The sequence below is a fragment of the Aeromicrobium sp. UC242_57 genome, from assembly GCF_044452305.1.
In the GTDB taxonomy this organism is placed as follows: domain Bacteria; phylum Actinomycetota; class Actinomycetes; order Propionibacteriales; family Nocardioidaceae; genus Aeromicrobium.
The window spans coordinates 549,267-770,389 of sequence record NZ_JBIOAM010000005.1 but is presented as its reverse complement, the minus strand read 5'-3'; the positions used below and the strand labels follow the sequence as shown (position 1 = coordinate 770,389).

The 221,123-nt window shown below is 66.5% G+C and carries 243 protein-coding genes, 3 tRNA genes and 35 pseudogenes (1 of these 281 only partly in view); 174 read left to right on the top strand and 107 right to left on the bottom strand.

Annotated elements, in window-relative coordinates; all coding sequences use genetic code 11:
* Positions 1-177: 177 nt before the first annotated feature.
* From ACHMWU_RS26305 to ACHMWU_RS26290, 4 genes and pseudogenes are all read right to left on the bottom strand, one after another.
* Positions 178-432, bottom strand: a complete 255-nt coding sequence (locus ACHMWU_RS26305) for a hypothetical protein (protein ID WP_396049315.1) — start codon at positions 430-432, stop codon at positions 178-180.
* A gap of 99 nt (positions 433-531) precedes the next feature.
* Positions 532-972 (bottom strand): annotated as a pseudogene (locus ACHMWU_RS26300) (ABC transporter ATP-binding protein); the annotation flags it as partial.
* Positions 973-1,075: 103 nt separating this feature from the next.
* Positions 1,076-1,960: pseudogene (locus ACHMWU_RS26295) on the bottom strand (FecCD family ABC transporter permease); the annotation flags it as partial.
* Between the two features lie 154 nt (positions 1,961-2,114).
* The gene (locus ACHMWU_RS26290) at positions 2,115-2,783 is read right to left on the bottom strand and encodes an alpha/beta fold hydrolase (protein WP_396048509.1); all 669 of its coding nucleotides are present in this window, start codon (positions 2,781-2,783) and stop codon (positions 2,115-2,117) included.
* 461 nt (positions 2,784-3,244) lie between these two features.
* On the opposite strand from ACHMWU_RS26290, the gene ACHMWU_RS26285 reads away from it, so the two are divergent.
* The 3 genes from ACHMWU_RS26285 to ACHMWU_RS26275 all read left to right on the top strand — a co-directional run bounded on the left by ACHMWU_RS26285 (position 3,245) and on the right by ACHMWU_RS26275 (position 7,077).
* A complete protein-coding gene (locus tag ACHMWU_RS26285; RefSeq protein WP_396048508.1) occupies positions 3,245-5,608 on the top strand; it encodes a glycosyl hydrolase in 2,364 nt (787 codons plus the stop codon).
* Positions 5,605-6,084 (top strand): hypothetical protein, encoded by a 480-nt coding sequence (locus ACHMWU_RS26280; protein ID WP_396048507.1) that lies wholly within the window; start codon positions 5,605-5,607, stop codon positions 6,082-6,084. Before ACHMWU_RS26285 ends, ACHMWU_RS26280 begins: the two co-directional genes overlap by 4 nt.
* A gap of 99 nt (positions 6,085-6,183) precedes the next feature.
* On the top strand, positions 6,184-7,077 hold the full coding sequence (locus ACHMWU_RS26275; protein WP_396048505.1) for a hypothetical protein: 894 nt from the start codon (positions 6,184-6,186) through the stop codon (positions 7,075-7,077).
* On the opposite strand, the gene ACHMWU_RS26270 is transcribed toward ACHMWU_RS26275, so the two are convergent.
* Both ACHMWU_RS26270 and ACHMWU_RS26265 read right to left on the bottom strand, forming a co-directional pair.
* The gene (locus ACHMWU_RS26270) at positions 6,977-7,549 is read right to left on the bottom strand and encodes a TetR/AcrR family transcriptional regulator (RefSeq protein WP_396048503.1); all 573 of its coding nucleotides are present in this window, start codon (positions 7,547-7,549) and stop codon (positions 6,977-6,979) included. The genes ACHMWU_RS26275 and ACHMWU_RS26270 overlap by 101 nt on opposite strands.
* Positions 7,550-7,579: 30 nt before the next feature.
* Positions 7,580-8,020 carry an SRPBCC family protein gene (locus ACHMWU_RS26265; protein WP_396048501.1) on the bottom strand — a complete coding sequence of 147 codons (441 nt, stop codon included), beginning with the start codon at positions 8,018-8,020 and terminating at the stop codon, positions 7,580-7,582.
* A gap of 171 nt (positions 8,021-8,191) precedes the next feature.
* Between ACHMWU_RS26265 and ACHMWU_RS26260 the strand changes: the two genes are divergently transcribed.
* From ACHMWU_RS26260 to ACHMWU_RS26245, 4 genes and pseudogenes are all read left to right on the top strand, one after another.
* Positions 8,192-9,166, top strand: a complete 975-nt coding sequence (locus tag ACHMWU_RS26260) for a MerR family DNA-binding transcriptional regulator (protein ID WP_396048499.1) — start codon at positions 8,192-8,194, stop codon at positions 9,164-9,166.
* A 336-nt stretch (positions 9,167-9,502) separates the two neighbouring features.
* Positions 9,503-11,320: pseudogene (locus ACHMWU_RS26255) on the top strand (glycosyl hydrolase); the annotation flags it as partial.
* Complete coding sequence (locus ACHMWU_RS26250; RefSeq protein WP_396049231.1) at positions 11,310-12,035, top strand: glycosyl hydrolase; 726 nt, start codon at positions 11,310-11,312, stop codon at positions 12,033-12,035. The pseudogene ACHMWU_RS26255 and the gene ACHMWU_RS26250, both read left to right, overlap by 11 nt.
* A gap of 2 nt (positions 12,036-12,037) precedes the next feature.
* Positions 12,038-12,820 (top strand): glycosylhydrolase-like jelly roll fold domain-containing protein, encoded by a 783-nt coding sequence (locus tag ACHMWU_RS26245; protein WP_396048497.1) that lies wholly within the window; start codon positions 12,038-12,040, stop codon positions 12,818-12,820.
* 222 nt (positions 12,821-13,042) lie between these two features.
* Here ACHMWU_RS26245 and ACHMWU_RS26240 read toward each other — a convergent pair whose 3' ends face one another.
* Positions 13,043-13,981 (bottom strand): LysR family transcriptional regulator, encoded by a 939-nt coding sequence (locus ACHMWU_RS26240; protein ID WP_396048495.1) that lies wholly within the window; start codon positions 13,979-13,981, stop codon positions 13,043-13,045.
* A gap of 91 nt (positions 13,982-14,072) precedes the next feature.
* On the opposite strand from ACHMWU_RS26240, the gene ACHMWU_RS26235 reads away from it, so the two are divergent.
* The 5 genes from ACHMWU_RS26235 to ACHMWU_RS26215 all read left to right on the top strand — a co-directional run bounded on the left by ACHMWU_RS26235 (position 14,073) and on the right by ACHMWU_RS26215 (position 16,988).
* Positions 14,073-14,312 carry a hypothetical protein gene (locus ACHMWU_RS26235; RefSeq protein WP_396048493.1) on the top strand — a complete coding sequence of 80 codons (240 nt, stop codon included), beginning with the start codon at positions 14,073-14,075 and terminating at the stop codon, positions 14,310-14,312.
* A 92-nt stretch (positions 14,313-14,404) separates the two neighbouring features.
* Positions 14,405-14,995 (top strand): TetR/AcrR family transcriptional regulator, encoded by a 591-nt coding sequence (locus ACHMWU_RS26230; protein ID WP_396048491.1) that lies wholly within the window; start codon positions 14,405-14,407, stop codon positions 14,993-14,995.
* 187 nt (positions 14,996-15,182) lie between these two features.
* Positions 15,183-15,794, top strand: a complete 612-nt coding sequence (locus tag ACHMWU_RS26225; RefSeq protein ID WP_396048489.1) for an SDR family oxidoreductase — start codon at positions 15,183-15,185, stop codon at positions 15,792-15,794.
* A 106-nt stretch (positions 15,795-15,900) separates the two neighbouring features.
* Positions 15,901-16,197: a hypothetical protein gene (locus tag ACHMWU_RS26220; protein ID WP_396048487.1), complete on the top strand. Its 297-nt coding sequence runs from the start codon at positions 15,901-15,903 to the stop codon at positions 16,195-16,197.
* On the top strand, positions 16,197-16,988 hold the full coding sequence (locus tag ACHMWU_RS26215) for an alkene reductase (protein ID WP_396048484.1): 792 nt from the start codon (positions 16,197-16,199) through the stop codon (positions 16,986-16,988). Before ACHMWU_RS26220 ends, ACHMWU_RS26215 begins: the two co-directional genes overlap by 1 nt.
* Before the next feature lie 37 nt (positions 16,989-17,025).
* Here ACHMWU_RS26215 and ACHMWU_RS26210 read toward each other — a convergent pair whose 3' ends face one another.
* Together ACHMWU_RS26210 and ACHMWU_RS26205 are read right to left on the bottom strand one after the other, a co-directional pair.
* Positions 17,026-17,520, bottom strand: coding sequence for a zinc-binding dehydrogenase (locus tag ACHMWU_RS26210; protein ID WP_396048482.1), 495 nt, complete (start codon positions 17,518-17,520; stop codon positions 17,026-17,028).
* Between the two features lie 115 nt (positions 17,521-17,635).
* Positions 17,636-18,025, bottom strand: coding sequence for an alcohol dehydrogenase catalytic domain-containing protein (locus tag ACHMWU_RS26205; RefSeq protein ID WP_396048479.1), 390 nt, complete (start codon positions 18,023-18,025; stop codon positions 17,636-17,638).
* Between the two features lie 115 nt (positions 18,026-18,140).
* Here ACHMWU_RS26205 and ACHMWU_RS26200 point away from each other — a divergent pair, with 115 nt between their 5' ends.
* Positions 18,141-18,977: an alpha/beta fold hydrolase gene (locus ACHMWU_RS26200; protein ID WP_396048477.1), complete on the top strand. Its 837-nt coding sequence runs from the start codon at positions 18,141-18,143 to the stop codon at positions 18,975-18,977.
* On the opposite strand, the gene ACHMWU_RS26195 is transcribed toward ACHMWU_RS26200, so the two are convergent.
* Positions 18,974-20,455 (bottom strand): PucR family transcriptional regulator ligand-binding domain-containing protein, encoded by a 1,482-nt coding sequence (locus ACHMWU_RS26195; RefSeq protein ID WP_396048475.1) that lies wholly within the window; start codon positions 20,453-20,455, stop codon positions 18,974-18,976. The two genes, ACHMWU_RS26200 and ACHMWU_RS26195, sit on opposite strands and share 4 nt — an antisense overlap.
* A gap of 115 nt (positions 20,456-20,570) precedes the next feature.
* Here ACHMWU_RS26195 and ACHMWU_RS26190 point away from each other — a divergent pair, with 115 nt between their 5' ends.
* The 9 genes and pseudogenes from ACHMWU_RS26190 to ACHMWU_RS26150 all read left to right on the top strand — a co-directional run.
* Positions 20,571-21,200: an aminotransferase class III-fold pyridoxal phosphate-dependent enzyme gene (locus ACHMWU_RS26190; RefSeq protein ID WP_396048473.1), complete on the top strand. Its 630-nt coding sequence runs from the start codon at positions 20,571-20,573 to the stop codon at positions 21,198-21,200.
* Positions 21,188-21,919: an aminotransferase class III-fold pyridoxal phosphate-dependent enzyme gene (locus ACHMWU_RS26185; protein WP_396049230.1), complete on the top strand. Its 732-nt coding sequence runs from the start codon at positions 21,188-21,190 to the stop codon at positions 21,917-21,919. Before ACHMWU_RS26190 ends, ACHMWU_RS26185 begins: the two co-directional genes overlap by 13 nt.
* Positions 21,916-22,523, top strand: a pseudogene (locus tag ACHMWU_RS26180) (aldehyde dehydrogenase family protein); the annotation flags it as partial. The gene ACHMWU_RS26185 and the pseudogene ACHMWU_RS26180, both read left to right, overlap by 4 nt.
* 103 nt (positions 22,524-22,626) lie before the next feature.
* Entirely contained in the window at positions 22,627-23,406 is a 780-nt protein-coding gene (locus tag ACHMWU_RS26175; protein ID WP_396048471.1) for an aldehyde dehydrogenase family protein, read from the top strand.
* A complete protein-coding gene (locus ACHMWU_RS26170; protein WP_396048469.1) occupies positions 23,403-23,849 on the top strand; it encodes a CoA transferase in 447 nt (148 codons plus the stop codon). Before ACHMWU_RS26175 ends, ACHMWU_RS26170 begins: the two co-directional genes overlap by 4 nt.
* Positions 23,846-24,198 (top strand): annotated as a pseudogene (locus tag ACHMWU_RS26165) (CoA transferase). The gene ACHMWU_RS26170 and the pseudogene ACHMWU_RS26165 overlap by 4 nt, the downstream one beginning before the upstream one ends.
* A pseudogene (locus tag ACHMWU_RS26160) lies at positions 24,138-24,293 on the top strand (hypothetical protein); the annotation flags it as partial. The pseudogenes ACHMWU_RS26165 and ACHMWU_RS26160, both read left to right, overlap by 61 nt.
* Positions 24,294-24,319: 26 nt before the next feature.
* Entirely contained in the window at positions 24,320-24,547 is a 228-nt protein-coding gene (locus tag ACHMWU_RS26155; protein WP_396049314.1) for a hypothetical protein, read from the top strand.
* Positions 24,544-25,717: pseudogene (locus tag ACHMWU_RS26150) on the top strand (acyl-CoA dehydrogenase family protein); the annotation flags it as partial. The gene ACHMWU_RS26155 and the pseudogene ACHMWU_RS26150, both read left to right, overlap by 4 nt.
* A gap of 126 nt (positions 25,718-25,843) precedes the next feature.
* Here ACHMWU_RS26150 and ACHMWU_RS26145 read toward each other — a convergent pair.
* The gene (locus tag ACHMWU_RS26145) at positions 25,844-26,221 is read right to left on the bottom strand and encodes a hypothetical protein (protein ID WP_396048467.1); all 378 of its coding nucleotides are present in this window, start codon (positions 26,219-26,221) and stop codon (positions 25,844-25,846) included.
* 5 nt (positions 26,222-26,226) lie between these two features.
* Positions 26,227-26,364, bottom strand: coding sequence for a hypothetical protein (locus ACHMWU_RS26140; protein ID WP_396048465.1), 138 nt, complete (start codon positions 26,362-26,364; stop codon positions 26,227-26,229).
* Here ACHMWU_RS26140 and ACHMWU_RS26135 point away from each other — a divergent pair.
* Together ACHMWU_RS26135 and ACHMWU_RS26130 are read left to right on the top strand one after the other, a co-directional pair.
* Complete coding sequence (locus tag ACHMWU_RS26135; RefSeq protein ID WP_396048463.1) at positions 26,359-26,538, top strand: hypothetical protein; 180 nt, start codon at positions 26,359-26,361, stop codon at positions 26,536-26,538. The two genes, ACHMWU_RS26140 and ACHMWU_RS26135, sit on opposite strands and share 6 nt — an antisense overlap.
* A 398-nt stretch (positions 26,539-26,936) precedes the next feature.
* Entirely contained in the window at positions 26,937-27,731 is a 795-nt protein-coding gene (locus ACHMWU_RS26130) for an enoyl-CoA hydratase-related protein (protein ID WP_396048460.1), read from the top strand.
* Between the two features lie 317 nt (positions 27,732-28,048).
* Here the strand turns inward: ACHMWU_RS26130 and ACHMWU_RS26125 are convergent, their stop codons facing one another.
* From ACHMWU_RS26125 to ACHMWU_RS26095, 7 genes and pseudogenes are all read right to left on the bottom strand, one after another.
* Positions 28,049-29,551: a Wadjet anti-phage system protein JetD domain-containing protein gene (locus tag ACHMWU_RS26125; RefSeq protein ID WP_396048458.1), complete on the bottom strand. Its 1,503-nt coding sequence runs from the start codon at positions 29,549-29,551 to the stop codon at positions 28,049-28,051.
* Positions 29,548-32,376 carry an ATP-binding protein gene (locus ACHMWU_RS26120; RefSeq protein WP_396049229.1) on the bottom strand — a complete coding sequence of 943 codons (2,829 nt, stop codon included), beginning with the start codon at positions 32,374-32,376 and terminating at the stop codon, positions 29,548-29,550. The genes ACHMWU_RS26125 and ACHMWU_RS26120 overlap by 4 nt, the downstream gene beginning before the upstream one ends.
* A gap of 67 nt (positions 32,377-32,443) precedes the next feature.
* Entirely contained in the window at positions 32,444-33,508 is a 1,065-nt protein-coding gene (locus tag ACHMWU_RS26115; protein ID WP_396049228.1) for an ATP-binding protein, read from the bottom strand.
* Entirely contained in the window at positions 33,396-33,761 is a 366-nt protein-coding gene (locus ACHMWU_RS26110; RefSeq protein WP_396048456.1) for a DUF4194 domain-containing protein, read from the bottom strand. Before ACHMWU_RS26110 ends, ACHMWU_RS26115 begins: the two co-directional genes overlap by 113 nt.
* Positions 33,754-35,432, bottom strand: a pseudogene (locus ACHMWU_RS26105) (DUF3375 domain-containing protein). Before ACHMWU_RS26105 ends, ACHMWU_RS26110 begins: the two are co-directional and overlap by 8 nt.
* A 451-nt stretch (positions 35,433-35,883) precedes the next feature.
* A complete protein-coding gene (locus ACHMWU_RS26100) occupies positions 35,884-36,042 on the bottom strand; it encodes a hypothetical protein (protein ID WP_396048454.1) in 159 nt (52 codons plus the stop codon).
* Between the two features lie 699 nt (positions 36,043-36,741).
* Entirely contained in the window at positions 36,742-36,888 is a 147-nt protein-coding gene (locus ACHMWU_RS26095) for a hypothetical protein (RefSeq protein ID WP_396048452.1), read from the bottom strand.
* Between the two features lie 420 nt (positions 36,889-37,308).
* Between ACHMWU_RS26095 and ACHMWU_RS26090 the strand changes: the two genes are divergently transcribed.
* Positions 37,309-38,136: a GIY-YIG nuclease family protein gene (locus ACHMWU_RS26090; protein ID WP_396048450.1), complete on the top strand. Its 828-nt coding sequence runs from the start codon at positions 37,309-37,311 to the stop codon at positions 38,134-38,136.
* A gap of 138 nt (positions 38,137-38,274) precedes the next feature.
* Here ACHMWU_RS26090 and ACHMWU_RS26085 read toward each other — a convergent pair whose 3' ends face one another.
* Both ACHMWU_RS26085 and ACHMWU_RS26080 read right to left on the bottom strand, forming a co-directional pair.
* On the bottom strand, positions 38,275-38,637 hold the full coding sequence (locus ACHMWU_RS26085) for a DUF429 domain-containing protein (RefSeq protein WP_396048448.1): 363 nt from the start codon (positions 38,635-38,637) through the stop codon (positions 38,275-38,277).
* Complete coding sequence (locus ACHMWU_RS26080; RefSeq protein WP_396048446.1) at positions 38,625-39,029, bottom strand: DUF429 domain-containing protein; 405 nt, start codon at positions 39,027-39,029, stop codon at positions 38,625-38,627. Before ACHMWU_RS26080 ends, ACHMWU_RS26085 begins: the two co-directional genes overlap by 13 nt.
* Before the next feature lie 49 nt (positions 39,030-39,078).
* Here ACHMWU_RS26080 and ACHMWU_RS26075 point away from each other — a divergent pair, with 49 nt between their 5' ends.
* The 3 genes from ACHMWU_RS26075 (at position 39,079) to ACHMWU_RS26065 (ending at position 43,992) form a co-directional block, all read left to right on the top strand.
* Positions 39,079-40,113, top strand: a complete 1,035-nt coding sequence (locus ACHMWU_RS26075) for an endonuclease NucS domain-containing protein (RefSeq protein ID WP_396048444.1) — start codon at positions 39,079-39,081, stop codon at positions 40,111-40,113.
* 1,046 nt (positions 40,114-41,159) lie between these two features.
* Entirely contained in the window at positions 41,160-41,615 is a 456-nt protein-coding gene (locus ACHMWU_RS26070) for a hypothetical protein (RefSeq protein WP_396048442.1), read from the top strand.
* 679 nt (positions 41,616-42,294) lie between these two features.
* Positions 42,295-43,992 carry an ATP-dependent nuclease gene (locus ACHMWU_RS26065; RefSeq protein WP_396048440.1) on the top strand — a complete coding sequence of 566 codons (1,698 nt, stop codon included), beginning with the start codon at positions 42,295-42,297 and terminating at the stop codon, positions 43,990-43,992.
* Between the two features lie 281 nt (positions 43,993-44,273).
* Here the strand turns inward: ACHMWU_RS26065 and ACHMWU_RS26060 are convergent, their stop codons facing one another.
* Positions 44,274-44,420, bottom strand: coding sequence for a hypothetical protein (locus tag ACHMWU_RS26060; RefSeq protein WP_396048438.1), 147 nt, complete (start codon positions 44,418-44,420; stop codon positions 44,274-44,276).
* 64 nt (positions 44,421-44,484) lie between these two features.
* Positions 44,485-44,805, bottom strand: a pseudogene (locus ACHMWU_RS26055) (TetR family transcriptional regulator); the annotation flags it as partial.
* 279 nt (positions 44,806-45,084) lie between these two features.
* Between ACHMWU_RS26055 and ACHMWU_RS26050 the strand changes: the two are divergent.
* The 23 genes and pseudogenes from ACHMWU_RS26050 to ACHMWU_RS25940 all read left to right on the top strand — a co-directional run bounded on the left by ACHMWU_RS26050 (position 45,085) and on the right by ACHMWU_RS25940 (position 59,784).
* Positions 45,085-45,516, top strand: a complete 432-nt coding sequence (locus ACHMWU_RS26050) for an acyl-CoA thioesterase (RefSeq protein WP_396048436.1) — start codon at positions 45,085-45,087, stop codon at positions 45,514-45,516.
* On the top strand, positions 45,509-46,729 hold the full coding sequence (locus tag ACHMWU_RS26045; protein WP_396048434.1) for an acetyl-CoA C-acetyltransferase: 1,221 nt from the start codon (positions 45,509-45,511) through the stop codon (positions 46,727-46,729). The genes ACHMWU_RS26050 and ACHMWU_RS26045 overlap by 8 nt, the downstream gene beginning before the upstream one ends.
* A 151-nt stretch (positions 46,730-46,880) precedes the next feature.
* The gene (locus tag ACHMWU_RS26040) at positions 46,881-48,077 is read left to right on the top strand and encodes an ABC transporter substrate-binding protein (RefSeq protein WP_396048432.1); all 1,197 of its coding nucleotides are present in this window, start codon (positions 46,881-46,883) and stop codon (positions 48,075-48,077) included.
* Positions 48,067-49,116 (top strand): branched-chain amino acid ABC transporter permease, encoded by a 1,050-nt coding sequence (locus ACHMWU_RS26035; protein WP_396048430.1) that lies wholly within the window; start codon positions 48,067-48,069, stop codon positions 49,114-49,116. The genes ACHMWU_RS26040 and ACHMWU_RS26035 overlap by 11 nt, the downstream gene beginning before the upstream one ends.
* 10 nt (positions 49,117-49,126) lie before the next feature.
* Entirely contained in the window at positions 49,127-49,882 is a 756-nt protein-coding gene (locus tag ACHMWU_RS26030) for an ABC transporter ATP-binding protein (RefSeq protein ID WP_396048428.1), read from the top strand.
* Between the two features lies 1 nt (position 49,883).
* A complete protein-coding gene (locus tag ACHMWU_RS26025) occupies positions 49,884-50,606 on the top strand; it encodes an ABC transporter ATP-binding protein (protein WP_396048426.1) in 723 nt (240 codons plus the stop codon).
* Positions 50,603-51,483, top strand: a pseudogene (locus ACHMWU_RS26020) (branched-chain amino acid ABC transporter permease). Before ACHMWU_RS26025 ends, ACHMWU_RS26020 begins: the two are co-directional and overlap by 4 nt.
* Positions 51,480-51,929, top strand: a complete 450-nt coding sequence (locus ACHMWU_RS26015) for a MaoC/PaaZ C-terminal domain-containing protein (protein WP_396048424.1) — start codon at positions 51,480-51,482, stop codon at positions 51,927-51,929. Before ACHMWU_RS26020 ends, ACHMWU_RS26015 begins: the two are co-directional and overlap by 4 nt.
* A complete protein-coding gene (locus tag ACHMWU_RS26010; protein ID WP_396048422.1) occupies positions 51,922-52,662 on the top strand; it encodes an SDR family oxidoreductase in 741 nt (246 codons plus the stop codon). Before ACHMWU_RS26015 ends, ACHMWU_RS26010 begins: the two co-directional genes overlap by 8 nt.
* Positions 52,663-52,857: 195 nt before the next feature.
* A pseudogene (locus ACHMWU_RS26005) lies at positions 52,858-52,974 on the top strand (hypothetical protein); the annotation flags it as partial.
* Between the two features lie 101 nt (positions 52,975-53,075).
* Positions 53,076-53,453 (top strand): annotated as a pseudogene (locus ACHMWU_RS26000) (AMP-binding protein); the annotation flags it as partial.
* A gap of 116 nt (positions 53,454-53,569) precedes the next feature.
* Positions 53,570-54,367: an AMP-binding protein gene (locus ACHMWU_RS25995; RefSeq protein WP_396048420.1), complete on the top strand. Its 798-nt coding sequence runs from the start codon at positions 53,570-53,572 to the stop codon at positions 54,365-54,367.
* A gap of 167 nt (positions 54,368-54,534) precedes the next feature.
* Positions 54,535-54,804 (top strand): hypothetical protein, encoded by a 270-nt coding sequence (locus ACHMWU_RS25990; protein ID WP_396048418.1) that lies wholly within the window; start codon positions 54,535-54,537, stop codon positions 54,802-54,804.
* Positions 54,756-55,058: a carboxyl transferase domain-containing protein gene (locus tag ACHMWU_RS25985; RefSeq protein ID WP_396049227.1), complete on the top strand. Its 303-nt coding sequence runs from the start codon at positions 54,756-54,758 to the stop codon at positions 55,056-55,058. The genes ACHMWU_RS25990 and ACHMWU_RS25985 overlap by 49 nt, the downstream gene beginning before the upstream one ends.
* A complete protein-coding gene (locus ACHMWU_RS25980; RefSeq protein WP_396049226.1) occupies positions 55,016-55,816 on the top strand; it encodes a carboxyl transferase domain-containing protein in 801 nt (266 codons plus the stop codon). The genes ACHMWU_RS25985 and ACHMWU_RS25980 overlap by 43 nt, the downstream gene beginning before the upstream one ends.
* A 67-nt stretch (positions 55,817-55,883) precedes the next feature.
* Entirely contained in the window at positions 55,884-56,096 is a 213-nt protein-coding gene (locus tag ACHMWU_RS25975; protein ID WP_396048416.1) for a biotin/lipoyl-binding carrier protein, read from the top strand.
* 6 nt (positions 56,097-56,102) lie between these two features.
* A pseudogene (locus ACHMWU_RS25970) lies at positions 56,103-57,169 on the top strand (hypothetical protein); the annotation flags it as partial.
* Between the two features lie 134 nt (positions 57,170-57,303).
* Positions 57,304-57,495 carry a hypothetical protein gene (locus tag ACHMWU_RS25965; RefSeq protein ID WP_396048414.1) on the top strand — a complete coding sequence of 64 codons (192 nt, stop codon included), beginning with the start codon at positions 57,304-57,306 and terminating at the stop codon, positions 57,493-57,495.
* Positions 57,496-57,561: 66 nt separating this feature from the next.
* Positions 57,562-58,029, top strand: coding sequence for a hypothetical protein (locus ACHMWU_RS25960; protein ID WP_396048412.1), 468 nt, complete (start codon positions 57,562-57,564; stop codon positions 58,027-58,029).
* An 8-nt stretch (positions 58,030-58,037) separates the two neighbouring features.
* On the top strand, positions 58,038-58,220 hold the full coding sequence (locus tag ACHMWU_RS25955; protein WP_396048410.1) for a hypothetical protein: 183 nt from the start codon (positions 58,038-58,040) through the stop codon (positions 58,218-58,220).
* A complete protein-coding gene (locus ACHMWU_RS25950; protein ID WP_396048408.1) occupies positions 58,217-58,384 on the top strand; it encodes a hypothetical protein in 168 nt (55 codons plus the stop codon). The genes ACHMWU_RS25955 and ACHMWU_RS25950 overlap by 4 nt, the downstream gene beginning before the upstream one ends.
* Positions 58,339-59,151, top strand: a pseudogene (locus tag ACHMWU_RS25945) (crotonase/enoyl-CoA hydratase family protein). Before ACHMWU_RS25950 ends, ACHMWU_RS25945 begins: the two are co-directional and overlap by 46 nt.
* Before the next feature lie 342 nt (positions 59,152-59,493).
* Entirely contained in the window at positions 59,494-59,784 is a 291-nt protein-coding gene (locus ACHMWU_RS25940; RefSeq protein ID WP_396048406.1) for a hypothetical protein, read from the top strand.
* Between the two features lie 56 nt (positions 59,785-59,840).
* Here the strand turns inward: ACHMWU_RS25940 and ACHMWU_RS25935 are convergent, their stop codons facing one another.
* The 4 genes from ACHMWU_RS25935 to ACHMWU_RS25920 all read right to left on the bottom strand — a co-directional run bounded on the left by ACHMWU_RS25935 (position 59,841) and on the right by ACHMWU_RS25920 (position 62,715).
* Positions 59,841-60,026 carry a hypothetical protein gene (locus ACHMWU_RS25935; RefSeq protein WP_396048403.1) on the bottom strand — a complete coding sequence of 62 codons (186 nt, stop codon included), beginning with the start codon at positions 60,024-60,026 and terminating at the stop codon, positions 59,841-59,843.
* A 1,154-nt stretch (positions 60,027-61,180) separates the two neighbouring features.
* Positions 61,181-61,915, bottom strand: a complete 735-nt coding sequence (locus ACHMWU_RS25930) for a hypothetical protein (protein WP_396048401.1) — start codon at positions 61,913-61,915, stop codon at positions 61,181-61,183.
* Between the two features lie 14 nt (positions 61,916-61,929).
* Positions 61,930-62,205 (bottom strand): putative quinol monooxygenase, encoded by a 276-nt coding sequence (locus ACHMWU_RS25925; protein ID WP_396048399.1) that lies wholly within the window; start codon positions 62,203-62,205, stop codon positions 61,930-61,932.
* A gap of 102 nt (positions 62,206-62,307) precedes the next feature.
* On the bottom strand, positions 62,308-62,715 hold the full coding sequence (locus ACHMWU_RS25920; RefSeq protein ID WP_396048397.1) for a hypothetical protein: 408 nt from the start codon (positions 62,713-62,715) through the stop codon (positions 62,308-62,310).
* A 59-nt stretch (positions 62,716-62,774) separates the two neighbouring features.
* Here ACHMWU_RS25920 and ACHMWU_RS25915 point away from each other — a divergent pair, with 59 nt between their 5' ends.
* Positions 62,775-63,476 carry a universal stress protein gene (locus ACHMWU_RS25915; protein ID WP_396048395.1) on the top strand — a complete coding sequence of 234 codons (702 nt, stop codon included), beginning with the start codon at positions 62,775-62,777 and terminating at the stop codon, positions 63,474-63,476.
* On the opposite strand, the gene ACHMWU_RS25910 is transcribed toward ACHMWU_RS25915, so the two are convergent.
* Complete coding sequence (locus ACHMWU_RS25910) at positions 63,473-64,798, bottom strand: glycosyltransferase family 61 protein (RefSeq protein WP_396048393.1); 1,326 nt, start codon at positions 64,796-64,798, stop codon at positions 63,473-63,475. The genes ACHMWU_RS25915 and ACHMWU_RS25910 overlap by 4 nt on opposite strands.
* Positions 64,799-64,857: 59 nt before the next feature.
* On the opposite strand from ACHMWU_RS25910, the gene ACHMWU_RS25905 reads away from it, so the two are divergent.
* Positions 64,858-65,121: a hypothetical protein gene (locus ACHMWU_RS25905; RefSeq protein ID WP_396048391.1), complete on the top strand. Its 264-nt coding sequence runs from the start codon at positions 64,858-64,860 to the stop codon at positions 65,119-65,121.
* Here ACHMWU_RS25905 and ACHMWU_RS25900 read toward each other — a convergent pair.
* From ACHMWU_RS25900 to ACHMWU_RS25890, 3 genes are all read right to left on the bottom strand, one after another.
* The gene (locus ACHMWU_RS25900) at positions 65,118-65,486 is read right to left on the bottom strand and encodes a pyridoxamine 5'-phosphate oxidase family protein (RefSeq protein ID WP_396048389.1); all 369 of its coding nucleotides are present in this window, start codon (positions 65,484-65,486) and stop codon (positions 65,118-65,120) included. The genes ACHMWU_RS25905 and ACHMWU_RS25900 overlap by 4 nt on opposite strands.
* The gene (locus ACHMWU_RS25895) at positions 65,471-65,797 is read right to left on the bottom strand and encodes a DUF4235 domain-containing protein (protein WP_396048387.1); all 327 of its coding nucleotides are present in this window, start codon (positions 65,795-65,797) and stop codon (positions 65,471-65,473) included. The genes ACHMWU_RS25900 and ACHMWU_RS25895 overlap by 16 nt, the downstream gene beginning before the upstream one ends.
* 162 nt (positions 65,798-65,959) lie before the next feature.
* A complete protein-coding gene (locus ACHMWU_RS25890) occupies positions 65,960-66,247 on the bottom strand; it encodes a WhiB family transcriptional regulator (RefSeq protein ID WP_396049225.1) in 288 nt (95 codons plus the stop codon).
* Positions 66,248-66,428: 181 nt separating this feature from the next.
* On the opposite strand from ACHMWU_RS25890, the gene ACHMWU_RS25885 reads away from it, so the two are divergent.
* The 5 genes from ACHMWU_RS25885 to ACHMWU_RS25865 all read left to right on the top strand — a co-directional run bounded on the left by ACHMWU_RS25885 (position 66,429) and on the right by ACHMWU_RS25865 (position 68,595).
* Positions 66,429-66,881 (top strand): enoyl-CoA hydratase-related protein, encoded by a 453-nt coding sequence (locus ACHMWU_RS25885; RefSeq protein WP_396048385.1) that lies wholly within the window; start codon positions 66,429-66,431, stop codon positions 66,879-66,881.
* Entirely contained in the window at positions 66,878-67,162 is a 285-nt protein-coding gene (locus tag ACHMWU_RS25880) for a hypothetical protein (RefSeq protein WP_396048383.1), read from the top strand. Before ACHMWU_RS25885 ends, ACHMWU_RS25880 begins: the two co-directional genes overlap by 4 nt.
* Positions 67,159-67,434 (top strand): hypothetical protein, encoded by a 276-nt coding sequence (locus tag ACHMWU_RS25875; RefSeq protein ID WP_396048381.1) that lies wholly within the window; start codon positions 67,159-67,161, stop codon positions 67,432-67,434. Before ACHMWU_RS25880 ends, ACHMWU_RS25875 begins: the two co-directional genes overlap by 4 nt.
* A complete protein-coding gene (locus tag ACHMWU_RS25870; RefSeq protein WP_396048379.1) occupies positions 67,418-67,924 on the top strand; it encodes a class I SAM-dependent methyltransferase in 507 nt (168 codons plus the stop codon). Before ACHMWU_RS25875 ends, ACHMWU_RS25870 begins: the two co-directional genes overlap by 17 nt.
* A 71-nt stretch (positions 67,925-67,995) precedes the next feature.
* The gene (locus tag ACHMWU_RS25865; protein ID WP_396048377.1) at positions 67,996-68,595 is read left to right on the top strand and encodes an IMPACT family protein; all 600 of its coding nucleotides are present in this window, start codon (positions 67,996-67,998) and stop codon (positions 68,593-68,595) included.
* Here the strand turns inward: ACHMWU_RS25865 and ACHMWU_RS25860 are convergent.
* Both ACHMWU_RS25860 and ACHMWU_RS25855 read right to left on the bottom strand, forming a co-directional pair.
* A complete protein-coding gene (locus tag ACHMWU_RS25860; protein WP_396048375.1) occupies positions 68,555-68,824 on the bottom strand; it encodes a DUF2277 domain-containing protein in 270 nt (89 codons plus the stop codon). The two genes, ACHMWU_RS25865 and ACHMWU_RS25860, sit on opposite strands and share 41 nt — an antisense overlap.
* A 133-nt stretch (positions 68,825-68,957) precedes the next feature.
* Positions 68,958-69,485 (bottom strand): TetR/AcrR family transcriptional regulator, encoded by a 528-nt coding sequence (locus ACHMWU_RS25855; RefSeq protein WP_396048373.1) that lies wholly within the window; start codon positions 69,483-69,485, stop codon positions 68,958-68,960.
* 102 nt (positions 69,486-69,587) lie between these two features.
* Between ACHMWU_RS25855 and ACHMWU_RS25850 the strand changes: the two genes are divergently transcribed.
* Positions 69,588-71,120, top strand: a complete 1,533-nt coding sequence (locus ACHMWU_RS25850) for an MFS transporter (RefSeq protein WP_396048371.1) — start codon at positions 69,588-69,590, stop codon at positions 71,118-71,120.
* Positions 71,121-71,150: 30 nt separating this feature from the next.
* Here ACHMWU_RS25850 and ACHMWU_RS25845 read toward each other — a convergent pair whose 3' ends face one another.
* From ACHMWU_RS25845 to ACHMWU_RS25810, 8 genes and pseudogenes are all read right to left on the bottom strand, one after another.
* Positions 71,151-71,633 carry a sulfurtransferase gene (locus ACHMWU_RS25845; protein ID WP_396048369.1) on the bottom strand — a complete coding sequence of 161 codons (483 nt, stop codon included), beginning with the start codon at positions 71,631-71,633 and terminating at the stop codon, positions 71,151-71,153.
* A gap of 24 nt (positions 71,634-71,657) precedes the next feature.
* Positions 71,658-72,443 (bottom strand): ABC transporter substrate-binding protein, encoded by a 786-nt coding sequence (locus ACHMWU_RS25840; protein ID WP_396048366.1) that lies wholly within the window; start codon positions 72,441-72,443, stop codon positions 71,658-71,660.
* A gap of 43 nt (positions 72,444-72,486) precedes the next feature.
* Positions 72,487-72,924: pseudogene (locus tag ACHMWU_RS25835) on the bottom strand (ABC transporter substrate-binding protein); the annotation flags it as partial.
* The gene (locus tag ACHMWU_RS25830) at positions 72,921-73,478 is read right to left on the bottom strand and encodes a 4-amino-4-deoxy-L-arabinose transferase (protein ID WP_396048363.1); all 558 of its coding nucleotides are present in this window, start codon (positions 73,476-73,478) and stop codon (positions 72,921-72,923) included. The gene ACHMWU_RS25830 and the pseudogene ACHMWU_RS25835, both read right to left, overlap by 4 nt.
* Positions 73,479-73,491: 13 nt before the next feature.
* Complete coding sequence (locus ACHMWU_RS25825) at positions 73,492-73,986, bottom strand: YkoF family thiamine/hydroxymethylpyrimidine-binding protein (protein ID WP_396048361.1); 495 nt, start codon at positions 73,984-73,986, stop codon at positions 73,492-73,494.
* Positions 73,983-74,141, bottom strand: a complete 159-nt coding sequence (locus ACHMWU_RS25820) for a hypothetical protein (protein WP_396048359.1) — start codon at positions 74,139-74,141, stop codon at positions 73,983-73,985. The genes ACHMWU_RS25825 and ACHMWU_RS25820 overlap by 4 nt, the downstream gene beginning before the upstream one ends.
* 113 nt (positions 74,142-74,254) lie before the next feature.
* A complete protein-coding gene (locus ACHMWU_RS25815; protein WP_396049224.1) occupies positions 74,255-74,794 on the bottom strand; it encodes a GntR family transcriptional regulator in 540 nt (179 codons plus the stop codon).
* 43 nt (positions 74,795-74,837) lie between these two features.
* Positions 74,838-75,362, bottom strand: a complete 525-nt coding sequence (locus ACHMWU_RS25810) for a YkoF family thiamine/hydroxymethylpyrimidine-binding protein (RefSeq protein ID WP_396048357.1) — start codon at positions 75,360-75,362, stop codon at positions 74,838-74,840.
* Positions 75,363-75,519: 157 nt separating this feature from the next.
* Between ACHMWU_RS25810 and ACHMWU_RS25805 the strand changes: the two genes are divergently transcribed.
* The 4 genes and pseudogenes from ACHMWU_RS25805 (at position 75,520) to ACHMWU_RS25790 (ending at position 78,120) form a co-directional block, all read left to right on the top strand.
* Entirely contained in the window at positions 75,520-76,566 is a 1,047-nt protein-coding gene (locus tag ACHMWU_RS25805) for an ABC transporter substrate-binding protein (protein WP_396048355.1), read from the top strand.
* Positions 76,563-77,354, top strand: coding sequence for an ABC transporter permease (locus tag ACHMWU_RS25800; RefSeq protein WP_396048353.1), 792 nt, complete (start codon positions 76,563-76,565; stop codon positions 77,352-77,354). Before ACHMWU_RS25805 ends, ACHMWU_RS25800 begins: the two co-directional genes overlap by 4 nt.
* Positions 77,351-77,662: pseudogene (locus ACHMWU_RS25795) on the top strand (ATP-binding cassette domain-containing protein); the annotation flags it as partial. The gene ACHMWU_RS25800 and the pseudogene ACHMWU_RS25795, both read left to right, overlap by 4 nt.
* Positions 77,617-78,120 carry an ATP-binding cassette domain-containing protein gene (locus ACHMWU_RS25790; protein ID WP_396049223.1) on the top strand — a complete coding sequence of 168 codons (504 nt, stop codon included), beginning with the start codon at positions 77,617-77,619 and terminating at the stop codon, positions 78,118-78,120. The pseudogene ACHMWU_RS25795 and the gene ACHMWU_RS25790, both read left to right, overlap by 46 nt.
* A gap of 17 nt (positions 78,121-78,137) precedes the next feature.
* On the opposite strand, the gene ACHMWU_RS25785 is transcribed toward ACHMWU_RS25790, so the two are convergent.
* Entirely contained in the window at positions 78,138-78,686 is a 549-nt protein-coding gene (locus ACHMWU_RS25785) for a PucR family transcriptional regulator (protein WP_396048351.1), read from the bottom strand.
* A gap of 154 nt (positions 78,687-78,840) precedes the next feature.
* On the opposite strand from ACHMWU_RS25785, the gene ACHMWU_RS25780 reads away from it, so the two are divergent.
* The 11 genes from ACHMWU_RS25780 (at position 78,841) to ACHMWU_RS25730 (ending at position 88,824) form a co-directional block, all read left to right on the top strand.
* A complete protein-coding gene (locus ACHMWU_RS25780; protein WP_396048349.1) occupies positions 78,841-79,275 on the top strand; it encodes a hypothetical protein in 435 nt (144 codons plus the stop codon).
* Positions 79,276-79,727: 452 nt separating this feature from the next.
* Positions 79,728-81,353 carry an ABC transporter substrate-binding protein gene (locus tag ACHMWU_RS25775; protein ID WP_396048347.1) on the top strand — a complete coding sequence of 542 codons (1,626 nt, stop codon included), beginning with the start codon at positions 79,728-79,730 and terminating at the stop codon, positions 81,351-81,353.
* 52 nt (positions 81,354-81,405) lie between these two features.
* Positions 81,406-81,909, top strand: coding sequence for a hypothetical protein (locus ACHMWU_RS25770; protein WP_396048345.1), 504 nt, complete (start codon positions 81,406-81,408; stop codon positions 81,907-81,909).
* Positions 81,897-82,364 carry an ABC transporter permease gene (locus ACHMWU_RS25765; RefSeq protein WP_396048343.1) on the top strand — a complete coding sequence of 156 codons (468 nt, stop codon included), beginning with the start codon at positions 81,897-81,899 and terminating at the stop codon, positions 82,362-82,364. Before ACHMWU_RS25770 ends, ACHMWU_RS25765 begins: the two co-directional genes overlap by 13 nt.
* Positions 82,361-84,268 carry a dipeptide/oligopeptide/nickel ABC transporter permease/ATP-binding protein gene (locus tag ACHMWU_RS25760; protein ID WP_396048341.1) on the top strand — a complete coding sequence of 636 codons (1,908 nt, stop codon included), beginning with the start codon at positions 82,361-82,363 and terminating at the stop codon, positions 84,266-84,268. The genes ACHMWU_RS25765 and ACHMWU_RS25760 overlap by 4 nt, the downstream gene beginning before the upstream one ends.
* Positions 84,265-85,242 (top strand): ABC transporter ATP-binding protein, encoded by a 978-nt coding sequence (locus tag ACHMWU_RS25755; RefSeq protein WP_396048338.1) that lies wholly within the window; start codon positions 84,265-84,267, stop codon positions 85,240-85,242. The genes ACHMWU_RS25760 and ACHMWU_RS25755 overlap by 4 nt, the downstream gene beginning before the upstream one ends.
* A 5-nt stretch (positions 85,243-85,247) precedes the next feature.
* The gene (locus ACHMWU_RS25750; RefSeq protein ID WP_396048336.1) at positions 85,248-85,610 is read left to right on the top strand and encodes a hypothetical protein; all 363 of its coding nucleotides are present in this window, start codon (positions 85,248-85,250) and stop codon (positions 85,608-85,610) included.
* Positions 85,553-86,488, top strand: coding sequence for an amidohydrolase family protein (locus ACHMWU_RS25745; RefSeq protein WP_396048334.1), 936 nt, complete (start codon positions 85,553-85,555; stop codon positions 86,486-86,488). Before ACHMWU_RS25750 ends, ACHMWU_RS25745 begins: the two co-directional genes overlap by 58 nt.
* A gap of 43 nt (positions 86,489-86,531) precedes the next feature.
* Positions 86,532-87,128, top strand: a complete 597-nt coding sequence (locus ACHMWU_RS25740; RefSeq protein WP_396048332.1) for a hypothetical protein — start codon at positions 86,532-86,534, stop codon at positions 87,126-87,128.
* Complete coding sequence (locus tag ACHMWU_RS25735; protein ID WP_396048330.1) at positions 87,080-87,448, top strand: hypothetical protein; 369 nt, start codon at positions 87,080-87,082, stop codon at positions 87,446-87,448. The genes ACHMWU_RS25740 and ACHMWU_RS25735 overlap by 49 nt, the downstream gene beginning before the upstream one ends.
* A complete protein-coding gene (locus ACHMWU_RS25730) occupies positions 87,448-88,824 on the top strand; it encodes an FAD-binding oxidoreductase (protein WP_396049222.1) in 1,377 nt (458 codons plus the stop codon). Before ACHMWU_RS25735 ends, ACHMWU_RS25730 begins: the two co-directional genes overlap by 1 nt.
* A gap of 91 nt (positions 88,825-88,915) precedes the next feature.
* On the opposite strand, the gene ACHMWU_RS25725 is transcribed toward ACHMWU_RS25730, so the two are convergent.
* A complete protein-coding gene (locus ACHMWU_RS25725; RefSeq protein ID WP_396048328.1) occupies positions 88,916-89,365 on the bottom strand; it encodes an FAD-dependent oxidoreductase in 450 nt (149 codons plus the stop codon).
* Positions 89,334-90,224: an NAD(P)/FAD-dependent oxidoreductase gene (locus ACHMWU_RS25720; RefSeq protein ID WP_396048325.1), complete on the bottom strand. Its 891-nt coding sequence runs from the start codon at positions 90,222-90,224 to the stop codon at positions 89,334-89,336. Before ACHMWU_RS25720 ends, ACHMWU_RS25725 begins: the two co-directional genes overlap by 32 nt.
* Positions 90,225-90,468: 244 nt before the next feature.
* On the opposite strand from ACHMWU_RS25720, the gene ACHMWU_RS25715 reads away from it, so the two are divergent.
* From ACHMWU_RS25715 to lpdA, 7 genes and pseudogenes are all read left to right on the top strand, one after another.
* Positions 90,469-91,431 (top strand): Glu/Leu/Phe/Val dehydrogenase dimerization domain-containing protein, encoded by a 963-nt coding sequence (locus tag ACHMWU_RS25715; protein ID WP_396048323.1) that lies wholly within the window; start codon positions 90,469-90,471, stop codon positions 91,429-91,431.
* Positions 91,398-91,520 (top strand): hypothetical protein, encoded by a 123-nt coding sequence (locus tag ACHMWU_RS25710; protein WP_396048321.1) that lies wholly within the window; start codon positions 91,398-91,400, stop codon positions 91,518-91,520. Before ACHMWU_RS25715 ends, ACHMWU_RS25710 begins: the two co-directional genes overlap by 34 nt.
* A gap of 225 nt (positions 91,521-91,745) precedes the next feature.
* Positions 91,746-92,696 (top strand): thiamine pyrophosphate-dependent enzyme, encoded by a 951-nt coding sequence (locus ACHMWU_RS25705; protein WP_396048319.1) that lies wholly within the window; start codon positions 91,746-91,748, stop codon positions 92,694-92,696.
* A 1-nt stretch (position 92,697) separates the two neighbouring features.
* Positions 92,698-93,663: pseudogene (locus ACHMWU_RS25700) on the top strand (alpha-ketoacid dehydrogenase subunit beta); the annotation flags it as partial.
* Between the two features lie 20 nt (positions 93,664-93,683).
* A complete protein-coding gene (locus ACHMWU_RS25695; protein WP_396048317.1) occupies positions 93,684-95,003 on the top strand; it encodes a dihydrolipoamide acetyltransferase family protein in 1,320 nt (439 codons plus the stop codon).
* Positions 95,000-95,323, top strand: a complete 324-nt coding sequence (locus ACHMWU_RS25690) for a hypothetical protein (RefSeq protein ID WP_396048315.1) — start codon at positions 95,000-95,002, stop codon at positions 95,321-95,323. Before ACHMWU_RS25695 ends, ACHMWU_RS25690 begins: the two co-directional genes overlap by 4 nt.
* A 303-nt stretch (positions 95,324-95,626) precedes the next feature.
* Entirely contained in the window at positions 95,627-97,018 is a 1,392-nt protein-coding gene (lpdA, locus tag ACHMWU_RS25685; RefSeq protein WP_396048312.1) for a dihydrolipoyl dehydrogenase, read from the top strand.
* A gap of 46 nt (positions 97,019-97,064) precedes the next feature.
* Here lpdA and ACHMWU_RS25680 read toward each other — a convergent pair whose 3' ends face one another.
* On the bottom strand, positions 97,065-97,328 hold the full coding sequence (locus tag ACHMWU_RS25680; RefSeq protein WP_396048310.1) for a helix-turn-helix domain-containing protein: 264 nt from the start codon (positions 97,326-97,328) through the stop codon (positions 97,065-97,067).
* 65 nt (positions 97,329-97,393) lie between these two features.
* Between ACHMWU_RS25680 and ACHMWU_RS25675 the strand changes: the two genes are divergently transcribed.
* From ACHMWU_RS25675 to ACHMWU_RS25660, 4 genes are read left to right on the top strand one after another with little or no spacing between them, the layout of a single operon-like run.
* Positions 97,394-97,984, top strand: coding sequence for a type I methionyl aminopeptidase (locus ACHMWU_RS25675; RefSeq protein ID WP_396048308.1), 591 nt, complete (start codon positions 97,394-97,396; stop codon positions 97,982-97,984).
* 42 nt (positions 97,985-98,026) lie between these two features.
* Positions 98,027-98,164, top strand: a complete 138-nt coding sequence (locus ACHMWU_RS25670) for a hypothetical protein (RefSeq protein WP_396048306.1) — start codon at positions 98,027-98,029, stop codon at positions 98,162-98,164.
* Between the two features lie 30 nt (positions 98,165-98,194).
* A complete protein-coding gene (locus ACHMWU_RS25665) occupies positions 98,195-98,629 on the top strand; it encodes an EamA family transporter (protein ID WP_396048304.1) in 435 nt (144 codons plus the stop codon).
* Positions 98,614-99,090 (top strand): EamA family transporter, encoded by a 477-nt coding sequence (locus tag ACHMWU_RS25660; RefSeq protein WP_396048302.1) that lies wholly within the window; start codon positions 98,614-98,616, stop codon positions 99,088-99,090. The genes ACHMWU_RS25665 and ACHMWU_RS25660 overlap by 16 nt, the downstream gene beginning before the upstream one ends.
* Before the next feature lie 12 nt (positions 99,091-99,102).
* Here ACHMWU_RS25660 and ACHMWU_RS25655 read toward each other — a convergent pair whose 3' ends face one another.
* Positions 99,103-99,648: a TetR/AcrR family transcriptional regulator gene (locus ACHMWU_RS25655; protein WP_396049221.1), complete on the bottom strand. Its 546-nt coding sequence runs from the start codon at positions 99,646-99,648 to the stop codon at positions 99,103-99,105.
* 53 nt (positions 99,649-99,701) lie between these two features.
* On the opposite strand from ACHMWU_RS25655, the pseudogene ACHMWU_RS25650 reads away from it, so the two are divergent.
* The 5 genes and pseudogenes from ACHMWU_RS25650 to ACHMWU_RS25630 all read left to right on the top strand — a co-directional run bounded on the left by ACHMWU_RS25650 (position 99,702) and on the right by ACHMWU_RS25630 (position 104,144).
* Positions 99,702-101,255, top strand: a pseudogene (locus ACHMWU_RS25650) (carboxyl transferase domain-containing protein).
* Positions 101,256-101,257: 2 nt separating this feature from the next.
* Entirely contained in the window at positions 101,258-101,752 is a 495-nt protein-coding gene (locus tag ACHMWU_RS25645) for a biotin carboxylase N-terminal domain-containing protein (protein WP_396048300.1), read from the top strand.
* A pseudogene (locus ACHMWU_RS25640) lies at positions 101,676-102,491 on the top strand (ATP-grasp domain-containing protein); the annotation flags it as partial. The gene ACHMWU_RS25645 and the pseudogene ACHMWU_RS25640, both read left to right, overlap by 77 nt.
* Positions 102,492-102,996: 505 nt before the next feature.
* On the top strand, positions 102,997-103,113 hold the full coding sequence (locus ACHMWU_RS25635) for a biotin/lipoyl-containing protein (RefSeq protein ID WP_396049220.1): 117 nt from the start codon (positions 102,997-102,999) through the stop codon (positions 103,111-103,113).
* Positions 103,114-103,244: 131 nt separating this feature from the next.
* Positions 103,245-104,144 carry a hydroxymethylglutaryl-CoA lyase gene (locus ACHMWU_RS25630; RefSeq protein ID WP_396049219.1) on the top strand — a complete coding sequence of 300 codons (900 nt, stop codon included), beginning with the start codon at positions 103,245-103,247 and terminating at the stop codon, positions 104,142-104,144.
* Positions 104,145-104,253: 109 nt separating this feature from the next.
* Here the strand turns inward: ACHMWU_RS25630 and ACHMWU_RS25625 are convergent, their stop codons facing one another.
* Both ACHMWU_RS25625 and ACHMWU_RS25620 read right to left on the bottom strand, forming a co-directional pair.
* Positions 104,254-104,376: a hypothetical protein gene (locus ACHMWU_RS25625; RefSeq protein ID WP_396048297.1), complete on the bottom strand. Its 123-nt coding sequence runs from the start codon at positions 104,374-104,376 to the stop codon at positions 104,254-104,256.
* A complete protein-coding gene (locus ACHMWU_RS25620; RefSeq protein WP_396048295.1) occupies positions 104,373-104,948 on the bottom strand; it encodes a hypothetical protein in 576 nt (191 codons plus the stop codon). The genes ACHMWU_RS25625 and ACHMWU_RS25620 overlap by 4 nt, the downstream gene beginning before the upstream one ends.
* A 216-nt stretch (positions 104,949-105,164) precedes the next feature.
* Between ACHMWU_RS25620 and ACHMWU_RS25615 the strand changes: the two genes are divergently transcribed.
* From ACHMWU_RS25615 to ACHMWU_RS25605, 3 genes are read left to right on the top strand one after another with little or no spacing between them, the layout of a single operon-like run.
* Positions 105,165-105,947 carry a phosphotransferase gene (locus tag ACHMWU_RS25615; protein ID WP_396048292.1) on the top strand — a complete coding sequence of 261 codons (783 nt, stop codon included), beginning with the start codon at positions 105,165-105,167 and terminating at the stop codon, positions 105,945-105,947.
* A 25-nt stretch (positions 105,948-105,972) separates the two neighbouring features.
* Positions 105,973-106,668, top strand: a complete 696-nt coding sequence (locus tag ACHMWU_RS25610; RefSeq protein WP_396048290.1) for a leucyl/phenylalanyl-tRNA--protein transferase — start codon at positions 105,973-105,975, stop codon at positions 106,666-106,668.
* Positions 106,669-106,726: 58 nt separating this feature from the next.
* Complete coding sequence (locus ACHMWU_RS25605) at positions 106,727-107,074, top strand: HU family DNA-binding protein (RefSeq protein ID WP_396049218.1); 348 nt, start codon at positions 106,727-106,729, stop codon at positions 107,072-107,074.
* Here ACHMWU_RS25605 and ACHMWU_RS25600 read toward each other — a convergent pair.
* Positions 107,016-107,363: a rhodanese-like domain-containing protein gene (locus ACHMWU_RS25600; RefSeq protein ID WP_396048288.1), complete on the bottom strand. Its 348-nt coding sequence runs from the start codon at positions 107,361-107,363 to the stop codon at positions 107,016-107,018. The genes ACHMWU_RS25605 and ACHMWU_RS25600 overlap by 59 nt on opposite strands.
* A gap of 362 nt (positions 107,364-107,725) precedes the next feature.
* On the opposite strand from ACHMWU_RS25600, the gene ACHMWU_RS25595 reads away from it, so the two are divergent.
* The 3 genes and pseudogenes from ACHMWU_RS25595 to ACHMWU_RS25585 all read left to right on the top strand — a co-directional run bounded on the left by ACHMWU_RS25595 (position 107,726) and on the right by ACHMWU_RS25585 (position 109,519).
* Positions 107,726-107,971: a hypothetical protein gene (locus tag ACHMWU_RS25595; protein ID WP_396048286.1), complete on the top strand. Its 246-nt coding sequence runs from the start codon at positions 107,726-107,728 to the stop codon at positions 107,969-107,971.
* Between the two features lie 34 nt (positions 107,972-108,005).
* Positions 108,006-108,843: pseudogene (locus tag ACHMWU_RS25590) on the top strand (DUF5926 family protein).
* 88 nt (positions 108,844-108,931) lie between these two features.
* Complete coding sequence (locus ACHMWU_RS25585; RefSeq protein WP_396048283.1) at positions 108,932-109,519, top strand: carboxymuconolactone decarboxylase family protein; 588 nt, start codon at positions 108,932-108,934, stop codon at positions 109,517-109,519.
* Here the strand turns inward: ACHMWU_RS25585 and ACHMWU_RS25580 are convergent.
* The 6 genes and pseudogenes from ACHMWU_RS25580 to ACHMWU_RS25555 form a co-directional block, all read right to left on the bottom strand.
* Positions 109,461-110,420 (bottom strand): sigma-70 family RNA polymerase sigma factor, encoded by a 960-nt coding sequence (locus ACHMWU_RS25580; RefSeq protein ID WP_396048281.1) that lies wholly within the window; start codon positions 110,418-110,420, stop codon positions 109,461-109,463. The genes ACHMWU_RS25585 and ACHMWU_RS25580 overlap by 59 nt on opposite strands.
* 3 nt (positions 110,421-110,423) lie before the next feature.
* Positions 110,424-110,495 (bottom strand): arginine deiminase family protein, encoded by a 72-nt coding sequence (locus ACHMWU_RS25575; protein WP_396049217.1) that lies wholly within the window; start codon positions 110,493-110,495, stop codon positions 110,424-110,426.
* 118 nt (positions 110,496-110,613) lie between these two features.
* A pseudogene (locus ACHMWU_RS25570) lies at positions 110,614-111,258 on the bottom strand (arginine deiminase family protein); the annotation flags it as partial.
* Complete coding sequence (locus ACHMWU_RS25565) at positions 111,233-111,502, bottom strand: arginine deiminase family protein (protein WP_396048279.1); 270 nt, start codon at positions 111,500-111,502, stop codon at positions 111,233-111,235. The gene ACHMWU_RS25565 and the pseudogene ACHMWU_RS25570, both read right to left, overlap by 26 nt.
* Before the next feature lie 185 nt (positions 111,503-111,687).
* A complete protein-coding gene (locus tag ACHMWU_RS25560; RefSeq protein WP_396048277.1) occupies positions 111,688-112,101 on the bottom strand; it encodes a hypothetical protein in 414 nt (137 codons plus the stop codon).
* Complete coding sequence (locus ACHMWU_RS25555) at positions 112,098-112,583, bottom strand: hypothetical protein (RefSeq protein ID WP_396048275.1); 486 nt, start codon at positions 112,581-112,583, stop codon at positions 112,098-112,100. The genes ACHMWU_RS25560 and ACHMWU_RS25555 overlap by 4 nt, the downstream gene beginning before the upstream one ends.
* 208 nt (positions 112,584-112,791) lie before the next feature.
* Between ACHMWU_RS25555 and ACHMWU_RS25550 the strand changes: the two genes are divergently transcribed.
* From ACHMWU_RS25550 to ACHMWU_RS25540, 3 genes and pseudogenes are all read left to right on the top strand, one after another.
* Positions 112,792-113,232 (top strand): hypothetical protein, encoded by a 441-nt coding sequence (locus ACHMWU_RS25550; RefSeq protein ID WP_396048273.1) that lies wholly within the window; start codon positions 112,792-112,794, stop codon positions 113,230-113,232.
* Between the two features lie 105 nt (positions 113,233-113,337).
* Positions 113,338-114,051, top strand: a complete 714-nt coding sequence (locus tag ACHMWU_RS25545) for an HAD family hydrolase (protein ID WP_396048271.1) — start codon at positions 113,338-113,340, stop codon at positions 114,049-114,051.
* Positions 114,052-114,145: 94 nt separating this feature from the next.
* A pseudogene (locus ACHMWU_RS25540) lies at positions 114,146-116,615 on the top strand (glycoside hydrolase family 65 protein).
* A 144-nt stretch (positions 116,616-116,759) separates the two neighbouring features.
* On the opposite strand, the gene ACHMWU_RS25535 reads toward ACHMWU_RS25540, so the two are convergent.
* From ACHMWU_RS25535 to ACHMWU_RS25510, 6 genes are all read right to left on the bottom strand, one after another.
* A complete protein-coding gene (locus ACHMWU_RS25535) occupies positions 116,760-117,488 on the bottom strand; it encodes a hypothetical protein (protein WP_396048269.1) in 729 nt (242 codons plus the stop codon).
* A gap of 120 nt (positions 117,489-117,608) precedes the next feature.
* Positions 117,609-118,265, bottom strand: a complete 657-nt coding sequence (locus ACHMWU_RS25530) for a hypothetical protein (RefSeq protein ID WP_396048267.1) — start codon at positions 118,263-118,265, stop codon at positions 117,609-117,611.
* 116 nt (positions 118,266-118,381) lie between these two features.
* Positions 118,382-119,833 (bottom strand): polysaccharide deacetylase family protein, encoded by a 1,452-nt coding sequence (locus tag ACHMWU_RS25525; RefSeq protein ID WP_396048265.1) that lies wholly within the window; start codon positions 119,831-119,833, stop codon positions 118,382-118,384.
* Between the two features lie 364 nt (positions 119,834-120,197).
* Positions 120,198-122,681, bottom strand: a complete 2,484-nt coding sequence (locus ACHMWU_RS25520; protein ID WP_396048263.1) for an isomerizing glutamine--fructose-6-phosphate transaminase — start codon at positions 122,679-122,681, stop codon at positions 120,198-120,200.
* The gene (locus tag ACHMWU_RS25515) at positions 122,678-123,313 is read right to left on the bottom strand and encodes a hypothetical protein (RefSeq protein ID WP_396048261.1); all 636 of its coding nucleotides are present in this window, start codon (positions 123,311-123,313) and stop codon (positions 122,678-122,680) included. The genes ACHMWU_RS25520 and ACHMWU_RS25515 overlap by 4 nt, the downstream gene beginning before the upstream one ends.
* The gene (locus tag ACHMWU_RS25510; RefSeq protein ID WP_396048259.1) at positions 123,270-124,037 is read right to left on the bottom strand and encodes a hypothetical protein; all 768 of its coding nucleotides are present in this window, start codon (positions 124,035-124,037) and stop codon (positions 123,270-123,272) included. Before ACHMWU_RS25510 ends, ACHMWU_RS25515 begins: the two co-directional genes overlap by 44 nt.
* A gap of 354 nt (positions 124,038-124,391) precedes the next feature.
* Here ACHMWU_RS25510 and ACHMWU_RS25505 point away from each other — a divergent pair, with 354 nt between their 5' ends.
* On the top strand, positions 124,392-125,678 hold the full coding sequence (locus tag ACHMWU_RS25505; RefSeq protein ID WP_396048257.1) for a glycosyltransferase family 2 protein: 1,287 nt from the start codon (positions 124,392-124,394) through the stop codon (positions 125,676-125,678).
* Here the strand turns inward: ACHMWU_RS25505 and ACHMWU_RS25500 are convergent.
* The 5 genes from ACHMWU_RS25500 to ACHMWU_RS25480 all read right to left on the bottom strand — a co-directional run bounded on the left by ACHMWU_RS25500 (position 125,659) and on the right by ACHMWU_RS25480 (position 128,239).
* Positions 125,659-125,850: a response regulator transcription factor gene (locus ACHMWU_RS25500; protein WP_396048254.1), complete on the bottom strand. Its 192-nt coding sequence runs from the start codon at positions 125,848-125,850 to the stop codon at positions 125,659-125,661. The two genes, ACHMWU_RS25505 and ACHMWU_RS25500, sit on opposite strands and share 20 nt — an antisense overlap.
* Complete coding sequence (locus tag ACHMWU_RS25495) at positions 125,804-126,550, bottom strand: hypothetical protein (RefSeq protein ID WP_396048252.1); 747 nt, start codon at positions 126,548-126,550, stop codon at positions 125,804-125,806. The genes ACHMWU_RS25500 and ACHMWU_RS25495 overlap by 47 nt, the downstream gene beginning before the upstream one ends.
* Before the next feature lie 37 nt (positions 126,551-126,587).
* Positions 126,588-127,007, bottom strand: coding sequence for a hypothetical protein (locus ACHMWU_RS25490; protein WP_396048250.1), 420 nt, complete (start codon positions 127,005-127,007; stop codon positions 126,588-126,590).
* Between the two features lie 102 nt (positions 127,008-127,109).
* A complete protein-coding gene (locus ACHMWU_RS25485) occupies positions 127,110-127,793 on the bottom strand; it encodes a hypothetical protein (RefSeq protein WP_396048248.1) in 684 nt (227 codons plus the stop codon).
* Entirely contained in the window at positions 127,766-128,239 is a 474-nt protein-coding gene (locus tag ACHMWU_RS25480; protein ID WP_396048246.1) for an ATP-binding protein, read from the bottom strand. The genes ACHMWU_RS25485 and ACHMWU_RS25480 overlap by 28 nt, the downstream gene beginning before the upstream one ends.
* A 257-nt stretch (positions 128,240-128,496) precedes the next feature.
* Here ACHMWU_RS25480 and ACHMWU_RS25475 point away from each other — a divergent pair, with 257 nt between their 5' ends.
* The 4 genes and pseudogenes from ACHMWU_RS25475 (at position 128,497) to ACHMWU_RS25460 (ending at position 130,819) form a co-directional block, all read left to right on the top strand.
* Entirely contained in the window at positions 128,497-128,886 is a 390-nt protein-coding gene (locus tag ACHMWU_RS25475) for a hypothetical protein (RefSeq protein WP_396048244.1), read from the top strand.
* A 156-nt stretch (positions 128,887-129,042) separates the two neighbouring features.
* Entirely contained in the window at positions 129,043-129,918 is an 876-nt protein-coding gene (gene add / locus ACHMWU_RS25470) for an adenosine deaminase (RefSeq protein WP_396049216.1), read from the top strand.
* Positions 129,919-129,984: 66 nt separating this feature from the next.
* Positions 129,985-130,167 (top strand): annotated as a pseudogene (locus ACHMWU_RS25465) (ArsR/SmtB family transcription factor); the annotation flags it as partial.
* 181 nt (positions 130,168-130,348) lie between these two features.
* Complete coding sequence (locus tag ACHMWU_RS25460) at positions 130,349-130,819, top strand: SRPBCC domain-containing protein (protein ID WP_396048242.1); 471 nt, start codon at positions 130,349-130,351, stop codon at positions 130,817-130,819.
* Here the strand turns inward: ACHMWU_RS25460 and ACHMWU_RS25455 are convergent.
* Positions 130,786-131,628 carry a diacylglycerol/lipid kinase family protein gene (locus ACHMWU_RS25455; protein WP_396048240.1) on the bottom strand — a complete coding sequence of 281 codons (843 nt, stop codon included), beginning with the start codon at positions 131,626-131,628 and terminating at the stop codon, positions 130,786-130,788. The genes ACHMWU_RS25460 and ACHMWU_RS25455 overlap by 34 nt on opposite strands.
* Positions 131,552-132,445, bottom strand: coding sequence for a phosphatase PAP2 family protein (locus tag ACHMWU_RS25450; protein ID WP_396048238.1), 894 nt, complete (start codon positions 132,443-132,445; stop codon positions 131,552-131,554). The genes ACHMWU_RS25455 and ACHMWU_RS25450 overlap by 77 nt, the downstream gene beginning before the upstream one ends.
* A gap of 72 nt (positions 132,446-132,517) precedes the next feature.
* Here ACHMWU_RS25450 and serS point away from each other — a divergent pair.
* The 3 genes and pseudogenes from serS to ACHMWU_RS25435 all read left to right on the top strand — a co-directional run bounded on the left by serS (position 132,518) and on the right by ACHMWU_RS25435 (position 134,574).
* Positions 132,518-133,797 (top strand): annotated as a pseudogene (gene serS / locus ACHMWU_RS25445) (serine--tRNA ligase).
* Positions 133,794-134,099, top strand: a complete 306-nt coding sequence (locus ACHMWU_RS25440) for an HAD family hydrolase (protein ID WP_396048235.1) — start codon at positions 133,794-133,796, stop codon at positions 134,097-134,099. Before serS ends, ACHMWU_RS25440 begins: the two are co-directional and overlap by 4 nt.
* The gene (locus ACHMWU_RS25435) at positions 133,990-134,574 is read left to right on the top strand and encodes an HAD family hydrolase (RefSeq protein ID WP_396048232.1); all 585 of its coding nucleotides are present in this window, start codon (positions 133,990-133,992) and stop codon (positions 134,572-134,574) included. The genes ACHMWU_RS25440 and ACHMWU_RS25435 overlap by 110 nt, the downstream gene beginning before the upstream one ends.
* Before the next feature lie 77 nt (positions 134,575-134,651).
* Here the strand turns inward: ACHMWU_RS25435 and ACHMWU_RS25430 are convergent, their stop codons facing one another.
* From ACHMWU_RS25430 to ACHMWU_RS25405, 6 genes are all read right to left on the bottom strand, one after another.
* A complete protein-coding gene (locus ACHMWU_RS25430; RefSeq protein WP_396048230.1) occupies positions 134,652-135,593 on the bottom strand; it encodes a hypothetical protein in 942 nt (313 codons plus the stop codon).
* A 189-nt stretch (positions 135,594-135,782) separates the two neighbouring features.
* On the bottom strand, positions 135,783-136,280 hold the full coding sequence (locus ACHMWU_RS25425) for a transcription factor WhiB (protein ID WP_396048228.1): 498 nt from the start codon (positions 136,278-136,280) through the stop codon (positions 135,783-135,785).
* Between the two features lie 137 nt (positions 136,281-136,417).
* Positions 136,418-136,564 (bottom strand): hypothetical protein, encoded by a 147-nt coding sequence (locus tag ACHMWU_RS25420; RefSeq protein WP_396049215.1) that lies wholly within the window; start codon positions 136,562-136,564, stop codon positions 136,418-136,420.
* Positions 136,507-136,938, bottom strand: a complete 432-nt coding sequence (locus ACHMWU_RS25415) for a proteasome activator (protein WP_396048226.1) — start codon at positions 136,936-136,938, stop codon at positions 136,507-136,509. The genes ACHMWU_RS25420 and ACHMWU_RS25415 overlap by 58 nt, the downstream gene beginning before the upstream one ends.
* Before the next feature lie 14 nt (positions 136,939-136,952).
* A complete protein-coding gene (locus tag ACHMWU_RS25410) occupies positions 136,953-137,288 on the bottom strand; it encodes a nuclear transport factor 2 family protein (protein ID WP_396048224.1) in 336 nt (111 codons plus the stop codon).
* Positions 137,289-137,324: 36 nt separating this feature from the next.
* The gene (locus ACHMWU_RS25405) at positions 137,325-138,296 is read right to left on the bottom strand and encodes an NAD(P)H-quinone oxidoreductase (protein ID WP_396048222.1); all 972 of its coding nucleotides are present in this window, start codon (positions 138,294-138,296) and stop codon (positions 137,325-137,327) included.
* 167 nt (positions 138,297-138,463) lie between these two features.
* Between ACHMWU_RS25405 and ACHMWU_RS25400 the strand changes: the two genes are divergently transcribed.
* From ACHMWU_RS25400 to ACHMWU_RS25345, 12 genes are all read left to right on the top strand, one after another.
* Entirely contained in the window at positions 138,464-143,266 is a 4,803-nt protein-coding gene (locus tag ACHMWU_RS25400) for an isopeptide-forming domain-containing fimbrial protein (protein ID WP_396048219.1), read from the top strand.
* Positions 143,263-144,414: a hypothetical protein gene (locus ACHMWU_RS25395; RefSeq protein WP_396048217.1), complete on the top strand. Its 1,152-nt coding sequence runs from the start codon at positions 143,263-143,265 to the stop codon at positions 144,412-144,414. Before ACHMWU_RS25400 ends, ACHMWU_RS25395 begins: the two co-directional genes overlap by 4 nt.
* Positions 144,411-146,216 carry a hypothetical protein gene (locus ACHMWU_RS25390; protein WP_396048215.1) on the top strand — a complete coding sequence of 602 codons (1,806 nt, stop codon included), beginning with the start codon at positions 144,411-144,413 and terminating at the stop codon, positions 146,214-146,216. The genes ACHMWU_RS25395 and ACHMWU_RS25390 overlap by 4 nt, the downstream gene beginning before the upstream one ends.
* Positions 146,185-147,006, top strand: a complete 822-nt coding sequence (locus ACHMWU_RS25385; protein WP_396049214.1) for an LPXTG cell wall anchor domain-containing protein — start codon at positions 146,185-146,187, stop codon at positions 147,004-147,006. Before ACHMWU_RS25390 ends, ACHMWU_RS25385 begins: the two co-directional genes overlap by 32 nt.
* A 46-nt stretch (positions 147,007-147,052) precedes the next feature.
* The gene (locus ACHMWU_RS25380) at positions 147,053-147,838 is read left to right on the top strand and encodes a carbon-nitrogen hydrolase family protein (RefSeq protein ID WP_396048213.1); all 786 of its coding nucleotides are present in this window, start codon (positions 147,053-147,055) and stop codon (positions 147,836-147,838) included.
* A 9-nt stretch (positions 147,839-147,847) separates the two neighbouring features.
* The gene (locus ACHMWU_RS25375) at positions 147,848-148,891 is read left to right on the top strand and encodes a hypothetical protein (RefSeq protein ID WP_396048211.1); all 1,044 of its coding nucleotides are present in this window, start codon (positions 147,848-147,850) and stop codon (positions 148,889-148,891) included.
* 43 nt (positions 148,892-148,934) lie between these two features.
* Positions 148,935-149,026: transfer RNA gene (locus tag ACHMWU_RS25370), tRNA-Ser, on the top strand.
* Positions 149,027-149,086: 60 nt separating this feature from the next.
* Positions 149,087-149,566, top strand: coding sequence for a hypothetical protein (locus tag ACHMWU_RS25365; protein ID WP_396048209.1), 480 nt, complete (start codon positions 149,087-149,089; stop codon positions 149,564-149,566).
* Positions 149,567-149,636: 70 nt separating this feature from the next.
* Positions 149,637-149,726 (top strand) — tRNA-Ser (locus ACHMWU_RS25360).
* A 141-nt stretch (positions 149,727-149,867) separates the two neighbouring features.
* On the top strand, positions 149,868-150,419 hold the full coding sequence (locus ACHMWU_RS25355; RefSeq protein ID WP_396048207.1) for a GAF domain-containing protein: 552 nt from the start codon (positions 149,868-149,870) through the stop codon (positions 150,417-150,419).
* Positions 150,320-150,964, top strand: a complete 645-nt coding sequence (locus tag ACHMWU_RS25350) for a GGDEF domain-containing protein (RefSeq protein ID WP_396048205.1) — start codon at positions 150,320-150,322, stop codon at positions 150,962-150,964. Before ACHMWU_RS25355 ends, ACHMWU_RS25350 begins: the two co-directional genes overlap by 100 nt.
* A gap of 433 nt (positions 150,965-151,397) precedes the next feature.
* The gene (locus ACHMWU_RS25345; protein WP_396048203.1) at positions 151,398-152,279 is read left to right on the top strand and encodes a WD40/YVTN/BNR-like repeat-containing protein; all 882 of its coding nucleotides are present in this window, start codon (positions 151,398-151,400) and stop codon (positions 152,277-152,279) included.
* A gap of 16 nt (positions 152,280-152,295) precedes the next feature.
* Here the strand turns inward: ACHMWU_RS25345 and ACHMWU_RS25340 are convergent, their stop codons facing one another.
* Positions 152,296-152,877, bottom strand: a complete 582-nt coding sequence (locus tag ACHMWU_RS25340; RefSeq protein WP_396048201.1) for a hypothetical protein — start codon at positions 152,875-152,877, stop codon at positions 152,296-152,298.
* A gap of 25 nt (positions 152,878-152,902) precedes the next feature.
* Here ACHMWU_RS25340 and ACHMWU_RS25335 point away from each other — a divergent pair, with 25 nt between their 5' ends.
* Positions 152,903-153,106 carry a hypothetical protein gene (locus ACHMWU_RS25335; RefSeq protein WP_396048199.1) on the top strand — a complete coding sequence of 68 codons (204 nt, stop codon included), beginning with the start codon at positions 152,903-152,905 and terminating at the stop codon, positions 153,104-153,106.
* A gap of 447 nt (positions 153,107-153,553) precedes the next feature.
* Here ACHMWU_RS25335 and ACHMWU_RS25330 read toward each other — a convergent pair whose 3' ends face one another.
* From ACHMWU_RS25330 to rfbA, 9 genes and pseudogenes are all read right to left on the bottom strand, one after another.
* Complete coding sequence (locus tag ACHMWU_RS25330; RefSeq protein ID WP_396048197.1) at positions 153,554-153,745, bottom strand: hypothetical protein; 192 nt, start codon at positions 153,743-153,745, stop codon at positions 153,554-153,556.
* 260 nt (positions 153,746-154,005) lie between these two features.
* Complete coding sequence (locus tag ACHMWU_RS25325) at positions 154,006-154,437, bottom strand: hypothetical protein (protein WP_396048195.1); 432 nt, start codon at positions 154,435-154,437, stop codon at positions 154,006-154,008.
* A gap of 63 nt (positions 154,438-154,500) precedes the next feature.
* Complete coding sequence (locus tag ACHMWU_RS25320; RefSeq protein WP_396048193.1) at positions 154,501-155,703, bottom strand: DUF4012 domain-containing protein; 1,203 nt, start codon at positions 155,701-155,703, stop codon at positions 154,501-154,503.
* A gap of 182 nt (positions 155,704-155,885) precedes the next feature.
* Entirely contained in the window at positions 155,886-156,482 is a 597-nt protein-coding gene (locus tag ACHMWU_RS25315; RefSeq protein WP_396048191.1) for a hypothetical protein, read from the bottom strand.
* 256 nt (positions 156,483-156,738) lie between these two features.
* Positions 156,739-157,074 (bottom strand): hypothetical protein, encoded by a 336-nt coding sequence (locus ACHMWU_RS25310; RefSeq protein WP_396049313.1) that lies wholly within the window; start codon positions 157,072-157,074, stop codon positions 156,739-156,741.
* A gap of 88 nt (positions 157,075-157,162) precedes the next feature.
* Positions 157,163-157,261, bottom strand: a pseudogene (locus ACHMWU_RS25305) (CpsD/CapB family tyrosine-protein kinase); the annotation flags it as partial.
* Positions 157,262-157,439: 178 nt separating this feature from the next.
* Positions 157,440-157,742, bottom strand: coding sequence for a GNVR domain-containing protein (locus ACHMWU_RS25300; RefSeq protein WP_396048189.1), 303 nt, complete (start codon positions 157,740-157,742; stop codon positions 157,440-157,442).
* Positions 157,705-158,133, bottom strand: coding sequence for a YveK family protein (locus ACHMWU_RS25295; protein ID WP_396048187.1), 429 nt, complete (start codon positions 158,131-158,133; stop codon positions 157,705-157,707). The genes ACHMWU_RS25300 and ACHMWU_RS25295 overlap by 38 nt, the downstream gene beginning before the upstream one ends.
* An 85-nt stretch (positions 158,134-158,218) precedes the next feature.
* Positions 158,219-159,081: pseudogene (rfbA, locus tag ACHMWU_RS25290) on the bottom strand (glucose-1-phosphate thymidylyltransferase RfbA).
* A gap of 521 nt (positions 159,082-159,602) precedes the next feature.
* Here rfbA and ACHMWU_RS25285 point away from each other — a divergent pair.
* From ACHMWU_RS25285 to ACHMWU_RS25260, 6 genes and pseudogenes are all read left to right on the top strand, one after another.
* Positions 159,603-160,409, top strand: a complete 807-nt coding sequence (locus tag ACHMWU_RS25285; RefSeq protein ID WP_396048185.1) for a polysaccharide pyruvyl transferase family protein — start codon at positions 159,603-159,605, stop codon at positions 160,407-160,409.
* Positions 160,324-160,701 carry a polysaccharide pyruvyl transferase family protein gene (locus ACHMWU_RS25280; RefSeq protein WP_396048183.1) on the top strand — a complete coding sequence of 126 codons (378 nt, stop codon included), beginning with the start codon at positions 160,324-160,326 and terminating at the stop codon, positions 160,699-160,701. Before ACHMWU_RS25285 ends, ACHMWU_RS25280 begins: the two co-directional genes overlap by 86 nt.
* 314 nt (positions 160,702-161,015) lie before the next feature.
* A pseudogene (locus ACHMWU_RS25275) lies at positions 161,016-161,462 on the top strand (coenzyme F420 hydrogenase/dehydrogenase beta subunit N-terminal domain-containing protein); the annotation flags it as partial.
* 4 nt (positions 161,463-161,466) lie between these two features.
* The gene (locus ACHMWU_RS25270) at positions 161,467-161,889 is read left to right on the top strand and encodes a Coenzyme F420 hydrogenase/dehydrogenase, beta subunit C-terminal domain (protein WP_396048181.1); all 423 of its coding nucleotides are present in this window, start codon (positions 161,467-161,469) and stop codon (positions 161,887-161,889) included.
* 286 nt (positions 161,890-162,175) lie between these two features.
* Positions 162,176-163,114, top strand: coding sequence for a glycosyltransferase family 2 protein (locus tag ACHMWU_RS25265; protein ID WP_396048179.1), 939 nt, complete (start codon positions 162,176-162,178; stop codon positions 163,112-163,114).
* 18 nt (positions 163,115-163,132) lie between these two features.
* Positions 163,133-164,563, top strand: a complete 1,431-nt coding sequence (locus tag ACHMWU_RS25260; protein WP_396048177.1) for a lipopolysaccharide biosynthesis protein — start codon at positions 163,133-163,135, stop codon at positions 164,561-164,563.
* 4 nt (positions 164,564-164,567) lie between these two features.
* Here the strand turns inward: ACHMWU_RS25260 and ACHMWU_RS25255 are convergent, their stop codons facing one another.
* Complete coding sequence (locus ACHMWU_RS25255) at positions 164,568-165,179, bottom strand: glycosyltransferase family 4 protein (RefSeq protein ID WP_396048175.1); 612 nt, start codon at positions 165,177-165,179, stop codon at positions 164,568-164,570.
* Between the two features lie 1,254 nt (positions 165,180-166,433).
* On the opposite strand from ACHMWU_RS25255, the gene ACHMWU_RS25250 reads away from it, so the two are divergent.
* On the top strand, positions 166,434-166,997 hold the full coding sequence (locus ACHMWU_RS25250; protein WP_396048173.1) for a hypothetical protein: 564 nt from the start codon (positions 166,434-166,436) through the stop codon (positions 166,995-166,997).
* Between the two features lie 358 nt (positions 166,998-167,355).
* Here the strand turns inward: ACHMWU_RS25250 and ACHMWU_RS25245 are convergent, their stop codons facing one another.
* The 6 genes from ACHMWU_RS25245 to ACHMWU_RS25220 all read right to left on the bottom strand — a co-directional run bounded on the left by ACHMWU_RS25245 (position 167,356) and on the right by ACHMWU_RS25220 (position 171,721).
* Entirely contained in the window at positions 167,356-168,549 is a 1,194-nt protein-coding gene (locus ACHMWU_RS25245; protein ID WP_396048171.1) for a glycoside hydrolase family 99-like domain-containing protein, read from the bottom strand.
* Between the two features lie 47 nt (positions 168,550-168,596).
* Positions 168,597-169,124, bottom strand: a complete 528-nt coding sequence (locus ACHMWU_RS25240; RefSeq protein WP_396048169.1) for a glycosyltransferase family 2 protein — start codon at positions 169,122-169,124, stop codon at positions 168,597-168,599.
* A 38-nt stretch (positions 169,125-169,162) separates the two neighbouring features.
* Entirely contained in the window at positions 169,163-169,441 is a 279-nt protein-coding gene (locus ACHMWU_RS25235; RefSeq protein WP_396048167.1) for a glycosyltransferase, read from the bottom strand.
* A gap of 651 nt (positions 169,442-170,092) precedes the next feature.
* A complete protein-coding gene (locus ACHMWU_RS25230; protein ID WP_396048165.1) occupies positions 170,093-170,401 on the bottom strand; it encodes a glycosyltransferase in 309 nt (102 codons plus the stop codon).
* Positions 170,402-170,466: 65 nt separating this feature from the next.
* Entirely contained in the window at positions 170,467-170,997 is a 531-nt protein-coding gene (locus ACHMWU_RS25225) for a sugar transferase (protein ID WP_396048163.1), read from the bottom strand.
* Positions 170,963-171,721 carry a nucleoside-diphosphate sugar epimerase/dehydratase gene (locus ACHMWU_RS25220; RefSeq protein WP_396048161.1) on the bottom strand — a complete coding sequence of 253 codons (759 nt, stop codon included), beginning with the start codon at positions 171,719-171,721 and terminating at the stop codon, positions 170,963-170,965. Before ACHMWU_RS25220 ends, ACHMWU_RS25225 begins: the two co-directional genes overlap by 35 nt.
* 746 nt (positions 171,722-172,467) lie before the next feature.
* On the opposite strand from ACHMWU_RS25220, the pseudogene ACHMWU_RS25215 reads away from it, so the two are divergent.
* From ACHMWU_RS25215 to ACHMWU_RS25175, 9 genes and pseudogenes are all read left to right on the top strand, one after another.
* Positions 172,468-173,637: pseudogene (locus ACHMWU_RS25215) on the top strand (nucleotide sugar dehydrogenase); the annotation flags it as partial.
* A 905-nt stretch (positions 173,638-174,542) separates the two neighbouring features.
* On the top strand, positions 174,543-174,851 hold the full coding sequence (locus tag ACHMWU_RS25210; protein ID WP_396049312.1) for a hypothetical protein: 309 nt from the start codon (positions 174,543-174,545) through the stop codon (positions 174,849-174,851).
* A pseudogene (locus ACHMWU_RS25205) lies at positions 174,748-175,086 on the top strand (MBL fold metallo-hydrolase); the annotation flags it as partial. The gene ACHMWU_RS25210 and the pseudogene ACHMWU_RS25205, both read left to right, overlap by 104 nt.
* An 11-nt stretch (positions 175,087-175,097) precedes the next feature.
* A complete protein-coding gene (locus ACHMWU_RS25200; RefSeq protein ID WP_396049311.1) occupies positions 175,098-175,352 on the top strand; it encodes a hypothetical protein in 255 nt (84 codons plus the stop codon).
* Positions 175,353-175,446: 94 nt separating this feature from the next.
* Entirely contained in the window at positions 175,447-176,340 is an 894-nt protein-coding gene (locus ACHMWU_RS25195) for an MFS transporter (protein ID WP_396048159.1), read from the top strand.
* Between the two features lie 31 nt (positions 176,341-176,371).
* Entirely contained in the window at positions 176,372-176,644 is a 273-nt protein-coding gene (locus ACHMWU_RS25190; protein WP_396048157.1) for a hypothetical protein, read from the top strand.
* The gene (locus ACHMWU_RS25185; RefSeq protein WP_396048155.1) at positions 176,641-176,922 is read left to right on the top strand and encodes a hypothetical protein; all 282 of its coding nucleotides are present in this window, start codon (positions 176,641-176,643) and stop codon (positions 176,920-176,922) included. The genes ACHMWU_RS25190 and ACHMWU_RS25185 overlap by 4 nt, the downstream gene beginning before the upstream one ends.
* On the top strand, positions 176,909-177,223 hold the full coding sequence (locus ACHMWU_RS25180) for an MFS transporter (protein WP_396048153.1): 315 nt from the start codon (positions 176,909-176,911) through the stop codon (positions 177,221-177,223). The genes ACHMWU_RS25185 and ACHMWU_RS25180 overlap by 14 nt, the downstream gene beginning before the upstream one ends.
* Positions 177,220-177,900: an MFS transporter gene (locus tag ACHMWU_RS25175; protein ID WP_396048151.1), complete on the top strand. Its 681-nt coding sequence runs from the start codon at positions 177,220-177,222 to the stop codon at positions 177,898-177,900. The genes ACHMWU_RS25180 and ACHMWU_RS25175 overlap by 4 nt, the downstream gene beginning before the upstream one ends.
* A gap of 314 nt (positions 177,901-178,214) precedes the next feature.
* Here the strand turns inward: ACHMWU_RS25175 and ACHMWU_RS25170 are convergent, their stop codons facing one another.
* Together ACHMWU_RS25170 and ACHMWU_RS25165 are read right to left on the bottom strand one after the other, a co-directional pair.
* Positions 178,215-178,652 carry a hypothetical protein gene (locus ACHMWU_RS25170; RefSeq protein ID WP_396048149.1) on the bottom strand — a complete coding sequence of 146 codons (438 nt, stop codon included), beginning with the start codon at positions 178,650-178,652 and terminating at the stop codon, positions 178,215-178,217.
* A complete protein-coding gene (locus ACHMWU_RS25165) occupies positions 178,637-179,662 on the bottom strand; it encodes a hypothetical protein (RefSeq protein WP_396048148.1) in 1,026 nt (341 codons plus the stop codon). The genes ACHMWU_RS25170 and ACHMWU_RS25165 overlap by 16 nt, the downstream gene beginning before the upstream one ends.
* A gap of 90 nt (positions 179,663-179,752) precedes the next feature.
* On the opposite strand from ACHMWU_RS25165, the gene ACHMWU_RS25160 reads away from it, so the two are divergent.
* From ACHMWU_RS25160 to ACHMWU_RS25140, 5 genes are all read left to right on the top strand, one after another.
* On the top strand, positions 179,753-180,496 hold the full coding sequence (locus ACHMWU_RS25160; RefSeq protein ID WP_396048146.1) for an LLM class flavin-dependent oxidoreductase: 744 nt from the start codon (positions 179,753-179,755) through the stop codon (positions 180,494-180,496).
* A 48-nt stretch (positions 180,497-180,544) separates the two neighbouring features.
* Positions 180,545-180,772: a hypothetical protein gene (locus ACHMWU_RS25155; RefSeq protein WP_396048144.1), complete on the top strand. Its 228-nt coding sequence runs from the start codon at positions 180,545-180,547 to the stop codon at positions 180,770-180,772.
* A 1,837-nt stretch (positions 180,773-182,609) separates the two neighbouring features.
* Positions 182,610-183,074, top strand: a complete 465-nt coding sequence (locus ACHMWU_RS25150; protein WP_396048142.1) for a phosphoenolpyruvate carboxylase — start codon at positions 182,610-182,612, stop codon at positions 183,072-183,074.
* Positions 182,965-185,034 carry a phosphoenolpyruvate carboxylase gene (locus ACHMWU_RS25145; protein WP_396048140.1) on the top strand — a complete coding sequence of 690 codons (2,070 nt, stop codon included), beginning with the start codon at positions 182,965-182,967 and terminating at the stop codon, positions 185,032-185,034. The genes ACHMWU_RS25150 and ACHMWU_RS25145 overlap by 110 nt, the downstream gene beginning before the upstream one ends.
* A 138-nt stretch (positions 185,035-185,172) precedes the next feature.
* Positions 185,173-186,645, top strand: coding sequence for an MFS transporter (locus tag ACHMWU_RS25140; protein WP_396048138.1), 1,473 nt, complete (start codon positions 185,173-185,175; stop codon positions 186,643-186,645).
* A gap of 72 nt (positions 186,646-186,717) precedes the next feature.
* On the opposite strand, the pseudogene ACHMWU_RS25135 reads toward ACHMWU_RS25140, so the two are convergent.
* Positions 186,718-188,536: pseudogene (locus ACHMWU_RS25135) on the bottom strand (phosphoenolpyruvate carboxykinase (GTP)).
* A 240-nt stretch (positions 188,537-188,776) separates the two neighbouring features.
* A complete protein-coding gene (locus ACHMWU_RS25130) occupies positions 188,777-190,135 on the bottom strand; it encodes a hypothetical protein (RefSeq protein ID WP_396048136.1) in 1,359 nt (452 codons plus the stop codon).
* A 138-nt stretch (positions 190,136-190,273) separates the two neighbouring features.
* On the opposite strand from ACHMWU_RS25130, the gene ACHMWU_RS25125 reads away from it, so the two are divergent.
* The gene (locus ACHMWU_RS25125) at positions 190,274-190,426 is read left to right on the top strand and encodes a hypothetical protein (protein ID WP_396048134.1); all 153 of its coding nucleotides are present in this window, start codon (positions 190,274-190,276) and stop codon (positions 190,424-190,426) included.
* A gap of 354 nt (positions 190,427-190,780) precedes the next feature.
* A tRNA-Arg gene (locus ACHMWU_RS25120) sits at positions 190,781-190,853 on the top strand.
* A 218-nt stretch (positions 190,854-191,071) separates the two neighbouring features.
* Here the strand turns inward: ACHMWU_RS25120 and ACHMWU_RS25115 are convergent.
* The 3 genes from ACHMWU_RS25115 to ACHMWU_RS25105 all read right to left on the bottom strand — a co-directional run bounded on the left by ACHMWU_RS25115 (position 191,072) and on the right by ACHMWU_RS25105 (position 192,879).
* Positions 191,072-191,773 carry a DUF3800 domain-containing protein gene (locus tag ACHMWU_RS25115; RefSeq protein ID WP_396048132.1) on the bottom strand — a complete coding sequence of 234 codons (702 nt, stop codon included), beginning with the start codon at positions 191,771-191,773 and terminating at the stop codon, positions 191,072-191,074.
* A gap of 303 nt (positions 191,774-192,076) precedes the next feature.
* The gene (locus ACHMWU_RS25110) at positions 192,077-192,259 is read right to left on the bottom strand and encodes a hypothetical protein (protein ID WP_396048130.1); all 183 of its coding nucleotides are present in this window, start codon (positions 192,257-192,259) and stop codon (positions 192,077-192,079) included.
* Between the two features lie 140 nt (positions 192,260-192,399).
* Positions 192,400-192,879, bottom strand: coding sequence for a hypothetical protein (locus ACHMWU_RS25105; protein WP_396048128.1), 480 nt, complete (start codon positions 192,877-192,879; stop codon positions 192,400-192,402).
* A gap of 356 nt (positions 192,880-193,235) precedes the next feature.
* On the opposite strand from ACHMWU_RS25105, the gene ACHMWU_RS25100 reads away from it, so the two are divergent.
* The 10 genes and pseudogenes from ACHMWU_RS25100 to ACHMWU_RS25055 all read left to right on the top strand — a co-directional run bounded on the left by ACHMWU_RS25100 (position 193,236) and on the right by ACHMWU_RS25055 (position 201,090).
* Positions 193,236-194,093, top strand: a complete 858-nt coding sequence (locus tag ACHMWU_RS25100; RefSeq protein WP_396048126.1) for an ABC transporter substrate-binding protein — start codon at positions 193,236-193,238, stop codon at positions 194,091-194,093.
* Positions 194,094-194,462, top strand: a pseudogene (locus tag ACHMWU_RS25095) (ABC transporter permease subunit); the annotation flags it as partial. It lies immediately after the preceding gene.
* Between the two features lie 128 nt (positions 194,463-194,590).
* Positions 194,591-194,710: pseudogene (locus tag ACHMWU_RS25090) on the top strand (ABC transporter permease subunit); the annotation flags it as partial.
* A 285-nt stretch (positions 194,711-194,995) separates the two neighbouring features.
* A complete protein-coding gene (locus tag ACHMWU_RS25085; RefSeq protein ID WP_396049213.1) occupies positions 194,996-195,757 on the top strand; it encodes an amino acid ABC transporter ATP-binding protein in 762 nt (253 codons plus the stop codon).
* 24 nt (positions 195,758-195,781) lie between these two features.
* Positions 195,782-196,792 (top strand): NAD(P)/FAD-dependent oxidoreductase, encoded by a 1,011-nt coding sequence (locus ACHMWU_RS25080; protein WP_396048124.1) that lies wholly within the window; start codon positions 195,782-195,784, stop codon positions 196,790-196,792.
* Entirely contained in the window at positions 196,789-196,926 is a 138-nt protein-coding gene (locus ACHMWU_RS25075) for a hypothetical protein (protein WP_396048122.1), read from the top strand. Before ACHMWU_RS25080 ends, ACHMWU_RS25075 begins: the two co-directional genes overlap by 4 nt.
* A gap of 88 nt (positions 196,927-197,014) precedes the next feature.
* On the top strand, positions 197,015-197,365 hold the full coding sequence (locus tag ACHMWU_RS25070) for an indolepyruvate ferredoxin oxidoreductase subunit alpha (protein WP_396048120.1): 351 nt from the start codon (positions 197,015-197,017) through the stop codon (positions 197,363-197,365).
* A complete protein-coding gene (locus ACHMWU_RS25065; protein WP_396048118.1) occupies positions 197,362-198,579 on the top strand; it encodes a Gfo/Idh/MocA family protein in 1,218 nt (405 codons plus the stop codon). Before ACHMWU_RS25070 ends, ACHMWU_RS25065 begins: the two co-directional genes overlap by 4 nt.
* A gap of 480 nt (positions 198,580-199,059) precedes the next feature.
* On the top strand, positions 199,060-199,620 hold the full coding sequence (locus ACHMWU_RS25060) for a hypothetical protein (protein ID WP_396048116.1): 561 nt from the start codon (positions 199,060-199,062) through the stop codon (positions 199,618-199,620).
* Between the two features lie 108 nt (positions 199,621-199,728).
* Positions 199,729-201,090 (top strand): amidohydrolase, encoded by a 1,362-nt coding sequence (locus ACHMWU_RS25055; protein ID WP_396048114.1) that lies wholly within the window; start codon positions 199,729-199,731, stop codon positions 201,088-201,090.
* 124 nt (positions 201,091-201,214) lie between these two features.
* Here ACHMWU_RS25055 and ACHMWU_RS25050 read toward each other — a convergent pair.
* Positions 201,215-201,748, bottom strand: a pseudogene (locus ACHMWU_RS25050) (GntR family transcriptional regulator); the annotation flags it as partial.
* Positions 201,749-201,786: 38 nt separating this feature from the next.
* Between ACHMWU_RS25050 and ACHMWU_RS25045 the strand changes: the two are divergent.
* The 6 genes from ACHMWU_RS25045 (at position 201,787) to ACHMWU_RS25020 (ending at position 206,554) form a co-directional block, all read left to right on the top strand.
* Positions 201,787-203,124, top strand: a complete 1,338-nt coding sequence (locus ACHMWU_RS25045) for an MmgE/PrpD family protein (RefSeq protein ID WP_396048112.1) — start codon at positions 201,787-201,789, stop codon at positions 203,122-203,124.
* Between the two features lie 60 nt (positions 203,125-203,184).
* The gene (locus ACHMWU_RS25040) at positions 203,185-204,219 is read left to right on the top strand and encodes a Rieske 2Fe-2S domain-containing protein (protein WP_396048110.1); all 1,035 of its coding nucleotides are present in this window, start codon (positions 203,185-203,187) and stop codon (positions 204,217-204,219) included.
* 13 nt (positions 204,220-204,232) lie between these two features.
* Positions 204,233-204,739 carry an FAD-dependent oxidoreductase gene (locus ACHMWU_RS25035; RefSeq protein ID WP_396048108.1) on the top strand — a complete coding sequence of 169 codons (507 nt, stop codon included), beginning with the start codon at positions 204,233-204,235 and terminating at the stop codon, positions 204,737-204,739.
* A gap of 14 nt (positions 204,740-204,753) precedes the next feature.
* The gene (locus tag ACHMWU_RS25030) at positions 204,754-205,506 is read left to right on the top strand and encodes a hypothetical protein (RefSeq protein ID WP_396048106.1); all 753 of its coding nucleotides are present in this window, start codon (positions 204,754-204,756) and stop codon (positions 205,504-205,506) included.
* Between the two features lie 390 nt (positions 205,507-205,896).
* Positions 205,897-206,259, top strand: a complete 363-nt coding sequence (locus ACHMWU_RS25025) for a hypothetical protein (protein ID WP_396048104.1) — start codon at positions 205,897-205,899, stop codon at positions 206,257-206,259.
* Complete coding sequence (locus ACHMWU_RS25020; RefSeq protein WP_396048102.1) at positions 206,237-206,554, top strand: hypothetical protein; 318 nt, start codon at positions 206,237-206,239, stop codon at positions 206,552-206,554. Before ACHMWU_RS25025 ends, ACHMWU_RS25020 begins: the two co-directional genes overlap by 23 nt.
* A gap of 117 nt (positions 206,555-206,671) precedes the next feature.
* Here ACHMWU_RS25020 and ACHMWU_RS25015 read toward each other — a convergent pair whose 3' ends face one another.
* Entirely contained in the window at positions 206,672-206,887 is a 216-nt protein-coding gene (locus tag ACHMWU_RS25015) for a hypothetical protein (RefSeq protein WP_396048100.1), read from the bottom strand.
* 26 nt (positions 206,888-206,913) lie between these two features.
* On the opposite strand from ACHMWU_RS25015, the gene ACHMWU_RS25010 reads away from it, so the two are divergent.
* The 3 genes from ACHMWU_RS25010 to ACHMWU_RS25000 all read left to right on the top strand — a co-directional run bounded on the left by ACHMWU_RS25010 (position 206,914) and on the right by ACHMWU_RS25000 (position 208,066).
* A complete protein-coding gene (locus ACHMWU_RS25010; protein ID WP_396048098.1) occupies positions 206,914-207,123 on the top strand; it encodes a hypothetical protein in 210 nt (69 codons plus the stop codon).
* Between the two features lie 297 nt (positions 207,124-207,420).
* Positions 207,421-207,972 carry a sigma factor gene (locus ACHMWU_RS25005; RefSeq protein ID WP_396048096.1) on the top strand — a complete coding sequence of 184 codons (552 nt, stop codon included), beginning with the start codon at positions 207,421-207,423 and terminating at the stop codon, positions 207,970-207,972.
* Positions 207,890-208,066, top strand: coding sequence for a sigma-70 family RNA polymerase sigma factor (locus ACHMWU_RS25000; RefSeq protein WP_396049212.1), 177 nt, complete (start codon positions 207,890-207,892; stop codon positions 208,064-208,066). Before ACHMWU_RS25005 ends, ACHMWU_RS25000 begins: the two co-directional genes overlap by 83 nt.
* Before the next feature lie 59 nt (positions 208,067-208,125).
* Here ACHMWU_RS25000 and ACHMWU_RS24995 read toward each other — a convergent pair whose 3' ends face one another.
* The gene (locus tag ACHMWU_RS24995) at positions 208,126-208,503 is read right to left on the bottom strand and encodes a hypothetical protein (RefSeq protein WP_396048094.1); all 378 of its coding nucleotides are present in this window, start codon (positions 208,501-208,503) and stop codon (positions 208,126-208,128) included.
* 139 nt (positions 208,504-208,642) lie between these two features.
* On the opposite strand from ACHMWU_RS24995, the gene ACHMWU_RS24990 reads away from it, so the two are divergent.
* The 8 genes and pseudogenes from ACHMWU_RS24990 to ACHMWU_RS24955 all read left to right on the top strand — a co-directional run bounded on the left by ACHMWU_RS24990 (position 208,643) and on the right by ACHMWU_RS24955 (position 215,520).
* Positions 208,643-209,341, top strand: coding sequence for a GAF and ANTAR domain-containing protein (locus tag ACHMWU_RS24990; protein WP_396048092.1), 699 nt, complete (start codon positions 208,643-208,645; stop codon positions 209,339-209,341).
* 208 nt (positions 209,342-209,549) lie between these two features.
* Entirely contained in the window at positions 209,550-210,473 is a 924-nt protein-coding gene (locus ACHMWU_RS24985; RefSeq protein WP_396048090.1) for a class I adenylate-forming enzyme family protein, read from the top strand.
* A 49-nt stretch (positions 210,474-210,522) separates the two neighbouring features.
* A complete protein-coding gene (locus ACHMWU_RS24980; protein WP_396049211.1) occupies positions 210,523-210,960 on the top strand; it encodes a class I adenylate-forming enzyme family protein in 438 nt (145 codons plus the stop codon).
* A 101-nt stretch (positions 210,961-211,061) separates the two neighbouring features.
* Positions 211,062-211,955 (top strand): annotated as a pseudogene (locus ACHMWU_RS24975) (DUF3556 domain-containing protein); the annotation flags it as partial.
* Between the two features lie 73 nt (positions 211,956-212,028).
* Positions 212,029-212,280: pseudogene (locus ACHMWU_RS24970) on the top strand (DUF3556 domain-containing protein); the annotation flags it as partial.
* A gap of 130 nt (positions 212,281-212,410) precedes the next feature.
* Positions 212,411-212,845, top strand: coding sequence for a DUF3556 domain-containing protein (locus ACHMWU_RS24965; RefSeq protein WP_396048088.1), 435 nt, complete (start codon positions 212,411-212,413; stop codon positions 212,843-212,845).
* Between the two features lie 48 nt (positions 212,846-212,893).
* A complete protein-coding gene (locus tag ACHMWU_RS24960; protein ID WP_396048086.1) occupies positions 212,894-214,255 on the top strand; it encodes a phytoene desaturase family protein in 1,362 nt (453 codons plus the stop codon).
* Entirely contained in the window at positions 214,252-215,520 is a 1,269-nt protein-coding gene (locus ACHMWU_RS24955; protein WP_396048084.1) for a PucR family transcriptional regulator, read from the top strand. The genes ACHMWU_RS24960 and ACHMWU_RS24955 overlap by 4 nt, the downstream gene beginning before the upstream one ends.
* A gap of 45 nt (positions 215,521-215,565) precedes the next feature.
* Here ACHMWU_RS24955 and ACHMWU_RS24950 read toward each other — a convergent pair whose 3' ends face one another.
* Positions 215,566-216,954, bottom strand: coding sequence for an MFS transporter (locus tag ACHMWU_RS24950; protein ID WP_396048082.1), 1,389 nt, complete (start codon positions 216,952-216,954; stop codon positions 215,566-215,568).
* Between the two features lie 111 nt (positions 216,955-217,065).
* On the opposite strand from ACHMWU_RS24950, the gene ACHMWU_RS24945 reads away from it, so the two are divergent.
* Positions 217,066-217,350: a TetR/AcrR family transcriptional regulator gene (locus tag ACHMWU_RS24945; RefSeq protein ID WP_396048080.1), complete on the top strand. Its 285-nt coding sequence runs from the start codon at positions 217,066-217,068 to the stop codon at positions 217,348-217,350.
* Positions 217,302-217,604, top strand: a complete 303-nt coding sequence (locus ACHMWU_RS24940; protein WP_396048078.1) for a hypothetical protein — start codon at positions 217,302-217,304, stop codon at positions 217,602-217,604. The genes ACHMWU_RS24945 and ACHMWU_RS24940 overlap by 49 nt, the downstream gene beginning before the upstream one ends.
* A gap of 18 nt (positions 217,605-217,622) precedes the next feature.
* Here ACHMWU_RS24940 and ACHMWU_RS24935 read toward each other — a convergent pair whose 3' ends face one another.
* Positions 217,623-218,357: a CatB-related O-acetyltransferase gene (locus ACHMWU_RS24935; protein WP_396048076.1), complete on the bottom strand. Its 735-nt coding sequence runs from the start codon at positions 218,355-218,357 to the stop codon at positions 217,623-217,625.
* Positions 218,358-218,757: 400 nt separating this feature from the next.
* Between ACHMWU_RS24935 and ACHMWU_RS24930 the strand changes: the two genes are divergently transcribed.
* Positions 218,758-219,051: a hypothetical protein gene (locus tag ACHMWU_RS24930; RefSeq protein ID WP_396048074.1), complete on the top strand. Its 294-nt coding sequence runs from the start codon at positions 218,758-218,760 to the stop codon at positions 219,049-219,051.
* Here the strand turns inward: ACHMWU_RS24930 and ACHMWU_RS24925 are convergent.
* From ACHMWU_RS24925 to ACHMWU_RS24910, 4 genes are all read right to left on the bottom strand, one after another.
* On the bottom strand, positions 219,026-219,433 hold the full coding sequence (locus ACHMWU_RS24925; protein WP_396049210.1) for a cache domain-containing protein: 408 nt from the start codon (positions 219,431-219,433) through the stop codon (positions 219,026-219,028). The two genes, ACHMWU_RS24930 and ACHMWU_RS24925, sit on opposite strands and share 26 nt — an antisense overlap.
* Positions 219,434-219,743: 310 nt before the next feature.
* A complete protein-coding gene (locus ACHMWU_RS24920) occupies positions 219,744-219,959 on the bottom strand; it encodes an FCD domain-containing protein (protein WP_396048072.1) in 216 nt (71 codons plus the stop codon).
* A gap of 14 nt (positions 219,960-219,973) precedes the next feature.
* Positions 219,974-220,168, bottom strand: coding sequence for a hypothetical protein (locus tag ACHMWU_RS24915; RefSeq protein WP_396048070.1), 195 nt, complete (start codon positions 220,166-220,168; stop codon positions 219,974-219,976).
* A gap of 17 nt (positions 220,169-220,185) precedes the next feature.
* A complete protein-coding gene (locus tag ACHMWU_RS24910; protein WP_396048068.1) occupies positions 220,186-220,485 on the bottom strand; it encodes a winged helix-turn-helix domain-containing protein in 300 nt (99 codons plus the stop codon).
* Positions 220,486-220,618: 133 nt separating this feature from the next.
* On the opposite strand from ACHMWU_RS24910, the gene ACHMWU_RS24905 reads away from it, so the two are divergent.
* Positions 220,619-221,123, top strand: partial view of an ABC transporter ATP-binding protein gene (locus ACHMWU_RS24905; RefSeq protein ID WP_396048066.1) — the start only. It continues 578 nt past the right edge of the window; only the first 505 of its 1,083 coding nucleotides appear in the window; the start codon lies at positions 220,619-220,621; the stop codon falls past the right edge of the window.

Here is a 221,123-nt window from a genome sequence, read left to right as displayed (position 1 = left end):
CGATCTTCCGGCCGCAGTTCTCGGTGGTGACGGGGTAAGCTGCTGTCAGCTGCGAACGCCGACTCGTCGGTGTCGTTGGTGACGGTGCCGCACGCGGCCAGGCCTGCGAGCAGGGCGGCTGTGGTGACGGCCCACCGGGCGGTGGTGAGGGTGGGGGGCTTCATGGATCTCCTGGGTTCAGGTGGTCGAGGAGCGGACACGATGCCCGCCCCGATGGGTGAGGGCGACCACGTGCCGCCCGGTTCGGGGGTGGCTCAGCAGATCGCAGTCGACGCCGTAGACGTCCTCGATCCGAGCCGCGGTGAGCACCTCCTGCGGGGTTCCGGCCACCTCGAGCCGGCCGTCCCGCAGCAGTGCGATGCGATCGCAGTACGTGCTCGCCAGGGTCAGGTCATGCAGCGCGACCACGCAGGTCAGGCCCAAGGACGTCACGAGCTCCAGCAGGCCGAGCTGGTGCGACGCGTCGAGGTGGTTGGTCGGCTCGTCGAGCAGCAGGACCTCCGGCTCCTGGCACAAGGCACGTGCCAGCAGCACTCGTTGTCTCTCGCCGCCGGACAGCGTCGGGAAGGCGCGTCCAGACAGGTGCTCGGCGTCGGCGCGCCGCAGGCTCTCGGCGGCCAGGGCCAGGTCGGCGGCGGCACCCGATGACCGCCGGTGCGGGATGCGGCCGAGCATCACGACGTCCAGCACCGACAGCTCGATGTCGGTCGCATGGTCCTGGGTCAGGACGGCGCAGCGTCGCGCGATCGTCGCCCGCCCGGCTGTGGCGACGTCCAGTCCCGCGAGCGTGATGCGGCCGTTCGTCAGGGGCAGGATGCCGCTGACGGCCCGCAGGAGGGTCGACTTGCCGCTGCCGTTCGGGCCGAGCAGCCCGAGCACCTCGCCCCGCTGGGCGGACAGGCTGATGTCGTGGAGGATGCTCGTGCCGCCGATGACGACGGAGACGCCGTCGACCTCGAGATCGCGGGTCATCGTTCCTGGCCCATCGGGCGCCTGCGCATGAGCCACAGGAAGAAGGGCGCCCGACCAAGGCGGTCACGACGCCCAAGGGGATCTCGCGCGGTGTCGCCGCGGTGCGGGCAATGGTGTCGACGAGCACCAGCAGGACGGCGCCGGTGACGGCTGAGAGCGGGATCAACGCGCGGTGCCCGGCTCCGATCAGGAGGCGGCACACGTGCGGCACCACCATGCCGACGAAGCCGATGCCGCCGGCGACGGCCACGACTGCACCGGTCAGCAAGGACGTCACCACCAGGGTCTCGACACGCAACCGGGTCATGTCGACGCCCAAGGAGGCGGCCGTCTCTTCGCCGGTCATCGCAGCATCGAGGTGGTCGGAGCGCCAGACGGCGTAGGCGACACCGAGAGCCAGGGCGGCCGCCGGGATGGCGAGCAGGCTCCATGACGCCGAGCTGATGCTGCCGAGCAGGAAGAACATCAGCCGGGGGAGCTTGCCGTGCTCTGCGGTCACGGTGATCCATCCGGTGACGGCGCTGAACAGGTACGACAGTGCGACGCCGGCCAGGACGAGCCGCAGCGGTTCGAGTCGACGGCCTCGGACGGTCAGCAGGTAGACCGCGATCCCAGCTGCGGCGGCACCGCCGAAGGCTGAGCCGGTCACGAGGAGGCCGGGCACCGAGGCCCCCAGCACCAGCGCACCGACGGCACCGAGGGCGGCACCCGACGACGCGCCGAGCACGTACGGGTCGGCCAGCGGGTTGCGGATGATGGCCTGCAGGATCGCGCCGACGACCGCAAGCGCAGCGCCGACGAGGGCGGCCAGCAGGACACGTGGCACCCGGAACGTCCAGACGATCTGGTCGTCGACCTGCGACCACGTGGCGGTGGTCGAGCCGGGGCCGATGTGCGCCCAGAGGATGCGCAGGGTGGTCAGGGGGTCGACTGCGACTGGTCCGATCCCCACGCTGAGGGTCGCGACGAGCAGGAGGACGACCAGCATCGTGGTGACGGCGGTTCTCCGTCGCCGCACGGTGGTCTGTCGGACCTGCGCCGCTGTCGGCGCGGTCAAGGAGGAGGCGATCACATCGGAATGATAACCATTCTCATTTAGATGGACGCCAAGGGGCCGGACCGGTGACGACGCCGGGCGCCGCTCAGGCCGACAAGAACGCCACGACGTGCGGCGTCACGGTGCTGCTGAACTCGTCGAAGAAGCCGTGACGGCCACCGGGAGTGATCTCGACCGAGCAGTCGGAAATGCGTGCGGCGATCGCCGTCGCGTTCTCGACCGGCGCCATCTCGTCGTCGCTGCCGTGGAGGACCAGCGTCGGAGCGACGATGTTGCCGAGGCGGTGAGAGGCGTCGTGCTGGGCGCTGACCCGAAGGTGCAGCTGCTGCGCCTTCGCCGACATCGAGCTGTCGCCGAACAACGTGCTGCGCTCATGGGTCGACGCCCAGGCAGGCGTGTAGAACAGGTCGACCAAGGCGCGATGGCGGGCCTGGCGATCGGGGTCGGCGAGCCGTCGGCGCACATCCTGCGACCGTTCGACAGCCAGCTCTCCACCGGGGGAGGTGCAGGCCAGCACGAGCCGGTCCACGAGGTGCGGATGCTCGATCGCGAGCATCTGCGCGACCCGTCCGCCCATCGACGTCCCGTAGACGTGCGCCGTCGGGATCTCGAGCTCGTCGAGGACGTGCGCCGCGTCGCGGGCGAACGATGCGGTCGACCACGGGCCGAGCTCGGAGCGGGTCTCGCCGGTGCCTCGGTAGTCGAAGCCGCGGTCCGGAAGGTCTGCGAGATCAGAGGCTCGATGGGGACCCACCAGTGGTGGGAGTTCGCCTGGCCCTGCAGGAGCAGCACCGCCGGAGCCGTGCTCGGGCCTGCGATCTGGCAGGCGATCTGAGCGCCGTCGGGCATGGTCGCAATCGTCGTGACGGACACCTTCGCATCCTAGGCGGCCTGCCCCGGACGTACTGCAGACGCAGTACCTCGGACGCCTGCTCCGGGCTGACGCCAACAGCCGACGATTCGGGTCTACTGGGACGGACGGGGGTGGTGACGATGGCGACGGTGCTGACGCGCGGGTCGTGGGTGTGCCGGCTCCGGCCGCAGCGGCGAGACGTCGTGCAGCCGTCGTCGGCGCCTTCGCGCTGAGGGCGGCGAACGTGCCGTGATCGGTGCACCCCAAAGTTTAACTACGCAACGTAGCGTATTGACGTTACGCGGGAACGGATCTACTGTGATGGGCGCCACTAGTTAAATCGATCCAATCTGAGAGTCCCCATGGCTCCACCACTGCTCGTCCCATCCCGCTCGAGGCGCCGCAACGCACTAGCCGCGGCGGTTGCCACGCTGAGCCTTGCCGCGGCGAGTCTGACCCTGCTGCCCATGGCGGGCGGAGCGGCGGGCGCCGCCACCCCCGGCCCGGGTGCGAATCTGAGCCCAGCAGCCAGCGCAGCCTCGTTCGCCGAACCGCCTACCGCCACTCGGCCCATGTATCGCTACTGGATGCCGCTCGCGTTCACCGATGACGACGTGATCCGCAGCCAGATCCAGCAGCTGTCAGAGGCCGGTGCAGGCGGCATCGAGGTTGTCCCCTTTTACGTTCCCGGTGCCGGGCACCAGGACAACGCCTTCCTGGCCGACTACGGCTGGGGGACCCCAGAGTGGGCCCACAAGATGGAGGTCATCACCGATCAGGCCGCCAAGTACGGGCTGATCGTCGACCAGAACCTGGGACCGCAGTATCCGCCGACAGTTCCGACCCTCAACAGCTTCAACCAGCCAGAGGCTGAGCAGCAGCTGATCTACGGACGTGAGTTCAACGCCGCCGGCACGAGTCGCACCGGGATGCTGCCCGCGACCCTCACCGCACCACCCAGCGTCACGACCAAGCTGTGCCGGGACGCCGCCGTCGGCGACACCACAGTCGGAGTTGCGGCGCTCAGTGGCCTGGCGGCGGGCGACGTCATCACGATCGGCACGGCCGGCGAGGCCGAAAAGGTCGAGGTCGTCAAGCTGGGCAACCGCCTGGCGGCCTGCGGAGATCTCACCGTCAAGCCGTTGGTCAAGCCCCACGCCAATGCGGCTGCCGTGGTGAACGTCGCCACGGTCAAGCGGATCGGCACCGTCATCGCACAATGTGAGGACGAGTGCGGTGCCGGGACGACCGGGCCGATCAAGCTCGACCCGGAGTCGGTCAAGGACGTCACCGATCAAGTCACCCAGGACGGGCAGCTCGACCACACGTTCTCGCAGGGCAACGGGCATCCGTGGGTCGTCATCGACTTCAAGCAGACGGCCTCAGGTCTGATCGCCCAGCGCGGGGGTTACACGGCGACCCAGCCCAACTACGTCGTCGACCACTGGAGCACGGGAGGTGCCACGATCCAGGCTGACTTCTGGGACGAGAACATCCTGACGCCGCAGGTGCGCGCGAACCTCGAGAAGATCGGCGGAGGCGCCATCTTCGAGGACTCCCTCGAGCTCGGCGAGACCCAGAAGTGGACGACGGACCTGATGTCGCAGTTCGAAGATCTGCGAGGGTACGACCTCACGACCCGGCTGCCCGCCCTGGCAGGTGCTGGCATCCAGGGCACCCACGCGCCAGCCTTCGAGATCGAGGGCGTCGGACCCCAGGTGCGCGAGGACTACCGCCAGACGATGAGCGACCTCTACAACACCCGGTACGTGCGAACCATGCAGAGCTGGGCCCAGGGGCACGGGCTCAACTTCCGTGCACAGTCGTACGGCACGCCGATCTCGACCCCCGAAGCATCCGCTGAGGCAGGTATTCCGGAGGGCGAGTCGCTGAACTTCGGCAGCCCCAACCCCCTCGGTGCGGAACAGGACTATCGGGCGGTCTCGACGGGAGCGCACGTGACAGGCAAGAACATCGTGTCCGTCGAGTGTTGTGCCAACTTCCAGGGCGGCTACCGGTCCACGGTCTCTGGCCCCAATGTCGCCGGCCAGTACGGTGACGGCGGTGACGGATCGAACCTTGCAGGCAAGTATGGGCAGGGTCTCGTCGACAGCATCCACAAGGCTTACGCCGGTGGGGTCAACCAGCTCGTCTGGCACGGATTCCCCTACCGCGACGCGCCGGCCGGGGTCGGAACGGCCGGACGTGACGGCCAGTGGCCGGGCTACAACCCGTGGGACATCTTCGGTGCGCTCAACGCTTCGGAGAACTTCGGGCCACGACTGCCCAGCTGGCCCGACTACGCTGCGCTCAACGACAGCCTGGGGCGAACCCAGCTCGCGTTGCGTCAAGGACGCGCGACGCTCGACCTCGCGGTCTACTACGAGGATCTCGGCCTGATCGGCTCGAGCGTGAGCCCGCAGCAGGCCACCCAGCACATGCTCGGCACCGACTCGGCGACCTCGAAGGCCGGCTACACGTACGGCTACCTGGCGCCAGGTCTGATCAAGGACCCCGCGGTCAAGGCCGACCCCGACGGCGGCATCTTCGGGTCGAAGGCCGACTACGACGCCCTGATCTTGAACGACCAGAAGACGATGTCGACGGCCAGTGCGAAGCGGCTGCTGCAGCTGGCCAAGCAGGGGCTGCGGATCTACGTCGTCGGTGAGGCACCGTCGCGACGACGGGCGCCGAAGCAGACCAGACCGAGCTTCGGGGCGTCGTGACCGACCTCCTGAATCAGTCCTCGGTCAGGAAGGTCGTCAACGAGGCGGCGCTGCCGGCCGCGCTCGCCGATGCGGGCATCAAGCCCGACGTGACGCCCGCGGAGCCGAGTGCCGACCTCGGCCTGGTGCGCCGTGAGGCGAACGGTGCGACGTACGACTTCGTCTACAACCGGTCGAAGAAGACAGCTTCCGTGACACTTGACATCACGGGTACCGGCACGCCGTACCTGCTCGACACGTGGTCGGGAAGGATCACCCCGGTCACGAGCTTACGTGCGCACGAGCAGGGGCATCTCAACCCAGGTGCGCGTCGGGCCGCACGACAGCACCATCGTGATGATGGCCAAGTCGACCACGGGCCTGCCCGCAGCGACGAAGAATCCAGCCAAGCCTGGTGCCGTCTCGACGGTCGCGCAAGGCAGCGGAGCTGCGCTCCGCGCCACGAGCAACGGGACGATCGTGACCTCGCTGGCTGATGGCCAGAAGATCACGACCAGCGTCACCGGCCTGGCCGATTCGCAGGGGCTGGACACCTGGAAGCTCAAGGCCCAGACCTGGACGCCTGGCGCCACGCAGTGGACGTCCAAGAAGACGAACCAGGACGAGATCAGCCTGACGGCCGACCAGGACGGCCGACTGCCGTCGTGGCTCGACATCGCGAGTCCGGTCGACCTGACCAAGCAGTCAGGCACCGGTGTCTACACGACGTCATTCAGCCTGCCGCTGGCTGGGCCACCACCGACGGCGCCTACCTCGACCTCGGAGACGTCGTCGACACCGTCCGGGTCAAGGTCAACGGTGAGAGCGTCTTGGTCAACCAGGCCGACAAGAGCCGGATCGACCTGGGCGGGCACCTGCGTGCGGGAACCAACGAGCTCGAGGTCAGGGTCGCGACGACGTTGTTCAACGCGGTCAAGACGTCCGGTGACAGCAACTACCAGATGCCGGCGCTGCAACGGACCGGTCTGATGGGACCGATCACGGTCACGCCGTACCGTGACGTCGCGCTGGTCGGCAAGGTCACGCCGCCCGCTGCTGCGAAGAAGGCGACTCGCACCTCCTTCAAGCTCAGCAGGGCGACCTATCGCAAGGGCGGCCGTCCGACGGTGAGCATCGTGGTCACCGCAGACCGGAAGGTGAGCGGCGTTGTCGAGGTCCGCGTCGACGGTCGTCGCCGCCATGTGGCCAAGGTCGTCAACGGAAGGGCGAAGGTCAAGCTGACGTCGAAGATCGGTCGCGGACGACACAAGGTGCAGGTCGTCTTCCGGGCGAACGGCACGTTCAAGGGCTCGAAGTCCCCACCAGGAACATCCGAGTCAAGTGACGTCATCTGGGTGGTGCGCGTTGGCGCACCACCCAGATGCGAGCTCAGGCGCTCTGCCGAAGAGCGGGGAGCCAGAGCGAGTCGACGAGCGTCACGAGATCCTCGTGCGACGGTGGCTCGTGGACTTGCAAGAACTCCCACATGACGATGGCGTGGCCCAGGTTGACCGCGGCTACGGAGGGAGCCGTGACAAGCTCACCGCGCGCTCGCGCGTGCTCGATGATCTCGTGGACGCCGTGGACGACAGGTGTCTCGGCGAACATGCTCGTCCGGGTGGCGGGGTCACCCTCGCTTACCACCCCGCGGGCCGCGTCGCCGAAAGCACCTCGGAGGAACTCCGACATGTTGGTCACGAAGGTCAGCAAGTCGGTCCGGAGGTCTCCGGTCGAGTCCACGGGCCGCTGGTGCTCCGCAGCGGCACGCCGCAGCATCTCTTGCGCGAGCTCGGCACGGTTCTTCCATCGCCGATAGATCACGGTCTTGGCCACGCCGGAGCGTGCGGCAACGCCTTCCATCGTGAATCCAGACCAGCCCCGCTCGCCGATCTCGCGCCAACCGGCATCGAGGATGGCGCGCTCGAGGACGGCGCCGCTACGACGGGTGGGTTTGTCGGGCACGAGCCGAAGTCTACAAACTGACTGCCTGCCTCAGCTGGTGGTCAGACCGTTCAGCACCCTGACCATGTCGTCCTCGGTGTCGTTGCCGATCTTCTCGAACACCAGCTTGATGACCGGGGTGGCGACCTTCGCCGCGCCCTTCAGCTCGATGTCGGCGTCATAGGTGATCTCGCTGCCGGTGCCAGAAGGCATGACGGCGATCGTGTCGGTGCTCGTCGCGGTGTCGTTGCTGCCGACGAAGACGACCTCGGTGTCGGTCAGCTTCTTCAGCTCGTACTGGAGCTCGGTGGAGATACCAGCGATCTTGGACGTGTTGTGCCAACGGCTCCCGACGGCGATGGGCCCGTCGTCGAGGCGGATGCACTTCTCGGTGCCCGGGTCCCACTCCTCGGCGTGGGAGAAGTCCTTGAGGTAGTCGAGCACCACGGACGGTGCGGGATCGACGGTGAACGTCCTGCTGATCTTGGTCATGGTGGGCAGGTACCCGAGGTCTGCCGGGTTCAACCGGGTCAGGGGGCGGATGAGCCTCCGGAAGAAACCCACAGAATTGGAGGTTCCGTTCTCCTAAATCTACAATCATTATAGATTTAGGAGAAGCTGACGAGAAAATCTACAATAGGTTTGTAAGTTTGGGGGACGGTGATGGCAGGATCCGACGCGCTCGTCTCCATCGGTGCCGTTGCGCGTGCCTTGGGAGTCTCCCTGAGCCAAGTCCGACTGTTGACCGATGCCGGGGTGCTGCCCGAAGCCACTCGTACCGGGGGCGGGCATCGCCGATACGAGCTCGGAGCCGTTCAGGAGGCATGGCGCAAGCGCGACGCCGTGACGCACGTCGATCCGACCGGGTTGCCGCAACGTCTTGTTCCGATCGACCCGGTGATCGATCGGACGGTCGACCTTCAGGGACTTGACGAGTCCCTGGTCTGGCGAGACGCGGTGGACTTCCTCGATCTCGACGGGGCCCCGCGCGCGAAAGCGATTGCCCAGTATGCGTTCACCGAGATGCTCAACAACGCCATCGACCATTCCAAGGGCGTGACCGCACGCATCCGGGCATGGAGGCACGGAGATCGGATTCAGCTGGAGGTTGTTGACGACGGTGTGGGCGTGTATCGAAACCTCCGTGAGGGCAAGGACCTTCCAGACCTCTACTCGGCCATTGCCGAGCTGACGAAGGGCAAGCAGACGACGGCGCCTGCGGCACATTCGGGCGAGGGCATCTTCTTCACTTCCAAGGCAGTCGACGTCTTCACGCTGGAGGCCAACGGCATCTCCTGGATCGTGGACAACCAGCGCTCCGATCATGCCGTCGGCATCTCGCACGTCGTGAGGGGCACGTCCGTGCGACTGACCATCGACCTGGCCACCGGTCGAAGCCTGGGAGACCTGTTTCGTGAGTTCAGCGACGACCACGAGTTCACGCGTACCCGTCCGGTGATCAAGCTCTTTGCCATCGGCGTCGATTTCGTGAGCCGCAGTGAGGCCAAGCGGCTCTTGGTGGACATGGACAAGTTCTCCGACATCGAGCTCGACTTCTCGGGAGTCGACAGTGTCGGTCAGGGTTTCGTCGACGACTCTTTCGGGTCTGGCCGCAGAACCATCCGGGAACGACCTTGACCCCGACGAACATGAACTCGGCCGTCGACTTCATGGTCACGCGAGGCCTTTCTCGCAGGTGATGGCGGCGGCATACCTGACGGGATGCTGCCGTGCAGTGTCGATGACAAAACTGCTGGAACGCCAGTATTGATTGGCCAGTACTGGCCGTTCTTCGCCGACACATTGACTCGATTCAATCGCGCGTCCTACGGTGTGACGACCATCACCGGACCCGCGTAGATCGGCGGTCGGCGGAGCCATCTCGGCACGCCCCCAGCACGCGTGGGTCCGCTCGCACAACCAAGGAGTACCCATGTCACGACGAGTCGTCCCTGCGCACCCCGGCGCGACGCCATGAGGCGCACCAGCAAGCGGTCGTTGTCCTTCGTCTCGATCGCCGCACTGGCGGTGTCGTCGTTCGCGGTGGCGACGGTGCAGGGCTCCGGCCCAGCCGGTGCGGCCGCGACGAGCAGCATCTCGGCGTCCGAGTTCGCCTCGCCGAGCACGCAGTTCCGTCCCGGCGTTCGGTGGTGGTGGTCTGGCGGTGCCGTCGAGACCGATGTGCTCGGCGAGCAGCTCGACTACATCGCGAAGTCCGGCTTCGGATACGTCGAGATCAACCCCTTCGGCGTCGACCCGCTTCCGGGTGACGAGGAGAAGGTCAAGGACATCTACACCGCCTCGTTCTACGACAAGCTCGAGTGGACGGTCGCGAAGGCCGAGGACCTCGGCATCACGGTCGACCTCAACATGGGTTCGGGCTGGAACGCCAACAGCCAGTACGTCACGATCGACGACGGCGAGCGCAATCTCGCCCTCGGCCGGACGACGCTCTCTGGCGCCGACCTGACGGCAGGGGCCGTGAGCGTTCCTGCCCTCGCCAAGAGCAAGCTCTACAAAGACCCGATGCCGAAGTTCGACGCATCCAAGGCCCGGCTGCAAGGCGTGCTGGTCGCCCAGAAGACCGGTTCTGCCGGCGCACTGACCGGCGACGCCACGAAGTTCGACGACGGCGCGACGACATGGGACCAGCGCATCTCGCTGGACGCCGAGGACAGCCACTACATCGACGCTGCCGACGTCATGGGCGGGACGTTCCACCTCGACGCCGACACGGCCGCCGCGATCGACGCCGGCAAGGACTACGAGGTCGTCGGCGTCTACTCGCTGCCCACCGGCACGGGCGGCGTCGACTCGGCGCGGCCCGACTGGTTCGTCGTCGACCACATGGACGCCGCCAAGACCATCGACTACGTCAACCAGTGGGTCGGCGACGAGAACCTGCGCCGCATCATCGACCGGCACGACAACGTGCGGGCGCTGTTCAACGACAGCGAGCTCAGCACCGACCTGTACTACACCGACGGTCTCGCCGACCTGGCGAAGGACGCCAAAAACAACGGCATCGGTTACGACTTCAGCAAGTACCTGCCGACGATCTACAAGCAGAACCTCGGTGCGCCGGCCTACATGCCGACCAACACGATGTCGGGATCGAACACGTCGTACCTGACCTATGGCACGAGCGCCGACGAGACCAACCGCATCCTCGCCGACTACCGGACGCTCGCCGGGCAGAAGTTCGCCGAAGGGCTCAAGGGCTTCAAGCGCGGCACGAATGCGGCCGGCCTGCAGTTCCGTCAGCAGGCGTACAACCCGCCGATGGACATCATCGGTGGCGCGAAGTACGTCGACATCCCCGAGGACGAGCAGCACGACGAGTTCCGGCTCATCACGACGTCGTCGGGTGCGCACCTGTACGGACGCAACCTGGTCTCGGCCGAGCAGTTCACGCTGGGCCTGACGCCGATGCAGAACTCGCTCGACAGCCTCAAGGTCGGCATCGACATGATGGCCACGAGCGGCGTCAACAACTTCTTCTACCACGGGCTGAACTACCCGTACGGCAAGGGAACCACGCAGTACGGCGAGAACGGCTGGGCCGGATTCCCGACCATCGGCGTCAACATGTCGGCGACCAACACGCTGTCGAAGTACTTCCCGCAGCTCAACGCGTACTCCGCGCGCCTCAACTACCTGACGCAGCAGGGTGCACCGAGCAAGGACGTCGCCGTCTACGCGCCGTTCAACACGCGCGCCGTGGCAACGGGTGCGACGCCCACGCTGAATCGCAACGGCTACGCCTGGGACGTCATCAACGATGACAGCATCCAGGCCGCCAGCACGGAGTGGAAGAACGGAAAAGCTGAGCGTCAACGGTGGCAAGGTCGAGTACGAGGCCTTGGTCGTCCACACGCAGACGGTTCCGGTCGCGACGATGAAGCGGCTGCTCGCCCTCGCCGAGCAGGGCGCACCGATTGTGTTCTTCGGCAAGCTGCCGAATGCGCAGGCCGGCTATGCGGATGGAGAGTACGCGTCGGAGGACAAGAAGGTCGCGAATCTGGCGACGAAGGTGCTGACCGACACCGATGCGGGCTACAACCCGACGTCGGCTGCGGCGCTGGCCAGCACGCTCAAGAAGGTCGTCACGCCCGAGGTCACGTACGACGCGAACGACGACGTCCGTTTCGTCCGCCGCAGCCTGACCGACGGCGGCGAGGTGACCTACCTCCGCAACACGGCCGCGACCGCCAACACCATCACGGTGCGCGCCGACGACCAGTTCAAGAACTTCTACTGGCTCGACCAGAAGACCGGCAAGATCTACCCGGCATCGGTCAAGGACGGTGCCGTCACGTTCAGGCTCGACGCCGGCGGCGACGCTCTCGGTCGTGGCGCGACTCCGGCCAAGCCCAGCAACGGCATCGCGCTGCTCGCGGAGCCTGCCGGTGTCACGATTCCGCAGTCCGATCTGAGCAAGGGTCTTCCTGCAGGCGTTGACCGGGTCGCACCTGAGACGACCGTGCCGGTCAGTCCACGTCGTTGACGGTGACCGCTGACAACCTCGACGGGGTCATCGGCGGCGAGGTCACGACCCAGACGTTCACCGACGACGTCCTCGGCAACTGGAAGGATGCCGACTTCCAGGCTGGCGCGTTGCGGTCCGTCGTGGAGGACGGGGTCTACCGGGCCACCGTCGACGTCACTCCGGTCAAGGGCAAGAGGTACCTGCTCAACCTGGGCCAGGTGTTCACGGCCGCCAGCGTGAAGGTCAACGGCGCACAGGCGGGCAAGGTGCTGTTCGCTCCCTACGAGGTCGACGTCACCGATCAGCTGAAGGCGGGGGTCAACCAGATCGAGATCGCGGTCACGCCTCGGAAGAAGAACCGCTACTTCCCGGCCGCGACCAACACCAACGGCCAGTACTCGATGGCCAGCCCGCAGGACGCCGGTCTGGTGGGTCCGATCACCTTGCAGAGCGCCAAGGATGCCTTCTACGTGGCACCGGCCAAGCCGCCGGTGGCCCCTCCGGCCAAGATCAAGCCGTCGGTGTCGTTCAAGCTCTCTGCAAGCTCGGTGAAGGCCAGCAAGAAGGTCAGGGCGACGGTGCTCGTCAAGGCCAAGGGGGTCGCCGCGCCGACCGGGACGATCCGGGTCATGAAGGGCAGCAAGACGATCAAGGTCGTCACGTTGCGCGCCAAGGACAAGGGCAAGCGGGTCTTCACCCTGCCGAAGCTGGCCAAGGGCAAGCACACGCTCAAGATCGTCTACTCCGGTGGAGGGAAGGTCAACGGCAAGAGCTCGGTGACGCGGACACTCCGAGTCAAGTAGGAGGCAGCTGACGACGCGGTGGCGGGGACGAACGGTTCCCCGCCACCGCGTCGTGTCATCTACCGGCGCGTTTCGTGCGGGGGATAAGCCGTGGCTATAGGGGACCAGAAGCCAGAGTTGGTCGCCGAGTCATTGTCTGCTGATGGCGCTCTGGGCAAGACTGGATACGACCTGTTAAATCGATTTAGAGGAGTGATGGTGAACGCCTGCGCCACTCCGAGATCATGGCTCGTCACTACGTGGGACGCGCGACTCCAGGGACCGAGCGACCGTCTCGACAGCGTCGAGGAACCACCTGACCGCAGGGTCCTGCGCACGTGTCTTGTCGTAGAACATGACCATCGGCACGGCGGGCGGTGCCCACGGGGTTGGCACGATCGTCACGCCTGCTGGTCCGGCGAGCTGATCGGCCAGCCGGCGGTGAAGAAGTCCCACGCGCGGGGTCCCCGCCACGAGGTAGGGGACGGCCGAGAACGTCGGGGCGGTGACTGCGACGACGATCTCGACGCCGGCCCGTCGCAGGTACTCCTGTGCCGGAACGGCGGTGTTGACGTGGGTCGCGACCCAGCCGCGCGAGGTGAAGTCGGACTCGGTCCAAGCAGCGGCCTCCGCCGCAAGATGGTCAGACACGACGCAGCACCACGAGTCGGTGAACAGCTCGATGGTCTCTCCGGGCGGAGTGACGGCGGTGGGGACGACGATGCCATCCAGGTGGCGGAGTGCCTCGCGGAACGAGTCGAATCCCGAGATCGGCGCGGTGTCGAGGCGCAGCCGCGCGCCTGGCGCTGCCGCGGCGAGGTGAGCCACCAGTGGGCCTCCGAACACGGCGGCGACGTAGTCGCTCATCGACACCACGAACTCACGCTCGGTCGTGCTCGGATCGAATGCGCCTCCCCCGGCGAGCACCTGCCCGAGCTCGTGGACGAGGTCGTGGACGCGCGGCTGGAGCCCCGCGGCCAGGGCGGTCAGGTCGTACTGATGACCGACGCGGATCAACAGCCGTCGTCGAAGTGACGCCGGAAGCTTGGCCAGCGACTGGCTAGCGGCCGGCTGGGACACGCCGAGCCGGCGGGCCGCGGCGCTGACGTTGCGTTCTTCGAGCAGGGCGTTCAACGCGATCACGAGGTTGAGGTCGAGCCGGCGGAGATCGAACGCAGTCATCGGTCGAGCGTACGACGACGAGCGCCCCTCGAGCGGGCACTCGCTGAGCAACGAGGCAACCTGGCCGAAACTGGCCGAGAACGGACCACGCATGAATAGCGCAGGCAGCACCGCACCGGAGCTGACGACGGAGGACGACTTCGTCCCGGACGTCCAGACGCTCGAGATCCTGGCCGCCCTGGCCGAGGGCAAGAACAAGGAGGAGGCAGCGATCTGCTCGCACGTGTCGGGCCGGACCATGCGGCGCAAGCTGGCCGAGCTGCGAGTGACCTGGAACGTGGACTCCAACGTCGAGGCCGTCGTGCTGGCGGTGCGGCGCGGACTCATCTGAGCGGAGCCGTCGGGCTCAAGAACGTACGATCATCAGCGCATACACTGGCAGGGTGAGTGAGGCGCCGTCTCGCACGTGAAAGGACTGCTCTGATGGTCAGGTACGACAAGCAGCACAAGGAGGCCACTCGGTCCCGCATCGTGGAGTCGGCTGGGCGCCGTCTCAAGCAGGACGGCATTGACGGATCGGGCGTCGCCGTGCTGATGAAGGACGCCGGGCTGACCAACGGGGCGTTCTACGCCCATTTCGACTCCAAGGACAGCTTGGTGGCCGAAGTCGTGGCGAGCGAGCTCGCGGCGCAGCTCGATCGGTATGACTCGCTGCCACAGGGGCGAGAGGGAGTCGAGGAGATGATCCGGCAATACCTGTCGGTCGAGCATCGGGACAACCCTTCGGAGGGTTGCCCTTCGGCCTCGTTGCTCGACGAGATCGCGCGCAGCACGCCTGCGACCCGTCAGGCCTATACCGACGGCGCGACAGCATTGGTCGATGCTCTGACCCGTCGGCTTTCGGGCGATGACGGCTCGGGCGAACCGTGCCTGCAAGCGCGGGCGAGGGCCTTCAGTGCCTATGCCCTCATGGTGGGCACGATGCAGTTCGCCCGGGCCCTGACCGACGACGAGCTCTCGCGTGCAGTGATCGCTCAGGGTCTGGCCGATGTGCTGGCGATGCTCGACCGGTAGTCCTGGCTTCTTCGTCTTTGGCGTATGGTCATAATATCAAGGTGACTGCATGACGCACGTGCCGTCGCCATCGGCCAGGAGGCACATATGACCAGTTTGAAAAATCAGACAGTTCTCGTCACCGGGGCCAACCGGGGTGTCGGGCGCGAGTTCGTCGAGCAAGCTTCTCGATCGGGGAGTTGCCAAGGTGTATGCCGCAGCACGCGACCCGCGTTCGGTCTCGGCGACCGACTCACGAGTCCACCCGCTTCAGCTCGACGTCACGGATGCGCGATCCGTCGCCGAGGCAGCCGCTGCGGCCAGCGATGTCAGCATCCTGGTCAACAATGCCGGTATCTCGCTGGTCGCCTCGCCGCTCGAGGGTGACGACTCGGCCTTGCGCCGCGAGTTCGAGACCAACTTCTTCGGGCCACTGGCACTCGCGTCCGCGTTCCGTGACGGGCTGGTCGAGCGTTCGGGCGCCGTCGTCAACGTCGCGTCGGCGCTGGCCTGGCTGGCGCTCGGCGGCAGCTACAGCGCTTCCAAGGCGGCCCTGTGGTCGGCGACCGACTCGATGCGTGTCGAGCTTGCACCCCACGGCGTGCAGGTCGTCGGCGTCTATATGGGCTACGTCGACACCGACATGGCAACAGGCGTCGACGCGCCCAAGGCTGATCCGGCCGACATCGTCCGCCAGGTGCTCGACGGAGTCGAGTCGGGGCACACCGAGGTGCTCGCCGACGAGACCGCACGTCAGGTCAGGAGCAGCCTCCATCTTCCTGCCTCCGAGCGCTATGCCTCGTTCCTGCCCGTCGTCTGACATCCCTCCTGAGCGCCACGCTGTGCATGAGTGCTGAAGCGCCCCATCCCTTGGCTACCCGAGCATGTGCTCCGGTAGCACCTCGACCGAAAGAAGCTCCCCTGACATGTCCCTCGCCTTCACACCCGCCACGATCGGCCCGTGGCGCCTTCCCCAGTCGTTCGTCATGGCACCCATGACCCGCAGTCGCGCAGGAGAGGGGAATGCCCCCACGGCGCTCAACGCGGAGTACTACGCCCAACGGGCCGGTGCCGGACTGATCATCACCGAAGGTATTGCGCCCAGCGCAGTGGGTCAGGGTTATCCGTTCGTGCCGGGGCTGTACACCGAGGCCCAGGTGGCGGGCTGGCGTGACGTCGCCGATGCGGTGCACGCGGCCGGTGGCACGATTGTCGCGCGCTGATGCACGTCGGTCGGATCGCGGCGGCCGACAACAAGCATGGCTTCGAGACGATCGCCCCGAGTGTCGTCCAGGCACCGGGACAGATGTTCACCCCGACCGGGCCTCAGGCTCACGACGTGCCGCGAGCCATCGGCCGCGACGAGCTGGCGGGCATCATGGACGACTACGTCGAGGCTGCCCGAAACGCCATCCGTGCCGGGCTCGACGGCGTCGAGGTGCACGCCGCCAACGGCTATCTGCTGCACCAGTTCCTCGATCCCACGGTCAACGTGCGTGACGACGAGTACGGCGGCACACCGCAGCAGCGTGCACGCTTCGTCGTCGAGGTCATCTCAGCTGTGGCTGAGGCCATCGGCGCCGAGCGGGTCGGCGTGCGCCTCTCGCCGGGCAATCCGTTGAACGGCATGGGCGAGCAGCCCGGCCCCGACCTGCAGGACACGTACCGCAGCGTCGTCGACGGCATCAGCGGGCTGGGACTGGCCTACCTGAGCGTCTTGTCGGTGTCGCAAGAACATCTTGGCGCGCTGGTCGCTGACCTGCGGGATCGTTTCGCGGGTCCGCTGGTGCTCGACACCCCCGGCGCCTCGCCGACGTCGCTGGAGGTCGTCGAGCGCATCCTGGCCGACGGTGTTGCGGACGTCGTCGCTGTCGGCCAGGCCTTCGTGGCCAACCCCGATCTGGCCGAGCGCTGGAGGCTGGGCGCCGACCTCAATGCCGGTGACCCGAGCACCTACTACGGCGGCGACGCTCGCGGCTACACCGACTACCCCACGTTGTCCGCGGCCAGCTGACCGAACCGGTCGGCTGCAAGGGTCGTCGTCGCGGTGATCACCTCATCGTGACGACGACCTTGCCCTTTGCTCGGCCGGAGTCGACATGGGCCAGCGCCTCGAGGGTCTGGTCGAACGCGAAGACGCTGTCGACCACAGGACGGATGACGCCGTCGTCGACGAGACGTGCAAGGATCTCGAGCTGCTCGCCGCTCGCCCTCATGAACAGGAACGAATAGCGCACGTCGAGACGGCGCGCGGTCTTGCGCACCTTGCGGCTGATCAGTCCGGTGGCGAGCTGCATGATCGGGTTGGCGCCGATGGATCGGGAAAATGTCGGATCGGGTGGGCCGCCGAGGCCGATCACGATGCCGCCCGGCTTCAGCACGGTCAGCGACTTTGCGACGCTGTCAGGACCGAGTGAGTCGAGGACGAGGTCGTAGCCGCTGAGGACGTCTTCGAAGGCATCGGTCTTGTAGTCGACGACGACGTCGGCGCCCAGGCTCTTGACCAGCGATGTTCGCGGTGCTCGTCGTGACCGCCACTGTTGCACCGAGGTGCTTGGCTAGCTGGATGGCGACCGTGCCGACCCCGCCTGATCCCGCGTGGATGAGAACCTTCTGCCCCGGCTTCACGCCACCTCGTTCGACGAGAAGCTTGCCATGCGGTCAGGGCGACGAGCGGGAGCGACGCGGCTTCTGTCGCCGTCGTCGACGCGGGGGCGAGGGCGAGGTCGTGCTCGTCGACCGAGACGGCTCGGCGAACGTGCCGATGCGGAAGTCGGTGGGTCGGCCGAACACCACGTCGCCGACGGCGAACCTGGTCACGGCGGACCCGATGCGGATCACCACGCCGGCCAGGTCGTGCCCTAGGACGAAGGGCGGCTTGTACGGAAGGATCAGCTTGAACTCGCCCTGGGCGATCTTGGAGTCGAGGGGATTTGCTCCGGCGGCCTCGACTCGCACGAGGACGTCGTGGGGCGCCACTGTGGGCTCGGGACGCTCGACTGCGCGCACGGCCCCGGTCTTGGCGTACTTCTCGACGATGAAGGCCAACATGACGCATCTTCTCCCGGAGCTCGGTGTGGCACGAGGTGTGCTTGACCTGCACGAGACTATAAGAGTACGGTCGTAATATCAAAGGGCGGTCCCGCTCGTTCGTCCAAGGAGAGACATGACCACGACCTACCGCTCTGCGCCCGGCAAGACTGTCGATGTCGGCGGCTCGACCTACTCCTACCGAGAGCTGGGTCCCGAGGGCGGTGTGCCGGTGATCTTCCTCAATCACCTCGCGGCCAATCTCGACAACTGGGATCCGCGCGTCGTCGACGGCTTTGCCGCCCAGCGGCATGTCATCGCGATCGACTACCGCGGTGTCGGTCGCTCCACGTCGAGGGCGCGGACCGCAGTCGACGACATGGCCAGAGACATGATCGACGTGATCCGCGCGCTCGGTCACCAGAGCGTCGACCTGCACGGCTTCTCGCTCGGTGGAATGGTGTCGCAGGCCATCGTCGTCCTCGATCCGCAGCTGGTCCGTCGGCTGATCCTCACTGGCACGGGGCCTGCTGGCGGCACCGGCATCGACCGGGTCACCCGCATCTCGATCATCGACATCCTGCACGGCCTGGTGACGTTCAAGGACCCCAAGACGTACCTGTTCTTCACCCGGACGCCGCGCGGCAAGCAGGCGGCGGCGGCCTTTCTCGACCGGCTCGGCGAGCGCACGGATGATCGCGACGCCGCCGTGTCGTTGACGACGTTCCGCGCCCAGCTCAAGGCGATCCACGGCTGGGGAGTCCGGCCCCCGGCCGATCTGTCGACCATCACGATCCCGGTGTTCATCGCCAATGGCGACGCCGACCGCATGGTTCCGACCGTCAACTCCGAGAACCTGGCCGCCCGTCTTCCGGACAGTCGCCTCAGGATCTATCCCGACGCCGGACATGGTGGTGTCTTCCAGTTCCACGACGAGTTCGTCCGAGAAGCGCTGGAGTTTCTGGCGCGCTAGGAGCCCTGATCGACGCCGTCAGGCCAGACCGTTGCTTCGCAGGTACAGCCACAGCTCGGCGGCCACATCGGGATCGTCAAGGTCGGCGCCCAGCAGCCACGGCATCGGGTGATGCGGTGACGCAGGGTGTTGCGGTGGACGCCGAGGTCGCGGGCGGCCGGATCCCACTGGCCGCGATGGCGTAGATAGGCCACGAGTGCAGGGACCAGGTCGGCACGGGTGTAGTCGAGCACCCGACCGATGCCCTCGCGGACGACGTCTGGCGCGAGTGCGGCCTGGCGCGGTCCGGCGACCGACCCGTCTGGTGCGGTGGCGACCGTCGCCAGCAACCCGACCCGGACCTCGTGCAGCGTCGCCACGGGCACGACGTCCGACAGTGCTGCCGCCGCACGCGGGTCGACATCCTTCAGCAGGGGGACCAGCGCAGCGATATCTGTCTGCGCCGCGGGGAGCACGAACCAGCACTGATCTGCGTCGGCGGGAGCGGGGATGGCACCACGGTTCCACTGCAGCACCGCGGTGACGACGTCGACCGGACGCGACGAGCGCACCGCCAGCACGCGGGCGCTGTCCCCGATGTCTGCGAGCCTCAGGCGCGAGGACAGCCGGTGTGCGGCGTCGGTGAAACCCATGTCGAGCAGCGTCGCGACGGCCTGCAGCTGCGACTGTGCACCGGCGTCGGCCCGCTGTCGTTGCACCGCGTTCAGGCTCAACAGGGCACTGGCGGTCAGCACGAGCCGCCGGTCGGTCGACGTCAGGCTCGCGGGGGAGCCGACCGCGATGTAGCCGACGACGCGTTCCTCCAACGGCAGGGGGAAGACGGCGACGACCTCGTCGCCGGACGGGAACGTCGCCGTGGAGTGGATGCCGGCGACGCGCAGATCCTTGATCTGGTCGGCGACTGCGATGGCGTCGGCGACCCGGCCGCTGGGGTACACGTGCTCGACCTGCCCGGACGGGTCGAGGGTCGCCACCCACGCACCGATGGCCCCGGACAGGCTCTTGAGCGTCTCGGCGACCGGATTGCTGGAGACGACGGCATTGACGAGCGAACGGTGTGCCGTGATCGCATCGCTGAGCTGCTGCTGGGTCGAGCGCGACCGGCTCGTCCAATACGTCTTGGTGACGGTCAGGAAGGCGGACTCCGGCGGGACGACCAGCAGGCACAGGCCGTGCTTGCGGCAGCTGGCGGCGAGGTTCGACGGGATCTCGGTGACGGTCGGGCCCAGCCCCAGGCCCAGGGCGCTGACTCCGACGCCGAGGAGTCGGGAGACGTACCGGTCGCAGCCCATCGCCGAGTCGGGCAGCGAGAGTCCGGTCGTGAGCAGCAGCTCGCCGCCGCTGAGATAGGACGTCGGGTCTGACAGCTCGCTCACGTGCACCGCCGTCACTGGCGCGTCCGGGGCATCGAAACCGTCGGCCACGAGCAGATCTCTGGGCAGCGCGGCGCACAGCTCGGCGACGGTTGGCAGATCCATCTGTACAGATTATCCAACATCTACAAGAGATGGATGAAGTGACCGAGGAATCGGCATCCTCGCGACGAGATGATCGTCCTGATCGTCCCCGACCCCTGCACCGAGGAGCACCCTGATGGCCCAACCGACCCAGCAACGGATCATCAAGACGGCTCTTCCCGGTCCGCGGTCGGTCGAGCTGCAGGCCACCCGCGACAGCAACCTGGCCGGCGGCCTCGGCAAGACGCTGCCGATCTTCGTCGAGGAGGCCGGCGGCGCCATCATCGTCGACGTCGACGGCAACCACCTGATCGACCTGGCCTCCGGTATCGCGGTGACCAGCGTGGGCGCATCGCACCCCCGCGTCGTGGCTCGCATCCAGGAGCAGGCCGAGAAGTTCACCCACACGTGCTTCCTCGTCACCCAGTACGACGTCTTCACCGAGGTCGCGGCAGCGCTCAACCGGATCACGCCGGGCGATCACGCCAAGAAGACCGCGCTGTTCTCGACCGGCGCCGAAGCCGTCGAGAACGCGATCAAGATCGCCCGCGTCGCGACCGGTCGCCAGGCCGTCGTGGTGCTGGGTCACGCCTATCACGGCCGCAGCCTGCTGACGATGTCGATGACGGCCAAGAACGTCCCGTACAAGGAGGGCTTCGGGCCGTTCGCGCCCGAGGTCTACCGGGCGCCGTCTCCTACCCGTACCGCTGGACCGGCGGCGCCGACCAGGCCGCCACCGAAGGCTTCGACGCCCTGCGCGAGCTGATCCAGACGCAGGTCGGCGCCACGAACGTCGCCGCGATCGTGATCGAGCCCATCCAGGGCGAAGGTGGGTTCATCGTCCCGCCGCCGGGCTACCTCGCGATGGTCCAGGAGTTCGCCCGCGAGAACGGCATCGTGTTCGTCGCCGACGAGATCCAGACCGGCATCGGACGCACCGGCGAGTGGTTCGCCTGCGATCACGAGGGCATCGTGCCCGACCTGATCACCACCGCGAAGGCACTCGGCGGTGGCATGCCGATCTCTGCGGTCACCGGCCGCGCCGAGATCATGGATGCCGTCCCCGCCGGTGGGCTCGGCGGAACGTACGCCGGCAACCCGGTGGCCTGCGCGGCTGCGCTGGGTGCCATCGAGGCCATCGAGGCCGAAGGTCTGATCGAGCGGGCCCGCGCGATCGAGGCGACGGTCATGCCGCGACTTGGTGCGCTCGCAGGCACGGACTCGCCGGTCGGCGAGGTACGCGGCCGCGGCGCGATGATCGCCGTCGAGTTCGTCCGACCGGGCACGAAGGAACCTGCCCCGGAGGTCGCCAAGGCCGTCGCCGCCCAGTGTCATGCCGAGGGCGTCCTGGTGCTGGTCTGCGGAACGTTCGGCAACGTCATCCGGCTGCTGCCCCCGCTCGTCATCGACGACGAGCTGCTCGAGGACGCGCTCACGGTCATCGAGGCAGCGATCACTGCGCAGCGACTGGACGGACAGGCATGAGCGTCGACACGAGCTTCGATCCCCGCACGGGTGCCGTCGCCGCGACCGTTGCCCACACGACGGACGCCGAGCTCGATGCTGCTGTGGCGCGCGCGGCGGCGGCCGCCGACGTGGTTGCACGCACGTCGCCAGCCGAACGGCGCACGTGGCTGCACGCCGCTGCGCAGGCGCTCGAAGATCACCTCGACGACTGGCTGGCGCCGCGGACTGGGAGACTGCGCTCGGTCGCACCCGTCTCGACGGCGAGGTGCTCCGCACCGCGAACCAGATCCGCTTCTACGCCGACGTCGCCGTCGAGGGCAGCTACCTCGGCGCGGTCCGCGACGAGGCTGCTCCGCACCTTGCCCGTGTCCAGGTGCCGATCGGCCCGGTCGCGGTGTTCGGCGCGAGCAACTTCCCGTTCGCGTTCAGCGTCTTCGGCAACGACACCGCCTCGGCGATCGCGGCTGGCTGCAGCGTCGTGGTCAAGGCCCACCCGGCCCACCTCCAGGTCGGTCAGCGGGTCTTCGAGATCACGCGGGACGCCATGGTCGGTGCGGGTGCGCCGCGCGGACTGCTCGAGATGGTCTACGGGTTCGAAGCGGGTCGCACGCTCGTGCAGCACCCCAGCATCGCCGCGGTCGCCTTCACCGGATCGCAGGCCGGCGGCATACGGCTTGTGGCGGGCCGCGAACGAACGTGCTTGCGTCATCCCGGTGTTCGCCGAGATGGGTACTGTCAATCCTGTGGTCGTCACTCCAGCCGCAGCCGCCGACATCGCGACGATCGCCAAGGGCTTCGTCGCCTCGTTCACGCTCGGCAACGGACAGTTCTGCACCAAGCCGGGACTCGTGCTGGTTCCCCGCGGGGTCGACGCGACGCGCATCATCGCCGGTGCGCTCGAGGACGCCTATCCACAGCCGGTCATGCTGACCCAGGGGATCGCCGAGGCCGTCGAGCGCGGTGTCGCCGAGCTGCAGGAAGCCGGTGCGACGGTCGTCGCCCAGACCTCGATGCCCGGACCCGGGTGGTCGGCATCGGCCACGGTGCTCGCGGCGCCGTTGAATCTGCTCCGCGAGGGCAACCGGGTGCTCGAAGAGTGCTTCGGCGCCGTCGCGGTCGTCGTCGAGTACGACGATGTCGACGAGATGCTTCGCGCCGTCGGCGCGCTCCAGGGTGCGTTGGCCGCGAGCGTCATGATCGCTGATGACGATGAGGATGCGTCCGCGGTGCTCGACCACGTGCAGCGCAAGGTCGGCCGGGTCATCGTCAACGAATGGCCGACCGGTGTCGCGTTCACCTGGGCGCAGCAGCACGGCGGTCCGTGGCCGTCGACCTCGAACGCGGCCTCGACGTCGGTGGGTGCAGCCGCGCTCGACCGGTTCGTGCGCCCCGTCGCGTTCCAGGGCTTGCCTGACTCGCTGCTCCCGGCGCCCCTGCAGAAGGCCAACCCGTGGGGCATCCCGGTGCGCATCGACGGAGTTCTCGTCCAGCCGGAGCCGGTGTGACCGGCCCCCTCGACGGAGTCGTCGTCGCCGACTTCAGCCGGGTGCTGGCCGGCCCGCTGGCCACGTCGACGCTGGCTGATCTCGGCGCGACCGTCATTAAGGTCGAACGTCCGGGAGTCGGCGACGATACCCGGCACTGGGGTCCGCCGTGGACCGCGACGACCAGCGCCTACTTCGAGAGCGCCAATCGCTCCAAGCAGAGCGTCGAGCTCGACCTCGGCCTCGACGAAGATCGGCAGATCGCCCTCGAGCTCGCCGGCAGCGCCGACGTCCTGGTCGAGAACTTTCGGCCGGGCGCTCTGGCGGCGAAGGGGCTGGGCTACGAGGCACTGTCGGCCGTGAACCCGCGTCTCGTGTACTGCTCGATCAGCGGCTTCGGCAGCGGCGCCGGGCGCACCTGCCGGGCTACGACTTCTTGGTGCAGGCGGTCGGCGGGCTCATGAGCATCACCGGTGATGCGGACGGCGAGCCGACCAAGGTCGGCGTCGCGCTGGTCGACGTCCTGACGTCCAAGGATGCCGTCTCCGGCATCTTGGCCGCCCTGCTCGAACGTGAGAAGTCGGGCCTTGGACAGCATGTCGAGGTCAACCTGCTGTCGAGCCTGCTGGCGTCGATGGCCAACCAGGCCTCGTCCTTCCTGGCGACTGGTGTGTCGCCAGGAAGGATGGCAATCAGCATCCGTCGATCGCGCCCTACGAGACCCTGCGCTGCGCCGACGGTGCGATGGCGGTGTGCTGCGGCAACGACGGCCAGTTCGCCAAGCCGCCGGTGCTGTCGGATCCCCCCACCTGATCGATGACGCCCGGTTCCGTACTAACGCCGACCGCGTCGCGCATCGGCTTCAGCTGGTCCCGCTGCTGGAAGCCGCCCTGGCCGCCGCACCCGTGGCCCACTGGGTCGCCGCCCTGACCGCGTGCGGCGTGCCGGCCGGGCCGTCGGCGACATCGGCTCGGCGTTCGCTCTGGCGGGCGACCTCGGACTCGACCCGCGCATCGCAGTGGGTGACGAGTTCGTCGACCAGGTCGCCCATCCGGTGACGTACTCCCGCACACCTGTCGACCACTACGGCCCACCACCGCTGCTGGGCCAGCACAACGACTCTGTACGAGCCACCTACTCCAACAAGACGAGGACATCATGAGCACCCACAGCAAGCGCATCAAGCTGGACCCGCTGGACCTGGCCGGGATCGACGACCTCCTCAGCGTCGAGGAGAAGGCCGTCCGCGACTCGGTCCGCCAGATGTCGCAGGAGCGGATCCAGCCCTACGTCGCCGACTGGTTCGAGAACGGCGCGATCGACGATCCGCACGGTCTCGCCAAGGAGCTCGGCACCCTCGGCGTGCTCGGGATGCACCTCGACGGCTACGGATGTGCTGGCATGAGCGCCACCGACTACGGCCTGGCGTGCGTCGAGCTGGAGGCCGTCGACTCCGGCATCCGCTCGCTCGTGTCGGTGCAGGGCTCGTTGGCGATGTTCGCGATCTGGAAGTGGGCCAGCGAGGACGTCAAGCAGCAGTGGCTGCCGTCGATGGCTGCCGGCGAGGCCATCGGTTGCTTCGGACTCACCGCAGCCCGACCGCGGATCCGACCCGGGCGACATGCGCACCGTGGCTCGCCGCGACGGTGGCGACTGGGTCATCAACGGCCGCAAGATGTGGATCACGAACGGCTCGATCGCCGACGTGGCGGTTGTCTGGGGCGCAGACCGACGAGGGAATCCGCGGATTCGCGGTGCCGACCAACACCCCCGGGTTCAGCGCTCCCGAGATCAAGCACAAGATGTCGTTGCGGGCGTCGGTGACCAGCGAGCTGGTCCTCGACGACGTGCGGGTGCCCGACGCGTACGCCTTCCCCGAGGTGCGGGGACTCCGCGGCCCGCTGAGCTGCCTCAACGAGGCTCGCTACGGCATCGTCTGGGTGCGATGGGCGCTGCCCGGTCTTCGCTCGCCGCGGCACTGTCGTACTCGATCGACCGCGAGCAGTTCGGCAAGCCGATCGCCGGCTTCCAGCTGACGCAGCAGAAGCTCGCCGACATGAACCTCGAGTACACCAAGGGCATGCTGCTCGCGCTGCACCTCGGTCGCCGTAAGGACGCCGGCACCCTGCAGCCCGAGCAGGTCAGCCTCGGCAAGCTCAACAACGTCCGCGAGGCCATCGAGATCTGCCGGACGTCACGCACGATCCTCGGCGCGAACGGGATCTCGCTGGAGTACCCCGTCATCCGACACATGAACAACCTCGAGTCGGTGCTGACATATGAGGGAACTGTCGAGATGCACACCCTCGTGATCGGCCAGGCGATGACGGGCATCCCCCGCCTTCCGCTGATCGCGTTCACACTCAGCACGCCACGTCTCCCTCAGTGGGAGATGTGGCGTGCTGACGTTCCTGTGTCGACCCCGCGAGGGCTAGTTCAGGTTGTCCGTGCTCGTGCTTCATCGACCAGTGCTCGGGCAGCGCGTAGCGCGGCGGTGCGCTGGCGTGATGTGAGAAGCGCGTTTCCGTAGTGGGCGCCTGGCTTGAGGGCTATGAGCGAACGGGAGCTTGTTGCCCAGGCTCTTGTCGACGCGCTCGAGCAAGGCTGCCGCTGCGGCATGGTCGTTGCCGGAGTAGTACTCGCCGAGGGCTGTGGCGCAGATGACGTCGCCTGCCGCGATTCCGGCCAGCACGGCCGTGCCGACGCACACATTGATCGCCTCACCGTCTTCAGCCTCGACGAGCTCGGCGACTTCGAGGTACTTGCGCCCGACGTCTCGACGTCCGAGGGCCCAGGCGCGGTCGGCAGCTCGGGTGGTCAGCCTTTTGGGAGTCATGAGCTTCAGACCTTGATGGGTCCGGCGTCTGTCAGGACCTTGATGTCTGAGCCGGACAGGGTGACGGCATCGGCACGTAGTTCGTCGATGATGCGCTCGCCGGCGGCGACCGCCCGATCAAAACGCTCAACGTCGAGGTGCAAGACTTCCAGGTGATTGCCCGTCCAGGCCCGGACCTGGTTTTCCAGGCCTCGGATCTGCGCCTGCCAGCTCGAATCTGGATCGACGTCAATGCCGCCGGGGGTGATGATGAACAGGTCGATATCGCTCTCGGGGCCGCCGTCGCCTCGGCGAAGGACCCGAACACCGAGGCATGAATCGGGGCGGGATCAAGCGCTTCGACTGCGAGGGTGAGGCGCGCGAAGAGCTCATGCCTGACAGCGATGGCTGACAGCAGCGCTGGCATCAGTAGATGGTCTCGGTTGAGCCGGTACATGTAGCCCCGGTTGATGGGATCGGCGATGACGAGGCCGTGCTCGGCCAGTCGATCCAGCACTTTCCTGGTCCCCGAGCGAGAGCCCCGCTGTGTCAGGCGGGCGACCTGCGTAGCCCCGAATGCTGACTCGCTGCGCGAGAGCACGAGCAGGACATCGGCGTCCAGGCTAGGAATCAGCGACCGGAGTGGAAGAGAAACGTCCATGTCTTCACTATGTCACTTTTGTGCCTTTAAGTCACTAAAGTGCCTTGAAGGCACAAAAGTGACATCGGGGGACGCGTGCGCCTGCGGCAGGCGTCGGCCGATATCGTCGCGGCATGTCTCTTGTTCTGCTCGCCTCGGACGGCCCGATCCGCATCATCACGCTCGAACGCCCCCGAGCGGCTCAACGCGCTCGACTGGCCGCTGCTCGACGAGCTGAAGGCAGCGGTGCAGACGGTCGCGGACGATGCGGAGGCGCGAGCACTCGTCATCACGGGCGCCGGCCGGGGATTCTGTGCGGGAGCGAACCTGTCGAACCTGTTCGGCGACCTCGACCGGCCGACCGACGAGATGCGCGATCACCTCATGAAGGTCTACGACTCGTTCTTGGGCATCCGCGACCTGACGATCCCGACGATCGCGGCGGTCAACGGTGCCGCGATCGGCGCCGGGCTCAACGTCGCCCTGGCCTGTGACGTCGTCGTGGCCGGTCCGCACGCGGGCTTCGGGCCGACCTTCGCCGAGATTGGACTGCACCCCGGCGGCGGGTGTAGCTGGATGATGACCGAGCGCATGGGCCGAGCCAGGGCGACAGCGGCACTGCTGTCGGGCGCGATCATCCGGTCGGGGGAGGCGTACGCAATCGGTCTGGCTGATGAGGTCGCCGACGACGCCTTGGTGGCCGCGACCGAGCGGGCCCGGCTCTATGCCGCTCGTGAGCCCAAGCTGATGGCTGACATCAAGCAGTCAGTACGCATCGCCGCGACGTCAGATCTCGCGACGTCCTTGGACTTCGAGGCATGGGCGCAGGCATCGTCGATGCGCAACGAGCGGTTCCGCACGTTCATGCAGCGCTTCGCCGACTCCGACTGACCTCAACCGACCGGCATCCCGGCAATGAACTGATCGCCTCGCAGATCGCGATGCCGCGAGAGCTTTTCCGCGTCGGTGGCGGTGTTCGACACCGCTCGCGTTCGGCGTGTCTCGCAACTGGCTCGATCGGTTCAACGAGCACGGTGAAGTGATGGGGCGTGGAGCTGCAAGGGGCCCCTTGCCGGCGGCAGCGCAACGCGAAGGGCTACCGGCTGACGCTCGGCGCGCGGGGTGCTCTACGCCGCCAAATAGGTCATAGGCGGGGATAAGACGCAGGTTTGGATTCGCGAGGGGACGCGATCAGGTGAACACAGGCATCACCCTCGAACTGGCCGTTCCTGCTGAGGAGTCTCGTCGAAGGCGCGGGCGACGTGATCGTATGCAATGTGCTCCTGCTCGAGGCGAAGCGCTGGCGCTCGACCCGCGTGAAGCACCTCGTAGAGCCTCTGCTCGGCTTCGGTCAGGTGCGCCAGAGTCCCAGTCCATGGCTTTGGTTCGGTTCGCCAGAAAGGCTTGTGTGCATCGAAGGTTGCCAAGTCCATCAGCACGCTCCGCACGTGGGGTGTGGTTGCGCGAACGGCGTCGAGGATGCGAAGGCCGTGCGTGTCAAGGTCGCCCCAATAAGTCACCGCGACCAGGCTTCGCCACTTGATGGCCGCCAGGAGTTCGTGGGCGCCATAACCTGCGCCCCAAAGCACGAGCCTGCCTTCTTGGTGGGGCGTGGTGAGGAAGGAGATCTTGTTTTCGACCACCACCACTTCGCGCACTCCTGCCGCTGGTGCGTCCAATTTCGCAAGCTCGGCGATGGGCCACGTGACGTCCCCAACCGAGAGGTCGGCGAGTGGAACGTTGAGCGTCGGGTGAAAGCGAGCGGTTACGGTCTTCGGTTGCGGCATCGCTGCCGCTCCTGAACGCTCGTCGTGCTCGGAACCAGCGTCGGCCTCCGCCCACTGTGTGGGAAGCCCGAGCATGGCGCGGTTACCGCGGACGCGTACCGAGCGCTGTTCGGAGATGAAGCCGAACCGCTCCGCGAAGTCGGCTCGGAACCCCCGAGTAGGCCCGTCGGTCAAAGGTTCTGGGCCTTCGATTCTGTGCGTGGTGGGGAGCACGGCGTCCAAGATGTGGGTCAGGAGCGTCCTGTGCTGCTCCACGACCTTTGTGTGCAGCCCGGGCAGCGGGACTTGGCGGACGTAGATGCCGGGGCGCGGGTTCTCCATGAGCCACTGCGCGAAGGCGACTAACAGTGGCCATTGGTCTCCGGCCTCCAGGACCTCGAAGGGGCGGCGCAATGCCACGCCGACACATGCCTCTCCCAGACTGGATGCATCTGCAAGAAGAGTCTTGAAAGTCGCAGCTTGAGCGGCTTGCTGACGGCCGAGCAGCCCGAGAGCCGCGACCGGGGTGGTGATGACGGCGCTGGCGGGGATGGTCTGCATCCCAAGGACCCCGGCGCGCCTTCGTTTTGTGACGAGTACCCAACCCGGAAGAGGTTTCGATGGCGTTGCTGAGTAGTAGTCGCTGCTTCCTACGCAGTCGGACGAAGCTGCAGCGGCGGAGCCTTGGACGGCGGCAGCGGCGTCACGAAGATCTCTGCTCCATGCCTGTACCTCGGTTCGATTCTCGATGAGGTCGTTCCCGCTAGGCCCAGGCAGGCGAACCCGCAGAGGAAACGCTGTCCACTGCTCGGCTGGGACATTGAGTTCACGTAGGACGTTGCCGTTGTCCCAGTGCTTGCGTGCCGCGTTCGTGACGGTGGCAGGCGTTGCCCAGGTCCCCGAGCCTGTCGCCAACTTCTTGTGCCCTGCCTGCGCGGATGTCATGCCAAGTCTCCAGCGATGCTCTGATCGTCGTCGCCAAACTCGATGACTTGAACTCTGCCTGCACCAGCTCGGGACCCCTGACGACGCCTCGCGCGGTACTCCTCGATCGGCATGCTGATGAGCTGGCCGCGAGTCCCAACGGGGCGGACGTAGGCGAGCGCATTGACGTATTGCTCGATGATGTGAATCTTCTGCAGCGGGGTCACAGTCAGGAGTTGCAGACCAAGTCGGTCGAACAGTTCCAGGCCGAACCGAGTCGAATCTTCGGATCCTCGGCCAAACGCTTCGTCGATCATCACGAATCGGAACGCGTCGGTGCGACCACCCGCGAGCCCGTACTGGTATGACAGGGAAGCAGCAAGCACGGTGTAGGCGAGCTTCTCCTTCTGCCCGCCCGATTTGCCGCCCGAGTCTTGGTAGTGCTCGACTTCGGTATTGTCCAGGCGGGCGCGCTCGGAGGCAGAGAACTCGAACCAGTTCCGTACGTCGGTAACTTTGGCGGTCCAGTTTGCGTCTGCCGTCGTGAACCCTTCGCGGCCGGCGAAGCGGTCGAGCAGTTCCTTCACACGCAGGAACCGGATCTCGGCGTACGCCTCGTCATCACCGAGCATGGTGTCGCCGGTGATGGCCTCGAGTTGGGCGCGAAACTCGCGAACCATCGAATCTGGGCTGAGGTCCCGCTCGAGACAAATAAAGGTCCCGGGTCGGTAGTCGATACCGCGCAGCGCGCTGTTAATGACGTCAATACGTTCGGCGATAGCACGTGAGTCTTGCTCGAGTCCAACGCTGAAACGTGCAAGATGGTGGATGGCGTTCGTCTCGAGCTCGGTGCGAAATTCGTCCTCGAAGCGAGGCAGGTCGTCGCGCGCAATTCGATCCCGCATAGCGAGGAATTCGATCCGTGATTCGGGATCAGTAGTGACGATCTCGCCGACCCTGAGTGGCCATTCTTTGGTGAAGTCCTTCATGTGACCTACCAGTTCGCGTCCAGCACGCTCGCGGGTCGCCTGGGCACTGGTGGCACGGTCGGCCAGTTGCCTGCTGACGTCTCGTTGCCACGCCCCGATTGCCCCCAAAGTGCGCGGCGCGGGTACTTGCTCAAGCGCCTCGGCGAGCGCCTCTGCAGCGTGCTTGTCGAGATCGGGACCGACCAGCCGATCGAGCCGTTGACGAACTTCGGTGAGCGCGTCGTGGTGGTCGGACTCGGTCTTCTCCGCGGCCCCGACCTCAGATTCAGCTCTTGATCGTCGGTGGTCGAGGTCGTGCAACTCGTTCGCAAGGCGCTGCTTGACGGTGAGGTAGTGCGCGAGATCAGCATCCGAGGCGAATGAGGCGACCATTTCCTCGGCTGCGGTGACGCGATCGTGAGCGGATCCGAGGTCGATGTGGTTAAGGTCGGCGGTCTTCTGTCGTAAGAGGTTCACCGCGTTGACGCGTTCGCCGTGTTGGTTCTGTGCGATGCGACTTGCGTCAGCTATTCGTTTCGCTGCGATCGCGACCGCCTCAAGGCCGGGTAGGAGAGTTTCAAGAGCTTCGCGGCGAGCTGCGGTGTTCCATCCGAGGACGTAGTTAGCGGGTCCGGTGAGGTGCCGCCGGTCGTCTTTGATGTGCCGCGTGCCGTCCTTAATTTGGCCCGATGGGGTCACCGCCTTGCGGTGCTGGCGTAGCTCGGCTGCGGCTTCAACTCGGATGTGGTCGTAGCGGCGGTTGATGTCGGCGGTCAGCCATGCCGTCGCGAAGGTGTTAGGTCGGACCTCAACGACGGCGGCGATGGAGCGCGGATCTGTCGGCGTTGGGACTGGGGTGCCGGCCGGTACCGGGTGGTACTCCAACCGCCCACGCAGGTCGTTGTCATCCACCCAGGCTGAGACGCGGTCGTAGTCTTGTTGCGCCACGAGCAGGGACAGGGCGAACGGTCGCATTAATCGCTCGGCGGCCGGCTCCCAGTCGGTCGGCTTGCGGGGTTCGCCTGATCTAGTCCGGAACCCGTGAACGTCATGTTCCTGGTTGATGGTGAGCAGTTCGGCAACGTAGGGCAGGTCGGTGACCTTCAAGCCGAGTTCGGCGCACAGACGGTCTCGCAGCATGCGCTGGTCACGCGGAACGTTGCTTGCGGCAGTCCTTGCGGACCTGTGCTCTTCTCGGTTTCGCGCCACCGCCGAGGTCGCCTCGCGGAAGGACCTTTCGGTCTCCCACGCTTGGTTGCGCATTGCGACCTCACCCCCGGCAAGATCGGCATCGGCGCGGACCAAGGCATCCGCAAACCTCGGATAGTCGCTAACGCTGTCGAGGGGAGCGATGTCGAGGAGCGCGGCCAGCCGTTGTACTTCGGCTGCGGCTTCAGTGACGGTCAGTCGATTCGAGCGAGCCAGTTCCAACTCGTGCTCGGCTTCTTTGAGGACGGCGCCTCCGTGTGTGGCGATCGCGATCTCGTTTTGGGTGACGCGTGTCTGAGCCTGGCGCACATGATCGGTGAGACGGCCTCGATCTGCCCGCAGGCCAGGAAGCGTTCCGCGGACCTCGGCGAGCGCTGCTTCAAGGAGGCGTGCTCGCAGTTGCTCGGCCTCGTGAGCCATCGCGTCTTCGGCGGCGCGAGAGGACTCGATGCGTGCCAGGGCGCGGTCGTATGATTCAGCGTCGCGACGTAGCGCTTCAAGCTTGTCGAGTTGGCGACGTGCTTCTTGCACTAACTCGTGGGCACGAAGTAGATCGGCGTAGTGATCGAGAATCTTCGCGATGTCCAGAGGAGCGCTTGTTTCATCAAGCATGTGCTCGCGAACGAACTCAGTCAGATTCCCGACCTGCTTCATCGAGATCGTCTGCACCAAGAGTTTCAGCGCGTTCGACGTTAGGTTGAGATCGCGGCACAAGTTCCGCTGGTACTTACGGAAGTTATTCTCGAATAGTTCCGCACCCACGTCGTGGAGCGCGGCGCGTACGGCGCGGTGGTCGCGATGCCCAGTGAGATGGTCGCTGATGTCGAGATGGGTCCTGCAGGTGAAGTACAGGCTTGTTGGGGTTGGTCCCGTTTTCGGGGAACCAGAACACCACGCCGGCAGTCATTACGCCGGTGTCGCTGGCGAGGCCCGTGAAGCGTGCGAGTAAGACGCTGTAGGCGTTCCTGGTGTTGCGCAGGGTCTCAGGCTTGTCTGCCCCAGTTTCAGGGTCGCGGGTGCGACCGTATGTGCCGAGAACATAAGAGGCGAGAGTGCGTTCGCGGCGGTCGGCTCCGGCGGCCAGGTTGAAGGTGACGCGGCTTGTGTCGGCGAACAGCGTAGTGAGGCCGTCTACGACAGTGGATTTGCCGGCCCCGATCTGGCCAGTTAGCAGCGCGTTGCCAGAGAACATCCGTAGCCGCTGCACAACTCGGTCGAATGTGCCCCAGTTCAGCATCTGAAACTGTTCGAGCCGCACACCCTCCCGGTCCGTACCGGTCGTAGGCTGGTCGGCCTGCATATTAAGACTCGCGCTGCCGGTGTCTTCGAGCTCTGCGGACTTGGTCAGTGGCAGGGCTTCGAGATCCGCCAACACGCCGAACGCTTCAACGCCGTCATTGGTGCTTGTCACGGATGCTCCCCGTCCCTCGAGGCTAAGGGGCAGGTCGTCAGCGGGAGAATTCGTTACCACCCGCTCGGCCAGGCCGTCCGTCTCGGCCAACTGGGTGCTGCCGCGGATGGAGCGCGCCATCAGGCGGTCGCCGAAGGCGGCAATCCAGTCCGACGTCACCACCGCTTTGACAATCCGCCGGATCTCGAAGGTGTCCTCGTGGCCGCGAAGTTTGCGTAGATAGCCAAGGCGCTCGACGCTGGCAACATGCATCCCAATCTTGTCCGGGGATGTTCCTTCAGGATGGTAAAGCGTCAGCCATTCGACCATCTCGGAAGTGGTGACTACGACACGAAAAGCGACGGCGTCGGACTCTGCGCTGGTGAGGTGCCGGCGCAGCAGGATGAGCAGGACGGTCGGCTCCGAAGGTGAGCTTGTGCCGCCTGAACAAGCGCGGCATTCCTTCAGGGAGTTCGTCGAGTGTTCGCAGATAGGCATAGTTCTCGACATCGTCGACCAGTAGTCGCAGTCCGAATGGTGCGAGGTGGTCGCGCAAATGTGCGGTCTTCGTGGAAACGGTCGTCCACACGGCAGGATGATCTTCGGCGTACACCGTCCCGCCAAGCAGGTGGGCGAGCGCCACGGAGACCTCGATTTCAGCCATCGTGAGTCTCTTTTCCACTGGCCGAAGGGTGGGCGCCAAGGGGGTCAGCTTGGTCGGTCAAGCCATAGAGGACCAGAGGTACTTGAGCTCGGCGACGGCGACCGCTTCGATCGGTCCAGTCGATCATTTCGTCGCGGTCGGCAATGATGCGAGCGTCGGTGTCGGCGACTTGGAGATAGCCGACAAGCTCCGCGAGACCGTCTGCGAGCGGATGGTTCTCCACTACTTGCCGCAGGGAGGCCGTGCCGCCGTAGCGATCGCGGACGCTCGCGATGCGGACGCGTAGACCCTCGACGTCGATCCAGGTCAGGTCGAGCAAGTCCTCCAGCCCGTCCAGGCCGGTCAGTAGGTCCTCGTTCGTGTCATCCAGGTCCTCGTCGGTGTTGATCTCGACTGCCTCGCGGAGCGTGTAAAGAGGACGCTCGATTGGCATCGAGATGTCGGGACTCAGGTCAGCTACGTGATGTCCGGGCCGGGCGAGCTCGTCTCGAATGTCGAGAGCAGCGGCGAGAGTGGTGCGCATTGCGTTGTTAATGCGGCGTCCTTCGCTCCAGGTCTGTTCGTCGAGGAAGCGACGAAGTTGCGCTGACAAGGATGCAACGGTGGATTGAGTGGAATCGGCAGCGACCATGAGGTCGATGCGGAGAAGGTTGTCTGCCTGCCCAGCCCGGAAGTTGCCGTCCTCGGTAAGCGCATCGAGAGTGGGCAGCAGCTTCAGGAGATCGCGTAGTTCAGCCTGCTGACGTGCTGACAACAAATGCTCCCAGAAGGCCTTCCATGACCTTCCTTGGTCGGAGGCGCCAATCTCCGTCGTAGAACCAAAGACGCTTTCGAGAACTCGCCGCGGGGACCGTCCCAAGTGGTGGCGCGACGGCGGACGTCACGGTCAAGGCTACGAAAGTTCTCTTCGACCTCGCGCAGGTCTGTTAGGAGTTCACGAGCCGTCCCGACCGCCTGTGCGTAGCGCTCACGAATTGCCGTCGGGTCGAGGCTGGGTTGGTTGCCGGTCTCGACTGCGGCGATTTGAGCATCAATTTCTGCTCGCTGCCTCATCAACGCAGCGAGCCTGACCGCGGGATCGGTTGCGGCGCCGGCCGCGATCTGTCTGAGCAGGTCGCGCACCGTCATGAGCCGACTCGCGGTGCCGAGGAACTCACGTCGCCCGAGGCTATGCAAGAATTCTGCCGCAGTCTCGAGCGCGGCCGTCGGCTCATAGTGTGGGACGTCCGCATCGGCGGCATCGTGGGTCCCCGCCTTCGAGCCCAGCCCGGGGGAGCGGGTAGGACGGGTTGGATAGGTCCGACGCAGCCACCCTGTCTGCGGATCGCACCAATCTGCGATGTACGCCTCGGCCGAACGCGGGTAGGTGCCAGGCACACTCTCGCCCCCGGTGATCTCAAGTTGCCTATCGAATCTGCGGAGTTCGTCCAGGTGGTCTTCGAGTTTCTCTGTGAGCATCGGCCCCGGAAGCCGGCGTATGTTCGGCTCGAGGAAGACCTGCTGACAGAACCCGAGGATAAGACTCGCGTTGTCTGCGGCCAGCAGCCGCCACGCGGGATGATTGCGCCGCAGGTTGAGGAGTTCGTCGTGGCGCTGGCGGATGCTCACGGCGAGTTCCTCTCTAGCGCTCTGCGTAGTCACGGGTCGGGCGACCCAACGGCAAGTGAACATGCCCGTTGCGGAAACCTGGTATCAGTCTGACCCGCTTCGCGGACACTTAGTCCCGGTTTCGCAAATTCGGTTGAAAGCGGTTGTGCTGCGGTGGGCCATGCCGTACTTGAGGCGCGGGCCTTGTGCGCTGTCGTTCACGTCGGCCACGCGGTGCAGCCGTGCGCTAATGGGCTGCAGCCCGGTTGAAGTCGGCTCGGCCGGGTTCACATGCGGGGAATGACGTATTGGCGCGAAACCTAGTGAACCCAAACTCTCAGCCCGCTACTGTTACGCGATGTCGCCCGATGGTCTCTCCCGAACTCCTCTGACCTGGGCGGACTATCTCGCCGACGTGCTTCCAGCGATCCTCCCCGAGGCGGGCCTCACCTCAGATAGTGTCTTGGCCATAATTAAGGATGTCGGTAGTCGTGCTCAGGGCTACGCGGCAGGGGGACGCTCCGCTCGTCGTGCTCTACGGACGCCCTTTCTCGACGATGTCGTCGACTTCAATCCTGCCGAGGCGCCCCTTCCCGTTCGCGCGGACGTAGCCGTTGTCGTCCGGAACAGCATTCTCGAAGACCAACATGCCGCGGGCCTCGTGGTCGACAACCACCTCGCGGAGGCCACCCATCTTGCTTGCGCGCCGCTCAATACTTGGCTGCGCGAGCACTCGAACTCGAGCGAGCACGATCCACCAAGCGGCCCGTTCTCTGCCATGGTTGATTTTCCGCGCGCCTACGCGGCGCTCCAAGCCTTGGCACTGGCAGCCGAGGCTGGGGGGCGCAGGGCGTTCAGATCACCAGTGGGTGCGGTAGTGCCCAAGCTTCCGACCGCTCACCAGGGCGAAGTGGAGCGCACCGCGACAGGCTTCGTCCGGAGGTCAGCCATATCGGACCTTGATCAGGGGCTGGTTCAGATACTCAGAGGTGTCGCGGATGGCGAGATCGATTGCCTGTTCGTTAGCCTCTCTCGAGATATAGCCGTGACAGCGTTCTTCTGGCTCAGACTATTGAAGTAGCGCTGGCCTACGGCGCGACCGTCCTCACCACCAATATGATGCTGCGGCCGGCGGAGGCCTTCGCTAGGCGCGCGCCGTTCGCCGCCTCTCACTCGCGAAGACCCTTTGCCGATGTCGATTACAAAGGACTTTCAGGCGTGCATGCGAAGTGCCTACGGAAAGTCGTCGATCAGAACGAGTTGTCCCGGGAACACTGACCCCCACGGCCCACGGCCCTTACCTAATCAATGGCGCCAACTCGCAGCGCAATCGGTCAGGAGCCGGACAGATGGACACATAGATCTAGGCTTTCGCGGTGGAATGATGTGCCTTCTAGTCCTCATCCTCGCGCAGATCGGTATCGGGCAGGTCGTCGTCTTCGACACCGAAGAACTCTCGGTCCTCCGCATCGAGTTCCGCTACATCCTCGACCCAGAATTCGAGATTCCACTTATCGTCTGCGGACTCCCAGGGGTCCATACCCGGGTGAGCCGCACGAGTTCTTCGATGGGAAGCCAGAGCTTGCACACGAAGCATCGGAAGTCGATGGCCGTCCACCCACGCTGAGTCTTCGGCCGACGACGTTCGACCACCATTCGCTTCAATGCCTGAACCTTGGAAATTCCTTGAGCGCCGCATACAGGGCAGGTTCGCCGATCATGGTCATGCCGTTCAAAGAGCACCCGACCGGAAAGACGACTCTCGAAGCGTCCGCCGCCCATGACCTAGAGAGGCGCCGCGACGCTCCCCAAGAACGCCGAGACAGGCGCGAGGCCAATTGACGGCATCGATACGCCCATTCCGGACGGCCGACGTATCAGCAACGACGGGGGCGCGAATGACTCCCTCCCGCCCGCCGGCGCGAGTGAGTAGAGCTTCCAATCTGCGTACGCTGCTGCCATGAAAGCCATCACGCTCGCCGCGCTGATCCCCACCGCCCTTGATCCTGCCACTTGCAAACTCCACTGCGCGGTGTGGAACGGTGAGGAGTACCCCATCGACGTGTTGAGCAACGACCCCGAGGCCTGGGAGGGGTGGAACAGCGACCGGAGCAACAAGGACGACTTCAACCGGCAGTTCATTTTCTCCCTTGCGCAGGACCGACACGACTTGACACTGTGGCTCTTCGGCGGGATCTGGGAGGTCCTTGAGCGAGGCGGTGAGCAATACGCGCGGTCATACAAGATTGCCCTTCGAGAGGACCTAATGGGTCCCTACGTTCGTCGCCTCTACGTGCGGCTCGCGCTCGGAGGCCGCCAACGCCGTCGCAAGATGGAGTCGATTCTCGACGAGATGACCGTCGCTGCCATCCTTGAGGAGCCGTTCCTTGGCGACCCATTCCCGGGCCACGACAAAATCAACCATGCCCTCGCCGACCTTCAAATGGTCGTGAAGCAAAACCGGCCCGACTGGCGAATCGCCTTAGAGCAAATGAAGGGCGTATACGTCATTCACGACCAGGTCACCGGGTCGCGCTACGTCGGCTCGGCCACCGGTGACACCGGGATATGGGCACGTTGGAGTTCGTACGCGCAGACCCTTCACGGGGGCAACAGGGGGCTCGTTGATCTCGTGGCTGAGAAAGGCGAGGAGTACTTTCGCACCAACATGAAATTCGCACTTCTGGAGTTCTGGTCAATGCGCACGGATGACGGGCATGTTCTCGGCCGCGAGTCCTACTGGAAGGAAGTTCTCCACGCCCGATCACTCGGGCACAACAAGAATTGAGCGGCTACGTCCGCCCACCGCCGCTCGCGAATCACGGCACCAACGGCACCACTACGCACGCCACCAAAACTCCCGGAATGGCAACCGACCTTGTGCGGGGCAGACAGCGGTTTGTCGCTTTCTGAGCCAGAAGTTGGATCAGCCAGGGTTGACGAGCAGGTCACTCGGTTTACAGCTGACATGGATCCAGCCCTCCCGGCGCCCAGCCGCGAGTTCGCCCTCAGGCGGGGCAATGGTCAGATCGAGGTCACGGGCTCGGGCGATTAGGGCACATACGACGGCGTCGCAAACGTCGTCGCTAGCAAACTGGCCGATTAGGCTCTGGTCGGCGGAGAGGAACGCAAAATTGGATTGCAACTCGGGCCACGTCTGCTTCGCTTTCCCGAAGCCCCACGCAGCCAGAGCCGCTGAGGGATAGGTCTCACACACCGTTCCGTTAATACCGGCCCGGTCGACTGAGAGTCCAAGAGCGGCCAACTGTGCCTCGACTAATACCCACATGGCCGCAGTCGCGCCGAGAAGCTGGAACGATGCTGGAAGAGGGCGGGTCTTGATTCTGGGGTCGTCGGTGAGAAACCGTCCGTTAGCCGCTGCGCAACCTCTCGGGTCCGCCACTTCTCCCAGGCCGCTCCTGCTGGAATGGAACGGGAAGTCAGCGGGCCATGATGCCGATCGGCCATCAGGGCGACGAACTGGTCTGGCCAACCGAAAGGAACGTCGACCGCCCAAGTGCTCGCGCTGTGAGCGGCGATCAGCGGTGCGATGTCGTTTGCGGGCAACGGGTTGCGCACGTCAACGATGTGCGCTTCGCCCGGCGTTGACCAATCGATCGCGACGGCAGCTGTCTTAGCCTTGTTTGTCGAGACGTCGAGTCCCCAGGTGATCGTGTTCACGACTACATTCTCCCAACCTCGGGCGCAAGGCGCTTGGCTACACGCCGACGTGACGTGGCGTCCGAAACAGCAAACCCTTCTTGCAATTTCTGCCGGCCTCAATGGTCGGCGGGGAGACGCGGTCCCGTGGTGGCAGACTATGCGCGTGCCGCGCAAAATTCTGGTTACTGGAGGCCCCTCAGGGCCGGTGGACTTCGTCGAAGTTCCTGCGGTCAACGAGCTTGAGCTTCAGGAGATGCTGCGTGCCCATCCACAGTTGATCCCGTCCGAGGACTTGGGCCTTTCTGGAGACTTGCTTGTCGTCGGCCGAGAGACTCAGCTCGCATCCGGCGCCATCGACCTGCTCTGCCTGTCAAAGTCGGGCGAACTTGTCATCATCGAGTTCAAGACGGGTCCGAAGAACCCTGACTTCAGGCACGCACTTGCTCAAGTCATCGACTACGGCTCGGACATCTGGAAGCTGGGCGATTGGGCCGCGTTCGATCAGGGAGTCGTTCACCGCTACCTCAACAGTAGGTGGGTCGAGCCGACCTACGCTGGTTGTGAGGACCTACAGGCTGCTGCCACTAAGGCGTGGGCGCTTACTTCCGAGGAATGGGAGGTGCTCGCCGATCGACTCGATCAAGTCATCAAGAGTGGCGACTTCCATTTCGTAATCGCGGCGCAGCGCTTCGTCGACCCAATGAAGGTATCGGTCAGTTACCTGAACGAGACCACTCAGGCTGGTCGGTACTTCCTCGTCGAGGTGGTCCGGCTCGACGGCGCCGGACTGATGGCGTATGCCGCGCAAGTGGTCCACAAGCCCGAAGCTCGCGGAGGCGCGGGGTCAAGTCCGGCAGCGAAAGCATCAGAGGCGGCGTTCCTGGTTGCGATCGCAGATCCTCCCTACCGCGAGGCAATGAGTGAACTGTTCGCGTCCGTGAAGGCGCTAGGGCTGACGTTGGCGTGGGGTTCGAAGGGAGCGTCCATTCGGTTGAAGTCACCAGACCAGCAAGAGCCCATCTCAGTTGGTTGGGTCTTTCTCGAAGGAGACCAGTGGACCTGGGCCAAGCATGTGACGCTTGGCGTCGACCCGGCACGTTGAAAAAGCATCCAAGTGTCGAGCCAGCCATTCTCGAGTTCTGCCGACAGGTCACTCTGGTAGCCGGAGGCAAGCCAGCCGGGGGCAAGTCCAACGCAGTCATATTCGAACCATCAGTGTTCGTCGACAAGCGCGACGAGTTGATCGCACTCGTCGGCGACCTGGCGGCTGGCCTACTCAGGGTGCGAAATTGGGTCAGGACCAACTGGGCACGAAGCCGTCCGGCGGCAATCAGAACAGAACACGCGCACCGCAACGACGGACGCCCTAATGCGGTGGTAAGACGCGCCGTGGGGAGCGCGCGCACCGCGGCACGAGCAATCGATCGCTCAGGTGAGAGATACGCGTCAAAGCCCGACGCTCGATCACACCGACCTGCGACCGCTCCTCCTCCCTCACCTAGGGCCTTGCCAGCCGGAACTTGACGCGTGGGTGCATGTTCGCGGGAAGCGTCCCAGCACCCCACTTGCGAGATGATGTATACCCACGTCTCTCGTTGTCCGGCGGGGAACCCACGAGCTTGTTGTAACCTCCTCCCGTGCCACCTCATGCCAAAACCCTCGGCCAAGCTTCGCCGGTCCCCTTGAGCCGAATTTGGAGCGGCGGCGCTGGACCGACGCGGTCCGGCATCGAAAGCGCTCTTTCGACTGCCGCGGTCGAGGTAGAAGGCGTCGGAGGGAACAGGAGAATCTGGTTCGAGCTGCGCTCGCCAGTGCTGACGACGTCACTGCTCGCCGCGCAGTAGAAGTACTGATTGACCTGCTCGAAGCCGAGGGATTCTTTGAAAGTGAAGATCCCGGCTCAGTAAAGTTCAAACGGCGCTTGAGCCGTTTGGGGAATTGAGCATCTTCGGCCGCCTGAGTTGGGACGAAGAACTTGTGGTTCCGGCCGCTCCCGGTCTGCCCTCACCCGTGGCGAGCGCGCCACCTACGCCAACTGTCCCGTCGATTGGCTCGGGTGCGGCCGTCCCTGCGCCCTCCCTCGCCGCGCCGATTGGGGCACCAGGTCGAGGAACGCAGACGGAGCCAAGCCCAAGCCCGGCCTTCCTTGTGGACATCTTGCGTAAGGTGCCGCACGCGGCACGGCCACTCGTCGGGCCGCGGCGGAAGGGACAAACCTCGGTCATCGTTCACGATGAGTACGACGCCCAGGACTTCGTACATCAGGCCCTCCGGCTGGTATATCCGGACACGCGACTCGAAGAGGTGGTTCCGAGTTTTGCAGGTGCGTCGACCAGAACGAATTTTCCTATCAAGGTCGAAAGCACCGTCATTGAAGTCAAGGTGACCCGAAAAGGCAGGTCCGAGAAGGCTATCCGCGACGAAATTATCGTGGAACAGCGCGCCTACGGAGAGCATCCCAGCGTTAAGCGGCTAATCGCGGTTGTTTATGACCTCGTTGGCAACTTCTCGAACATTGCCGGGTTCGAAGCGGACCTCTCCAAGCCATCAGCCGGGAATTTGGAGAACATCGTGATCGTCGAGCGTTGGCCGGAGGCGACCTAGGACCTCGGATGCAATGAGGGCGCATGCGCACGATCCGGCACGCGACTGAGGTCGCTCTCTCGACGACCCGTGGCGGACCTACAGCTGTTCTCACGAGGCGCGAGTCGATGTTTGCTTTCGCAGAATGAGGAGCGACGTTCTGGAGGCTGTGCAGCAGTTTCGACACGCCGCCTCCCGGGGTGCGCCCGCGGCTAACTAGACGATTCCCGTGGGACCGGCGTCCGGCCAGACTCGGTCCGGTATGACGTCGTAGCAGTGAGCCTCGCATCGTTGGCTGCCCCGGACGAACGCCCGGACCATGAGTTTTCTCAACCCCGCAGCGCCGCCCCTGAGAACGAAGCTTCCGGCCTCAGCAGGTGATGCCCTCTCGCAAAATGGGCGACGCACCGACGCGTATTCCACCCCCAGTGTCGCCCTGATGAGGCAGGATTCGTGCTGCGCCTGTCAGGCCGACGCGAACGGGGAGATAAATGCGAGTAACCAAGGTTGCCTTTCGTGGGTATCAGCGACTTGTGGAGACCTCCTGCAGCACAGCAGGAAAGATGATCGCCTTCTTGGGACCGAACGAGGCCGGGAAAACGACAGTGCTGCGCGCGCTCGATTGGTACAGCAATGGGGAAGGCGCACTGCCGTCGCGATTCCACAGCGAGGCAGGCCGCCGACACAAGAAGAAGCGGTCGTGCAGGTCACCTATTGGCTGGATGAGGACGATCGTGCAGCGATCTCTGACCTCGGATTAGCCGAGTTGCCTCGCTTCTACCGTCGTGGGCGCCGCGCAAACGGCAACTACTTCAGTGCGCTCGAGCCAACATCTGGCTTGCGCGATCGCGCGCCGTTTGATGTAGCTCGCGGGCGGCTTGCGGTAGCGCTTGAGTCCGAGCCGGAGATCGATCCCGACGAATCGGAGCCGAACCTGAGGCTGTCCGACGAATTGCTGTCCGAGTTGCTTGAGGACCCTGACGGGACGTGGAACGACACATGGGACGAGCCGTTCCAAGCCGCGCTTGAAAGGCTCGAGGGCATTGGCGACGAGGAGACACTCGATGCCTTCACGCGTATTCGCGGCCTCCTGAAAGGGCCGCATCCTGATGAGACGGCCCGAACTCGACTCCGCGGCCGTATGCCTCAGTTCGCCCTATTCGCTGAGGAAGACCGTGCGATCCGTTCGTCGTATGACCTCTCGAACGACGCGCTGCGGGACGATCCGCCGAGCGCACTTGCCAACCTCGCCTGGGTGGCTGATCTCGACCTTCAGGGCCTGTGGGAGGCAGTAGAGGCTGGGGATCAGCGCAAGATCGGCACCGCGGAGCGCAGAGCCAACGAACGGCTCGACGCCCGCCTGAGCACTCGTTGGAGTCAGCGAGATTTGGATGTCATGTTCAACGTCAGTGGAAGCGAACTGCAGGTGCAGATCTTCGAAGACGTCGAGGATGGTGCCGTAACCCCCGTCGACGAGCGGAGTGATGGTTTACGAACCTTCATCGCATTAGTTGCCTTTCTGGCTCGACACGATTTCTCTACGCCGCCAGTCCTGTTGGTTGACGAAGCAGAGACGCATCTTCACTACGACGCTCAGGCAGACCTTGTCGAGGTTCTGACAAAAGATGTTCAGGCCACGCAGGTGTTCTACACGACGCACTCGCCCGGATGTTTGCCAAGGGACCTTGGTACAGGGGTCCGACTCGTTGCCCCCGTCCCAGGCAAGGCGGATGAAAGTCGACTTCGCAACGACTTCTGGACGAGTGAACATCCGGGTTTCACGCCGTTGCTCTTCGCGATGGGCGCGGGCGCCGCAGCCTTCTCGGCGTTCCGTAAAGCAGTGCTGACCGAGGGTGCAGGCGACATGATTTTGTTGCCAAGCCTCCTGCGAAAGGCGACGGGCAAGGACGATTTGGACTTTCAAGTTGCTCCGGGGATCGCGAACTATCACGGTTCTGGACTGGAACTCGAGGAAGTGGCAGCGCGAGTTGTCTACTTAGTGGACGGCGATAGGGGCGGCGACGATCACAAGGCACGCCTGCTGGACATGGCAGTTCCGGAAGAGCGCATTCTGCAGTTCGACGCTCCTACTGCGGTTGAAGACTACGTGCATCCCGATCGGTACCTCGGCCTGGTCAACGATCTCCTTAGCCTTGCGGGGCAGCCAGTAACAGTGTCGATCGACGAACTTGATCGCAGCGTGTCCATCGGTAAGGCGGTCGAACTCTGGTGCGATGCGCAAGGGTTTCCCCCACCGGGAAAGACTGTTGTCGCTGCGTTGCTCATCGACGACCCGGATGACTTGGCGCTCGCTGACGGCGCTCAAGAGAAGCTCAAGGCGCTCCATGCACGAATTCAAAGGTCACTCGCGGCGCAGCCCGAGAAGCGATCGCATTAGCCGTCAAGGGACCTGGCAGTCACGTCTGAGACGCCCAAGCAAGCCACCTTAATGTCAAAAGCGCGTAGTCCAATCTGGGCGGTATGCCGCTGGCTAGCGATGCAAGAGCGCGGAAGCGCGAGATGTTCGATGAGTCAAGGCGTGGTCGGCGCCGGTCGATCCTCGGCCTGCACAAGGCGCGGACACCAGCTCACGAGATCGTTCACGAGGGCAGCGCAGTTGTATCGGGGACGAAGTCAACAAGAATTGCGTGGCGACCTCGTCTGACGGGGCCGAACTTCTCACCGCCCCGACATGGTCCAGGCGTTCGCGACCAGGTCGATTACGACACCCTCCGGCCCGGTGAACTGCCCCAGGATCTCCGGGTCCAACATCGCGTGCATTGCGATGCCGTCGGCGAGGCCGACTAGCTCGGTCGACAGGTGCATCGGATCGATCGGACGGGATCTGTCCGGCGGCCTGGGCTTCGATGACGATGCGGGCGACGACCCGACGCCAGTTGTGCAGGTAGTCGATGACTTCTTCTCGTGCCTCGACGTTGGCACCAGCTTCGGCGTAGAAGACCAAGAAGATGCGAGTCATGGCGACGCGTCGGTCGTCCAGGGGCAGGATGCTCTCGATCAACCGGCCGAGGCGCTGCATGGGGTCGGTTGTGGCGTCGAGGCGCAGTTCGCGGAACATCCGGCCCTGGATCTCGGCGGCCCTTCGCAGTGCTCCGACCAGCAGATCGTGCCGTGAGGTGAAGTAGTGGTTGATGACGCCGGTCGACCATCCGGACCGCTCGGCGACCGCCCGCGTCGTGACCGCCTTGATGCCTTCTTCGGCGATCAGGCTGAGTGCAGCATCGGCCAGCTAGCGCGACGAACCTCGTGGTCGACGACTTTGGGCATGGGCACTCCTTTGTTGGACCACGGCAGGGTAACTGATCACGTGGCATAGATCTAGAGCATTTGACGCTTGAAACGTGCTTGAAATCTATTGGGAACATACCATCCCGCTCGCCTGGATACAGCGAAAAATGATCCTTGACACACTCCGGGGCGACGATTACCGTTCTTATATCAGTTGGTTGAAATAAGAAGCGGAGAGCACGTGACGAGTACGAACGGGACGCAGCCTGGAGTCATTCGGGTTCCGCTGCGCTGGCGCGACCTGGACCACCAGGCGCACGTCTATCACGCCACGATGCTGACGCTGCTGGACGAAGCCCGCACCCACTGGCTGCGCGACGTCATCGGCGTCGACTTCCCGGATGAGTACGTCGTGGTCCGCATCGAGATCGACTACGTCGCCGAGCTGCTGATCGATGCCGGCGCAGTCGACGTGGAGTTCAAGGTCTCGCGAGTCGGTCAACGAAGCCTGACCACCGCAGAAGTCGTGCGCACCCCGCAAGGCGTCGAAGTCGCTCGCACCGCGGTCACGATGGTCATGTGGGACCGGGACGAGCGGCGCTCGCGGCTGCTCACCGACGCCGAGCGGGCGGCAGCCGCAACGATGATGGCTCCGGGAGTGACCCATGCCTGAGGCAGTCATCGTCGCCTCGGCACGCACGCCGATCGGCCGCGCATTCAAGGGTTCGCTGAAGGACGAGCGTCCTGACGACATGGTCGCCCAGGTCGTCCGGCAGGCACTCGCGGCAGTTCCCGAGCTCGACGTCGCCGAGGTCGAAGACCTGCTGCTCGGTTGCGGCTCACCCGGCGGGGAACAGGGCTTCAACATGGCCCGAGTCGCGGCCATCCTGCTCGGTCACGACCACCTGCCTGGCGTCACGCTGACCCGCTACTGCGCCTCCAGCCTGCAGACCACCCGCATGGCGATGCACGCGATCCGTGCGGGAGAGGGCCATGCCTTCATCTCGGCCGGCGTCGAGTCGTGCTCCTCCTACGTCAAGGGCGAGTCCGACTCGATCCCCGGCACCATGAATCCGCTGTTCGACTCCGCACGAGCCCGCTCGGCCGCCGCGAGTGATCCCGGCGCCGACACCTGGGCCGACCCTCGCGCACTCGGTGACCTGCCCGACGTCTACATCGACATGGGTCAGACCGCCGAGAACGTGGCCCTGCAGTTCGACGTCAGCCGCGAAGACATGGACGTCTACGCCGCACGCTCCCAAGAACGAGCCCGCCTAGCGGTGGAGAACGGCTTCTGGGCCTCCGACATCACGCCGTACACCCGCGCTGACGGCACCGTGCTGACCGCCGACGAATCACCCCGCCCGAGCACGACGCTCGACGGCCTCGCCGATCTTCGCCCGGTGTTCCGGCCCAACGGCCGGGTCACGGCGGGCAATGCCTGCCCGCTCAACGACGGTGCCTCCGCCCTGATCGTCATGAGCGACACCCGGGCCCGCGAGCTGGGACTGCGTCCCTTGGCGCGCATCGTCTCGACGGCGGTATCGGCGCTCTCCCCAGAGATCATGGGCATGGGCCCCGTCGAGGCGACCCGCAAGGCCCTCGCGCTGGCCGGCATGACGGTCAATGACATCGACCAGTTCGAGATCAACGAGGCGTTCGCCGCTCAGGTCATCGCGAGCCAACGTGAACTCGGCATCGCCGACGACCGGCTCAACATCAACGGCGGAGCCATCGCGGTCGGACACCCGTTCGGCTCCACCGGCGCACGGATCACGAGCACGCTCGTGAACTCGCTGCGCTTCGCAGACCACCAGCTCGGCGTCGAGACGATGTGCGTCGCCGGTGGACAAGGCATGGCCATGGTCGTCGAACGGCTCGACTGAACGACCAGAGACAACAACCAGAACACACAGATTTCGGGGACAGACCCGGTATTCGGGGACCAATCAATTTCGGGAAACCAAGTTCAACGCAGGAAACAAGGAAGGTAAGAGACATGAAGCCTTCAAGAAGCGAGCGGGTATCTCCGCCGCCGTGCTCGGCCTCGGCGCGGCTCTCGTGCTCTCCGCCTGTGGCGGCGACAGCGGCGGTGGCTCGGCAACGGACCAGAAGGAGATCCGCATCCTGGTCTCCGCTCCGCTCACCGGCGACTCCGCAGAGACCGGCAAAGATCTGGTCGACGGTGCGAAGCTGGCCGCCGAGTACCTCAACGACAAGGGCGGCGTGCAGTCTGGCCCGCTCAAGGGCAAGAAGTTCGTCATCGAGTCGGCCGACGACCAGCTGGAGACCGAGGCTGCGACGACGATCGCCGCCAAGTTCGCGGGCGACGACAAGCTCTTCGCCCTCACCGGATTCCTCAGCAGCGGCCAGGCCCAGGCGGCCGGCGTCGTGCTCCAGAAGTACAAGCTCCCCGCCGTCGTCTCGTTCGCCTCGGCAGACTTCCTGACCACGGACGCCGACAACCTCGTCGTCGTGTCGGCGGCGGTGTCGAACTTCGCCCGGGTCGCAGCCGACTTCGCGTCGACCGACCTGGGTGCCAAGTCGGTCGGCAGCATCGCCGGCGACTACTCGTTCCTCGACTCCTACTACAAGGGGCTCGATGCGGCGCTGAAGACCAACGGCGCCAAGAACGTCTCCAAGCAGACGTACGCCGAGGGCACAGCCGACTTCGCGACGCTGCTGACCCGCATCAACAAGTCCAAGCCCGACGTCGTCATGAGCGGCGCCTTCCAGGCTGATGCGGGCAAGATCGTCTCGCAGATGCGCCGCACCGGCATGGAGCAGCCGTTCGTCGACTTCCTCGGCGAGGGCTGGGGACAGACCTTCTCGGACGCCGCCGGCTCGGCGCTCACGCAGGGCGACGTCTACCAGATGGACCCCGCCAACGTGTTCCCCGAGAAGGGCTCGCTGCTGGAGCAGATGGACATCAAGTTCAAGGCTGCGAACGGCAAGAACATCCCGACCGCCAGCATGCACAGCTTCGACAGCGTCCTGACGATCGCCGCTGCGATCGAAGCTGGCGCGACGTCGAAGACCGATCTGCTGGAGTTCATCACGCAGACCAAGGGCGAGGGCCTGCTGGGGCCGATCGACTTCACGAAGGACCTGACTCCCAAGGAGCGGTTCGGCACGATGTCGAAGGTCACCGGTTCCGATCCGCAGGATCGTGAGAAGGCCGCCGACTACACCATGAAGTCGGACGGGACGGTCGAGCGCACCGATGCCCCGTAACGACGTGTCTGTGGCCGGGGCATCCGCCCCGGCCGCGGGCCCCCCGCTCCCGGACTACCGGGCGCTCGCGTCGCGGTACCTGAGCAAGGTGGCCACGATCGGCGTCCCGGTGGTGCTGGCCCTCGCCTTCCTCCTCCCGCAGATCGTGACGTCCCCGTTCCGTCTGCAGATCTTCACGGTCGCCTTCCTCAACGCCGCCGTCGTCGCACCCCTGGTCCTGTCGTTGGGCTATGCCGGGATGCTCAACTTGTCGCAAGGCACGTTCTACGGCCTCGGCGCCTACACGACGGCGATCCTCGTCACCGACCACGGCTGGTCGTTCGAGGCCGCGATCGTCGCCTCGGCTCTCGTCGCCGGCGTCGCCGGTGGACTTCTGGCGCTGGCCACGGCGCGGGTCAAGGGCGACTACTTCGTCCTGATCTCGCTGGGGCTGACGATCGCGGTCGCCCAGCTGTTGGCCAACCTGCCAGACCTGACCCGCGGACGGGAAGGCTTCTTCGGCATCCCGACGCTCGACTTCTTCGGCCTGTCGTTCGGCGACCCGGTCACCGGCTACTACCTGTGCCTCGGCCTGCTGGTCGTGCTCTACCTCGTCGTCAGCCGGATCGCGTCGGGCTTCCTCGGACGTTCGATGCTCGTGGTGCGGTACGACGACGTCGCCGCCCGCAGCATGGGCATCAAGCCGCTGAAGATCCGCGTCACCGCGATGGTGCTGAGCTCGGCCCTGGTGGGCGTCGCTGGTGCGTTCCTGACCGCGACGCTGCAGTTCATCAGCCCCGCCGACTTCAACTTCGACGCCTCGTTCATGCTCAGCCTGTACGTCATCATCGGCGGCATGGCGAGCCTGCCGGGTGCGGTCGCCGTCGCCGTGATCTTCACGCTCCTCAACGAGGAGTTCCGCGGCATCAGCGACTACAGCGTCGGCCTGATCGGCATCGCCGTGATCATCGCGGTGTTCCTGCGCGGAGGGGTCTTCAAGGACGCCCTCGGCGAACGACGTTCCCGACGCGGAAAGCAGGTGCGCGATGCTTCGCGTTGATGGGGTCGGGATGACCTTCGGCGGTGTCGTCGCGGTCAAGGACGTGTCGTTCTCGGTCGCCCCCGGCGAGATCGTCGGCGTGATCGGCCCGAACGGATCGGGCAAGTCGACGCTGATCAACGTCATGACGGGCTTCTACCGACCGACCCACGGCTCGGTCAGCCTCGACGGCGAGACGCTGTCGGGCCTGTCGCCCGAGGCGATCCGGCGCGCCGGCATTGCCCGCACGTTCCAGAACCTGCGCCTCGTGCAGGAGATGTCGGTGCGCGAGAACGCCGTCGCCGGCCTCTACCTGCAGATCACCGGCGGTCGCTCGCTGACCCAGCGCTGGCTCGCCGACATGTTCGCCACCCCTGCCGCGCGTCGCCGTGCCGCCGCTGCCAGGGACGCCGCCGAGCTCGCACTCGCTCAGGTCGGCCTGCAGGACAAGCTCGACCAGACCGTGAGCGCCCTGTCGTACGCCGACCAGAAGCGGCTCGAGCTGGCCCGCGCGATCGCGCTGCGCCCCAAGGTCCTGGTGCTCGACGAGCCCACGGCCGGTATGTCGGTCGACGAGGCCGACGAGCTGATCCGCATGGTCACCGCACTGGTGGAGTCCGACGGCGAGCCGATGAGCCTGTTCCTGGTCGAGCACCGGCTCGAGCTGGTGCTCGACGTCTCGCACCGTGCCGTCGTCATGGACGGCGGCCAAGTCATCGCGGACGGACTGCCCGATGACGTGGCCCGCGACCCGCACGTCCGCAGCATCTACGTGGGAGGCGAATGACATGCTCGAAGTCAAGGACGTGAGCGCCGGTTACGGCGTGACGGAGGTGCTGCACTCCCTGTCGCTGCGGGTCGAGCCCGGTGAGGTGCTGGCGGTGTGCGGCCCCAACGGCGCCGGCAAGTCGACGCTGCTGAAGGTGCTGTCGCGTCAGCTGCGGGCGACCGAAGGCAGCGTGACGTTCCAGGGCGACTCCCTGCTCAAGGACTCACCGGCCCGGGTCGTCGAGCGCGGCATGGCACTGTGCCCCGAGGGACGCCGGGTCTTCCCGCGCATGACGACCGAGGCCAACCTGCAGCTCGGCGCCTACAGCCGCAAGGACCGCTCCGCGATCGACGCCGAGATCGAGGCGTACCTCGACGCCTGGCCCGTCATCAAGCGTCGTCGCAGCTCGCCGGCCGGACTACTCAGCGGTGGCGAGCAGCAGATCCTCGCGATCGGCCGCGCCATGATGTCCAACCCGTCCCTGCTGCTGCTCGACGAACCCTCGCTCGGGCTGGCCCCGGTGCTGATCGACCAGGTCTACGAAGGACTCAAGTCGCTCGTGCAGTCGACCGGCATCAGCGTGCTCCTCGTCGAGCAGAACGTCGTCAAGGCTCTCGAGCTGTGCGACCGCATCGCAGTGCTCACCGACGGCGAGATCGTCTTCGAGGCCGATGCCGCTGACGTCACCGCCGACGAGGTGGGTTCGCACTACTTCGAGCACCACGGAGAGGCACACGCATGACCTACTTCCTGCAGCAGCTCGTCAACGGCATCGCGATCGGGGCGCAGTACTCCCTGTGGTGCGTCGGTTACGGGCTCGTCTACCAGGTGCTCGGCCTGATGCACTTCGCCCACGGTGACACGTTGATCTTCTCGGCGTTCTTCGCCAGCACCCTGATGCTCCTCGGTGCACCGTTCTGGGTCGCGGTGCTGTTCGCGATGATGCTCGCGGCGATCCTGGCGATCGGCATCGAGCGGGTCATCTACCGGCCACTGATGTCGCGCAAGCAGCTCTTCATGGCGTTCATCGCCGCGATGGCCGCCGGCTTCGTCCTGCGCAACCTGGTCCAGCTGTTCTGGGGCGTGCAGCCCCGGACGTTCCCCGAAGGGTTGCTGCCATCGGGATCGATCGCGATCGGCGAGGTGCGCATCACCTACCTGGCGCTCATGAACCTGGTCGTCGCCCTCGGCATCGTCGCGATCTTCCAGATCTTCCTGACCCGAAGTCGGCACGGTCAGGCGATCGTCGCGGTGTCGCAAGACCGGGCCACGGCCGGCTCATGGGCATCCGGGTCAACCGCATCGTCGCGCTGGTCTACGGGCTCAGCGGTGCGATCGGCATGATCGGCGTGTTCATGTACATCACGAACTTCCGCACCATCACGATCGGCCTCGGCTTCCTCATCACCCTCAAGGCCTTCATCGCCGCGATCATCGGCGGCATCGGCTCGATCCGCGGCGCGGTGCTGGGCGGAATGGTCCTCGGCATCCTGGAGGCGATGGTCTCGTCGTACCTGTCGAGCACGTTGCTCGAAGCCATCGTCGTCTCGTGCCTGGTGGTGTTCCTGATCTTCAGACCCAACGGCATCATCGGCATCAAGGAGAACCTCAAGCTGTGACGCTCTACTTCAACCAACTCGAGCAGGGGACGTCGTACACGTCCTCAGGCCGGACTGTCACCGAGGCCGACATCGTGGCCTTCGCGGGGCTGTCGGGTGACTTCAACCCGCTGCACATGGACGCCGAATGGGTCAGGGAGAACACAGGTTTCGGCGCCCGGATCGCGCACGGACTGCTGATCCTGTCGATCTCGAGCGGGCTCCGCACGCCGGGACTCGACGACCTGGCGATCCAGGCCTACCTCAACGTCGACCGCCGGATGTCGGCTCCGACGTTCGCCGGCGACACGGTGCACGTCGTCCAGACCATCAGCGGGCTCAAGGCCAGCTCGTCGAAGCCCGGCATGGGCGTCGTGACGCTCGACGTCGCCGTCCACAAGCACGACGGCACCGTCGTCCAGCAGGGCACCGACGTCCTTCTCGTGGCAGGAGATCCCGATGCATGAACGCGGACACTCGGGTCGTCGCTACGTCGTGACGGGCGGCGCCTCGGGCATCGGCCGGGCGGTCAGCGAGGTGCTGATCCGTGACGGCGCCTACGTCGCCGTCGCCGACCGCGACGTCGACGCGGCGCAGCAGGTCGCCGATACGTTGGGCGAGCGGTGCCTCGCGGTCCGGCTCGACGTCAGCAGCCGTTCGTCGTGGGACGAGGCGTCCCGTCAGGTGCGCGACGAGCTCGGCGGCGTCGACGGACTCGTCAACAACGCCGGCATCACCCGCGACCGGACCATGAAGCGGATGAGCGACGACGAGTGGCAGCAGGTCATCGACGTCCACCTGCGCGGCACGTGGTTGGGCTGCCAGATCCTGGCCGACGACCTCGGCGCCTCGTCGACGGGGTCGATCGTCAACATCTCGTCGTCGGGACGGCACGGCTCGTACGGTCAGACCAACTATGCCGCCGCGAAGGCCGGCATCGTGGGGCTGACGAAGTCGGTCGCGCTCGAGCTCGCGAAGCACGGCGTGCGGTGCAATGCCGTCGCACCCGGCGCCGTCGAGACCCCGATGCTCGCGGACGTGCCCGAGACGGTCAAGCAGGGCTGGATGGATGCGACCGCACTGGGCCGCCTCGCCCAGCCCGAGGAGATCGCCGAGGCGGTCGCGTTCTTGCTGTCGCCGGCCTCGTCGTACGTCACGGCGCACGTGCTCGATGTCAACGGAGGTGAGATGCACCTGTGAGGGGACACGTCATCGAGGGGGCCGACATCCACCGGCAGGGTCCCGTCATCGATCTGCTGGAGGCCGAGCGGCTGCGCCCGTCACGGCCGCTGCTGCGCTGGCCCGACGGCGAGTGGACCGTCAGCGAGCTTCGCTGGCGCTGCTCGCCGGTGTGCCCAGCACCTGCTCGGCATCGGTGTCGCCGAGGGCGATCGGGTGGCTCTCGTCAGCGGCAACTCCGAGTGGCGTCTGGCCTGGCAGTTCGGCATCTGGTGGATCGGTGCCGTCGAGGTCTCGGTCAACGCCGAGCTACGTGGACCGATGCTGGAGTTCGTGCTCAGCGACTGCGATCCCACGGTGATCCTGGCCGAGCGCGAGATGGCCGACGGTCTTCCTCCGGTCGACGGCGTTCCGCTGGCCGTCACCGACGGCTCGTGCTCACCGACATCAGCGCCGACCAGGCTGCCGCGCTGGACGCGGTCGCCGTCCGGCTCGCAGCGTCGGCGCTCGGCACGATCCTCTACACGAGCGGCACGACGGGCGCGTCCAAGGGCGTCATGCTGCCGCGCGCCTACTTCTCCAACCTCGGCTCGGTCGTCGGCCGGGTGCTCGACCTCGACGAGGGAGACGTCGGCTACTTCGTCCTGCCGTTCTTCCACGTCGACGCGCACATCGTCCTGCCAGCGGTGATCCAGTCGGGCTCGGTGCTCTCGTTCGACCGCCGGTTCAGCGCCCGCAAGTGGTGGCCGCAGATCCGCGAGCTCGAGGTCACGTGGGCGTTCGTGATCGGCGCCGTGCTGTCGGTCGTCATGACGACCGACCCGGGGTCCGGCGGGCAGCACCCGGCTGACCCGGTTCCTCGGTGCGCCCATCCCCGGCTGAGGCCTACGAGTACTTCGAGGACGGTCTCGGCATCTCGATCCTCAGCATGTTCGGCCAGACCGAGGCCGACGGCCCGACGTTCGAGTCACGCGGCCACCAGCGCCGTGGCAGCGCCGGTTGGCCGTGCGCGGGCTTCGACATCGAGATCCACGACCCCGCCGGAGTGCCGGTCGAGACCGGTCAGGTCGGCGAGATCGTGATCCGTCCGCAGGCCGCGAACATGATGACGCTCGGCTACTGGCGTCGCGACGACGCGACCGTCGAGGCATGGCGGGGTCTGTGGTTCCACAGCGGCGACCTCGGTCGCCTCGACGCCGACGGCTACTTGACGTTCGTGGGCCGGCTTACCGACAGCCTGCGCCGCCGCGGCGAGAACATCTCGGCCTACGAGCTGGAGTCGGTCATCGGCACTGCGCCGGGCGTCGTCGAGTGCGCCGTGATCGGCGTCCTCGACGAGATGGGCGGCGAGGACGAGATCAAGGTCTTCGTGGTCCCCGACGAGGGCACGGACTTCGACGTCGACGACTTCTTCGCCTACTGCGAGCAGAGCCTGCCCCGCTACGCGGTGCCCCAGATCCTGCAGCTCACGCAGGCCTCGACGTTCGTGCGCAGCGTCGGCACCGGCGTGATCCAGAAGCGGCGGCTGTCCGTCGACATCGAAGGACCAGACATCTACCAGCGGGGAGCGACACGAGCCCCCGCGACGACAGAGAGGTTGCTCGGTGAGCTTCACGTGGAAGAACGCCCTGGAGGAGCTCGACAAGCGTCGCGCCGAGGCCCGCAAGCTCGGTGGCGAGCGCCGGATCGATCGCGCTCACCAGCAGGGCAGGTACACGATCCGTGAGCGCATCGAGCGGGCCTCGAGCGCGTTCTACGAGATCGGCGAGTTCACGACGTATGACGACGTCGACGTCAACGGCAACCTGATCGGGCAGCTCCCGGCCAGCGACGTCATGGGCCTTCGCGGAGTTCGCCGGACGTCCCGTCGCGCTGGGCGGCGAGGACTTCACGGTGCGCGGCGGTGCCCCGCAGACCTACCTCGACCGGCTCAAGGGCGGACTCGGCGGATTCGTCGAGGACCTCGCCCACGAGTACCGCATCCCGCTCGTGATGTTCATGGAAGGCATCGGCGGTGACGTCGCCGCCCAGGCCGAGAAGGGCCACTCCTACCTGGTCAGCCGCTCAGCTGGAAGCGGTCGTACGAGCTGCTCGCCGAGGTACCGGTGCTCGCGATGGTCAGCGGCGCGGCCGTCGGCGGCACCGCAGGCCGCACCGTCCTGAGCCACTTCTCGGTCATGACCAAGGACTCGGTGATGTTCGCCGGCGGCCCGCCGCTGGTCAAGCGAGCCCTCGGCCTCGACATCGACAAGTTCGAGCTCGGCGGCGCGAAGATCCACACCTCCGGCTCGGGCGCGATCGACAACATCGCCGAGGACGAGGACGATGCGATCCGCCAGATGCAGACCGTGCTGAGCTACCTGCCGCAGAACGTCTGGGAGCTTGCCCCCCGCGCGGCGAGCGCACCGACCCGGTAACCCGCCGCGGCGACGAGCTGCTCGAGATCATCCCCGAGAACCGGCGCCAGCCGTATCACGCGTCGAAGGTCATCAAGACTGTCGTCGACGCCGACTCGTTCTTCGAGGTCGGTCCCAAGTGGGGCAAGAGCGTCACGACCGGCTTCGCCCGCATGGACGGCATCCCGGTCGGCGTCGTCGCGAGCAATCCGCGTCACCTGGGCGGAGCACTCGACGCGGCCGCCGCCGAGAAGCAGGTGCGCTTCGTCGACACGTGCAGCACCTTCCACCTGCCGATCGTCTACTTTGTCGACGTCCCGGGCTTCATGGTCGGCCCCAACGCCGAGCGCGGCAACGTCGTCCGCTGGGGCATGCGGGCCATCCAGTCGATCATCGAGGCCGAGGTCCCGGTCGTGACGATCCAGGTGCGCAAGGCCTACGGCATGGCGGTCTCGGCGACCTCGAGCCCCGACAGCCTGAGCCTGCGCATCGCCTGGCCCACCGCCGAGTGGGGCGACCTGCCGATCGAGGGCGGCGTCGAGGCCGGCTTCAAGCGCGAGATCGAGGCGGCCGACGATCCCGTCGAGTACCGCCGCCTCGCCGAGCAGCGGATGCTCGAGCTCTCCGATCCGTGGAAGACCGCCGAGGCCTTCGGTGTCGAGAACATGATCGACCCGCGCGACACCCGCGAGATCGTCTGCGCCTTCCTCAACGCGTCGATGCACAAGGTCGCGACCAACCTGGGACCGCAGAAGAGGCAGTGGAGCCTGCGCCCGTGACGCTCCGTCCGACACCCAGCACGACACCCCGTACGACCGAAGCCCGTATCAACGAAAGGCAGAACCCATGACTGACATCGAGTCCGACACCACCGCCGTGGTCTGGAAGGTCCTGGTCAAGGAGGGCGACGAGGTGGCCGAGGGCGACGCCGTCGTGATCCTGGAGTCCATGAAGATGGAGATCCCGGTCGAGGCTGAGACCGCCGGCACCGTCACGAAGGTCCACGTCGGCGAAGGCGATGCGGTCGACGACGGCGACGTCGTCGTGACGCTGGACTGAGGCGCCGTGTTCACCCGGATACTGGTCGCCAACCGCGGCGAGATCGCGGTCCGTGTCATGCGGACGTTGCGCGAGCTCGGCATCGAGTCGGTCGCGGTGCACTCCGACGTCGAGGCCGATGCGCTGCACGTCAAGGCTGCCGATCACGCTGTGGCGATCGGCGGAGCGCCGGTGGCTGAGAGCTATCTGCGCATCGACGCCGTGATCGAGGCCGCGCTCAGCAGCGGCGCCCAGGCCATCCACCCCGGATACGGCCTGCTGTCGGAGAATCCCGACTTCGTCGACGCGTGCGAGGCCGCCGGGCTGGTCTTCATCGGCCCGTCGGCGGCGTCGATGCGGGCGATGGGTTCCAAGATCGCGGCCCGCAACACGATGTCCGCGGCTGGCGTCCCGGTTGTGCCCGGATCGCTCGACGCCATCACGTCGTTGGAGCAGGCGACCGCGATGGCGGCCGACATCGGCTACCCCATCGCGGTCAAGGCATCCGGTGCAGGCGGCGGCAAGGGCTTCCGGGTCGCCTCATCGCCAGATCAGCTCGAAGCCGCGATCGAAGGAGCCAGCGGGGAGGGTCAGCGCTTCTTCGGTGACGCGACGGTCTACCTCGAGCGCTACCTCGAAGATCCGCGTCACGTCGAGGTGCAGGTCCTGGCCGACTCGCAGGGCTCGGTCGTCCATCTCTTCGAGCGCGACTGCTCGATCCAGCGACGGCACCGAGAAGCCATCGAGGAGTCACCGGCCCCGCAGGTCACGCCGCAGCGCGCGAACGCATCGGCGCGATCGCGATCGAGGCCGCTCGTGCGGTGGGCTACCGCTCGGCTGGCACGGTCGAGGGGCTGCTGGTCGGCGACGAGTTCTTCTTCCTCGAGATGAACACGCGCATCCAGGTCGAGCACTGCGTCACCGAGATGGTCACGGGCGTCGACATCGTCGCCGAGCAGGTGCGCATCGCCGCGGGCGAACCGCTGTCGTTCGCGCAGGACGATCTGGTGATCAACGGGCATGCGATCGAGTGCCGGATCAACGCCGAGAACGCCGCCAAGCGGTTCTTGCCGAACCCCGGCACGATCGACGAGTACGTCGAGCCGACCGGCGAGCACGTGCGCGTCGACTCGGGCGTCACGTCCGGCACCCCAGGTGCTGCCCTACTACGACCCGATGCTGGCCAAGCGTCGTCTGGGGACCCGACCGCGAGTCGGCGACCCAGGCGATGCTCGAAGCCCTCGACGCGTACACCGTCACGGGCATCGCGACCCTGCTGCCGTTCCACCGGGCGCTCCTGGCGACCGACCAGTGGGCCAAGGCCAGACGTGCCGCGACATCCTCGACGATCCGGCCAGGCTCAAGGCGTTGCTCGCCGATGCCTGACGGCTACGCTTACACCACACGTCGGTCGCGGTGACCGACATCGCCGCGACGGGACGCTGGCTGCGGCGCGAAGCTGGGAGCCACCCCGATCGCGGGCGAGGTGCTCGACGACTTCCGGTACGTGCTGTTCCACGTCGGTGACGCGGACGGCGGCGGACGTCTGGAGCCGATGGAGCCCGAGGCGCCCGGAGGATTCCTCGACCGGTTCGTCGCGACGCACGGCGAGTCGCCGCGACCACCTCACGTTCACGGTCCCGACCTCGTCGAGGCGGTCGCGCAGGTGCGGGCGCTGGGACTCGAGGTCGTCGGCGAGGACTACTCGTACGGCAAGTGGCGAGAAGCCTTCCTCATGCCCGAGGTCACGCACCGCGTCGTGATCCAGCTGGCCGACACGACCGCAGCGTTTCCGCCGCCGGCCGAGCTGATGGCGACCCGCGAGCGCGACGTCGACAACTTCCCGGCAACCGGGTGCCAAGAACCCCGGTGGTGGGAGTTCATGTGGAGGAAGAGCCCACGCGGCAGGCGAAGCTGGTCTCCACTACCCTGCGGTCGCGCGACCTGGCCCTGACCGATGCCTTGCTCGGTGGCATCCTGCACGGCGAGCGGACGACCGAGGGCACCGATGTGCGCTACACCTGGGCGCACGCCTCGGTGCTGGTCCGACCGGCCGACCAGGCCGGGGTCGCCAGCATCCAGTGCCGTGGGCCACTTCCTGAGTCCGTCCACGTCGGGCTCCTGCCGATCGAGGAGCTGTCATGATCGCCTCACCCGTCGTCGGCACCGAGGTGTTCGGCAAGCACGTCCTGGTCATCACGATCGATCGGCCGCAGGCGCGCAACTCGATCAACGACGCCGTCGCCGAGCAGCTGGCCGGGCCATGGAACGGCTCGACGAGACCCCGACCCTGCGAGTCGCCGTGCTGACCGGTGCCGGCTCGGGCTTCTGCGCCGGGCTCGACCTCAAGGCATTCCTCGACGGGGAGCTCGGTGAGCATCCCGAGTACGGTTTCGCCGGGCTGACCCGGCGTCCGCCTCGCAAGCCGCTGATCGCTGCCGTCGAGGGCTTCGCCCTGGCCGGCGGGCTCGAGATCGCCTTGGCCTGCGACCTGATGGTTGTCGCCGACGACGCCCGGCTCGGCATCCCCGAGGTCAAGCGTGGCCTCGTCGCCGACGGCGGCGCACTGCTGAGGTTGCCCGAGCGGCTGCCGGGCAACATCGCGATGCACTGGCGTTGACGGGCAGCGAGATCTCGGCCGCCCGGCTCCACGCGAGCCGGCCTCGTCAACGTGCTGACCGCTCCGGGCGAGGCATTGCGCGCTGCGCTCGACCTCGCCGAAGAGATCGCCGCCAACAGCCCGGCGGCGGTCCAGGTCAGCAAGCAGGTGCTGCGCACCGCGCCGTCGTGGACGCCGGATGAGCAGTGGGAGCGCCAGCAGGTCATGGTCGAGCCGGTCTGGTCGTCGAATGACGCCCGAGAAGGTGCGACAGCGTTTGCCGAGAAACGGGCGCCACGGTTCACCGACGTCTCGCTCGCCGTGTGTCTTGGCGCCTGGCGACCACGCGTCCACGAGCCTCAGGGTTCCAGAGCCTCAAGGAGATCTTGCGCCAGCAGTGTCACACTTTCGGATACAGCAGTCGGGTCCCCCACCAGCCTCAGCGGCGCCAGCCATGAGGGACCCACGGGCACTTGATCCTTGGGCGAACAGCTCGCGGAGCTGGTCGAGTGCCTCGCGCGTTACCGCCCTGCTGGACTCTTCGCTCAGCAGACGATCGATTGCTTCAACGAACACCTGGGTATCGATTGCCCTCAGCAGACGGTAGACGTCGTGAGCGTCCTTGTTGTCCTGCCTTGACGGGGTCTCGAGTCGATCGTCGATCTTGTGTAGTTTGGCCACCAACAGGGCCGCCGGCCCAGCCACCAAGACCTCGATCTCTCGAGATTCGGCTGCAGGATCGAGCGCTCGGATGACCATCGTGGACTTGTCGATCAAGGTTGCCTCGATACCTCGCGCCCTCCGCATCGCCTTCGAGCCGTGCGGCGGCACACGGACCCCGCGGCGTCCGGCTCCGGCGACGGCGTGGGCACCATCAAGTCGACCGGTACTCCGCGCGGCGAGATCCACGACCCAATCGCGCTCGGCCGTGAATCCGGCATAAAGCCTGCAGCGCTCATCGCATCCTCGATCAGCGGATCGGGAGCCCAGCAGGTCGGGGTCGACCGCGACGTCGCCGTCAGTGGTGAACTCGGCAAGGGCGATCTCCGTCCCTCCGGTGTGCAGGTAGACGGCTTGGGCACCGATGATGACAAGCGCATCGAGGTGTGATTTCAACGCCGTCAGGGCGTCGAGAAGGCCCGTCCGCGCCATGGCCACTTCGTCAGTCACGACGCCAGCTTTTCCTCGTTCGCCTTCATCCACTCGATCAGGTAGTCGCCTTCGGCAGGTTCGCGCCCTGGCCCATTCAAGAGGTCGGCGGCAACCTGCGCAGGCGCTGCCACCGGGTAGCCGCCTTCGGTCAGCACGGTGTTCTGGAACGGCACATCGCCAACAGTCTTCGGTTCGAGCAAGATGATGTTGGGCGCGGCAGTGTTGGGCCGTAGACCCCACTGCTCCGAAGCCTCCTGGATCGACGAAACGTAGACGTAGGCGGCCTTCGCCGGCGCATAGGTCGCCCACTGCCTCGCAGCAATTGACCCCGTCACAGCGACAGGAAAGGCCGACCCCTTGCCGATCTTGCTCGAGAAGCTTATCCACTCCCCGCGGGTCGATAAACGCCATCACCCGCGTCGTTGACTGAAAGGCGGCGTCCGCGCTCCACGAGCGCAGCAACCGCTCCCAGTCGGTCACTCGCGATCGTTTGTCGTCCTTGACAACGAGGTCCTCGCGTTCCAGGTACTCCAAGACCCGGTACGTTGCGCCAGTGGACGCACCTGAAGCGGCGATGAGTTCACGGACGGTCCAGTCGCGGTCGTAGTCCAATAGCGCGCGCGCAACACGTGCCGCGGGTTCACCCTTGAGCGTGCCGCGCGGGCGTCCTTTGCGCCATGGATCTCGGTCCTCTCCTCGGTCAGCGATGAAGATAGCCGGAGAGTCGAGAGCGATGCGCATATTGCCGGTAGCGTCCACGTAAGCGAGCCCGACCTCTGCGAGAGCCTCACGCACCGACATCGATAGGTAGCGAGCCGCCACGACCGGAACCTCTCCGGATTCCGCGAACATGGAGCGAGCCCGCTCAGCGATGCGTGCGACGTCTCGGCGCTCGATGACCTGCTTGACCTCCACAAGAAGTTTCGCTGCCCTCCCGTCGGGAGCCTCGCTCGATAGACAAGTCGGGCCGAGGCAAACCCTTCTGCGGCTCAACGGCGTCCGTGGCCTTCCAGCTGTCGGGCAGGCGGTCGCGTACTGGCTTGACGATGCGACGCTCCAACTCGCTAGCCGTCAGCATCTCTTCATGTGTCATGAGCTCACACCTCCCGTTCGGGTAACATCGCTATTTCGTTGGCGGCGAAATCACTGACTTACCCGAACAATCTAGCATCTGCTCAGAAGTAGGCCGTTCTCGCCGACAGCCAGAACTCGACAATCATCGGCCAATTCCAGCTCGATGAGCGCCTCGCGCGATCTGGTCTTCGCGATGGTCACGAGACCGGAGGCTGCGCGCGGGTCCAAGCATCGACGTTGAACGGTCCCGCCTCGGCCGGTACGGCGTCGACGCCCAAGGCTAGATCGACGACCTCCGGGGGCGCTGGCCCTCGCTCATCCGCAGACGATCGCGGTAGTCGGCGGCAAACGCGGCGGCGACGTCCTCGGAGTTCAACGACGGCTCGAAGTCGGCGAGCCCCGCGATCGAGTCGGTTCGCAGGCGTACCCCAGGGCCTCCGAGACGGCGATGATGACAGCGCGCACGTCGTCGGACATCGCGACCTGGACGACGGTGCTGAACAGTGAGCCCGTGCCGGTGATGCGTTGCGCCGATCCGACGACCTTGGCCTGACCTGCGACGTTGATGCTGAACTCGCCGGGGCAGTACTCGCCGTCGACCGGACCGACGCGCGCATCGAGGTCTCCCCAGCGACCGCAGGACGTCGCGATGGCTCGCGGCGTTGTCGGCGAACGTCGATGCACCGGCCTGCCGCAGGTCTGAGCTGCGGGTCACGTGGTCGATCACGACGGCACCGCTGTCGTACGCGACCATCTGCCCGCCGGCCGAGCGGATCACCGGCTCGAAGCCGGCAGACCGCGCCAGGTCGGCGGCCGCGAGGATTCCGGGACGCCGCAGGTCGCGCGAGCTGAACGCGACGGTCGGGCCCTGAGGCACGTAGACGCGCACGAGCCCCGACCAGTCGCTGCGTGTGCTCCGCAGCAGCAGGAACGCGAGCGTCAGCTCGACCGCCGCCGACCGGCCGGCCCGGGCGTCATGGCCGGCGACCAGGACGCGGGGAGATGCCGGATCCATGACGGGTCCGGTTCTCAGTCGCGGTCGATCTGCAGCTCACCCATGAGACCCCAGTCCTCGTCGGGGACCACGGTGTTGATGATGTGCGGAGTCGACTCGAGCCACTGCGGGAAGTCGGCCATGGCCTTGACGAAGTGCGCCGACTTCACGTGCGCCTCGGCAGCGTCGTCCTTGAACGCCTCGAGCAGGACGTACTCGTTCGGGTCGTCGAGGCTGCGTGACCAGCGGAACCAGAGGTTGCCCGGTTCGGCGCGGGTGGCCTCGGTGAACTCACGTGACAGCTGGGCCACTGCTCGGCGTGCTCGGGCAGCACGTGGAAGCGGACGTTGATGATGATCATGGCTACTGATCCTAGTTCTGTCGCGGCGGGTGCGCCTGCTCGTGCAGGGCGATCAGGACGTCGGGGGTCGTACGGCGGATCGTCGCGGCGACGGCTTCGGTCGCCAGGTCGTCGAAGCGCTTGAACCGCACGCAGCTCTGCCCATGTCGAGCTTCTTGCCGGACGCACGCCAGTCGGCCCGGAACGTCTCCAGCTCGTCGGGCTGGGCGTAGCAGCCCTGCAGGTACAACGAGGTGTAGTTCTTCTGTGCGGCGAGCGCGGCGACCCCGAGCGGGTGGCCGTTGTACGTGTCGGGGTACGTCTCGAGCGGGACGACCCACGTGGGCATGCCGAAGTCCATCTGGCGGACGTATCCGGCGGGCAGCGCGCTCTCGACCAGGTCGATGACATCGCGCAGGACGTCAGCGCGGTCAGGAGGCAGTGCGTCGAGGTAGTCGTCGAACACCGGGACGGGGTGCATGCTGCGAGACTACGACGCGAGATGCTGGTAGCCCACCCCCGGCGACCCAGGAGATCACGATGACTGACCTTCGACCCGTGCTGGTCGGCGTTGCCGATCGACAGTCGACGATCCTCGACTACGCCGCGCGCGAGGCCGTGCGGGCGCAGTGCGCGCTGCGACTCGTGCGGTCGTACGCCGTGCCCCCGTCGCCGCCCGTCGCGGTGGCCGGGGTCGACATCCCGGCCTCGTACCGTGCTGGCGCGCAGGACGTCCTGGACGACGCGGTCGGCCTGGTCGAGCAGGGACACCCTGGGCTGCAGGTCGAAACCGTGCTCGCCAAGGGGCACACTCCCGGCGTGCTGGAGCAGGAGTCGCACCAGGCCCGACTGATCGTCATCGGTCCGCCCGCGCGCAAGCCCTGGTACGTCAGATGTTCGAGGGCGAGGTCACGCACCACCTCGTCCAGCACGCCGGCTGTCCTGTCGTCGTGGTGCCCGACGAGTGGCACGACTCGTCTGACCAGGGGCCGGTCGTGGTCGTGGTCGACGAGGAGTCGTCGGCACAGGTCGCGGTGGAGTTCGCTCGGCAGGTGGCGCAGAGCCGCGGAGCCGCAGCTGCAGGTCGTGCAGAGCGAGGGCGACGCACGTGAGGTTGCCTTGGCGGCCGCCGAGCAGGCGGGTCTCCTGGTGCTGACCGACTCGTTCGCGCAGAAGGTCGTCGGGGTCGCGACGTGCCCCGTCGCTGTCGTCCCGGCGTCCTTCCGCGGGCAGGACGTCTAGCGCAGCACCTTCGTCAGAGCCTCGCGGTGCTCGTCGAGCGGGAACGTGAAGTCCGATCGGTAGGCGTCGACGGAGTTCCCGTGCTCGGGACGCTCGACCTGCGGGCAGGCCCAGAAGTAGTGGATCTCGTTGCCGGTCGCCGAGGCGAACAGGTACTCGTTGGCGGCGACGTAGTTCTGGCTCGTCAGGATCACGATCCGCGCGCTGGGGCTGAACATCATGTTGAACAGGCCGCTGCCGGCGAACCCGGCGATGACCTTCGCGGCGCTGAACGTGTGGGCCTGCTCGGTGTACGGCATCTTCTCGGGGAGTACGACGGTGTACCCCTGCGCCTGCATGAACGCCTCGACCTCCGGGGCGTTGGTGCAGTATCGCTGCGACTTCGCCCGACGTGACACGAAGATCTTCTCGGGACGGCTGTCGCGATCGGGGTCGGCGCCGAGACCGTCGTACAGCCGCGCCCATGTCGCCGTCAGGTCGCGGTCGACGTAGAACGGGTTCTCGAGCTGTGGCATCGCAGCCACCAGCGACTCGGCTTGCACAGCCTCGTGCTCGGTGACCCACTCGATGGAGTCGGTCGGCACGCCGAGCGCCTGCAGGATCGCCGCCTTCCACGACGGGAGCGCCTTCTTGCCGGCCTGGTGGGTCATGACGACCCGCAGATCGGGGTTCGCGGCCACGGCGTGCTCCCAGCCCCAGAGGTGCGAGATCGTCTCGGTCGTCAGGTGACCGAAATGGGTCGGGAACGCCGAGTCGAAGGAGAAGAGCCCACCGTCGACCCTCCGCACGGGCGTGTGCTCGACCTCGTCGACGAGGCGACCGAAGTGCTTCGACATCGCGATGACCTGCTTGTGGAACAGCTGTGGGCTGTTCCAGTGCCGGAAGGAGTCGGGCAGGATCAGGTTGTCGCGGGTGACGATCTCGCGCACTCGACACGTCGCTTCGGCATACCGGCGCACCGACAGGGCCGGAACCTCGATGATCGGCTGCTTCTCGCGAGGTGCGGGCTCGCCGTGCATCACGAGGTCGGCTCGAGAGTCGTACCGGTAGGCGTCCCGCGTCACCATGACGTCGCCCCAGTCGTCGCCGTACCGCTGGGCGAGGGTCGCCTCGACCTCGTCGTGTCGCAGAGTGAAGTAGTGCCCGCGAAGCTTGCGGACCGCGCCGAGACCGTGGCTGGTCGGCAGCGTCTCGACGCTCGTGACCAGCTCGGTCCTCGTCGTGCGGCGGCGGTTTTGTCTCCGGGCTTCGCGGAGGCCAGGGCAGCCAGCTGGTCGACCAGGCGCGGTCGCCCGTGGCGGCCACGTAGACGCCGCCTTCAACGACGGCCCCCACGACCTGCTTGAAGGTCGCGAATCCGTCGCTGTCAGAGCGGGTGTCGATGATCGCACCGGGAGCCGGCCCGCCACGCAAGGCACCGAGGACGTCGACATCGGTCACGATGCGGGCGTCGATGCCGTCAAGGTGGCCGACCAGCGCCTCGGCCGTCGTGCGGTCGCAGTCGTCGGCCAGCACCACGACGGGCTCGGCCGGGGTGGGCCCGAGCATCTGCAGGATCGACCGTGCGCGCACGTGCAGGCGACGGGATCGCCACGTGCGGCGCGCTGCCGCGACCCAGGAGTCGGTTGCCACCGCCCGAGTCTAGGAGCAACAGGGCGCAGGCTCGGGGACCTCAGGCGTGGTGGACGCGCCGTCCGTCGATGCTGCGGGGCTGCACCTCGACGATGACGGTGCGGTCGCCACCGGCCCAGGCCGTGCGCCGATGGGCGTGGTCAGCTGCTCGCGGAGCGTGTCGTCATCGACCCGTCGGCTGCTGCCGCGGACCGTCACGTTCCACCCGTTGCCGTACATCGTGTCGGCGTGGGTGGCAGACATCGCGACGTCGTCGTGCCCCTCGGCGAGCACCCCCAAGGAGGTCGTGTCGTCGATGCGGAAGTACACCCGGCGGTCGAGCGCCTGGATGTTGACCGGCATCAGCTGCTGCCCGTCGGTGTTCACGAAGGCGACCATGCCGACGACGGCCGACTGCAGGAGCTCCCCAGCACTCGGTCTCGTCGAGGATCGACAGATGGCGGTTGGCGTCGTCCATGGCTTGCCTCCTGTAGTGGCTCGCGCCCGGGCCACTCGCCCGTCGCCCGCTGAAAGCCCTTGGCACCCTGCCGCTGGATCACGGCCTTGACGACAGCGTAGATCGCACCCTGCAGCACCGCTGCGAGCAGGATCTCCTTGAACGGATATTCCGACTGCAGCGGCCCGGGCGGATCGTCGCCGTCGGTCGGACTGACGCGCTTCCACACCTGCTTGAACAGCAGGCTGGCCACGAGCCCGCCGATGACGGAGCTTGACGACGCCCACGGGCCGGTAGAGAATCTTCGCCGAGGTGCTCGGCTTCTTGGCAGATGTCACGGTGCAGCTCCTAGGGGCAGCCAACATGGACGCCGTGCCCCCGAGACATGGCGTCCACGCTGGTGGTCATGGGTGAATCAGCTGGCGATCTTGGCGATGCGGGCCAGCGCCGCGCGTTCGCCTTCGGTCATGCCGCCCCAGACGCCATAGGGCTCGCGCACGGCCAGAGCGTGCTCGCGGCACCGTTCGATCACGGGACAGCGGCGGCACAGCTTCTTGGCGGCCTCTTCGCGGCGTTCGCGTTTCGCGCCGCGCTCGGCTTCGGGAGAGAAGAACACGGAACTGTCGACGCCCTTGCAGAGGCCTTCGTACTGCCACTCGTACGCGTCGATCATGGGACCGGGTAGTCGATTGACATTCACCATAGGAGGGCTGTGCCCCCCTGTTGCGGTTTCAAACATGTGTGCTCGCTGCCTACTCGCGGGTAACATAGCGGCATGACCGAATCGAGAGTCCTGACCGAGATCGACGGCAACGTCGCCTATGTGACGCTCAACCGCCCCGACAAGCTCAACGGGGTCGACCTGGAGACCATCGCCGAGGCTGGTGGCGGCCGCCAAGAGCCTGCGGGGCAACCGAGACATCCGGGCCGTCGTGCTGCAGGGCAAGGGCCGATCGTTCTGCGCCGGCCTCGACTTCGCGGCCGCGTTCAAGGACAAGAAGAGGGTGGCGCGCTACTTCTTCGCCGGGCCGCGGACCGTCAACCAGTTCCAGCAGGTCAACCAGATCTGGCGGACGCTCCCGGTGCCGGTCATCGCCGTCATCCAGGGCCATTGCTACGGCGCAGGGCTCCAGCTCGCGGCGTGCGCCGACTTCCGGTTCACGACCCCTGACGCCACCTGGGCGATCCTCGAGGCCAAGTGGGGCCTGGTTCCCGACATGGGCGGGACGGTCCCGTTCAGCGAGCTGCTGCCCGCCGACGTCGCGATGCGGCTGTCGATGACCGGCGAGACGTTCAGCGGCGAACGCGCCGGTGAGCCGGACTGGCCACCGAGGTGAGCGAAGATCCGCTGCAGGCGGCGCTCGCGCTCGTCGAGCAGATCGTCGAACGGTCGCCCGACTCGGTCGCCGCCACCGAGCAGCTGATCTACGGGACCAGGCACGCGAGCCTGCGCGGCGCCTACCGGCTCGAGCGACGTCTGCAGGCCGCGATGTTCAAGGCCCGCAACACCTCGATCGCGCGCAAGGCCGGTGCCGCCAAGGAGAAGCCGGTTTTTCGGGCCCCGGACCTTCGGCTGATTCGGGTCCTAGCCGGTTGGTTGCTAGGGTTCTGGGCGTGACTGACGAGAATCCCGGCAAGAAGGTTGCCAACCAGTACGAGCGCAACTACGACTACACCAAGTACTGGGACAACCGCGACTACGAGAACGCAGCCGAGCACATCGCGATCCGGCGCCTGCTGAAGGGCAACCGCTACTCCAAGGCGGCTGACATCGGCGGCGGATTCGGTCGGCTGTGCCTGTTGCTGCGCTCGTTCGCGAACGAGGTGACCCTTGCCGAGCCGGCGGCCACGCAGCTCGAAGCGGCCAAAGAAGGTGCTCGAAGGCACTGACATCAAGCAGGTCCAGATGCAGGCCGACGACCTCAAGTTCGCCGACGGCGAGCTCGACCTGATCACGATGGTGCGGGTCATGCACCACATCCCCGAGCCGACCGCCGAGTTTGCCGAGATCGCCCGCGTCCTGGCTCCCGGTGGCACCGCGATCATCGAGGTCGCCAACTACGGTCACTACAAGAACCGTCGCCGGCACAAGAAGGAAGGCCGCGCGCTGCCGACCACGCCGGTCGACATCCGCCAGACCAAGGCCGACGAGCCCGACGCCATCGCGTTCGTCAACCACAACGTCGACACCGTCGTCGGTCAGCTCTCCGCTGCGGGTCTGCAGCTCGAGAGCAAGCTTGTCGGTGTCCAACCTGCGCAGCCAGCGGCTCAAGCGGGCGCTGCCGACCAGCGTCATGCTGGCCGCAGAGCGGGTCACGCAGGCGCGCCTGGCCAAGAGCAACTTCGGTCCGAGCATCTTCCTGAAGCCCGCAAGTCCTGACGTCCTACCGCACGATCGCCGGTCCGGCCTCGGCTGAGCTCGAGGTCAAGCGGTCGCGCTTCCTGGGACAGGTGCGCCGGGTCGAGTCCGAGGCCGAGGCGCGGGAGCTCATCGATGCCGTGCGGCGTGAGCACCACGACGCACGGCATCACTGCACGGCGTTCGTGATCGGTCACGACGCGATGCTGCAGCGCTCCAACGACGACGGCGAGCCGTCCGGGACCGCCGGGGCGCCGATGCTCGAGGTGCTCACCCGCCGCGAGATCAGCGATGTCGTCGCGGTCGTCTCACGCTGGTTCGGCGGGACGCTGCTGGGTGCGGGCGGTCTCGTGCGGGCGTACGGGGATGCGGTGGCAGCGGCGCTCGACGTGGCCGGTGTGCAGGAGCGCGGGCTGCGCCACGTCATGTCGGTCGTGGCGATGCCGGCTGACGCTGGTCCGCTCGACAACAGGCTGCGTGCGCTGGGGCGCGGTGACCGCCGTCGACTACGGCTCGCGGGTCACCTTCACCGTCAACGTCATCGATCCTGTGCTGTTCGAGCGTCAGGTCGCCGAAGCGACGGCTGGGCGCGGTGCAGTCACTGCGCTCGGGACCACCTGGCACGACCTCGAGACGTGACGGGATCGACCGTCAGGACGCGAAGCGCTTGGCTGACCGCTCCTTGGCCTTGATGGCCTCGACCTCGCGGTCCTTGGGCGGCGCGTTGGTCACCAGGTCGTCGAGAAGGTGCCCCGTGATGTGGGCGATCTCGTCGACGGCACGCCAGAAGGTCTCTTCGTTGGCCTTCGACGGCTTGGTCGATCCGCTGATCTTGCGGACGTACTGGAGAGCGGCGGCACGGATCTCGTCATCGTTGGCGGCCGGCTCGAAATTGTGGAGAGTTCGAATGTTTCGGCACATGCTTGCAGGCTAACCCCACGCACCCCGTCCCCGCGAGTGGTGCAATCCGGTCCGCGAGTGGTGCGTCCTGGACCGACACGCCGTCTCGAAAAAGACCAACCCGCACCACTCGCGGAGATGGTGGGGGGGTGGGTTAGAGGGCGTTGAGCCTTTTCAGGACGTTCTTGACGTGCTTGATGGCGTTCTTCTCGCTGAGGCCGGTCGTGTCGTCGAAGTAGAGGCCGTCGCCGATCAGCTGGATCGTGCGGGCGAGGGGCTCGTCGTCGATGTGGTCGCGCAGCACCGCGAACCAGTCGTCGCGCAGGTCGGCGAGCGCGGCCGAGGCGCGGGAGTCGTTCTCCTGGGCGATGCGGCCCGTCGCGATCAGGGCGCGGTCGAAGTCGCTCCCGGTGTTGATCGACGTCGTCAGGTAGAACTCGACCGGCCCCTCAGGCGCGGTACGCATCTTCTCGACGTCTGCCTTGCCCTGCTCGCGCAGTCGGTCGAGCATGCCGTCGACCAGCTCGTCCTTGCTGTGGAAGTGGTAGAGCAGCCCGCCTTTGGACACCTCGGCCGCGGATGCCACGGCGTCGAGGGTGGCCGAGCGGCTGCCGGCGGTCACGAGCAGGGTCTCGAAGGCGTCGAGGAGACGGTCTCGGGTCGAACGCTCCTGGGGTGGCATGGCCTCACTGTACCGAGGCGCAGATCACCCCCCAGATGGTCGTGACTGTACCGTCTGGACGGTATAGTTGAAAGGTAGCCACAAAACCGTGAGGAGGACGACATGACCATGCTCGACAACACCAGCACCACGAACACCAGCACCATGAACGACACCAGGGCCGGGGCCCGCGAATGGGCGGCGCTGGCCGTGCTCATGCTCCCCGTCCTCATGGTCTCGGTCGACAACACCGTCCTGAGCTTCGCGCTCCCGGCGGTCAGCGTCGACCTCAAGCCCAGCGGCACACAGCTGCTGTGGATCGTCGACCTGTACGCGATCATGCTGGCTGGCCTGCTCATCGCGATGGGCAGCATCGGCGACCGCTTCGGACGCCGCCGGCTGCTGCTGATCGGCGCGATCGGCTTCGGCTTCGCCTCGTTGCTCGCGGCCTACAGCACGAGCGCCGAGATGCTGATGGGCGCGCGGTTCCTGCAGGGCGTCTTCGGTGCCACGTTGATGCCGTCGACGCTGTCGCTGATCCGCAACGTGTTCCCCGACGTCCGCGACCGTCGCATCGCGATCGCGACCTGGGCGGCGATGTTCTCCGGCGGCGCCGCACTGGGTCCCGTCCTGGGCGGCTGGCTGCTCGGCCACTTCTGGTGGGGCTCGGTGTTCTTCATCAACGCCCCCATCATCCTGGCCCTCATCCCGTTGGCGCTCGTGCTCCTGCCGGAGTCGCGCGACCCCGATCCGGGACCGCTCGACCTCTGGGCCATCTCGTTGTCGCTGTTCGCGATGCTCCCGACGGTCTTCGCGATCAAGAACGTCGCCGAGCACGGTCTGGACGACCTGACGCTGACGGCCTTCGCGATCGGCATCGTGTCGGCCTGGGCCTTCATCCGTCGCCTGCGCCGCAGCGCCGCACCGATGATCGACCTGACGCTGTTCCACAACCGGGTCTTCACCGGCGCGATCATCGCGAACCTGCTGAGCCTCATGGGCCTGACCGGATTCCTGTTCCTCGGCGCCCAGCTGTCGCAGCTCGTGATGGGGCTGAGCCCCATGGACTCGGCGCTGGTGCTGCTGCCGGGCCTCGCGGCCACGGTACTCGCCGGGTTCGCAGCGGTGCGGCTCGTGCAGTTCATCTCTGCGCGAGTCCTGGTCACGGTGAGCTTCGCGGCGTCGGCCGCCGGGTACGCCGTCACGGCGCTGACCGGCACGCCGACCGTCGTCTCCGTCGCGGTCGCCTTTGCCGTCATGGGCATCGGCATCGGCATGGCCGAGACGTTGACCAACGACCTGATGCTGTCGGCGGTCAAGCCGTCGAAGGCCGGTGCGGCGTCGGCGATCTCGGAGACTGCCTACGAGATCGGCGCCGTGCTGGGGACGGCCGTGCTGGGCACGGTCCTGACGTCGACCTACCGCACGCACCTGACCTACCCGGCGATGCTGGAGTGGGGCGAGCGCCAGGGCGCCTTCGAGACGCTCGGCGGCACCGTCGAGGCGGCGAAGTTCTACCCCAACGAGGTCGGCGAGGGCCTGTTGGAGTCGGCGCGGTCGGCCTTCGACCTCGGCGTGCAGTACACGTCGGCGGTCGCCATCGGCCTGGCCCTGATGGCCGCGATCGTGTCGTGGCGGACGCTCAAGAACGCCTGATCCCGACGCCGGTCACGGTCGCAGGGCGGTTCAGGGGCCGGTGAGAGGGAGGGCCGGGTCGGCGGACCACTCCTCCAGGGAGCCGTCGTAGACCAGGACGTCGTGGACGCCGGCCTCGGCCAGGGCGAAGGCGTTCAAGGTCGCCGAGATCCCGCCGCCGCAGTACAGGACGAGTGGGCGCTGGTCGAGCTCGGCGTACGGTGCGCCGAGCTCGGCTGCAGCGCGCAACCGGCCGTCTGCGCCGATGTGGTCCCTGGCCGGCACGTTGACGCTGCCGGGGATGTGACCCCGGCGGCTGTAGCGGGTCGGGGCCGCTCCCGTGAACGCGTCACGGCCCAGACCGCAGACCAGGGTCGCGACGGTGCGGCCTTCGACGATGTCGAGGACGTCGTCGTGGCTCGCCCAGAACCCCGAGCGGACCACGGGTTCCCAGGTGGGAACCGCGTCTCGCTCAGTCCGATCGGGCACCTGTGGTGAGGCGTCCTGCCAGGCCGGCAGCCCGCCGTCGAGCACCCGGACGTCGACCCCGATCCAAGCTCAGCAGCCACCAGAGACGGGTCGCCCACAAGAAGTCACCCCGGTCGTACGCGATGACCGTCGTGGACCGACCGATGCCGTGGGCGGCCAGCGCCGCGACCACGGTCGAGGGGTCAGGCAGGGCGAAGTGCAGGGGACTGTCGGGATCGGCGGCTCGCCGTCGAGGTCGAGGTGGATCGATCCGGCGATGCGGTCGTCGCGCCAGGCCTCGGCCCCCGACAGGGCACGATGATCGCCGTCGTGCCGGGCTGACGCAAGCTGCACGGTCGCGTCGACGACGATGACGTCGGCGCTCGGATCGGTCAGCAACGAGGCGGCGTCGGCGACGCTGATCAGGGCGCTGATGCCTGCACCGCCCGACGGCAGGAACTGCGAGGTGATCGCGGGACGCCAGACCTCGGCATCGGTGATGATGTCGTGATCGGCCATCCACCGCGTGTACGGCGCGATGAGCTCGTCGCGCATCGTGCCCCACTGGCCGTCGTGCAGCCAGGTGTCCGAGATCAGGTGCGCCGACTCGGCGATGAGCTCGCGCGGGAAGTACGACAGCACCTTCTCGTACAGCGGTGCAATCGCAGCCGGGTCGGCGGCCGCGGCGGCGAAACCGCGGGCCGTCGCCGACACGAAGGCCGTGACGAGCTCGGGATCGTTCGCGGCGATCGCCTCGTGGGTGCCCAGCAGATAGCTGTGATAACCGACGCCGAGGTGCTCGTCGACGTTCCACGCCAGCTGCTCCTCGCGTGGGAAGTCGTCGATCAGGTTGTCCCAGGCCCGAGTACGAGCCATAGGTCGCGTCGACCTCGCCGCGGGCGATCTCGTGCGCCCCCAGCTCGCGGGTCCCGGCGTCGACGATCTCGACCAGGTCGGGATCACCGCCGTCGCGCCGCACCAGGTCGGCGACGATCGCGAGCCCCCGAGGCGTCGGGTTCAGGGCGATGCGGCGTCCTTCGAGGTCGCGCAGCCGGGTGATCCCGGTGCTGCGGGTGGTGCGCACCGTCTCCAGCCCGCGCTGGTTGATCGCGGCCACGCCGACCAGGGGCTGACCGGCATCCCGTCGCTGGAACAGGCGGCTGCTGGGGAAGACCGCGAACTCCACGTCGCGACGGTTGAGGTAGTGCAGCCCGTCGCCGACACCCGGGTCGACGAGGGTGAACTCGAGGTCGATGCCGGCGTCGGCGTACCAGCCGCGCTCGCGGGCGAGGTAGAACCCGGCGGAGTTGGGCCAGGGGTGGAAGTACTCGTGCACCAGGCGGACCGTGCGGCTCATGGTGCCTCCTTGACTGTCGTGGCGTCGATGATGATGTCGGCGAGCTGGGCGAGCCCTCCCGGGCCAGCAGCTTCGTCCTCCTGGTCGGCCCACCGTTGCCAGTGCGGCCGATAGATGTCTCCGTCGCGGGCGAACGCTCGGCTCTGCCTGAACTCCTCGTCGGCCTCGACCCAGATCGTGAAGGTCGCGAGGGCCGCGCCGGCCCGGGTCAGCGCGCCGGTGCCCTCGACGATCAACGCCGATCCGGCATCGGCGTGCAGGAGCGGGCCGGGGGCCGTGGCATGCCAGTCGTAGGTCTGCCAGGTGGCGCGGTCGCCCGCGTGCAAGGGGCGGAGGATGTCGGTGACGACGATGCCCGCTGCGGCGTCCAGGCCGTCCCAGCCCGGGTAGATGTCTTCGAGGTGCACGCACCGCACCGGCGTGCCGTGGTCGCTGGCGAGGGCCACGACTCGGCGGCCAGGGTCGACTTGCCGGAGCCCGATCGGCCGTCGATCAGCACCCGGGCTCCCGGCGTCGTCACCTGCGGCAACAACGTCGTGGCCCAGTCGACCCACGTCCGCGAACCCGTCATCGCAGTGATGCCGGCACCGCCGGTCCGTTGACCGAGAGGGTCAGGTGTGTGGCGACGTGCTGGACGCTGCGACCGGCCACGACCCAGGCGGCGCCGACGGTCTGCAGCACCTCGGCGAGGTCGCCCTCAAGGGTCGTCACGTAGTTGAGCACCTCGCGGACGATCCCGCGCTCCTGGGCGAGCTCGAGCACGGCATAGATGTCGCGCATGTGGTCGGCGCCGCGCTCGGCACCGCCGTCGTCGAGGGGGTAGAGCGCCCACTGGCCACGCACGGCGATGCCGGCGGGATCCAGCTCGGGCACCTCCGACCGGAACACTGCACCGCCCGGGGGCAGTGCGCACACTACGCCGCCAGGGCATCCGCGGCTCAGCATCAGCGTCGCGACCACCGGGGCGCCCGCCGCGCTGGCAGCCCCGATGACGTCGACGAGCCACTGCAGGATGTCCTGGTCGGGCCCGGTCACGTGGATGCTGACCTCGTCGGGCGTCACCAGCAGCGCGCGCGCGGATCGGCGTGCCGGACGGCATCGGCCACGATCGTCGCGGCATCGGCATGCGCGACCGCCAGGGTCAGCCGGGCGCCGATGCCGAACTCGCGGGGCTCGACGCCCTCGAGGGCGGGCAGTGCTGCGGAAGTCGTGGACATCGTGCTCCTGGTCAGCCGTGGTCGTGGTCAACGTGGGGTGGGTCAACGGGGTGTGGGTTCTGCGGTCAGTGCCCGCAGGGCGGCGTCGCGCCCGGCTTCGAGGTGCGTGCGCATCAGCGACTGGCGCCGGAGGCGTCCTGGCTCCGGATCGCCTCGGTCAGCTCGCGGTGCCCGTCGAGCGAGACCCGCCACTGCGTGAGGCCGAGCACCGGGGCGGGGATGCTGAACAGCTGGGCTGAGAGCGTGTGCAGCAGCTGGCTGAGGCTGTCGTTGTAGGCCGACCTCCACACCGCGACGTGCCACTCGTCCATGAAGGGCTGGACGCTGGTCTCGCCGGCGTTGATGGCCTGCTCGGTCGTGTCGAGGACGTTGTCGAGCACCGCCAAGTCTTGCGGGCGGCGGCGCAGCGCGGCCAGGCCGGCGACCGCAGGCTCGACCAGGATGCAGGCTTCGTACACGTCGCTCGGCTCGTCGACGGTGCGCTGGCGTACGCGCAGCCCGCGGCTGGTCCGCTCGAGCAGCCCGTTCTCCGTGAGTCGGATCAGTGCTTCGCGGACGGGCGTGCGTGAGACGCCGAGGTCGTCCGCGACGGGTGCTTCGCGCATGACCTGGCCGGGTCGGTAGTGGGACTGCAGGATGCGATCGCGCAGCAGTCCGTAGACGCCGGTCGTGGCGTCGGTCTGTCCGAGGTCGCCGTCATGCGTCGTCGGCGATCGCCGAGGGGCTGTTGATCGCGATCGTCACGTGGGTGGCAGGCCAGGAGTCGTCGCGTCCAGTCAGGAGCCAGCCACAGGCGACGGTCTCCAGGACAGCGGCCAGGTCGCCGTCGAGACGAGTCACGTGCGGGTCGTCGCCGGAGTACGTGCCGTGGGAGCGGGCCAGCCGACGGCGGCTGCCGCGTCGTCGGTCGCAGGCAGGCTCCAGTGCGCCCGGGCCCCGGACGCCGGTCGGCTCGAGAGTCGGTGCTGTGGCGCCGACGGGGTCGCCGACGAGCGAGAGCGCCACCGAGATGTGCACGCCACCACGGGCTGCCCCTGCGGTGACGTCGCGCACGTAGTGCAGGACGTCCTGCAGGTCGCCGCTCAGGAACGTGCTGATGTCGCCGGTCGTGACGTCGATCTGCGAGCTGTCGGCCTCGGCCAGGGAACCCAGGATGATGTCGATGAAGGCCGAGTCGAGCACCGAGACCGTGAAGCGGGCACCGGCGGGGGAGTCGGTCATCGAGATTCCTTTCGAGGTGAGGCAGGGACAGAAAAGCGACGGTCTCATGACCTGCGGTGTACAGACGTCGATGTTTACATACTGAGACGGGCACTCGGTATACCGAACGGGGTGTGAGTATTCATCGACGCACTCAGTACAGCTCGAAGGACTTCGCATGACACACCTCTCGCGGCGGACCCGGATCGTCGCCTCCGCCCTGCTCGCCGGCCTGCTGACGATGACCGCCGCCTGCGGATCGAGCTCCGACGACTCCGCATCGGCAGGGACCGAGAAGGTCCGCTTCGCGCTCGACTGGACGCCGAACACCAACCACCTGGGCGTCTTCGTCGCCGACGAGCTCGGCTACTACGACGAGGCCGGCATCGATCTCGAGATCATCCCGTTCGCCTCGACCGGCGCACCCGACTTGGTCTCGGCGGGATCGGCCGACTTCGGCATCGCCGGGCAGCCCGAGGTGCAGGTCGCCCGCTCGGCCGGCAAGGACCTCGTCACGGTCTACAACATCTTGCAGCGCGAGAGCGGACGCCTGATCGCCCTGGGCGACAACGACAAGATCACCTCACCCCGCGACTTCGACGGCACGATCTACGGCGGCTTCAACGTCCCGCTCTACACGAGCCTGGCGCGGGAGACGGTCAAGGGCGACGGCGGCAAGGGCGACTTCAAGGAGGTCTCGCTCAGCACCGGTGCCTACGAGGCGATGAAGGCCGGCAAGGTCGACTTCACGATGTCGGTCGCCACCTGGCAGGACGTCGAGGCCGAGATCGCGGGCAAGCCGTACAAGGCGTTCAACCTGACCGACTTCGGCGTCCCCGACGAGCAGACCACGGGCATCGCCTCCAGCGACGCCTACCTGAAGGCACACCCCGAGACGGCCAAGGCCTTCGTCACCGCGACCCAGAAGGGCTACCAGTACGCGATCGACAACCCCGACAAGGCCGCCGACCTGCTGATCAAGGCCAATCCGGACGTGCTCGGCACGACCAAAGGAGCTGGTCCACCGCAGCACCAAGCTCATGGTCGAGGACGGCTACTTCGCCAAGGACGGGGTCCCGCTCGGCGCGGCGATCCCCGAGGTGTGGGAGAAGTTCGGTCAGTTCCTGATCGACAACAAGCTGGTCACCGACAAGGCCGGCAAGACCGTCACGACGGCCCCCGACTGGTCGGCCTACTACACCAACGACTACCTGGGCTGACATGAGCACACACAGCGTGCGGCGCACCGGGCTGGTCCCGGTCGTCGCGCCGCCGGTCATCGCGCTGGTGGCGGTGCTCGGCCTCTGGCAGCTGGCATCTGCCCTCGGCTGGGTGCCCGAAGACATGCTGCCGACGCCGACCAGGATCCTCGACCAGGCCTGGCTCAACCGCGAGGCGCTGGCGTCCAACACGTGGCCGACGCTGCGTGCGACCGTCCTGGGATTCGTGCTCTCGGTCGTCGTCGCCTTGCTGGTCGCCTCGCTGATCGACTTCTTCGTGGTGATCCGCCGTGCGCTGCTGCCGATCCTGATCGTCAGCCAGACGATCCCGCTCATCGCGTTGGCGCCGTTGATGGTCCTGTGGTTCGGGTTCGGCCTGCTGCCCAAGATCTTGTTGGTCGCGTTCGTGACGTTCTTCCCGATGGTCGTCAGCCTGCTGCAGGGCTTCGGCTCGGCCGATCCGGACGCCGAGCGGCTGCTGCGCACGATGGGGGCGTCGCGGTGGCAGGTGTTCGCCTCGATCCGTTTCCACGCCGCGATGCCGTACTTCTTCGGCGGGATGCGCGTCTCGATCACGTATGCCGTGGTCAGTGCGATCTTCGCGGAGTACGCCGGCGCGACGAGCGGTCTGGGCGTCTACATGCTCGCGGCCAAGAACGCGTTCCGCACCGACCTGGTGCTCGCCGCCGTGGTGATCAGCTCGCTGCTGACACTGGTGCTGTTCGCGGTCGTCGCCCTGATCGGCCGGATCACCCTGCCGTGGGTGCGGATCGAGCAAGGAAAGGAGCGATGAGCGTGGAACCAGCACACGTGGAGCTGCGTGGGGTCGGCAAGTCATACGGCTCGACCCACGTCCTCGACGGGATCGACCTCGACCTGCCGACCGGACAGATCGTCAGTGTCGTCGGGCCCAGCGGCAGCGGGAAGTCGACGCTGCTGTCGATCCTGACGGGCGCCACGTCGGCGGACGAGGGGTCGGTCGTGGTCGACGGGGCGCCCCTGGACGCGACGACGCGTCCGTTCGCCTTCATGCCGCAGCGTGATGTGCTGCTGCCCTGGCGACGGATCATCGACAACGCCGCGATCGGCCTGCAGATCGCCGGCACCTTCCAAGCGCGAGGCCCGGCAGACCGCCGGCGCACTGTTCGAGGACTTCGGGCTGGTCGGCACCGAGCAGCTCTACCCCGCGCCAGCTCTCGGGCGGGATGCGGCAACGGGTGTCGCTGCTGCGCACGGTCGTGCAGGGCCGCCCGGTCATGCTGCTCGACGAGCCCTTCGGCGCACTCGATGCGATCACGCGCGACGAGCTGCAGCAGTGGCTGCTGGAGATGTGGCGCAGGCACGGTTGGACGATCCTGCTGATCACCCACGACATCCGCGAGGCGGTCCTGCTGTCGGACGTCGTGCACGTCTTCTCGCCGCGTCCCGCTCGCATCTTGGCGTCGGTGCACGTCGACCGCGACATCGACCGGGGCGCCGACTTCGGCCTCGATCCGCGGGTACCTCCCCTGGAGGCGCAGCTGCACGCCGAGCTGACCAAGGGGATGGCCGGGGCCTGAGCGCTAGCGGGTGCGGCTCACCGCCCCAGCGTCCCGTTCCCGGTGGCCAAGGCGCGGATCTTCAGCGCGAGGTGCAACATGAGCCGGTCCGACCCGGACGCGAGATCGCAACCCGTGACCTCCTCGATGCGCTTGAGACGTTGGTAGAACGTGGCGCGGTGCACGAAGGCGATGCTGGCCGCTCGGCGCACGTCGCCGGCGTTGTCGAGGTAGCACTCCAGGGAGTCGAGCAGGATGTCGTGGTGATCGGCCGCCTCGAGAGCCTGGAGGGCCGGGACCGACGACACCGCGGCGATGTCGCTGCTGTTCATCCGCAGGAGCAGCTGGTACGGCCCGAGGTCGACCCACTTCGCGAACGGCGAGAAGGACGACACGAGGTCGGCGGCGCGAGCCGCCATCAGGGCCTGGCGGTAGGAGAGGTGCAGATCGTCCAGCTCGGTGACGACCCCGCCCAGTCCGAACGTCACGCCTGGTTCGTCGGACGTCCCGCCGTCCAGCCGTTCGGAGATCTGGCCGCGCAGCGACGCGACGCGCTGGTCGGACCACGGCTCTGCCCCGGCGAGCACCGAGCCAGGCCCGAGCGGGGCCTGCAACGGCCATGACCGTTCCGGACGGTAGTCGTCCTGCGGCCTCCTGAACCGCTAGGAGGAGCTCGGGATCGCCCGTCGTGGTGCTGGCCAGGGTCGTCGTCCGCACGGCGAGCACCTGGTACGGCTGAGCGTGCTCGGGGAAGACCTGCTCGGCCCGCAAGTCCTCGACTGCCTGCGCACGTGCCGCTTCGTCCGAGGAGACCAGCTCCCGCAGCACGGACTCGTGGCGGTTCCTCAACCGTTCGCGGGTGAGTCGACCGCGATACAGGAGGACACCGGCCTGAGCGGCCGCGACGACGGCGCGTTCGATGTCCTGGGTGGTGATGGGGTGGTCAGGCCACTCGATGAGCCACAAGTACCCCAGCAGCAGACCGTGGTACCGGACGGGCACGCACAATCGTCGTGTCACGCCCAGCTCGGCCTCCTCGACCCAGCCTGGCTCCGTCCAGTCCGCGATGCCGACGTCGAGGATGCGCTCGACAACCTGACCGGGGACCTCGCGATTGAGGATGGAGCTGGAACGCAAGCTCGTCCTCCTCGCCGAAGTGGCGGCTGGAAGCCATGAGACGGATGGAGGTGTCGTCCACGGCGACCGACCTCTGAAGACGGTTGGCCAGGTCATCCACGATGGCCTGCAAGGTGTCGAAGTCCATGGTCGTCAATGCCGCCGACCCGTGACGTCGGTCGGGTCGGCCGAGGTCCTCTCGGGTGCGATGCCCCACGGTACCTCTGCCGGTCTCGGCCATGACAGTCCTTCCCGCCGGGCACGCGCCACCTGCTTGGCGGTCAGCGTTCGTCGGGCGAGTCCACTCACGCTATGCGACCAGGGCGCTCTTTGTGACCCGGCAGATGTCGTGTCAGAGGGGCGGAACTCGCGACGGATGTCACTGGTTGACGGTCGGCGAGCTGGGCGACGATTCGGGGAACGTTCGACCAGCGCCGATTCGCGGCAGCCAGGTCTCACGTCTCACGTCGCGCGCCGCCGGCCTGCGATCCCACGGACGAAGAGGTGTACTCATGCGTGTAACCGAGAACCGGCCGATGGACGGCCAGGTAGCCCGCCGACGCCAGCGCGGCCGGGTCGCCGTGACCGCGGCCCTGCTCCTCACCGCCACCGGGCTGGCTGCCTGTGGCGGCTCCAGCGACTCGACCAAGACGGGTGACTACGTGGAGGGCGGCACGTTCACGCTGGCCACGCTGGCCGATCCGGGGAACCTCGATCCGCAGGCCTCGTTCGCCGCCACCGAGATCGCCACCTTTGCCTACGACACGCTCGTCGCAGCCGACGCGAGCGGGACCGTCAAGCCGCAGCTCGCCTCGTCGTGGGAGGTCACCAAGGATGCCGTCACCTTCGAGATCCGTGACGGCGTCACCTGCTCGGACGGATCGGCGTTCGACGCCCAGACCGTCGTCGACAACATCGACTACGTCGCAGACGTCAAGAACGCCAGCCCCTTCCGCGGTGTGTACGTCCCGGCCGATGCCACCGCCAGCGCATCGGGGTCGACGGTCACTGTCTCGCTCCCCTCGCCCGCGCCATTCGTCCTCGAAGGCTTCACCCGCCTTCCGATGGTGTGCGAATCGGGGATGAAGGATCGGGGCAGTCTCAAGGCCGGCACCGCCGGGACGGGACCGTTCACCGTGACTGAGTCCGTGCCGGGCGACCGCTACACGCTCGAGGTCCGCAAGGACTACGCGTGGGGACCGGACGGCGCTGCCACCTCTGAGCCGGGGACGCCGGCGAAGGTCGTCTTCAAGATCGTCGCCAACGAGAGCACGGCCGCCAACCTGATCCTTGGCGGGCAGGCCAACGCCGCGTCCTTCTTCGGCCCTGACGGGGACCGGCTCGAGAAGGAGGGCATCGACTCCGCGAAGAACGAAGTTGCCTACGCGCACCAGTGGTACAACCAGGCTCCCGGCCGCGTCGGCAGCGACCCGGTCGTCCGCAAGGCGCTCACCCAGGCGCTCGACCTGGCTGAGCTGCGCACCGTGATCGCCTCGGGCCGGGGCTCGGCCCCCACCGCCGTGGCCGTCTACGACCCCGGCGTCTGCGGCGACGACACTGTCAAGGGCAACGTGCCGGCCACCGATCCCGCGGCAGCCGCGAAGGCCCTTGCCGAGGACGGCTGGACCAAGGGCAGCGATGGCGTCCTCGTCAAGGACGGCGAGAAGCTGGCGGTGAAGTTCATCTACAGCAGCCAGGGCCCCGGCCAGACCGCTGCCGCCGAGCTGACTGCTGCGGCGTGGAAGAAGCTGGGCGTCAAGGTCGACGCCACGGCCTTGGACATCACCGAGCAGACGGCCGCCCTGTTCCAGACCGGTGACTGGGACGTCACCTGGTCGTCGCCGAAGGCGCCTAACCCCTTGGTGCTGGTGCCCTTCTTCTCCGGGCCCTCACCCGCCAAGGGCGGCAACAACCTCGCGTCGGTCGCCAACGCCGACTACGACGCCCAGGTGAAGTCGGCGATGACCAAGGTCGGCAACGACAGCTGTTCGGCCTGGAAGGCCGCCGAGACGGCCCTCCTGCGCGACGCCGACATCGTCCCGTTCGCGAACATCACGACCCTGACGTTCCACAAGAACGCAGAGCTCCAGCGCGCCGGTGTCCTCACGGTGCCGACGAGCATCAGAATGCTGGGCTGACGCGCCGGTGGAGGTTCAGCAAGTGGCTTCCCCCGCGGAGGTCCAGCAAGCGGTGAACCGGCCGCGCGGACGGTGGTGGACGTTCGCCGGTCGACGGGTCAGGCGACTGCTGATCTCGTTGTGGATCTTGGTGACGGCGTCATTCCTGATGATCCAGCTCGTGCCCGGTGATCCTGTGCGGGCCGCGCTGGGCACCAGCGCTCCAGCCGAGCTCGTCGCGAGCAGGCGAGCACAGCTGGGCCTCGACGACCCCCTGCTGAGCCAGTACCTGCGCTACCTGAAGGACCTGTTCACGGGAGATCTGGGCGAGTCGATCCTCACCCAGCTTCCGGTGGCGGACACGATCGTGCAACGACTGCTGGGGACGCTCTCGCTGGCGCTGCCAGCCTTCCTGCTCACGTTCGCGGTCGCCATCCCCGTCGGCGTGGCCATGGCCGTGGTCACGCGACGGGGGAGGCGGCGCCGTGCGGAGCTCACCTTCGTCGGCACGAGCATCGTGCTCAGCCGATCCCGGAGTTCGTCATCTCCGTCGCACTGGTCGCGGTGGTCGCGGTGAACCTCGGGATCTTCCCAGCGGCCGGCCGGGACGGCATCGGGTCGTTCGTGCTGCCGGTGCTGGCCCTGTCCATCGGATCGGCCGCCGTGATGTCACGGATCGTCCGCGTCGAGATGCTGGCCGTGCTGGACGCCGACTACGTCCGCACCGCCCGGTCGAAGAGGCTGAGCTCGCTGCGGATCAACCTGCGCCATGCGCTGCCCAACGCCGTGACGGCCACCCTCACGCTGAGCGGCATCCTGTTCGCGGCCATGGTCGCGGGCACGGTGCTGGTGGAGAACGTCTTCGCCTGGCCGGGACTGGGGAGCACGATTGTCTCCTCGATCCGGAGCAGGGACTATCCGCTGGTGCAGGGCGCCGTCCTCGTCTATGGCGCGATCGCGCTCCTGGCCAACACCCTCGTCGACGTGGCTGTGGCAGCCCTCGATCCGCGCTCGACGATCGGAGATTCATGATGCGACGCAACTGGCCCCAGGTGCTGCGCACCCCCGTCGGCATCGTCGGGGTCGCGCTGCTCACGATCCTCGTGGTGCTCGCCGTGGTCGCGCCGATCCTGTGGGGCGACCGCGCGACAGCGACCGACACGCAAGACATCCTCTCGGGCCCGTCGGCCGAGCACTGGGCTGGCACCGACAATCTTGGCCGTGACATCTTCTTCCGCACCCTCGTCGCGACACGTCTGTCGATCGTCCTGACGCTGCTGGCCACCGGTCTTGGCGTCGGGCTCGGCTTGTTGCTCGGCCTGGCGCCGCTCCTGCTCCCTCGGCGGCTGGGCCGGCTCATGGTGGCGTTCTTCAACGTGCTGCTGGGCTTCCCGAGCCTGCTGATGGTGCTGTTCCTCGCGGTCATCCTCGGCGTGAGCACGTCGAGCGCCGTGCTTGCCATCGGCGTGGCGATCGCGGCTCCCTTCGCCCGACTCGCGCACGCGCTCGCTGCGGGCATCGCCGAGCGGGACTATGTCGCAGCCGCGCGCATCTCCGGTGTCCACCCGGTGCGGATCATCGTGCGCCATGTCCTGCCCAACGTTGCCGAGCCTCTGGTCGTCAACGCCACGGTCACGGCCAGCAGCGTGCTCCTGGCCTTCGGCGGCCTGTCGTTCCTCGGCATCGGCGTGCAGCCGCCGCAGTACGACTGGGGTCGGCTCATGCAGGACGGCCTCCTGAGCATCTACACGAACCCGCTCGCCGTGCTCCTTCCAGGCATCGCTTTCGTCCTCACCGGGTTGGCGTTCAACCTGACGGGCGAGGCCGCCGCCGGCACCTTCGGCGCGAAGTCTCGCAGCACGGCGACGTGGTCGTCGACGGCCATGGCACCGGCCATCGTGCGACCGGAACCTGCTGCTGACGCGGGCAACGCTCGCGACGCTGACGTGCTCGACGTCCGCGACCTGCACGTCTCCTTCCCAGGGCCGGACGGCCCGATCTCACCGGTACGCGGCGTCTCGATCACCCTGCGGACCGGCGAGGCTGTCGGGATCGTCGGCGAGTCCGGCTCCGGCAAGTCGATGACGGCACTGGCCATCGCGCAGCTGGTCGAGGAGCCTGGACGAGTCGCCGCCGAACGACTCACGTTCTGCGAGACAGATCTGCAGTCCGGCGCGCCCTCCAGCCACGACGCTCTCCTCGGGACCTCGCTCGCCGTCGTGTTCCAGGACCCGATGACGTCGCTGAACCCCGTCATGCGCGTCGGGACCCAGCTCGCCGAGGGAGCACGGCGCCACCAAGGTCTCACCCGGCAGGAGGCGTCCGCCCGCGCGGTGGACCGGCTTCGTGCCGTGCACCTGGACGATCCTGAGCGTCGCGCCCGCCAGCATCCGCACGAGTTCTCCGGCGGCATGCGGCAGCGCACCATGATCGGGATGGGGCTCATGGGCACTCCGCGACTGATCGTCGCCGACGAGCCGACCACCGCGCTCGACATGACGGTTCAGCGACAGGTGCTCGATCTGCTGCAGGAGACCCGCCGTGACCACGGCACCGCGGTCCTGCTGATCAGCCACGACATCTCGGTCGTCTCGAGCGTCTGCGACCGCGTGCTCGTGATGTACGCCGGGCGCATCGTGGAGGACCTGCCATCGGCAGATCTGCGCACCAGGGCCCGCCATCCCTACACGCGGGCCCTGATCGGCGCGGTTCCAGACATGACGACCGATCTCGACGCCCCGCTCGCCACGATTCCGGGACAACCTGTGGATCCGAGGCACGTACCGGAGGGTTGCGCGTACGCCGCCCGCTGCCCCCTGGCGTCAGAACGCTGTCGGCAGGAGGACCCCGCGCTGGAGTCCGACGCGATCGGCAGCGTGGCGTGCTGGCACGCCGGTGTCACGCTCGAGGCTCGGACCGAGGAGATGAGCAGATGAGCAGACTCGACTTCGAGGGCGTCACGGTCCGTTACGGGCACCACACGGTGCTGGACGGTGTCGACCTGACCGTGCCCGAGGGGCAGATCATGGGCTTGGTGGGCGAGTCGGGATCGGGAAAGTCGACGCTCGCCAGAGCGGCCGTCGGGCTTGCGCCTCTGGATGGCGGACGGATCCTGCTGGACGGTCAGCCGGTCCGGCACCGAGGGCGTCGCCGGCCGCTCCAGATGGTCTTCCAGGACCCGTTCTCCTCGCTCGACCCACGGATGAGCATCGGCCAGAGCATCGCCGAGGCGCTTCCCGAACGGCTCCGGGGAGCCTCGCGAGCCGCCGAGATCGCTCGTCTCCTCCAGCTCGTCCACCTGGACCCAGACCGGGCTGCCGACGCGCCGAGCCGGCTCTCCGGGGGGCAGCGACAGCGGGTCGCCATCGCCAGGGCCCTGGCCGGACGCCCTTCGGTGATCCTGGCCGACGAGATCACGTCGGCCTTGGACGTCTCCGTCCAGGGCGCCATCTTGAACCTCGTCAGGGAGATGCAGCGCGAGACCGGCCTGACGGTGCTCTTCATCTCGCACAACCTCGCCGTGGTCCGCTACGTGGCAACCCACGTCGCGGTCATGGCTGGTGGGCGCATCGTCGAGCAGGGCCCCACGGATCGTGTCTTCGCTCGTCCCGCCAACGCCTACACACGGGAAGCTTCTCGCGTCGATTCCCGGCCAGACGAGCGAAGGTCCGGCACGCGACCTGGAGCGAGCATGACGTTGGTCAAGCAGCTTCGGCTGAAGTCCCGACTGATGACTACTGACTCGCCCGGCAGGTTCAGGCCATGCTGGTTCGATCACGGCACGGCGGGCTTTCGTCCTGCCGTCCCGGACTGTGTCGCATCGATGGGGATACTGGCGTTCTCCGTGGTGCTGGTGTGGTGCCGCGAGCCGGAGGCTGATCTGGCATTGACCGAGATGGGAAGGCAGTGACGACGATGACTCAGATCATCTTGGAAAATGCGCGAATCTTCGACGGGGTGTCCGAGGAGTGCCCAGACGGTATGGCGGTCCTCATCGAGGACGGGACGATCCGCGAGATCTCCGATCGTCCGATCCGGTCGAGCGAGGCCCGCAGGATCGACGTCGCCGGCAAGACCCTGATGCCGGGGCTGATCGACATGCACGTCCACTCCTACTTCTCCGATCTCGATCCACGCGTCCTCAACGACCGTGATGCGCCCTACCGAACCGCTTATGCGATCAAGAGCTTGGGCACGCGCTCGACAGCGGATTCACCACGGTGCGCGATGTCGGCGGCGGCGACTACCCCCTCGCGGCCGCGATCGCGGACGGGCTGATCCGTGCGCCACGCTTCTTCTACGCAGGCAAGATCCTGTCGATGACCGGCGGCCACGTCGACTACCGCACGCCCAACGAGAAGCACCACACGCACGGATACTGCTCGTGCGACGCGATGAACTGGGCCGGCGTGATCGCGGACGGTGTCGACGAGTGCATCAAGGCGGCACGCGAGGAGCTGCGCCGCGGTGCCCACTGCATCAAGATCGTGGCATCTGGTGGCGTGATGTCACCAAGTGATCCGATCTGGATGAACCAGTTCCGCGAGGACGAGATCCGCGCCATCGTCCAGGAGTGCGCCGAGCGGCGCACCTATGTCGCCGCACACTGCCTGTCGAGCGAGTCGACCCGCAGGGCGGTCGACTTCGGTGTGCGCTGCATCGAGCATGCGGCTCAGATCGACGCCGAGACGGCCGCATTCGTCGCAGAGCGTGGCGCCTACGTCGTCCCCACGATGGTCTGTCTCTTCTCGCTGGTCGAGCAGGGCCTGGAGATGGGGCTGCCCGGCGACCGCATGGACAAGCCTGCGCACGGTCTACGACGACTCGATGGCCGGACTCGACGTGATGCGCAGCGCCGGCGTCGAGCCGCCTTCGGCACGGACCTGCTTGCTGGCTTCTACCCGCAGCAGACGCGGGAGTTCGAGCTGCGACGCGAAGTCTTCTCGCCCGTGGAGGTGCTGCGCCAGGCCACGTCGGTCGGCGCGGAGATCCTGATGCAGACGGACAAGCTGGGCTGCGTGCAGCCCGATGCGCATGCCGACCTGATCGTCGTCGACGGCGACCCGCTCGAGGACATCGGTCTTCTCGCGGCGGAGGGCCGGAAGCTGGACCTCATCATGCGCGGCGGAGAAATCATCAAGAACCGGCTGAACTAGGACGGACGACAGACGTCCACCAGCAACAACCCAGGAGGAATGCATGTCCGAGGAGATCAACACCGGCGATCAGCACGAGAGCGCGACCGTCGCCACCATGGCCGTCGACCAGGTGTTCGGCTCGACGCAGTACTTCGAGCTGGACTCGACGTCGGTGGGCGCCCGTTTCGCGATCTGGGTGACGACGTCGCCGACCTACGCCCAGGACGAGCAGGTGGACTACCCGGTGCTCTACGTGACCGACGGCAACTTCAGCCTCGGCCAGACGGCCCCGCTGGCCGTGATGCAAAGCGATCTGTTGCTCCCGATCACCCCGTACCTCCAGGTGACGATCGGCTACGCCGGCGCCGATGCCCAGGACTGGGGACGGGTGCGCAACCGCGATCTCGTGCCGCCGGGTGAGCCGATCCCGCCCGCGATGCGGGGCTCATTGGAGGCGGCGGTGGAGAACCAGCTGATGACCAGGGCGGACGCCGACGCCTATCTCGAGGAGCTCTCGAACACGCGGGCCGACGCATTCTTGTCCTTCATCACCGATGGCTCCACCCGGAGATCAGCCGTCGCTACCGGGTCGCTTCGGAGGGTCACGGCTTGTTCGGCTACTCCTACGGTGGCTTGTTCACCCTGTACGCCCTGCTGACCGGATGTTCCCTGTTCACCGCCTACGGCGCAGGGAGCCCGGGCATCGGATCCTCGGAGAGCCTGGCGCTCACGCTCGCCGATAAGCCTCTCGACCTCAACGGCAAGCGGCTCCACCTCACGATCAACGGGCCGGAGATGACCGGCGAGCTGCCCATCTACCGCCAGCTCGGCCGTGGATTCACCCTCTTCGTCGAGTCGCTGCGCTCCGGCGACTCAGGCCTCGCTCTGACGACGCAGGTGCTGGGCGAGACCCACGTCACGGGCCTCCAGCCTTCGTTCCTCAGCTTCATGCGCACCTGCTGGACGAGTCCTGCGTGATGCTGATCGAACGTCTGCAGGAGCGGATCCCCGCTGATCGCATCCAGCTCGATCCTGCGGTGACGGCGAGCTATGCCCATGACGAGGCCGAGTGGGCGCCGCACGGGACACCGCTCGTCCTGGTCAGGCCGCGCACCGCCGAGGAGGTCCAGGAGGTCGTGCGCGCGTGCATCGAGCTCGGCGTGCCCGTGGTGCCCCGCGGGGCCGGCACCGGCCTGTCGGGCGGGGCGAATGCCATTGACGGATGTGTCGTCCTGTCGACCGAGGCGATGACGACCATCGCCGAGATCGACCCGGTGGAACGGCTGGCCGTCGTGCAGCCCGGTGTCGTCAACGACCACCTGCGCGAGGCGGTCGCCGAGCACGGCCTCTGGTACCCACCCGACCCTGCCTCGGCGCCGTGGTCGACGATCGGCGGCAACGTCGCGACGAACGCGGGCGGCCTCTGCTGCGTGAAGTACGGCGTCACCGCCGACTACGTGCTCGGACTGCAGGTCGTCACCGGAACCGGCGAGCTGGTCCGACTCGGCCGACGTACCGCGAAGGGCGTTGCGGGATACGACCTCGCCAGGCTGCTCGTCGGCTCCGAGGGCACGCTGGGCGTCATCACCGAGGTCACTCTCAAGCTGCGCCCTCAGAGGGCGCCGGAACGCACCGTCGCCGGCTACTTCTCCTCCATCGTGGATGCCGGTCGTGCTGTCACGGCCGTGGGCGCGGCGGGCATCGTGCCATCCGCCCTGGAACTGATCGACCGGCACTGCCTCGAGGCCGTCGACCAGTGGAAGAACATGGGTCTGGCTGTCGAGGCCGACGTCGTCCTGCTGGCGCGGTGCGACGTCCCAGGCGTGGCAGGCGACGACGAGGCCGAGGCGATCCGAGAGTGCTTCGAGCAGGCAGGTGCCACCTGGGCGGCTCGATCGACCGACCAGGCCGAGGCGGACGCGCTGTTCGACGCCCGGCGGCTGGCCTATCCGGCCCTCGAGCGGCTGGGGCCGGTGCTGACCGAGGACGTCTGCGTGCCCAAGGCTGCGGTTCCAGAGATGCTCGCCCGGATCGAGGCGATCGGCAAGAAGCACAACACCCTGATCGCCAACATCGCTCACGCCGGCGACGGCAACCTGCATCCCTTGCTGGTCACGCCGCGTGACGACGACGGAGACAGGGCACGCGCGCAGCGAGCCTTCGAGGAGATCATCGACGAGGCACTCGCCCTCGGCGGAACGGTCACCGGCGAGCACGGCGTCGGCCTGCTCAAGATGGACGGACTCGCCCAGGAGCTGTCTGCGGAGGTCATGGACCTGCACCGCGCGGTGAAGGCAGCCCTGGATCCGCACGGCATCCTCAATCCCGGCAAGGTCATCGCCGCCGCCGAGTAGGGCCGCCCAGCCGCGTCGGGCCCTCCTCGCCGGCAAGACAACGGCCCCCGACCCGCGCTGGTGCGTGGGTCGGGGGCCGTCTGGTGATCGGCTAGCCCATCACGGTTCCGCTGGACTCGGCATTGACCGGGCGCCGGCGGGAGTACGACCCGAGGTCGACCGTGAGCCCGGTCCGTTCGCCGCGGTACTGGACCGGATCGGCGTCGTGGTCGTGACCGTCTTCGACGGCCAGGACGATGTCACGCATGAACTGGCCGGCCACCGGCGCATTCTTGAACTGGTTGCCGCTCGTGCCGATCGCGACGTAGAAGCCGTCGAGGGAGGTGCGGTCGTAGATGGGCGTCCAGTCCGAGGACACGTCGTAGACGCCCGCAATGCCCAGCGGACGGGGCGGTACGCCCAGCTCACCGAAGCGACGCGCGGCACGAGTCACCTGCGCCTCGTACGCGGTGCGCGTGGGGGTGAGATCGGCTGCGTCCGGATCGTCGATCCACGGCAGGGGATCGCACTCAGGCTCGGTGCCCCCCGACGTAGAAACCATCGCCAGGAGCACCTCGCATGTACGTGCCGAGGTCGAGGTCTGCGATGACCGGACCGATCTGGTCGCCGTCGTTGAAGCCCGGAGGCGCCTTCACGTGATGCACCTCCTGACGCATCGGCCGGGTCGTGATCGTGAAGTCGTCCCCCACACCGGCCATCTGGTTGAACGCCGGCGACCACGGGCCGGCCACGTTGACGACCACGGGGGCACTCACCCGGTCGCCGTTGGCCAGATCGACACCTGCGACGCGGCCGCCAAACTGCCTCACTGCCGTGACCTCGCTGCGGAAGAGGAACTGAGCGCCGGCCGCGCGCGCCGCAGTGGCCAGATTGGCGGCCGCCAGCATCGGGTCGTCCACGTAGCCGCCGTCGGGGGTCCACAGTGCACCGAGCCGCCCCACCGGATCGGCCCAGAACGCCTCGTCGTCGAGTCGCTTGGGCGGCCAGAAGCGGCCCGGATCGAGGCCGGGGACACGGGCGGCGAGGGCCGCTGCGTCCCACAGCCGTACTGGCACGCCGGCCCGGTCGAACAGGGGCATGACCTTCTTGGTCGGAGCCACCTCGACGTCCAGGAAGACCATCCCGGTGCGGCGGAAGCCAGCCATGCCGGCGGGGTCGACCAGGCCGAGGTGGCCGGCCCAGTCCTCCCAGCAGTGCTTGGACTCCCAGGCCGCTGCGACGCTTGGAAAGATCGAGTAGTTGAACCGGATCACGGCGCTGGAGGCGCTCGTCGACCCTTGGCCGGGGCCGTGGAGACGGTCGACGACGACGACCCGGAGGCCGGCGCGAGCGAGTTCGAGGGCAGTTGAGGAGCCGATGACACCGGCACCGACGACGATAGCGTCCGCACTGAGATTCACCCGACCATCGTTGGCCGGACGGAGCGCTCGGCGACATGGTCACGTGTCGCGCAAATGCGTGGTGGACCGCGACCACCGTCTGTAGACGCAGAGATGCAGAACTTTCCATCATGGGTACAAGAAATGCCCCGTGTGATCCACGGGACAGTCGCCCCGTGAGCCGACGAGCCACCAGCTAGACGGTCACTCGAAGAAAGTTGCGTCGTCATGAGCTCAAGCGTTCTCGACCACACCGCCTCCCCCTTTGCCGTCTTCGAACGGGCCGACGCTGCGCGAGGCCGCCCACGAGCAGATCGTCTTCTGCCGAGACGAGCAGACGGGGCTCCGGGCGATCATCGCGATCCACGACACGACTCTCGGTCCCGGACTTGGGGGTACGCGGTTCTATCCGTACCCGCACGAGTCACTGGCACTTACCGACGCGCTTCGGCTGTCCGAGGGGATGACGTACAAGGCGGCAGCTGCAGGCCTACCGCTCGGTGGTGCCAAGGCCGTGATCATCGGCGACCCGGCAACCCAGCGCACCGAAGGTCTGCTCGAGGCCTATGGCAGGTTCGTCGAGTCCCTGGGCGGCCGGTACTACACGGCGGCCGACGTGGGAACCACCTCTGAAGACCTCGACGTCATCGGCCGGACCAGCACACACGTCGTGGGACGAACCACGGCTGCCGGCGGCTCAGGTGACAGCGGCTACGCGACGGCCCTCGGCGTCTTCTCGGCCATGCAGGCGGCCGCCGCCGCGACGTGGGGCGGCAACGGCATCGCCGACAAGGTCGTCGGGGTGGAGGGCGTCGGCAAGGTCGGACGGCACCTCGTGGACTTCCTCCTGGCGGTCGGCGCTCGCGTCGTGGTCTCCGACCCTCGGCCCGCTGCGTTGACCGACCTCGGCGAGTCCGCATCGCGGGTGCAGCGGTCGGAGTCGGTGCTGACGGAGCAGGTGGACGTCTACGCGCCGTGCGCGCTCGGTGCGAGCCTGACGGCGACTGCCGTCGACCAGCTGAGCGCGCGGGTCGTCTGCGGTGCCGCCAACAACCAGCTCGCCGACGGCACCGTCGCCCAGCTACTCAAGGACAAGTCGATCCTCTGGGTCCCGGACTACATGGCCAATGCCGGCGGGCTCATCCAGGTCGCCGGTGGCTCACGGAGGAGCGGCGCGAGAACGTGCTGGCCCAGGTGCGTCGTATCGAGCACACGGTCGGCGAGGTGATCCATGCCGCGATCGATGCTGACGTCACGACGTCTGAGGCTGCCCGCCGCATCGTCGACGAGCGCCTCGCCGCCGGACGGGCGGCCTGAGATGTCAGCGCACCCGATGACGCTCGCCGTCGAACCGACCACCAGCACCTTCGAAGGGACTCCATCCGTGACCACGACCTCGGCCGTCGGAACGTATCTCGCGGCCCGTCAGGACGATCCGACCTCGACGGCGCCGTTCCAGCTGGTCGACGAGAACGGCGAGCTCACTCCGGCCGGTCTCGGCTGGGTGTCGACCTCGATCTGGCGAAGGACCTCCACGCCGACATGGTGCTGGCCCGCCGACTGGACCACGAGGCGCTGGCCCTTCAACGACAGGGCGAGCTGCACCTGTGGGTCATGAGCTGGGGACAGGAAGCCGCGCAGGTCGGTTCGGTGCGTGCCCTCCAGAGCACCGACCACGTGTTCCCGAGCTACCGCGAGCACGCTGTCACCTTGTGCCGAGGCATCTCGCCAGCCGACATCCTGCGTCAGTGGCGGGGAGCGGCGCACTCCGGCTGGGACCCGGCCGAATCGAACGTGCACATCAACTCGCTCGTCCTCGGCACCCAGACGCTGCACGCGACCGGGTACGCCGCCGGCGTCCGGCTCGACCGTTCCGACGAGGTCGTCATGACCTACTTCGGCGACGGCGCGGCGAGCCAGGGTGACGTCAACGAGGCGTTCAACTGGGCAGCGGCCGGTTCTCTGCCCGTCGTGTTCTTCTGCCAGAACAACCAGTGGGCGATCTCGACCCCGACGAGCACGCAGATGCGGACGCCGCTGCACGTGCGGGCCGCCGGCTTCGGACTGGCGGGCTATCACGTGGACGGCAACGACGTTCTCGCCGTGCACGCCGTCACCCAGCACGCGACCGCTCGGGTCCGTGCCGGCGAGGGTGCAGCGCTGATCGAGGCACAGACCTACCGGCTCGCCGGGCACTCGAGCTCGGACGACCCCAAGCGCTATCGCACCGACGACGGCTGGCCGGCTGGCAGTCGAAGGACCCCATCACCCGGCTCGAACGGCTCCTGCGCAGCCCCCGGCGTCGCCGACGACTACTTCAGCGACCTCGAGTCTCGCGAGGAGGCACTCGCGGTCGAGGTCAGGGAGCAGTGCAAGGCGTTGCACGGCGACGACCTCGCCGTCGTCTTCGAGCAGACGTACGCCGAGCCGCACCCCGTCATGGATCACGAGCTCGCGCAGTACCTCGCCCGTCACGAACGGACGGTGGCCTGACATGGGTGCTCGCTACGCCCTCGGCGCTGCGATCAACGCGGGGCTGCACGCCGCGATGGCCCGCGACGAGAAGGTCCTGGTCATGGGCGAGGACATCGCGACCCTCGGCGGCGTGTTCCGCGTGACCGACGGACTCGCTGCCGAGTTCGGCACCGAGCGCGTCGTCGACACCCCGCTGGCCGAGTCCGGCATCGTCGGCACCGCGATCGGTCTGGCCCTGCGCGGGTACCGCCCCGTCTGCGAGATCCAGTTCGACGGCTTCGTGTACCCGGCGTTCGACCAGATCGTCAGCCAGCTCGCCAAGATGCGCGCCCGATCGCAGGGACGTCTGTCGTTGCCGATCGTCATCCGGATCCCCGTGGGCGGCGGCATCGGCGCCGTCGAGCACCACTCGGAGTCGAACGAGGCCTACTTCGCCCACACGGCGGGCCTGCGGGTCGTGTCGTGCTCCAACCCTGATGACGCATTCCACATGATCCAGCAGGCCATCGAGTCGGACGATCCCGTCATCTTCTACGAGCCCAAGCGGCGTTACTGGGACAAGGGCGAGGTGCTCGACGAGCCGACCCGGTCGTTGCACGAGGCAGCGGTCCTCCGCGAGGGGACGGACTGCACCCTCGTCGCACATGGTCCCAGCGTGGCCACGGCCCTGGCTGCAGCCGATGCCGCCCGTGAGGACGGGTTCTCGGTCGGCGTGGTCGACCTGCGCACGATCTCGCCGCTCGACGTCGCGACGCTGCGCAAGGTCGCCACGGAGTCACACCGCGTCGTGGTGGTCCATGAGGCGTCGACCTTCCTCGGGATCGGCGCGGAGATCGCGGCGGCCATCACCCAGGAGTGCTTCTACGAGCTGGAGGCGCCCGTCCTGCGGGTCGGCGCCTACAACCTCCCCTATCCGCCTGCCCACATGGAGGACCGTTTCCTCCCCGACGTCGACCGGATCCTCGAGGCCGTCGACGCCAGCCTGAAACTACTAGGAGATCCCGCGTGTTCGAGTTCAAGCTCCCCGACGTCGGCGAGGGTCTCACCGAGGCCGAGATCCTCGAGTGGCAGGTCGCCGCAGGTGATGCAGTCGAGGTCAATCAGACGCTTCTCGAGATCGAGACGGCCAAGTCCGTCGTCGAGCTCCCGTCTCCGGTAGCGGGCACGGTCTCGGTCCTGCACGTCGAGCCGGGCCAGACCGTCCCGGTCGGCACCGTCATCATCACGATCGACGACGGCAGCGCCTCGCCGGCGCCGACCGGCGACGTCGGGGTCGACTCGAGCCCTGAGCCGCAGGTGGAGGATGCGCCCGACGAGAAGCCGCTGGTGCTGGTCGGGACGGGCCCCACGGCCGCGGTTCCCCGCACTCGTCGGCTGGCGCGAAGGGTCGACCCCGACACGTCAGGGGCTGCGGTGGTGCTGCCCCGGCGCGAGGCCGCCGTGCGTGCGGGCGCGACCCGCGCCAAGCCTCCGGTTCGCCTCCTGGCCAAGCAAGCCGGTGTTGACCTGACCTCGATCGTTGCCTCGAACGGCGACGTCATCTCGCGCCGGGACGTCGAGGACGCAGCCGGCGCCCCGCCACAGACCCCCGAGTCGTCGCAGGCGGTGGGCGCGACGATCGGCGAGCGCGAGACGAGGACGCCGATCAAGGGCGTGCGCAAGGCCATCGCCGCGGCCATGACGAGCTCGGCGTTCACCGCGCCGCACGTGACGCTGTTCCTCACCGTGGACGTGACCCGCACGATGGACCTGCTCGCCAGGCTCAAGGCGCATCGCGACTGGTCCGACGTGCGCCTCACGCCGCTGGTCCTGGTGGCCCGCGCCCTGCTGATGGCCATCCGCCGCTACCCCGGCATCAACGCTCGCTGGGACGAGACCGCCCAGGAGATCGTCGAGCCGCACTACGTCAACCTCGGACTGGCGGCAGCGACCCCCCGTGGTCTCATCGTCCCGAACGTCAAGGGCGCCGACGAGCTCGACCTGCGCGGGCTCGCCGCTGCTGTTGCTGAGCTGGTGGCCACGGCCCGTGCCGGCAAGACCTCGCCTGAGCAGATGTCTCGGGGCACCATCACGATCACCAACATCGGCGCTCTCGGCGTCGATGCAGGTACGCCCATCCTGAACCCCGGCGAGGCTGCGATCCTCGCCTTCGGCAACGTCCGAGACATGCCGTGGGTCGTCGAGGGTGAGCTTCAGGTCCGCAAGGTCACTCAGCTCGCGCTGTCGTTCGACCATCGGCTGGTGGACGGCGAGCTCGGCTCGAACGTGCTGGCGACGCTGGGCCGACTGCTCGAGGATCCCAGTGAGGCCTTCGTGCTCGCATGACGTTCGCCATGGGTCTGGTCCGCGACGACGAACAGGTCGCCGGCCTCATCGTCCTGACGGTCTACGCCCGAGGAGACGTCGCTGTCTGCGGCAGGGTGCTGCAGGGATTCACGCTGCGGCGCTTCGCGGTCGAGCGGTTCATCGCGGACTTCAGCGGCTTCGACCACCGCTTGGTCAGAGGACTCGAGGATGTGCGGGGTGAGGTGCTGCGGATGACGATCGTCGTGTCGCTGCCGAGCCATGACGTGCTGGAGCGGATCAGCAAGTTCCTCAACCGAGTCGTCGACGTCTACAAGGTCGAGCACACCTTCAGGATCTGAGCTGATGACATCACTGCCACGCATGTCCCGACCGCACGCGAGCCCATCGTGGTTTGCCACCGCCGCGCAGAAAGTTCGAGCCAAGAGCGGGCATCCCCGGGACGGCGCTCTCGTGCCGTGGGGGACCGTTCACGGGCGACGCCTCGGCTCGTCCCGGACAGCCTGCGGAGTCGCCTGCCTGACGTGGCCGATCTTCTTCGACGTCGACGTGCGTCAGGAACGCTCGTTCGACATCTGCGCCGATTGTCAGCGACTTGTCTTCGTCGACCCGGCGCCAACTCGTGACACCCGAAAGGAACCAGAGTGACCACCTCTTCGTATGACCTCGTGATCTTGGGCGGCGGGAGTGGCGGTTACGCCGCTGCGCTGCGCGCCAGTCAGCTGGGCCTCACCGTCGCGCTCGTCGAGAAGGGCAAGCTCGGCGGTACCTGCCTGCACAACGGCTGCATCCCCACCAAGGCGCTTCTGCACTCGGCGGAGGTCGCTGATGCGGCCCGCGAGTCCGAGAAGTTCGGTGTCAGCGCCTCGTTCGACGGCGTCGACATGGTGGGTGTCAACGCCTTCAAGGCCGGCGTGGTCGACAAGCTTTACAAGGGTCTGCAGGGGCTGATTGCGTCGTCCCCGAACATCACCGTGGTCGCGGGCGAAGGCCGGCTCGACTCCACGGACCCCGCCGGCGGGGGCGTCGTCGAGGTCAACGGTGAGAGGTACGCCGGCCGAAACGTGATCCTTGCGACCGGCTCGACCCCCCGCACCTTGGGCCTCGACATCGGTGGGCGGATCATCACCTCCGACGAGGCGCTCGCGATGACCGAGGTCCCTGAGCGCGTCGTCATCGTCGGTGGCTCCGTCATCGGCGTCGAGTTCGCCAGCGTCTGGAAGTCGTTCGGCGCCGACGTCACGATCATCGAGGGCCTGGAGACGCTCGTGCCGCTGGAGGATCCGGCCCTGAGCAAGCAGCTCGAGCGCGCGTTCCGCAAGCGCAAGATCGCCTTCAAGACCGGCGTGAAGTTCACGAGCGTCGAGCAGTCCGATGATGGTGTCACCGTCTCGCTCGAGAACGGCGACACGATCGAGACCGATCTCGTGCTCGTGGCCGTGGGCCGCGGCCCACGCAGTGAGGGCATGGGCTTCGAGGACGCTGGCATCACCGTCGACCGCGGCTGGGTGCCTACCGATGAGCGCCTCGCCACCAACGTCAAGGGCGTCTTTGCGGTCGGCGATCTGGTCCCCGGACTGCAGCTGGCCCACCGCGGCTTCGCCCACGGCATCTTCGTCGCCGAGGAGATCGCTGGTCTTGATCCGGCCCCGGTCACGGATGCCGGCATCCCGCGCGTCACTTACTGCGAGCCCGAGATCGCCTCGGTCGGCATCACGGAGCCCCAGGCCCGGCAGAAGCTCGGCGACGACAAGGTCGAGATCGTCGAGTACAACCTCGGCGGCAATGGCAAGAGCCAGATCCTCCAGACCACAGGGAGCGTCAAGCTGGTCCGTGAGAAGGACGGCCCGATCGTCGGCGTGCACATGATCGGCACCCGGCTGGGCGAGCAGGTCGGCGAGGCCTCCCTGATCGTCAACTGGGAGGCCTATCCCGAGGACGTCGCGCAGTTCCTGCACGCGCACCCGACCCAGAACGAGTCCCTCGGCGAGGCCGCTCTGGCGTTGGCCGGCAAGCCACTTCACTCGCACGCCTGAGACCGTTGCTTGCCGGGGTGACCAAGGGATGGCCGGGGCCTGAGCGCTAGCGGCTCCGGCTGCGCTCGGGCTGGCTGATCTCGGCCCACACGGTGTCGAGCGAGAGCCCGACAACGTCGGCAATCGCGGCGATGGTCGAGAAGGCGGGAGTGGCGACGCGGCCCGACTCGATCTTGCGCAGGGTCTCGGGCGAGACGCGGGCGTCGAGCGCGGTCTGGAGCATCGACCGGTCGCCTCTGGCGCGGCGGAGCAGGGCGCCGAGACGCTGTCCGCGTTCGATCTCTTCGGGGGTGAGTGGCAGCCTGACCATGATGCCAATGATAGTACCGGGATAGCATTACCGGTATAGTTATTGGTCATCGAGAAAGGTGCCCCATGATCGAGATCCTCACCCCCGCCCAGCTGCTCCGAGCGCGAGAGACCGGCGCGCTGGTCGCCGACATCTTGCAGACCTTGAAGGCTGGCAGCACAGTCGGCACGAATCTCCTCGAGATCGACCAGTGGGCCCAGGCCATGATCGTGGAGGCGGGGGCGCAGTCCTGCTACGTCGACTACGCGCCGTCGTTCGGTCGCGGACCGTTCGGTCACTACATCTGCACCGGCGTCAACGACGCGGTGCTCCACGGACTGCCGCGTGACTACGCGCTGCGCGACGGAGACCTGCTGACGCTCGACCTCGCTGTGTCACTGCGCGGTGTCGCAGCCGACTCCGCGATCAGCTTCATCGTGGGCGAGCCGAGAACGGTGGCCGACGTCGCGATGATCGACGCGACCGAACGTGCGCTGCGCGCCGGCATCGCAGTCGCCCGTCCGGGCAACCGGATCGGCGACATCTCGCACGCCATCGGTTCCGTGCTCAGCGAGGCGGGCTATCCCATCAACACCGAGTTCGGCGGGCACGGGATCGGGTCGACGATGCACCAGGATCCCCACATCTCGAACACCGGACGTCCGGGCCGCGGCTAGCAGCTGCGCCCGGGTCTCCTGCTGGCCCTCGAGCCCTGGGTCATGGCTGACACCGCAGAGCTCGTCACCGACGCCGACGGGTGGACGCTGCGCAGCGTGACCGGCTGCCAGACCGCCCACAGCGAGCACACGATCGCCATCACCGACGGCGGAGCCGAGATCCTCACCGCGCCCCGCTAGCTCCAGGGGGCTCCGGGAGAGGATGGACCCATGTCTCCCAAGCACAGCCTGCTGGCCGTCGTCGTCGCAGTGCTGTGGGGCGCCAACTTCGTGGTCATCGACAAGGGGCTCGGTGACGTGCCGCCGCTCGTGCTGCTGGCGATGAGATTCGTCTTGGTGGCGTTCCCGCTGGTGTTCTTCGTGCCGCGTCCGAAGGCCAGGTGGCAGGCGGTCGTGGCGGTCGGGACGTTCATGAGCCTGGGCCAGTTCAGCCTGTTGTACATCTCGCTCGACCTCGGCATGCCGGCCGGTCTGGCCTCGTTGGTGCTGCAGGCCCAGGTGATCTTCACGATCGTGATCGCCGCCGTGGTCCTCAAGGAGCCACCGACCCGCAAGCAGCCGTCGGCGCGACGATCGGCACGGTCGGCCTGGCGGTCGTCGTCGGTGCCCACGGTGCGACGGCGCCGGTCGTGCCAGTCATCGTGATCCTCGCCGCCGCCCTCTCGTGGGCCACCGGCAACGTCATCGCCCGCCGCGCGGGTGTCTCGTCAGGCTTCTCGATGGTCGTCTGGTCGGCGCTCGTGGTCCCGGTCCCGGCCTTCGCCCTCGCGCTGCTGGTCGACGGCCGCTCGGCGGTCGAGCAGTCACTGACCGACCTGTCGGGCACGGCGATCGCCGCGACGGTCTACACCGCGGTCGGGGCGTCCTTGATCGGCTACGGGATCTGGAACTCGCTGCTCGCCCGGTACCCGGCCAGCGCGGTCGTGCCATTCGTCCTGCTGGTGCCGGTCATCGGCATCGCGACGGCCTGGATCGTCCAGGACGAGGTGCCGAGCGTCCTCGAAGCCGTCGGGGGCGCGGTGATGCTGGCGGGGGTCGCCTGGGCGACGATCTCGCTCCGCCGCGCACCGGCACCTGCACCGGAGGCCGCTGCTCAGTCGTCGTAGTCAGAGGTGCAGTCAGGCGAGGAGTGCGGCGCGCGCCATCTTGGTCGACCTTGTCCGCATCGCGGTCTCGCTGATGCGTGCGCTGTGGGGCGTCGAGTTGAGCAGGCCGAAGGTGGCCTGGACGACGGCGCGGGCCTCCGCAGCATCGAGGTCGCCGCGCAGCTGCCGCACGGTGTCGACCCAGATGTCGATGTAGGCCAGCTGCAGCCTGCGAACCGCGGTGCGGCCCTCGACCCCGAGATTCGTCCACTCGCTGACCTGGATCGTGATGAGCGCCGGGTCGGCGAGCGCGAACTCGATATGCCAGTCGATCAGCGCCTCGAGCGCGACGGACGGATCAGCGTTGGTGGCCGCCCGTTTTTGCCCTTCGGCCAGCAGGCGTTCGCTGATCCCGACCAGGGACTGGTTGAGGACGTCGTCCTTGCTGGCGAAGTGCTTGTAGATCGCCGGGCCGGAGATGCCGCAGGCGCTCCCGATGTCATGCATCGACACCCCGTGGAATCCGCGCTGCGCAAAGAGCGTCGCCGCAGTATCGAGGATCTGGTCGCGGCGTGTCATTGTCACAACCCCAGTATAGCGGCCCTAGGTTAATAGGTGTTAACCTTGACCTTATGCGAGAACTCGTCCAACAGTTGCGCGACCGGCTCGCCGTCGTGCGCCAAGGCGGCAGCGAAGCAGCCCGCACCAAGCACGTCCAGCGCGGCGAGCTGCTGCCCCGTGACCGGATCGACCACCTCCTTGACCCCGGCTCGCCCTTCCTCGAGATCGGTGCACTCGCCGCCCACGGCATGTACGGGGCGCCCGAGGGCGAGTCCAGCGTGCCCAGCGCCGGAATCATCGCCGGCATCGGCCGGGTCAGCGGGCGTGAGTGCATGATCGTGGCCAATGACGCGACGGTCAAAGGGGGCACCTACTTCCCGATGACGGTCAAGAAGCACCTGCGCGCCCAGACCATCGCGCAGGAGAACCACCTGCCGTGCGTGTACCTCGTCGAGTCAGGCGGGGCCTTCCTGCCCATGCAGGACGAGGTCTTCCCCGACCGCGAGCACTTCGGCCGGATCTTCTACAACCAGGCCCAGATGTCTGCCCTGCGGATCCCGCAGATCTCGGCGGTGCTCGGCTCCAGCACCGCCGGCGGAGCGTACGTCCCGCGATGAGCGACGAGACCGTCATCGTCAAGGAGCAGGGCACGATCTTCCTCGCCGGCCCCCCGCTCGTGAAGGCTGCGACCGGCGAGGTCGTCACCGCCGAGGACCTGGGCGGCGGTGACGTGCACGCACGCACCTCAGGCGTCGTCGACCACCTCGCCGACGACGACGAGCACGCCTTGCAGATCGTCCGGTCGATGATCGCGACCCTCGAACGTCCCACCAGCACGCCACCACCCCACGAGCCGTGCCGCCGCGCGAAGATCCGCACGAGCTGTACGACGTCGTCCCGACCGACGGGCGCACGCCCTACGACGTCCGCGAGGTCATCCGCCGGATCGTCGACGATTCACGGCTGCACGAGTTCAAGCCGCTCTACGGCGAGACCCTCGTCTGTGGCTTCGCCCGCATCGAGGGCTATCCGGTCGCGATCGTGGCCAACAACGGCATCCTGTTCAGCGAGTCGGCCCTCAAGGGCGCCCACTTCATCGAGCTCGCCAACCAGCGCGGCATTCCCCTGGTCTTCCTGCAGAACATCACCGGGTTCATGGTCGGCCAGGAGTACGAGAACCGCGGTATCGCCAAGGACGGCGCCAAGCCGTCACCGCCGTCGCCTCGTCGGTCGTGCCGAAGTTCACCGTCGTCATCGGCGGCTCGTACGGGGCAGGCAACTACGGGATGTGCGGACGGGCCTACGATCCGCGCTTCCTCTGGATGTGGCCCAACGCCAAGATCTCGGTGATGGGTGGCGAGCAGGCCGCAGCGGTGCTCGCGACCGTCAAGCGCGACGGCATGGAGAAGCGGGGCGAGGAGTGGTCGGCCGACGACGAGGCCGAGTTCCGCGCACCGATCCGTGAGAAGTTCGACGACCAGGGATCGGCCTACTACTCGACTGCGCGGCTGTGGGACGACGGGATCATCGACCCGGTCGACACCCGCCGCGTCCTCGCGATGGGCCTGCAGGTCTCCACGGCAGTTCCGATCCCGGAGCCTCGCTTCGGCCTCTTCAGGATGTAGCGATGACTTTTTCCTCTGTTCTGGTTGCCAACCGCGGCGAGATCGCCCGCCGGGTCATCCTGGCGTGCCGCGAGGCAGGACTGCGCAGCGTCGCGGTCTACTCCGACGCCGATGCCGACGCCCCCTACGTCCAGCTGGCCGACGACGCGGTCCACATCGGGCCGACCTCTGCCGCTGAGTCGTACCTGTCGATCGACCGCATCCTGCTCGCCGCCAAGGCCAAGGGTGCCGAGGCGATCCACCCGGGCTACGGCTTCTTGTCCCGAGCGAGCCGAGTTCGCCCGGGCGGTCGTCGACGCAGGACTCGTGTTCATCGGACCCACGGCCGACGTCATGGACGCGATGGGCCGCAAGGATCGCGCCCGGACGATCGCCGAGAAGGCCGGCGTCCCGGTCACTCCGCAGTACGACGCTGCTGCGGTGCCGGCGGACGCCTACCCCGTGCTGGTCAAGGCGGCGGCCGGCGGAGGCGGCAAGGGCATGCGGATCGTGCGTGAGGCCGCAGGTCTGGCCGACGCGATCGAGGCCGCGCGTCGCGAAGCTGCCGCCTCCTTCGGTGACGACACGTTGCTGGTCGAGGCGTACGTCGAAGGTGGCAGGCACGTCGAGGTGCAGATCTTCGGCGACACCCAGGGCCATGTCGTCCACCTGTTCGAGCGCGACTGCTCGGCCCAGCGGCGGCACCAGAAGGTCGTCGAGGAGGCGCCGGCACCTGGGCTCAGCGACGAGCTGCGGCGCACCCTCCACGACTCGTCCGTCGCGCTGTGCCGCGAGGTGGGCTACACGGGTGCGGGCACCGTCGAGTTCCTCGTCGCCGACGGTCGTGCCTACTTCCTCGAGATGAACACCCGCCTCCAGGTCGAGCATCCGGTGACCGAGGCGATCACCGGCCTCGACCTCGTCCAGTGGCAGCTGGCGGTCGCCGCCGGCGAGCCGCTGCCGCTGGAGCAGCACGAGATCACCGCATCGGGGCACGCCTTCGAGGTGCGGGTCTACGCCGAGGACCCGTACGAGGGCTTCATCCCGCAGGCAGGCCACGTGATCGACGTCGCCTGGCCGCTCGACGCGCGGGTCGAGACCGACCTGGTCGGGGGGGCCGAGGTCTCGACGGCATACGACCCGATGCTCGGCAAGATCATCGTGGCCGGCGCCGATCGTGAGGGTGCTCGGCGACAGCTCGTCGAGGCACTGGACGAGACCGGCATCTTCGGCATCACGACGAACCTGGGCTTCGTCCGCCGGCTCGTCGCGAGCGAGGAGTTCGCCGTCGGGCAGGTGCACACCGGATGGCTCGACAGCGAAGCGGCGACCGAGCTCCTCACCTCCCCGGACGTGCCCGCGGAGGCGGCCGAGGCGGCGGCGGCACGGCTCTGGGGACGAGTCGACGTCGTCGAGACGGCCGGTCCGTTCGGCACGGTCGACGGATGGCGGTCGGGCGCCGACCCGGCACCCGTCACGATCGCCTTGGTCGACGAGAACGATCACCGGTGGTCGTTTGGCTTCGATGCCGCCGAGCTGGAGACGGCCGGGGCGTTGGCGGTCGTCGACCGGGATGCCGTGACGATCGCGTGGCAGGCGCAGACGTGGACGTTCGAGCTGCCCGATCCGATGCGCGGCGGCCATCGCCGCGGGGCGTCGACCGACGCCGACCTCGTCTCGCCGATGCCAGGGACGGTGCTGCGGGTCGACGTCGCCGAGGGTGAGGCGGTGGCGCTGGGCCAGCAGCGGCGTCGTCGAGGCGATGAAGATGGAGCTGGCGCTGACGGCCCCGTACGACGGTGTGGTCTCGTACGTCGGCGCGGTGCAGGGAGATCAGGTGCCCATCAAGCACCTCCTGTTCACGGTGGACCCCGCATGACCACCGCCCTTCACCGCGAGCGGTGCGGTGTGGTCTTTCTGGGACGGCGTGTCTGTCCAGGACGCACCGATCGGGGTCCGGTTTGCACCACTCGGGGAGCTGTTTCATGACCGGGCCGATGGTCGTCCGCGATCCCGGCGCTGCCACCGGCCGTCACGATCTACGAGGTCGGCCCCCGCGACGGCTTGCAGAACGAGTCGGCGATCGTGCCGCTCGACGTCAAGGTCGAGTTCATCGAGCGGCTGATCGCAGCGGGCCTGCCGGTCGTCGAGGCGACGAGCTTCGTCCATCCCCGCTGGGTCCCGCAGCTGGCCGATGCGGCCGACCTGGTTGCGCGGCTGCCCCAGGGCGGTGCCGTTCCGTTGCCGGTGCTGGTGCCCAATCAACGTGGTCTCGACCGGGCGCTCGAGGCCGGAGTCACCCACATCGCCGTCTTCGCGAGTGCCACCGAGACGTTCGCGACCAAGAACTTGAACTCGACGCTCGACGGCCAGTTCGAGATGTTCGAGCCGGTCGTCGAACGCGCGCGAGCCGCCGGGCTCGATGTCCGCGCCTACGTCTCGATGTGCTTCGGTGACCCGTGGGAGGGCGCGGTACCGATCGAGCAGGTCGTCGCCACGGGTCGGCGGCTGCTCGACCTGGGGGCGTCCCAGCTGTCGCTCGGCGACACGATCGGCGTCGGCACGACGGGTCACGTGCGATCACTGGTCGACCAGTTCATCGCCGCCGGGACCCCGGTCAACCAGCTGGCGATGCACTTCCACGACACGTACGGTCAGGCGCTCGCCAACACCCATGCGGCGTTGCAGGCCGGCATCACGACCTTCGACGCGTCCGCCGGGGGTCTCGGTGGCTGCCCGTACGCCGAGAGTGCGACTGGCAACCTCGCGACAGAAGATCTCGTGTGGATGCTCGACGGTCTCGGGATCGTGCACGGCGTCGACCTGCTGTCGCTGGTGGAGACGAGCCGTTGGATGGCCGTGCATCTCGGAAAGGAACCGGCCAGTGCCGTCGTCCGCGCCCTGGCGTAGCCGTCTGCCGAGTGGTGCAAACCTGTCGCCGAGTGATGCGTCTTGGACAGACTCGCCGTCCCGATAAGACCAAACCGCACCACTCGCGGGATCTTGGCGCCGGGACGGATCAGCGGCGGCGGTCCTTCAGCTCCTGTGCGGCGTACGTGCCGATCTGCCAGGTGGCCCAGGCGTCGCTGGACGCGCCGACCGCACCACCGAAGAACGGGATCCGTCGACCGATCAACGTCACGGCCCGGCGACCGGCCGTCCGGCCGACGAGCCGGACGTGACCTCGCGCGACAAGGTCTCGTCGAGCACCGGGTCGTGCACCGGCGATGTCGCCAGAGCCATGGGAGACGACGGCAACCGGTGCGACTTGATCAGCGACCGGACCTCGTCCTCGCCCAGCATGCAGGCCAGGATCGCGTTGCGGACCCGCGGATCTTCGAGGTCGTACCCGCGCAGGTGGGCGATGCCGGCGACGAGATGGCACTGCACGATCGTCACCCCGGCGACATTGGCCGGCACGGTCACGGCGATCGTGCTCACGCCACCGAGGTTGGTGACGAATCCCTGCACGCCGGCCAGAGACGAGTGCATCCGCACCAGCGCAGCCAGGGCCTTCTCGACGTCACCGCCGGCGTCGACGAGCTTGGTGTCGGCCGACGCTGCAGCGCTGCGCAGCGGACCGACGCCGTCGATCGCCTTGTCGAGCACGACGCGCACGTAGCCGGATGCAACCGTGGGGGCCAGCTCGCCCCTGCGGTGACGGCCATCGTGCGTCGAACTCCCATTGCTCCAGCATAGGTCGGTCTCCCACATGCGTCATGGCACCAGGTGCGCCCCTCGGCGGGCCTACGCTGGGCGCATGAGTCGTCCGTTCTCCGAGCGCGTCGCGCACGACGACTGGCGTCGTGACGTCACGGAATGGGGCCGTGGGGTGTCTCGACCGGACGGGCCACGGCTCACCGGGCCGCTCGAACAGCTCCGCGTCCGCCGTGGTCGACCCAGCCAGCGGTCCCGACCGCGCAGGGCCGGGTGTGGTTCAAGGCGAACTGCGCCGCCCTCGCCTCGAGCCCCGGTTGCAGGTCGAGCTGGCCCAGCTGGCCCCGCGAAGCCGTCGACCCGCCGCTCGCGATCGACGCCGGACGCGGCTGGATGCTGACGGTCGACCGTGGTCCGACCCTGGCGGACGCCGAGGTCGTCGACGTGACGGACTGGCGCCGCGTCCTCGTCCGTGCGGCCGAGCTGCAGCAGGCGACGGCGCAGCACCGCACGGTCCTGCTCGACGCGGGACTGCCTGACTGCGGAACCGAGACCGTGTCGACCGGTTCGACCCGGCTCGTGGAGATCTTCGCCGAGCTGCCCTACGCGCACCCCTCGCACGTGCCGCCGCACCTACGGGCCCGTCTTGTCGCCCAACGGAGCGAGATCGCGGACGCTGCCGCGCAGCTCGCGGCGTCCACGATGCCGGCCACCTGGCAGCACGGCGACCTGCACCCCAACAACGTCTTCGCCCGCGACGGACGCGTTTTCGACTTCGCGGATGGTCAGTGGGCACGTGCGGTCGAAGTGCTCAGCGTCCCGTACGGCTGGATCACGAACCAGACCGATCGGCTGGTCGGACGTGCTCGGGGCCTACTGCGAGGCGTGGGCGTGCCGGTCGCCGAGGTCACGGCACTTGCCGCGGCCACGACGCTGACCCAGCCGGTCAACCGCACGCTGTTGTGGTGGACGTGCCTGCAGGAGGCGACGGCCGCCGAATGGTCCGAGTGGGGCTCCGCGCCATTGCACCACCTGACACGGGTGCTCGACCCGTGATGCGTCGGCAGGTCTCACCGTCGGTGTGGGTCTTCGACCCCGTCGACTGGCCGGACGACGACTGCGTTGCGGTGGGCGCCGACCTCTCCCGCCCACCGTCGTCGAGGCCTACCGCCGCGGGGCGTTCCCGATGCCGCACGGCTCGGGTTGTCTGTGGTGGTCGCCGATGGAGCGCGGGGTGCTGGTCCCGTCACAGATCAAGGTGAGTCGGTCGTTGCGCCGTTCCATGCGGAGCTTCACCGTGACGGTCGACGAGTCGTTCGAGGAGGTCATCGATGCCTGCGCCGATCCGAGCCGCCCGGGATGGTGGATCGATGCGCCGATCCGTGAGGCGTATGTACGCCTGCATCGGCTGGGCTGGGGCGCACTTGGTCGAGACCGAGATGCCGACGGCCAGCTCGTCGGCGGGCTGTACGGATTGAGCATTGGTGCTCTGTTTGCAGGCGAATCGATGTTTCACCGGGCCACCGACGCCTCCAGGTCGTGCTGGTCGCGCTGGCCGAAGATCGCTTCGGCGACGCAGGGTCTGATCGACACCCAGTGGAGCACGCTGCACCTGGGGGAGCCCTGGGGGTCGAGCAGCGGCCGTGCGCCAACGCTACCTGGGTGTCCTCGAGACGCTTGTCGACCGGCCTCCACCTGTGATCTGGCCCTGACATCAGGTGGAATCTTCGCCCTTCGACGCCGGGCGCCGACAAAATCGTTGCGAAGGAGTCCCTAGACTGGACAGCGAAAACATCACCACTCACTAGGCTTTTGGTGGCTATCTCACGCAATCGATCCTCGTCGCCGCCCTCGTCTTCGAAGGCCGGCACCAGCAAGGCCGAAGCCGACGCGGTTCTTTCGTCCTTCACAGCGAGATCCTTCTTGATTCACTTCGCCAGGGGCGAGCAAGGTCGATCCCCGGATTCTCTCCGTTCGAGCGCGTGCACGGTGCTGCGCGCACGGGCCGCAACCCCTCGACCGGCGAAACATCTTACATCCCCGCCGGCTTCGGCGTCAAGGTAAGCGTTCGGCTCGCGCCTCGAAGGCTGCCGCCAAGTAGGTCAGCACCCAGTAGTTCAGTACTCAGACAGCAGCGCCACCAGGCCTCGGCCCGGTGGCGCTGTTGCGTGTGCGCTGGCTGATCGCGCGAGTGCGGTGGCCCGTCAGCGCGCGATCGGCAGGCCAGCCTCTTCCCAGGCCTCCATGCCACCGGCAACGTTCGTGGCGTCGAATCCCTGGCCTCTGGAAGCCACTGCGTGGCCCGCGCCGAACTCCGCCGAGATGGCAGATGACGAGCGTCGGCTTTTGTGGGTCGAGCTCGGCCAGGCGGGCCGGCCGCTCGCCCAACGGGATGTGGATCGCGCCCTCGATGCGCCCGGCGGCCCATTCGTGAGGTTCACGCACGTCGAGCACGGGGGTGGCGTCGGTCAAGGGCTGCGGGACGCCTTGGACCTCGATGGTCGGGGATGTGTGTGTCGGGACATGATCCCATCGTCTCCTGAGTCGGTTTGTTGCTTGCGGAGGGAGGCTGGCGAAAAAAACTGGCGTGTGACCCCCTCGTATAGTTACTTTGGACCATAGACAAGCCGTCACGGCGCACCGCCGGCGGCTTTCTTCACGCCAAAGTCCCAAGGTGGTGAACGAAGTGAAGAACCGAGATGTCATCAGTCTTCCCTTCGTGATGTCGACCCCTGGGGTGGCGCGCACTCGTCCGGCGGCCTTCCTGACCGTGCATCGCGCGTCGTCGGTCGTCATCGACGACGCCTTGATCGTGATCAGCGAGATGATCGCGAATGCCGTGCGGCACGGCGAGCCCAACTCGGCTGGCGCGATCGAGATCTCGTGCGCCATCAACGGCGACCTGCTCGCTCAGCGTCCAGGATGCCGGCGTCGGCGGCTCGCTCGAACCGATCGACTTCGACGAAGACTCGCTCAGCGGCCGGGGACTGTCGATCATCAACCGGGTTGCTGACCGTTGGTGGGTCGACATGTCGGCCGGAACCCGGGTCAACGCCGAGCTCGGTCTCACTCCCCACTGACTGTGCACCGCGGTCACGACGACACTCGCCCGTCATGGGCAAGAAGTCGCGAATCAAGACCAAGGCCGCCAAGAAGGAACGCATGCCGTTCGTGGCGCGCACCTTCGAAGGGCTCCCGGGAGAGGCTGACTGGATCGCTCTGCGCGAGTTCGTGCCGTCGGCCTCCGGCACGATCACCCTGAAGACGGGTGAGACGGTCCGGATCTGCTCGTTGCTGCCAGGCAACGGTGCCGGTATCCGTCGACCTGACGGCGAGATCTGGGTCGGCCTGCAGGTCGCGCACAACTTCGGCGACATCAGTCGCGATCTGGCTCATGTCATCGAGCTGGCTCTGGAGACCGAGCCCGGCAACCCGGTCAAGATCACTGATCCGGGCGTCGGGTCCCCGCGTCCAGGACCTGATCGATCCGGCCAGCGGCTTCGACGTGGAGGTGCACGACGGCTTCGACTACTGGCTCGAAGGCGTCGAGACTGACGGCGACACTGCCGAGATGCTCGAGGAAGCCAATGACACGATCGACCCGACGGTGCAGCTGTCGTCGGTCGAGGGTGCCTACTGGACCGAGATGGGTCCGCAGCGGTTCCTGCGATGGATCATGACGGTCGACGAGACCGAGCTGCTCGATGCGCTGGCCCGCTTGCGTGCGGCCGACGAGGACACCCTCGGTGAGGGCACCGAGCTCATCGGGCACTTCCGGGCACACGGCCTGCTGGTGCCGGTGTGGGAGTTCTCGCACGATGCGGCCGACCTCGAGCAGCCGGCGGTCGAGTTCAAGGCTCGTCTCGATGCGGCCCTGGCCGACGACAGTCCGCTGACGTCGGAGCAGCGTTCGGCTCGCGGTGCGTTGATCAGCCGCCAGGTCTCGGTCTGAGCTCTCTGACGTAGGGGTGTCACGTCTGGCACCCCTGCGTCGTCTGAGGGGTGAGCGGCGCATCGGCGTCGCAGGACTGGAGATCCTCATGCCCCGTATCCCCGCCGTCGCACCTCAGGACGCCTCCTTGCTGGTCAAGGTCGGCTACAAGATCGCGGGCCGGCGTTTCGGCGTCGTGCCTGAGCCGTTCACGGTTCTGGCCCACCATCCGAAGCTGTTCCTGGCCTCCGCCCGGCACGAGCTGGCGGTGGAGAAGGCGACCCGTGTCGTGCCGTCGTCGTTGATCCAGCTCGCGGTCTATCGCACGGCGTGGACGGTCGGCTGCTCGTGGTGCGTCGACTTCGGCGCGATGCTGCAGCGGCTCGACGGGCTGGATGTCGAACGACTTCGCGAGATCGGCGACTTCGAGACATCGGATGCGTTCACCGACGCTGAACGCGACGTCCTCCGCTACGCCGACGCGATGACGTCGACGCCGATGACCGTCACCGACGATCAGGTCGCGGCGCTCGTCCGGACGTACGGTGATGCGGGTGTCGTCGAGCTGACCTACCAGATCGCTCTCGAGAACCAGCGTGCACGGATGAACCACGCCCTCGGCATCGTCGACCAGGGGTTCAGCTCGGGTGATTCCTGTCGGGTCCCGTGGGCGGTGGAGGCCATTCAGGAAGCCTGACACCGCCGAGCTTCTCGGGATTGGCGATGTCGTACGTGGCCCAGACCAGGCCGTCGCGCACCGTGAAACCAGCGACCCGCGGCGGCGAGCTGAGCCGTGTGGTCTCGCCGGTGAAGCCCGTGGTCATCAGGCCGAGCTGGCCGTTGACGAGCACCGGGAGCAGGCGATCGAGCGCCGCTGCGCCGTAGCGCCGCATCAGACCCAGGTAGAACCTGGCGAACTTCTCGGGTCCGCGGATCACGTTGACGGCGGTGCTGGTCGTGCCGTTGGCGTCGCCGATCACGAGCGCGTCGGGGTGCAGAGTCGCCAGGATCGCCGCCAGGTCACCTGCGGCCATCGCAGCGAGGAACCGCCCGACCGCCTCGTTGTGCACGTCATCGCTCACGGGCGGCGGTGGATTCGCGACGGTGGCGCGTGCCCGGGAGGCGAGCTTGCGCGCATGGGCCGCGGTGATGTCGAGGGTCGTGGCGATCTCGTCGAACGGCACGCCGAAGGCATCGTGCAGGACGAAGGCGACGCGCTGCGCCGGCGCGAGGGCATCGAGCACGATGAGTGCTGCCAAGCGGTTCTCGTCGTGCGTGATCACCGCTGAGAGCGGATCGGCTGCATCTGGGTCGAATGACGTCACGATCGGCTCGGGCAGCCACTGTCCGACGTACGTCTCGCGGCGGGCGGCCGCCGAGGTCAACCGGTCGAGGCACAGCCGGCTGACGGTCGTGGTGAGCCAGGCCTGGAGGTTGCGGATCTCGTCGGACCCGCCCGGCGAGGTGGCGCGGTCGAGGCGCAGCCAGGCCTCCTGCACGGCGTCCTCCGCGTCGGCGACGCTGCCGGTCAACCGGTAGGCGACGTTGAGCAGCCGAGGACGTTCGGACTCGAACCGGGCGAGCAGATCAGCGTCCACGGCTCAGTCGCGATCGATCGGGCACGACATGCACCGCGGCCCGCCACGGCCCGAGCCGAGCTGGTCGCCGCTGATCGCGATGACCTCGATCCCGTGGGCCTCGAGCCGGGCGTTGGTCTGCTCGTTGCGCTGCGTACGCCACCGCGAGCCGTGCCCCGATCGCGAGCGTGTTGTTGCCGTCGTCCCACTGCTCGCGCTCGGCCGTGACGGGGTCGAGGCCAGTGTCGATCTGGTGGAGGGTGTCGATGCCCATGGCCTCGGCGGCTGCCGAGAAGAACGACCGTGGTGGCGCGACGACGAGGCCGTCGTCCGATCGGGTCGCAGCGAAGGCCTGCAGCGTGTCGGCCATGTTGGGGTAGATCACGACGGTGTCGACGTCGACCATCGTCACGATCGTGTCGAGGTGCATCGTGGCGCGGTCCTGGGCGATCGGGACAGCCAGGACGGTGTGGGCGAGACCGTCAGCAAGGACCGTGCCGGCGAACCGTTCGAAGCCCGCCGGGGTCGTGCGCTCGCCCACGCCGACGGCGATGACGCCCGGCGCGAGCTCGAGCACGTCGCCACCTTCGAGGTGCTCCAGCTCGGGGCCGTGCATGATCGGCGTCCCGGCGAAGCGAGGGTGGTGCGCGTAGATCAGACCGGTCAGCTGGGTCTCTCGCACGCGCGCGGGCATCGCGAGGCTCGTGACCGCGACCCGGTCGCGCAGCCACACCGAGGAGTCACGGGTGAACAGCAGGTTCGGCAACGGGTCGATCAAGAAGTCTTCGGCGCCGAGCAGACCGGTGACGATCGACCTGAACCCGGTGACCTCGTCATTGCGCAGACCTGCCGTGAGCACCTGCGCGAGCCGTGCAGGATGGAGGTCGGCGAGCGAGCGACGCAGGTACGTGCGGAGGCTGTCGCCGAGCCGCAGGCTGCTGGTCGTGGCGTCGATGACCGAGGCGCGGGCATCGGGCCGCGAGGGTCTCGGTCAGGAGGTCGGCGAGGTACAGCACCTCGACGTCGTGATCGCGCAAAGCCTGCGCGAAGGCGTCGTGCTCGTTCTGGGCGCGACCGACCCACGGGATCCCGTCGAACAGCAAGCTGATCGTTGTTGCGCGGTGTCAGCCTGGCGAGCTCAGGACCGGGACGGTGCAACATGACCGTGCGCAGTCGGCCGACTTCACTGTCCGCTCCAAGGGGCATGACTCACCCGTCACCATTCCGGGACGTCATCCCCGCCGTTTGTGCATCAGCACTGCGAGGATGACGTCCCGGGAAGGTTCGATCAGGGCGCGGGCGGAACTGGGAATCCTGCGGCCTGGACGTCGAAGGGCGTCGGCGTCTTCTTGACGGTGGTCACCTTGATGACCTTCTGGGTGGCGACCCGCTTCTTGTAGGTGGCCTTGGCCGAAGCCTTCTTCTTGTCGTACGCCTTCTTGGCGGCGGCCTTCTTGCTCTTGTTGCTGCCAGCCTTCTTCAGCGCCTTCTCGTAGGACTTCTTGGCCGAGGCCAGCGCCTGGCTGTACTTCTTCTTGGCCGACTTCAGCTGGGCCTTGGTCTTCGGCGTCTTGACCGTCTTGGTCGTGGTGATCTTGGTGCTGGTCGTCGCGTTGCCGGTGGCCGAGAAAGCAAGATCGGCCTGGTCGAACGGCGGACTGGGGTTCGCGGTGCTGATGGAGAAAGAACGCCCGGGCGTCACGTAGGCGTCACCGGAGAGTGCATAGCCTTCGTCGAGGCCGTCGTGAGCTTGGCAGTACCGGAGAGGGTCGCGGACGAACCGGTGGCCGCGAGCGCACCGAAGAAGCAGTACCGTCCGGACATCTCGGCCGATGGCGACCCGCCGATCATGGAAAGAATCGAGGACGGATCGGCGATCATCGACATGACGAGCAAGCCGTCCGCAGAGTCGCCTGGCGCGACCGGAAGTCCGACGGAGGCGAACACGACTTCCTTGTCATGGTTGACCGAGCAGGCACGGTTCGCAAGCACCCGCAGGGCCCGGTTCGTGGCAGGTGACGCGGCGTAGGGATTGCCTCCTGAGACGGCCGGGTCATCACGCACCATGTCGAGGGCATGAAGGATCTGGGAACGGCTGATGTCGGACGCTGCGGCCGACGCAGGCACGGCAAGCGCCGCCGAGGCGAGCGCGAGCGACGCGAGGGCGATGAGGGATCGGGACATGACAGACGTACGCATGAATCTCCTGGAAGCTGGGCCTGCTGGCGAGTGCCTTCATTATGGGCGACAGGTTGTTCAGGTGTGGTCGTTTTGGCACATCTGCAAACTGGCCGAAGCCGTGACGCGTGACCCGGCTTCTCACTATGTTGCGGCATGAGTGCCGTGGTGACAAGCCGTCAGAAATCAGCGGGTCGCTGGCGAGTCGCGGACGGTGCCGGTGTCGGTAGCGACCGAGGTCACGGCGGCGAAGAAGCCTCCCTCGGCCAAGGCTCAGCGCAAGCAGCTGCTGCGCGTGCACCGGATTGCCAAGAAGTCGTCGAACTACACGTCGTGGCGCCGGATCACGGCCAAGAAGAATCCTCGCGCGGTGTTCTACGGCGTGGGAAAGCCGACCAATAAGGTCCGTCAGGCTATTCGGGTCGCTCGCAAGAAGACCGGTCTGAAGATCTTGTGGAACTCCAAGGCTCGACACACTCGGTCTGAGCTACGGGCTGCTGGCAAGATCGTGCGGCGCGACAAGCAGGTCGCCTTCACGGGCATCTTCCTGCCCCGGGGCTGCCTGGACATCATCTTCTGGGACGGCGACCTGTCGTCGTTGTCGCCGTCCGAGCTTAGGAGCACTACGGCCTGGACGTCTGCGTCAGAGCCGTGATGCTGGCTGAGCCCACGTGACTGTCTGACCTTGAGAGCTTCGGTGTGGCCAGTGTCGCGCCAAGGGATTTACGCACAAGCCGTCGCACCTGCGTACGCTCGTCACGTGGACTGGAATGACTACGACGCAGCCCTGTTCGATCTCGACGGTGTCATCACACCGACCGCCGAGGTTCACATGCGGGCCTGGGACCAGATGTTCAACGACTTCCTGCGCGAGCGCGGTGTCGCTGAGCCGTACACCTCTGACGACTACTTCACGTACGTCGACGGCAAGCCGCGCTATGACGGCGTCCGATCGTTCCTCGCCTCGCGCGACATCACGCTGCCCGACGGCGACGCCTCCGATGCGGCGACGGCGCAGACCGTCGCCGGACTCGGCAACCGCAAGAACGACGACTTCGAGCAGATCCTGGCCGACGAGGGCGTCAAGCCCTACCCGGGTTCTGTCGCGCTCGTGAAGGCGCTGGCCGAGCGCGGCACCACGATGGCGATCGTGTCGAGCTCGCGCAATGCTGCTGCCGTCCTGCGTGCGGCCGGAGTGGCCGACTACTTCCCGGTCGTCGTGAGCGGGAAAGAGGCCGCCGAGCGCGGACTCGCGGGCAAGCCCGCCCCTGACACGTTCCTCGACGCCGCGGACCAGCTCGGCGTCTCGAAGGAACGAGCCGTCGTGTTCGAAGATGCGCTGTCCGGCGTGCAGGCGGGCGCTGCCGGCGACTTCGGTCTCGTCATCGGCGTCGACAGAGGCGTCGGCGCGGACGCCTTGATGGAGCACGGCGCAGATGTCGTGATCGCCGACCTCGCGGAGGTCGTCGCATGAGCGAGCGCCAGCGAGTGAATCAGGCGGCGGCACTCGTGCCGTCACCTTCCCACCATTCCTCCTCCATCGAGGTGACGGCATCAGCCCCTCGCACATCGCACCGGAGATCCAGGACTTCCTCGACCGGTCGCGCTATCCCGTCGACGAGTGGGCGCTGGTCGAGAACCACATCGACAACGACGACCTCGGCGCGACCGAGACGCTGTTCTCGGTCGGCAACGGCTATCTCGGTCTGCGTGGCAACGTCGACGAGGGCCGCGACTCGTTCTCGCACGGCACGTTCATCAACGGCTTCCACGAGACCTGGCCGATCCAGCATGCCGAGGAGGCCTTCGGCTTCGCCCGGGTGGGTCAGACGATCGTCAACGCACCCGACGCCAAGGTCATCCGGCTCTACATCGACGACGAACCGCTGCTGCTGCCGATCGCCGACCTGGTGGAGTACGAGCGTCGGCTCGACTTCCGCACCGGCGTGATGTCGCGTGACATCTTGTGGCGCACGCCCGGCGGCAAGCGGGTGCAGATCAGGTCGCGGCGGATGGTCTCGTTCACCCAGCGTCACCTGATGGTGCTGACGTTCGAGGTCACGATGCTCGACGATCACGCGCCGATCGCGATCTCGTCGCAGATCCTGAATCGTCAGGACGGCGAGGACGAGTATCACGTCCGGTCCAAGTCGATGGGTGAAGGCGTCGACCCTCGCAAGGCCGGTCAGCTGCGCCACCGGGTGCTGATCCCACAGAGCAACTCGGGTGAGTCCGAGTCGGGACGGGTCTCGCTGGGCTACCAGTGCGCCGAGAGCGGCATGACGATCGGCGTCGCAGCCGAGCACCTGATGGAGACGGCCAACAACTTCACGCAGCGTGTGCAGACCGGTGACGACCTCGCGAAGGTCACCTACCGGATCGATGCGCAGCCGGGTGAGCCCATCACATTGACCAAGCTCGTCAGCTATCACACGTCCCGTGGAGTCCCGTCGCGTGAGCTGATCGACCGTTGTCGACGCACGATCGACCGCGCCCTCGACGCCGGGATCGAGCAGCAGTTCGACGACCAGCGCACGTGGATGGACGACTTCTGGGCTCGCTCTGACGTCGAGATCACGGGTCAGCCGAAGGTGCAGCAGGCGACGCGGTGGAACCTCTTCCAGATCGCACAGGCCGCAGCACGCGCCGAGGGCACCGGTATTCCGGCGAAGGGCGTGACCGGCTCGGGCTACGGCGGTCACTACTTCTGGGACACCGAGGTCTACGTCCTGCCGTTCCTGACCTACACGACCCCGCGTGCGGCCCGCAACGCTCTGCGTTTCCGCTACACCTTGCTCGATGCGGCTCGTATGCGTGCAGAGCAGCTGGCCCAGCACGGCGCCCTGTTCCCGTGGCGCACGATCAACGGCGAGGAGGCGTCGGCCTACTACGCGGCCGGCACCGCGCAGTACCACATCGACGCCGACATCTCGTACGCGTTCAGCCAGTACCTCGCCGCCACCGGTGACACGGACTTCCTGACCCGAGAAGGTATCGACATCCTGGTCGAGACGGCCCGGATGTGGGTCGACCTCGGCTTCTGGCGCAACGAGGCCGACGGCACGTTCCACATCCATGGCGTGACCGGGCCCGACGAGTACACGACCGTCGTCAACGACAATCTCTTCACGAACGTCATGGCGCGCTTCAACCTGCGCCGGGCTGCTCAGGCCGTGCGTGGAGCTGGCCGAGCGCGACGGGGTCATGTACGACCAGGTCGTGGGTCGGCTCGAGCTCGACGACTCCGAGGTCGCGGACTGGGAACGGGCCGCCGACGACATGGCGATCCCGTACGACGAGCACCTCGGCGTCCATCCCCAGGATCAGCACTTCCTGGAGCGGGAGGTGTGGGACCTGGCCAACACGCCGCTCGACAAGCGTCCGCTGCTGCTCAACTACCACCCGTTGGTGATCTACCGGTTCCAGGTGCTGAAGCAGGCCGATGTCGTGCTGGCGTTGTTCCTGCAGGGCGATCACTTCACGCCCGAGGAGAAGCGCGCCGACTTCGAGTACTACGACCCGATCACGACGGGCGACTCGACGCTCTCGGCGGTCGTGCAGTCGATCATGGCGGCCGAGGTCGGCTACCACGACCTCGCGCTGCGCTACTTCTTGTCGGCGCTGTTCGTCGACCTGGCCGACCGGCACCACAACACGTCCGACGGAGTGCATGTCGCCTCGACGGGCGGCGTGTGGAGCGCATTGGTCAGCGGCTTCGGCGGATTCCGCGACCACGGCGGCCGGTTCACGCTCGATCCGCGGCTGCCCGAGACGTGGGAGTGCCTGACGTTCCGGCTGACCCTGCTGGGCACGCGGGTCAAGGTCACGGTGTGCCAGGACCATGTCGACCTCGAGGTCGAGCACGGTGACGAGGCCACGTTGGTCGTCCGAGGTCAGGAGATCACGGTGCGTGCGCAGGAGCCGGTGACGATTCCGCTGGAGGGCCACGGTCCCCGGCTGGAAGGTGAGCCCGAGCCGGTCCCGGGTCGTCGTCGCGCCGACGGCACGATCATCGCCGCGATCGTCCCCGGTACCTAGCCCCCTCGTCCCCGCTGAGGAGGTACTTACCGCCCTGCGGCGAGGCGGTTGCCGCCCCTGCCCAGGACGACAACCACCTCCTCGGCGGGCGGTAAGTACCTCGTGGCGGGGCGACAACTACCTCGTCAGGGGTGGGGGGTGGGGTCAGCGGGCTTTGGGCCACTTGGTCTTGGTGACGATCTTCTTCCAGGGGCCGTTCGGGACGTTCTTGGCCTCGACGAAGCGCCAGTTGACCTTGTCGTTCTGGCCGTTGAGGCTCGAGAAGCGCAGGCAGCTGTTGAGCGCCGGAGAGACGTCCATGCCGGCGTTGTTGTAGCGCTTGCTGGCCGGACGGGCGTTCTTCTTGCCGAACACGTACTTGGCGTTGTGGTACTCACCGGGGCCGGCGTCCTGGATCTGTCCGTAGCAAACTTTGCCCTTGCGGGAGATGCGCACCCAGCGATCCTTCATGAGGCTGACCCGGCCGTCCTTGATGTACGGCTTGTACTTCGCGTCCTTGGCCCACGGCAGGTGGCGGCCGCGGTTGCGGAAGCCGGTGCGATCGTTCAGGTCGTCATAGGGCAGGTCGAGGTAGAACGGGTTCTGCTTCGGCTTCATGGTGCGTGGGAAGTAGCCGTTGCTGGCCAGCCGCTTCTCGGTCTTGCAGACGCGCTTGACGATGCGGCCGTCGCAGCCTCCGTAGTTGCGGTACCAGTGATCGTCATAGGTCGAGATCATCTGGCTGCCATCAGCTGCGTCGGGGTCGAAGACCTCGCCGACCCAGAACGTCGTCGCGACGATCCCGGTGTGAAGGGGGTACGTCCGGCCCTTGGCCTCGGCGGGTGCGGTGACGGATGCAACAGCCGCCGAGCAGGCAAGAACGAAGGCGGCCACCAGGGCCAGGCTCCGCAATGATTTTTTCGTGGGCATTCAGGAACCGTAGGCACGGCTTTTCCCCGGTCATACCACCCCTGGCGGGTGATGTGACCTAACTCACGGCAATTTCTGCACGAATCACGGTTTGTTCGTGTGCGTCACCACCTTCGTCCATGGCCCCTGTGGTACGTCGATGTCGTCGACGAACCGCCAGTCGACCCGATCGTCCTGCCCGTTCAGCTCGCTGAATCCCAGGCAGCCGTTGATCGCCGGAGAGACGTCGAGCCCCGCATTGTTGAACTTGTGATTGGCCGGACGGCGGTCGTCGTCACCGAACACGTACGCCGCGTCGGTGTACTGCCCGGGACCCGCGTCCTCGATCTGTCCGAAGCACGTGCGGTCGCCGCGGCGCAGCTCGACCCACCGGTCCTTCATGAGGCTGACCGACTGGTCGTCCACGACGTCGGCATAGCGCGCGTCTTGCGCCCACGGGATGACCTGGGCTCGGAATGCGAAGCCCACCAAGTTGTTGAGGTCGTCGTACGGCAGGTCGAGGTAGAACGGATTCTGCTGCGGCACCATGCTGCTGGGGAACCAGTCGTTGGCACCCGTGCGAGGCTCGGTGCGGCAGACGCCGTCCACGACGATCCCATCGCAACCTCCGTAGTTGTCGAACCAGTTGTCGTCGTACGTCGAGATGACCTGGCTCCCGTCAGGGGCGGTGGGGTCGAACAAGCCGCCGACCCAGAACGTCGTGGCCACGATCGACGTGTGCCAGGGATAGCTGCGGCTCACGAGGTCACCCGACCGTCCCCCACCACAAGGGAGACAGTGGTGGAGGACGGCGATCGTGAGGGCCAGTGCTGCTACGAGGCAGCCGGCCAGCGCGAGCCGGCGGGAGGGGCGAACCCTCACCCGCCGGCGACATCGGACTCGGTGGCCTGCGGCTCGGCGACCTTGCTGACCTGCGGGGCGACCGCGGGGGTCGGCAACGGATCGGTCACCGGGTCGGGGGCGCCGACGCTGTCGTACAGCGCCGAGTCATCCGTGGTCAGCGTGCCGTTTCCGAAGACGTTGAGGCCGAAGCTGATCCCGGTCATGCCGGCGGGGATCTCCGGAGTCGTCCAGGTCGCCTGCGTGAACGTGGGCGACGCGGCGAACCACGGGCTCGACGTCCAGTACGCCCAGACTCCTGCCGAGTTCCGCAGGTAGATCGCGAACTGGGTGACACCGGTCGACGTGTACCACTGGCGCATCGAGTAGGTATGTCCTGCCGCGACGCTCGGCGAGCAGCCGCCGAGGTCGAACTGGGGCAACCACTTGGCGTCGCCGTCTGTGTAGCCGGACATCGTGACCCGACCCGCACGGTCACCTGAACGGCCCGGAGTCGCGAGGTCGAGCACGGCGGTGTTGGCGCCGTAGCCGCCCTTCATCCAGCACTGGGGCGTCCCGTCGGAGTTCAGGGTCTCCATGCCGGGGTTCACGACGCCGTTGACACCGGGTCCGGCCGGGGTCGCGACAGGCCCGGTGACTGCGGGGGCGACAGCGCCGCCGATCGTGTCACCAACAGTCTTGACGACCGTGTTGCGCAAGATGCCGCGCAGCGACAGCCACAGGGCGAACTGCTCCAGCGTCGTCGGCGTCACGTTCAGCTCGCACTTGGCCGATGCGGCGCACACGTTGTGGAAGGTGAACTGCACCCAACCGCCCGTGCGTTCGGCCCGGGTGACGGCGCCCTGCAGGTCGCTGAGCTTCCACGTCGACTCCACCTGCGGCAGGGCTTCGGTGGCATAGGGATCGGTCGGCGGAAGCGTCGCAGCGGGCGGGCAGCCGACACACTCGGGATCGCCGGGGATGCCGAGGTCGCCGAGGGCTCGCGCACTGTTGTAGCCGCAGTCCTTGACCGCAGTCTCTACGGCGGGGGAGACGCTCGCGAACGGGTACGCGAAGCTCCGCACCGCGAAGCCCTTGCCGAGCAGCGCCGCTCGGTCGTTGCAGACCTGACGCTTGACCTCGTCGATCGGCAGGTTGGTCAGGTCTGGATGGCTCAGGGAGTGCCCGCCGATCTCCTGGCCGTTGGCCTTGAGCGTGGCCAGGTTGGCATCGGTCAGGTAGCCGGGGGCGCCGACGAACCCGGAGTTGATGAAGAACGTGCCTTTCAACCCGTAGCGCTTGAGGATCGTGGCGGCAGACATCTGGTTGGCGTTGCCGTCGTCGAAGGTCAGGCTGACGGTGGTGGCCCGGCCGATGGCGGCCTCGGCAGGAGCCACGGCGAGGCCGCTGGCTATCGCAGCAGGAAGGATCAGCGCGAGCAACGCGGCGAGTCGCGCGATGCGGGTCAGTCCAGCAGGGGGGTGGGACATGACGAACTCCAGTCTTATTCGACGGTGACGGACTTGGCGAGATTGCGGGGCTTGTCGACATCGCGCCCGAGCGCGACGGCGAGCCGACGGGCGAACACCTGCATCGCGACGACGGACCCGATAGGTCCGCACCATCCGATGCTCGTGACGCCGTGCGGATCAGCAGGCAGTCCGAGTGCCGGGATGTCCGACCCGGGACCGCCGATGCGGATGACGTGGGCGCCGCGCGCCTGGACCTCCGCGATGTTGGAGTCGAGCCGGCCGGCGACGTCGTCGACGACGATGACCGGGGTGCCGAGCTCGACGAGTGCGAGCGGACCGTGCTTGAGCTCTCCGGCGGGATAGCTTTCGGCCCACCGGTAGGTCAGCTCCTCCGCTCGAGCGCGCCTTCGTCGGCGAACACCTGCCCGCAGCCGCGGCCGAGGAAGATGAAGCCGCGGGCGGCGAGGTTGGCGTCGACATGAGGAGGCACGGCGCGCTTGGACGCACCGATGGCCAGGGCCAGCAGGTCGGGGACGTTCGCGAGCTCCCCGGCGTAGCGACGGGCCCGTCGGGGCGAGATGCGGCCGTGGGCTGCGAGCATCGACAGTGCGAGGCACGCGCCGGTCATGACCTGCGCGACGAACGTCTTGGTCGCGGCGACGCCGATCTCGACGCCGGCATGGCAGCACATCACGGCATCGGCCCGGCGGCCGAGCGCCGAGTGCGCGTTGTTGGTGATCGCGAGCAGCGGAGCGCCGCCCCGGGTCAGGTGCTCGATGGCTCTCAGCACGTCGGCGGTCTCACCGGACTGGCTGAGCGCGATCACGAGCGAGCCGGGCTCGACGATCGTGGACGCCGCCTCGCTGGCCACGACCCAGTGGTGGGGCATGCCGCCGATCTGGCTGAGGATCGAGCCGATCGCTCGCCCAGCGTTCAGCGAGGTGCCGCACGCCACGATCACAACCCGTTCGACGTCTGGCAGCCCGAACGACCGCCACAGCTCGGGGTCGCCGGCGGCACCGCCCCAGGCCTGGACGACCCGGTCGGCGACATCGGGTTGCTCGTCGATCTCCTTCGACATGAAGTCGGGGTGCTGGCCGAGGGAGATCTCGGCGGCGGCCACGGTGCACGGGATCGTCGCCGGGGCGTCGATCGTGACGCCGTGCCGGCTCCAGTGCGGAGCCGCGCCGATCGTCACGACGTCGCCGTCCTCGAGCACCCGGAACTCGGTGATCCAGGGGGCGATCGCCGAGACGTCGCTGGCGACGAAGCTGCCTGCCATGGAGTGCGCGACGACCAAGGGTGAGTGGTGGGCCGCGACGACGATCTGGTGGGTCAGGGCGTCGAGGGCGACGATCGCCCAGGAGCCCTCCAGCCGTCCGACGGTCGCCTGGACGGCGGCGTGCAGGTCGTCGTCCACGAGGTGCTCCTCGACCAGGTGGGCGATCACCTCGCTGTCGACGGCGGTGTTGAACCGGTGACCCCGGGCGATCAGCTCGGTGGTCAGTGCGGCCGCGTTGTGGACGATGCCGTTGTGCGCGATGACGATGCGCTCGCTGCAGTCGATGTGCGGGTGGGCATTGCGCTCGGACACCTCACCGTGGGTGGCCCACCGGCTGTGGCCGATCCCGACCCCGCCCGTCGTCATCACGCCGAAGTCGGGCAAGCGGTTCAACAGGTCGCCGACCCGGTTGACCGTGCGCAACGTGTGCACCCGACCGTCCGGGTCGGCGACTGCTATGCCGACAGAGTCATATCCTCGGTACTCGAGTCGTCCCAGGGCCTCGGCGAGGAACGGCGCTGCCGGCAGATCGGTGTCACACGCGACGATGCCGCACATCACGCACCTTGCCGATCCAAGGCAGGCATCGTGCGGACCTGCGCTTCGGTCGAGAGGTGGGCGGCGATCGATGTGATCATGGCGTCGAGCGGTGTCGAGGGCACGAAGCCCACGAGCGCGCCCGCACTGGTGTTGTCGGGGACCCGGCGCCGCATGTCTTCGTAGCCGGGTGCGTACGCCTCTCGAGTACGGCACGAGGGTCACCGGGCTGGAGCTGCCGGTCACCGCGATGATGCGGTCGGCAAGGTCCAGCATGCTGATCTCCTCTGCGCCACCGAGGTTGTACGCATTGCCGTACGACCTCGGATCCTCGGCGAGGTCGATGATCGACGGCACGACGTCGAGGACGTACGAGAAGCAGCGGGTCTGCTGTCCGTCGCCGTAGACCGTCAACGGTTCCTCGCGCAGGGCCTGGCCGACGAGGCGGGGGACCACCATGCCGTAGTGGCCGACCTGACGGGGTCCGACGGTGTTGAACAGGCGGATGATCGTGACGGGCAGGCCCAGCTCGCACCAGTACGCGTGGGCGAAGGCCTCGTCGATGCCCTTGGCAGCGGCATAGCCCCAGCGGGAGAGCAGCGTCGAACCGAGGATCCGGTCAGCCGACTCGTGCAGCGCGTCGGAGGTGTTCTTGCCGTAGACCTCGCTCGTGGAGGCCAGCAGCATCGGCACTCCTCGGCGGTGCGCCTCGGCGAGCACGGTCTCGGTGCCGTGGATGTTGGTCCGCAGCGATGCGAGCGGCGATCCGACGATCAGGTTGACTCCGACGGCAGCGGCCAGGTGGTAGACCCGGCTGGCCGACCGCATCGCACGACGTACCGCCTGCGGGTCGGTGACCGAGCCGATCTGGACCGTGAGCCCCGGGTGGCCTCGCAGCCGGTCCAGGTTGCTGATGCGTCCGGTCGACAGGTCGTCGAGCACGACGACGTCATGTCCTTGGCTCAGCAGCTCCTCGACGAGGTGGCTGCCGATGAACCCGGCGCCGCCCGTGACGACGATGCGTCCGTCGTCCCCGTGCGCGCTCACAGCGTCACTCCGCGTTCGCTGAGATCGGCCTGGTAGGTCGCATCGACCATGAGCTGATCGATCGGCATCCAGCCGAGGTCCTGGGCCGCGTGTGCGGTGTGGAGCAGCACCAGGTGGGGGGCGGAAGGACTTCGGTCCGCGATCGAGTGCAGCTGTTCGCCTTCCCCGATCCGCACGCTGGGAACATGTGGATCGACGTAGGCGACCGACGCCCCCGCCTCCCTCAGCTGTTGCAGGATGTCGAGCGCGGAGACTCTCGTACGTCGGCCACGTTGGGCTTGTACGAGACTCCGACGACCAGGACCCGGCTGCCGGCCAGCGACATGCTGTCGGCGGCGAGCAGGTCGCGCATCCGATCGACGACCCGGCGGGGTCGGCTGGCGATCTGCTGCATCGCCTCGGTGACCAGGGGGGCCTCGACCCGGCTCTTGGCGCAGCTGCCACAGCAGGTAGTGCGGATCGCACGGGATGCAGTGGCCGCCGACGCCAGGACCGGGCCGGAAGGCCATGTAGCCGTACGGCTTGGTCGCGGCGGCGTCGATGACCTCGGATACGTCGACGTCGAGGGTCAGGCAGATGTCCGCAAACTCATTGATGAGGGCGATGTTGACGGCGCGAAACGTGTTCTCCAAGAAGCTTGGTCATCTCGGCCGTCGCGAGCGACTTGACCGGATGCACGTGGCTTGCGTACGACGCCAGCAGCTCGACGGCACGGTGCTCGCAGGCTGCGGTCGCTCCGCCGACGACGCGGGGGACGGCGTCCTGGGTGACCGCGACGCTGCCGGGATCGATCCGTTCGGCGCTGAACGCGACGAACACGTCCTCGCCGACCGACAGGCCGTGCCGGGCGAGCGGATGCACCAGCAGGTCCTGCGTGCATCCGACGTACGTCGTCGAGGTCAGCATCAGCAGCTGACCGGGGGTCGCAGCCGCGACGACGGTCGCGCAGGCTGACCGGAGCGGCCCGAGATCGGGCATCAGGAACTCGTCGACCGGCGTCGGGACGCAGATGATGACCGACCGGGCGGTCCGCAGCCGCGAGGCGTCGAGCGTCAGCTCGAAGCGGTCGTCGGCGAGGGCCTCGTCGAGCCTGGCCGCATCTGCGGGCACCAGGTCGACCGCCCCGGCGGTGATCGCACCGAGACGGTCGGGGGACGCTTCGAGCGCGAGGACTCGGAGGCCGGCTCCGTGGTACTCGAGCGCCGTGGGCAGTCCCACGTAGCCGAGGCCGACGATCGCGACGTCGTAGTCGAAGCTGGGCGGTGGTGTCGGCGCGGGGGTGGGGGCTTCATCGGGGACACGTTGGATGCGAGCGTTCAGCTGGGTCGGCGCTCCTGGGGCGTGCTTGGTGTTCATCGGATCTCCCTGTGCTGGTCGTGTTCGAGTCGTGTTCGAGCACGCGACGACTGCGGCAGCAGTGTCGTGGTGCCTGCGAACGTGGGGGGCTTGCAGGGGTCTGGCATCGGGTGATCGTGGAAGTGACTCGCCGTGACGAGTGGTCACCCGAACGTCACTTTCGTCCGAGTGAAATGGGGGGTCAACCAGAATGGAAAGAGAGTGCGGAGACCGCATGCGGACCGTGCGGACACCCGCATCGGCCTTGGCGGAACGGTGTGGTCAGATGCGGACAGGCTGTTGACACAGCGCCGTAAAGTGACGATCACGACGGTGGTTCCGGCCCAGCGATACCGCAGTCGTGTGGAGGTCGCTGTGTGGTTCGTCATCCTGACGTTCTTGCTGATGATCGGCGTCACGACCCTGTGGTGGTCGTCGATCGGGCTGCTGCGTCTCGTCTCCACCGACCGCAGAAGCGCGCGTCATCTCGTCGGACGACCGCTCGGTCCTGACGACGTCGCGATCCTGGTCGCGGCCCGCAACGAGGAGATGGTGATCGAGGCGACGATCCGCTCGGCGTGCCAGCCGTCCTCGCCGCGACAGGTCTTCATCGTGTCGGACGCGTCGACCGACCGCACCGCCGAGATCGCCAGGTCGTACGGCGCGCGGGTCATGGAGCTCGTGACCAACCGCGGCAAGGCAGGCGCGATCGTGGCTGGTCTGCGGCACTTCGACATCGCCCGTCGGTTCCGGGTCGTGATGCTGCTCGATGCCGACAGCCGTCCGGCGGACGACTACCTCGTCACGGGGCTGCCGCTGTTCCAGCGCCCTGGCGTCGTGGCGGTGGCGGGGCGGGCCACGACCCTGCACGACAGCGGGCAGAGCTGGCGCGGACGCATCCTGACGTCCTACCGGGAGCGGACGTACGTCGCGGTCCAGACGCTGCACAAGTTCGGCCAGGCCGCGTCGCGCGCCAATGCGGTCGCGATCGTGCCGGGCTTCGCCAGCATGTACCGCACCGAGATCCTCGAGCACGTCGACATCGCTGCGCCGGGTCTGGCGATCGAGGACTACAACATGACGTTCGAGATCCACGCCAAACGGTTGGGGCGGGTGGCTTTCGACCCCCGGGCGGCGCGCGCGTACACGCAGGATCCCGACAGCCTCCACGAGTACGTCAAGCAGATGAGCCGGTGGAGCCTTGGCTTCTGGCAGACGGTCCTGCGGCACAGGCTGCAGTTCCAGGTCTTCTGGATCGCGCTGGTGCTGTTCTCGATCGAGGTGTTCGTCAGCAGCATCCTGCTGGTCGTCATGGTGCCGGTCCTGGTCGGCGACCAGCTCCGAGAGCTCGCTGGTCATGGCCGGGGTGACCGAGCTGGAGCAGTTCGCCTTGCCCTTCCCGTCGCTCGCCCTGCTGCTCGGCGTGCTGCTGCCCGACCTGATCCTCACGCTCTACGTCGTGCTGACGTCGCGTCAGCTGCACTTCCTGTGGATGGCACCGGTGTTCCCGGTGCTCCGCATCGTCGATGCGTACGTGTGCCTGCGGGCCCTGTTCAGGGCGTTGCGGCGCTCGTCCAACGGTGTGTGGGCCAGTCCGACCCCGGCGGGTCGAGTCAGGCGTGGTGGCCCGACCGGGGCCCGTTCATGAGGGCGACAGCTTAGCGCGTGAGTGGATGCCGAGGGTCCGGTAGATCCGGGTCAGGCGCAGCTGGACGGTGCGCACCGACAGGTGCAGCGAGTCGGCGATGTCGCGGTTGCGCTCGCCCTCGGAGACCCGGCGGGCGATGTCACGTTCTTCCGTGGTCAGCTGATCCAGGGGCTGGGTCGTGTTCATGACGCCTCGATGGACCGGCAGGTGCCGGGCCCAGGCGTCGGCACCGGCCTGCTCGAAGGCCGAGAGCGCTGAGGTAGGGTGCGGCGGGCCTCGGGGGCCCGGCCAGGGTCGTGAGCCGGTTGGCGTAGGCGAGCTGGGGCGTCGAGCTTGTATGGAGAGTCGTCGGGGCCGAACTCCTTGATCGCGGCGGCGAACAGCTCGGGGCCTCGTCCTCGGCCAGCATCGCGACGATCCGCAGGTGGGCGAGCGTGCCCCACCGGGTGTGGTGCGTCGTGAGACGGCGTTCGAGGGCGCGTCGGGCGGCGCCAGCCTCCTGCAGGCGGCCGGTCAGCAGACATGCCTCGACGTAGTCGGGCCAGTGTCGCAGCAGGCCCGGGTTGCGGAACAGCACCGACATCGACGTCACCTGGCGCAGGTCGGTCACGACGGCTTCGGGCTCGTTGCGCAGCAGGCCGATGGTTCCGCGCAGCGCCAGGGCGCGGGCCCGTGTGCTCTGGCTGACCTCGCGCGATGCCTGGAACACCGCAGCCTCGATGTGCTCGAGGGCAGTGTCGAAGTCGCCGCGCGAGTACGAGAGCCAAGCACGCATCACGTGGTTCTCCGACGACGCCAACATGGCCCGGGGTGCGACGGTCATCCAGGTCTGGATGGCCTCTCGGGCCAGGTGGAGCTCGCCGGCCCCGACCTCGTTGCCGATCATCCCGAACGTCGCGAGATTGCGCCACAGTGGAGCCCAGCTACGGGTGGTTCAGCACGATCGTGAACGTGCGGCGCGCCTCGGCATAGCGTTCTCTCCACGTGAAGGCTCGCCCGCGGAGCAGGAGCAGGTCAGGCGGCAGGCTGGTCTCGTGCGGTCCCACAGCGTCGAGCGGGTCGTCGGGCCGAGCGGGCACCCCGTCGAGCGCGTCGAGCGCCGACTGCAGCATCGCCAGCTTGTGGCGGGTGACGTCGTTGACCTGGCCGTCGAGCTCGATCGCGGGGGCAAGCAGCGCACGCGCCTGGTCGACCTCCCAGCGTTCGGCCCGGTGGATCGCGGCGAGCGACAGGAGGTTGCCGGCGGCATCGTGATTCGCGGCGGCATGGATGCTGACCAGGGTGTGGGCCTCGTCATCGGGCATGCGGCGGGCGCTCAGCAGCCGGGCACTGGCCCGCAGCATCGCGAGACGCAGGTGCTCGTGCGGCGACGCCGCCGAGGGGAGGGCCCGGCCGCTGTACCGCTCCGAGAGGTCGAGCTCGCCGGCCCGCAGCAGGCGTGAGGCTCAGATCGGCGACCCGGGCGCTGTGTCGCGACAGGTCGTGGGCTCGGCCCAGAGATTTCTCGGCCAGCTCGATGGCCTCGTCGATGCGGTGGTGCGAGACGGCTGAGCCGATGCTTCCAGCAGCTCATCTGTCTTGGACGGGTCGGTCAGGCCGCTGCTGCGGCACCAGACCGCCAGGTGCGGGTCGAATGGCTCGGTGAGCTCGGCCAGCTCGGCCAGCCGTTCTCGCCTGGTGCGAGAGGCCAGACCCCAGTGCAGGTGCATGCGGACGCGTGGATCGACGACTGACACGTAGGCGCCATGCACGCGGACGAAGGCGAGGTCGGCCAGGTCGTCCAGCAGGTCGGCAGACTCGGGCGTCAGCTGTCGTAGGGCGGCAACGTGGGTGGCCGGCGACAGCGCGATGGTCTGCAGCAGCGTGGTCTGCCCCTCGTCGAGGTCGCGGATCTGGGCCGTCGCGATCGCGTCGACCGTGGGGGTGGAGCGGGGCGGCAGGGTCAGCCAGTCGACGCCGGGCCGCTGATAGGGCTCGATCTCGGTGAGCAGCTCGGCCAGCACCAGCGGGTTGCCGTGCACGTAACGGGTCAGGATCTGCAACGTCGACAGCCAGGCGCTGGGAGCGAGCTGCACGGCGAGGTCGATCGTGGCTGACCGGCTCAACGGCTTGAGGCTGACGGTCGGCATCGACTTGAGAGGGCTGCGGGTGGGGTCGACTTGGCGGTGGCCACGATGCGCACATTGGTGCCGGCGAGGTGCCCGGACAGGATCGAGATCAGTGACTGGCTGAGCGGGTCCATCTCGTCGATGTCGTCGATGAACACGACCGTGGGTCGCAGGTGGAGTCCCTGGATGAGCTCCGCGAGGTCCTGGGCGGCGGCGAACAGGCGATCGGGCCGGTCCGAGCGCAGCACCAGGTGGTGGCCGAATGCGGCCTGGTGCTCGCCGCGCAGGGCGTCGAAGAAGGCGGCGAAGCCGGACAGCTCGAACGATGCCTCGGCGGGGCGGCCGTAGACGAAGGCAGTGTGCACCGTCTCGCTGGCCGCCGTGGAGGCCTGGGTCAGGAGGTGGGACTTGCCGAGCCCGGGTTCACCCAAGATCAGCAGGGCAGACTCGGAAGTGGCAGCGACCAACGCTGCCACTCGTGTCAGTCCTGCATGTTGGTTGAGATTCTCCATTCGGACGCTCCCGATCCTGACCTCCCGGTGAGTGGGTAGTTGCGGCGTGAGCGTGCGGTGCCACAGCGAGATTCACCAGGTGTCTACCCACCGGTATAGCAGGTGAAACCGTCGAGCGAACCTTGAATAAATACTTTGCCGTGCCGGGGACACCCCCACGAGACGGCGGCGACGACCTGTCTGTGGAAAAGTGGTCCTCGGGAAGGGGAGCCATGATCACCGTGACGTGGAAGACCGCTGAGGGCGAGAGCGGCGAAGTGCAGCTGGTTGGCGACGACAAGTGGACATTCGGTCGGGCCGACGGATCGGAGACCCCGACGGTCAGCGTGGACCACCCGCTGATCAGCCGGTCTGCGCTCGTGATCCGCGACGCGGGCCCCGGTCCCGTCGTGTTCCGCGGCCAGCGTGACAACGGAGCGAAGGTGGCGCTGATCAGCGTCATCGGATCGGTCACCCTGATCGACGAGGGCACGGCGAGCAACCTGTCGGCGGAGGAGAACCGGGTCGAGCTGTCGATGGACGGCGAGGTCCTGGTGACGGTCGACATCGCGTTCGACGACCGCGGCACGGTCGTGGAGCGGCAGCAGGCTGACGACGCCTAGCCAGGTGTCGCGGCGGTAGTCTCCGAACATGTCGTTTGCGTTCGGGCTGCCCAAGGCGGAGCTGCACGTCCATCATGTCGGTTCTGCGTCCCAGCGCACTGTCTCCGAGCTGGCCGCTCGGTACGAAGGCGATTCGCCGGTGCCGGCCGATCCGGGCTGCTGGCCGACTACTTCAGGTTCACCGACTTCGGTCACTTCATCGAGGTCTACCTGTCGGTCGTCGACCTGATCCGCACGCCTGAGGACGTGTGGACGCTGACGCACGAGGTCGCACGTGACCTGGCGGCGCAGAACGTCCGGTACGCCGAGGTGACGTTGACGCCCTACACGTCGATCGTGCGGGGGATCGCGGCGGAGGCCTTCTGCGAGTCGGTCGAGGATGCCCGGCAGCGGGCCCTGCGTGATTTCGGCATCGAGCTGCGGTGGTGCTTCGACATTCCTGGCGAGTCGGGCCTCCCGGCGGCGGAGGTCACTCTCGACGCCGCCCTACGGGTGCGTCCTGAGGGCCTGGTGAGCTTCGGGCTCGGCGGACCCGAGATCGGTGTGCCGCGGCCCCAGTTCGCGCCCTACTTCGAGCAGGCGATCGCGGCGGGGCTCCGCAGCGTCCCGCACTCGGGCGAGTCGACCGGACCTGAGTCGATCTGGGATGCCATCAACTTCTTGGGCGCCGAGCGGATCGGGCACGGCATCGCCGCGGCGCAGGATCCAGCGCTCATGGCCTATCTGGCAGAGCACCAGATCGCGTTGGAGATCAGTCCGACGTCGAATGTGTGCACACGGTCCGTGCCGTCCTTGGCCGAGCACCCCCTGGCCGCCTTGGTCGCTGCTGGAGTGCCGGTCTCGATCAACTCCGACGACCCACCGATGTTCTCGACGACCCTGAGCCACGAGTACGACGTCGCTCGCGCGCTGCTGGGACTCGACGATGCCGGGGTGGCCGAGCCCGCTCGCGCTGCGGTGCGCCAGTCGTTCGCGTCCGCTGAGCTGAAGACCTCGATCCTCGCCGAGATCGACGCGTACGCCCAGTCCTGATCACTGCCGGGGGTCGACGCGTCCATCAGCACATGGTTATCTATAACCAAGAAGTTATATAAAGGAATGGTCATGAGTGAAGAGCAGCTCGATCTCGTGTTCGGGGCACTGGCCGACCGCACCCGGCGTGCGATCCTCGCCCGCCTCGCACAGGACGATGCGAGCGTCGGCGACCTGACGGCGTTGTTCACGATGTCGCAGCCCGCCATCTCCAAGCACCTGAAGGTGCTGGAGAACGCAGGTCTGATCTCGCGCAACCGTCAAGGCACGATGCGGCTCAGTCGGCTCGAGGGCGCACCGCTGAAAGATGCGACCAGCTGGCTCGCCGACTACCGGGGCTACTGGTCCGAGAGCTTACGACCGCCTCGACGAGCTGCTCGACTCGCTCGACTGACCAGTCCGCCCACCAACCAGGACGAGGAGCACGATCATGAACGACGTAGACATCCAGAACGACGGAGCGCACGGCATCACGATCACCCGCGAGTTCGACCACCCGGCGGACAAGGTCTTCCGAGCGCTCAGCGAGCCCGAGCTGATCGCCCGCTGGATCGGTCCGCGCGGCTACGAGAACGTCGAGGTCACCAACGACAGCCAGCACGGCGGCACCTGGACCCTCGTCCAACGCGGTCCTGACGGCGACGAGTTCGCATTCCGAGGGGTCTTCCACGGAGACGCGACGCCCGAGCTGACACTGCGGACGTTCGAGTGGCTCGGCCTGCCGGGGCACGTGTCGTTCGAGTCCCTGCGGGTCGAAGACCTGGGTGACGGACGCAGCCGCGTCCACACGACATCGGTGTTCCTGACCCAGGCCGACCGTGACGGCATCCGCGACAACGGGATGGATCACGGCGTTATCGAGGGCTATCAACGCATGGACGAGGTCCTGGCCACCCTCTGACCTGCTCGCCGCAGGATCAGGAGGCAGCAGCCGGGGGCGACCGGCACGCGCACCAGCAGGACGCCCGGCTGCACCTCGGCAGTGATCATCTGGCCCTCACCGACCGGGTCGCCGTCGAGCGGCATCGGGACCGGCTTCTCGGTCTTGACCACGACCTTCTTGCCCGTCAGTCGGTCAAGGCGTTCGTTGGTCCGCTTCTGCCGTCCCACGACCCGCACGATGATCGCGAGCCAGCCGATGAACCGCTTCGGCGCGATCACGACGACGTCGAGCATGCCGTCGTCGATCTGGGCGTCCGGCAGCAGCGGAATACCGCCTTGCAGGAAGCCCACGTTGCCGACGACCACGGTGCGGGCACGGAACTTCTTGAACTCTTCGTCGTCGACCGAGATCTGCACCTTCATGGCCGGAAAGCGGGCCGCCTTGACGCCGCTGACGAAGTAGGCGAGCCACCCGACCTTGCTCTTGAGCTGGTCGTTGACGCCCGTCATGATCGCCGCGTCCATGCCGAGGCCAGCCATCACGAGGAAGGTCGTGGGGGATGCCGAGTCGGTCTCGAACGTCGACAGGTCGATCGCATGGTCCTGGCCGCCGAACGCGACATCGAGGGCGTCACGGGTGTTGAGCGGGATGCCGAGGTTGCGGGCCAGCAGGTTGCCGGTGCCGTGCGGCAGGACGCCGACCGCGACGCCGGTGCGGGCCACCTCTTCGCACACGTTGCGGACCGTGCCGTCACCGCCGGCGGCGATGATCAGGTCGACCTCTTCGTGCAGCGCGGCCGTGGCCTGTCCGTGACCAGGATCTTCCACCGTCGTCTCGTACCAGAGCGGTTCGGTCCACCCGACTGCTCGGCGACGAGCCGCACGCGGGCCTTGAACTCCTCGACGTCCCCGACCTTGACCGGGTTGAGGACGACGGCCACACGCTTGCGTCCCGAGCCGGTGACGACGGCGAGCCGTGCGGCAGACGGGTGGCATTCGTGACGAGCAGGATCCACAGGCCCAGCGTCACCGACATGCCGAAGCACAGCCCCGCGATGACGTCGCTGAGGTAGTGGACGCCCAGGAAGATACGACTCGCGCCCACCCCGATCGCCAGCAGGCCGAGGATCGTCACCGGGATGCGGCGCTTGAAGCCGCGGCCGGTCAAGATGATCGTCATCAGGATCGCGACGGTGAAGAACATCGCCGCGCCGGCCGAGTGGCCGCTGGGGAACGAGTAGCCGCCGATCTCGTGCAGCGGCTCGACGAACGTGGGTCGGTCCCGCTGGAAGACGAGCTTCAGCAGGGCGTTGCCGCCGATCGCGGCGATGCCGCTCGCCACGATCCAGATCGCGACCATCCGCTCGCGCCGGTACAGCGCGAACGCCGCGAGCAGGGCCAGGGCGATCCCGCAGGCCAGGTTGCTGAAGATCACCGCGACCGCGTCGAGGAAGGAGACGAAGCCTGCATGGCCGGCCGTGACGTCGTACGCCCAGTTGGCCACCTCGTCGTCGAGGTCGAGCACCGGGCCCGCATCGGTCGCGATGAAGATCGCCAGGATGACGAAAATCGCCGCCGGTATCGCAGCCAGCCAACCGAGAACCGATCGTCGACCGGGTTCGGCACGACGCAGGTCAAACGCCACAGGTCCTCCTCAGGGGTCGGTCCAGGGTAATCGACGGCGGGAGGTCGGTCATCCGGACGATAGGCTGAGCTCGTGATTGACGCCCGAATTCTGCGAGATGACCCCGATTCCCTGCGGGCTGCCCAGCAGCGCCGTGGACTTTCGACCGACGTGGTCGACGAGCTCGTCAGTGCTGACGAGTCGCGCAGAGCCGCGATCGTCGCCTTCGAAGCGGTCCGCGCCGAGCAGAAGAACCTCGGCAAGCTGATCGCCAAGGCCCAGGGAGACGAGAAGTCTGAGCTGCTCGCACGGACCAAGCAGCTGAGTGTCGACGTCAAGGACGCCGAAGCGGCGCAGACCGCGACCGCTGCGGCATTCGAGGCGCTGATGAAGTCCCTTCCGAACCTCGCCTCGCCCGACGCCCCACAAGGTGGTGAGGACGACTTCGTCGTGCTCGACACGGTCGGCACGCCGCGCGACTTCGCCGCCGAGGGCTTCGAGCCGCGCGATCACCTCGAGCTCGGCCAGATGCTGGGTGCGATCGACACCGAACGTGGCGCCAAGGTCAGCGGTGCACGGTTCTACTTCCTGACGGGTGTCGGAGCCCAGCTCGAGCTGGCGCTGACCCAGCTCGCGATGAGCAAGGCCGCCGAGTGGGGATTCACGCCGATGATCCCGCCGGCGCTCGTCAACGAGCGCGCGATGGAGGGCACCGGCTTCCTCGGCCAGGCCGCCGACGACGTGTACCACCTCGAGAAGGACGGCCTCTACCTCGTCGGCACCTCCGAGGTGCCGATGGCGGCCTATCACTCCGACGAGATCCTCGACGGTGCGACGCTGCCGAAGCGCTACGCGGCGTTCAGCCCGTGCTACCGGCGGGAGGCCGGTTCGTACGGCAAGGACACGCGCGGCATCTTCCGGGTGCACTGGTTCGACAAGGTCGAGATGTTCGTCTACACGACGATCGAGGAGGCGGCCGCTGAGCACGAGCGCATCCTCGGTTGGGAACGCGCCTGGCTTGATGCGCTGGAAGCTGCCGTACCGGGTCATCGATGTCGCCCTCGGGCGATCTGGGACTCTCGGCGATCCGCAAGTTCGACTGCGAGGCGTGGATCCCGACGCAGGGCAAGTACCGCGAGGTCTCCTCGGCGTCCAACTGCACGCAGTTCCAGAGCCGTCGCCTCGATATCCGGGTCCGCGGTGAGGAGGCAATCACGCCGGCCGCGACGCTCAACGGCACGCTGTGCGCCATGACTCGCACGATCATCGCGATCCTAGAGAACGGCCAGCAGGCTGACGGCTCGGTTCGGCTGCCCGCTGCGCTGCATCCCTTGCTGGGTGAGGTCCTGCGGCCGATCGCGGCTGCCAAGTGAGCTGGCGGCCGCGCCTCATCGCGCTCGACGTCGACGGCACGATCGTCGACGGCTCCAACCAGATGAGCGCGGCCGTGCGCGAGAGCGTGCGGGCCCTGCGTGACTCGGGCATCGAGATCGTCATCTCGACCGGCCGGGCGATTCCGGGGGTGCTCGACACGACGGGCAAGCGGCTTCACCGACGGCTACGCGGTGGCCAGCAACGGCGCGATCGTCTTCGCCTACGACCCGGTCGAGATCTTGCACGCCGTGACGTTCGATGCGAGCGACGCCGTGCGGCGGGTCATGGAGTACGTCCCTGATGCGATCGTCGCGGTCGAGGAGATCGGTGTCGGCTTCCGGGTCAACCGGCCGTTCCCCGAGGGTGAGGTCTCCGGCCAGTTCATCGTCGAGGACGTCGAGTCGTTGATCGCCGAGCCGGTCACGCGGGTCGTCATCCGGTCGACCGATCACACGGCTGAGGAGTTCTCGGCGATCGTCGACGATCTCGGTCTGACGGGCACCAACTACTTCATCGGCTACTCGGCCTGGCTCGACCTCGCGCCGGACGGTGTGTCGAAGGCCTCGGGCCTCGAGATCATCTGCGACCGGCTCGACATCGCCCAGGCAGATGTGCTCGCCGTGGGCGATGGCAACAACGACCTCGAGATGATCGAGTGGGCCGGTCGCGGTGTGGCAATGGGCCACGGCCCAGAAGCCCTCAAGAAGATCGCCGACGCCGTGACAGGCTCGATCGAAGAAGACGGCCTCAAAGAAGAGCTCCAGAAGTACCTGTAACGCCACCCCGCCCGAGATGTCGGCGATTTTAGGTTGTTGAGGTGTTCGCAAGGACGTAAAACCGCCGACATCTCGGGCTAGGCCGGGGTGGTGCGGGGGACGAACCACGTCAACCACATCGTGCTGAAGACGGGATCGGGTCCGGTGTAGCCCCTGTCGACCAGGGCTGTGTGGACGCGCCGGACGATGGCGTGGGGACGCTGCAGGTCTCCGACGGTGACGATGATGAGGCGCCATCCGGCCTGTTCGAGGCGTTCTCGGCGTCCGATGTCGTGCACCCGTTGTTGGGCGTCGCGCTCGTGCTGCCAGCCGTCGTACTCGACCAGCACCAGGTGGGCGGCGTAGACGAGGTCTCCACGTGCCAGGAAGGTGCCGAGCTCGTCGTGGATGTTCAGGTTCGGCTCGCCCTCGGGCAGTCGAGCAAGCACCAGCATCAGCCGCACGAATGTCTCCATCGGCGACTCGACACCGTGACGCGCATACGGGAGCACCCGCCGCATGCGCCTGACGCCGTCGAGGTGTCGGCGCATGGCGTAGTCGGCGAGGGACTGCATGCTGGTGTGCCCGTGATGGACCATGAACTCGATGGCTTGGATCAGCTGGACGAGATCCACCTTGGTCGCGATGTCGACCAAGGTGCGGTTCGCCCCGGTGACCGGGACGCCGTCGATGTGCACGGTCGAGATCGGTGCCTTGCGTTGGTGGAGCTTGATTCCGTCGCGCCGAGTATGCGTCTTGGCGCGGGTCGACAGGTGGAACGGCACCTCATCGCCTAGGTCGAAGCCGTACATCCGCACAGCGGTCATGTGGCTGACGACTGAACCGGGTGGCGCAGCGAGGAGCGCAGCACGCAGCCAGAGGGTGAGAGACAGGTCGACCGTGGCCAGGATGTAGACCCCCTTGAACAGGCGGCGCACCCGACTCCCGCGCAGCACGGTGTCGCTGATGTTGGCCGCCAAGGCGCGCTCGCGGGTGAACGGGAACTGGGCGAAGTCAGGAAGGACGGAGACGTAGGGCATCCCCTCAAAGTCCACCGCACGGGGCCAGGCGAGAACCGCCCGAAGGGGAAGCTGTGGACGACGCACCCGTGAGGCCATCCTGTGGACACCCGCGCGCGCTGAGAATGTCGGCGGTTTTATGTCGTTGCGGGCAGGGTATCGACCTAAAACCGCCGATACCCTCGGCCTGGGGCCTGCGGCCCCCGGGCGTTAGGCTAGGCGGCTGGTTTCTAGCTGGTCGAAGGCGTCTAGGACGGCGTCTACTGTGGGGAGGTTCGACACGGCCTCGGTCTTGTGGGTGGTGGCCTCGATGAGCTTGGCCTCCCGGGCCCGGCGCAGGTGGCGCTTGACGGTCGACGTCGAGCAGCCGAGCCGCTCGGCGAGCTGGTGGCACGTGTCCTTGGGGTAGGCCTGACGGACCGACATGACGGCCTCGTGACTCACTGGCCCGCCACCGACCCGCGGTGCGCCGTACGGTGTCGTCGAGGTCTGGTGCACCTGGATCCCGAGCTGGCGGCGAATCTTCTGCCGGTCGGACTCGGTCGTGCAGGCCACGAAGCCCGAGACGTCGACCTCGACGATCGCCCGGTACAGGCAGTCGATCAGCACCGGGCAGCCGGCGCAGCGCCGGTGCGCCCAGGCGCGCTTGACCTTGAGCTCTTCCCACTGGGCCGCCGTGATGTCGGTGCGCGCAGGAGGGGAATGCAACTGTTCATCGTGATACACCTCGGGCACCGAAGCGCACGAAGGCGTGACTCTCTCGACCGAGATGGTCATGGGCTCCCTCTTCCCAGATGAGAACCACGTCACTCCTGCGTAGTTCTCAGTTACATCTGGGAAAAATACTAGAGGTACATGCCGCCAGAAGTACTCGTTTCACCAGAAGTATCGGAATCGTTACTTTTGGTGTCATGTGGACCCGGCAGGGCCAGTCTCATGTTCTGAAGCTGCGATTGAGCCTGGACCTGCTGCGCGTAGAGCGCCGCCTGGATGCCGTGGAACAGCCCCTCGAGCCAGCCGACGGCTGGGCCTGGGCGATGCGCAGCTCTCCCTCGCTGGGTGCTTCGCCGTCGAATGGCAGGCTCAGCCGCTCGAGCTCGTCGACGAGCTCGGGGGCGAGGCCGTCCTTGAGCTCCTCGATCGACTGCAGGTGGATGGTGCGCAGCCGAGCGCGGCTCGCCTCGTCGAGCGGCGCGGCCTTCACCTCGTCGAGGAGGTGCCGGATCATCCCGCCGATGCGCATGACCTTGGCCGGTTGCGCGACGAGATCGCCGAGCTCGGTCTCCTGAGGTGGCATCGACACGGCCTGGCCGTCGGGGCCGATGATCTGGGTTGCTTCAACCGGGGGCTGCTGGGGCTCGCTCATGGGGTCAAGACTAGTCATCCACCCAGCATGGGTCGTGGGTCGAAGGCGACGCGCACCCGCCGGATGAGGCCATCATCGACCTGGGTCCAGTTGACCGTGGGCATCGCGGCGCTCTGGCCGATCGTGAGATCGAACCACGTGATGGTGTCATCGCCGTCGATCCAGCGCTTGTGCACCGTCAGCGCGGTCGTGGCGTCGAAGAGCCCTTGCAGTGCGACGATCCAGTCGTCGGCGCCCTCGACGTGGGCCAAGGGCCCGTCGAAGACGACGTCGTCGGCGAGGACGGGCCTCAAGATCTGGGGGTCTTTGGCCTGCCAGGCCTCGAAGTACAGCTCGACGGGGGTGGGCATGGCTCTACCCTCGCAGCAGGCACTGACAGAACCCGTTCAGAGCGTCAGCAGCACCTTGCCGATGTGGCTCGATTCCTCGAGCGCCTGATGCGCCTGGCGGACGTCCTCCAATGGCAGGGTCGCGTGGATGATCGGACGCACGGTGCCGTCGGCGATCAGCGGCCACACCTGCGCGACCATCTGCGAGACGATCGCCGCCTTCTCGCCGACGGGGCGGGCCCGCAGCGATGTCGCCATGACGGCGGCGCGCTTCGACAGCAGCGCTGCGAGGTTGAGCTCGGCCTTGATCCCGCCCTGCATGCCGATGATGACGAGACGCCCGGCGGTCGCGAGCACCGACACGTTCGCAGCGAGGTACTTGGCGCCGATGATGTCCAGGATGACGTCGGCCTGGATGCCGGCCTCGGTCATGACCTCGGCGAAGTCTTGCTCGCGGTAGTTGATGACCAGGTCGGCGCCGAGCTCTGTGCAGAACTGAGCCTTCTCGGCCGAGCCGACCGTCACGACGACCTTGGCGCCGAACGCCTTCGCGATCTGGATCGCCATCGTCCCGATGCCGCTGCCGCCGCCGTGGACCAGCAACGTCTCACCGTGCTGGACTTTGCCCATCATGAAGACGTTCGACCAGACCGTCGACGCGACCTCCATGAGTCCGGCAGCCTCGGTCAGCGAGACACCTTGTGGAACGGTGGCGACCTGGCCGACGGGCACGCTGACGTACTCGGCGTACCCGCCACCGGTCAGCAGTGCACACACGTGCGCGCCGGGCTGCAGGTCGGTGACACCCTCGCCGACCGAGACGATGTCGCCGGAGCACTCGAGCCCGAGGATGTCGCTCCCGCCGGGCGGCGGGTCGTAGAAGCCTTGGCGTTGCAGCAGATCGGCACGGTTGACCCCGGCTGCGGTCACCCGGATCAGGACCTCGCCGGCAGCGGGTTCGGGGACGGGGCGATCGACGATGACGAGGGCGTCGATTCCGCCGGGTTCGGGAGCTGTGACAGCGCGCATTCTCATCACGGTAGCGGGGTCGGTAGTGCGATGGGGTCAGGGGTGACTAGTCCTGCTGAGCCATTTCTGTACGAATGGACCACTTTAATTGGCAATTTCTCAAACGTTTCGGTTGGATATCTGCGGGAGCGTGGACATGTATTTCGGAAACACTGTTGCAAATCGCCGTGCGCGGCGTCATTTTTTTCGCCCCGGGCAAGCCAGCTCGTCGGCGGGTGTCGGTCTTGCTGGCAGCCACGATGGCGGCTTCGGGCCTGACTCTCGGCGCGGTCATCGCGCCGGTCGAGGCGGCGCCGGTCAGCATCAGCGTCGCCAAGGACGCGCCTGAGAGCATCCTGGTGGGTGACGCGATCACCTACTCGGTCAGGGCGACCAATCCGACCGACGATGGCGACGCCGACTTCCAGTACAACCTCTCCTTCCGCGACGTCCTGCCCGCAGGTGTCGCCTACGTCTCGACGTCGGCACCCACCGGCGTGGGCGATCCGCAGCAGATCCCCGAGCGGGACGCCCAGAACAACCCCACCGGACGCACGATCCTGATCTGGAACAACGTCGCCGACCTGCCCGACGGCTCCACCGTGACGTTGACCTACAAGGTCCAGCCCGACGCCAACGTCTTCCCGGTCGGCGCAAAGGTCACCAACGACGCAACGGGCTACTCCAGCAGCAACGAACGGCGACTGGCCAAGTTCGACGCCGACGGCGACTTCATCGCAGACCCGCTGATCAGCCAGAGCTCCGATGACGCCGAGACGCTCGTCAGCGCGCTCGAACTCCGGAAGTCCGAGCCCAGCTCAGAGCGTGAGCTCGTCCGCGGTGTGCACGACCACCCGACGGTCTACACGCTCGAAGTCATCAACAACGGCAAGCAGTCGACCAATGGCATCAAGGTCGTCGACTACCTCCCCGCGGGCCTCGAGTTCTTGGGCTGCGGCCAGGTCGACAACAGCGCACCCGGCACCGAGGAGTACCCCGGTGCAGGACGCCTGGACGGAACGCCGGCTGTCGGCGCGAACTGCCTGGCACCGACCTCGGTCACGACCGTCAACAGCGGCCTGCCGACCGGTTATCCCGCGGGCGTCTACACCCGTGTCGAGTGGACGTTGCCGAGCAACCTCGCCGCGAATGGCACCTACACGATCAAGTACGCCGCCGGCATCGCGCTGAAGGCCAATGTCATGCCCAGCGGCGCAGGTTTCGTGTCGACCGCGAACCTCGACAACAACACCGGTGCCTCGACGCGGGAGACCGGTTCAGAGATCCAGTACACCAACCGGGCCATCGCGACGGGCCGCTACCAGGGCCTCCACCTCAACGGTGCGACCGACTTCGAGGTCAGCGCGACCGACGAGGTCAAGGTGACGTCTGAAGACATCGCGGTCGCCAAGTCGATCACGAACGGCAGCAGCTTCGCCCAGGGCCAGCAGATCGACTACTCGCTGCTGGTGCGCACCAGCGAGTACACCGACGGTTCCGACATCGTCCTGGTCGACACGCTGCCCGACGGACTGTGCCCGTCCGATGCGGCGTCGTCGACCTACACCTCGGCTGCGCTGGCCGAGGCCGGCACCGGTGAGTGCCAGCCTCCGGCCACCGGCAACCCGGCGATCGACAAGGTCGACTTCACCGGCGGAGTCTTCGTCATCACGTTCAAGCCGACCGACGTGTCGGCGGCTGAGCGTTCCGCGACAATCACGTTCAAGGCGCGGCTGCGCAGCTTCTACAACAGCACCGACGAAGAGACCTCGGCGGGCGACAGCTACAAGAACACCGTCGACCTCGAGGGCAAGACGACACCGATCGCCAACACCGGCGAGACGGGGGTCAACGAGGTCGAGGACGAGTCGTCGGCGTCGTTCGGCTCGAGCTCGCCGACGCTCGACAAGCGGATCCTGCGCAACACGTCCGCGGTCCACAGCTGCAACGACAGCGACTGGGGCAACCCCGAGACGAGCAACTGGCGCGACAACCAGTCGGCAGCAGCCGACCAGCCGTTCACGGTCGGCTCCCGCGTGTGCTTCCAGGTGCGGGTGACGTTCCCGAACGACAGCTCGACCCGCAACCCGGTCATCACCGACTTCCTGCCCGACAACCTGGCGTACGAGGCGGGCTCGTTCGAGCTCGTCAGCGGCGTCAACACGGCAGCGCTGACGGTCAACCAGCTGGCCATCTCGGCCGACTTCGCCGACGGCACCGCGTCGTTCCGTCCGGGCACCGGCATCTCGCCTAACCGGTACGTCCTGAAGGACCAGGTCTTCGCATTCCGGCTCAGCGCCATCGTGCAGGGCAACGAGAAGTCGGTCGTCGACGTGCAGGGCAACCTGGCCAAGCCGCGGTGGAACAACCGCGCCGGTCAGGTCTCGTCGCTGCGTGACCAGGCTGACTTCCGGGTCCCGCCGATCCCACCGGTGAGCATCGACAAGCGGGTCGCGAAGGCCCCGTACACGGCGTACGCCAATTCACAGAACGTCGTCCAGGGCGATGTGGTCAAGTACGCCGTCCAGTTCACCAACAACGGAACGATCCCGATCAAGGACGTCGAGGTGTGGGACAAGCTGCCTCTGCCGTTCAAGTGTGCGGACGTCTCGCTCATCACGTCCGGTGGAGTCTGTGCGGACTCAGTGCCTGCGGGCGGCCACAGCATCATCCGGGCGACGGTGTCATCGACGTTGGCTCCGAGTGCGACGGGCGGATTCTCCTACCAAGTCACGATTCCGGTCGGTACCTCCGTCGACACTGCGTACGTCAACACTGCTGCCGTGCGCACGTTCAACACCTCGACGAACCTCGGCACCACGAGCCCGCACTTCCCGGCCGACAACATCGACCCGACCGTGACGGACGAGCAGGAAGACGTTCCGGCCGCGGCGGACACCGCGCAGGTCAAGCTGCCCAAGGTCGGTCTGACCAAGACCAACGTCACCGGCATCACCGAGACCAACAACTCGGCAACCCAGGCGGTGCCGGGCGAGGCGGTCACCTACACGATCCGGGCTACGATCCCGGCCCACACGACGGTCTACAACGGCACCTTGAGTGATGTGCTGCCGACCGGCATCGAGCTGGTCGGCCCGGACAGCACGGTCGGCACCTACTCCGCGACGGGAGCCAACCCGGCAACCGGGCCGCTGCCTACCGGCGTGACGATCAGCTCGCAGGGCGTGCTGACGCTGCCGCCGACCTGGACCAATGACACCGATGATCCGCAGGTCTTCCAGCTGAAGCTCAACGCCAGGGTGGCGCCTGGACACGAGGGCACGACGACCCGGACCAACACCGCGACGTTCAAGAGCGACACGACCGAGAATGGCGGCACCGCAGTCACGCCGGTCGAGGCCACGTCGGACGTCACGCCCGTCCAGCCGAACCCGACCCTGACCAAGGCGCTGACGACCCCGCCGGCCCAGAACTCCACGCCGGCGATCGGTGAGACCCGCGAGTTCGTGCTCACCGCGTCGAACGCCACGGGCCGCCCGAACCTGTACGACACCGTCGTCGTCGACTGCGTCCCGGCGGGGCTCGTCGTCACGGCGCTCGGCAGTGGCGCGAGCCAGGCCCCCGGCATCTCCACCGACGCGTGTGGGGCATCGTCCGGCACGACGATCACGTGGGAGGTCGGCACGCTCCAAGCGGGCACGCCCCAGACGCTGAAGTACTCGGTCAAGGTGGGGCCCGGCGCTGCTGGCGGCCAGGCCTACAAGAACGTCGCCACGCTGACGGGAAGCACCCTCAACAACGGCGGCAACACCACGACCAACGAGCGGGTGCTGACGGCGACCGACAACAAGACCCTGACGGTGCCGCCGGCCGGTATCACCAAGGCAATCACGGACAACACGCTGATCGTCGGTGAACGTGCGGAGTACACCCTCAAGGCGACGCTGCCGGCCAACGTCAACTTCTACGACGCGTCGATCACCGATGCGCTCCCGACCGGCCTGAGTGACGTGACCCTGTCCTCGGTGTCCTGCCTCAACGCCGACACCACGGTCTGCACGGTCCCGAGCAACGCGTCGCTGACGCCGAGCGGTCAGAACGTCGGCTGGTTCCTCGGTGACATCGCCGAGAGCACGCAGGGTCGTACCGTCACGCTCATCTTCACGGCGAAGGTCGCACCGGCCACCACCACCAACGTGCTCGGCACGGTCCGCAGCAACACCGCCAAGATCGCCTGGAACAAGACCAACAAGACCAATCCGACGTCGGTCACGGCGACCTTCGACGCCACGGTTTCGTCGGCCGCAGTCACCTACACGATCCAGGAGCCGAAGACCGCGATCACCAAGTCGGTCTCCGACACGACCCCGGCACCTGGTGACACGTTCACGTACACCGTCCGGGCATCCAACCCGGGTGGCACCAACGTCAGCGATGCGCACAACGTCGTCGTCAAGGACGTCGTGCCGACCGGCGTGGTCGTCGACGAGGACACCATCACCGGCGGAGGCACATATGACTCCGGCACCCGGACCATCACCTGGGAGATCAGCGTCCTCACGGTCGCGTCGCCCAACTTCAAGCAGTTCACCTACGACGCGAAGCTCGCTGCGACCAACACCCTGGACGGCACGGCTCGCACCAACACCGCCACGGTGACGCGCTACACCAGCCTTCCCGTGATCGCGGACGGTCGCACCTACGTCGGAGCCGAGGCAACGGCCAAGGTCACGCCCGACTTCCCGCACACGTCGGTTGTCAAGACTGTCGTCGGCAGCCCCGTCTCGTACGTCGGGGAGCCGCAGAACTTCCGCATCACGGTGACCAGCGACGGCAAGTCACCGGCCTACAAGGTCGACGTCACCGACGTGCTGCCCAAGAACTGGGCATATGACGCGGGTACCGCGACAGTCAAGGTCGGCGACGCGGCCGCGATCGCTCTTGCGCCGACCAGCGATGCCGGCAACCCCGAGACGATCAGCGGTCCGACCTGGCCACGACGGGTCTTGCGGTCGGCAAGACCATCGTGATCAACTACACCGCGACACCGAGCGAGGACGCCCTCGACGACGCGGGCGCGGGCTCTGACATCGACCACACCAACACGGTGTCGATCAACGCCGAGGACAAGACCGGCGCGACCGGCATCACGGGTGCACCGTTCTACGGCGGTCCGGACGATGCCTCGGCGCAGATCCACTCCGCCGACCTGCAGGTCACCAAGACCGGTGACGGCACGCCGGTGGCCGGCAAGAGGTACTCGTGGGACATCGCGGTCGAGAACCTCGGCGATGACACCTCGAAGGCCGACATCGTGGTCACCGACGCGATCCCGGACAACGTCACGAGCTTCACCCTCGACGACGGCGACGACTGGGTCTGCGACTCTGACGAGGATCAGTGGACCTGCATCCTCGACGGTGATCTTGCAGCCGGAGACAGCGCGCCGGTCATCACGGCCAGCGGCCTGATCGACTCCGATCTGGCCGACGGCACCGAGATCGTCAACACCGCGCGCGTCAAGGGCCACACGTACGACCCGGAGACCGACAACAACCGCGACACCGAGACCGTCGAGGTCACGACGCGCGCCGACCTGAGGATCGACAAGAACCTCGGCGGCACCATCGTCAAGGCCGGCGAGAGCGCCACCTGGACGATCGACGTGACCAACAACGGTCCCTCGACGTCGCGCGGCACCATCGAGGTCGTCGACACCCTGCCCGCCGGCTCGACGTACGTGTCGGCCACCGGCACGGGCTGGGACTGCTCCGAGGACGAGGGCGTCGTGACGTGCGAACGCGCGGACGATCTCGCCTCCGGCACGGCAGCCAACCAGATCACCGTCGTGGCCAAGATCCCGGCGTCGCAGACGGCGAACGTCGTCAACTCTGCGACGGTCAGCGGTCCGACGACCGATCCGGTCACGACCAACAACACCGACGAGGTCTCGACCGCGCCGACGCGCACCACGACGCTGACGGTCGAGAAGGCGTACACAGGTGCGCAGCCCGCTGTCGCCGGTGACACGTTCGCCTACGACATCACGGTCGACAACGTCGGTCCGTCGACGGCGACCAACGTCCAGGTCACCGACACGCTGCCCGACTACATGTCGTTCGTCCCCGGAGGCACGAGCAACGACGACTGGACGTGCGCGGCCGATGGTCAGCCGTGACCTGCGACTTCGACGGCTCGATCGGCGCCGCCGCCAGTGAGAACTTCAAGATCAAGGTCAAGATCGCCTCCGGCCACACCGGAGCGGTCGAGAACACGGCCAAGGTCACGGCGACCGAGGACCCGACCGGCGACGACGACATCGACATCAACACGCCCGACCTCAAGTCGGACCTCGAGGTCGAGAAGTCGCACGACGAAGACGTCGACGTCATCGCCGGCGAGGCGGTCAAGTACTCGGTCAAGGTCACCAACCACGGTCCGTCCGACACCGACGGCCCGATCGTGGTCAAGGACGTCATCCCCACGGGCATGACCTATGACTCGTTCTCCGGCACGGGATGGGCCTGCGAGCTGGGCGAGGACGACGACGAAGGCAAGGTCGTCTGCACGCACGCTGGCGGTCTCGTCGATGATGCCGACTCGACGTTCAGCCTGACGTTCGACGTGGGTGTCGGCGCTGGTCCGGCGACGGTCAACAACGTCGTGACGGTCGACGGCCCCAACACCGATCCCGACACCGACAACAACAACGACACCGATCCGACGGTCATCGACGACCAGGCGAACATCAAGGTGACCAAGGCGGCTGCGGTCGACACGGTCGATGCGGGCGACAACGTCTCGTGGACCATCAAGGTCACCAACGACGGCCCCTCGACAGCCGACTCGATCTCGGTGATCGACACGCTTCCAGCCGGGCTCAGCATCGTCTCGATCAGCGGTGAGGGCTGGACGTGCTCCGACAGCTCGATCAGCTGCACGCGAGCCACGCTGGCACCGGGCGTCGCTCCGGACATCACCGTGGTCACCAAGGTCGGCAGCGGGGTTGCCGCTGAGACCGAGCTGACCAACGCGGTCGAGGTCTCGACCTCGACCGAAGGAGACGACCCGGACGACAACGAGTCCGAGGACACCGTCGAGGTCACGACCAGCGCTGACATGAGCCTGGTCAAGACCCACAGCGGCACCCCGGTGGCCGGCACGCCCTTCACGTTCACGCTGACTGCGAGCAACGACGGTCCGTCGAACGCGCTGTCGCCGATCACGATCAGCGACACGCTGCCCCCGGGCATGACCTACCTGTCGGCCAATGACGCGTGGTCGTGCGTGGCGGACGCGGTCTCCGAGCTCGGCCAGCAGGTGCTGTGCACCCTGGTCAGCACCGATCCGTTGCTGCCCGAGACCAGTGCTCCTGCGCTGGAGATGAAGGTCGACGTCGCGGCCGATCAGTCGGGCGAGACGCTCGTCAACTCGGCCGTCGTCGAGTCCGACACCCCGGATCCCGACGAGACCAACAACGATGACGACGACACCGTCACGCCGACCGACGAGGTCGACCTGTCGATCACGAAGTCGCATGCGGGACCGGTCGAGGTCGGCACCCAGCTGACGTTCCAGGTCGACGTCAACAACGCCGGACCGTCCGAGGCCCGCGACGTCAAGATCGCCGACACGCTGCCGACCGGCCTGACGTTCGTCAGCGCCGTGGGCGAAGGCTGGACGTGCTCCGACGAGGCCGCGACGTGCGCGCTCGACGAGCCACTGGCTCCGGGAGCCGATGCCGAGCCCATCACAGTGACGGTCGAGGTCACTCCTGAGGCCTACCCCGGTGTCGACAACGTGGTCGACGTCAGCACGTCGTCCAACGACACCGACGAGACCAACGACAAGGCGACTGACTCGGTCGTCGTGCCAGCCAAGGTCAACCTGAGCGTCGACAAGCAAGCTCGACGGCACGCTCCGGGTCGGTCAGCCGGGCGTCTACAAGCTGACGGTCCACAACGACGGACCGACGCCTGATCCCGGCCCGGTCACCGTCACAGACACCCTTCCGGCGGGTCTGACGTTCGCGTCCGGCACGGCCGATGGCTGGGCGTGCGCCGCTGCGGGGACAGCCGTGACGTGTGAACGTGACGGCGACTTCGCGGTCGACGCCACCGACGTCATCACCCTGACGGTCGACGTGGGTGCCAAGGCGTACCCGACGGTCAGCAACACCGCTGAGGTGTCCACCCCGTCGAACGACACCGATCCGGCCGACGACACGTCGACGATCGAGTCGCCCGTCGACGGCAGCGCGGTCCTGACGATCGACAAGTCGCTCGACAGCCAGAAGGGCGACAAGGCGGTCTGGGAGATCACGGTCACCAACGACGGCCCGACCGAGACCACCAAGGCGATCAGGGTCACCGACAAGCTCCCGAAGGGGCTCAAGTACGTCAGCGCCACGGGCGAAGGCTGGGACTGCTCGGCTCGCGGACGCGTCGTGACGTGCGACTACGACGGAGCGCTCGCAGTCGACGAGTCGGCATCGATCAAGATCACGACCACGATCACGGTCGACGACGGATCTGAGATCGTGAACGTCGCGACGGTCGAGGGTGGCAACAAGGCGGTCGACAGCGGCGTGCTCAGCGATGACGCGACGGCGACAGCACCGTCGGCCGAGGACGACAACGGCCTGATTCCCGACACCGGAGGCCCGGCGCTGTGGTTGCTGCTGGCAGGTCTGCTGAGTGTGCTCGGCGGTGGAGTGCTCGTGGCTCGCCGTCGGCCGAAGTCTCCGCAGGTCGTTGGGAAGCACCTCTGACGTGAGCCGACCGTCTTCTCAGGGTTCACCTGAGAAGATGGTCGGCATGCGTATCGCACTCGTCCAGCGCGCCTCAGCCATCGATTCGGCTGCCAACCGAGAGTCCATCTCGGCGCAGCTGTCCGAGCTGTCCGCCGATGACGGCCTCGACCTGGTCGTCCTGCCCGAAGCCGCGATGCACGACTTCGGTTCGGCCGACCACGATCTGGCTGCTGTGGCAGAGCCACTCGACGGACCGTTCGTGTCGCTGGTGGCCGACGAGGCCAGGCGGCTGCACGCGACGGTCATCGCGGGCATGTTCGAGCAGACCGACGGACTGCCGTACAACACGCTCGTCGTCGTCGGACCCGACGGAGCGCTGCGCACCACGTACCGCAAGATCCACCTCTACGACTCGTTCGGCTACCTCGAGTCCGACCGCATGTCGCCCGGTGCGATCGAGCCGGTCGTCGTCGAGATCGCCGGCCAGCAGGTCGGTCTGATGACCTGCTACGACCTCCGATTCCCCGAGCTGGCCCGCGCGCTCGTCGATGCGGGAGCCGAGACGATCGTCCTGCCGGCGGCGTGGGTCGCAGGCGATCGCAAGCTCGACCACTGGCGCACGTTGCTGGCTGCCCGGGCGATCGAGAACACCGTGCACGTCGTGGCGGCGGCACAGGGTGGCGATCGCTACACGGGCCATTCCTTGGTTGCCGATGCCTGGGGCTCTATCGTGGTGGAGGCCTCTTCCGGGCAGGAGATCGTGCGCACGACGCTTGACGCTGCCGAGGTCGCAGAAGCGCGGAAGGTCAATCCGTCGCTGGTCAACCGAAGGATCTGTCAGACTCCATGAGCTTCTCCTGTGCAGGGCGGTCGCCGGCGACTCGACGCATCAGTCGCGCCGGAGTACGACCTGCCGACGCGTGAGCCCCGTCTCGGATCGGCACGTACCGCGCGCCTGGTCATGATCGGCGTCTTCTCGATGTGGGTCGTCGGGACGCTCGGCGCGGCCAGCTCGGTCGTGGCCGTCGACGTCCCAGGCTGGGTCGAAAGGCCATCGGCAGCCTTGCTCATGCTGGTCTTCACGATCGGGCTGATCCACCGCGGCGGCGGTCACATGCGTATCTGGGTGCCGATCGTGACGGCGCTCGGCACAGCGGCCGTCGTGCTGGAGACGTACTTCCTGCTGGCGTCCTCGGCCGTCGTGTGCGCCGTGCTGGCGGCCGTCTGGGCCGTGCTCGTGACCCGACCAGCCGCGTCGGTGCTCGCGGCGATCCGCGAGTACGCGTTGGCGTTGGTCGTGGCACTGAGCGGAACCGTGTCGGTGGCCGCCTGGAACGCTCCGGTGAACTATCAGCGCTTCAACTTCATCGTCGTCATGGTCTCGCTCGTCGTCGCGATCGCCCTGGTCTGGAACCTCGGCGCCGGCCTGCATGGACTGGGGCGGCAGAACCTGGCGATCCTGGCAGGTGTCGCGGCCCTGTTGCTGGTGATCCTGGCGTACAGCAGCTTCGTCCGCACGCACGGTTCGCAGGCTGTCGTCGACCTGTTCAGCGACATCGTGGTGTGGAGCCGGCAGAACTTCGAGGGCGTGCCACGTCCGGTCGAGGTCTTCATCGGCTTCCCGGCGTTGATCGTGGGGGTCTCGATGAGGTCGACCCGGCGCGAAGGCTGGTGGGTCCTGGTGTTCGCCGTCATCGGCACAGCAGTGCTGACGACGTCGCTCGTCACCCCGGGCGCCTTCCCGACGTACGTCGGCCTGTCGACGCTGTACTCGGTGATCCTGGGGCTCGGCGTAGGGCTCATCGTCCGGCACTACGTCATGCGTGAACGCTCGGCCCGGGCGGCGCGGGCCATCGAACCGATCGAGCGAGTCGAACCTCCCCGCTTTGCTGCACTCAAGTGATGCGATACTGGTCTCCGGTGCAGCGCCCCGGCGTTGCCACCCAGGAGGGGTGCCGGAGCGGCCGATCGGAAGCGCCTTGAAAGCGCTCGCTGGCAGCAATGTCAGCCGCGGGTTCGAATCCCGCCCCCTCTGCCATCAGTCCACTTGCACCGACCAGTCCATCCGTACGACGCAGTCCGACCAAGATCTCTCACGATGCCTTCTGAAGTGACGCCGTCCGAAGTGACGAAGTACCGACTCGACCGCCAGTTCGTGCTTCCCGCGATCGGCCTGCACCTCGTGGTGGCCGGCGCTGCGGCGGCCCTGGCGTTCATCGTGTGGGAGCCGCTGGGTGTGCTGGCCGTCCTGCTGCTCCTGAACGCCGTGCGGGTCCTGGCAGTGCCGCCTCATGTCGCGCGCACCGATGCCACGGGAGTTCAGCTCGGCGGACCGATGACGGTCAAGCGAGTCAAGATCGAGTGGTCAGAGGTCGAGGACGTCTCGGTCGAGAACCTGCGGTTGTTCTTCGACCGCGGCAACGAGCGGGTTCTGGTGTTCCCCCTGGCCTATGTCGGCAAGCGGGCGAGCGAGCTGGCAGCCGATGTTCGCGAGCGGCTCAACACCGCCAACGGCTACAGCCGATACGATCCGACGGGACACACCCCCGAGTCGCCGGAGCCACCGGAGCAGGTCTGAACCAGCCCGGGTCACCGGGTGCGGGGAGCGGTCGGTATCCTGTTCCGGTTGCACTTTGCAGGTGCAGCGAGGAGATGTCGCATAGTGGCCTAGTGCGCCCGCCTGCTAAGCGGGTTGAGGTTTAAACCTCTCGCGAGTTCAAATCTCGCCATCTCCGCCAGACCAATGACCAGCGCTTCGGCGCTGGTCATTCTGTGTTCGGGACGATTCTCATCTGGTGTGCTCACGTTTGGGCGTTCAGCCAGTCGAATCAACGATGCCGGATAAACTGGGTCTCCGGGGAGACAAGAGGTGGCTGCACGTGGGACGGGAGACGTTAGGCCTACGCAGTCTTGCCGACATGGTCGACGTCCTCGTGCGCGAGCACCGCATCACCGATCTGCTGGAGCTCGCTGCCGAGCACGCGCGTCGCGCGCTAGGTGCCGCGAGCGTCTCGATCAGTCGGATCGACGAAGAGCACGACTTGGTCCGCACGGCCATCAACGTGGGTGACCTGGGCTCGGGCGAAGTGCGATGGCCCAAGGACGAGGTCTACCCGATCGAAGGCGATGCCCGGCTGATGGGCACGATGCGTCAGCAGCGCAGCCTGGTCGACAGCATCAACGACCCCGACTGCATCCCGGGCGAGCGCGAGCTGTTGAACCGACTCGGCAAGGGCTCGTCCCTCGCGACCCCGATCATCGTGGACGGCGTCGTGTGGGCCGGCTCTATGCGACCCGTTATGTCGACGAGGAAGTCTTCGACGACGAGGCGTTGGCGTACGCCGAGGTGCTGGCCGCGATCTTGGCATCGTCCATCTCGCGGGTGCAGAGGGAGGCCGATCTGGAAGACCTGGCTTTCCACGACCCGTTGACCAGTCTGTTCAACCGGCGCGGGCTCGACGACCGCGCAGCCGAGGTGTTCACGGTTCCCGACGGGGAAGTCCGCACGGTCACGATCGTCGCGGTCGACATCGACGGGCTCAAGAACGTCAACGACACCAAGGGTCACGCCAGTGGCGACCAACAGATCCTGGCCGTGGCCGCTGCACTGACCGCCACGTTCGACCTGCTCGGTCCCAATGCCGTCGCACGGGTGGGCGGCGACGAGTTCACCGTCATCGTGGCTGACCGACCGATGGAGCTCGTCGTCGGCGCGATCGACGATGTGTGCCGGCAGGTGTCGTCGGCGCCGCTCGCGGTCAGCGTCTCAGCCGGTGTCGCTTCGGCTCAGCTGACGAGGGACTCGCCGGTCAAGTCGTCCGAGCTGCTTCGCTGCCGCCGACCGTGCGCAGTATGTTGCCAAGCGGTCACACTCGCCGTGCGCGGTGGTCTCGGAAGAGTTCCAGACCTGACCGACCGACCACGCACAACAGCGCGCCGATCGTGCCGCCCGTCGTGTTGGCGACGATGTCGCTGAGTGCGGCGAAGCGTTCGGGTCGCAGCAAGCTCCTGCAGCAGCTGCGATCACGATCGACAGGGCGCCGGCGAGGAGAGTGGTCTGCCACCAGCGCCACGATGGCTTGAGCAGCATCGTGAAGACGCCCAACGGGATGAACAGCATGACGTTGGCGGTGAACTCGGTGACGTCGTAGCCCTGCTCCACCGTGAGGTGAAGGGTGCGGATCATCCAGGCGACGGGTGGCAGCGAGACGACGTCGATGCCACGGTCGACGGGCGACGACCAGAGCGCGATCAGCGCGAGAGCCAGTGCGTACATGCTCATGGGGACGAGGAGCCACCGCATGCGCATCCAGCGATCCTAGTTGCGCTGGTATGCCGGAAGCACGAGTGTGTCGTAGGCGACATGGCTGCCGCGGTCGGTGCACCCTGTCGGCACTAAAATAAATCAGGTGAAGAAGACTCTCCCGCTGGTGCTGATCGCCGCGTTCGTCATTGTCGACGTGGTCCTGATCATCGGGGCAAGGCGTCACGTCTTCCAGACCCCGCCGGAGTCGGACATCGTGGCGCGTCCGGTGACTCCGGCAGCTGCCACGGCTGCTCCGGACGATGCCCAGGTCAGCTATGACTTCGATGCGACCCGGTCGATCGCGATCTCGTTGGCCAATGATGGCGCGTTGGTGCTCGGTCCACGCACCGCGTGTACCAGCACGGCAGAACGGGCGCCGATCACCACGTCGTTGGATGGCGGTGCGAAGGTCACCCAGGTGGCGACCGGGCTGGTGACGGTGCTGGGTGCCCGAGCTGTCAGCGCAAGTGACCTGCGCATCGTCGGCCTGGACTCGGACTGCACGGTGCGCGAGGCCCGGTCGAGCGATGGTGGTGCCAAGTGGACGGCAAGCGCGGCGGTGTCGCTCTGGTATGCCGACCCGAAGGACGAGCAGCGGGTCGTGTCTCCGACCGGTTCCGGTGACGTGGGGTGCGAGGTCGTCTCGGTCAGCCAGATCACGGCAGAGTCGGCGCGGGTGGGTTGTGCTGATGGCTCGATCAAGGGGACAGGCGACAGCGGCACGACATGGACGCAGCGAGGACGTCTCGACAACCTCCGCGTCGCGACGTTCCTGACTCCGACGGCCGGCTACGCGCTGGCCCGGTACAACGGCTGCGCTGCGAATGCGTTCACGACCAAGGATGCGGGTGTCACGTGGCAGCCAGGTGGCTGCATCACCGGGGAGCCGGCCCAAGGCATCGCAGCCAGCGCCAACGGTCTGGCCGCGGTCGTCAACGACGGTCTCTACGTGAGCAGCAACGGGGCGGACTGGAAGCAGCCCTGAGCCTGGTCGGCGGGCCCTACTCGCCGCGGTGCGACGGCAGGTGCCGGCCGAGGTGGCCGATGTAGATCTTGTGGGTGCGCGCGCAGTCGTCCAGGTAGTGCAGGCGCGGCGCGGGCGAGGTGCGTCCCGGCTCGATGCGTATGTGAGCGCCGAAATAGCTGAATCCATCCGCAGCCACCGTTGGGGGAACCGGGAAGGTCCTGGCTCGGCGGAACTCCAGATCGGCCGCAGTCAACGCCGTCTCGCCGGTCGCCACGTTGTGGGGTGAGATCCGCGGGTGAGGGTGCTGCTCGAGCCACACCCGGAACGCTCCGGTGTCGCCGCCCGCGCGGTAGTCGGCATAGTCCTGCAGCATCAGCAGGGAACCCCAGGTGCGGGCTCGCCACACGGGAGCCTTCGTGTGCTTGTCGAGGGCGGCAGCGGGGGTGACGAGATCGTCGTTGAGAACGAGGCGGTCGAACTGTTGGCGCGCAGCGTCGATGAGGTCGTGAAATGAGTCGAAGACCGGGTCGGGTTCGGCGGGAGGGGCTGGCTCGTCGATCGGAGGCGGTGACAGCTGGACGATCGACGTTGCTGGCCGGGGCTCGTTCTCGGCCACCTGCTGCGTTCAGCTCGTCCAGCGCGTGCTCGAGCTCGCGGATCCGCCGCCGCGACTGGCTCAGCTCGGCGCGCACCTTCGACAGCTGGGCGTTGATCTGTGCCGAGTGAGCACGAGACTGATCGGCCTGCGCCTGCAGGGCCATGGTGTCGTCGTCCTCGAAGAGGGACGCGTCCTCCAAGGTGTCGGCCGTGGCGGTGGTCAGGAAGTCGTGCACGTCGCGTGCTGAGGCCTCGAGGCCGGTCTCGACGGTCCGGGCCAGGCGCCGACCAGCAGCGGCGTCGGTGACATCGGTGACCCGGAGCAGATCGGTCAGCTCGGTCGGGGTGCGCTGCAGGACGCAGATGCTCTCTGCGGCGAGTGGCCCGATGTCGTGTGCCGCCAGGAATGCGTCGAGCTCGGAGGCGACGGCTTCGCTGATGCCCAGCACGCTGACGGCGCTACGCATCGGCAGTGGCACGGCCCGCTCGGCAGCTTTCGTGGTGGCACCGAGTGCGCCGCGGTCGGTCCTGACCAGGATCACGACTGAGGGGACGTTCTGTGCCATCCACTTGTCGAGTGCGGGCCGGACCTCCCACGGCCGGTTGGGGAAGTTGGCCGCATTCAGGATGCGGCAGGCTGGCCGGTGATCAGGTCACGGGCTGTCCCGGTAGGAATTCCAGCCGCTTCGAGGACGTCAGTGCACCGGTGGGTGTCCGGTGGTCATGTCGAGCCCGACGAGGACGACGACGCCGGCGTCTAGCCCACCTCGCGTCGGGCGCCGGGTCATGGTCAGTGCATTGCTGGCGCCGAGCGAGCCCACCTGCGTCCGGATCGTCACGTAGCTGACGGTTGATGGGCTGATCAGTCGCTGTGTCGACGTGCTCACGGCGTCGTTGTCAGGGCGAGACGAATCGAGGGCCGCTATGAAAGCGGCGTGATCGGACGCCGACATCTCAACGGTGCCGCCGTATCTCAGAACAGTGATGTCATATCCCGGGTTAGTCGTAGCCGTCACATGCGCCGGATCGTCGAGCGCATCTGGCAGGTACAACGACAAACTTACCCGAAGGTCACATCGCTTCTCGTGCCGCCTCGACGTTGCTGGAGGTAAGACGTTTTACCCGGCATGCCGGACGATTTGTCTGGTCAGCAGGTGCTCGGAATTGTCAGCGCCTTCGACCCCGGGACGATGCCGGGGGTGGCCAGGACACGAGTGTCGCTCCGCTGCTTCACGCCCGACTTCACGGTGCTCTCCACGGTCACCGTCTTGCCCGGACCCAGCTCGACGGTGACCTGCATGACGCCACGACCGTCGTGGGTGGCGGGGAATGCCACGGTCTTCTTGCCGTCGATCGTCAGGCCCGTGACCTTGCCGCCGTCTGGCGCATAGACGTAGAGGTTCACCAGCATGGTCCCGGGCGAAGCGCCAAATCCGGGCCCTTTGATGGACTCAGGCAGGTCGGCGGCGTCGGCCGGGGCAGTCGAGGCGAGGGTCGTCACGGTCTCGTAGGTCTGCACCCCTTCTGCGGTGCACTTCATGGCCTTGCCGGTCACGTCATAGTCGAGGTAGTACTGCATCTTGGCGCCGGTCGCGTCGTTCAGGTAGAAGCCGAGCGTGGACTGCGCTGCCTTCTGGGTCGGTCAGCTTCCCCCGGCGAGGGCGGTACCGGCTCGCTGTGACTGGGTTGCCTTGTCCTTCGACCAGACGGCGACACGACGCTCGTTGGTAGCCCGCGTCAGGGCCGACAGCACCTTCGTCGGATCGCCGGCTCCGTCGAGCACCTTGGCGAGGATCTGGTCGGTCGCATCGGCGAAGAAGGCATCCTGCTCCTTGCCGTCGGGGTAGTTGACGTACACGCTGTTGAGCAGCACATCGACCGCATTGCTGTCGGTAAGGACGGTGCCGTCCGGCAACGTGATCGGACCAGTGCCCTTGAGGATGTAAGACAGTGTCACCGGATCGAGCGACACGACACCGTCAACGGCGATGTCGCGCTCCTGCTTCAGGATCTTGGTGCCGATCGAGGCCGCCCGCGGGAAGTCGGGGGTGAAGTTGATGTTGCGGAAGTCGCGCACCAGCCCAGGCCCGAACAGCTCGAGCTCTTCGTCGGAGATCGAGGTGACGTCGTCTGGCAGATCCCCCATAGATCCCCCGTTGCCCTGCTCGCCGAGAGCGATCTTGCCGTCGTTGACGGTCAGGATCGCCCACGCGCCGGGGAGTCCGCCGGTGGCGCGGATCTCGGCGTTGTTCTGGAAGAGGAGCAGGTAACGGTGCTTCCCGTTCAGCATGCCCGGCGCGATCGCAGAGGCAATGCTCGCACGCGCGGCGATGTCCGCTGCGGAGCCGATCTTGTCCTGAGCGTCGCGCACTGGCTTCTGCACAGCGCCGAGCAGAGAGTCGGCGTCGATGGAGTTGATCTGCTTGGCCGCAGCGTTGATGACGCCCGACGACTGCTTGACGTTGGGTGCGAGCTTCTCGATGGCGGCCACGTCGATCGTTCCGCCCTGAGGGTTGAACGTCTTGGCATTGAACTCGCTCGCCACGTCGACGAGCGGCGGCAAGCCGTTGTCGGCGATGTCCTTGACCGCAGTGGTCACGGTGCGCACTGCGGCGATGTTCTTGCCCACGAACGGCACCTTGGCGGCGATGGAGAAGATCGGGCTGCCAAGAGTCGAGTCGGCGCTGTCGACGTTCGCCTGCATCGCGGCGAGCGCGGAGGTGGCGCGCGGCCCGTCGCCTGCGGTCAGGGCGTCCTGCAGTGCAGTTGCTTGGGTCGTTGCCGCATTGAGGTCATCTCGGGCAGACGAGAAGCTGGACGTAGGAGTAGGCGCCCACTGCGGCAAGCGCGATGACAGCGATGCCGCTACCGATCCAGAGTTTCTTGCCTGCCACGTGATCTGCTCCCGAGAGTTCAGGCAAGGACGCCTTGCCCGGTGTACTTCACCGCTGGATCTTTCGCATACAGCCGAAAGGGTGGGACCGCCTATGGCGGCCCCACCCTTGTCATGACGGCTGAAGAATGGTGCTACTTCTTCTTGACCGTGATGCTCTTGGACTTGCTGCTGGCCTTGTAGACCGAGTCCTTCTTCGGGGTGTAGGTCGCGGAGATGCTGTACTTCTTGTTCTTCTTGACCTTGGGGGCCTTGAACGACACGCTGGTCGAGCCGTTGGAGATCGACTTGGTGATGGTCTTGCCGTTGAACTTGATCTTGATCGTGCCGGCGACCTTGCCGCTGCTGCCGCTGGTCTTGACCTTCACGGTGAAGCTCTTGCCGCCCTTGACGCTGCCCGGCGCGGAGATAGAAGTCGTGCTCTTCTTCGTGGCGGTGGTGTTCACGACCGTGATGCTCTTCGAACCGCTGCTGTTCTTGTAGACCGAGTCGGTGGCAGCGGTGAAGGAGGCGCTGATCGTGTACTTCGTGTTCTTGGAGACGCTGGGTGCCTTGAAGCTCACGCTGGCCGAGCCGTTGGAGACTGACCTGGTGACGGTCTGACCTGCGAACGTGACCTTGGTGCTTCCGGCGATCGCTGCTGCGTTGCCGCTGGCAGTCGTGACCTTGACGGTGATGGTCGAGCCCTCGTTCGCACTGCTGGGCGCGGAGACGGAGGTCGCTGTGTTCACAGTGCCGGGGTAGGCCGCCTGAGCGGGGCTGGTGAATGCGACAGCGCCGAGCACGAGGCCGAAACGTCGCGAAGAGCGCAGTAGTGGCTTTCTTCATGGCAGGTCCTTTTTCTTGGTGTACGAGCCGAGTCTGTTCAAGAAAATTCGTGAACCGTCTTGAGAAAAAAACAATAGCGACAACCGGGCACGCCAGACGAGTTGGAAACAGAAAAGTTACGAGTCCGGCGGGTGATATGAGTCACATTGACTGCAAGGGCTATCTCTTGCTGGCAGGACTCTTCCGCTTGGTCGGTCCTGCCTCGGGTCCGTAGCCGTAGCCGTAGCCATAACCGTAGGCATCGCCGCCGGTGGCTTTCGCCATCGTCAGGATCACTCCAGCGGTGTGCGCGCCGACAGATTCGAGTCGGTCCTGTGCGGCCGTGACCTGGTCGACGGTCGTCTTCCCGTGACGGACAGCCAGCAGTGCGCCGTCGACCTGGGCAGCGATCAGCGCGCCGTCGGTGACGGGGAGCAGCGGTGGCGAGTCGATGAGGACGATGTCGTAGTCCTCGCGCAGATCGGCCAGCAGCGCTGCCATGGCCTTGGACTTCAACAAGCTCGGCCGGGTTGGGGGGCGTTGCACCGCTGGCCAGGACGGTCAGGTTGGGATGCGCCGTGGGTTGCAGGACATCGGCCAGCTCGGCTCGACCGACAAGCACCGTCGTCAGGCCGACAGCGTTTTCGAGACGGAGGTACTCGCTGACCTTGGGACGGCGGAGGTCAGCCTCGACCAGAACCACTCGCTCGCCGCCTTCGGCCAGCACCAGCGCGAGGTTGATGGCGGTGGTCGTCTTGCCCTCGGCCGGCAACGGCTCGTGACGACAAAGACCTTGTGCGATTGATCGGGGTCGACGAACTGCAGATTGGTACGCAGCACGCGGAATGCTTCGGTGCGGGGTGCATAGGTGTCGAGCGAGGTCACGAGCGGAGTGTCAACTGCTTCGCTGTCGTAGCCGATGGTGCCCAGCACCGGCGCATCGACGAGGTCGTCGAGCTGCTTGGCCGACTTGATGGTCGAGTCGAGTGTCTCCGCAGAACAGCGATACCTGCGCCGACCAGCAGGCCCAGTACGAGACCAAGCGCGATGTTGCGGCCAGGGTTGGGAGAAACTGGGGCCGTCGGCTGAGAAGCAGGGTCAACGACGGTGGCCTTAATGGTCGCTTCGTCCTTGCCTGGCGGTGTCTCAAGTTCGGCGACGTAGGCGACGAACTCTTCCGACACGGCTTCCGCGAGCTTCAGCTCGCGAAGGAGAAGGGTCGGTCACATTGACGGTGAGAATCACAGTGTCGATTGCTGAGCTCGCCGTAATCTGACCTGCAAGAGTGCCCGGGTCCTCGTCGAGGCCGAGCCTTTCGATTGCCTTGCGAGCAATAACCTCGCCAGTCAGCAAGTTTGCGTATGACTTCACCCGTTGCAGCGAGAATTGACCGCCCTGGTTGGCCTGCGCATCGTCGGTTGACCCTTGCGTGGAGACGAAGAGGCGGGCCGACGATGTGTACTGAGGTGTCGCCGTCCACGTAAGAATGGAGGCCGTGCCCACCGCGATGAGACTACACAGGGCGATGAGGATCCAACGGGTTCGCAAGATTCTCAGATAGTCACGCAGGTCCACCGTTTCTCCATCCGAGACTGGATTTCTTGGTTGAGTTCAGTGAGTGTAGCGGGGGGTGATTGCCAGTGCCGACGTCGCGCCGGACTTATTCCGCGAGTAGCGCTAGTAGGTAGTCGCCGTAGCCGCTCTTGGAGAGTTTCGAGGCGCGGTCGCGAAGATCGCTGTCGCTCAGGAACCCAAGACGCCAAGCAACCTCCTCCGGGCAGGACACCTTTAGTCCTTGTCGCTTCTCGAGGCTTCTGACGAAGTTCGACGCGTCGTTCAGGTCATCGAAGGTGCCAGTGTCGAGCCACGCGGCTCCGCGAGGGAGCACGTCGACCTTCAGGAGGCCAGCATCAAGATAGAGCCGGTTTAGGTCCGTGATCTCCAACTCGCCTCGGGAAGATGGTTCGAGCGTGCGTGCAAGTTGGACGACGCTGTTGTCGTAGAAGTACAAACCGGGCACAGCGTAATTGCTCTTGGGCTGTTCGGGCTTCTCTTCTAACGAAAGCGCATTGCCGTCATGGTCGAACTCGACTACGCCGTAGGATCGTGGATCCGACACGCGGTAGCCAAAGACGTACGCTCCCTCTATGTCGGCGAACCGTTGCAGGTCGGTCCCGACGCCGGTTCCGTAGAAGATGTTGTCTCCGAGGACTAGCGCCACGGAGTCCTCACCAATGTGGTCCGCGCCGATGATGAAGGCTTGCGCGAGGCCGTCAGGCGATGGCTGTTGCGCCCAACTGATCGAGATCCCGAACTGCGACCCGTCTCCTAGGAGCCTCTCAAACAGCGGTGCCTCGTGCGGTGTCGTAATGATCAGGATCTCACTAATTCCCGCAGCGATCAGAGTCGAAAGAGGGTAGTAGATCATCGGCTTGTCGTAAACGGGCACGGCTGCTTACTGATTCCATGGGTCACGGGGTGCAAGCGTGAGCCAGTTCCGCCAGCCAGAATGATGCCTTTCATGTGGTGAAGCGTACGGCTCACGGCAGGGCGAAGAGCTACTTCTAAAAGTAACCTCAACCACATGTTCAGTTCCTGTGGCGGCGGTGCCGGGTTTGGTGGATTGAGTTTCGTGCATGACCGTTGACCACGCAGGCTCAACTTTCAGGGTCATCGAGTTTCCCGCAGCAAAACTTGCTCCGATTTGGGCCGGTCGTCCCCATAGTGGTGACTTCGAGACTGGTCCGCGCAACGACCATCGAGTGCCGGGTCAGTGAACCTTGGTGGCAGTCTCAGAAAGCCGCTACTGAGTTCAAGTGCTGCGTGGTAGGTCGCTGAGCAGTCAGGTTTCGCGCTGGAGTTCGGTCGCACGACAAAGCTTCTGGTCTGCTGAGTGACGAGAGCCCGTGAGAGGCGGATGACAGCCGGGCTGGCAGTGACATCTGTCACGGTTGACCAAGAGGCATCAATGATTTTTTCGAACCTCGCGCCCCGTAGGCTGGCTCCGATGACGTGAGGGAGGTGTCTGAAGGGTGCTGAAGCAAATGAAGATTGCAGCCACGCAAGCTCGCGAACGGTGGTCACAGGCACAGTTCATGTGGGCGTCGCTCCGAACGATGAAGTGGTCCAAGAACGCGCCGAAGGCAGTCCTTCTGGGTTCGCCGTTCCACTCAAACCTCGGAGACCAGGCGCAAACACTGTGCACAGAGGATTGGCTGGCGCGTGCGTATCCGAACTTCAACGTGGTCGTATTCGATACTCGGTCCGCAACGGTCGCGCGACGACTCCTGTTGAGAATTGCCAGCAGGTTCATCGGGCCGTCGGATGTGATCTTTCTTCACAGCGGCTACCACACCACTGACATCTACCCGCTCGAGATTGAACTACAGAAATGGACAGCCTCCCGGTTCAGTCTGAATCAGATAGTGGTCCTGCCGCAGACGATCAATTTCGTTGATCCGAAGGAAGAGGCGGCGACAGCCTCGGTGTTCAATGCTCACCCCAACCTCGTGCTTATCTGCCGCGATAGTGAGTCGCATGGTCTGGCGCAGGAAGCTTTCGGCGGCACGACTATCTACAAGTATCCCGACATGGTCACCTCACAGATTGGTACTAGAAGGTTCGAGGGACCGCGCGAGGGTATTCAACTATGCGTTCGAAGCGACGTTGAATCGGTGTATGTTGCGTCAGGTCTGGTCGACGCCTTGACAGAAGGGCTGAACACAATCGGTCCCACTACAGTCACGGACACCAATTCGAAACTTGATGCGATCCATATTCGTAGGAAGCTTCCGGTCAGTCATAGAGGCATCTTGGGCCGATTTCTCCAATTACCAAGTGACGGTGACTGACCGATATCACGGCGTGATCTTCTCACTCATTTCTGGCACGCCAGTGGTCGTGTTGGAGTCGACAGACCACAAACTGCGATCAGGCGTGCAGTGGTTCCCGCCACAGATCTTTGGAAACATGATCCGCTTTGCCGGCTCGGTAGAGGAAGCCGTCCAGGCCGCTGAGCACTTTTACTCGGCGGACTCCCCGGTGCCCTGCCGCCCTACTTCGAAGATGAGTACTTTTCGTCTCTGGCAGATCAACTCGTCGGCGGTCTGGCGCTGGAACCCGGACCGTGAGGTGAGGTCATGAGTTGGCATCTGAATGAAGGAGTCCAATGCGTTTGATGCGCCGGACGCGACGGCAGTCAACGGTCGATCAAGCGGGCTTTCGAGACTCAGTACTTCGTGGCGGATACGACGTGGGGAGCGGAGCTCTGTCGGCCGCAGATCCTTCGGTACGCACGGTGCTAAATGGCGCTGGCTTGTATGAGAGCATGCCTACATCGTCAGCGGACCTCTCGATTATCGAGAGAATCAGCACGATGTCAGACAGACGGTCCTCAGACGAAGACGCGATCGCCAGCCGTCTGTTCAGTGGCGGTGAAGGGGTGACCTACGCGGAAGTTGTTGGACACCACACCGGGCTGTACGCAGGGTACGTGGCCGAAGGGGAGTTTTCGAGCGAACGGCAGTTCTGGCGGATTCGTTACGTGGATTCTGAGTGAACTGCTGACTCAAGGGAAAATTGACGGCGTCGTGCATGTGGGCGAACAGTGGGGCGAGGATGGAATCCTCTTCAGGTATGAGATTTCCCGCACGATCGCCGAAATTAATGCACGGTCTAAATCGCGGTACTACCCGGCCGAATTGAGCGCGGCGCTTGGTGAAATTCTTGAATCGCCGGGCCGGTACGCCGTCGTCGGTATTCCGAGTGTGGTGAGCGAAGTGCGATTGTTGGCTGAGAATCACGCCACCTTCGGGGAACGGATTGCATTTGCAATCGGTCTCATCTGTGGCCACCAGAAGAGTACGAAATACGTTGAGAGCTTCGCTTGGCAATGTGGAATCAAGCCTGGTGATCTACGAGATTTTGACTTTAGGAAGAAGAAGCAGCGGTCCTGCTTGGGACTACGAGATGGAGATGACCGGACTTGTAGGAGGGGAGGTTGTGACTCTCCGGCGGGCCCAAAGCGAACTGTTCGGAAGCAATTGGGGGCACGGCTTCTTCAAAGCGAAGTTCTCAGACTTCACAGATGATGCTCTCAATGAAACAGCCGACGTTGCGGTGGGGGATGCCTGGCTTCGCGACTATGACACCGACAACCTCGGAAACAACGTGGTGATAGTCCGAAACCCCTCGATTCAAGCGATGGTCGACGATGCAGTTGCGGATGGCCGCCTACGTTTTGACGCAATTTCGGTGTCCACGGTCCTTGCCTCGCAGAGGGGCTCGTCCATCACACCCGTGACGAACTTCAGTATCGGCTGGACAGGGTAGAGCGAGCGGGGCGCTGGCGACCGCAACGTCGAGTTGGTGGTGAGGTCAAGATCCCGCGAACACGTCGTCTGATTCAGAATGCGCGGACTCGAATGGCCGAACAGAGTCATCTGCACTACGAAGAAGCGGTAGCGCGAAACGACTGGTCCTATTTCGAGCAACGAATGAAGCCGCACGTTCGGTGGTACGAGTTTCTTTATCGTGTTGTGGCCCTACAGAGACTGCAACAACGCGAGGGTGTCTCGGGTGTCGCCAAGCGCATTGCTCGGAAACTGGTTGCATCCAGATGACGATCCCGATCGGAGACGAGTCAGAGTCTGAACGGGCAGCAGTTGAGATCTCAGTCGTAATCCCATGCCGGAATGGGGCTATGACGCTCAAGGAACAACTGGATTCGCTAGCCGCCCAACAGACTGAGTATGTGTACGAAGTGATCGTTGCGAACAACGGGTCTACGGATTCCACTGCTGACCTGGTTGCCAGATATGCCACGGAGCATCCGCACGTGAAACTGACTGATGCATCGGAGTCGAGCGGTATCAATGTTGCTCGAAATGCGGGGGTCCGATTTTCGCGGGGCAAGTATGTGCTGCTGTGCGACGCAGACGATGTTGTGCATCCTGGTTGGATTCAAGCCTATGGCGAGGCGTTCGCAGAAGGAGCGACTTGTGTTGGGGGCAGGCTTGATCGTGAGTTGCCTGACGGTACGGTTTTGTCACGGCAAAGCGAACTGAGCCGAACAAATTTTTCGGCGATCGCGTATCCCGTCGGCGCCAACTGTGGGTTCACCAGAAGCGTGTTCGAGGAACTCGGCGGGTTCAATGAGAGTTTCGCTGGGGGCAGTGACGAGATCGAGTTTTTCTGGCGTGCTCAAGCTGCAGGTCACCCAACCTTTCTAGTTCCAGGTGCTGTCATTTCCTACCGAGTGCGAGCAGAACCGCGCGAATTGGTGCGTCAGTACTACAGGTACGGGCGAGGCAACGCGCGGTTGATCCGAGAGTTTGGAACGAGTTCGCAACTGCGCCGCGAACTACTCCTCTTCCCGTTTCGATGGCTACGGGCCCTCGCCGCGATGACGCTCAGTAGGCCTCAATCAGCGAGAAGGCGGGGTGGGCTCGAGGGATTCGGATTCCAGCTGGGAATGATCGGTGACTCCGTGAGTCGGTCGCGCACAGTCTGCTCGAACCGTCTCCAGGCCGGAATCGATAGTCGTGCTGGTGAGTAGCGACCCCGAGATTCGCGCGTGAAGTCCCCAACGACCCAGCGTGCGCTAGTCGTCTACACGGCGCTGGCGATGGTGCAGAGGTCGATGTCGCTGTTGCTGTTGCCGTTCGTTACACGGGCAATGTCACCCCATGAGTACGGAATGGTCTCGATCATCGTCGCTCTGGGGATGTTCGCTTCGGTCCTCATGAGCGCAGCCGTGGAGCAGGCGGTCTTCAGGTCCGCTGCACGTGCAGAAATCGATCCCGATCAGCGCTCGACACTAGCGGCTGCTGCCGTTTGGCTAGCGTGGATTGGTCCGTCCATTTGCCTAGCAGTGGCCGTAGCTGTTTTGGTCACAGACCTTCGGATATTTCAGATCCCGGCTGCGTGCATCGCCATCGGCTTGCTTGCTATCGGGATCGGAATGTATCCAGGTGCATACGTACAGACGTGTTTGCGTGCGCAGCAGAGATTGCGTGGATTCGTACTGCTCGCTGGGACGTCGATTCTGATCGGCGTCGCAACAAAGTTTGGTCTGGTCATCGTTGGAGGACACGGAATCTGGGGATGGGTGCTAAGCGATCTGTGTGCCGCGTCGGCGACGCTCGTGGTCGCAGTGTTCCTGTTGAAACCGGAACAGTGGTCACTGTCCCGGGCCGGCTTCCTTCAATTGGCGGCATTTGCGATACCGATAGTCCCTCACGTTATGGCCTTTTGGGCGCTGTCCTCGCTGAGTCGCCCCCTCATGGCCACTGTCCTTCCGCTATCGGAGGTTGGGGAATTTGCCGTGGCATTCAACGCGGCAAATGTTGGAATGCTGCTCGCCGTGGAGGTGAATAGGGCGGTAGCTGTCGACTACGCGGCGGACTCACTGCCGGGTCCTTCGAGGCGGTTGGCCCGAATCGTCCGGTTACAGTTGGCAATCGCAGTAGTAGCACCGGTCTTGATCTGCGGTGCGAGCCGACCGTTCGTGGCCTGGGTTGTCCCCACCAGCGCCTACGGCAGCGTTGTGCCACTGCTCGCGATCCTTTCAGTGGCGCCGTATCTATGGACTGTCTACGTTCTCGCGATCAACTTCGTAACCATGACCGCAGGACGTCCGGCGTGGAACTGGACGGCATCGGTATCGGGCGCAACGGTGATGGCCGTTGGGACGGTCCTGCTCGGCAGCACTATCGGTGTGGAAGGCGTCGCGGTGGCACAAGTTGCCTGCTATGGGGTGATGGCTCTTGTGAGTCATTGGCTGCTCCGACGTATGAGTCTGGAGGTAGATTGGCGGCGTAGTGGGCTGACGCCAGCTTGGCTTCTTGTCGGCTTGGCTGCCATCTCTATAGCCGCGGTTCCCACCTTCTTTGACGCACGGGACGGTGTTTGGTTTGCTGCGGTCGCGACTTCTATCGCTCTTGCAGCTGGACTGCTACTCGCCGCGGTCCGGGAATCCTCGTACGAGACGTCACTAGATACATGAGTGACTAAGTATGGCTTCTTGACGAGTGCAGAGCCGTCATCCGGGACACCTGCTCTTCGACCTTGAGTTTGAGGTTGACCGCGCCACGGATTGAATGCGCCTGCCGCCGCAGGTCGCGTACTTGACGTTCGCTGATCGAGACAGCATCTAAGATAGCGTCCGCAAAGCGTTCAGCGTCGTCTTCTACTGCAAACGGCTCGAACCCACAGAGTTCAAGAATGCCCTCGGCGCCGATAGTCGTAGACACAACAGGCACTCCGAGTGACATTGCCTGGATGGTCTTGAATTTCAATCCGGCACCGCGACGGAGGGGGACGATGACACATGAGGCATCGCGGTATGCATCCGACATGTTCTTCAAGTAGCCGGTGACCTCGAAACCGGCAGCTTTAGAGTTCGCGAGCCAGGTCGGAGGGTGAGAACCCGCAAACCGAATCTTAATCCCAGGAATCGACTCGCGTATCCGGGGAACGATCATGTCTATCAGCCATCTTGCTGCCTCCTCGTTCTCCTGCCGCGCAAACGCAGCAACAAAGACGACGACAGGCGGGGAGCCGGACGCTGACGATGGGAAATCCGAAACGTCCAGTGTCTCGATGACAGGGGACAGTGACACTTGCGTCGGTGTGTATGCCCATCGCACGCATGTAGCCGATGTCGGCAGGCTTGAAAACGGCGACGTGGTCCAACGCGTTGATTGCGCGTCGCTCCCAGTAACAAACTAGGGGCGCCTTTAGGCGACTCTTGGCTCGCATCATGAATGTTGGCCCCAGAGTAGTGGCGCGCCTTACGCTTTGAGTCAGGAGATCATGGGCTGTTCCCACCAGAATTGCGCGAGGGAGGAGGTTGCGGAGCAAGGGGGCGTAGATCAGGCAGTCGTACCACTGAAGGTCAATGACCTCCGCGCTGCGCAGCCAATCGTTGTCGTCGTCGCTTAGACCGTGCAGGAAGGTCGTTCCGCGTACCGCATTGGCGCCGACTCCGTGGAAAAGGAACTGGCATTTGCGCCGGACCCAGGCTGGATTGCTGAATGTGCTCAAAGAAGTGGGTGCTGGCAGTGAACGCGATAGACCCGATACGTTCGCGTCGCTAGTTGGGGCGAATAGGCGCACCTCGTGACCGAGAGACACCAGCGCGGCAAGGTACTTTTCTAGGTAAAGGCCGCCGGCATGGTCGATGCCTTCATACGCCACATATGGGGCAACACAGGCAATCCGAATTCTGAGCACCTCCGTGGTGGCTTCTTACTTCCGCGTCCATCTGCGACTCCCCGGACTAGGCTCCACAATCCCTCGCAAACTTCACCGCGGAACCATCATCTTATCGGTGCAGTCGCACAAACTGGGGAGTTCGCACGCTTGGCCTTGAGAGGCTCGTCATACGGCGTGATCGAGCTACGTCTTAAGCGTTCCTGCAGGGACTCGCGACTGTGTCACCACGAACACGGACGCGAGGACCGTCTAGAATTCGAGAGGTCTGAGATGGACTTAGCGCACCGGCTCGTCGGGGAAGCCCTCCGAAATGAACTTGAGACCTGCGATGCATAGAGTCCCGATTGTCACTACGGCAAGGAGTTGGCAATGGGGTGCGCAACCTCTGATCCCACGAAGGCGAAAAATGGCTTTGGAGTCAGAGCTTCGTCAGTCATCCTTACCGTGTGTCTCGTTGCACTGGGTATCAATGCGGTCTTGATTCAAACGATCTTCTCTGATGATTCGGGTGCTAAGAGCGCGGTGCGAGTAGGTGTAGTCCTCGTAGCGTTCGCCATTCTCTTCCTGACCCGTCAGAAGTTACCTCGGTGGCTCGCGTTGCTGATACTACTTACGATGGTCTTGCTTCTGGCCCGGGGAACCAGGACCAGTTGTCGTACTTGTTTGTTCTGATTCTGGTTCCGGCGCTCGGAGTGCTGCCAGAGAGGCAGGTAGAACTATCGTTGGTGGTGGCTTCTCTCGTCTCGCTTGCATTGATCTTCCTTTTCTTGGTGAGCGGAGTAACCCAAGACGTCGTCCTGATGCCGAGAGAGCGACATACCTTTGGCACAGACGGAGTCCCATTCTTCTATAACGTTGTGTTTGGGGCAGCCTCACTTGTGATCCTGTACGTCTTTAAGTACAGGAAGCGGGGTCGCTGGGTCATTCTTGGGACGGCGCTACTGGTCGCGACCCAGCTCTTCTTCGCAACCGATGCGAGAGGCGGCTACTACGCGCTGCTCGGCTTCGTCGCGTTGCTATTCCTCATACCGACGCTCGCGCGATCAGCCATTGCGAGAACACTAGTGGCGATGTTTCCGCTCGTCGTGCTTGCGACCTCACTCTCACTCGTGAGGTTCTCTGAGGATGTCTCCGTCAATGAGTTCTTCAGCTATCGGCCTGCCTTGTATCAGCGCTTCATCCAGCGCAGCGGACTGGAGGACCTGCTATTAGCAACTCAGTGAAGCGCTTTGATCGTGGGTCAGAGATTGTCGACAATTCCTATCTCCACCTTCTGGTAGGGGGAGGGTTGGTGATGTCTTTGGCTTTCATCGGGATCTTCGCTGTGGCGACTGTTCGACTGTTTGAACGCCACAGACACATCGAGATCGCGTTCTTGGTTGCGGTGTGCGGATACGCAAGTTCTGAGAGCGTACTAGTCAGGATTGAGAATCCGTTCGTCATCTACTTCTGGTACTTGATCATTTCTTTCTCCCAGAAGCCTGCCACCTCTCAGGGCAGTGATGCGGAAGCTCACACCGGACCAGTAGTTAGCGGGCTAAATGATAGGGCCGCTCCAGATGGAAGTGCGGAAGCATGTCTTCAGGATCGCTGAAGGGCGAGTCGCAGTCGGCGCGCTCGACCAACAATGGAACCGAGGGCTAGCCGACCAAGGCTCAGCAACTGCGGACGACTCCATGTGCCGCGTGGCAAGGCAGGCTGGCTGTCTGAACCCAACGGAGCATGCCAGCGGGTGGCCAAGGCGAACTCGTCGCCCCATGTCAGATCAGGTTCTAAGTAGGCGCCCTCGGCCCACTCATTCCAAGCATTAATGAAGACCAGGCCAGAGCCTTCGCGAGCGTCCATTTCCTTCTGCCTGGCATTCGCAAGCCAGGCGCGGTAGGACTCCGGGGATGAGCCCACATAGATCGTCGCACTCTTGCCGCGCCGAGCAGTGTTGTCCCATCCAGGGGCCACGCCGTGATAGCGGGTGAATGAAGCGGGACGTCGATTCATGAACCGCTGCGCCAATCTGTCGTATGACAGAATTCGTCCGGCAAATTCACGACTAACGTTTCGCAGCGGGTGACGCCAAGCAGATGACAGGGTGTTGGACCCTACAGGAGGAAACTCCGTACATGCGTCGAATCCAAGCGGCTCCGGATTCATGCCCCACTTCGTCTCGGCGGCAACGAGGTGGAGTCCGGGAAAGCCGGCTTCCGTCGCAAGTCGACGCCACTGTTCGGCAACTCGTCTGGGCTCAGGTATCTGGTCTGCGCGATGAACCAGAAAGACAGGTTTGTCGTCAACGCGGACATAGGAGGGATGACTGAAGTAGGGGAGGAAGTCGGCGAAGATTTGATCGGCGAATCCATCTGCGTACGTTTGAGGCATTAGCACTTCGTTCTCCTTGCCGTCCCACCTGCGAGTCCAACTCTCGTTGGCCCAAGAGATGGTGAACGGAAAGTCAATGCCTGAACGGATGAACCAGTCGACCGGTGACTCGAGCAAGCGGTGCCCGTCGAACCAATATGTATAGAAGCAAAATCCGTCGACCCCGTTGTCTTGGGCTCTCAAGATCTGGCCCGGCATCGTATCGGTTGGTTCCGTTAGGTCGTAGTATCCCGTTGTTGTTGGTACACGCGGCTGATCGTGGTCTGCGTACTGGGGCTTTGCCTTGCGTACGTTGGTCCACTCAGTGAACCCATTCCCCCACCATCTGTCGTTCTCAGGGATCGCGTGAAACTGGGGCAGATAGAACGCAATTGTTCTGGGCCTACTGGCGGATGTCGTCACAGGTTGTCTTTCGGCGTAAGAGGTGCTGTCAGAGAAGGTGCTCGTTGTTAGACGTCGAGGGCCGTTTGCCAGAGCAGCGGCCCAATGTGATCGAACCTCTCGCTGCGGTTAACTCGACCGCGAGTGATCAACTCTGGATACGTGCGGTAGAACGTCCAAGCGGAGCGCAACTCCGCCTTCCAGGCAGATCGGTTGAGGGTAGTCGTAGCGCGTTGCCAGGTGTGGACCCATTCTGACCGGGGATCAAGGACGAGTTTCAGGTCGGCGTCCCAGGCGCGGAGCCCGATGTCGTGATCCTCGTAGTAAATAAAGTAGCGGTCGTCCCACCCGCCCAGGTGGTTGAAACTCTCGGTGGAGCCAGCGAGCGCCGCACCCATCAACCAGGCCACGTAGGTCGGTGTCTGAAAACCTGAACGTGCGTAGGAGGCGAGGTCGAAACCGGGGATTCTAATGCCGCGGTTTGCAAGCTTCGCCCTAGGAGTTGGCAGCCCGCGCGCATTCTCCTGATGCTCACCGCTTGGGTAGATGAGTTGTGGCGAGACCAGCGCTTGATTCAATTCACTCAGTTTAGCCAAACGAGGCAGTGATCTCGGATCAATCGTGACGTCTGGATTTACGAAGGCGACCCACGGCGACGTAACCTGAGCGAGAGCCAAGTTGTTGGAGGACTGAATCCAGCGTTTATGCTGCGACTTATGACGTCCGCTCCCAGGTCGCGCGCGACTTGGACTGAGTTGTCCTGGGAATTGTTGTCGACGACGATCCAGCGAATCCCTTTTAGGTCAACCCCCGACCAAGCAGAGGTGAGAATCTCCGCGCTGTTGTAAGTGACGGTGATGAGCGTCCAATCGCCCGGATCTGGTCTTGTTCCAGGCAATTGATCGGCTTTCATTCGAAGCTCCGCTTTCTAGTGGTCAGCATCCCAATGAGGTGTGAGATCCCGCGCGAGGGTGGAGTAGTTTTTCGAGCCACGCTTCGAACAATGAGGTAGCTAAGTCTCAAGGAAGGTGTGCCCTGCGCTATTAGCAAGAGGTCCTTCCGCTCGCGGCCGTTCAAATGGGACTCGACGCCGAATCGGTCGATTGAGAGTTGGGCCATGGAGACTCGCCACCGCCAGCGTTGTTCTCGCAGGTACTTGACCTTTTCACCGACGGTTGACCTGGCAGCGCCAACACGTGCCCACTTTTGAATTAGTGGAACGCTCCGAGTCTCCCCGATCACGTTGCTCGCATGTTGCACGTAGTTCTGAAGCGGTATGGAGAGCATTTCAACTCGTCCGTCCATTGCGGCGCAAAGGCCCAACCAATGGTCGTGATATGCGGCATCGGTAGGGCTTGGAAAAGGCACGGCGCGTGATACGACGGAACGCTTGAAGAGCGCAAAGCTTCCTGTGACGACGTTGTTCAGAATGAGATCGATTGGACCGGTGTATCGCCTGCTCGTAGTTCCCAACTGTTTTCCATCTTGGCTGACTACGTACGCCTGCGCGGCTATGAGACTAATCTCCGGAGAGGCCCGGAGTCTGGTCGTAAGTGTCCTGAGCTTATCCTGGGAACCACCAATCGTCCTGGTCCGCCAATGCAACCCATTCCGCGGTTGGGCTGACCTCCTCGACCAATCGTTCAAAGTTTCGGTAGAAGCCCACATTGGTTTCGTACATCGTTATCGAGAACCGAGCGTCTGTGCCGACCAGGCCCGCCAAGTAGTCGGCCACGGAGTCATCGCGCCCATCGATTCCAATGTGGCAGTCCCAGTCGGTTTCTGTCTGCATCGCTAGAGACTCGATCTGGGCGCGCAGCAGATCCCTATCCGGCTGGTAAATCGCTAAGCAAATGGCGCCACTCCTAGACATGATGTGTTGTCCTGTCGTAGTAGGGCTTTTGGCTCGACTTAGCCAGCGGCATCTCGCCGCGATTGCTAGTAAGCACCGTCGGAACCTAGTACGGCCCGCACAGTCCGCCAGAGAATCAATAGGTCAGCGGTCATCGACCAGTTCTCGACGTAGCTCGTGTCGAGACGGATGGCCTCTTCCCATGACAGGTCTGACCGGCCAGACACCTGCCACAGTCCTGTCATTCCGGGGCGGACGTGGAGTCTGCGATGGGCAGCATCGTCGTACAGCTCGACCTCTTCCGCTTGCTGAGGGCGCGGTCCGACAAGACTCATGTCTCCTTTGACGACGTTGATGAGTTGGGGCAGTTCGTCGATCGAGAAGCGTCGGATGAACCCGCCCACGCGGGTGATACGGGGGTCGTTGGTGATCTTGAAGAGGGGAGTGCCAGCAGTGCCCTGCGCATCGAGAAGTGATTGGAGTTGGGCGTCGGACCCAGATCGCATCGAGCGGAACTTGATCATCTTGAACGGCTTGCCGTCTCGACCGATTCGCTCGTGCTTGAAGAAGACAGTTCCAGGGCTAGTCAACTTGACCGCAACTGCGACTCCGAGCATCAGAGGTGAAGCCGCGAGAAGAAATGAATGTAGCGCCGAAGCGGTCGAACAGTGCCTTGGGCCAGCTGCCCGCCGAGGCGTACTGCGGTTCCTCGAGGTGCAGGAAGGACATGCCGGAGATGCCACGCATGTGCAGCCGGGCGCCAGCGACATCGACCATGTTCGGCGAGACCATGAGGTCGATGCCGGCGCTCTCCAGCTGCCACATCAGCTCTCGCAGGCCGTCGTGCCCCAGGTGCTCGGTATCGGTGATGATGACGGTGTTGGCGTTCGAGATCGTCAACGCTTCGGCGAGCGTGCGCTCCGTTCCCAGCACGGGGACGAAACGGTCCGAGACGTCGAGCCACTCCGGCTTTGCGTGTTGCCGGTCGGGCTCCCACACTCCCGTCACACGGAAGCCCGCGGTCTTGTTGGCGTCGAAGGTCTGCGCGACGCGGGTCGAGGATTTCTCGCCACCGATCATGAGCACCCGGGCGAGGCCGATCCCGCGATAACGCTGCTTGCGTAGCCACGTGCGCCAAACCTTCCTGCTGATGAGCAGGCCCACCATGCCGAGTGGGAACGCCAAGGCGAGGTAACCGCGTGAGAAGTCGGCCTTCACCAACAAAGACACGATCGCGAGCAGGCTAAAGGTGAAGACTGTCGCCCGAACGACCCGACGATATTCTTCGGCATCGTCGCCGAACAGGCGCTGGTCGCGGCTTCGGTGCGCGATCAGGCTCAACCACCACACGGCAACGATCACGGCGCCGAGCCGGTTGTAGTTGAGGCCGAAGGGCCCGCGAGCCTGTGCTTCTGCGCCAGCTCCGAACTTCGTGAACACTGCCACCAGGACGGCGAGCGTGAGCACGATCAGATCGGTCACCGCGAGTCTCGCGACGTGGCGCTTCTCCCATGCATCCCGCCCGACACGGATGTCCTCGGCGGCCCCGATGCGGGGGCGTCGACGGTTGGACCGGTGACCAGCGCGGCGGTCAGCGGGAGCGCGGGGGTCGTTCAGCGCAGGCTCCGCTGGATGCGTCACTGATCTCCCCTATGTGCGGCCCGAGATGCCGGAGTAGATGACTCAGGTATCGCGTCACTCCCTGAGCGATACCTGAGAAACAGAGTATTGGCGCGGGGGTGGTGCATGCGAGTGAAAAAAACAATTCATTTCAGGTTTTCCTGTGATGTGTGCCACAAGGATCCGTCGTGCCGGCCGAAATGAAGCGAATGGCTCTCACGATCGACTGAAGAAGTGAGGCGACGGCGCGTCACGAATTTCTGTTCCGCTCGTTAAGAAGGCATGATCGAAATGTTCGGAATCCTCGCCGCGGTAACGGCGGGCAACGTCGTTGCCGTGATCGCGTTGGTCGCAAAGTACCGCCGGAGCAGGCCGAAGCACGTGCCTTCCGCCGCGAGATCGTGGCGCGCAGTTTGACGAAGCGCGACGTGATACTGGCGCGTTGAATGAGCCGTTAGGCTCATCGGGTGACTACGAAGATTGCCGTTGTCGGGCTGGGGTATGTCGGACTCTCGATCGCCGTGCTGCTGTCGCAGCACCACGAGGTCGTCGGGCTCGAGATCGACGCGGCCAAGCTGCGCGACCTCGAAGCGCGCAGAAGCCCCATCCAGGATGCCGAGATCGAGAAGTTTCTCGCACGCGACGACCTGCAGCTGACGTTCACGGACGACCCGGCGGTGGCCTACGCCGATGCTGAGTACGTCGTCATCGCCACGCCGACCGACTACGACGTCGAGAACAACTACTTCAACACCACGACTGTCGAGAGCGTCATCCGCGACGTGACGGCGCGGCAGCCCTCAGCGACGATGGTCATCAAGTCGACGATCCCGGTCGGCTTCGTGCTGGATGCGCGCAAGAGGCTTGGCACCGAGAACGTGATCTTCTCGCCGGAGTTCCTGCGTGAAGGCAAGGCGCTGTATGACAACCTCCATCCCTCCCGCATCGTCGTGGGAGAGCAGAGCGATCGTGCACAGCGATTCGCCGACCTGCTCATGGAGGGCGCTGCTGAGAAGGGCTGCCCGGTCCTGCTGACCGAGCCGACCGAGGCCGAGGCGATCAAGCTGTTCGCCAACACCTACCTGGCCATGCGGGTCGCCTACTTCAACGAGCTCGACTCGTTCTCGATCAGTCACGGGCTTTCCACGCGTCAGATCATCGACGGCGTCGGTCTAGACCCTCGCATCGGCACGCACTACAACAACCCGTCGTTCGGCTACGGCGGCTACTGCCTGCCCAAGGACACCAAGCAGCTGTTGGCGAACTACCAAGACGTCCCGCAGACGTTGATCAGCGCAATCGTGGACGCGAACCGGACCCGCAAGGACTTCATCGCCGACGACATCCTCGCTCGCAAGCCGAAGATCGTCGGCATCCACCGACTGATCATGAAGGCCGGCTCAGACAACTTCCGCGCTAGCAGCGTCCAGGGCATCATGAAGCGGCTCAAGGCCAAGGGCATCGAGGTCGTCCTCTACGAACCCGAGCTCGACGCCGATGAGTTCTTCCACTCGCGCGTCATCAAGGACCTCGACGAGTTCAAGCGGGCGAGTGACGTCATTGTCGCCAACCGTCTCGTCGACGAGCTCGAGGACGTCCGCGACCGGGTCTACACGCGGGACCTGTTCGGGTCTGACTCAGCTGCTACCGCGGCGTGCTGTCCTCTGGTTGGCGCCGCTCGGACTCGGGCTAATCGCGATACTGTTTGTTGCAGCTCCAGAAGCGGAAGACTGACAGAGCTAGAAGCGCAGTCGGCAACTTCCAGATTGTTCCGATGTCTCATCGCAATCAAAAGCCAGGGTTGTGATTGCTTCGATGGCGAGCCATCCGAGGAGCATCAGACCTATAGCTAACGCGATCACCTTCGCCGCACCACGGCTTCTTCCGGCGACTAACACGATTGCCAGAACGATGACAGCGATGACTGGGACGACGACCCACCAAGAGATTGATGAGCTCTCTGTGTAGTCAATCTCAAAGCTGTCCGCACCTGGCCATCATGCCCGAGCGCGATCTCGGTGCGGCAGGTCACGTCCGCTCCGTCATCGCCACCCCCATTTGTAGGTTCCTGCCATGAGCCGCTCATCTATCCCGGTCTGGATTCGCATCCCCTGCGAGGTGGCGTCGCTTTTCGCGATCGGGCTGTTCGTCGCGGACGTGACCGGTCATGTCTGGAGCGGGACCAGAAAGTGACGACAGTGATGCGATGTGAACCCAAAACGGTTCAGGTGGACTAAGCCGGCTAGTCGCAAGGGACTATGGATGGATGTGCTGTGCACCCCGTGCCGTGGTTGCATTGAGGGGACAAAGACAATCGGCCCCCTTCCGTCGAGACGGAAGGAGCCGATTCTGTCCCCTAGAGCTTGGAGCAACTCTTGGAACTCCCGCACGGATGCGGTATGTGGTTATAGGTTATCTGACAGGTCAAAAAAACAATTGAAAAGACGACTAAGAAATGGCTAAGGTGACCAGCGTCACTCGCAGGTCGTCGTCGAGCTGAAATGCCTGCGAAAGCAGACAGCAGTCCGCGAGTATGTCGATCATGCGCGTTCACTCTCTCAACTGCGGCTCGTTCGCACCGCCGATCGCTGGCGGCATCGTGTGCCACGTCCTGCTCTGCGAGACGCCTGACGGTCTGGTCCTGATCGACACGGGTCTGGGGCTCGACGACTATCGCGATCCCCGGCTGCGGATGGGGCCGACGCGCAAGCTCCCTGCGGCCCACCTCGGGGGCGGGGGACACTGCCGTGCGGCAGGTCGAGGCCCGAGGCCACAGCGCGTCCGATGTCACCCACATCGTCCTGACCCATCTCGACTTCGACCACATCGGTGGGTTGTCGGACTTTCCTGACGCGACGGTCCACACGACCGCTGACGAGCACGCCGCCGCGGTGACGGCCCCCGACTTCCTCGACAAACGGCGCTACCGACCGGCGCAGTGGTTGCACGGCCCCCGGTTCGAGCTGCACGGAGGACGGGGAGACCAGTGGATGCACGACCTCACCGGCCATGAGGTCTTGCCGGGCATCACGCTCGTCCCCATGCCGGGTCATTCGCGCGGCCACGCCGCAGTCGCCGTGGACGCGGGGAACGTGGTGTGCTCGTCCACGCTGGTGATGCGGTGTTCGACGCCTCCTCCTACACCGAAACCTCCCCAGCTGGCCGGCCGCTCGAGGCCAAGCGCGCCATGCGGCTCTTCGAATCAGTTGTGGGTCGCGACCGTCGGGCGATCAAGGCGAATCACGTGGCACTGCGCCGGCTCAACGACGTCGACGAAATCACCGTGCTGCCCGCCCACGACAGCCGCATCCTGGACGACTTGAACGAGCAGCGATCCGCCCGGTCGGGGTGAGCCTGGCCACACGATCGGTCAGCTGAGCCAGCTCTCGCCTAACGTGGTTGCACCAAGCAATCGCCTGTTGAACCTGTCAGTGAAAGTTGTGATCGTGCCCTCCGCCGGCCGCCGTACCCATTACTGGTTGACCTTTGCCGTGCTCGCGGTGGCGGTCTCGTCGTACTCGCTGATGCAGTCGCTGACAGTTCCGGTGCTCTCGGAGATCGAGACGCAGATGGACACCGACCAGACCACTGTCACCTGGGTGCTCACGGCCTACCTGTTGTCGGCGTCGGTCTTCACACCTGTCATGGGGCGCCTCGGCGATGCGTACGGCAAGCAGCGGCTGCTCGTCATCTCGCTCGGAGCGCTGGCCATCGGCTCGTTGGTCGCAGCCCTGGCACCGTCGATCGAGGTGCTGATCTTCGCCCGCGTCATCCAGGGGGCCGGCGGTGGCGTCCTGCCGCTGGCATTCGGCGTCATCCGTGACGAGTTCCCCGTCGCGAAGGTCGGGGGAGCCGTCAGCATCATCTCCTCGTTGCTGGCCGTCGGCTTCGGCGCGGGCATCGTCCTGGCCGGCCCGATCACGTCGACCCTCGGCTATCACTGGCTGTTCTGGCTGCCGTTCATCGTCACCGCAGTCGCCGCCGTGGTCTCGATCATCGTCGTCCCGGAGTCGCCGGTCCGCACGCCCGGACGCATCGCCGTGCTGCCGGTCGTGCTGCTGTCGAGCTGGCTGGTCGCCCTGCTGCTCGGCCTCAGCCAGGCACCCAAGTGGGGATGGGGATCGCCTGGGACGATCGGGGCTCCTGGTGGTCGCCGCGATCGCAGCCACAGCCTGGATCTTCGTCGGCTGCGCGTCGACGTGCCGCTCATCGACATGAAGATGATGCGCCTGCCCGGAGTCTGGACGACCAATCTCGTCGCGCTGCTCGTGGGCACCGGGATGTACGCCTCGTTCGGCTTCATCCCGCAGTTCAACCAGACGCCGAGCAGCAACGGCTGACGGCTTCGGCTCATCGATCACCGAGTCGGGGATGTTGATGCTTCCCTCGGCCATCATGAGCTTTCTGGCCGGACCCGTGGGCGGCCCCATCGCCCGCAAGATCGGTCCCAAGACCGTCGTGGTGTTCGGCTGTGCGCTGGGCGCGGCGGGCATGTTCCAGCTGGCCGCCTGGCACGCAGAAGTGGCACGTCGCGGTGTCCAACGGCATCACCGGAACCGGCATCGGACCGGCGTTCGCCTGCCTCGCCGGACGTTATCGTCGCAGCCGTCACTCCGGCGCAGACCGGGGTCGCCAGCGGAATGAATGCCAATATCCGCACGATCGGCGGCTCGATCGGTACGGCCCTCATGGCGAGCATCGTGACGGCGCACTACCTGCCCTCAGGCTTTCCCAAGGAGATCGGCTACACCGCCGGCTTCGTGGTGCTGGGTGCAACTCCTGCTGGCTGCGGCCGTCGCCGGGCTGGCCATACCGCCGGTGTCGGAGCACAAGATCGAAGACACCATCGATCAGGAGCGCAACGACCGCGACCTGGCGATCATGGGTGCCTGAGCGGATGGATCGCCCATGAGCCCAGCTGATCAGAGCGCCTCGAGTGCGCGTTGGACCATCGTGGTCCTCGCGGTCGGAGTCGGATCCTTCGGCCTGCTCCAGTCGCTGATCGTCCCGGTGCTGTCGCAGGTGCAGGACCGGTTCGACACCGACCAGTCGACCGTGACCTGGGTCCTGACGTCCTACTTGCTGGCAGCGGCGGTGGCGACCCCGCTGATCGGCCGGATCGGCGACGCAGTCGGCAAGCAGCGGATGCTCGTCGTGACACTGTGCCTCCTGTCATTCGGCTCGGCGATGGCAGGTCACTCGCACCCAGCATCGAATGGATGATCGCAGCGAGAGTCGTGCAAGGCATCGGCGGAGGAGTGCTGCCGCTGTCGTTCGGGATCGTGCGCGACGAGGTCGCACCAGAACGCTCCGGCACCGTCATCGGCCTGATCGCCTCGTTGCTGTCCGCCGCCTTCGGCATCGGCATCGTGCTGGCCGGCCCGATCGTCGAGGGGCTCGGCTACACCTGGCTGTTCTGGCTGCCGGCGATCGCCACGGGACTTGCTGCTCTCGGCACGGTGCTGTTCGTTCCCGAGTCGCCGGTGCGTCTACCAGGACGCATCAGCGTGCTGCCTGCGGTGCTGCTGTCCGGAGGTCTCGTGGCGCTGCTGGTCGGCATCAGCGAGGGCAACGACCTGGGCTGGGGCTCGGCGACGATCCTCGGGCTGTTCGCGCTGGCGGCAGCGCTGCTGTTCGCCTGGATCCGGTCAGAGCGCCGGGCCGCAGTGCCGTTGATCGACATCGACCTGATGCGAGTGAGGGGCGTGTGGACTGCAAACGTCGTCGCCTTCGTCGCTGGGTTCGGGACCTTCTCGTCGTTCGGGGATTCCTGCCGCAGCTGCTGCAGACCCCCGTCGAGTCCGGCTACGGCTTCGGTGACTCCATCTCGCAGTCGGGTTGGGTGCTGCTGCCCTCGTCGGCCGTCGCCTTCACGATGGGCTTCGTCGCTCCCCGCCTGACCCCGGCGCCTGTCGGCCCGCTACGTCATCTTCGCCGGCCTGATCGCCAACGCGTTGGCCTTCGGCGGCATTGCGTTGTTCCACGAGCAGACCTGGCACCTGACCGTGTGGATGCTGCTGCAGGGCCTGGGCATCGGCTGTGTCGTGTCGACCTTGGCTGGGGTCGTGCTCAGCTCAGTGCCGGCCGAGCAGACCGGGGTCGCGAGCGGGACTAATGCCAACATCCGGCTGATCGGTTGGCTCGATCGGTGCGGCGATGATGGGTGGCATCATCTCGGCTCGCACCGGGCCGGCGGCTTTGCTCTCGAGGCGGGCTACCGGGACGGCTTCCTCGTCCGCTCGTTGCCGCGATCATCGCTGCCGCCACGTCGTTGCTCATCCCACGAGCCATCGGGCAGGTGCCCAAGGTTCAGCTGGACGCGAAGCTCCTTGACCAGCTCGACAAACCTGCGGGCGGGATCTGCACGGTCCGTTCCACCCAGGTAGCGATCGGCCTGGCGCTGACGACTCGCAGCGAGCGGGTCCTTGCCGAGCGCCGCGTCAAGGCTCGCGTCGAGCAGTGTCAGGTCGCGGTCGATGACGTACGCGGCCTCGGCCGACGGGTGCGAGGCACGGAACGCGGCCGGATCTGAGTACTGCGCGGCGTACATGACCAGCGGCTTGGCGCTGGCCATGAAGTCGACGACGATGCCCGAGATGTCGGAGACCATCGCATCGGCAGCGTTGAACGCCTCGATCAGCGGCTGCTCCATCGCTTCGGCACCGAAGGAGTGCTGGGGTCCGGCGGCGGCGCAGCATCTCGTTGACCCGGACGATCATCGCCTCGGCCTCGAGATGGTTTTGGCCCGCGAAGTGACGACGGAAGATGACTCGGCAGCCTCGATCGAGCAGAGCCTGGACGATCTGGTCGGCCACCGCGAGGGACGAGACGTTGAGGGCGTCGTCGGCGTGCCGCCACGTGGGCGCGTACAGCACGGTGGGGTTCTTGCGGACCCGCTTGCCGCCTTGCACGATGCCCTCGGTCTGCGGACGGCCGATGACCCGGATCTTCTCGGCCGGCACGTCGAGACCTGCCGCGGAGAACCGGTCGATCGCGGCCTGGCCGGCGACTGCGATGAGGTCGTACTGCAGCACCCGTTCGGACGCGCTGAGGGGCTTGTCGCTGTCGCCGTGCCCGAGGAACACGTGGGTAGCGGCCGAACCCTCGATGAAGTCGATGTTGGCCTTGGCGCCGTGCGAGTAGAACGCGACCCTGACGCTGGCCGGGAAGCTTGCCCTGCACGATCGGGGTGCCCGGGTACTGCTGGGCGAGCTCGTGGAACAACCCGGGCGTGCGAGCGACGATGACCCACGGGATGCCGGTCCGCTCGATCCACGGCGACCACATGCCGATGTGCACGCCGACCTTGCCGGCGTACGGCATCGCGATGCGCGGCTCGAAGGCGGCGACTGCCCGGCGGGACTCCTCGCATCCGGTGGCGTAGCGGCGCAAGACTGCCGTGACCATGCCGAGCGCCGCAGCGCTGAGGAAGGCGGCGGCGACCTGGAACTCGGGGGCCAGCAGCATCATCGCGACCGTCAACGCGGTCGTCAGTGCCGCGACGATCGCCCACACCCGGAACCGGAACGGCGGGGTGGGGCTGACCCAGCTCGGCTGACCAGGGATGTTCGCCGCGAGCGGAGGCCGAGCCTTCGCGCCAGCCAGCGCCAGGGGGGCGGTCGCCAGACCAGCGAGAAGAACGACAGCCGCCACGAAGATCACAGGACGACTCTATCGACCGGTCAGTGCGCGCGACGAACGTGAAGGGGCGTCGAGTGGAACAGCCGCGCGTCCCGCAGCGTTGCTGTCGACATGAAGAGTGTTGGCTTTCTGTCCTTCGGCCACTACCAGCCGGTCCCGGGTTCGCAGACCCGCACGGCCAGCGACGTGCTCCTGCAGTCGATCGACCTCGCGGTCGCGGCCGAAGAGCTCGGCCTGGACGGTGCGTTCTTCCGGGTGCACCACTTCGCCCGCCAGCTCGCCTCGCCATTTCCTCTGCTCGCCGCAGTCGGTGCGCGCACCAGCACGATCGAGATCGGTACCGGTGTCATCGACATGCGGTACGAGAACCCGCTCTACATGGCCGAGGACGCCGCAGCTGCCGACCTGATCAGCGGCGGCAGGCTGCAGCTCGGCATCAGCCGCGGATCACCGGAGACCGCGATCCGCGGCTATCAGTCGTTCGGGCACGTGCCTCCCGAGGGGATGTCCGACGCTGACATGGCCAGGGCTCACACCGGGGCTGTTCCGGGCCGCGATCGACGGTGCGGGGGTCGTGGACTCCGATCCGCGGATGACCGGCCGGTCGGTTCGGCTTCCGGTCATGCCCCAGGCGCCGGGCCTCAGCGACCGCATCTGGTGGGGGTCAGGCACAAGGGCCACGGCAGCCTGGACCGCGCAGCAGGGGATGAACCTGATGAGCTCGACGCTGCTGACCGAGGACACCGGCGTTCCGTTCGACGAGGCCGCGGCTCGAGCAGATCCAGATCTTCCGTGACGCCTGGACCGAGGCGGGCTGGGAGCGGACTCCACGGGTCTCGGTCAGCCGCAGCGTGATTCCGCTGCTGGACGACCAGGATCGGGCCTACTTCGGTGAGCGTTCGGGTGACGACCAGGTCGGCCATCTCGATGGAGGCTCGGCCCGTTTCGGCAAGTCGTACGTCGGCGCACCGGACGTCCTGGCCGAAGGCTGCCAAGGACGTCGCGGTGCGGGAGGCCGACTCGCTGCTGCTGACCGTGCCCAACCAGCTGGGAGTCGCCTACAACACCCGGCTGCTCTCAGCGCTGGCTGAGCACGTCCTGCCGGCGATCGGCTGGAAGCCCCGCGTCTGACCGGGTTAAAGGCAGTGTTCTGACCGGGTTAAAGGTAGTGTTCGGACCGGGTTAAAGGTAGTGTTTCCTTATGGTCTACCTGCCGAGAAACATCGATCTGGAACTGGATGAGCTGATGCCTCAACTGGCGGCCATCGCGATCGACGGTCCTAAGGGAGTCGGGAAAACTGAAACGGCCGAGCGCCGCGTCTCGACTGTGCTCAAGCTGGACTCGGTCGATCGTCAGACCGCAGTCAGTGCTGACCCTCGGACCGTTCTTCGCTGGCCCACTCCTGTGTTGGTCGACGAATGGCAAATGGTTCCTGCCGTGTGGGACGTGGTGCAGCGTGATGTACGACCGGGACAACGAGCGGAGGTCGGTTCTTGCACACGGTAGTGCTAGCGACGTACCAGGAGTCACGATGCACTCGGGGCGCGGGCAGGTATCGTGCGTCTCCGGATGCGGCCGCTGACATTGCAGAGCGACAGGTCGCGAGCCCGTCGGTAAGTTTGGTGGAGCTTCTGGCAGGTCGAACGACGGCAGCCCGGGACCTGTGATCTCGTGCTCGAAGACTACGTGGGGAGATGTCGCCTCGGGTCTGCCGGGTATCCGATCGCTGCCATCAAGGGCGCGCCGCCGGCGAGCCGATGGTTATCTCCGGGGCGTGGTCGACCGCGACGTTTCCTGACAGCGGTTTGGCGACCCGCAAGCCAGAGGTCCTGCTGGGCTGGATGAGGGCCTACGCTGCGGCGAGCAGCGCCGACTGCTTCGTACGCGTCGATCTTGGACGCAGGCAACGCCGGGCGAGAGCAACAAGCCGGCCAAGACCACCACGATTGCGTACCGCGATGCGTTGACCAGGCTGTGGATGTTGGACCCTGTTGCCGGATGGAGCCCATCGGCAAACCATTTCGCTCGGCTGCAACGCGCGCCGGAAACGCCACCTTGCCGACCCTGCCCTGGCAGCCCGGCTGTTGGGCGCGACCCACGAGTCACTCATGAACGACGGCGCGATGCTGGGTCGGTTGTCGAGTCGCTGGCGACGCTGTGTCAGAGTGCCTGCGCAGGCCGCGGGAGGCGTCGGTTGGACATCTGCGAAACGGCAATGGGACGCGCGAGGTCGACTTGATCGTGACTCGGTACGACGGGCAGGCTGTGGCAATCGAGGTCAAGCTGGGCGGAGTTGTCACCGATGCCGATGTGCGACACCTGGTGTGGCTCAGGGAGCAGATGGGGCCTCGCTGGCCGATGCGATCGTGCTTACGACCGGAGCCGAGGCCTACCGACGCAGCGATGGGATTGGTGTCGTGCCCTTGGGCCTCCTAGGCCCGTGAAGACATTGGTCGTGGGGAGGGGAGTTCGGGCCGCTGGGTGGGCACATGACTTGTCGTAACAAACAGCAGGCAAAATCGTCACATGCCGCCTCAGAGCCAGATGACCACCGAACAGATCCTCGCGTCCGACCGGCGCCGCCCGACGCGGCCTCCTCGGCGGCAGTCTCTCGTCCGACACGACCCACACGGCGCTGCGGGCTTCGGTGCGGCGGCTGAGCGAGCCTGCTGGGAGAAGCCCTCACCCGGCACGAAGGTGCCGAGCTGCTGAAGCCGTCGAACAGGTGCGGCACCTGGCCCGTCAGCCCGATGACGCCGAGCTGCGGCGGGTGCTCGACGGAATCGATCCGGCGACGGCGGTCGTGCTGGCGCGAGCGTCACGGCCTACTTGCAGCTGCGTCGACATCACCGAGCAAGCCACCGGTGGCAGGGCTGTCGGCCGAGGAGAGCCGCTCGGTGCGACGATCGGACGGATCGGTGAGGCGCTCGAGGACGGGAACCTGTCACGCGGAGCTGCTGAGCCGAGGTGCTCGACCGGCTGGAGTACCGTCCAGTCTTCACCGCCCACCCGACCGAGGCGAGCCGCCGCACGGTTCTGCGACTGCTGCGCAAGGTCGCCGAGACGATCCACGAGATGGAAGATCCGCGCCGTCCTGCCTCGCAGGTCCCGGCGGACGAGCGTCGGTTGCCGCCGAGGCTCGTCGACCTCATCTGGCAGACCGATGAGCTGCGCGTGGTCCAGCCAAGCCCGAGGACGAGGCCCGCGCGGCGGTCTACTGCCCTGCGATCGATCGCCTCCGAGGTCGTCCCGAGCTGTTGGCCGAGCTCGACCGGCAGCTGGGTGGTATCTCGACGTCGACCTGCCGGCGACGGCCCGGCCGTTGCGATTCGGCACCTGGGCGGGCGGCGACCGCGACGGAAATCCCAACGTCACCCGCAGGTCACGCTCGACATCCTGCACCTGCAGCACATGTCGGCCTGGCCGAGCTGATCGAGCTCGTCGACGAGGTGCTGACCGAGATGACCGCCTCGACCCGCATCGTGACGGCGACCGATGCCCTGCGCGAGAGCCTCGAAGCCGACGCGGTGGCGCTGCCGATCACCTGGGAGACGATCCGTCGTCTCAACGCCGACGAGCCGTACCGGCTCAAGCCAGCTTCGTCCGGGTGCGCTTGCTGCGGGCCCGCGACCGGCTGGCCAATGGCACGCCGCACGAGCCGGGCCGGGACTACCTGTCGTTCAGCGAGCTCGTCGACGACCTGGTTCTGGTGCGTGACTCGATGCTCTCCGACGGCGACGTGCTGACCGGTGACGGCGCGATCCTGCGTCTGATCCGCACCGCCGTGACTTTCGGGGCCGGATTGGCGACGATGGACGTCCGCGAGCACAGTGCCAAGCATCACGCGGCCTTGGCCGATCTGTACGCCCGCATCGGTGACCTCGACTACGCCGCGCTCGAACGCCAGGCCCGCATCCCGGTGCTGTCGGCCGAGATGGCGTCGGCCCGTCCGCTGACCGGGTTGTCGGCCCTTTCGACAGGCTCAAGGGGCGCGGCAGGTTCAAGGGGAGAGGCGGGCGGACCGGGTGAGGCGGCGACGGCGTCGCTCGGCCTGCTCGGTGTCATCCGCGAGGCGCTCGACACGTACGGCCCCGACGTCATCGAGACCTACATCGTGTCGATGACCCATGACGTCGACGACCTGTTCGCGGTCGTGGTGCTGGCCCGTGAGGCGGGGCTGGTCGACCTGACGGGTGACGAGGCCGTCGCCCGTATCGGATTCGCGCCGTTGTTCGAGACAGTCGCCGAGCTGGAGGCCGCCGGCCCACTGCTCGACGCCCTGCTCGGCGATCCGTCCTACCGGCGGGTCGTGGCGGCGCGCGGCAACGTGCAGGAGATCATGCTGGGCTACTCCGACTCGTCGAAGGATGCCGGTATCGCAGCCTCGCAGTGGCAGGTGCATCGCGCGCAACGAGCGCTGCGCGACATCGCGGCGCGGCACGGCGTCGTGCTGCGGCTGTTTCATGGTCGCGGTGGCTCGACCGGTCGCGGTGGTGGTCCCACGGCCGAGGCGATCATGTCGCAGCCGTACGGAAGTCTCGACGGCCAGATCAAGATCACCGAGCAGGGTGAAGTGATCTCCGACAAGTACGCCCTTCCGGGACTCGGTCGACAGAACCTCGAAGCTGCCCTTGCTGCCGTGCTCGAGGCGTCGGTGCTGCACCGCACGTCACTGCTGCCCGGCGAGGTGCTGGACGGCTGGAACGGCACGATGGACCTGGTGGCCGAGCAGGGCAAGCGGGCCTATCGGGCGCTCGTCGGCGACGAGGCGCTCGTGCCGTTCTTCGTCGCCGCGACACCCGTCGACGAGCTCGGCAAGATGAACATTGGATCGCGTCCTGCCAAGCGCCCTGGCGGTGAGGGTGGACTGGATGACCTGCGCGCCATCCCCTGGGTGTTCGGCTGGACCCAGTCGCGGATCATCCTGCCGGGCTGGTTCGGCGTCGGGTCGGGCCTGGCGGCGGCGTTCGCGGACGGTCGCGGTGACACGCTGCGCGAGATGTACGGCTCGTGGGCGTTCTTCCGCACGTTCGTGTCCAACGTCCAGATGACGCTGGCCAAGACCGATCTCGACATCGCCGCCGAGTACGTCGAGGCGTTGGTGCCGGGCGACGCTCAGCGGATCTTCGAGGTGATCAGGGCCGAGCACGCACTGGCGGTCGAGCAGGTGCTGCTCGTGACAGGGCATGACTCCTTGCTGGAGTCGGCTCCGGTCCTGCAGCGGACGTTGGAGCTGCGCGACCTGTACCTGTCTCCGCTGCATGCTCTGCAGATCTCGCTGTTGCGCAAGACGCGAGCTGTTGCCGAGGGGCAGGAGCCTGACGACGACTTGCAACGAGCCCTGCTGCTGACGATCAACGGAATCTCTGCGGGCCTGCGCAACACCGGATAGGACCCGCAGGCGGCCGAGCGGAGTGAGTCTCCGTTTGTGTGAGGCTCGCCACGATCGATAGGTCGTGGAAGGTGTGTTCACCTAAACTCCTGAAGCAAGGTGATTGCCTTGTGCAACCATCTTGCTGGAGGCCGGCTCATGCCATCGACGGAACAACGCTCTCACTATCAGCTGACCTTCGCGGTGTTGGCGGTGGCGGTGTCTGCGTTCGCCCTCCTGCAGTCGCTCGTCACGCCGGTGCTGTCAGAGATCCAGGTCGATCTCGGCACGGACCAGACGACCGTCACCTGGGTGCTGACTGCTTACCTGCTGTCGGCTTCGGTGTTCACGCCGATCATCGGTCGAGTCGGCGACAAGGTCGGCAAGGAACGCATGCTGCTCGTTGCGCTCGTGGCGTTGACGATCGGCTCCGTGGTTGCGGCCCTGTCGACCAGCATCGGCCCGATGATCGTGGCTCGCGTCATCCAAGGAGTCGGCGGTGGCGTGCTGCCCCTGGCCTTCGGGATCATCCGCGACGAGTTCCCCGAGAAGAAGGTGCCCGGCGCGGTCGGCATCATCGCCTCGCTGGCCGCCGTCGGCGCCGGCATCGGCCTCGTGCTGGCCGGACCGATCGTCGAGACACTCGACTACCACTGGCTGTTCTGGCTCCCGGCCATCGTCACCGCCCTGGCCGCCGTGGCCGCCAAGATCGTAGTTCCCACGTCGCCGGTGCGTACGCCCGGCAAGATCAGCGTCCTGCCCGCCGTGCTGCTGTCGGCGTGGCTGGTCGCGCTGCTGCTTGCGCTGAGCGAGGGGCGGAACTGGGGCTGGACCTCGGGACGTGTCCTGGGCCTGCTGGTCGCCGCCGCGCTGCTCGCGGTCGCCTGGGTCTTCGTCGAGGAGAACTCGGAGTCGCCGCTCATCGACATGAAGATGATGCGCCTGCCGGCCGTGTGGACCACCAACCTGGTCGCCCTGATGGTCGGGTTCGCGATGTATGCGTGCTTCGGCTTCCTCCCGCAGTTCACCCAGACTCCGTCGCAGTCCGGCTACGGTTTCGGCGCCTCGATCACCGAATCTGGTCTGATCCTGCTGCCGTCGTCGGTCACGATGTTCGCGATGGGGCTGCTCTCGGGCACGTTCGTGCGCCTCATCGGTCCGAAGACCGTCGTCGTGATCGGCTCGCTCATCTCAGCGGCATCCATGGCGATCCTGGCCCTGGCGCACGATGAGAAGTGGCAGCTCTACCTCGCGTCCGCCGTGATGGGTGTCGGAATCGGCCTGGTGTTCGCCTGCTTGTCGAACCTCATCGTGGCTGCTGTCCCGCCCGAGCAGACCGGCGTCGCCAGCGGCATGAACGCCAACATCCGCACGATCGGTGGATCGATCGGCGCGGCTGTCATGGCCAGCATCGTCACGGCGTCGGTGTTCCCCAACGGGCTGCCGCACGAGTCGGGCTACCGCAACGGCTTCCTGATGCTGACCGGCGTGTTCATCGTGGCCGCAGCCGTGGCCCTCATCATTCCCAAGGTCGGTCGAGACGTCATCGAGGAGCACCTCGTAGGCGAGGTCGAGCACGCCGAGCTGGGCATGGTCGCGGCCGGAACCCTGGTCGGCGACAAGCCCGAATAGAACGCAAGATGTCGGCGGTTTTACGTCCATCCCGAAGCTGGGACGACGTAAAACCGCCGACATCTGGATGGGTTAGAGGCCCAGGCGGGACTTCAGGCCGTCGAGCGGTCCAGAGGACAGCCGGCAGGGTGTCGCCGAACTTCTCGAACCACTCGTTGATCTGCGGGATCTCGGCTGCCCACTCGTCAGCATTGACCGCGAGGGCCTTCTCCAGCTGCTCATCTGTGAGGTCGAGGCCGTCGGTGTCGATCGACGACGTCGGCGGCACGAGACCGATCGGGGTCTCGTTGGCCGACACCTTGCCCTCTACGCGGTCGATGACGTACTTCAGGATGCGGCTGTTCTCACCGAAGCCGGGCCACAGGAAGCCACCGTCCTCGTCGCGGCGGAACCAGTTGACGTAGAAGACCTTCGGGAACTTCGACTCGTCGTTGTTCTTGGCCATGTTGATCCAGTGACCGAAGTAGTCGCCAGCGTCGTAGCCGATGAACGGCAACATCGCCATGGGATCGCGGCGCACGACGCCGACGGCGCCGGTGGCAGCAGCCGTGGTCTCGGACGACAACGTCGCACCCATGAACGTTCCGTGGGTCCAGTCGCGGGCCTCGGTCACCAGGGGGATCGTCGTCTTGCGACGGCCGCCGAACAGGATCGCGTCGAGCGGGACGCCGTTCGGGTCGTCATACTCCGGCGCAAGCGTCGGGCACTGCTTGATCGGCGTGCAGAACCGGCTGTTGGCGTGGCTTGAGAGCTGATCGCTGTCGGGCGTCCAGTCATTGCCCTTCCAGTCGGTCAGGTGGGCCGGCGGCTCGTCGGTCATGCCCTCCCACCAGATGTCGCCATCGTCGGTCAGCGCGACGTTCGTGAACACCGAGTTGCCCTGGGCGATGGTCTTCATCGCGTTGGAGTTGGTGTCCCAGCCGGTGCCCGGCGCGACGCCGAACAGGCCGAACTCGGGGTTGACGGCATACAGGCGGCCATCGGCACCGACCCGGATCCAGGCGATGTCGTCGCCGATCGTCTCGACCTTCCAGCCCGGGATCGTCGGCTCGACCATCGCAAGGTTGGTCTTGCCGCAGGCGCTCGGGAAGCCCGCGGCGATGTACTTGACGACACCCTCGGGGTTCGTCAGCTTCAGGATCAGCATGTGCTCGGCCATCCAGCCCTCGTCGCGGCCCATGACCGAGGCGATGCGCAGCGCGTAGCACTTCTTGCCGAGCAGGGCGTTTCCGCCGTAGCTCGAGCCGTACGACCAGATCGTCCGCTCCTCAGGGAACTGCACGATGTACTTGGTGTCGTTGCAGGGCCACGCGACATCGGCCTGGCCGTCGGCGAGCGGAGCGCCGAAGGAGTGCAGTGCCGGCACGTAGTCGGCGTTGGTCGACTCGATCTTGTCGAGGACGTCCTTGCCGATGCGGGCCATCACAGTCATCGACGCGACAACGTAGGCCGAGTCGGTGATCTCGATGCCGAACATCGGGTGATCGGAATCGAGGTGACCCATGACGAACGGGATGACGTACATCGTGCGTCCCTGCATGCAGCCGTCGTACAGGTCCGTCATGATCTTCTTCATGTCGGACGGGGCCATCCAGTTGTTGGTCGGCCCGGCGTCCTTCTCGTCGACAGAACAGATGTAGGTGCGGTCCTCGACGCGGGCGACGTCATTCGGATCAGATGCGCAGTAGAAGGAGTTCGGCTTCTTCTCTTCGTTCAGGCGCTTGAACGTGCCTGCCTCGACGAGTCGATCGGTGATGGAGACCCACTCTTCGGGGCTTCCTTCGCACCAGTAGATATCGGCCGGCTTGGTGAGGGCGGCGACTTCGTCGACCCACCCTTGCAGCTTGGCGTAGGTGGACGTGTAGTTGGTGCTGAGGGTGTCTGCAGACATGTGTGAACTTTTCCTTCTCGCGCATCGCGGACCAAGCGCATTGGACCGCACTCCCAGGACGGTAGGGGCCCTGGGCAGCTGATGTGTGATGAAAATCGTCACCGACGGGCGATGACGATTCAGATGACTTTACGCGGCGGTCTCGGCCTTTGACATGAGCAGACGGGTGAACATAGTCACACGTACGTCAGGCCGGGAGCAGTGCTGCTCCCGGCCTGACGAGGTGATCGTGCGGACGCGCTACTTGCGAATGTTGAGCTTGAGGTTAAAGCTGCCCGTCACTGTGGCCGGGACGCGACGCGTGCGGTCGTACGACCGTCCGCTGGCCAGGGTGAAGGACGCGTTGAACTCGTCCTGACGCGGCAGCAGCTTCATCTGCTTGATGAGCTGGTCGAAGGTCTTTGGCGCCGAGTCGTCGTCGAGCATGTAGCACTCGCCGTCGTCATTGCACTCGAACGTGCCGTCGCTGTACGTCTCGTAGTCCTCGAACTCGTCACTGTTCGAGGAGTTGCCTGTCACCGACAGCAAGGAAGCGCCGCGGGCCGACTTGGGCACCCGCCACTTCACGATGCTCGTCTTGGGAGGAAGGTTCGACTTGCGGTCGGCGTTGACCATGTGGACGCGGATCAAGATGTTTCTGCCCGCTCGGGCCTTGACCTTGCTGCCGGACTTGGGCTTGGGCACCCACTTGCCGCCCATGCGCCAGTCGACCGACTTGATCTTGTAGGCCTGGTACTTGGAGCTGACGGCGTTGGAGATCGTGACACCGGTGATCTTCACGTCCTCGAACTGATTGCCCAAGATCGTCTCGATATCGCCTGCGACGCCCATCGTGATCTCGGTGCCGATCGAGTCGCTCGACGAGTACCGCTCGGTGCGCGAGAAGCTCTGCTGCGCGTTGTTGGCTCGCGTGTAGTTGATCTTCCAGGTGACGACTGACGTGCCGCCAGCATCCTGGTCGAGTACCAGGGTGGAGTCGCGGTAGGCCTGCATCGCTGCGGTGAACGACAGTGCGTCAGGGTTGGGAACCGTCGAGATGCTCTGACGACCGTTGGTCGTCGAGGTCACCTTGGGGTAGTTGGGGACGGCCCCGAGCTTGCCGAGGATGCCGTCGAGCCCGTCCTTCAGCAGCGAGCCGCTCGGAGCGCCGAGGTTGGCCAGCTTGAAGGAGAAGGCGCCGGCAGCCTGGACAGCGACGGCCGAAGCGCCGTGGATGGCCTTGGTCGAGGGCGCGAAGCTGTACGGGTGGCCGAAGGCCAGCACCTGGTCGCCGCAGATGGCCGTTGCGGTACCGACCCCGTAGGAGCCGAGCGATCCGTACGAGTCGGACGCGGCGAGGTTGCCACCAGGGACGATCGGGATGTCGCGGCTCTGGGTCGAGCCGCCGGAGCCGGCGATGCGCGGGGTGGGCACGCCTGCCTTGCGGGCGATGGCGGCGACGTTGGAGCCCTTGACGCTCTTGCCGACACTGACCTGGGGGACTGTGTCGAGTCGACGGAGCTGTCCGGCGACCGACGACGGGACGCCCTGCTTGACGACGGCAGATTTCTCGCTCTTGGAGAGCTTGATGGCCTTGGGTGCTGCTGCGGCGCGCGCCACGAGCGGCTGTGCGTCGAACAGCCGTACATGTCGGCTGCGGGGGTGACGCCAGCGAACTCGGAGGCGCCGTCCTCGCCGAACGTGTAGGCGACGGCACCGATCAGGCGACCGTCGGCGGCGTAGACCGGCGAGCCGGACATGCCGGACCAGATGCCGGCGTCGAGGGCACCGCTGGCGGTCGTGATGCGCGAGCCCTTGGTCTGGAAGACGAGGAGATCGCCTGAGTCGTCCTCGATGGTGTTGATGTACTTGCCGGTGAAGGTCTCGGGCGTCTCGCTGGAGTCATGCTGACCGCCGAGGCTGTCGACGTAACGTCCGGCCGTAGTGAGACCGGTCACTTCCTGGAAGGGTTCGAGCTCACTCACCGGGTAGACGTCAGGGCAAGGTGCGCCGATCAGGACCGGCTCTGCTGACGCGGTCGTGGTGGTGGCTGCAATGCCAGCCGCAATCAGTGCAAGTGTGGTTGTTGCGCTCGCTGCGACACGCAGCGTACGGGTACTCATGCAGTGCTCCCCTGGATCGGTGAAAATACGTAATCCACCACAGTACGGGCTGTTGGTTCGCCGCGTGGGTGGTTGACGGAGTTCACCCGATTTTCATTTCTGGAGAGGTCCACGGTAGGGTAGGCGAGGCCCTTCGGGGCGTGCGCCCGTAGCTCAACGGATAGAGCATCTGACTACGGATCAGAAGGTTAGGGGTTCGAATCCCTTCGGGCGCGCAGAGTGCAGGTCGTATGACCGGCGCAAGCTGATGAAGGCCCCTCGATACCTACTGGATCGGGGGGCCTTCTGTCATGTATCTCTCACGAGGTGCACCGGCTTCGTTCATTGAAACTGTCAGCCGCCTGCCCTATCGTCTGAGTTGTGGACGCCCGTGAGGGCCTCCCGCCCTGCCTTAGGCCCCGTAGACGGAATGTCGCCGGGGCCTTCGTGCGTCCTAGGGCGTCCACGTCCACTGGTGCTCGACTTTTGGGGCGATTCTGGCCCAGAGCGACTGGTTCGCTCGAATCGCGCGTCCGTCGGTGTCAACGGCAGTCTTGATGCGGTGGTGCAGGAAGGCGATTAGATCCGCAGCCTGGATCAAGCGACTGTGGTGCGATGGCGCGAAGTGGATCGTGTCAACAATCCGAGGAAGTGTGGAACTCAGGTACCCGGGGGTGCCGTAGTCCTTGAAGTCGGTCAGATCGCGGCGTCGACGGTCGTGCTCGTGTAATTCGTCGGCAATGACCAAGGCGACCTGATCAGTTCCGCAGGCGTAACCGTCGACTCGTTCCAAGAGGTGTTGGAGGCACACGTCATGAGGGTCCGTGGCGCGATCGCCGTAGCGTTCAATCAGACGCTTCCTCATCACGCCACGAAGAAAGATCTTGACGTCGTGTTCGGCGATGACCTGCAACGCGCGGTTGTAGATTGCGATTCGCTGGCGTGGCTTGAGTCCCTGCCAGTCGCCTTCGCCGTGGAAGAGGGGGTGGCCGTGCAGCTCGGCCTTCGAGCTGACGCCTTCGAATTCCCACATGGCGTCGCTGACGACTTTCGCCAAGCCGGTCTCCAGGCCACGGATGGCCTCGTGATGCACGGCGAGACCGCAGACGTAGTAGACGTTCTTCGAGTGAGACTCATCGACGTAGGTCAGCAGCACAGCGTCGAGATTGCCATGACATCCGTCGGTGTGTGGGGATCTAACACAAGAACGCCTCGCGAAGGCTACTTCGCGAGGCGCTCTGCTGACTTGCAGCGGCGTGCCGGACCGCTGCGCGTGCGTGCCGTCGTGAACGCCGCGTCTTACCGGTCGGCGACGATGTCGTCGGGTCACAGGGGTCCCGAGAGCGTCAAGTGCAGTGCAGGAGTAGATCGAAGCAAGAAGTCCCGTCCTCCGCCGAGCTGTTTTCGGAGGAGAACGGGACCTTCTCGTTCGCGTCGAGACTGCCCGACGCGGTCGGTGCTACATGCAGTTGGTGGAGTAGTAGGTCGAGACCTTCCTGCCCGCCGTGGTGAATGCTTCGACGCGCTCGGTCATCTTGGACGTGTCGAGGGTGCTGGGATCGGCCACCGCCTCGAAGTACTCGGCCATGACCCCCACTTCGCTCTTGATCTCTGCGGGCGCCGTCTCGGCGATGTCGCTCATGATGTCGGCAATGCTCCTGACGGTGTCGGAGCCAGGAGCCGCGTCGGTCTGGCCGGCCAGAGCGGTCCGCGCCTCCTGGAAGTCCTCGCAGAACGCCTCGACCGTCGAGTCGTCGCCCTCGGAGTCGGTGTCGGGGCTACCTACGGTGGGCGGGTCGTCCAGCTCGGTGCGTCGACCGTCAGAGCCGACGTGGCCTCGTCCTTGTCGTCGTCTCCGTCGAAGACCTTCGTCGCGCCGAAGGCGACGCCGCCGATCAGGAGCAGGACGACGGCGACCATGCCGCCGACGACCCAGAGGTTCTTGCTGTTTGCGTCGCCGGTAGTCCCGACTGCCGCCGGGGCAGCCTGCGCCGCCACGGTGGGCTCGGTCTGCCCGACTGGTGGTGCCGGCGGAGCGGCAGGCGGGGTGGGCGCGGCTGCAGAAGAACCGGAACGCAATGCCAGCACGGCGTTGACCGTCGGATCACCCTGCTGCCCGAGCCAGTCCAGAAGCGAGGGATAGGCCGCAGGGTGCACGGCGATCGCCGGCCAGAGGCTGCGGTCGATCTGGGCCAGTTCGGCGAGCCGAGCTGGAGTGGTGGAGGGATCTTGTGATTCCCGAACCAGATCTGCAGATGCCATGAGTGTGTTCCTTCCCCGGATGTGCCCGTCCGCTGACGTGCTAGGAGGAGAATATCGGTTTGCGCGCCGCGGCCGAGCGTGCGCCACTTCACGGACGCAACCTCAGGAGATGTCGCAAGCCCCCGCGCATCGCGCCTGACGATTCGCGCCTTTTGTCGGTGTGATGGACTTATTTCTTGGCCCGTTTGCGCTCAGCCGTGTTTCAGCGTGATTAAATTTGGTCGAAGGGATTGAATCATGGATCCAATCTCGGATAGTTTCATTCTCACAGTTCATCGGGGGCAGACCCGCGTGTCTGCGATTGAGAAGAGGAATCACATGTTGAGGAAGACCTCATCGATCAGCTGCTGGCTCCGGTGCTGGCTCTTGGCCTGTCACTGTCCGCCTGCGGGTCATCGGACAGCGAAGGTGCATCGAAGCCGGAAGCCGGCGCAGAGAACACCTACGGCCTGCCAGCCGACTACGTCGGAGGTGAAGTCAAGGTCGGCACCTCCGTCGGACTTGCTCCCTACGAAGTGTTCGGCAAGGACGGCAAGACGATCGAAGGCTACGAGCCCGACATCCTCAACGAGGTCGCCAAGCGTCTCGGCGTCAAGCTCGACTGGACGGCCGCCAAGTTCGAGACGATCATGCCCGGCGTCAACGCGGGTCGCTACGACATCGCCGTCAACGGCATCTTCTACAACGAAGAGCGCGCTGCTGAGTTCGACCTGCTGAACTACTTCGGCGACTCGGCCACATTCCTGGTCAAGAAGGGCAACCCGAGCAACATCGCCTCGTTCGCCGACCTGTGCGGCAAGAACATCGCCGTGCATAGCGGCACGAAGTACGCCGACGACGTCGCAGCCCTGTCGAAGGAGCACTGCGACTCCGCCGACCTGCCGGCCATGAAGGTCGTCAAGTACGGTGACTCGGCCGGCTACGTCCTGCTCATGAACCAGGGACGCGCGGACGCCACGGCCACCGCTCGCCTCGTCGCCGACTACGCAACCCACATCGGCGACTCCGAGCTGGAGACCGTTCCGGGCGTCGACTTCGACAAGTCGACCTACGCGCTGGTCTTCAAGAAGGACAGCGAGCTCGTCCCGGCCTTCCAGAAGGCACTGCAGTCGATGATCGACGACGGCACCTACGGCGAGATCGCCAAGAAGTGGGGCCTCGAGCAGAGCATGGTCGAGACCGCTAGCACCGAAGCGCCCGCGGCTGATCAGTAGATGAACTCCACCACACCACAGCAGCACCCCGTCTCGGCCGACCACGCGTCGGCCGAGCGGGTGCTGCCCCGGCGGCACTATGGACGCTGGTTCTCTGCCGCCCTGATCGTGGCCGTCGCCGCGATCATCGTTCGCCAGTTCGCGAACGCCGAGATCGACTGGGCGATCATCCCCGACTACGTCTTCTCGGGCATCATCCTCGAAGGACTCTGGGGCACGATCTGGCTGACCATCCTGGCCATGGTCGTCGGCGTCACGGTCGGCGTCATCGTGGCGATCATGGGCCTGTCGGACAACATCGTCCTGCGCGCCTCCGCCAACTTCTACCTGTGGTTCTTCCGCGGCATCCCCGCGCTGGTCCAGCTGCTGATCTGGTTCAACATCGCGCTGGTCATCAAGGACGTCAACCTTCCCCGTTCTACGAGGGAACGACCAACGACCTGGTCACCCCGCTCGTCGCGGCCGTGCTGGGTCTCGGCCTGTCCGAAGGCGCCAGCATGGGCGAGATCGTCCGCAGCGGCATCCTGTCGGTCGACAAGGGGCAAGCCGAAGCCGCTCGTGCGCTGGGCTTCACCCAGTCCAAGACCATGCGGCGAGTGATCCTGCCCCAGGCCATGCGCGTCATCGTGCCGCCGACCGGCAACGAGATCATCAACATGACCAAGTACACGTCGCTGGCGTTCGCGGTCTCGTACTCCGAGCTGCTGAGCAATGCGACTGGCGTCTACTCCTCGAACTTCAAGGTCGTCGAGCTTGCTGTTCACGATCACGATCTGGTACCTCGTCCTGACCTCGATCCTGATGTTCATCCAGAGCCGGGTCGAAGAACGCCTCGGCCGCAGCAAGGGCCAGCAGGCCAAGGCCAAGCGCCGGATCCGTCGATTTCGCCCGGAGGTGAAGGCATGAACACGCTCGTCAACGTCACGGGAGTGACCAAGAGCTTCGGTGCCAACCAGGTGCTGAAAGGCATCGACCTGACGATCGAGAACGGCAAGGTCCTGTGCATCATCGGGCCCTCCGGATCGGGCAAGTCGACGTTCCTGCGGTGCCTCAACCACCTCGAGAAGATCGACGGCGGACGCATCGAGATCGGCGGCGAGCTGATCGGCTACGAACGCCACGGCGCCCACCTGCGAGAGATGCGTGAACGCGACATCGCCAAGCAGCGCAAGGCGATCGGCATGGTGTTCCAGAGCTTCAACCTGTTCCAGCACCGCACCGTGCTGGAGAACATCATCGAGGCGCCGATCAAGGTCAAGGGCGAGTCCCGTGCCGCTGCCATCAAGACGGCCAACGAGCTCCTGGCTCAGGTCGGCCTCGCGCACCGTGGCGACGCCTACCCGTCGCGGCTCTCGGGCGGCCAGCAGCAGCGGGTCGCGATCGCGCGAGCCCTGGCGATGAAGCCCGAGCTGATGCTGTTCGACGAGCCGACGTCGGCTCTCGACCCCGAGCTCGTCAGCGAGGTCCTCAACGTCATGAAGGGACTCGCTGTCTCGGGCATGACGATGGTCGTCGTGACGCACGAGATCGGCTTCGCCCGCGAGGTCGCCGACGAGCTGATCTTCATGGACGACGGCTTGATCGTCGAGCGCGGCGTGCCCGAGGACGTCATCTCGTCCCCGCAGCACGAGCGCACGAAAGAGTTCCTCAGCAAGGTCCTGTGACCCGAGCAGATTGGACGACAAGACATGGACGTTGAGGCAAGCTTCCACACCGTGATCATCGGCGGCGGAATCGCCGGGGTCTCGCTGGCCTACTACCTGGCCGAGCTCGAAGGCAATGGCAACGGGATCCTCGTGCTCGAGGCCGACGAGCTGGCCAGCGGCGCCACCGGCGGCTCGCTGGGCGGTGTCCGACAGCAGTTCAGCACGCCGCAGGCGGTCGAGTTCGGCATCCGCGGGCTCGACTTCTGGCGCAGCTTCGAGGACCGGTTCGACTACCCGTGCCCGTTCCACCAGGAGGGCTACCTCCTGATGACGAGCGTCCCCGAGACGTACGCGATGCTCGAAGCCGCCGCTGAGGTGCAACGACAGGCCGGCGCGACCGAGGTCTCGATGCTGACGGCCGACGACATCGCCGACACAGTTCCTTGGATCGGCACCGACGGTCTTGTCGGCGGCTGCTGGACGCCGAACGACGGCCGGGTCAACCCGACCGACGGCGTCTACGGCCTGGCCCGGGCGGCCCGTCGGCTCGGCGTGAAGTTCCAGCTCCACTCGCCGGTGCGCTCGATCTCGCAGGTCGGCAACGGCTGGCGCCCTGGAGGCGACGGAGCCGATGGTGACCCAGCGGGTCGTCGTCGCGGCCGGAGTCAAGACGCCGATGCTGCTCAAGCCCTTCGGCCTCGCCGTGCCTATCACGCCGATGAAGATCCACTCGGGCTTCACGACCCCCGTGCTGACCGACGAGATCTTCCCGATGACGATCGACATGGAGACCGGTTTCTGTGCCGAGCGGGAGCAGGACGGCGCGGTCATCACGGTGACGAGCTCGAATGCGCCGGACTCGTACGGGGTCGACGACATGCTGATGGAGTTCGCCGAGTCGCCGAGGTGCGGGCCCCGATCTTCACCGAGGTCGGCATCCACTCGACGACGACCGCGTACGCCGACGCGACCGGCGGTGACGGCCAGCCGTTCATCGGCGAGGTCGAGCCGGGGCTGTGGGTCCTGGCCGGATCGACGCCCACGGCACGATGATGGCGCCGGTCGTCGCGGAGTTCACGGCCAAGCAGATGTCGGGCATCGCCGATCCGGCGATCGACCCGAGCGTCTACGCGCCGCACCGTACAGCCGGTGCCGGTGAATGGCTGCGCGCGGCCAAGCGCGAATAGCCCGCACCACCTGGTCGACCTGCTCGGCCATCCACGACAAGAAGAGCCCCAGCATGCATGAGGGCCCCAGCATGAACAAGGAGTGGCCATGACGTTCGCCATCGGCACCGCATGTGTCGAGGTACAGGATCGTTCCTGCGTCGATGTGTGTCCGGTCGACTGCATCTACGAGGGTGACAGCAAGCTCTACATCCACCCTGACGAGTGCATCGACTGCGGCGCCTGCATGACCGAGTGCCCGGCGAAGGCCGTCATCCGGATCGAGGATGCGCTCGACGGCGATCAGGAGGTTGTCGTCGACAACGCGCGCTTCTTCCTCGAGGTGCTGCCAGGACGCAGCGAGCCGCTGGGCTCGCCCGGCGACTCGCGCTCAGTCGGCCGGGTCGGCGTCGACACGCCGTTCATCCAGGCCTTCATCGCGCAGAAGACGCAAGCATGACCAGCCTGGTGCGGGTCGTCCTGGTCGGGCTCGGAGGCATGGGGATGCGCCACGTGCGCGCCTATGCTGCGTTGCGCAACCACGGTGTCGCCGACGTCGAGCTGGCTTTCGTGTGCGACCGCGACGAAGGGCGACGGGCGGCTGCGGTGAAGCTGTACGAGTCGCTGACCGGCGTCACGCTCGACGACGTCGCCGACCTTGCCGATCTCGCCACCGGTGACGTCGACGCAGCCCACCTGGCGGTGCCGACCGGCATCCACCGGGTCGTGGCCGAGTCGGCCTTCGCGGCCGGGCTGCACGTGCTGGTCGAGAAGCCCATCGCGATCACGATCGACGATGCTCGCGCGATGCAGTCGGCGGCCGACGCGGCGGGGCTGGTGCTCGCCGTCGCCGAGAACTTCCGTCGCGTCCCGTCCAACCGGGCGGCCCGCGCGATGGTGCGCGACGGCGTGATCGGACGTCCGTACTTCTCGACGTCGCTGCTGTCGCTTCCGGCGGAGTTCGCCCACCCGGACGGTGGCGGTGCGTGGTTCCGCGATCCTGCCGTCGCCGGATCGTTGGCTGCCCTCGAGATGGGCGTGCACGAGATGGATCTGCTGCAGTACTGGTTCGGCGACATCCAGTCGGTGCAGGCCACGGCTCGCGTGCTCGAACCGGCCGTGCCCGGACCGGCGGGCATCGAGCCGGACGACCAGACTGACGACTCGTGCTTCGCCAACGTCAGCCTCGCTGGCGGGGTCGTCGCCCAGTTCGCGTTGACGATGGCAGGTCACGGCGGTACCCAGGCATCGCGTCTGGTCGTCGGTGACCGCGGCAGCATGACATCCGACACCTGGGAGGGCTGGCAGGGCGGATTCGTCACGACCGACGATGGTCAGCGTCGACCCGTGCACGATCATGTCGTCGACTGGATCGCCGGACTGGACGACGAGGAGCGGGCCCAGCTGTTGCCGGCCGGCACTTGGGATCCCGACGACCTGACGATCTCGACTGCCGAGCCGCTGCGGTACGGGCTGGCCTACGAGATCTGGGACTTCGCCCGCAGCATCATCGAGTCACGGCCACCGGAGATCGGAGGTCCCGAGGCCATGACGGCGTTGGCCGGTGGACTCGCGATCCTCGAGTCGTCGTGGGCCGGGCGCGAGGTGTCGATCGCGGAGATCCTCGACGGGACGGTCGACAGCTGGCAGGCGTCGTTCAGGGACCGCCAGTGAACGGCCTGCTGGTACGCGGTGGTCGCATGCACTCGGCCGTCGAGTCCGCGCGACGCGACGTCCTGGTGCTGGGCGGCCGCATCGTGGCGGTGGAGCCGACTATCGCGTCGGTCGACGTGCCGGGGGTCGCGGTGCACGAGCTCGACGCCACGGGCCTCGACGTCTTTGCGGGCCTGGTCGATCAGCACTGTCACCCCACGGGCGGCGGCGGAGGGCAGGGGCCGGCGAGCCAGAACCTGCCGCTGATGTTCGAGGAGTTCACGACCGGTGGCATCACGTCGCTCGTCGGCGTCCTCGGCCACGACACCGTCGTGCGCAACCCCGAGTCGCTGCTCTCGCGGGTCCGTGCGCTGCAGGCGCAAGGCCTGCGAGCGTCGATGCTGACCGGCGAGATCAGTGCCCCGCCCGTCACGCTGACCGGCCAGGTGCGTCGTGACGTCGCGCTGGTCTCCGAGGTGCGCGGCCTGAAGATCGCGATCGGTGAGCTGGGGCGCGGTCAACACGTCCCGCGAGCTGGCCGACCTCTGCGCTGCGGTCGCCGCCGGCTCACGCACGTCCGGCAAGCCCGGCGTCGTGCACATCCACATCGGCGCCGACCCGGCCTGCCTCGACCTGGTCGAGGAGGTGGTGACCCGCCACGGTGTCCCTCCCGGGCTGCTGACCCTGACGCACGTCAACTGGAACCCCGCGGTGCTCGAACGCTCGATCGAGCTGGCCGGTCTCGGGGTCAACCTCGACGTCACGGCCTGCATCACCCCCGACTACTTCGCCGGGACGGTCGCCCCCGAGCTGGCGCTCAAGACCCTGGTCACGCGTGTGCCGCTCGACCAGCCGACCGCGTCGTCGGACTCGGGCGGGTCACATCCCGACGGCGACCGCCTGGTGGTGCACACGCCGGGTCTCCTGCTCGATGTCGCGCTGCGGTGCCTCGCCGACGGCTACCTGACGGCCCAGGAGGTTGCCGGGGTCTTCGCCGAGAACCCGGGCCCGCCGCAACGGCTTCACTGCCGCCGGCCGGGTCGAGCCCGGGGCTCATGGTGATCTTGTCGTGGTCGACCCTGCGGCCGGACGGTCGTCGATGACGGTCGTGCTCGGTGGCCGGGTCGTCGTGTCGGCCGGTCAGCCGACCGTGACTGATGTGCTGAGTCGATGACCGACCAGCCGTCCGTCGTCGACCTGCGCCGCGACCTGCATGCCCACCCAGAGCTGGGCTTCACGGAGTACGCGACGGCAGCCCTCGTGATGCAACGCCTGACCGAGCTGGGCTGGTCGGTCAGCACGGGACCCGAGGTCATGGATCCGGCCCTCCGGATGGGGCTGCCCTCGCAGGAACAGCTCGACACGGCCTGGGCCGATGCGGTCACGTGGGGAGTCCCGGCGACCTTCCTCGAACCGCTGCGGGACGGCATGACGGCTGTCGTCGGGACCCTGACGGGTCGTCGTCCCGGTCGGGTCGTGGCGATCCGAGCCGATCTGGATGCGCTGCCGGTGCAGGAGTCGCGCGCCGCGAGCCATCCGCCCCGTGCGCTCGGATTCGCGTCCACCCGCCCGGGCCTGATGCATGCCTGCGGTCATGACGGCCACGTCGCGATCGCCCTCGACCTCGCTGCGCGTCTCGCCGACCGTGACTTCGCCGGCACCGTCAAGCTCGTGTTCCAGCCAGCCGAGGAGGGGCTTCGCGGGGGCCGCGCCGTGGCGGCTTCGGGCATCCTCGACGATGTCGACGACGTCATCTGCATACATCTCGGCGTGGGAGTTCCGACGGGCGCGATCAGCCCCGACACGCGGGGGCTCGTTGGCGTCCGCGAAGCTGCCGGGCGACGTTCGACGGCACCGCGGCGCACGCCGGGGCGTCCCCCCGAGCGGGGCCGTAGTGCCCTGCTGGCCGCTGCTGCGGCGACGTTGGCGGTGCACACGCTGCCGCAGCATGGCAGCGCTTCGGTGCGGGCCAACGTCGGCTCGTTGCATGCCGAGGGCGCCTCGAACGTCGTGCCCTCGCACGCTGTGATGACGCTCGAGGTGCGGGCCGACGAGTCGCAGGCCTGCGAGGACCTTCGTGCTCGCGTCGTGCAGGCCTTGCAGGGAAGTGCAGCGACGTACGGAGTCGAGTGCACGGTCGACCTGATCGGCCAGGCGCCGGCCGTCGTGTCGGACGAGTCGTTGGCCCAGCAGCTCGCCGACCTCGCTGAGCAGGTTCCGTCGGTGCGCGAGGTGTGGCGAGCCGCTCCCGACAACGGCAGTGACGACGCGTCATGGCTGATCGACCGGGTCCGCGCGCTTGGCGGGCGAGGTGCCTACGTCCTGATCGGGAGCACGCCGGAGATCGGCCATCACGAGTCGACCTTCGACCTCGACGAACATGCGTTGGAGATCGGTTCGGACCTGCTGCTCGCCGCGGTGCAGGTACTGGGCAGGACGGCCCCGAGCGTCGGTCAGTCGGCAGGATCGCTGAGCTGTCGAGCACCGAGCGCCACGGCTTGCGGGCCAGCAGGTCGTCGATGTCGAGCTTGACGTCGAGCGGCTGCGGCAGCAGCTCAGCCAGCTCTCCGTCGCGGTGCAGGTTCTGCAGGTTGATGACGGCGCGCACGTCGCGTGCCTCGGCGGCGTCGGCGATCGCGTGGTGCTCCTGCGCGCTGGCGATCGCGGCTGTGGTGTCGGAGGTGTAGAGCGAGCGGTAGGCATCGGCGTTCCAGGCCTGCTGGATCGCGCCGAGCAGCTGCACGTGGTCGGGGTGGGTGCACAGCGAGAAGTGGAAGTCGCGATTGGCGTACGTCGCAGCGACCCGGTCGCCTGAGGCGAGCGCCGCGTCGGCGGCGTGGCAGGCCGCACGCATCGAGGCGATGTCGGCGTCGGTCAGCTGCGGGACGGTGCGGGCGACTGCCTCGGCCTCGAGCAGCTCGCGGGTGCGGTAGAGGTCGAACAGCGCCTCGAGGCTCAGGCGGGGGACGACGTAGCCGCGGTGCGGCTCGTACTCGACCTGGTGCTCGCCCTCGAGGATGCGCAAGGCGTCGCGCACGGGCGCGCGGCTGACGCCCAGGCTCTTGGAGATCGCATCGACGTTGACGCGTCCGCCCACGGGGAACTCGCCGACCAGCAGCGCCCGCCGCACTTCGTGCAGCACGGCCTCTACCTGGGTCGGCGGTTTCTGGAAGGAGGGCGAAACCGGCATGATGCTCCTATCGAATCCTGGATCCAAGGAGATTAGCAGTGTCAACAGACAGGGTGATGCAGTTCGCGACGGGTCTCACACACCAAGACATCCCCGAGCCGGCCCGCACACGGGCTCATCAGGCGCTCAGGGACACCGTCGCGGTGGCCTTCGGAGGTCAGCGCACGCTGGCGGCTCGCACGGGAATGGCTGCGATGGCAGGCGAGCAGGGTCGGTACGTAGCGTTGGGGAGTCGCGAGCCAGGCAGCTCGCCGGTCAGCGCCACAGCCGCCGCATTCGTCAGCGGGATGCGGGCGAGCGCGCTGGACTATGACGACGGCCACTATCGCGGAGGGGCGATCCATCCCTCGTCGGTCATCGTGCCGACGGTGCTGCTCGCGGCCTCCGACTCCCCGGTGCCGATCGAGGACGTCGTGACGGCGCAGGTCGCCGGCTACGAGGTCGCCGTGCGGCTGGCCCACCTGTTGCTCCCCGAGACGCTTGCCGGCCAGTGGCACTGCACCGGCACGGCTGCGACGGTGGGCGCGGCCGTCGCCGCTGCCAAGGTCCGCGGCGGCGATGCCGACACCGTACGCCGTGCCGCCGTGATCGCCTGGGCTCACGCCCCCATGGCGGCCCTGCAGCTGCCGATGGTCAAGGAGGCGATCGGCTGGTCGGCGGCAACCGGTCTGAATGCGGCCTTGATGGCTGAGCGCGGCCTGATGCGGCTGCCGTCGGGCGTGCCGGTCCCGAAGATGCCGGGGATCTTCCCGGCGACCCCCTTCGACGCGCCGGGTGCCGATGTCCCCTTCGTGCTGTCGCTCGGACGCGAGTTCGAGATCGAGCAGTCCTATCTCAAGCCATACCCCGCCTGCCGCTACACCCACACCGCCGCAGACGTGCTCCTCGAGCAGCTGGGCGCGGGCTTGGAGGCAGCCGACGTGGCGTCGGTCCGGGTCGCGACCCACGCGCAGGCGACGTTCTTGGACTATCAACGCCCGCCGACGCTCGAGCACGCTCAGTACAGCCTTCCGTGGGTCGTCGCGGCTGCGCTGGCCGACGGCGAGGTGACCCCGGCGCAGATGTGCGACGAGCGGCTGGCCGACCCGGCGCTGCTCGACATCGCTGCCCGAGTCACGGTCGTGCACGCCCCCGAGCTGGACGCATTCTTGCCCGATCACTACGCGACCCAGCTGCAGCTGACCTTGCGCGACGGACGGGTGCTCGAGCTGGAGCCGCGGCTGGCTGCGCGCGGCGACGTGTCGAGTCCGCTGACCGAGCAGGACCTCGCCGCCAAGGTCGAGTCGTTGGTCGGACCGGCGTCGACCGACCTGGTCGCGGCCCTGTCTCCGGGCGGTGACACCGAGAGCTTCTGGGCTGCCTTGCCATCCGGGTAGATCGTGACCCTCCTTGTGTGTAGGATTGAATCCTGGATCCAATCTTGACCTGGAGGTGGCATGACAACGCCCGATGCACAAGCGATCGAGCAATTCCGTATTGCGATGGAGCAGTTCTGGCATCCCGTGATCCGCTCTCAGGATCTGTTGGACCAGCCGGTGCGCATCAAGATCCTTGACCAGGAGATCACCGTCGTGCGTCTCGACGACGAGATCGCCGCATTCCCCGACGTGTGCCGCCACCTCGGCGCTGCGCTGTCGCTGGGCGACGTCACCGACGGCGGCAAGGCCCTGCGCTGCCGCTACCACGGCTGGTCGTACGACAAGTCGGGTCGCTGCATCGACATCCCGTTGCGTGCCAGCGACAAGATCCCCGCCCAGGCCCGGGTCCGCAAGTACCACTCGCAGGAGCGCTACGGCCTCGTCTGGGTCTGCCTGGCCGAAGAGCCCGTCGGAGACCTGCCTCCCTACCCCGAGTTCGACGACGAGAACTACTACAAGAACGAGATCCTGCAGCACGACGCCTGGGCTGCCAGTGCCCCGCGCCTCGTCATGGCAGCGCTCGACGACACCCACTTCTCGTGGGTCCACCCCGGAACCCTCGGCGTGGCCGGCGAGCCGCGGCTGCCCGAGCGCGTCGGCGACGTGCCGGTGCGGGTCGAGGACAACGTCCTGTACTCCGACTACCGCACCCGGCTGCCCGCAGGCCCCCTCGCCCACGAAGGCGCCGTCGGCGACGATGCGACGACCGAGGTCGAGTTCACGAGCATCTCGACGATCACGTCGACCAAGAACGTCGTGACCAGTGCCGTCGGCGTCTCGGTGACCTGGAACGTGTACCTGCCGGTCTCCTACAACGAGACGCTCACGTTCACGCAGCTCTCGCGCACGTACGACAAGGATCCGTCGTTCGATGCCGACATCGAAGAGTTCAACATGGGCATCAAGCTCGAGGACAAGGAGATCGTCGAGAGCCAGAAGCCGTGGCTCCTGCCGCCGCTGCGCGCGCAGATGATCCTCTACGTGCGTCCCGAGGACGTGCCCCTGGTCGAGTTCCAGAAGATGGCCGAACGCCTCGGCGTTCCGCAGATCTGACGAGGTCGAGAACATGAGCGGTCACGTCAAGGTCGTCGTGGTGGGAGCCGGTCCGTCCGGCACCTATGTCGCCGGAGAGCTGCTGAGCCGCAGCCCCGTCCCGTGCACGGTCGACGTGCTCGATCGTGACCTGACCCCGTGGGGCCTGGTCCGCAGCGGAGTCGCCCCCGATCATCCGAAGATCAAGTCCGTGACCCGTGTCTTCGACCGCATTGCCGGCCGAGAGGGCTTCGCCTTCTGGGGCGGCGTCAAGGTCGGCTCCGACGTGACCCACGACGATCTCACGCGGCACTTCGACGTCGTGGTCTACGCCACGGGTGCCGAAGTGGATCGTCGGCTCGGCGTGCCGGGCGAAGAGCTGCCCGGCGTGATGGGCGCCGGAACGTTCGTCGGCTGGTACAACGGCCGAGTCGCCGAAGCGGGTCTCGTCCCCGCACTCGACGGCGAACGGGCCGTGGTGGTCGGCAACGGCAACGTCGCGATGGACTGTGCGCGGATGCTGTTGGCGCCGCGTGGCTGATCGCGGCCACCGACATGGCTGACCACGCGATCGAGGCCCTCGCGGCCAGCAGCATCGACGAGGTCGTGCTGCTGGGTCGCCGTGGACCCGACCAGGCAGCGTGCTCACCCCAGAAGCTGCGCGAGCTGTGCTCCCTGCCGGGACTGACGGTGACCGTCGAGGGTGCAGAGCTCGACGGCGACAGCGAGATCAGCGCGATCTTGCGTGACGCGGTCTCGCGTGACCCTGATCCGCTCGCGACCAAGCGGCTCGTGCTCCGCTTCCACGCCGTGCCCACCGAGGTCATCGGCACCGAGGCGGTCACGGGCGTCCGGATCGCCGACGAGGTCGTCGACTGCTCGTTGCTGATCACCGCGATCGGCTTCTCGACGCTCGCCCTGCCTGATGTCCCGTTCGCCGAAGACCTGGGACGGATCCCGCACGAGGACGGCCGGGTCGCACCCGGCGTCTACGTCGCCGGCTGGGCCAAGCGTGGACCACAGGGTGTCATCGGCGAGAACAAGCGCTGCGCGACCGCGACCTCGGCCAGCATCATCGCCGACCTCGAGTCCGGCGCGGTCCCGCACGGCGGCGTGCGCCCCGATTTCGAGGCGCTGCTGGCTGACCGTGCTCCCGACGCCGTGACGATCGAGGGTTGGCGTCGGATCGACGAGGTCGAGGTCGCCCAGGGGGCCGCGCACGCGCGTCCGCGGGTCAAGCTTGTGTCGGTCGACGAACTTCAGGCGGCCGCCCGGGCCGACGAGCAACGCGAGCGCGAGGCAAGCTGATGGGTGCACAGATCCAGATCGACGAGGGCGCGAAGGCCCAGCTGACCGCGATCCTGCAGGCTGGCGCGCGTCTCTACATGCACTTCACCGAAGAGGTTCTGGCGATCGGCGGGCCCACGGCCGAGCCGACGGTCCGTCGTCACCTGCGCGAGTACGGCAGCTGGCGGGGCCGAGAGATGCGTCAGGCGCACAACGCCTTGGGTGGGTCGATCGACATGGAGACCCTGATGCGGCGGTGGGACAGCGCCAGCACCTACGTCGTCGCCGACGAGATGGAGTCGAGCGGCTCGTACGCGCCCTCCGACGTCCAGCACGACGTGCACTACTGCCCGGCGTCCCTCGCCTGGAAGGAAGCCGGCTTCCACCGGTGGGGACGTCTACTGCGACGAGGTGCACCAGTCGATCGCCGGCAGCTATCACCCCGACGGCATCGTGGTGATCCCCACGAACCTGATGAAGGGCGACAGCCACTGCTCGTTCAGGTGGGTGCTGCCCGGCGGGGTCGACGCCTTCGATGCCGGGGAGCCCACCGAGCTGGGTCTGAGGCTCGCACGGATGTACCCCGGAGCCGATACCGACCCGGCCGAGGGTCTGCGCTCGGCGTTGCAGCGCACGAGTCGTCTGGTCGCCGGACGGTTCCTGACCTATGCCCGGTCGATGGAGACCGGCGAGATGCCCGCGGGGGTGCTCGAACGCGCGATCGACGTGTGGGCGACCCAGCGCGGCGAGCTTGCTCGCCGCCCAGCTGCGTGAGGCCGGCACCGAGCTGACTCCCGCCGCGCTGGTCGAGCACCTCGACGTCGCGCCGCTGCGCATCTGGGAAGCGGACATCGAGCAGTGCGACACCGAGAAGTTCGCCGCGACGGTGCACGACACGCCCTTCGACGAGCTGTTCCGCGACGAGCAGGCCGGTCAGCACGCCGCGACGTTCTGGGAGATCTCCCTGCCCGCCATCGTGCGCGGCTTCGCGCCGACGTGGGACTGCCAGGTGACGCTGGAGCCCGGTGACGTCCCGCGCCTGGCACGGCTCGACATCACACGCCAGTGAGTGGGACTCAACAGTGAGTGGGACTCAACAGTGAGTGGGGATGGGCTGAGCTCCCCATCCCCACTCATGGTCATTGTGACCCACCTGACCGACTATTGAGTAATCGGCCGGTCGGTATCAGCTGCTCTTGGCCGCCTGTTCGGCGTGCGCGCCAGCAGTCGGTGTCGTTGATGCCGCGGGAGGCGGCGTCGGAACCGGCGGCGGCGTGTAGGCCGGCGGCGTGTCGCCGCGGCGCTTGAGGATCGCGAAGGCAGCAGCGCCTGCTCCGGTCAGCACCCCGACGATCGCGACCTTGCGGAAGCGCTTGCGCTTGGGCTTGACGCTCTCAGGCAAGCTTCTCTTGCACCTCGGCCGGCAGCTTGTCCGAACAGGTCGTCCCGCAGATCGACCAGCTGATCCTTGTCGGGCAGCGCTGCGATGAGCTGATCGCGCACGCCGGGCGCACGGTCGACGACCTGCTGACGGAGCTCGTCGGTCTGGCTAGCCAGATCTCCGATGTGATCTTCCAGCTTGTCGCGCAGGGTCTGCTTCTTGCGAATGGCCATCTGTTTCTCCTCCGATTGGGCTGAGCGGACACCAGTTCTCACGGTACAGGCCTCGCCGTATGGCCCGATGGAACTAGTTCTCCTAGTTAGTTCTTACCCAATGGGACTTGCTTTCACACACCGATCAGTGACATGTTTGTGGAGTCGGTTGAGCAGAAGCCGCGCCAGGAACGAGACCCAAGGGGGTCGTCGTGAATTCCGAAACAGCGCACAGCACCAGCCGTCACAACGAGACGGCAGCATTGATCGAAGCAGCACTGTCAGCATCACCGGTCGAGCGCGAAACGCTCGAGGACGAGATCGTGCGTCGCCATCTCGGACTTGCTCGGCATCTCGCCGGGGCGATATTCCGGCCGTGGCATCGACCGCGAAGACCTCGTCCAGGTCGCCAACTACGCCTTGGTCAAGGCCATCCGGGGATTCCATCACGACCGGGGAGAGTTCGTCCCGTTCGCGACGGTCACGATCCTCGGTGAGATCAAGAAGTACTTCCGCGATCACGGGTGGGGCGTCCGTCCGCCCCGCCGCATCCAGCAAGCTCCAGGCCGACATCACCAAGCTGGCCGAGCACCGTCTTCAGACGCAGGCCTCGGTACCCCAGCTGACCGACATCGCCGAAGAGCTCGACGCCGACGTCACCGATGTCAGCGAGGCCATGGCGGCGCGGGGCTGCTTCTCGCCGTCCTCGCTCGACCAGCCTGTGGGCGAGTCGAGGCAGCCGCTCGGCGAGACCATCCGGTGGGACGAGCCGGCCTATTCGTTCATCGACGACTGGGTGACCGTGGGTCCGCTGTGCCGCCAGCTCAGCGACGACGACCGCGAGCTGCTGCGACTGCGATTCGTCGAGGACAAGACGCAGCAGGAGATCGCTGACCTCGTCGGCGTCAGCCAGATGCAGGTCTCGCGTCGCCTGGCCAAGGTGCTCGACGGCTTGCGGACGAAGGCTGGCTACGCCGACGCCGCGTGATCCATCGGCGGTTCACGGCGTGATGGCGGCGGGCTCGAAGATCTCGTCGGCAATCGTCGTCACGGCTCGTCGACCGTGGTCTGCAACAGGTCGACGGGCTCGTGCCAGATGAGCGATGCAACATGGTGCTCGCTGCTCGCCGCCCACGCCGCCCGGATGTGCTCCGCCTCGGCATCGTCCGTGGTCGACTGACAGACCCCCACCAGGTGGGCTGCTGGTGTGTCGGTGGTGGCGAGCGCCTCCATCGCCTTGTCGCCGGTGGGAGTCCCCAGTCGGATCACCGCATGGGTCGTCGAGTCCAGCCAGCCGAGCGATGTCGTGATGATGTGGGTGCTGCAGCCGCGGCGCGCCAGCTCGTCCCCGAGCGCCTGGTCGAGGTCGTCGCGATCACCGAAAAGGGTGACGGCGGGACCCGGTAGATGAAGCCCTGTGGACATCGCGCTCTCCCTACATGTCGGAACGTTTGTCAAACCAGGCGTACCCTGCAAGACACCCGTCAAACTGAACTCGGGGGGCGTGTACGGTCCTGTCTGCATACACTCGATTTTTGGCTGTTCTGAACCGGAGGGGAATGCCATGACCAGCTCTTCGTTCTTCGCGCAGATGGCACTGGATCTGCACGAAGCGCCGACCGCCGAGCGGACGGTCGAGAAGATTGCGGAGTACGCCCAGCTGGCCACGAACTGCGACGACGCGGGGATCATGCTCGTGCATGCTCGCCAGCAGATCGAGACGGCCGCAGCAACCTCGCACCGGGTGGGTGAGTCGCACAACCTGCAGATGATCCACGACGAAGGCCCCTGCCTCGACGCCATCGAAGGCGCCGCGCACTACTCGTCGAGTGATGTCAGCATCGACCCGCGCTGGCGCAAGTGGGGTGCGGCAGTCGCCGACCTCGGGATCCGCAGTGTCCTGAGCGTGCGGCTGGAGACCAAGGCCCGGCGGTACGGCTCGCTCAACCTGTACGCCGACCGCCCCGACGCCTTCGACGACGACGACCTGGCCGTCGCGATGATCTTCGTGCGCCATGCGGCCGTGGCCATTGCGAATGCGCACAACGAGGAAGGCCTGCAGATCGCGATCGATGCGCGCAAGCTCATCGGCCAGGCACAAGGCATCCTCATGGAGCGGTTCGACCTCGACGCCGACCGGTCGTTCGAGTTCCTGCGCCGCCAGTCGCAGACCCACAACGTCAAGCTGCGCAACATCGCTGAGTGGGTCGTGGCGAACCGGGCCGATCCCGACGCCGACTTCGCGGTCGGGCCTGACGCCTGATTCACCACCCCTGACTTCTCGGCCGAGACGCCGGGCGCACCTTGTGCATCGTGCACAACGGCGGGGTCGAAGTTCGTGGTGCCGGGACGTGGGCGCGTCCCTCCTGAGTCCCTAGTGTCGTAGATCACATCAACGACGAAGGGTGCCAGCTGTGGACCTCCCCTACCTGCCCTGGCAGCAACCCGCACAGAGGTATGGCCGACCGTGCTTGGCCGACGACCGGTCCGACCTGACGTACGGCCAGGTCGAAGAACGGGTCGAGGCCATCGCCGAACAGCTGGCCGCCCGCGGGTTCGGTCGCGGCGACGTCCTGGCGATCATGCTGCCCAACCGGGTCGAGCTGATCCTGGCGATCTTCGCCGCCTGGCGCCTCGGCGGCTGCGCAACGCCCATCAACCCGGTCTTCACCGCCTCGGAGGCCGATCACCAGATCATCGACTCCGGCGCGGCGCTCGTGATCAACGCCGGACCTGAGGCTCCGACCGCGGGTCGTCCGGCCATCGCGGTCGACGACCTGGCGACCGATGTCACGGCCCCGGCACCCGCGCCGGTCGACCTGGACCTCGACGACACCGCACTGCTGATCTACACGAGCGGCTCGACCGGTCTGCCCAAGGGCGTCATGCTGAGCCACGGAAATCTCGAGGCGATGACGTTCTCGATGGGATCGCACCTGCAGATCACTCCGAACGATCACTGCCTGCTGGTGCTGCCGCTGTTCCACGTCAATGCGATCGTCGTCAGCACCCTGACCCCGCTGGTCGGCGGGGCACGCATGACGATCGTCGGCTCGTTCTCGCCCAGCACGTTCTTCGGTCACGTGGAGCGCCTGCGGCCGACCTACTTCTCGGCAGTCCCGACGATCTACGCCTTGCTGGCCGCGCTGCCCGAAGACGTCCGCCCCGACACCTCGTCGCTGCGCTTCGTCGTCTGCGGTGCCGCACCGGTCTCTGCCGAGCTGCTCCAGCGCTGTCAGGACCGTTTCGGGTTCGTCATGGTCGAGGGCTACGGGCTCACCGAGGGCACCTGCGCCTCAGCCTGCAACCCGGTCGACGGGGTGCGCAAGCTCGGCACCGTCGGGACCGGCACTGCCGGGGCAGCAGATCCGGGTCGTCGACCATGCCGGTTCTGACGTCCCCACTGGCGACACCGGTGAGGTCCTGATCAGTGGGCCGACCGTCATGCGGGGCTACCTCGGCAAGCCCGAGGCGACCGCCGACACCATCGTCGACGGCTGGCTGCACACCGGCGACGTCGGACGACTGGACGAGGACGGCTACCTGTCGATCGTCGACCGGGTCAAGGACATGATCATCCGGGGCGGGGAGAGCATCTATCCCAAGGAGATCGAGACAGTCCTGGCGCAGGTCGACGTCGTGCTGGAGGCAGCAGTGGTCGGCCGGCCCGATCCGATCTTGGGCGAGGTGCCCGTCGCCTACGTGACGGTCTATCCCGGCGCGCACCTCACCGAGACGCACCTGATCGAGCACTGCCGCTCGCACCTGACTCGCGTCAAGGTGCCTGAGAGCATCGCCATCGTCGACGCCCTGCCGAAGAACCCGGTGGGCAAGATCGACAAACCCAGCTTGCGCCGGTCCTGGCACCCACAGCCCGCCTGATCCGCGCAGCACCCGCCACACCACCTAGCGACACCAGCCAGCCGCGACACCGACCCGCGGCACTGCGCCCTGCCCGTATGCCGTGATGAAGGAGATATCTGATGGGACTCAAGACCGCCGACATGCCGCCGGTAGACCCGGCCGAGTTCGGCTCGCTGCCGTTCATGGACCGGATGAAGCTGCTCGCGATCCACTGGTGCGAGTACGGCTTCGGCGGGCCGAAACAGCTGCACCTGCTGTACGTCTTCAAGCTGATCTTCTTCGTCGTGGGAGGGGTCCTCGTCGTGGGGCTGACGACTCCCGGACTGGGCGGCTTCGGCGACTTCACGTCGTGGTGGGACCAGCCGATCGTCTACGAGAAGCTCATGGTCTGGACGATCCTGTTCGAGATCCTGGGTCTCGCCTCGTCGTCGGGACCGTTGGCCTTCAAGTTCAGCCCGTTCATCGGCGGCTGCCTGTACTGGACGCGGCGCCGGACCTTGCGGGTGCCGCCGTGGCCCGGCAAGGTGCCGTTCACGAAGGGTGACGAGCGCACCACGTGGGACGTCGCGGTCTACTGGGCGATCCTCGCGGTGCTGGCCTACCTGCTGGTCGGCCCAGGCGTCACGTCCGACACGTTCCCGGTCGAGCCGGGCCTGCTTCCGGTGTGGGGTGTGGGCGCCTACCTCGTGCTCATCGTGCTGATGGGCTTGCGCGACAAGACCGTGTTCCTGGCCGCCAGGTCGGAGCAGTACATCCTGATCCTGTTCTGCTTCGCGACGTTCAGCTCGCTCGTCGACATCATCGTGGCCGCCAAGATCGCGATGGTCGTGATCTGGATGGGCGCCGGGGTGTCGAAGTTCGGGCACAACTTCACGAGCGTCGTCGCCCCCATGGTCAGCAACACCCCCTGGATCACGTCGCGACGCTTCAAGCGTTCGCTGTACCGCGACTTCCCGCGCGACATCCGGCCGTCGAAGGTCAGCAGCGCCCTGGCGCACATCGGCGGCACCGTCGTCGAGCTCGTGCTGCCCATGGTGCTGCTGTTCTCGACCAACCGCACGATCACGTTTGCTCGCAATCATCGGCATGCTGCTGTTCCACGCCTTCATCACGTCGACGTTCCCGCTGGCCGTGCCGCTGGAGTGGAACATCTTCTTCATGTTCGCGACGCCGTTCCTGTTCTGGAACTTCGATGCCGGCGCGGGCTGGGGTGTCGGCGACATGACGCCTGCCCTGCTGGCGTTCGTGGTCGTGGCGGTGCTGTTCTTCCCGATCCTCGGCAACCTGCGCCCCGATCTCGTCTCGTTCCTGCCGTCGATGCGCCAGTACGCCGGCAACTGGGCCTCGGCGACGTGGGCCTTCCGTGGCCGTGACGTCGAGGAGAAGCTAACACCCACCTCGTCAAGTACAACGCGAACCAGATCGACCAGCCACAGCCGCCTTCGGCGAAGAGGTCGCCGAGATCTTCATGCAGAAGGCCGTCGCGTGGCGCACGATGCACACCCAGGGCCGCGCACTGATGTCGTTGATGATGCGGCACACAGATGCGCTGGAGAACTACGTCATCCGCGAGGCCGAGTTCGTCTGCACCCTACTGATCGGGTGGCAGTTCGGTGACGGCCACCTGCACGACGAACGGACCGTCGCGGCGGTGCAGAAACGCTGCAACTTCGAGCCCGGCGAGGTCGTCATCACGTTCACCGAGTCGCAGCCGATCCACAAGAACTACATCGAGTACCGAGTCATCGACGCGGCTCTAGGCGTCGTCGAGCGGGGCACGTACATCGTCAAGGACGCAGCCGACGCGCACCCATGGCTGCCCGACGGCCCGATCGCCCACCAGGTCACCTGGACCCTCGAGGGATACCACGCACCCGGAGACCTGCCTAAGGTAACTACGTGACTCACGCAGTGGTGGTCGGCAGCGGGCCCGAACGGGCTCGCTGCCGCCGTGACCCTCGCCGCCGAAGGCGTGCAGGTCCGGGTGCTCGAAGCGGCCCCCACGATCGGCGGCGGCACCCGCAGCGGCGAGTACACGGGCGCCGGAGTCCTGCACGACGAGTGCTCCGGCTTCCACCCGCTCTCGGTCGACAGCGCCTTCGCACGCCGTATCGACCTCAGCCGCTACGGCCTGAGCTGGCTGTGGCCCGAGGTGCAGTACTCGCACCCGCTCGACAACGGCGGTGGTTCGGCGGTGCGCCGGTCGGTGGCCGAGACGGCGGCAACGCTCGGTGCTGACGGACGGCCGTGGCAGCGGGTCTTCGGACCACTCGCCGAACGCTTCGGTGACATCACCGAAGACTTCACCCGGCCGATGCTGCACGTCCCGGACCATCCGATCAAGCTCGCCCGGTTCGGCGCCTACGCCGCGATGCCGGCCAGCCTGCTGGCCAAGAAGTGGTCGACCGAACCGGGACGGGCCCTGTTCGGCGGGGTGGCCGCCCACGCGTTCCGACCGTTCGGTGGACCCATGTCGTCGGCGATCGGGGTGGCCCTCGGCACCGCCGCGCACACCTACGGGTGGCCGGTCGCCGCCGGAGGTTCGTCAGCCATCACCACGGCGATGGCCGCGCTGCTGGTCGACCTGGGTGGGACGATCGAGACCGGCGTGCACGTCACCTCGCTCGACGAGCTCGACAGCCCCGATCTCGTCATGCTCGACACTGCTCCGGCGGCCGCCGCTCGCATCATCGGCCCGCGGCTGCCGGGACGGGTCGCCCGGTCGTTCGAGAGGTACCAGCACGGTCCAGGGGCGTTCCAGGTCGCGTTCGCGGTCGACGGCGGCATCCCGTGGACGCATGCCGACTCGCGGCGCGCTGGCACCGTGCACGTCGCCGGATCGTTCCGCGAGATCGCTCAGGCCGAGCGCGACGTCCATCACGGCCGGATGCCCGAGCGGCCGTTCGTCCTGCTGGGCCAGCAGTACCTCGCCGATCCGAGCCGCTCGGCCGGATCGATCCACCCGGTTGACGCCTACGCACATGTACCGGCTGGTTTCACCGGCGATGCGACAGCTGCGATCGAGGCGCAGATCGAACGGTTCGCACCGGGCTTCCGTGACCGCATCGTGGCCCGCCACGTCCGATCGGTCGCCCAGATCGAGGCCTCCAACGCCAACTACGTCGGCGGCGGCATCATCACGGGTGCCAATGCGGCCCTGCGTCTCGTGTTCCGTCCGCGGATCGCGCTCGACCCGTACACGACCGGCGTCCCGGGGGTCTATCTCTGCTCGGCGGCCACTCCTCCCGGTGCCGGCGCCCACGGCATGTGTGGTTTCAACGCCGCCGAATCAGCCCTGAAACGGCTCGAGTGACCACCGGGACCGACCGCGAGGTCGCTGCGCTGGTCGCCGTGATCGGCGATCGGCTGCAGCTGCACTTCGACGAGATCTGCGAGCGGATGACCGACGTCATCGCCCGGGAGGTCGACTTCTTGAACGATCCCGAGCTCATGGCGATGCTGCGGGCCAGCGTCGAGGGCAACATCACCACGATCCTGCGCATCATCCGCCACGACATCCCCTTCGAGCAGGTGCAGCCCATCACGGCGGCCACCGAGTACGCCTTCCGGCTGGCCCAGCGGGGCGTGCCGGGCACCTCGCTGCGGCGGGCCTACCACTTCGGCTCGGACGACCTGCGCGACTGGATGTTCGACGAGGTCGAGGCGCTCGACTGCGAGGCCGGCGTCAAGCTGCGGCTGCTCAACGACCTGTCGCGGTTCCTGCACCGGTACATCGACTGGATCACCCAGATCGTGCTCGAGGCGCACGAGCAGGAACGGCAGCGCTGGCTCGACAAGAGTGCGAGCGTCACCTCGCAGCTGGTCGCCCGGATCCTCGACGGTCACGCCGTCGACCAGGCCGACTTCGCCTCAGGCGCCAGGTATCGGCTCGACCAGGTGCACGTGGGTGCCGTGATCTGGATCGACGGCGCGAACTCCGGGACCGATCACACCGGTGCGCTGCGCGACTTCGCCCGGGGGCTCGCTGAGCCGATCGGCGCGGGGGCGACGCTGTTCACGGCCGTCGACCGGGGCACGGCGTGGGTCTGGTTCGGTCGGGGTCGCAGCACGGCGCCCGTCGACGTGGAGCTGGTCCGTCGCAGCCTGGCCCGGACGCCTGACGCCCGGGTCGCGCTCGGCTGCCCCGTGGCCGGTGTCGACGGCTTCCGGCGGACGCACCAGCAGGCCGAGGCGGCGATGAGCGTGGCGCTGAGGTCGTCGAGCCCCGTGACGCACGCGATCGGCTTCGGGGAGCGCGGCGTCGCGGTCGCGTCGATGCTGGTGCGCGACCTCGAGGCGGCCCGCCACTGGGTCGCTGAGGTGCTGGGTCCGTTGGCCGTCGACGGCGAGGCCGAGGCGCGGACGCGTGAGACGCTGCGGGTCTTCCTCGGCACGGGCGGCGGCTATGCGCAGACGTCCGAACAGCTCTTGCTGCACCGCAACTCGGTCAAGTACCGGATCAGCAAGGTCGAGGCCGAGCGCGGACGACCGCTCGACCCCGACCGTCTCGACCTCGAGCTGGCGGTGCAGGTGTGCCACTACCTGGGGGCGGCGGTCCTGGTGGCGGACCGCCGCTGACACCAGGTCGTCAGTCGACGGGACCCTTGGGGATCGCGAGGGCGATCATTGCCGCGATGACCGAGGCGCCAGCGCACAGGGCGAAGCACCTCGCGGTAGGCGTCGAGGGTCGGGGATGTCGTGGCCGCCGAGACTCATCGTGGTCGCTGCGAGCAGGGCTCCGCCGACGGCGCTGGCCAGCGAGCTGCCGACCGAGCGGACGAGGCTGTTGACACCGTTGGCCGCAGCCAGCTCGGAGACCGGCGTGTGGGCGTTGATGATGGCCGGCATCGTCGCGTAGCCGATCGCGGTGCCGGCGCCGACGATCGTCGCGCCGATGACGACCTGTGTCAGCGAGTCGATGAACACGATGCGGCACAGCCAGCCGACGGCGACGATCAGGGCGCCGAAGGTCAGGATGCGCGGCGCTCCGAACCGGTCGGCCAGCTTGGCCGCGATGGGGGCCAGCACCAGCATCGCCAGGCCGCCGGGCAGCATTGCGAGACCACCGGTCATGATCGACGATCCGAAGCCGTATCCCGTCGCCTCGGGTGCCTGGACGTACGAGGCGGTGCCGATCAGCGAGGCGAACAGGGCGAAGCCGAAGAAGATCGAGGCGATGTTCGTCAGCATGATGGGGCGCCGGCGCAGCGTCACCAGGTCGACCAGTGGCTGGGCGATCCGGGTCTGGGTGAAGGTGAAGATCACGAACAGCACGGCCGACAGGCTCAGCAGGCCGATGACCTTGGTCGACCCCCAGCCCCACGATGCAGTCTGCGACAGCGGGTACAGCAGCGACACCAGTGCTGCGCCGAGCAGGACGGTCCCGACGTAGTCGACCTTGCCGCCTGCGAGCTGGGTGTCCTTCGGGACGACGGTCAGGATGCCGACGAAGGCGAGTGCGCTCGCGCCGGCGGTGACCCAGAACAGCACGTGGTAGTCGGAGTTCTGCGCGATGGCTGCGGCCAGCGGCAGGCCGAGCGCACCGCCGACGCCCAGCATCGCGCTGACCGTGGCGATCGCGGTGCCGGCGCGCTCGCGGGGGACGAGCGAGCTCAGCAGCGAGATGCCGAGCGGGATCGCGGCGGCGGAGATTCCCTGGATCGCACGGCCGAAGATCAGCACGCCGATGCTGCTGGACAGCGCCGTGATGACCGAGCCGATCACGAGTGCGCCGACGGCGACCAGGAGCAGCAGGCGCTTGCCGAACATGTCACCGAGCCGGCCCATCAGAGGAACTGCGACGGCCGCGACGAGGAGGGTCGCGGTCAGGAGCCACTGGACGTTGGCGACGGAGGTGTCGAGCTTGTCGGGCAGCAGGCCGAGGACGGGGATCAGGATCGTCTGGGCGAGCGAGACCACGAGCGCGGCGGTGCCGACGAAGAAGAGCCAGAGACCGACGCGTGGCTCTGCGGCGGTCGAGGTCTCAGGCGGGCTGGGGATCGTGCTGGTCATAGCGGTGGGCTCCGAAAGTCATGGGTGTCAACTTAGTTGACAGCATGATGGTTGCGGGAGTCAACCTGATGTGCTGTGAGGAATACTGCAGGCATGGATCCCCCCGAGGCCGTGCCCCACACCAGAGACCTCATCGCCGCCAGTGCGAAGCGGCTGTTCGAGGCGCACGGGTTCAGCGGAACGTCGGTCCGGGCCATCGCCGCCGAGGCGGGGGCAGACCCCTCGCTGGTGATCCGCCACTTCGGCTCGAAGCAAGCGCTGTTCCTCGAGGTGCTGGGCCTCGACGAGTATGTGCGGCCACCGATCGACGGCCCGCTCGACGACTCGGCCAGCGACTGGCCGGCTTCGTGCTGGCCAAGGAGCACGAGGAGTTCCGCACCCACTACGCCACGATGATCCGGGCGTCTGATCGCGAGGCGATTCGTGTCGGCTTGCGCGAGACTTCGCGCCGGATGTTCCTCGACGACCTCGTCGCGGTGCTGCCCGGACGTGATCGCTACGCCCGGGCGTTGCTGATCGGCACCCAGCTCGGCGGACTTATGCAGTCGGCCCAGTCGATCGAGGAAGAAGTGATCCCGGCGATCGGTCGCGATCGGCTGATCCAGATGTACGGTCGCGCGATCCAGGCTCTCGTCGACCTGGACGGTTGAGCCTGGGGCGGAGTCGGCTCAGCGCCAGCGACGCTTCTTCGCCGCGGGCGCTGCCGGAGCGGACTTGGGGATCTCGATGAATCCCGGATCGTAGGACTCGAGGCCCTCATCGATCCGGGTGCGCAGCTGTCCGGCGGCGGCTGCGGGATCGTCGTACGGGATGCCGCTGAGCTGATTGGGCGAGTGGCGCCACCAGCGCAGGTCGCGCAGCTCGTCGCGCAGCTCGTCGCTGACCCGGGGCCGGATGACCTTGGCCGGAATCCCACCGGCGATCGAGTAGGGCGGAACGTCCTTGGTGACGACTGCGTTTGCCGCGATGATCGAGCCGTCACCGATCGTCACACCGCGCAGCACCACGACGTTCGCGCCCAGCCACACGTCATTGCCGATCGTGGCCTGGTCGGGACCCACGCTGCGAAAGCTCTGCCGTCCGCCGGCCTCGGGGTCGACGATCTGGGTGTCGTCGGCCGACGGATGCCAGCCCCATGTCGACTTCTTGTACTGAAACGCCGAGACGCTGAGCCAGCTGGTGGGATGTCCGGTGGCGCCGATCAGGCTGCCGGGCCCGATCTCGCAGTAGCGGCCGATCGAGCCGGCCTGCACCTCGACCTCGCGGCCGAACTCGGTGAACGCGCCGATGCGGGTATCGGACCGGATGACGAACGCGCCGAGGAAGCGCACGGGCGGCTCGACCAGAAGGCGTGACGAGCCGACGCGCTGCACATGGTGCGCGCCGCGGGTGTGCTGTTCCACCTGACCTCCTCGGGACCAGGTCTTAGGCTATCGACCTTCCCGCGTCGAGCGGGGGAGCACTAGGGTCGACGTGTGAATCGACTCTGGCACGCGATCATTGCCGCGCTTGCAACCTTCGCCCTGATCGCCCAGATCATCATCACGATCGATGGCGGCCGCAGCGTCGTCAACTACCTCAGCTACTTCACGGTCGAGTCGAACCTGCTCGTGGCGATCGCCTGCTGGCTGCTCGTGCTGCGGGAAGATCGCGCCGAGCCCTGGTACCAGGCTCTGCGGCTGGCCAGCCTCGTCGGCATCACCGTCACAGGAGTCGTCTTCGTGACGATCCTGGCCGGCGACGTCGCAGCTGAACGGGCTGTCGTGGTGGCTCGACAAGATCTTCCACTACGTCGTCCCGGCGATGTCGGTCGTCGGCTTCCTCGCCTTCACGCCTCGCACGCGGCTGACGGGCGCGGCCTGGTGGTTCCTGGTCTGGCCGATCGCCTGGCTCGCCTACACGCTGGTGCGCGCCGAGGTGGCCGAGCCGGTCTTCGAGGTCGGTGAAGGTGTCACGAGCGCAGTGCCGTACACGTTCCTCGACATCGCCGAGAACGGCGCCGTGAGCGTCACGATCGCCTGTCTGGTCATCACGGTGCTCGCGGTCGCGATCGCGGCCGGGTACACGTGGGTCAGTCGCCGGGGTGCCGAGATCTGACGACGCTCAACGGCAGTCGGCTGCACGCCACGACCTCGTCGTGGTCGCCGAGGCGCACCAGGCTTCCGGTCGCGATGTGCGGATCGGCGGAGGCGACCGCCCGGCCGTCGTCGTTGACGACGGTCGCGCCGGCGGAACGCAGCGTCGGCAGCAACAGGCGTTCGAGCGTCTCGACGAGCGTGTCTGCACCCACGACGCCGACCATCTGACCGCGGGACACGACGGGGGTGGTCGCGGTCATGACGTACTGGTCGGTGCACACGAAGTCGACGTACGGCCCGGTGACGTGGGGCTGGCCGGTGCGTTCGGGCGTCCTGAACCAGGGGTGGCGGGTGTAGTCGAGCGGTTCGCCGGTGTCGGGTGCCCCCGCCTCGCCGAGCAGGTGCTGGTCGTCTCCCTGCCACCACGCGAGGTACAGCGGGACGTTGCTGCAGCGCGCCGCGCGCGGCGACGAATCCGGCCCCGACGATGTCGGACGAAGCGAGGAAGGCGACGGCGAGCGGCTCGAGGCTGGAGCGGGCCGCCTCGGAATCGACCGGCCCGCTGTCGAACAGCGTCACGAGCCGGGCGCGCATCGTCTCGAGCCGTCAGCAGATGGTGGAAGTGGAGCTCGACGCGCTCGACGCATGCCGCGAGCTCAACGGTCTGGGTGGGCATGCGAAGTACTCCTGTCGAGAGATGCGATTCGTCGATCATTGCACCGCCGCATGCAGATCGGCCAGTCGTTCCAGGGCGTCGCTGACATGCTCCTTGACGCGCCGCCGGGCGGTCTGAGGGTCCTGCTGCTCGATCGCGTCGACCAGCTGGCCGTGGCGCTCGAACGTCGAAGACCGGAAGTCAGCATCGGCCAGGGGTAGGCGCAGCAGCGCGCCGAAGTCGGCTTCGAGGCGGACGACCTCGCGGGTCATCCGGGCCGACTGGGTCAGTGCCGCGATCGACAGGTACAGCCGGCATCGGCATGACGCCAGCGGCCGATGTCGGTGTCGTCGGCATCGACCAGCAGCACGCGCAGACCTTCGACGTCATGAGCGTCGGAGCGCTCGGCAGCGAGCTCGGCGCAGCCGGCCATGATGACGCCGTAGATCGTGCCGCGGTCGCGCAGCTCGACGCGCGACATCGCGGTGAGCCGGTGGTTCAAGTCGGCCGCTCGGCTCGGCGCGGGCCGGCTACGAAGCTGCCGCCGCCGCGTCCGCGGGTCGTGGTGACGAGTCCTTGAGCGCGCAGGGCGACCAGGGCCTCACGAGCCGTGACGGTCGCGACCCCGAGCATCGAGGCGAGCTCGGGCTCGCTGGGCAGGCGTTCGCCATCTGCGAGGACTCCTGACCGGATGGCCTCGGCGAGCCGGTTCTCGACGCGCACCGCGCGCCCCTCGTCGCCGATGGGGGCGAAGATCGCCGATCGGGCTCGGGTCGACGCTCGTCGCACGGTCGCCATCTCCACCTCCTCCAGAACGTAACAAGATCGTTGCAAATAGCACCTAGCCAATTAATATCTGGTCCCATATGATTTTGCCAGCACGTGGCCCAGGTCACACCACCGACCCCGAGGGGACAACCCAACGATGAGCGTGAGCACCATCGACGAACCCGCATCCGATCGCACCGCGCCGCCCGGCACGGCGATCTCGCTGCGGGGCCTCAGCAAGCACTTCGGTGACGTCCGAGCCGTCGACGAGGTCGACCTCGACATCGCCGACGGCGAGTTCTTCTCGATGCTCGGACCTTCTGGATCGGGCAAGACCACCGTGCTGCGGCTCATCGCCGGATTCGAGCAGGCCACCGCAGGGACGATCGAGCTCGCCGGCGAGGACGTCACCTCGCGCGCCCCCTTCGACCGCGACGTCAACACCGTCTTCCAGGACTATGCGCTGTTCCCGCACATGAGCGTGCTCGACAACGTCGCCTACGGTCTGCGCGTCCGTGGCGTCAAGAAGGCCGAGCGCCGCCGACAGGCCGCCGAAGCCCTCGGAACCGTGCAGCTCGCCCACCTCGGAGACCGGCGCCCCGGGCAGCTGTCGGGCGGTCAGCGCCAACGCGTCGCACTCGCCCGCTCGATCGTCGTCCGGCCCAAGG

Coding starts and splice junctions, on each gene's coding strand:
- ACHMWU_RS25105 (WP_396048128.1), bottom strand. CDS start 192,879: ATGGCATCTGCAGATCTGGTTCGGGAATCACAAGATCCCTCCACCACT.
- ACHMWU_RS25920 (WP_396048397.1), bottom strand. CDS start 62,715: ATGCACCCCGTCCCGGTGTTCGACGACTACCTCGACGCACTGCCTCCT.
- ACHMWU_RS25265 (WP_396048179.1), top strand. CDS start 162,176: ATGACGATCCCGATCGGAGACGAGTCAGAGTCTGAACGGGCAGCAGTT.
- ACHMWU_RS25750 (WP_396048336.1), top strand. CDS start 85,248: ATGACTCAGATCATCTTGGAAAATGCGCGAATCTTCGACGGGGTGTCC.
- ACHMWU_RS25860 (WP_396048375.1), bottom strand. CDS start 68,824: ATGTGCCGAAACATTCGAACTCTCCACAATTTCGAGCCGGCCGCCAAC.
- ACHMWU_RS25430 (WP_396048230.1), bottom strand. CDS start 135,593: ATGCCCTACGTCTCCGTCCTTCCTGACTTCGCCCAGTTCCCGTTCACC.
- ACHMWU_RS25495 (WP_396048252.1), bottom strand. CDS start 126,550: ATGATCGGCAACGAGGTCGGGGCCGGCGAGCTCCACCTGGCCCGAGAG.
- ACHMWU_RS25380 (WP_396048213.1), top strand. CDS start 147,053: ATGCGTATCGCACTCGTCCAGCGCGCCTCAGCCATCGATTCGGCTGCC.
- ACHMWU_RS25075 (WP_396048122.1), top strand. CDS start 196,789: ATGATGGCGCCGGTCGTCGCGGAGTTCACGGCCAAGCAGATGTCGGGC.
- ACHMWU_RS26045 (WP_396048434.1), top strand. CDS start 45,509: ATGCCTGAGGCAGTCATCGTCGCCTCGGCACGCACGCCGATCGGCCGC.
- ACHMWU_RS25280 (WP_396048183.1), top strand. CDS start 160,324: ATGCGATCCATATTCGTAGGAAGCTTCCGGTCAGTCATAGAGGCATCT.
- ACHMWU_RS25670 (WP_396048306.1), top strand. CDS start 98,027: ATGGCTGACACCGCAGAGCTCGTCACCGACGCCGACGGGTGGACGCTG.
- ACHMWU_RS25040 (WP_396048110.1), top strand. CDS start 203,185: ATGACAACGCCCGATGCACAAGCGATCGAGCAATTCCGTATTGCGATG.
- ACHMWU_RS25055 (WP_396048114.1), top strand. CDS start 199,729: ATGACCGACCAGCCGTCCGTCGTCGACCTGCGCCGCGACCTGCATGCC.
- ACHMWU_RS25915 (WP_396048395.1), top strand. CDS start 62,775: ATGACTGACCTTCGACCCGTGCTGGTCGGCGTTGCCGATCGACAGTCG.
- ACHMWU_RS25125 (WP_396048134.1), top strand. CDS start 190,274: ATGCCGGACCAGATGCCGGCGTCGAGGGCACCGCTGGCGGTCGTGATG.
- ACHMWU_RS25725 (WP_396048328.1), bottom strand. CDS start 89,365: ATGGTTTCTACGTCGGGGGGCACCGAGCCTGAGTGCGATCCCCTGCCG.
- ACHMWU_RS25080 (WP_396048124.1), top strand. CDS start 195,782: ATGGACGTTGAGGCAAGCTTCCACACCGTGATCATCGGCGGCGGAATC.
- ACHMWU_RS25140 (WP_396048138.1), top strand. CDS start 185,173: ATGCCATCGACGGAACAACGCTCTCACTATCAGCTGACCTTCGCGGTG.
- ACHMWU_RS26195 (WP_396048475.1), bottom strand. CDS start 20,455: ATGGATCTGCCAACCGTCGCCGAGCTGTGCGCCGCGCTGCCCAGAGAT.
- ACHMWU_RS25665 (WP_396048304.1), top strand. CDS start 98,195: ATGTCTCCCAAGCACAGCCTGCTGGCCGTCGTCGTCGCAGTGCTGTGG.
- ACHMWU_RS26030 (WP_396048428.1), top strand. CDS start 49,127: ATGACCTTCGGCGGTGTCGTCGCGGTCAAGGACGTGTCGTTCTCGGTC.
- ACHMWU_RS25775 (WP_396048347.1), top strand. CDS start 79,728: ATGCGTGTAACCGAGAACCGGCCGATGGACGGCCAGGTAGCCCGCCGA.
- ACHMWU_RS26230 (WP_396048491.1), top strand. CDS start 14,405: ATGGTCAGGTACGACAAGCAGCACAAGGAGGCCACTCGGTCCCGCATC.
- ACHMWU_RS26260 (WP_396048499.1), top strand. CDS start 8,192: ATGGCAGGATCCGACGCGCTCGTCTCCATCGGTGCCGTTGCGCGTGCC.
- ACHMWU_RS25675 (WP_396048308.1), top strand. CDS start 97,394: ATGATCGAGATCCTCACCCCCGCCCAGCTGCTCCGAGCGCGAGAGACC.
- ACHMWU_RS25235 (WP_396048167.1), bottom strand. CDS start 169,441: ATGAAAGCCGATCAATTGCCTGGAACAAGACCAGATCCGGGCGATTGG.
- ACHMWU_RS26220 (WP_396048487.1), top strand. CDS start 15,901: ATGTCCCTCGCCTTCACACCCGCCACGATCGGCCCGTGGCGCCTTCCC.
- ACHMWU_RS25805 (WP_396048355.1), top strand. CDS start 75,520: ATGACACACCTCTCGCGGCGGACCCGGATCGTCGCCTCCGCCCTGCTC.
- ACHMWU_RS26240 (WP_396048495.1), bottom strand. CDS start 13,981: ATGACTGCGTTCGATCTCCGCCGGCTCGACCTCAACCTCGTGATCGCG.
- ACHMWU_RS26085 (WP_396048448.1), bottom strand. CDS start 38,637: ATGTGGGTATTAGTCGAGGCACAGTTGGCCGCTCTTGGACTCTCAGTC.
- ACHMWU_RS26285 (WP_396048508.1), top strand. CDS start 3,245: ATGGCTCCACCACTGCTCGTCCCATCCCGCTCGAGGCGCCGCAACGCA.
- ACHMWU_RS26010 (WP_396048422.1), top strand. CDS start 51,922: ATGCATGAACGCGGACACTCGGGTCGTCGCTACGTCGTGACGGGCGGC.
- ACHMWU_RS25085 (WP_396049213.1), top strand. CDS start 194,996: ATGAACACGCTCGTCAACGTCACGGGAGTGACCAAGAGCTTCGGTGCC.
- ACHMWU_RS25740 (WP_396048332.1), top strand. CDS start 86,532: ATGTCCGAGGAGATCAACACCGGCGATCAGCACGAGAGCGCGACCGTC.
- ACHMWU_RS26265 (WP_396048501.1), bottom strand. CDS start 8,020: ATGACCAAGATCAGCAGGACGTTCACCGTCGATCCCGCACCGTCCGTG.
- ACHMWU_RS25490 (WP_396048250.1), bottom strand. CDS start 127,007: ATGCTGCGGGCCAGTGCCCGGCTGCTGAGCGCCCGCCGCATGCCCGAT.
- ACHMWU_RS25510 (WP_396048259.1), bottom strand. CDS start 124,037: ATGAACACCAAGCACGCCCCAGGAGCGCCGACCCAGCTGAACGCTCGC.
- ACHMWU_RS25975 (WP_396048416.1), top strand. CDS start 55,884: ATGACTGACATCGAGTCCGACACCACCGCCGTGGTCTGGAAGGTCCTG.
- ACHMWU_RS25645 (WP_396048300.1), top strand. CDS start 101,258: ATGACTTTTTCCTCTGTTCTGGTTGCCAACCGCGGCGAGATCGCCCGC.
- ACHMWU_RS24990 (WP_396048092.1), top strand. CDS start 208,643: ATGACCAGCTCTTCGTTCTTCGCGCAGATGGCACTGGATCTGCACGAA.
- ACHMWU_RS26145 (WP_396048467.1), bottom strand. CDS start 26,221: ATGACTCCCAAAAGGCTGACCACCCGAGCTGCCGACCGCGCCTGGGCC.
- ACHMWU_RS25905 (WP_396048391.1), top strand. CDS start 64,858: ATGATCGCACCGGGAGCCGGCCCGCCACGCAAGGCACCGAGGACGTCG.
- ACHMWU_RS26090 (WP_396048450.1), top strand. CDS start 37,309: ATGAAAGCCATCACGCTCGCCGCGCTGATCCCCACCGCCCTTGATCCT.
- ACHMWU_RS25525 (WP_396048265.1), bottom strand. CDS start 119,833: ATGTCCCACCCCCCTGCTGGACTGACCCGCATCGCGCGACTCGCCGCG.
- ACHMWU_RS26190 (WP_396048473.1), top strand. CDS start 20,571: ATGGCCCAACCGACCCAGCAACGGATCATCAAGACGGCTCTTCCCGGT.
- ACHMWU_RS25225 (WP_396048163.1), bottom strand. CDS start 170,997: ATGCTCGGAGTCGCAGTTGCGGTCAAGTTGACTAGCCCTGGAACTGTC.
- ACHMWU_RS25655 (WP_396049221.1), bottom strand. CDS start 99,648: ATGACACGCCGCGACCAGATCCTCGATACTGCGGCGACGCTCTTTGCG.
- ACHMWU_RS24965 (WP_396048088.1), top strand. CDS start 212,411: ATGCAGAAGGCCGTCGCGTGGCGCACGATGCACACCCAGGGCCGCGCA.
- ACHMWU_RS25325 (WP_396048195.1), bottom strand. CDS start 154,437: ATGCAGTACTACCTCGACTATGACGTGACCGGCAAGGCCATGAAGTGC.
- ACHMWU_RS26215 (WP_396048484.1), top strand. CDS start 16,197: ATGCACGTCGGTCGGATCGCGGCGGCCGACAACAAGCATGGCTTCGAG.
- ACHMWU_RS25170 (WP_396048149.1), bottom strand. CDS start 178,652: ATGGAGCAGCCGCTGATCGAGGCGTTCAACGCTGCCGATGCGATGGTC.
- ACHMWU_RS25190 (WP_396048157.1), top strand. CDS start 176,372: ATGTTGATGCTTCCCTCGGCCATCATGAGCTTTCTGGCCGGACCCGTG.
- ACHMWU_RS25110 (WP_396048130.1), bottom strand. CDS start 192,259: ATGAGCGACATCGCCGAGACGGCGCCCGCAGAGATCAAGAGCGAAGTG.
- ACHMWU_RS24980 (WP_396049211.1), top strand. CDS start 210,523: ATGCGGGGCTACCTCGGCAAGCCCGAGGCGACCGCCGACACCATCGTC.
- ACHMWU_RS25595 (WP_396048286.1), top strand. CDS start 107,726: ATGCCGTGCGGCACGGCGAGCCCAACTCGGCTGGCGCGATCGAGATCT.
- ACHMWU_RS25800 (WP_396048353.1), top strand. CDS start 76,563: ATGAGCACACACAGCGTGCGGCGCACCGGGCTGGTCCCGGTCGTCGCG.
- ACHMWU_RS24950 (WP_396048082.1), bottom strand. CDS start 216,954: ATGACCAGCACGATCCCCAGCCCGCCTGAGACCTCGACCGCCGCAGAG.
- ACHMWU_RS25930 (WP_396048401.1), bottom strand. CDS start 61,915: ATGGATCCGGCATCTCCCCGCGTCCTGGTCGCCGGCCATGACGCCCGG.
- ACHMWU_RS25160 (WP_396048146.1), top strand. CDS start 179,753: ATGAAGAGTGTTGGCTTTCTGTCCTTCGGCCACTACCAGCCGGTCCCG.
- ACHMWU_RS25065 (WP_396048118.1), top strand. CDS start 197,362: ATGACCAGCCTGGTGCGGGTCGTCCTGGTCGGGCTCGGAGGCATGGGG.
- ACHMWU_RS25620 (WP_396048295.1), bottom strand. CDS start 104,948: ATGTGGGAGACCGACCTATGCTGGAGCAATGGGAGTTCGACGCACGAT.
- ACHMWU_RS26250 (WP_396049231.1), top strand. CDS start 11,310: ATGACAGCATCCAGGCCGCCAGCACGGAGTGGAAGAACGGAAAAGCTG.
- ACHMWU_RS25500 (WP_396048254.1), bottom strand. CDS start 125,850: ATGAACACGACCCAGCCCCTGGATCAGCTGACCACGGAAGAACGTGAC.
- ACHMWU_RS26110 (WP_396048456.1), bottom strand. CDS start 33,761: ATGGCTGAAATCGAGGTCTCCGTGGCGCTCGCCCACCTGCTTGGCGGG.
- ACHMWU_RS25285 (WP_396048185.1), top strand. CDS start 159,603: ATGAAGATTGCAGCCACGCAAGCTCGCGAACGGTGGTCACAGGCACAG.
- ACHMWU_RS25840 (WP_396048366.1), bottom strand. CDS start 72,443: ATGGCTCGTACTCGGGCCTGGGACAACCTGATCGACGACTTCCCACGC.
- ACHMWU_RS25410 (WP_396048224.1), bottom strand. CDS start 137,288: ATGCCCACCCCCGTCGAGCTGTACTTCGAGGCCTGGCAGGCCAAAGAC.
- ACHMWU_RS26125 (WP_396048458.1), bottom strand. CDS start 29,551: ATGACATCCGCGCAGGCAGGGCACAAGAAGTTGGCGACAGGCTCGGGG.
- ACHMWU_RS26035 (WP_396048430.1), top strand. CDS start 48,067: ATGCCCCGTAACGACGTGTCTGTGGCCGGGGCATCCGCCCCGGCCGCG.
- ACHMWU_RS24930 (WP_396048074.1), top strand. CDS start 218,758: ATGTCGGTCGTCGGCTTCCTCGCCTTCACGCCTCGCACGCGGCTGACG.
- ACHMWU_RS25485 (WP_396048248.1), bottom strand. CDS start 127,793: ATGCCGACCGTCAGCCTCAAGCCGTTGAGCCGGTCAGCCACGATCGAC.
- ACHMWU_RS25900 (WP_396048389.1), bottom strand. CDS start 65,486: ATGGTCGCCTTCGTGAACACCGACGGGCAGCAGCTGATGCCGGTCAAC.
- ACHMWU_RS25635 (WP_396049220.1), top strand. CDS start 102,997: ATGAAGATGGAGCTGGCGCTGACGGCCCCGTACGACGGTGTGGTCTCG.
- ACHMWU_RS25230 (WP_396048165.1), bottom strand. CDS start 170,401: ATGTCTAGGAGTGGCGCCATTTGCTTAGCGATTTACCAGCCGGATAGG.
- ACHMWU_RS25555 (WP_396048275.1), bottom strand. CDS start 112,583: ATGTCCCGATCCCTCATCGCCCTCGCGTCGCTCGCGCTCGCCTCGGCG.
- ACHMWU_RS25035 (WP_396048108.1), top strand. CDS start 204,233: ATGAGCGGTCACGTCAAGGTCGTCGTGGTGGGAGCCGGTCCGTCCGGC.
- ACHMWU_RS26205 (WP_396048479.1), bottom strand. CDS start 18,025: ATGTTGGCCTTCATCGTCGAGAAGTACGCCAAGACCGGGGCCGTGCGC.
- ACHMWU_RS25690 (WP_396048315.1), top strand. CDS start 95,000: ATGACGTTCGCCATGGGTCTGGTCCGCGACGACGAACAGGTCGCCGGC.
- ACHMWU_RS25185 (WP_396048155.1), top strand. CDS start 176,641: ATGAATGCCAATATCCGCACGATCGGCGGCTCGATCGGTACGGCCCTC.
- ACHMWU_RS25760 (WP_396048341.1), top strand. CDS start 82,361: ATGATGCGACGCAACTGGCCCCAGGTGCTGCGCACCCCCGTCGGCATC.
- ACHMWU_RS25460 (WP_396048242.1), top strand. CDS start 130,349: ATGAACGACGTAGACATCCAGAACGACGGAGCGCACGGCATCACGATC.
- ACHMWU_RS25730 (WP_396049222.1), top strand. CDS start 87,448: ATGCTGATCGAACGTCTGCAGGAGCGGATCCCCGCTGATCGCATCCAG.
- ACHMWU_RS25820 (WP_396048359.1), bottom strand. CDS start 74,141: ATGTCCACGACTTCCGCAGCACTGCCCGCCCTCGAGGGCGTCGAGCCC.
- ACHMWU_RS25180 (WP_396048153.1), top strand. CDS start 176,909: ATGAGCCCAGCTGATCAGAGCGCCTCGAGTGCGCGTTGGACCATCGTG.
- ACHMWU_RS26025 (WP_396048426.1), top strand. CDS start 49,884: ATGCTCGAAGTCAAGGACGTGAGCGCCGGTTACGGCGTGACGGAGGTG.
- ACHMWU_RS24920 (WP_396048072.1), bottom strand. CDS start 219,959: ATGACCCGCGAGGTCGTCCGCCTCGAAGCCGACTTCGGCGCGCTGCTG.
- ACHMWU_RS25415 (WP_396048226.1), bottom strand. CDS start 136,938: ATGAGCGAGCCCCAGCAGCCCCCGGTTGAAGCAACCCAGATCATCGGC.
- ACHMWU_RS26060 (WP_396048438.1), bottom strand. CDS start 44,420: ATGCACCTGTCGACCGAGCTAGTCGGCCTCGCCGACGGCATCGCAATG.
- ACHMWU_RS25070 (WP_396048120.1), top strand. CDS start 197,015: ATGACGTTCGCCATCGGCACCGCATGTGTCGAGGTACAGGATCGTTCC.
- ACHMWU_RS25705 (WP_396048319.1), top strand. CDS start 91,746: ATGGTGCTGGCCCGCCGACTGGACCACGAGGCGCTGGCCCTTCAACGA.
- ACHMWU_RS25755 (WP_396048338.1), top strand. CDS start 84,265: ATGAGCAGACTCGACTTCGAGGGCGTCACGGTCCGTTACGGGCACCAC.
- ACHMWU_RS25950 (WP_396048408.1), top strand. CDS start 58,217: ATGATCGCCTCACCCGTCGTCGGCACCGAGGTGTTCGGCAAGCACGTC.
- ACHMWU_RS25850 (WP_396048371.1), top strand. CDS start 69,588: ATGACCATGCTCGACAACACCAGCACCACGAACACCAGCACCATGAAC.
- ACHMWU_RS25210 (WP_396049312.1), top strand. CDS start 174,543: ATGCGCGTTCACTCTCTCAACTGCGGCTCGTTCGCACCGCCGATCGCT.
- ACHMWU_RS25855 (WP_396048373.1), bottom strand. CDS start 69,485: ATGCCACCCCAGGAGCGTTCGACCCGAGACCGTCTCCTCGACGCCTTC.
- ACHMWU_RS26200 (WP_396048477.1), top strand. CDS start 18,141: ATGACCACGACCTACCGCTCTGCGCCCGGCAAGACTGTCGATGTCGGC.
- ACHMWU_RS25365 (WP_396048209.1), top strand. CDS start 149,087: ATGCCTTCTGAAGTGACGCCGTCCGAAGTGACGAAGTACCGACTCGAC.
- ACHMWU_RS26175 (WP_396048471.1), top strand. CDS start 22,627: ATGGGTACTGTCAATCCTGTGGTCGTCACTCCAGCCGCAGCCGCCGAC.
- ACHMWU_RS25405 (WP_396048222.1), bottom strand. CDS start 138,296: ATGCGCGCTGTCACAGCTCCCGAACCCGGCGGAATCGACGCCCTCGTC.
- ACHMWU_RS25995 (WP_396048420.1), top strand. CDS start 53,570: ATGTTCGGCCAGACCGAGGCCGACGGCCCGACGTTCGAGTCACGCGGC.
- ACHMWU_RS25890 (WP_396049225.1), bottom strand. CDS start 66,247: ATGGTGAATGTCAATCGACTACCCGGTCCCATGATCGACGCGTACGAG.
- ACHMWU_RS25030 (WP_396048106.1), top strand. CDS start 204,754: ATGGCTGACCACGCGATCGAGGCCCTCGCGGCCAGCAGCATCGACGAG.
- ACHMWU_RS25175 (WP_396048151.1), top strand. CDS start 177,220: ATGATCGCAGCGAGAGTCGTGCAAGGCATCGGCGGAGGAGTGCTGCCG.
- ACHMWU_RS26100 (WP_396048454.1), bottom strand. CDS start 36,042: ATGGGTGGCCTCCGCGAGGTGGTTGTCGACCACGAGGCCCGCGGCATG.
- ACHMWU_RS24995 (WP_396048094.1), bottom strand. CDS start 208,503: ATGTCCACAGGGCTTCATCTACCGGGTCCCGCCGTCACCCTTTTCGGT.
- ACHMWU_RS26095 (WP_396048452.1), bottom strand. CDS start 36,888: ATGGACCCCTGGGAGTCCGCAGACGATAAGTGGAATCTCGAATTCTGG.
- ACHMWU_RS25810 (WP_396048357.1), bottom strand. CDS start 75,362: ATGACCGACTCCCCCGCCGGTGCCCGCTTCACGGTCTCGGTGCTCGAC.
- ACHMWU_RS25985 (WP_396049227.1), top strand. CDS start 54,756: ATGGTCAGCGGCGCGGCCGTCGGCGGCACCGCAGGCCGCACCGTCCTG.
- ACHMWU_RS25585 (WP_396048283.1), top strand. CDS start 108,932: ATGCCCCGTATCCCCGCCGTCGCACCTCAGGACGCCTCCTTGCTGGTC.
- ACHMWU_RS24915 (WP_396048070.1), bottom strand. CDS start 220,168: ATGTCGCGCGTCGAGCTGCGCGACCGCGGCACGATCTACGGCGTCATC.
- ACHMWU_RS25475 (WP_396048244.1), top strand. CDS start 128,497: ATGATCACCGTGACGTGGAAGACCGCTGAGGGCGAGAGCGGCGAAGTG.
- ACHMWU_RS25680 (WP_396048310.1), bottom strand. CDS start 97,328: ATGGTCAGGCTGCCACTCACCCCCGAAGAGATCGAACGCGGACAGCGT.
- ACHMWU_RS26235 (WP_396048493.1), top strand. CDS start 14,073: ATGAATAGCGCAGGCAGCACCGCACCGGAGCTGACGACGGAGGACGAC.
- ACHMWU_RS25965 (WP_396048414.1), top strand. CDS start 57,304: ATGCTCGAAGCCCTCGACGCGTACACCGTCACGGGCATCGCGACCCTG.
- ACHMWU_RS24910 (WP_396048068.1), bottom strand. CDS start 220,485: ATGGCGACCGTGCGACGAGCGTCGACCCGAGCCCGATCGGCGATCTTC.